Origin of the sequence: Streptomyces sp. TRM68416, assembly GCF_014596915.1 — a bacterium.
Classification (GTDB): Bacteria; Actinomycetota; Actinomycetes; order Streptomycetales; family Streptomycetaceae; genus Streptomyces.
The window spans coordinates 1-226,196 of record NZ_JACVWU010000012.1 but is presented as its reverse complement, the minus strand read 5'-3'; the positions used below and the strand labels follow the sequence as shown (position 1 = coordinate 226,196).

Sequence of the window (226,196 nt, the reverse complement as noted above, 5' to 3'; positions counted from 1 at the left end):
TCGCCGGGCGCGCACATCGCGCGGGACGTGCTGCTGGCCGCCCTCCCCGACACCATCGCGAACAGGGCGAACGCCCCGCGCAGTTCGGCGATCGTGCTGGACGTCCACGGCCCGGTCGAGTTCCTGCGCACGATCCGCATAGACATCCAGGGCCGCGGCACCGTGGAGACGGCCCCCGCCCTCGGCCCCGCCGCCACCCTCACCCTCGACTGGGAGACCTTCGTCCGCCTGGCCTGCGGCCGGGTGACCCCGGATGCGGTGGCGGACCGGGTGAAGACGGAGGGAGACCCGGCGCTGACGTCGGCGATCCTGCGGAACTTCACGGTGACGCCGTAGCGCGACCGCGGTCCCGGCCTCGGCCCCGGTAATTCGGTGTCCGGGCAACCTCGTTCGCACCTAGCGTGCCTGCCGTGACCGATGCGAAGAACGAAGGGCCGCCCCGCCTGACCCGTCTGACCTTTCACGGACCGCTCTCCGAGGCACGGGCCGACAACCTGGTCCGGCGGCTCGCGGGGACCGGCCCGGGGACCGTCCTCGACCTCGGCTGCGGCTGGGGCGAGCTGATGCTGCGGGTCCTGGCCGCCGTACCCGGGGCGAAGGGCATCGGTGTCGACGTCAACGCCGAGGACCTGGACCGGGGCCGTCGGGCGGCCGAGGCGCGCGGGCTCGCGGGGCGGGCGGAGTTCCGGGAGGAGTCGGCGCGCGGCACCGCGCACGGCCCCGCCGACCTGGTCCTCTGCCTCGGCTCCAGCCACGCCCTGTCCCCGGCCGCCCCGCCCCACCACACCTCCGAGGCGCTGTGCACCCTGCGTGGCCTGGTCACCGACGGCGGCCGTGTCCTGTTCGGCGAGGGCATCTGGCAGCGGCCTCCGACCCCGGCCGAGCTGTCCGGCATGTGGCCCGGCGCCGCCGCCGAGGAACTGCACGACCTCGCGGGCCTCGTCGATCTCGCCGTAGCGGCCGGTTTCCGGCCCGAGTGGACGGAGACGGCGAGCCTCGACGAGTGGGAGGCGTTCGAGTCGGCGTACCAAGCGGACGCGGAGGTGTGGCTGGCCGGCAACGGCGACCATCCGCTCGCCGCCGAGACCCGCGAGCGCCTCGACGGGCACCGCGCCCGGTGGATGGCCTACCGCGGCGTGCTGGGCTTCGCCTACCTCACGCTCGTGCCCGTCCGCTGACCAGGAGGGCTCACGCCGGGACGTGCACCGTCTCCACCCGGCTCGCCACCAGCCGCTCCCGCTCCCGGCGGGCCGCGCGTCCGCGCAGGCGCAGGATCTGGCTGACACCCAGGGCCTGGAGCACGAACACGGCCGAGAAGGCGATCGAGTAGTTGTCGCCGGTGGCGTCCAGCAGCACACCGATGGCGAAGAGCGTCGTCATGGAGGCGACGAAGCCGCCCATGTTCGTGATGCCGGAGGCGGTGCCCTGGCGCTCGGGCGGGTTGGCCGGGCGGGCGAAGTCGAAGCCCAGCATCGACGCCGGCCCGCACGCGCCGAGCACCGCGCACAGCACGATCAGCAGCCACATGGGCGCGCGGTCGGCGGGATAGGCGAGCGTCGAGGCCCACAGCAGCGCGGTCGCTCCGACCGTGCCCAGCGCCAGCGGCAGGCGCGCGCCGTGGTGCCGGGCGACGATCTGGCCGTAGACCAGGCCGATCACCATGTTGGACAGGACGACGAGGGTGAGCAGTTCGCCGGCCGTGGCGCGGGACAGGCCCTGGGCCTCGACCAGGAAGGGCAGGCCCCACAGCAGCAGGAACACCATGGCCGGGAACTGGGTGGTGAAGTGCACCCACAGGCCGAGCCGGGTGCCCGGTTCCCGCCAGGAGGCGGCGATCTGGCGGCGTACGTAGGCCACGCCCTGGTGCGGGACGGGCTCCGGCGCGTGGCCCTCGGGGTGGTCCTTGAGGAACAGCACGAGCAGGACGAAGACGAGCGCGCCGGCCAGTGCGCTGCCCGCGAAGGCCGCCGTCCAGCCGACGCCGTGCAGCAGCCTGGCCAGGACGAGCGTGGAGACCAGGTTGCCCGCCATGCCGGCGAGACCGGCGAGCTGGGCGATCAGCGGCCCGCGCCGGGCCGGGAACCAGCGGGAGCCCAGCCGCAGCACGCTGATGAACGTCATCGCGTCGCCGCAGCCGAGCAGCGCCCGGGAGGCGAGGGCCATGCCGTACGTGGGGGAGAAGGCGAAGCCGAGCTGGCCGGCGGTGAGCAGCACGACCCCGAGGCCGAGCACCTTCTTGGTGCCGAGCCGGTCGACCAGCAGGCCCACGGGTATCTGCATGCCCGCGTAGACGAGGAGTTGGAGGATGGAGAAGGTGGACAGCGCGGAGGCGTTGACGTGGAAGCGGTCGGCGGCGTCGAGACCGGCCACGCCGAGCGAGGTACGGAAGATGACGGCGACGAAGTAGACCGAGACGCCGATGCCCCAGACGGCGAGCGCGCGCCGCCCGCCCGGAGGGTCTCCCGGCAGCGCGGTCACCGGACCTCACCCCGCGCCAGGTGCGAGAACCACCCGATGTGCCGGTGGACAAGGCCTACGGCGGCCTCCGCGTCCCCCGAGCGCAGCGCGTCGAGGATCTCCTCGTGCTCGTGGACGTTCTTGGCGACGCGGTCGGGGTGGGCGTGCATGATGGCGACGCCCATCCGCAACTGCCGGTCGCGGAGCTGGTCGTAGAGCCGGGAGAGGATCTCGTTGCCGCCATTGCGGACGATCTCGGCGTGGAAGCAGCGGTCGGTGACGGCGGCCGCGGCGAGGTCGCCCCGGGCCGCCTCCTCCTTCTGCCGCGCGAGCAGCCGCTCCAGGCGTTCGACGAGGGCGGGCGGGGCGGGTACGGCCTTGCGGGCGGCGTGCTCCTCGACCAGCAGCCGGGTCTCCACGACGTCGGCGATCTCCTGCGCGGACACCGGCAGGACCAGGGCGCCCTTCTTCGGGTAGAGCTTGATCAGCCCCTCCGCCTCAAGCCGCAGCAGCGCCTCGCGCACCGGGGTGCGGGAGACCCCGACGGCCTCGGCCAGCTCGCCCTCGGTGAGCAGGGTGCCGCCCTCGTAGCGGCGGTCCAGGACGCCCTGTTTGACGTGGCCGTAGACGCGCTCGGCGGCGGGGGGCTGCTTGACGGGGGCGGTGGAGGGGGCGGAGGCGGAGGTGGGCGGGGCAGACGGCATGCGCACATCTTAGATACAACAGGGACGCATGCCGGAGCGCCGTCCAGGATGCGGACCCGGAGGCCGGCCCAGGAAGCCGACCCGGAGGGCCGCCCTCTTTTTCCACCCCAGCGATCACACAACCTTTTGTGCTAATCACGTGTCACACATGTGCGGCCTAGCTGTTCCACCTTCAATTCGGCCGCACATCAGGGGTTTTCGACATAAATCGGGGTATTTCAGTGATTACCGCCACCAAGGGCTTCCGTGTCCGCAGAGCCGCGGCCGTCGCCGTCACGGCAGGCGCGATGCTCTCCACCGGAGTTCTCACCGCGGCACCGGCGCAGGCTCTCACCAAGCCCACCGTCACCGCCAAGGGCGCTTACCTGATGAACGGCGCCACCGGCAAGACGCTCTACTACAAGTCCCCCAACACCAAGCGCCTCACCGCCTCCACCACGAAGATCATGACCGCCAAGGTCGTGCTCACGCAGTCGAACCTGAACCTGGACGCCAAGGTCACGATCAAGAAGGCGTACAGCGACTACATCGTGTCCAGGGGGGCCTCCTCGGCCCGGCTGATCGTCGGCGACAAGGTCACGGTCCGCCAGCTGCTGCACGGGCTGATGCTGCCCTCCGGCTGTGACGCCGCGATGGCGCTGGCCGACAAGTTCGGCACCGGCACCACGGTCAACGCGCGCGTGAAGAACTTCATCGCCAAGATGAACAAGAAGGCCGCGCAGCTCGGCATGACGAACACGCGCTTCGACTCGTTCGACGGCATAAGCAATGGCTCCAACTACTCCACGCCGAAGGACCTGACGCTGCTCGCCCGCAGCACGATGAAGAGCTCCACGTTCCGGGCGATCGTGAAGAAGAAGACGTACACGGCCAAGACGATCACGTCGTCCGGCTCCACGCGCACGATGGCGCCCTGGAAGAACACGAACACCCTGCTCGGCTGGAACGGCACGCTCGGCATCAAGACCGGCTCCGGTTCCAGTTCCAAGTACTGCCTCGTCTTCGCCGCCACCCTCAACGGCGAGTCGGTGATGGGCACCGTCCTCACCTCCTCCTCGGCGGCGAACCGCACGGCGGACGTGAAGAAGCTCATCAACTACGGCTACGCGAAGATCACCTGACGCGAGGGCGCACAGGAGGGGGCCCGTGCACCGGTACGGGCCCCCTCCTCGTTGACGCACCGGGACGACAACGACCGCGCCGTGGACGAATTCCCCCTGGACGTACAACCGTTGGCGCTCTTTCCGCGTCTTCTGTGAGCACCCCCTTCGTCATGGCCCAGGGCGGCCACCCTCTCCATCGGGAGCGTTCATAGTGATAACCGGCATCAAGGGCGTACGTGTCCGCAGAGCCGCAGCAGTCGTCGTCACCACCGGCGCGCTGCTGGCGGGCGGCGCCCTGACCGCCCCCGCCCACGCGGCGGCCGCCCCCACGGTCGGTGCCAAGGGTGCGTTCATGCTCGACGGCACGACGGGCGCCAAGCTCTTCGCCAAGTCGGCCGACACCAAGCGGCCGATGGCCAGCACGACGAAGATCATGACGGCGCGGGTCGTGCTGTCCATCCCGGACGTGAACCTGGACGCCAAGGTCACCATCAAGCAGGCCTACCGTGACTACGTCACCAAGGTGGGCGCGAGCACCGCGGACCTGAAGACCGGCGACAAGGTCTCCGTCCGCCAGCTGCTGCACGCGATGATGCTGCCCTCCGGCTGCGACGCCGCGATGGCCCTGGCCGACAAGTTCGGCACCGGCACCACGGTCGCGGCCCGCACCAAGAACTTCGTCGCCAAAATGAACAAGAAGGCCGCGGCGCTCGGCCTGACGAACACGCACTTCGACTCGTTCGACGGCAACTCGACGCAGAACACGAACTACACGACCCCGCGCGACCTCGCCAAGCTCACCCAGAGCGCGATGAAGTACTCGGTGTTCCGCGGTGTCGTGAAGAAGCCCAAGACCGTGCAGTCCGCGCCGACCAGCACCGGCGGCACCCGCACCTACACCTGGTACAACACCAACCAGCTCCTGGGCTCCTACACCGGCGCCACCGGCGTGAAGACGGGCACCAACACCCCCTCCGGCCCCTGCCTGGTCTTCTCCGCCACCCGCGACGGCAAGACCGTCATCGGCGTCCTCCTCAACGACCCGAACCGCTTCACGGACGCCGCAAAGCTGATGGACTACGCCTTCGGCACGACCACGGCCACCACCATGCGCCTCCGCACCCTCCCGGCAGGCGCCCAGCAGGACTGAACCACGGCACGAGCATGAAGGGGCCCACCGCGGGTTTTCGCGGTGGGCCCCTGGTCGTGGGATGTGAGAGGGGAAACCGACGGCCACCCGCTCGGCCTCATGGCCGTCAAGGGCTCACCCAAGTCCATGAATCGCACGTGAATTCGGCGACAGGGTCTGCCCTACACGCGTCCGGCGTCCGGCGTGGGAGAAATGGCGATCTCTTCCCTCGCAATCGTGAACATCCTTATGTGACTTGGCATATTCGATTTCCTCCGCTCTATCTTCCGCAGCGGAGGTGGTTCACGTGATCGAACCCAGCAAGCACGAGCCCAACCCGACCACACAGCACGAGGCGATCGACATCGGCGACTTCGTGTACGCGGCGACGGGGGCCCGCGTCCGGCGGCTGACCATGCCGGACGGGGCGCACTGGTTTCCGGCGGTGGATGTGTGCAAGCAGTTGGGGCACACCAACTCTCGGCAAGCTCTCGCCGACCATGTCCCGGATGAGCACCGAGACATTCTTGAGACCGTAACTGGAGCTTACGGTCTCGACATTCCCGCAGGTAGAGAGTGGCGTCGAGACCTGAACGTCATCTCTCTCCAAGGTCTGATCCTCCTCGTCAACGCCTGTACGAAGCCCTCCTGTCTGCCCTTCAAGCAGTGGGCCGCCGAGGTGATCGAGGCCGTCCAGCAGTACGGCTCGTACCGGCTCGCGGAAGCCGAGGTGCAGCCCTCCGCGCCTGGCGGCCCCGTCGCCTACGCCATGCCGGAGCAGATCGCCGATGCCATTGTCCGGCTCGAAGAGCGCAATCTCCGGGCGGACGAGCAGTTCGCCGAGGCGCAGCACAAGTCGCTCGCCCTGCAACAGGACATCGCAGAAGCACAGCGGGAAATGGTGGAGATGCAGCGCGCCACCCTTGCCGTCCAGCAGACCATCGCCCGGGCCATGGAGCGCATCGCGGACCGGCTCGATGCCCTGGCCCTCGACCGCCCGGCGCCCGCCGCCGACTTCCCGGCGCAGCCCACCACGGAGTCCGTCCTGGCCGACTGGCGGCGGAGGTTGGCCGTGACGGAGGACGTCTGGACGGTGGCCGTGGTCATCGCGCCGGTTCTCGTCGAGAAGGGTGAACTCCGGCAGTCGCTCGAAGCGATCGCGGCGCGTACGGGGCTGACCGTGCAGCGGGTGAACGAGTGCCTGCGGCTGCTGCGCAAGCATGCCTGCATCCGCTCGCAGGGGGCGGCGGCGGACGGAGCGCCGGTGTACGTGCTCAACCAGGCCTGACGCCGCACGAATAGCTGAAGGGGCGGCCGCAAGCTTCAGTTGCGGCCGTCCCTTCAGATTTCAACCTATACCGTCACGCCCACGTAATCAGCCGCTTCGGCTGTTCCAGGATCGCCGCGACGTCCGCCAGTACCTTCGAGCCCAACTCCCCGTCCACCAGACGGTGGTCGAAGGAGAGGGCCAGGGTGGTCACCTGGCGGGGCTTGACCTTGCCCTTGTGGACCCACGGCTGGAGCTTGATCGCGCCGACCGCGAGGATCGCGGACTCGCCCGGGTTGAGGATGGGCGTGCCGGTGTCGACGCCGAAGACACCGACGTTGGTGATGGTGATGGTGCCGCCCTGCATGGCCGCCGGGGACGTCTTGCCGTCCCGCGCCGTCGACACCAGCTCGCCGAGGGCCTCCGCCAGTTGGGGCAGGGTCTTGTCGTGCGCGTCCTTGATGTTCGGCACGATCAGGCCGCGCGGGGTGGCCGCGGCGATGCCCAGGTTGACGTAGCGCTTGAGGACGATCTCCTGGTTCGCCTCGTCCCAGGAGGCGTTGACCTCCGGGTTGCGCTTGATCGCCACCAGCAGGGCCTTGGCGATCAGCAGCAGCGGGTTGACCCGCAGGCCCTGCATCGCCTTGTCCTGCTTGAGCTCCTCGACCAGCTTCATCGTGCGGGTGACGTCGACCGTCACGAACTCCGTGACGTGCGGCGCGGTGAACGCCGAGCCCACCATCGCCGCGGCGGTCGCCTTGCGGACGCCCTTGACCGGGATGCGGGTCTCACGGGAGGTGTCGTACGTCGCCACCGGCGCCGGGGCCGGGGCCTGGGCCGGCGCGGGCGCTTCTACGACCGGCTCGGGTGCCGGAGTCGCCGTCACCGCCGCGTGTACGTCCTCGCGCGTGATGATGCCGTCCGGGCCGGACGGAACCACCGTCGTCAGGTCCACGCCGAGGTCCTTGGCCAGCTTGCGCACCGGCGGCTTGGCCAGCGGGCGCTCCTTGACGGGGGCGGGGGTGGGGGTGGGGGTGGGGGTGGGCGCGGGGCTGTGGCCGTTCAGCTCGGTCTGGACGGCCTGGATCGCGGCCGACGCCTCCTGCACCGGGACCGTGGGGCCCTTGCGCGGGCGGCGCTTGGTGGAGGACGCGGCGACGCCGTAGCCGACGAGGACCGGCTGACGGCCCTGGGGCTTGTCCTCGTCCTCCTCGGCGGCGGCCGGTGCGGGTGCCGGGGCCGGCGTCTCTGCGGGGGCGGCGCCGCCGCTCACGTCGACCGCGATGATGGCCGTACCCACGTCGACCGTGGTGCCCTCGGGGAAGTGCAGCTCGCGCACCACGCCGTCGTACGGGATGGGCAGTTCGACGGCCGCCTTGGCCGTCTCCACCTCGCACACCACCTGTCCGTCGGTGACCGTGTCACCGACCTGGACGTACCACTTGAGGATCTCCGCCTCGGTGAGCCCCTCGCCCACGTCGGGCATCTTGAACTCGCGTACGGACGCTTCCGTCATCGTCGTCACGACCCTCTCCTCAGTACGCCAGCGAGCGGTCGACGGCGTCGAGTACCCGGTCCAGGCCCGGCAGGTACTCCTCCTCCAGACGCGCCGGCGGATACGGGGCGTGGTAGCCGCCGACCCTCAGCACCGGGGCCTCCAGGTGGTAGAAGCAGCGCTCCGTGATCCGGGCGGCGATCTCCGCGCCCGAGCCGAAGAACACCGGCGCCTCGTGGACCACGACCAGGCGGCGGGTCTTCTCGACCGAGGCCTGGATGGCGTCGAAGTCCATCGGGGAGACCGAGCGCAGGTCCAGGACCTCCAGGGACCTGCCCTCCTCGGCGGCCGCCGCGGCGACCTCCAGGCAGGTCTTCACCATCGGGCCGTACGCGGCCAGGGTCAGGTCGGTGCCCTCGCGGACGACCTGGGCCTTGTGCAGCGGGCCGGGGATCGCCTCGGTGTTGACCTCGGCCTTGTCCCAGTAGCGCCGCTTGGGCTCGAAGAAGATCACCGGGTCGTCGCTCTGGATGGCCTGCTGCATCATCCAGTAGGCGTCCGAGGCGTTCGCGGGCGTGACCACCTTCAGGCCCGCCACGTGCGCGAACAGCGACTCGGGGGACTCCGAGTGGTGCTCGACGGCGCCGATGCCGCCGCCGTAGGGAATGCGCACGACGACCGGGAGCTTCACCTTGCCCAGCGAGCGGGCGTGCATCTTCGCGAGCTGCGTGACGATCTGGTCGTACGCCGGGAAGACGAAACCGTCGAACTGGATCTCCACCACCGGGCGGTAGCCGCGCAGGGCGAGCCCGATGGCGGTGCCGACGATGCCGGACTCGGCGAGCGGGGTGTCGATGACCCGCTCCTCGCCGAAGTCCTTCTGCAGGCCGTCCGTCACCCGGAACACGCCGCCGAGCTTGCCGACGTCCTCGCCCATGACGAGGACCTTGGGGTCCGCCTCCAGCGCGCGGCGCAGCGACTCGTTGATCGCCTTGGCCAGAGCCATCTTTTCCGCTGCCATGATCAGGCCCCCATTCCGTCCGCGAACGACGCCTGGTAGGCGGCGAACTGGGCTCGCTCCTCGTCGACGAGCGCGTGCCCGTCCGCGTACACGTTCTCGAAGATGGCGAAGTGGTCCGGGTCCGGCATGGCGCGGACCGCGTCGCGCACTCGTTTGCCCAACGCCTCGCTCTCGTCCTCGAGTTCCGCGAAAAATCCCTCGTCCGCGTGGTTTGAGCTCTCCAGGAAGCGGCGAAGGCGCAGGATCGGGTCCTTGGCCTCCCAGGCCTGGCGCTCGTCGTCGTGGCGGTAGCGGGTGGGGTCGTCGGAGGTGGTGTGGGCGCCCATGCGGTACGTCCACGCCTCGATCAGCGCCGGTCCCTCACCGCGCCGGGCGCGCTCCAGCGCCCACCGGGTGACCGCGAGGGAGGCCAGTACGTCGTTGCCGTCGACGCGGACGCCGGGGAAGCCGAAGCCCTGGGCGCGCTGGTAGAGCGGCACGCGGGTCTGCTTCTCGTTGGACTCGGAGATCGCCCACTGGTTGTTCTGGCAGAAGAACACCACCGGCGCGTTGTAGACGGCCGCGAAGTTGAAGGCCTCGCTGACATCGCCCTGGCTGGAGGCGCCGTCGCCGAAGTAGGCGACCACCGCGCTGTCCGCGCCGTCCTTGGCGACGCCCATCGCGTACCCGGTGGCGTGCAGCGCCTGGGAGCCGATGACGATCGTGTAGAGGTGGAAGTTGTTGCCGTTCGGGTCCCAGCCGCCGTTGTTCACGCCGCGGAACATGCCGAGCAGGTTCGTCGGGTCCACGCCACGGCACCAGGCGACGCCGTGCTCGCGGTAGGTCGGGAAGACGTAGTCGTCCTCGCGGGTGGCGCGGCCGGAGCCGATCTGGGCGGCCTCCTGGCCGAGCAGCGAGGCCCACAGGCCCAGCTCTCCCTGGCGCTGCAGGGAGGTGGCCTCGGCGTCGAAGCGCCGGGTGAGCACCATGTCGCGATACAGGCCGCGGAGCTCTTCGGGGGTGATGCCGGCGACGTACTTGTCGTACTGGGCGTTCTTGACGCGCTTGCCTTCCGGCGTCAGCAGTTGAACCAGTTCGGGCTTGCTGGCGGTGCTCGGGGACTTCTTGGTCCCGGCGCTGCGTCGCGGCTTGCGCGCGGCAGTGCTCTCCACGGTCACGTGTGCTCCTCCGTCGGTCCGGTCCCCGGGGTTGCCGGGACAACCAGTGCGGCTCCACCTGGTCCGACACCCGTGCACGGGGTGGGTGTCACTCGGCCGGAACAGGCGTGACAGGTGCCCCGGCGAGCGCCCTGCAATCCTCACGTTACCCAGTGCTCCACATTTCTGTGAAACCCCATTTGACCTGCGATTTTGCTTGGATTTCCAAGTAAATCGCGCAGTACTCGAAGGGTGCTGGTCACAGCCTTGCAGGAGGCCGGAGCAACGGCACGTTATCCCGCGCACCCGGCTCACCGGAAGACTTTGTGTGTTTGACTTACCCCGTGCGCGAAGAAGGAAAAATCCGGGTATTTCTCCTCGACGACCATGAAGTGGTCCGGCGCGGCGTCCACGAGCTGCTCTCGGGCGAGGACGACATCGAGGTGGTCGGCGAGGCCGGTACGGCGGACCACGCGCTGGCCCGGATTCCGGCCGTCCGGCCCGACGTGGCGGTGCTCGACGTCCGCCTCCCGGACGGCAGCGGCGTCGAGGTGTGCCGGGAGATCCGCTCGCGGGACGAGTCGGTGAAGTGCCTGATGCTGACGTCGTTCGCCGACGACGAGGCCCTCTTCGAGGCGATCATGGCTGGCGCCTCCGGATACGTCCTCAAGGCCATCCGGGGCCATGAGCTGCTGGACGCCGTACGGGACGTGGCGGCCGGGAAGTCCCTGCTGGACCCGGTGGCGACCGCGCGCGTGCTGGAGCGGCTGCGGGACGGGGGCACCGCGCGGGCCGACGACAGGCTCGCGCACCTCACCGAGCAGGAGCGCCGGATCCTGGACCTGATCGGCGAGGGGCTCACCAACCGGCAGATCGGCGAGGAACTCCATCTGGCCGAAAAGACAATCAAGAACTACGTGTCGAATCTGCTGGCCAAGCTCGGCATGCAGCGACGTTCGCAGGCGGCGGCGTATGTCGCGCGCATGCAGGCGGAGAAACGGTAGGCGCTCCGCTGGGAGTACCGCGATGCGCGACGGGGTGCGGTCGTCCGCGGCACCGTCGTGGCCGGCCGCGCCCCCATCGCGGCGGAGCCGCATATCGACGCAGCTCCGCGGCCCGGCAGACGGAGCCGCACACCGACACAGCCCCCGGCCCAGCAGGCGGAGCCGCACACGCCGACACAGCCCCGCGCCCCTTCAGGGTGCTGCCGACCCGGCAGAGCCCTTCGGCGCTCAGGACTTACGACCCTGTTCCGTGTGTCGTCGCCCACGCACAGTGGGTGCATGCCCACTGCCGAACAGCGCGCGGTCGACCTGCTGAGCCGCACCGACTACGGCCGGATCGCCACCAGCATGCGCGCCCTGCCCTTCCTCGCCTTCGCGCGGCACATCGTGAGCGAGGGCCGCGTCCTGCTGCGCATGCCGGGGAGCTGTGGCTACCACCGGGCGTGCGCCGGCGGTGTCGTGGCCTACGGCTCCGACAACCTGGGCTCGGCCCGGCCGGGCGAGTCCCTGTGGTCGGTCCAGGTCGTGGGCGAGTGCGCAGCGCACGAGCCGACCGCCGCCGAGCTGGAGCGCTTCGGCCCGGCACCCCTCCTGGTGGACGGCGAGCCCTTCGAGCCCGTCTATTTGAGCCTCCGGCCGCGGTTCGGAACCGTCCACTCGACCGACACCGGCCCGGATGGCCTGGAACGCCACTTCGCGAGCACCCCGTGACCGAAAGCGACCGCCAACGACGTTCTGTGACAACGCCCAGCTCACCGGCTCATCCCGTGCCCTAGCATCTGGCGCGTGCCGCGCCCTTGTGTACCACCCCCTGTGCCTCACGCGCCCCCGCTGGGCGCCCTCCTGAGCCGGTACGCCGCCGGCCACGCCGTCACCTGCGAACCCGTCGACCAGGGGCTGCTCAACCGCGGCTACCGGCTGCGCACCACCCGCGGCCGCTACTTCCTCAAGCAGCACTTCGACCCCGAGACCGCCGACCCGGCCGCCATCGCCCGCCAGCACCGGGCCACCCGGCGCCTGGCCGACCTGGGCGTCCCGGTGGCGCCGCCGCTGTCCGGCCGCGACGGCCGCACGGTCGCCGTCGTCGGCGGCCACGCCTACGCCCTGCACCCGTGGATCGACGGCAGGCACCGGCACGGCGGCCAGCTCACCCCGGAGCAGTGCACCAGGCTGGGCGCCCTGCTGGGGGCCGTGCACGCCGGTCTGGAGCGTGTGATGCCGCCGGACGGGCGGGCGCCCGCCGCGAGCGCCGACCCCGCCGACACCTTCGCCCTCATCACGGACCTGCTCGCGCGCGTGGGCCGGCACCGCCCCGCCGACCCCTTCGACGCGCTGGCCCGCCACCGCCTCCTGGAACGCCGCACCCTGCTGGAACGGCACGCCGGCCGGCGCCCGCCGCACGGCGGCCCGGTCGGCTGGGTGCACGGCGACTTCCACCCGTTCAACCTGCTCTACCGGGGCGACGCGCCCGCCGCGATCGTCGACTGGGACCGGCTCGGCGTCCAGCCGCGCGCGGAGGAGGCCGTACGCGCCGCGGCGATCTTCTTCGTACGCCCCGTCGGCACCCTCGACCTGCCGAAGGTGCGGGCCTACGCGCGCGCGTACCGGCGCACCGCGGGCGCCAGCCCGTCCGAGCTCGCGGCGGCCGTGCACCGCGTGTGGTGGGAGCGCCTGAACGACTTCTGGATGCTGCGCTGGCACTACGAGCGCGGCGACACGCGCGCGGACTCCCAGTTCCCGGCGGCTTCGGCGCTGGTGGTGTGGTGGACGGGGGCGTACGAGGAGGTGTGCGAGGCGTTCGCGGGCTGACGATACGAAAACAGCCCCCACGCGTGCGCGTGGAGGCTGTCGGTTCGGCCGGCGTCAGTCGTCGCCTTCCTCGCCGCCCGCGCCCTCGACGGTGCCACCGGTCGGATCGCCCGTCGGCTCGGTCGGCTCGGTCACCGTCTGGCTCGGATCGCCCGTCGGCTCGGTCGGCTCGGTCTCCGTCTCGGTCGGCTCGGTCGTCGGCTCGTCCGTGAACGACGGCGAGGGCGTGTACGACGGCGTGTACGACGGCGTCCAGCCCCCGCCCGCGCCCGGCCCGGTGTCGCCGGTGGAGGAGCCGGTCTCCTCCTCGGTCGCCTCGTCGCTCGGCGTCGCGTCGGCCGACTTGTCGTCCTTGGTCTCCGAGGCGGTCGGCGACTGCGTGGTCCCGGGGCCGGGCTTGTTGCCGTTGCCGCCGTTCAGCGCCAGCGCGACGCCCGCCGCGATGGCGATCACCGCGAGGACGGCGAGGATCCACAGCTTGCCGCGCCCGCTGCCCCTGTTCCCGTTCCCCTCGAAGCCGCCGTCGTCCCCGCCGCCGTAGCGGCCGGGCAGGATCGGCTGCGGGATCTGCGTGGTGCCGGAGGCGTCCGCGCCGGGGTGGCCCATCACGGCCGTCTGCGCGAAGCCCGCCGAGGGCGTGTTCCGGCTGTCGTGCACGTCGACCGGGCCGGTGTTCCAGGTGCCGGTGTGGCCGCCCTGGTCGTAGAGCATCTGGAGGCCGTACTGGACCAGGCCGCGCATCTCCTCGGCGGTCTGGAAGCGGTCGTCCGGCTCCTTGGCCAGGGAGCGCATGACGAGGCCGTCGAGCTCCGGCGGGCAGGCGTCGGAGGCCTCCGACGGGGGCGTCGGAATGTCCTGGACGTGCTGGTAGACCACCGACAGCGGGGTCTCGCCGGTGAACGGGGGCCTGAGTGCGAGGAGTTCGTAGAGGAGGCAGCCGGTCGCGTAGAGGTCGGAGCGGTGGTCGACGGCCTTGCCGAGCGCCTGCTCGGGCGAGAGGTACTGCGGGGTGCCCATGACCATGCCGGTCTGCGTCATCGTTGTCGACGCGCCGTGCAGGGCGCGGGCGATGCCGAAGTCCATCACCTTGACGGCGCCGTTGTGCGTGATGATGACGTTGGCCGGCTTGATGTCCCGGTGCACGATGCCGTGCTGGTGCGAGTAGGCCAGCGCCTCCAGCACACCGGAAACGATGATCAGCGCCTGCTCGGGCCCCGGCGCCTCGGCGTTGAGGAGCAGATCGCGGATGGTCCGCCCCTCGACGATCTCCATCACGATGTACGGCACGCTCTGGCCGCCCACGACGTCCTCGCCGGAGTCGTACACGGCGACGATCGAGTGGTGGTTGAGGCCGGCCACCGACTGGGCCTCGCGGGTGAAACGGGCCTTGGAGACCGGGTCCTCGGCGAGGTCGGCGCGCAGCAGCTTGACGGCGACGGTACGCCCCAGACGGACGTCCTCGGCGGCGAACACCTCGGCCATGCCGCCCCGGCCGAGTCTGCGGGTCAGCCGATATCGGCCGTCGCCGACCAGCCCGCCGTTACCCCACAGCTCCGGCGCATCTGACATACCGCCGCCAGTCGCCTCGGGGTCGGACGGGCCCTGAGCGCGCTGCTGCTGTGCCATCGGTCCTCGCCGTCGTTTCTGCCCGCGGTGCGCGCGGTGTTGTTACGGTCTCCGTCGGCCACGCTACAGCCTCCGCGCAAGCCGCCGGTCCGGGACGGGACCCGGGGCCGGTCCGGTACGGGAGCGGCCATGAAACCCGCAAGCCGGGCCGTGGTGCAAATTCTGTGTACCGGCCGTACGACCCCTGTAACGCTTGCGCGACTCTTCTTTCGCGTACGGTCACGGAACGGGCACCGAGCTTGACGTGTCAGTGCCCTGGGGCAGACTTGGCCGGGAATAGCACTTTCGATCAACGAGAACTGATCGACGACTACATCGCCGGCGCCAACGGGCTATGGGGGACACGGAGACATGAGCCAGGACGGCGCCAAGGGGCGGTACGCGGGACGGGCACTGGCCAACAACCGCTATCAGCTGCGCGATTTGCTCGGCGAGGGCGGCATGGCCTCGGTGCACCTGGCGTACGACGCCGTGCTCGACCGCCAGGTCGCGATCAAGACCCTGCACACCGAACTCGGCCGCGAGCAGGCCTTCCGCGAGCGTTTCCGCCGCGAGGCCCAGGCCGTGGCCAAGCTCACGCACACCAACATCGTCTCGGTCTTCGACACCGGCGAGGAAGACCTCGACGGCATGACGATGCCGTACATCGTCATGGAGTACGTCGAGGGCCGCCCGCTCGGCTCGGTGCTCGACGAGGACATCCGGCAGTACGGCGCGATGCCCGCCGACAAGGCGCTGAAGATCACCGCGGACGTGCTCGCGGCCCTGGAGATCAGCCACGAGATGGGCCTGGTCCACCGGGACATCAAGCCGGGCAACGTGATGATGACCAAGCGTGGCGTGGTCAAGGTCATGGACTTCGGCATCGCGCGCGCCATGCAGTCCGGCGTGACCTCGATGACACAGACCGGCATGGTCGTCGGCACCCCGCAGTACCTCTCGCCCGAGCAGGCGCTCGGCCGGGGCGTGGACGCCCGCTCCGACCTGTACTCGGTCGGCATCATGCTGTTCCAACTGGTCACCGGGCGACTGCCGTTCGACGCCGACTCGCCGCTGGCCATCGCGTACGCGCATGTCCAGGAGGAGCCGGTGGCTCCGTCCTCCGTCAACCGCTCGCTGCCGCCGGCGGTGGACGCGCTCGTCGCGCGGGCGCTGAAGAAGAACCCGAACGAGCGCTTCCCGAGCGCCGAGTCCATGCGCGACGAGTGCCTGCGGGTGGCCTCGTCCTTCCAGGCCGCGGCGCCGAGCATCGTGCCGGGCGCGCAGACCTCCAGCGGCGCGGGCGTGGGTTCCGCGGTCTTCCCGCCGGTCGGGCAGCAGACGCCGCCGCCCTCGGGGCAGGTCCAGACGCCGTACCAGCCGAACGCGTACGGCACGCCGACGCCCGCCCCCACCCCCGCGCCCTCGTACGGCTATCCGCAGCAGCAGCCGGGGTACGCGACGCCGGCGCCGACCCCGTACTCGGCGACGCCGCCGCCGTACAACGGCACGCCCCAGCAGACCGTGTCGGTGGCCGCGGGGGGTGGCGGTGGCGGTGGTGGTCGCAAGACCAGCAGACTGGTGATCATCGGCTCGGCCGTCGTCTCGGTCCTCGCGGTCGGCGGACTGGTCGCGGCGCTGACGCTGAGCGGCGGCGACGGCTCCAAGAAGGAGGAGGGCGCCTCCACCACCAGCCCGACCCCGACCAAGGCGGAGGGCTACCGCGGGCCGGACCCGAACCGCACCATCGACCCGGAGGTGTGCAGCGAACCGCAGGAGTCGTACAACGACCCCGACAAGGTGCGCATGCCCAACTTCCTCTACAAGAACATCGACTCGGTACGGAAGTGTCTCCAGGCCGCCGGCTGGGAGATCGAGACCACCGAGACCGACGAGAACACCTGGGGCGAGGGCACGGTCATCAAGCAGTACCCCCAGGCGGGCACGGACATCGACCCGGAGGACCCGGGCAAGCTGTCGTTCGCCGTCTCCACCGGTAACCCGGCCTAGGGCTGATCCCGCGGCCGGGTCGCTGCGGCGACTACGGCACTACAGGTAGGGGCCGCCGGTACGGCCGCCCGCGTGGTTGGGGTCCTCTCCGTCGTGGCCGACGCCCGGCGGGAGGGCGCGGCGCATCTGCTCCAACTGGGCCCGGGCGGCCATCTGCTGGGCGAAGAGGGTGGTCTGGATGCCGTGGAAGAGGCCCTCCAGCCAGCCCACCAACTGGGCCTGGGCGATCCGCAGTTCCGCGTCGCTCGGGGTGGCCTCGTCCGTGAACGGCAGGGAGAGCCGCTCCAGTTCCTCCACGAGCTCCGGGGCCAGGCCGTCCTCCAGCTCCTTCACCGAGCTGGCGTGGATCTCCTTGAGCCGGACCCGGCTGGCCTCGTCGAGAGGGGCCACGCGGACCTCCTCCAGCAACTGCTTGATCATGCTGCCGATCCGCATGACCTTCGCCGGCTGTTCGACCATGTCCGTCACGGGAACCTCGCGGGAGTCCTCGTCTCCTCCGCCGCCGATGGCCATCCCGTCCTGGCCCACGACCAGGATCTGCGGATTCTCCGGCGACCGTTCGTTCCTCGGCATCTCCATGCCGCCATTCTCTCGCACCCGTACATCTCATCAGCGTGGTGCCCCCTGCGGGGGGTGATCCACCGTTTACGGGGCCGACTTTCCGCCGTGCTCCCGGAATGCCGGATCCCGCCGCTGGTGTGAGGCTGGTCCCGTGACTCCTCGGCAGACAGTGCTGCGGTCAGTGGGGGCGGCGGCCCTGCTGACCGTCCTCACCGCGCCACCGGCCCTCGGGGCGGAGAAGGCACCGAAGCCATCGGTGTCGGCCCCCGTGCCCTCCCGGGCCGGCAGCGCGGCCGGTGAGGGCCGGGAGCGGCCGGGCCGCCACGAGGTGCTGGTGGAGGAGGAGCCGGAGGCAATGGCGGAGGAGGAGCACCTGACCATCGCCGAGCCGCCCTCGCACGACCCGCCGCCGCGCCCCGCCTCCGCCCACCCCGAACCCGCCCTCGAACTCCTCCCCCTCGGCCTCGGCCTCCTCCTCACCGGCCTGGGCCTCGCCCTCACCTTCCTGGGCCTACGCCTCCGCCGCACCCCCTGAAGCAGACGGCACCACCCCACTCCCCCTGGGCCCGCAGGCACGCGCGCCACCGCTGAACCCGCGGGCATGCATGCCACCGCCCCACCTGCGGGCACGCGCGCCACTGCTGAGACCGCGGGCGCGCGCCACCGCTGAACCTGCAGACACCCGCGCCACCGCCCGACCTGCGGGCACGCGCGCCACGGTCCGGCCTGCGGGCACGCGCGCCACCGTCCGGCCTGCGGGCATGCGTGCCGCCTGGGGCGATGGGGGTCCCCCCGCGCGAGCGAAGCCGAGCGTGGGGGAGGGTGGGCGCAGGCGGCACCCCGTTGGCGCCGGGCCGCGCGCCCCACCCCCGGCCAGCACAACCGGCGGCACCCCGCAAAAGACGCCGGTCAGGGAGCGACCAGCAGCACCTTCCCCACGTGGCCGCTCTCCTCCACCACCCGGTGCGCGGCAGCAGCCTCCGGCATCGGCAGCTCACGGTCGACGACCGGCCGCACATGCCCGGCCTCCGCCAACGGCCACACATGCTCCCGCACGGCCGCCACGATCGAGGTCTTCTCGTTCAGCGGCCGCGCCCGCAGCGACGTCGCACTGACCGCCGCCCGCTTGCTCAGCAGCGCACCGATGTTCAGCTCCCCCTTGACCCCGCCCTGCATACCGATGATCGCGAGCCGCCCGTTGACGGCAAGGGTCCGGACGTTGCGGTCCAGGTACTTCGCCCCCATGTTGTCGAGGATGACGTCGGCCCCCGCCCCACCCGTGGCCTCCTTCACCTCCTCGACGAAGTCCTGCTCCCGGTAGTTGACCAGGATGTCCGCGCCCAGCTCGGCGCACCGCGCCAGCTTCTCCTCCGTGCCCGCGGTCACCGCGACCCTCGCCCCGACCGCCTTGGCCAGCTGGATCGCCATGGTGCCGATGCCGCTGGAGCCGCCGTGCACGAGCAGCGTCTCACCCGGACGGAGGTGCGCGACCATGAAGACGTTGGACCAGACCGTGCAGACCACCTCGGGCAGCGCCGCGGCCCGGACCAGGTCGACACCCTTCGGCACCGGCAGCAGCTGACCGGCCGGTACGACCACCTTCTCGGCGTAACCGCCCCCGGCGAGCAGCGCGCACACCTCGTCGCCGACGCTCCACCCGGAGACCCCCGGGCCGAGCGCGACGATCCGCCCGGAGCACTCCAGGCCCGGGTAGGGCGAGGCGCCGGGCGGTGGGTCGTAGAAGCCCTGCCGCTGGAGGATGTCGGCCCGGTTCACGGCGCTCGCCGCCACCTCGACCAGGACTTCGCCCTCGCCGGGCACCGGATCCGGGACCTCGGCCCACACCAGCGCCTCGGGCCCACCGGGTTCGGGAATCGTGATCGCATGCATGAAGGGGACGCTACTCCCCAGCCGCCCCCGCCCCGCTGCCCCGCCCCGTCCGGATCCTCCGTCGCTGGTCCTACCCACCCTCGGTCCATGGTCGGAACCCGCGGAAAAACCCTGTGCGCCACCGATGAGTTTGCGCGACTGTGAGGGTCTCCCCTTGCGTAGCCCCACTTACGCGGACGGAACTCCGGAAGGACCCCGCACCATGAGCACGCAGACGACGTCCGGGCTCGCGATCGAGACCGCAGGCCTGGTGAAGACGTTCGGTGAGACCCGGGCCGTCGACGGCGTGGACCTGGCGGTCCCGGCCGGCACGGTCTACGGCGTCCTCGGCCCGAACGGCGCCGGGAAGACCACGACCGTGAAGATGCTCGCCACCCTCCTCAAGCCCGACGGCGGAACGGCCCACGTCTTCGGCCACGACGTCGTGCGCGAGGCCGACGACGTACGCAGCCGGGTCAGCCTGACCGGCCAGTACGCCTCCGTGGACGAGGACCTCACCGGCACCGAGAACCTGGTCCTGCTGGCCCGGCTCCTGGGCCACGGCAAACAGGCCGCGCGCCGGCGCAGCGAGCAACTGCTGGAGGCCTTCGGGCTGACCGAGGCGGCCGGAAAGCAGATCAAGCACTACTCGGGCGGCATGCGGCGCCGTATCGACATCGCCGCGTCCATCCTCAACACCCCCGACCTGCTCTTCCTGGACGAGCCGACGACCGGGCTCGACCCGCGCAGCCGCAACCAGGTGTGGGACATCGTGCGCGCGGTGGTCGCCCAGGGCACGACCGTGCTGCTGACCACGCAGTACCTGGACGAGGCCGACCAGCTGGCGTCCCGGATCGCGGTCATCGACCACGGCAGGGTGATCGCCGAGGGCACGAAGGGCGAGCTGAAGGCGTCCGTCGGCGCCGGCTCCGTACATCTGCGGCTGCGGGACGCCGGGCAGCGGCCGGAGGCGGAGCGCGTGCTGCGGCTGGCGCTCGACTCGGACGTTCAGCTGGAGCCCGATCCGGTGGCGCTCACGGCGCGGCTGGGCACGGCGACGAGCGACTCCGCGGCGGAGCAGGCCGCCCGGGCGCTCGCCGAGCTGGCCCGTACGGGCATCACGGTCGACAACTTCTCGCTGGGACAGCCCAGCCTGGACGAGGTGTTCCTCGCCCTCACCGGACACGACACCGGACAAGACACCGGACACGGCTCCGGCCACGACGACAAGGACGAGGTGGCGGCATGAGCACCGCGACGACCCCGGAGACCAAGGAACTCGCCCCCGTCAGCGCCGAGTCGCTCGCCGCGCTGCTCGTCTCCGGCGAGCGTCCGCCGCGGCCGAGCGCCTGGTCGGCGTCGCTGACGTTCGGCTGGCGGGCGATGCTGAAGATCAAGCACGTTCCGGAGCAGCTCTTCGACGTCACCGCGTTCCCGATCATGATGGTGCTGATGTACACGTACCTGTTCGGGGGCGCCCTGGCCGGGTCCCCCGAGGAGTACATCCAGTTCCTGTTGCCGGGCATCCTGGTGATGTCGGTCGTGATGATCACCATGTACACCGGCGTCTCGGTCAACACGGACATCGAGAAGGGCGTCTTCGACCGTTTCCGCTCGCTGCCGATCTGGCGGCCGTCGACGATGGTCGGCTATCTGCTTGGCGACGCCCTGCGCTACACGATCGCGTCCGTGGTGATGCTCACCGTCGGCATGATCCTCGGCTACCGGCCGGACGGGGTCGTCGGCGTACTCGCCGGGATCGCGCTGCTGGTGGTGTTCTCGTTCGCGTTCTCGTGGATCTGGACGATGTTCGGGCTGCTGCTGCGCACCGAGAAGTCGGTGATGGGCGTCAGCATGATGGTGATCTTCCCGCTGACCTTCCTGTCCAACGTCTTCGTCGAGCCCAGCACCATGCCGGGCTGGCTCCAGGCGTTCGTCAACAACAGCCCGATCAGCCACCTGGCGTCCGCCGTGCGCGAGCTGATGGCGGGCGACTGGCCGGCCGACGAAATCGCCTGGTCGCTGGGGTGGGCGGGCCTGTTCGTGCTGGTCTTCGGGCCGATCACGATGCGGCTGTACAACCGCAAGTAGCTCCCGGGACCGAGGGCCTACGGGGGTGGCCCTCAGTCCTGCGGAAGCGGGCGGGCGTCGGGCGCGACCTGCGAGCTCGGCGTCACCCGCACGATGGTGATGAGCCGGTCCGTCGGTTCGAGCGTGCCGACGGCCGGATCGTCGTAACCGAGCACCCGGTGGCCGCGCAGGACACTCAGCACCAGGTCGGAGATCTCCCGCGGCCCCTTGCCCACCTCGGCCTTTATGACCGGCCGTTCGACGATGTCGAGGCCGCTGCCCTGCTGGATCAGGTCCTCCATCACCATGCCGGCCGCGGGGCTGAGCACGGAGAGGCCGAGCAGCCGTCCGGCCGCGCTGGCGCTGGTGATGACCGCGTCGGCGCCGGACTGCTTCAGCAGCGGCGCGTTCTCCTCCTCGCGGACCGCGGCCACGATCTTCGCGCCCCGGTTGAGCTGCCGGGCCGTCAGCGTCACCAGGACGGCCGTGTCGTCGCGCTGGGTGGCGATGATGACCTTCCGCGCCTTGTGCACCTCGGCCCGCTTGAGCACCTCGCTGCGGGTCGCGTCGCCCACGATCCCGGCGTACCCGTCGGCCGTCGCGGCGTCGATCACCTTGGCGCTGGGGTCGACCACGACGACCTGCTCCTTCTTCAGGCCCGAGGCGCAGACGGTCTGGATCGCCGACCGCCCCTTCGTACCGAAGCCGACAACGACGGTGTGGTCACGCAAGGTGGACCTCCAGCGGTTCAGACGCCATTCCTCCCGGGTGCGTTCGGTGAGGACCTCCAGCGTGGTGCCGACCAGGATGATCAGGAACAGCACGCGCATGGGCGTCACGACGAGGATGTTGGTGAGCCGGGCCGCGTCACTGACCGGGCTGACGTCGCCGTATCCCGTGGTGGAGAGGGAGACGGTCGCGTAGTAGAAAGCATCGAGGAAGTCGACGGTTCCGTCGGAGCTGTCGGTGTAGCCGTCACGGTCGGCGTAGACGATGAGCGCGGTCGACACGAGCAGCAGCAAGGCCATGAGCACCCGTCGGGCGACCTGGCGGAACGGGTGCGCCACCACCTTCTGCGGCAGCTTCACCCGGTGGGTGACGAGGTGTTCGTCCGGCTGCCGGGCGATCACGTCTTGGCCCGGAAGTTTCACGTGAAACACACTCCGATCCCCGAGGACGCCCAGGGCAGATCGAGCAGCTCGACCTCCTGCCCCTCCCGCGCCCCGCCGGGCGGTACGACGGCCAGGGCGTCGGCCGCCGCGATACCCCGCAGCATCGCCGGGCCGTTGTAGTGCAGCGGCACGGCTCCGTCACCGCGCAAGACGACGGGCACGAGCCGGGTGTCGTACGGGTGTCCGTGCGCCGCGTCCCGCAAGGGCAGCGCGTACGGCTCGGGGGCGGGGTGGGCCGCGAGGGTGCGCAGCAGGGGCTCGGCGAGCGTGAGCAGGCCGGACACGGCCGCGAGGGGGTTGCCCGGCAGGCCGACCAGGTGCTGGTTCTCCTTGGTGCGGGCCAGCAGCATGGGGTGCCCGGGGCGCACCTTGACGCCGTTGACCAGGAGTTCGGCGTCGAGGCGGCGCAGGGTGGGGTGGACATGGTCGACCGGTCCCGAGGCGGTGCCGCCGGTGGTGACGATCAGGTCGGCCTCGGAGAACGCGACGGCCTTGTACAGCGCCTCGGCGTCGTCGCCGAGCCGGCGCACGGTGGTCACCTCGGCGCCGAGGGCCCGCAGCCAGGGCGGCAGCATCGGCCCGAGCGCGTCGCGGATCAGCCCGTCGTGCGGCCGCCCCTCGGTGAGCAGCTCGTCGCCCAGGACCAGCACTTCGGCACGGGGGCGCGGTACGGCGGTCAGGGTGTCGTACCCCGCGGCCGCGGCGAGGCCGAGCACGGCCGGGGTCACCAGGGTGCCCACGGGCAGCAGTTGGTCGCCGGAACGGCACTCCTGGCCGCGCGGGCGGATGTCCTGGCCGTGCTGGAGGTCCCGGGTGGCGTGCAGGCGGCCCTTGTCGTCGCTGCGGCCGTGTTCGCTGCGCAGGACGGCGGTGGTGTCCGGGGGGATCCGGGCACCGGTGGCGATCCTGACCGCCTCGCCGTCGGTGAGCGGCTCGGGCTCGGCGTGCCCGGCCAGGACGCCGGCCTCCCGCACGTCCCAGGGGCCCGGTCCGGCGACCGCCCAGCCGTCCATCGCGGAGGTGTTGAAGGAGGGCAGGTCGGTGAGGGCGGTGAGGGGGGCGGCCAGGGTGAGGCCGAGGGCGTGGTCGAGGGTGACGGAGACGAGGTCGCGGCGGGCGCCGCGCGGCCGGCCGGCGCGGGCCGCGAGCGCGCGGGCCTCGGGCCAGGGCGTGGCCCGGTGGTGCGGGTCGCTGCCGGGGCTCCGGGTGGCCTGCGGGGCGGGGGCGGGCGGGGGCACCTGGCGGCCGGTGTCCTCGTTCACGAGGGCGAGCACCTCCTCGACGTCGAGTTCCTCGGCGTCCTGGCCGTCCCGGACGCCGCGGGCGGTCATCCGGCGTCCGGGGTGGCGTTGGGCTCGGCGTCACCGCTCACGGCGTCACCGCTCACGGCGTCACCGCTCGCGGCGTCACCGCTGCCGCCGTCCCCGCTCGTGCCGGGCGCGGCCTCCTGCGCCCAGCGCTCGGCGAGGGCGGCGGCCTTGCGGGCGGCCTCGGCGACGGCCTCGGGGCCGCCTGCGGCCTGTGCCGCCGCGTAGCCGACGAGGAAGGTGGTCAGTGGCGCCGCGGGCCGCGCCACGCCGTGGGCGGCGTCGCGGGCCAGGTCCAGCAGGACCTTGACGTCGACGTCGAGGTCGATGCCCAGCTCGTCCTTGACTGCGGAAATCCATTCGTCCAACACGTGCCCATGCTCCCTGATGCGTGCCCTGGCGGTGGCGATGTCGTCCCAGGTGTCGCAGTCGAAGGACGCGACGGGGTCGGGGACGCGGATGAGGTCGAGCGCGGCAGTCAGCCGGCGCAGCGGCAGGCCGGTCAGGCCGCCGCCCCGGTCATCGGTGAGCGCACCCAGTGAACGGCGCAGCGCGGACGCGCGGTAGGCGGCGACGAGCGGCTGGTCGCGGCCGTCGGTGTCGGTGAGCACCGCGCCGTCCGCCGGCGTGTCCCGCAGCGCGGCCAGCAGTCGCCGTACGGTGCCCGCGTCGAGGAACGGCAGGTCGGCGGAGAGCACCACGACGTGACCGGCGGTGGTGGGGCGCAGTCCTGCGGCGAGGGCGGCGAGCGGTCCGCCGCCGGGCGGGTCCTCGCGCTCCCAGGTCACCGGGCGGGCGGTGGGCCGGGGGTCGGCGACGACGACGGTGGCGCGGGCGTCGGCGCAGGCGGCGAGCACCCGGTCGAGCAGCGCGCGCCCGCCGACGCGCAGACCGGGCTTGTCCGCCCCGCCGAGCCGCCGTGCGGCACCCCCGGCGAGCACGACGGCGTCGTACGTCTCGGTACCGGGGCTGCCCTCGGGCTCGTACGCGGTCACCCCCCGAGTATGCGTGCCCCCGCGATCACAGGGAACGCGGGGGGCGGCACCGGCATCACGGGGAACGCGGGGCAGTCCCCGGGATCACAGCGTGCGCAGCAGGACCGCCGGCTGTTCCACGCAGTCGGCGACATAGCGCAGGAAGCCGCCCGCCGTGCCACCGTCGCAGACGCGGTGGTCGAAGGTGAGGGAGAGCTGCACGACCTGACGCACCGCCAGCTCGCCTTCGTACACCCACGGTTTGGGGATGATGCGGCCGACGCCGAGCATGGCGGCCTCGGGGTGGTTGATGATCGGGGTGGAGCCGTCGACGCCGAACACGCCGTAGTTGTTCAACGTGAAGGTGCCGCCGGTGAGTTCCCCGGGGGTCAGGGAGCCGGTGCGGGCCGACTCGGTCAGCCGGGCGAACTCCGCGGTCAGCGACTCCGCGTCGCGCGCGTGGGCGTCCCGCACGACGGGGACGACCAGGCCCCGGTCGGTCTGTGCGGCGAAGCCGAGGTGGACGTGGTCGAACCGGACGACCTCCCTGGCCTCCTGGTCGACGGTGGAGTTCAGCTCGGGGAACCGGGCGAGGGCGGCGGTGCAGATCCGGGCCAGCAGCGCGAGGAGGGAGATCTTCGGGCCGCCGGAGGCGTTCATCGCGGTGCGGGCGCGCATCAGCTCGGTGGCGTCGGCGTCCACCCAGCAGGTCGCGTCCGGGATCTCGCGCCGGCTGCGGGAGAGCTTGTCGGCGACGGCACCGCGGACGCCCTTGAGGGGGACGCGGATCTCGCCGGTGCCGGCCGGGGCGGGCGCGGGCGCGGCCGGTGCGCGGGACGGGGCCGCCGGGCGGGCCTGGGCGGCGGCGGCCCGCAGGGCGTACTCCACGTCGGCGCGCAGGATCAGTCCGTCGGGGCCGGAGCCGGTCAGCTCGCGCAGGTCGAGGCCGTTCTCCCGGGCGAGGCGGCGGACCAGCGGGGAGATGACCGGGACGGGCCCTTCGGGCGCCTCGGGAGCGGTCACGGCCGTGCCGTTGGCGGACGGCTGGGCCGGGTTGGCGGACGGCTGCACCGGGCTGGCGGACGGCGGGATCGGATTGACCGGCGGCTGGGCCGGGCTGGCGGACGGCGGGATCGGATTGACCGGCGGCTGCACCGGGCTGGCCGACGGCTGCGCCGGACGCACCCGCCTGCGCCGCGCCGGTGCCTCGGAGGTGCCGTACCCCACCAGGACGTTGCCCGAGCCCTCCGGCCCCCCGTCGGCGGGCGGCGCGCCGACGGCGACCGTGATCAGCGGCGCGCCCACGGGCAGTTCGGTGCCCTCCTCGCCGAAGCGCGCGGTGACCACGCCCGCGTAGGGGCAGGGCACGTCGACCATGGCCTTGGCCGTCTCGACCTCGACGACCGGCTGGTCGACGGCGACGAGGTCCCCGACCTCGACGAGCCAACGAACGATCTCCGCTCCGGTGAGCCCCTCCCCGAGGTCGGGGAGCCTGAACTCAAGGCTGTGCATGTCAGAAGCGTGTGCCATCAGCTCTCGGCCTCCCACTGCAGACGCCCCACGGCGTCCAGGATCCGGTCCACGCCGGGCAGGTGGTGACGCTCCAGCATCGGCGGCGGGTAGGGGATGTCGAAGCCGGCCACCCGGAGCACCGGCGCCTCCAGGTAATGGAAGCAGCGCTCCGTGACGCGGGCCGCGATCTCCCCTCCCGGGCCGCCGAACCCGCCCGACTCGTGCACGACGACCGCTCGCCCGGTCCGCCGTACGGAGGCGCAGACCGTCTCGTCGTCGAACGGCACCAGGGAGCGCAGATCGACGACTTCGAGGTCCCACCCCTCCTCCCGCGCCGCCTCGGCGGCTTCGAGACAGACGGGCACGGACGGACCGTACGTGATGAGCGTGGCGCTCCGGCCCGAGCGCCGCACCACCGCGCGGCCAATCGGTTCAACGCTCTGCGGGTCCTCCGGGTTCCAGGAGTCCTTCGACCAGTACAGGCGCTTGGGCTCCAGGAAGACGACCGGGTCGTCGGAGGCGATGGCGGCGCGCAGCAGCCCGTAGGCGTCGGCGACCGTGGCGGGCGTGACGACATGGAGCCCCGGGGTCGCCATGTAGTACGCCTCGGAGGAGTCGCTGTGGTGCTCGACGCCGCCGATGCCGCCGCCGTAGGGGACGCGGATGGTGATCGGCAGGGGCATGGCGCCGCGGGTGCGGTTGCGCATCCGCGCGACATGGCTGATCAGCTGCTCGAAGGCCGGGTAGGCGAACGCGTCGAACTGCATCTCCACGACCGGGCGCAGTCCGTACATCGCCATGCCGACGGCCGTGCCGAGGATGCCGGCCTCGGCGAGCGGGGTGTCCGTGCAGCGGTCCTCGCCGAACTCCTTGGCGAGTCCGTCGGTGACGCGGAAGACGCCGCCGAGGGTGCCGACGTCCTCGCCCAGCACGTGGACGGCGGGGTCCTCGGCCATGGAGTCGCGCAGCGCGCGCGTGAGGGCCTGCGCCATGGTGGCGGGCTTCACCGCGACCGTGGTCATCGCTGGTCCCCCTCGGCGTCCAGCTCGGCCCGCAACTGGGCCTGCTGCTCCCGCAGTTGCGGGGTGGGCTCGGCATACACGTAGGCGAACAGGTCCATGGGGTCGAGCACCGGGTCGGCGTTCATGCGCTCGCGCAGATCGGCGGCCATGGCCTCGGCGGCGTCCCGCGCGGCCTGCTTGCCGGCCTCGTCGAGGAGGCCGCGTTCGGTCAGTTCGTGCTCCAGGAGGGCGATCGGGTCGTGGCCGCGCCAGGTCTCGACCTCGGCGTCGCCGCGGTAGCGGGTCGCGTCGTCGGCGTTGGTGTGGGCGTCGATCCGGTAGGTGATCGCCTCGACGAGGGTGGGACCGCCGCCCGCGCGCGCGTGGCGCACGGCCTCGGTGAGGACCTCGTGCACGGCGACCGCGTCGTTGCCGTCGACCAGGCGGCCGGGCATGCCGTAGCCGACGGCCTTGTGGGCCAGCGACGGGGCCGCGGTCTGCTTGGCGAGCGGGACGGAGATCGCGAAGCCGTTGTTCTGGACCAGGAAGACGACCGGGGCCTGCCAGACGGCGGCGAAGTTCAGTGCCTCGTGGAAGTCGCCCTCGCTGGTGCCGCCGTCGCCGACCATGGCGAGCGCGACCACGTCGTCGCCCTTGAGGCGGGCGGCGTGGGCGAGGCCCACGGCGTGCGGCAGCTGGGTGGCGAGCGGGGTGCACAGGGGGGCCACGCGGTGCTCGCGCGGGTCGTAGCCGGTGTGCCAGTCGCCGCGCAGGAGCGTGAGCGCCTGGACCGGGTCCAGGCCGCGGGCCACGGCCGCGAGGGTGTCGCGGTAGCTCGGGAAGAGCCAGTCGCGGTCCTCCAGAGCGAGCGCGGCGGCGATCTCGCAGGCCTCCTGGCCGGTGGTGGACGGGTAGACGGCGAGCCGGCCCTGCTTGGTGAGGGCGGTGGCCTGGGCGTTGTACCGACGGCCGCGCACCAGTTCGGCGTAGAGGCGGCGCAGCAGACCGGGGTCGGCCTCGGCCGCCGCCTCTGTGCCGAGGACGCGGTAGGGCTCCGCGTCGGGCAGCAGCGGCGCGGGGTCGGTACGGGGCTGCCAGGCGGGCGGCGGCGATGGCCGGTACGCGCCTCGCTGCTCCATGACCGTCATGACGGCACCTCCTCGTGGGAGCGGCTACGGGAGGCGCAGCGGCTGTGACGCGCCTCACCTACCGATTGTTCGGTCGTCGGCACATTTTGGCTACAGGCACCGCCAGGCTGTGGACAAACGGTTCTCCACAGCCTGGAATGAATGCAGTACGTCCACGAGGGGGAGGCGGGGGGACATGGCACCTGAACAAATGGCCGACGGTCCCGAGGGCGGCGGCACCCCGCCCCCGCCCCGGCCGCTCGACGCCATCGATCAGGACATCCTGCAGATGCTCCAGGCGGACGGCCGCGCCTCGATACGGTCGGTCGCCGAACGGGTCCATGTCTCGCGCGCGAACGCCTACGCCCGGATCAACCGCCTCATCGAGGACGGCGTCATCCGCGGTTTCGGCGCCCGCGTCGACCACGAGCGCGCGGGGCACGGCACATCGGCGTACATCACCCTGAAGATCGTCCAGAACACCTGGCGCACGGTCCGCGAGCAGCTCAGACAGCTGCCCGGCGCCTCGCACATCGCCCTGGTGGGCGGCGACTTCGACGTCCTGCTCCTGGTGCACACCCCCGACAACCGGGCCCTGCGCGAACTGGTCCTCACCCGCCTCCAGGCCATCCCCGAGGTACTCAGCACCCGCACCCTGCTGGTCTTCGAGGAGGAGGACCTGGAACCGCAGGGCTGACCTGTACGGACCGACCTGGAACCACAGGGATGACCTAGGCGGCCCGGCGCAGCCCCCCGAACACCAGCTGCGCGACCGCGTCGGCCACCTCGCGCTCGCCCATGCCGCGCCCGTCCGGCCGGTACCACTCCACGATGGAGTTGATCATGCCGAAGACGAGCCGGGTGGCGAGGCGGACCTCCACGTCCCCGCGCACGTCCCCGTCGGCGGCCGCCGCCTTCAGCAGCTCGGCGACCTCGTGGTCGAAGTCGCGGCGCCGCTCCAGGGCCCACCGCTCGGTGCCGGTGTTGCCGCGCACCCGCAGCAGCAGCGTCACGTAGGGCAGTTCGGCGATGAGGACCTCGACCATGCGCCGTACGACGTACTCCAGGCGGTCGGAGGCGCGTCCCACGCGCGCGTGCTCCTCGTCGAGGATCCCGAAGAGGCCGTCCAGCGCCCGGCTCACGGCCCGGCGCAGCAGCTCCTCCTTGCCCGTGACGTGGTGGTAGATCGAGGACTTGGAGATGCCGGCCGCGCGGGAGAGGTGCTCCATGGAGGTGCCGTCGTAGCCGCGCTCGTTGAAGACCTGGACGGCGACCGACAGCAGTGTCTCGGGGGTGTACGTGTCGCGCTTGGCGGTGGTCATGAGCCGCTGCCCTCCCGCTTGTCGGTGGCGTGCGCGTGCCGGTAGAGCGCGAGGGACGGCGCGTAGCGCCCGGAGGGGTCGCGCAGGTGCAGGTCGTCCAGGAGGGCGTACGCCCAGTCGCGGCCGAGCCTGCGGCTCCACTCGAAGGGCCCGAGCGGGTAGTTGACCCCGAGCCGCATCGCGACGTCGACGTCCTCCTCGGTGGCCACGCCCTTGGCCACGGCGTCGTGCGCCAGGTCGACGATCCGGGCGACCGTCCGGGCGACGATCATGCCGGGCACGTCCCCGATGACGCTGACGTCCTTGCCGAGCGCCTGGAACAGGCCGATCGCCTCGGCGAGGGTCTGCGGTGAGGTGTCCTGGGAGGCCGACAGGGCGATCCGGCCGGCCCGGCGGTAGTCGAGCGCGAGGTCGAAGTAGACGACGTCCCGGAACTCCACCGAGGTCTGCCCGTCGGCGAGCGCCAGGTGGCCGCCGCTGGGCAGGACGAGCCGGCTGCCGTGGTCCTCGTCCTCCTCGCGCACCCCGATGCCCGCCTCGCGGATCAGGGCGAGCAGTTCGGCGGCCGGTCCCAGGTCGCCCTCGGCGACGACGTACGCGGGCGGCCGCTCGCGCTCCGCGGTGTGCGGCTCGGGACGCTCGGCGCCGTCCGCGTAGTCGTACCAGCCGTGTCCGCTCTTGCGGCCGAGGCGGCCCGACTCGACCAGGCGGCGCTGGGCGAGGGACGGCGTGAAGCGGACGTCCTGGAAGAAGGACTGCCAGACCGAGTGTGTGACGGACTCGTTGACGTCCTGCCCGATGAGGTCGGTCAGTTCGAACGCGCCCATCCGGAAGCCGCCCGACTCGCGCAGTACGGCGTCGATGGTGGCGGGGTCGGCTCCTTGCGCCTCGTGGACGGCGAAGGCCTCGGCGTAGAAGGGCCGCGCGATGCGGTTGACGATGAAGCCGGGGGTGTCGGCGCAGGCGACCGGGGTCTTGCCCCACGCGCGGGCGGTCTCGTACGCGCGCGTGGCCGACGTGACGTCGGTGGCGAACCCGGAGACGACCTCGACCAGCGGCAGCAGCGGGGCGGGGTTGAAGAAGTGCAGGCCGACGAACCGGCCCGCGTTGCGCAGGGCGCCGCCGATCGCCGTGACGGAGAGGGAGGAGGTGTTGGTGGCGAGCAGGCAGTGCTCGCCGACGACGTCCTCCAGCTGCCGGAACAGCTCCTGCTTGACGTCCAGGCGCTCCAGGACGGCCTCGACGACGAGGGCGCAGTCCGCGAGCTCGGTGAGCTGCTCGGCGGCCACCAGCCGGGCGCGGGCCGCGTCCCGCTCGGCGCCGGTCAGGCGGTCCTTCTCGACGAGCCGGTCGAGACGGGCGCCGATCGCGACGGCCGCTTCCCGGGCCCGCCCGGGCACGGCGTCGTACAGCCGTACGGGGTGACCGGCGACCAGCGCGACCTGGGCGATGCCCTGGCCCATGGTGCCGGTGCCGACGACGGCCACGGGGCTGCTGAGGTCGAGTGCTGTCATGTGCGCGATCCTCCCGCACGGGGTTGTCCACAGAAGCGGCGGACCCCCTTGTCCCGACCGATCGTTCGGTTACTCTAACTCCGACTGCCCGTTCCTGCCCATGTTTCTGCCAGGTCATGAACTCGACGCAGAGTTCGGAAGACGAGGAGTTGGTCCCGCATGGCCGCCGACCTGACCACCCACGAGCTGATCGCCAAGCACCGGCCCACCCTCGACCAGGCGCTCGAAGCCATCCGCACCCGCGCGTACTGGTCCCCGCACCCCGAGCACCCCAAGGCCTACGGCGAGAACGGCAGCCTGGACATGGCCGCGGGCAAGGCCGCCTTCGACGCCGTCCTCGGCACCCGCCTCGACCTCGGCCAGCCCGGCACCGACGGCTGGGTGGGCGGCGAGGTCTCCCCGTACGGCATCGAGCTGGGCGTGGAGTACCCGCACGCGGACGTCGACGTGCTGCTGCCCGCCATGAAGGCCGGACAGCGGGCCTGGCGGGACGCGGGCGCGGAGGTCCGCGCGGTGGTCTGCCTGGAGATCCTCAAGCGGATCAGCGACCGGACGCACGAGTTCGCGCACGCGGTCATGCACACCTCCGGCCAGGCCTTCATGATGGCGTTCCAGGCGGGCGGCCCGCACGCACAGGACCGCGGCCTGGAGGCGGTGGCGTACGCGTACGTGGAGCAGGTCCGCACCCCCGACACCGCGGAGTGGACCAAGCCGCAGGGCAAGCGCGACCCGCTGGCGCTGACCAAGGCGTTCACGCCGGTACCGCGCGGCATCGCGCTGATGATCGGCTGCAACACCTTCCCGACCTGGAACGGCTACCCGGGCCTGTTCGCCTCCCTGGCCACCGGCAACGCGGTCCTGGTCAAGCCGCACCCGCGCGCGGTGCTGCCGCTCGCGCTGACCGTGCGGGTCGCGCGCGAGGTGCTGACGGAGGCGGGCTTCGACGCCAACCTCGTCGCCCTGGCCGCCGAGCGCCCCGGCGAGGGCATCGCCAAGACGCTCGCCGTGCGCCCCGAGATCCGGATCATCGACTACACCGGCTCGACCGCCTTCGGCGACTGGCTGGAGGCCAACGCCCGCCAGGCGCAGGTCTACACGGAGAAGGCCGGCGTCAACACGGTGCTCGTCGACTCCACCGACGACTACAAGGGGATGCTGTCCAACCTGGCGTTCTCGCTGTCCCTGTACAGCGGCCAGATGTGCACCACCCCGCAGAACCTGCTGATCCCCCGGGACGGCATCCGCACCGAGGACGGCCCGCGCACCTTCGACGAGGTCGTCGCGGACCTCGCCCGCGCGGTGGACGGCCTGCTCGGCGACGACGCGCGCGCGAACGCCCTGCTCGGCGCGATCGTCAACCCCGACGTCAAGGCCCGTCTGGAGGCCGCGACGGGCCTCGGCGAGGTCGCCCTCGCCTCCCGGGAGATCACCAACCCCGACTTCCCGGACGCGGTCGTCCGCACGCCGGTCATGGTCAAGCTGGACGGCGCCAAGCCGGACGACGAGGCCGCCTACATGAGCGAGTGCTTCGGCCCCGTCTCCTTCGCCGTCGCCGTCGACTCGGCGTCCGACGCCGTCGAGCTGCTGCGGCTGACGATCCGCGAGAAGGGCGCGATGACGGTCGGCGCGTACACCACCGACCCCGAGGTGGAGCAGGCGGTGCGGGAGGTCTGCCTGGAGGAGGCGGCACAGCTGTCGCTGAACCTGACGGGCGGCGTGTACGTCAACCAGACGGCCGCGTTCTCCGACTTCCACGGGTCGGGGGGCAACCCGGCGGCCAACGCGGCGCTGTGCGACGGGGCGTTCGTCGCGAATCGTTTCCGCGTTGTTGAGGTGCGGCGGGAGGCCTGAGAGCTCGGGGGTACGGGACCACTGGCGGCTGCGGTTCCGTTGTGGCTTGTCGCGCAGTTCCCCGCGCCCCTAGGGGGCGCCATGCCCACCGTAGCTCCAGTGGTAGAGCGTCATCCCCACGCTCGTCGCCAGGTTGTAGCTCGACACCTGCGGGCGCATCGGCAGCCGCAGCAGATGGTCGGCACGCGCGCGTACCTCCGCCGTGAGCCCGCTGCGCTCCGAGCCGAACGCGAGGACGGCGTCGTCCGGGAGCTTGATGCCCCGGATGTCGTCGCCCTCGGGGTCGAGCGCGAACAGCGGCCCCGCGGGCAGTTCCTCCACCGCCAGCCGCTCCACGGCCGTCGCGAAGTGCAGGCCCGCCCCGCCGCGTACGACCGTGGGGTGCCAGGGGTCGAGCGTGCCGGTGGTGACGACACCGGTCGCGCCGAAACCGGCCGCCAGGCGGATCACCGCGCCCGCGTTGCCGAGGTTGCGGGGCTGGTCGAGGACCACGACGGGCGCGGGGCGCGGCACCAGGGCCAGCCGCTCCAGGTTGGCCGCCCTTGACGGCCGTACCGCAAGGGCCGCCACCGCCGTGGGGTGCGGTCGCGGCACCAGGGACGCGTACGTCTGCGAGGGCACCTGCGTCAGCAGGGCGTCCAGCGTGTCCCGTACGTCCGGGGCCAGCTCGTCGGCGAGGGCGAGCGCGGCACCGCGGTCCACCGCGACCGCCACCGGCACCTCGGCCCCGAAACGCACCGCGTGCTTGAGGGCGTGGAAGCCGTCGAGGAGTACGGCGGTGTCGGCGAGGCGGTGCCAGGCGCGCACGGGGTCGTTCATGACGGGAAGCCTACGTGCGTGGGCTCGGGGTTCTCCGGGCCGCGCGGCTCGGGAAGGTCCGCGGGACCGGCCCGGCGGGGGAGCGGTACGCGTGCCGCCAGGCCGCCCAGCCGGCGCAGGAACGAGGTCGGCAGGAACACGGCGTCGGCCGCGATCATCGCCAGCGAGAAGAACGGCAGCCCGAGGACCACGGCGATCACGGCGTGCTCGAACATCATCACCGCCAGCAGGACGTTCTTCACCCGCCGGTTGAACAGCGCGAACGGGAAGGCGACCTGCACCAGGACCGTCCCGTACGTCACCAGCATCACCATCGTGCCGCTGGCCGAGAGCGCGTCGGCCAGCGCGGGCCAGGGCGAGAAGTAGTCCAGGTGCAGCGGGTAGTAGACGGCCGTGCCGTCCTGCCAGCGCGAACCCTGGATCTTGTACCAGCCCGCGGTCGCGTAGATCAGACAGGCCTCGGCCATGATCACCAGCAGGGCGCCGTTGTGCACGATGTTCGCGACGACGTCGAGCAGGATGCGCGGCTGGCCGGTGCGCGCCCAGCGTCCGACGGCCCACCACACGCCCTGGGCGAGCCATACCGTCCACAGGATCACGGGCACCGTGGGATCGCCGTCGAGCCGGCCCGCGGCGGTGACCGCGACCAGCACCAGACCGAAGACGCCCCACAGCGGCGGCCCCACCCGGTCCGTCACCCGCTCCCCACGCGCGCGTGCCGCCCGTTCCCGGCCGGCCCTGCGCGCGTCCAGCGACCACACCTGGCCGCAGCGCGTGAAGACCAGGTAGATGCACATCAGGTGCAGGACGTTGTCGCCGCCGTCGCCCATGAAGACGGAGCGGTTCTGCAGCGAGAGCACGCCGACCATGAACAGCACGGACGTCGTGCGGGTCCGCCAGCCCAGCAGCAGCAGGACGCAGAAGACGAGGGCAAGCGCGTAGACCGCCTCGAACCACAGCCGGCCGTCGGACCACATCAGCGCCGTGAAGGCGCCGTTCGTGTCGATCAGCTGCTCGGCGAGCCCGAAGCTCCAGGGGCCGTCGGGCCCGTACAGCTCATGCCGGTGGGGCAGCTCACGCAGCAGGAAGAGCAGCCAGGTGGTGGCGAAGCCGATACGGATCACGGCCGTCTGGTACGGGCCGAGCGCGGACTCGGTGACCCGGGCGATGCCGGTCGAGAGCCCGAGGGCGAGCCGGTTCACCGCTGTTCTCCCCCGGCCTCGGCCGCCGGCACCGGCCACCAGGGCAGCACCCGGTAGACCGGCTGGTCGGACACCTTCTCGCCGCTCCACTCGGGCGGGGCCACATTGAGAGTGCGCGAACGGACCTGGACGCGGTCCAGCACGCCGCCCGGCCCCGCGGCCTCCTCGCGCTGCAGCCGCAGCACCACGATCCGGCGCAGATAGTCCTGGGACAGGGAGCCGCGCAGGCCCACCGGCCGGTTGTCGCTGTCGTGCGTGGCGACGAGGAAGTCCCAGGCCCGGCGCAGCTCGTTCTGCTGGGTGTGGCTGGGCAGCAGGTTGCCGTCGATGTCCCGGCCGTCCTGCGCGGACAGGTCGTACCAGCCGGTGGTACGCAGGTCACCGTCCGCCTCGCGGACGTCGGCGCGGACCTGGACGGCGATGTTCTGCTGGAGCGGGTTCGGCGCGAAGAGCTTCCAGTTCTGCTCGAACTCGGGGTAGATCCAGTCGTCGATCGCCTTGCCGTGCTGCTTGGTCACCGTGTTCGGGGGCGCGACATGCAGGAAGACCATGCCTATGTGGACACAGACGGCGATCGCGACGACGGCCAGGGCGAAGGCGGCGCCGATCTGGTAGCGCAGGGAGAGAGCGGCCACACCGGTGCGGGGGGCGAGGGCAGGCTCGGGGCCCGGGCCGTGCCCGGCGGCCACACGCGGGCGGGGCGCGAGGGAAGGCTCGGGGCCGGGGCCGTGCCCGGCGGCCACACGCGGGCGGGGCGCGGGGGAAGGCTCGGGGTCGGGGCCGTGCTCGGCGGCCCTGCCAGGGCGGGGCGCGGGGGCAGACTCGGGGCCATGCCCGGCAGCCGCACCCGGGCGGAGCACAGGGGCGGACTCGGGGCCGGAGCCGTGCCCGGCAGCCGCACCCGGGCGGGGCGCGAGGGCGGGCTCGGGGTCCGGGCCGTGTCGGGCCCCGCCCTCTGCGTCGTACGCGTCCATGTCGCTTCGATCCTCGGCTTCCGGTCCGTGCTGCCTCGGCGTTCGCACCGGAACGGTACTCAGGCCCACCGCCGGGCACAGCCCCCTTCGGCCCGGTCGGCGGGTGCCACCTTACGGCCCTCGGTTCACGACCGGGTCACGTCGGCCGACGGCGGCCCGGCGACGGACCGGCGACCGCGACCGACGACCGACCGGCGACCGCGACCGACGACCCACCGGCGACCGACCGGGAGGGCCACTGTCCGAGCCGTTCCCTTCTTCTAGAACCTGTTCTATCTTGACGCACCGTCAGATCTCCGCGCGCGTGAGAGGGCAGGCACCGTGGACTTCACCTTCACCGAGGAGCAGCAGGCGGCGGCCGAGGCGGCCCGGGGCGTGTTCGCCGGCGTCGCACCCGACGCGGTCCCGAGCCCCGCGCTGACCCCGGGCGCCGTCGCCGACGACTTCGACCGCGCACTGTGGGCCCGGCTGGCCGACGCGGACCTGCTGAGCCTGCTGCTCGCCGAGGAGCGCGGCGGCGCCGGCCTGGACGCCGTGGCCCTGTGCCTGGTGCTGCGCGAGGCGGGCCGGGTGCTGGCGCGGGTGCCGCTCCTGGAGCACAGCGCCGCGCTGGCCGCCCTCCAGTCCTACGGCGGCCCCGAGCAGGCGTCCGCCGTGCTCGCGCGGGCCGGCCGCGGCGAACTCGTGCTGACCGTCGCCGCACACGGCCGCACCGGCCACGACCCCGCCGAGCGCGCGGTGACCGCTCGGCGCGACGGCGACGACTGGCTCCTGGACGGGGTCCAGACCGCGGTGCCGTGGGCCTACGACGCCGATCTCGTCGTCGTACCGGCCGCCGCGGACGGGGACCGGCCCCTCCTCGCGCTGGTGCCGCGCGGGCACGAGGGCGTCGTCCTCGCCGAGCAGTACTCCACCAGCGGGGAGCGGCTCGGGGAGCTGCGGCTCGACTCGGCGCGGATCGCGGCGCGGGACGTCGTCGACGCCGAGGGCGCCTGGGACATGCTGCGCGGGCTGCTCACCGTCGGGACGTGCGCGCTGGCGCTGGGTCTTGGCGAACGGGTGCTGCGGATGACCGCCGAGTACACCGGCAAGCGGGAGCAGTTCGGCTTCCCGCTGGCCACCTTCCAGGCGGTCGCCGTCCAGGCCGCCGACCGCTACATCGACCTGCGCGCCATGGAGGCCACCCTCTGGCAGGCAGCCTGGCGGCTCGCCTCGGGCGCGCCCGGCGCCCTGCCCGTCGCCGGCGATCTGGCCGTGGCCAAGATCTGGGCCGCGGACGGCGTACGACGGGTCGTGCAGACGGCACAGCACCTGCACGGCGGCTTCGGCGCCGACGTCGACTACCCCCTGCACCGGTACCACGCCTGGGCCAAGCACCTGGAACTGTCCCTCGGCCCGGCAGCGGCACACGAGGAGGCCCTGGGCGACCTACTGGCCACGCACCGCCTGGGCTGAGGCGCTGCCGCTCCTAGAGAACGAAGCCCGGCTGCCCCGCGTCCGTCACGACCGGCCGGCCCGCGGCCGCCCACACCTGCATGCCGCCGTCGACGTTCACCGCGTCGATGCCCTGCTGTACGAGGTACATCGCGACCTGCGCCGAGCGGCCGCCGGAGCGGCAGATCACGTTGACCCGGCCGTCCTGCGGGGCGGCCTCGGTCAGCTCGCCGTACCGGGCGGCGAACTCGCTGATGGGGATGTGCAGGGCCCCTTCGGCATGGCCGGCCTGCCACTCGTCGTCCTCGCGGACGTCCAGCAGGAAGTCACCGTCCTTGAGGTCCGAGACCTCGACCGTGGGCACGCCAGTTCCGAAATGCATGGGCCCGACGCTACCCGAGCAGCTCCGCCAGTTCCGCCTCGCGTTCGGAGACCTGGGCCAGCAACTGCTCGGCGATCTCCTCCAGGAGGCGGTCGGGATCGTCCGGGGCCAGCCGCAGCATCGAGCCGATCGCGCTCTCCTCCAGGTCCTGCGCGACCAGCGCGAGCAGCTCCTTGCGCTGGGCGAGCCACTCCAGGCGGGCGTACAGCTCCTCGCTGGGACTCGGTCCCCGCTCCTCCGGCGCGGGCCCCGCGGCCCACTCCTCGGCCAGCTCCCGCAGCTGGGCCTCGTCGCCCCGGGCGTAGGCGGCGTTGACCCGGGTGATGAACTCCTCGCGCCGCGCCCGCTCCTTGTCCTCCTGGGCGAGGTCGGGATGGGCCTTGCGGGCCAGCTCGCGGTAGAGCTTGCGGGCCTCCTCGCTGGGGCGCACCCGCTGCGGGGGCCGTACCGGCTGGTCCGTGAGCATCGCCGAGGCCTCCGGGAACAGGCCGTCGCCGTCCATCCAGCCGTGGAACAGCTCCTCGACACCCGGCATCGGCATGACCCGCGCGCGGGCCTCCTCCGCCTTGCGGACGTCCTCCGGGTCGCCGGTGCGGGCGGCCCTGGCCTCGGCGATCTGCGCGTCCAGCTCGTCGAGGCGGGCGTACATCGGGCCGAGTTTCTGGTGGTGCAACCGGGAGAAGTTCTCGACTTCGACGCGGAAGGACTCCACGGCGATCTCGTACTCGATCAAGGCCTGCTCCGCCGCGCGCACGGCCCGCTCCAGCCGCTCTTCTGGCCGCGCGGCATCCGACGGGGAGTGCTCTGCTTCCGGAGTCGTCACCCGACCAGCGTAAGCGGTGCCCGTGCCACGACAGGTCGCTGCTGCTCCGCGGCACCGCCGTGGTTGATCGCGCAGTTCCCCGCGCCCCTCCGGGGGCGCTGCTCACACCCCTGTTTCCGCTGCGATCCTGCCCTCCCGCACCGCCTTCACCAGCGCCCCGTGATCCTCCTCCGTACGGTCCGCGTACGTGACGGCGAAGCTCGCCATCGCCTCGTCCAGCTCCTCGTTCTTCCCGCAGTAGCCGGCGATCAGCCGTGGGTCGGCGCTGTGGGAGTGGGCGCGGGCCAGGAGGGCGCCGGTCATGCGGCCGTAGTCGTCTATCTGGACGGCGGCGAGGGCGGTCGGGTCGACGCTGCCCTTGCGGTTGCGGAACTGCCGTACCTGGAAGGGGCGCCCGTCGACCGTCGTCCAGCCCAGCAGGATGTCGCTGACGACCTGCATGCGCTTCTGCCCCAGCACCACCCGCCGGCCCTCGTGCTCCACGACCGGCGGCTCGAACCCGGCGGTCGCCAGATGCGGCACCAGCGCGGAGGGGCGGGCCTCCTTCACCTGCAGGACGAGCGGCTCGCCCCGGTGGTCCAGCAGCAGCACGACGTACGAGCGGGTGCCGACGCTGCCCGTGCCGACCACGCGGAAGGCGACGTCGTGCACCGAGTGCCGGGCGAGCAGCGGGAGCCGGTCCTCGGCCAGGGTGGTGACGTAGTCCTCCAGGGAGGCGGCGACCGCCGCGGCCTCCGCGTCCGGGACGCGCCGCAGCACCGGCGGGGCGTCGACGAAGCGGCGACCGCCGTCCGGGGTTGGCTCCGTCGACTTCGCCGCGAAGCGCCCGCTGGTGTTGGACCGCGCCTTCTCGGAGACCCGCTCCAGGGTGCCGAGCAGGTCGTGGGCGTCGGCGTGGGAGACGAGTTCCTCGTCGGCGATGGCGTTCCAGGCGTCCAGCACCGGCAGCTTGGCCAGCAGTCGCATCGTGCGCCGGTAGGACCCCGCCGCGTCGTGCGCCGCCTGGCGGCAGGTGTCCTCGTCGGCGCCCGCCTCCCGGCCGGCCAGCACCAGGGAGGCCACCAGCCGCTTGAGGTCCCACTCCCAGGGTCCGGGGACCGTCTCGTCGAAGTCGTTCAGGTCGATGACCAGCCCGCCGCGGGCGTCGCCGTACAGACCGAAGTTCGCGACGTGGGCGTCGCCGCAGAGCTGGGCGGGGATGCGGGTCATGGGGGTGCGGGCGAGATCGTGGGCCATCAGCCCCGCCGCTCCGCGCAGGAAGGCGAACGGCGTCGCCGCCATCCGGCCGACCCGTATCGGCGTGAGCCCGGGAATCCGGCCGCGGTTGGACTCCTCGACCGCGGCGAGCGCGTCGGGACGGGCGGGGTCCAGATCAAGGAGGTCGTGCGACCGCCGCGGAACCCGCTCCCGCAGCGCCTTGCCCTCCTCCTTCGGCGTCCCCCGCACAGGCCACCCGGCAAACCCCCGCACCTGCGGCAGCCGCCGTGCCCCCTCCGCCTCCACACCACTACCGATCACACCGACCGCCTCCCCCGAACCCGCACGAACATCAACTCGTGCCGACGGTACCGCCGGTGACCGAAAGGCATCAGCCCCTGTGGACAACTCCGCGCCTGTGCAGAACCCGAGCACCCAGTGAGAGAGACCTCACATCCCCGCGCCCGCGACGACCGCCCGCGACGACAAAGCGAAACGGCCGACATCTGAACGATGCCGACCGTCTCGGTGGTGCGCGAGGGGGGAGTTGAACCCCCACGCCCTTGCGGGCACTGGAACCTGAATCCAGCGCGTCTGCCTATTCCGCCACCCGCGCATTGGGTGTGTCCTCGGGCCCCTCGCCGTGCGGTTCGGCGCCTTCCGACACGCAGAACATTAGCACGCTGGAGGGGGTGGATTCACATCCCTTCCCCGCGGGCGGCCGCCCACCTGCACCGCAGCCCACCGGCGCACCACCCGTCGGCCGCTCCCGTGCCCGCCGTCACGTGTCCGTCGCGTATCAAGGCGTATCTGTTCGTATCTGTTCACGTATCAACCTCGTACCGGTCCGGCCCGTCTGCCCAGGAGCCGGACCGGGTCCACAGTCAGGTGCGGGACACTGGTCTCCGGCCGCCTCTACGATCCTTGGCAGGACGACGTCCGAGAAGAGTTCGAAGGGGAGCCCGACAGGGAACTTCGTCAGGCGTCGACACCTGTCGACCGGGCTGACAGGGGGAACCAGCCGATTCACGGGCGCGTGGATACGATCAGTAAGCAGTACCAGGCAAGGCAGCACCCGCAAGGCGGGAAGCAGGACGGAAGCAGCTACGGAGGAGGTGCCCCATGGGAGTCCTGAAGAAGTTCGAGCAGCGTCTCGAAGGTCTGGTCAACGGCACCTTCGCCAAGGTGTTCAAGTCCGAGGTGCAGCCGGTGGAGATCGCGGGAGCGCTCCAGCGCGAGTGCGACAACAACGCGACCATCTGGAACCGCGACCGCACGGTCGTCCCCAATGACTTCATCGTGGAGCTCAGCGCGCCCGACTTCGAGCGCCTGAGCCCCTACTCCGGGCAGCTCGGCGACGAGCTCGCCGGCATGGTCCGCGACTACGCCAAGCAGCAGCGCTACACCTTCATGGGCCCCATCAAGGTCCACCTGGAGAAGGCCGACGACCTCGACACCGGCCTGTACCGGGTGCGCAGCCGCACACTGGCCGGCTCCACCAGCCAGCAGGGCGGCCCGCAGGCCCCCGCCGCCCCGGCCCCCGGCCGTCCCGGCGGCTACGGCTACCCGCCCGCCGCCGCTCCCCCCGCACCCGCGGGAGCCCCGCCCATGCCGGCCGCGCCGCCCCCGGGCGGCGCCCGCCCCGGCGGTTACGGCTACCCGCAGCCCGCGGGCGGCCAGCGGCCCCCGGCCCCCGTGGCCGGCGGCCGGACCCGCTACTGGATCGAGATCAACGGCACCCGCCATCAGATCTCCCGCGCGACGCTGGTGCTGGGCCGCAGCACCGAGGCCGACGTGCGGATCGACGACCCCGGCGTCTCCCGCCGGCACTGCGAGATCCGGACCGGAACGCCCTCGACGATCCAGGATCTCGGGTCCACCAACGGCATCGTGGTGGACGGGCAGCACACCACCCGCGCTACGCTCCGCGACGGCTCGCGGATCGTCGTGGGCAGCACCACCGTTATCTATAGGCAAGCCGAAGGGTGAAGCGGGGGCAATGTCAGAGCTGACCCTCACGGTCATGCGGCTGGGTTTCCTGGCCGTCCTGTGGCTGTTCGTGATCGTGGCCGTGCAGGTCATCCGCAGCGACCTGTTCGGTACGCGCGTCACCCAGCGCGGGTCGCGACGTGACTCCGGCCGGCCGCAGCAGGCGGCCCGCCAGGCGGCGCCGCCGCAGCAGCGCCAGCAGGCCGGCGGCGGGGGCCGCCAGCGCCGTAACGCCCCCACCAAGCTCGTGGTCTCCGAGGGAACCCTCACCGGCACCACGGTCGCGCTCCAGGGCCAGACCGTCACCCTGGGGCGGGCGCACGACAGCACCATCGTGCTGGACGACGACTACGCCTCCAGCCGCCATGCCAGGATCTACCCGGACCGCGACGGTCAGTGGATCGTCGAGGACCTGGGCTCCACGAACGGCACGTACCTCGACCGAACGCGGCTGACGACCCCGACGCCGATTCCGCTGGGCGCGCCGATCCGCATCGGCAAGACCGTCATCGAGCTGCGGAAGTAGTGCTACATCATGAATAGGCGCGAGCGGAGCGAGCACGCGGCGTGGGCCCCCACGACGGGCCCCGGCGCGCTCCCGACCGGAGGGTGGGCACCGTGCGGATGTACCCGGAGCCGACGGGCGAGGTGCGCATGAGTCTGTCACTGCGCTTCGCCGCCGGATCGCACAAAGGCATGATCCGGGAGGGCAACGAGGACTCGGGATACGCCGGCCCCCGCCTGCTCGCCATCGCCGACGGCATGGGCGGCGCGGCCGCGGGCGAGGTCGCCTCCTCCGAGGCGATCTCCACGATCGTCGCCCTCGACGACGACGTTCCCGGCTCCGACATCCTCACCTCGCTCGGCACCGCCGTGCAGCGTGCCAACGACCAGCTGCGCTCGATGGTCGAGGAGGACCCCCAGCTGGAGGGCATGGGCACCACGCTCACCGCCCTGCTGTGGACCGGCCAGCGCCTGGGCCTGGTGCACGTCGGCGACTCGCGCGCGTATCTGCTGCGCGACGGCGTCCTGACGCAGATCACCCAGGACCACACCTGGGTGCAGCGCCTGGTGGACGAGGGCCGCATCACCGAGGAGGAGGCCACCACCCATCCGCAGCGCTCCCTGCTGATGCGCGCGCTGGGCAGTGGCGACCATGTCGAGCCCGACCTCTCCATCCGTGAGGTCCGTGCCGGCGACCGTTACCTGATCTGCTCCGACGGCCTCTCCGGCGTCGTGTCCCACCAGACCCTGGAGGACACCCTCGCCAGCTACCAGGGCCCCCAGGAGACCGTGCAGGACCTCATCCAGCTCGCGCTGCGCGGCGGCGGACCCGACAACATCACGGTGATCGTCGCGGACGTCCTCGACCTGGACACCGGCGACACCCTCGCCGGGCAGCTCTCCGACACCCCGGTCGTGGTCGGCGCGGTCGCCGAGAACCAGCACCAGCTGCACGACAACGGCATCATGCAGACCCCGGCCGGCCGCGCCTCCGGGCTCGGCCGCCAGGTGCCCGGACAGGGCGGCGGGGGCGGCGAGTTCGGCCCGCCCGGCTCCGGCGACGTCACCGGCTTCATCTCCACCGACGGCTTCGGCGGCTACGGCGACGACGACTTCGTCAAGCCCGGCAAGGGCCGCAAGTGGCTGAAGAGATCCCTGTACTCCGCACTCGCGCTCGCCGTGATCGGCGGCGGTCTGTACGGCGGCTGGCGCTGGACGCAGACGCAGTACTACGTCGGCGTCAACGGCGAGAACGTCGCCCTGTACCGCGGCATCAGCCAGGACCTGGCCTGGGTCTCGCTCTCGAAGGTGGAGAAGAACCACCCCGAGATCGAACTCAAGTACCTCCCGCCCTACCAGCAGGAGGCCGTCAGGGCGACGATCACCGAGGGCGGCCTGAAGAACGCCGAGGCGAAGATCGAGGAACTGGCCGTGCAGGCCAGCGCGTGCAAGAAGCAGGCCGACCGGCAGGCGGCCGAGAGCGAGCAGAACTCCAGGACCGGCGAGGGCGAGGCCGGAGGCACCACGGGAACCACCCGTACCTCCTTCACGTCCAAGGCGTCACCGACACCGACCCCGTCGGGTTCGCCGTCGACCTCCCCGTCCCCGTCCACCACCGCACCCACTCCCACTCCCGGACCCACCCTCTCGGAGGAAGAGCAGAAGGTCGTCTCGAAGTGCGGTACGCAGTAGGCAAGCCGTGAGAGGCCCTGTCACACGATGAGCAGTACTCCCAACACGTCGACGCACCACACGTCCACGATCGGCGCCATCGGCGCGCCGAGCCGGCGCAACACCGAGCTCGCGCTGCTGGCGTTCGCCGTCGTCATCCCGGTGTTCGCCTACGCCAACGTCGGTCTGGCGCTCAACGACGAGGTGCCCACCGGCCTGCTCGGCTACGGCCTGGGCCTCGCCCTGCTGGCCGGCGTCGGCCATCTCGTCGTACGGAAGTTCGCGCCGTACGCGGACCCGCTGATGCTGCCGCTGGCAACCCTGCTGAACGGGCTCGGTCTGGTCGTCATCTGGCGCCTCGACCAGTCCGAGAAGCTCCAGGCGAGCCGCACCTACGTGGAGGCGGCGCCGCGCCAGCTGCTGTACTCGGCGATGGGCGTGGCCCTGCTGGTGGGCGTGCTGCTGCTCCTCAAGGACCACCGCGTCCTGCAGCGCTACACCTACATCTCGATGGCCGCGGCCCTGCTGCTGCTCGTGATGCCGCTGATTCCCGGCCTCAGCGCCCCCACCTACGGCGCCAAGATCTGGATCAAGATTCCCGGCCTCGGCACGCTCCAGCCCGGTGAGTTCGCGAAGATCGCCCTCGCGGTCTTCTTCGCGGGCTATCTCATGGTGAAGAGAGACGCCCTGGCCCTGGCCAGCCGCCGCTTCATGGGCCTGTACCTGCCGCGCGGCCGCGACCTCGGTCCGATCCTCGTGATCTGGGTGATGTCGATCCTCATCCTGGTCTTCGAGACCGACCTCGGAACGTCCCTGCTGTTCTTCGGGATGTTCGTCATCATGCTGTACGTCGCCACCGAGCGGACCAGCTGGATCGTCTTCGGTCTGCTGATGTCCGCGGTCGGCGCCGTCGGCGTGGCGAGCTTCGAGCCGCACATCCAGACGCGTGTGCAGGCCTGGCTCGACCCGATGCGCGAGTACACGCTCAGCCGGGAGGGCGTCCAGGACGGCATCGTCCACTCCGAGCAGGCCATGCAGGCCCTGTGGGCCTTCGGCTCCGGCGGCACCCTCGGCACCGGCCTCGGGCAGGGCAACTCCGACCTCATCGGCTTCGCCGCCAACTCCGACTTCATCCTGGCCACCTTCGGCGAGGAGCTGGGCCTGGCGGGCGTCATGGCGATCCTGCTGCTCTACGGGCTGATCATCGAGCGCGGCATCCGCACCTCGCTCGCGGCCCGCGACCCGTTCGGCAAGCTGCTGGCCGTCGGCCTGTCCGGTGCCTTCGCCCTCCAGGTGTTCGTCGTGGCCGGCGGTGTCATGGGCCTCATCCCGCTGACCGGTATGACGCTGCCGTTCGTCGCCTACGGCGGTTCGTCCGTCATCGCCAACTGGGCCCTGATCGGCATCCTGCTGCGCATCAGCGACACCGCTCGCCGCCCGGCGCCCGCGCCCGCACCCAACCCCGACGCCGAGATGACCCAGGTGGTCCGACCGTCATGAACAAGCCTCTGCGCCGAATCGCCGTCTTCTGCGGACTCCTGATCCTCGCCCTGCTCCTCCGCAACAACTACCTGCAGTACGTCAAGGCCGACGACCTGGCGGACGACACCGAGAACCGCCGCGTCAACATCGCGCGCTACTCCACGCCGCGCGGCGACATCATCGTCGACGGCAAGGCCATCACCGGATCCGTCGAGAGCGAGTCCGGCGACTACAAGTACAAGCGCACCTGGACCAACGGCCCCATGTGGGCCCCGGTCACCGGCTACTCCTCGCAGGCCTTCGGCGCCAACCAGCTGGAGAAGCTGGAGGACGGCATCCTCACCGGCACCGACGACCGGCTCTTCTTCCGCAACACGCTCGACATGCTCACGGGCAAGGAGAAGGAGGGCGGCAGCGTCGTCACCACCCTCAACGGCGCCGCCCAGAAGGCCGCGTTCGAGGGTCTCGGCGACAAGAAGGGCGCCGTCGCCGCGATCGAGCCGTCCACCGGCAAGATCCTGGCGCTCGTCTCCACCCCGTCCTACGACCCGTCGAAGTTCGCCGGGAACTCCAACAAGGACGCGGAGGCCTGGAACGCCGTACAGAAGAAGAACAACCCCGACGACCCGATGCTGAACCGGGCGCTGCGCGAGGTCTACCCGCCGGGCTCCACCTTCAAGGTGGTCACCGCGGCCGCGGCCCTGGAGAACGGCGAGGTCTCCGGCATCGACGAGGCCACCAAGACGCCGGACCCGTACCCGCTGCCCCTGACCGACGGTTCGAAGCCGCTCACCAACCAGCACGGCGAGTGCAAGAACGCCACCCTGAAGTACGCGCTCATGGTGTCCTGCAACACCGTCTTCGCGAAGCTGGCCGACAACATCGGCAACGAGAAGATGATCGAGCAGGCGGAGAAGTTCGGGTTCAACAACCCCGAGCTGGACACCCCGGTCCGCGCCGCGGAGAGCATCTACCCCGAGGACAATCGCCCGCAGAACGCCATGGACGGCATCGGCCAGGCCTCCAACCGGGCCACTCCGCTCCAGATGGCCATGGTCACCGCCGCCATCGCCAACGACGGCAAGCTGATGAAGCCGTACATGGTCGACCAGCTCACCTCGAACCTCGACCCGATCGCGACGACCGACCCGGAGGAGCTGTCGCAGGCGGTCTCCGGGGAGACCGCGCAGAAGCTCCAGAAGATGATGGAGGCCGTGGTCAACGAGCCGCAGGGCACCGGCTCCAGCGCGCGGATCGACGGCGCCACGGTCGGCGGCAAGACCGGTACCGCCCAGCACGGTCTCAACAACAGCGAGAAGCCGTACGCCTGGTTCATCTCCTACGCCAAGCTGTCCGACGGCAGTGCCCCGGTGGCCGTGGCGGTGGTGGTCGAGGACGGCGCCGCCAACCGTGACGACATCAGCGGTGGCGGTCTCGCCGGACCGATCGCAAGGGACGTGATGAAGGCAGTCATCGACAGCAAGAAGTGACCCCGATCACGTCGCCCTCACATCGGTGCACGTTGCGATACCGGTCCTGTATCGGCTGACGGGCTTGGCCAGGTCACACAAAGCGATCCGGGTACGGTAGGCCCGGACGGCAGCCTCCGAACCGTACGAGCGTGCGGGTCGGGACCGACGGAGAGGGCTGGTAGGTAGCTTATGGAAGAGCCGCGTCGCCTCGGCGGCCGGTACGAGCTGGGCCAGGTGCTCGGTCGTGGTGGCATGGCGGAGGTCTACCTCGCGCATGACACCCGCCTCGGCCGCACCGTGGCGGTGAAGACGCTGCGCGCCGACCTCGCGCGCGACCCGTCCTTCCAGGCCCGGTTCCGCCGGGAGGCCCAGTCGGCCGCCTCGCTCAACCATCCCGCGATCGTGGCGGTCTACGACACGGGCGAGGACTACATCGACAACGTGTCGATCCCGTACATCGTCATGGAGTACGTCGACGGCTCCACCCTCCGTGAACTGCTGCACTCCGGCCGCAAGCTGCTGCCGGAGCGCGCCATGGAGATGACGATCGGCATCCTCCAGGCCCTGGAGTACTCGCACCGCAACCAGATCGTCCACCGCGACATCAAGCCGGCCAACGTCATGCTGACGCGCAACGGCCAGGTCAAGGTCATGGACTTCGGTATCGCCCGCGCGATGGGCGACTCCGGCATGACGATGACGCAGACGTCGGCGGTCATCGGCACGGCGCAGTACCTGTCGCCGGAGCAGGCCAAGGGCGAGCAGGTGGACGCGCGGTCCGACCTGTACTCGACCGGCTGTCTGCTGTACGAGCTGCTGACGGTCCGTCCGCCGTTCGTCGGCGACTCCCCGGTCGCGGTCGCCTACCAGCACGTCCGCGAGGAGGCGCAGCCCCCGTCGGTCTTCGACCCCGAGATCACGCCCGAGATGGACGCCATCGTCCTGAAGGCGCTGGTCAAGGACCCGAACTACCGCTACCAGTCGGCCGACGAGATGCGCCTGGACATCGAGGCCTGCCTCGACGGCCAGCCGGTCGCGGCCACCGCGGCGATGGGCTCGGTCGGCTACGGCGGCTACCCCGACGACCAGGCGACGACGGCCCTGCGCTCCACGGACGGCGGCGCCACGTCGATGCTGCCGCCCATGAACCCGGACGACGGCGGCTTCGGCTACGACGACCGCCCCGACCGCCGCCGCCAGAAGAAGTCGAGCACCTCGACGATCCTGCTGGCCGTCGCCGCGGTCCTGGTGCTCGTCGGCGCGATCCTGATCGGCAAGTGGATCTTCAGCGGGAACGGGGTCGCCAACGACACCACGCAGGCGCCCGCCCTGGTGGGCCTCACGCTGGCCGACGCCAAACAGCTGGCGGAGAACGCGGAACTCAAGCTGGAGTCCACGGAGAAACCCTGCGAGGACCAGCCCAAGGGCAAGATCTGCTCGCAGACCCCGACCGCCGGCACCGACGTCAAGAAGGAGTCCACCATCGAGGTGGTGGTCTCGACCGGGGCGCCGAAGGTGGCGGTGCCGAGTGTGCTCGGCGACGACTTCGAGGACGCCAAGGCCGAGCTCGAGGGCGACAAGTACCAGTTCGTCGTCAAGAAGGTGGAGAAGGTGTCGACGGAGCGGGAGGGCACCGTCACGGCACAGGACCCCGAGCTCGGCGAGGAGGTCGAGAAGGGCTCCACCATCACCCTCACCGTCGCCAAGGCCCAGGAACAGGTCACGATGCCCGATGTGGTGGGCCAGACCTGCGACGCGGCCAAGGCCCAGATCGGCGACGACCTGACCGCCCAGTGCACCGAGGTGGACAACCAGGACCCGAACCTGTCCGGCAAGGTCGTCTCGACCACGCCGTCGGCCGGCCAGCAGGTCGACAAGGGCTCCACGGTGACCCTGAACATCGGCAAGCAGGTCGAGAAGGAGAAGGTGCAGGTCCCGGACGTCCGGAACAGGACGGTGGGAGAGGCCAAGCAGATCCTGGCTCAGGCCGGCTTCACCAACATCGTCTTCAACGGCGACGGCAGCGACAACGCCTTCGTACGGGACCAGGACCCGAAGGGCGGCAAGCAGGTCGACGACCCCGCCAGTACGCAGATCACCCTGACCACGCTGAGCTTCGGCAACGGCAACGGTGGTGGTGGCGGCGATGACGGCGGCGGCCTCTTCGGCGGCGTGAACGGCTGATCCGGCCGACACGGAACGGCGACGGCCCCGGCTTCCTCCGCAGGGAGGCGCCGGGGCCGTCGGTTCTTCTCCGCCGAGCTCGTCGAGGGACCTCGGTCAGCCGCGCAGTTCCTTCGGCGGCGTCCGCTGCTCGTCCACCTTCTCCACCCGCTCCAGCTCGCCCCACACGATGTAGCGGTACCGGGAGGTGTACTTCGGGGTGCAGGTCGTGAGGGTGATGTAGCGGCCCGCCTTCGTCTTCCCCGACTCCTCGGGGATCGCGCCGAGGACCTTGACGTTGTACTTCGACGTCTCGGGGAGGGTGGCGTAGACCTTGTAGACGTACCACTTGTCCTTCGTCTCGAAGACGATCGGGTCGCCCTTGTCCAGTTTGTCGATGTTGTGGAACTTCGCGCCGTGGCCGTCGCGGTGGGCGGCGAGGGAGAAGTTGCCCTTCTTGCCGGAGGTGGGCAGGGTCGCCTTGACCGGCCCGGTGTAGTAGCCGGCGACGGCGTCGTTGAGGACCTTCGGCGAGGTGCCCTTCTCGACCAGGATCTCGTCCTCGGTCATCGCGGGGACGTGCAGGAAGCCGATGCCGTTCTTGGAGTCGTAGGCGACCGGGCCGCCCTTCTCCTCCTGGGCCCAGCTGTCGCGGACCTTGTCGCCCTGCTGGTCGGCCTTGCGGTCGGCGATGACGTTCGTCCACCACAGGGAGTACACGACGAACAGGCCCAGGACCAGGCCGGTCGTGATGAGGAGTTCACCGAAGACGCTGATCGCCGCCGCGATCCGGCCGGTGCCCCGGCGGCGCGGGGAGGCGGGGGTGCCCGTCAGCTCTTGCTGCTCGGTGGTGGCTGCCACTGTTCATCTGCCCTTACTGGACGAGCGCATCCGGCTTGCCCTTGTTGCGCGGCCGTTCCTCGACCATCTTGCCCCACACGATCATCCGGTACTTGCTGGTGAACTCCGGCGTGCACGTGGTGAGGGTGATGTACCGGCCCGGCTCGGTGAAGCCGGAGTCCTTGGGAACGGGGTCCAGCACGCTCACGTTGCTCGGTGGCGTCACCGGCAGGATCGACGCCATCTTGTAGACGTAGTAGTCGTCCTGGGTCTCCACGACGATCGGATCGCCCGGCTGGAGCTTGTTGATGTACCGGAACGGCTCGCCGTGCGTGTTCCGGTGGCCGGCGAGACCGAAGTTGCCGGTCTTGTCCTGCGGCATGGCCGTCTTCAGGGCGCCCTCGGCGTAGTGGCCGACCATGCCCCGGTCGAGCACCTTCTTGTTGCTGATGCCCTCGGCGATGGGCACGACGACGTCGAGCTTGGGGATGTGCAGGATGGCGAAGCCCTGGCCCGGCTGGAAGGTCCCCGGGCTGCGCTCGCCGCTCTCCCACTCCTGCTGGAGGTTGTTCTTCTCCTTGTTCGCCTGCGCGTGCGCGCGGACGTTGGTCCACCACAGCTGGTAGCTCACGAACAGCAGCATCAGCACGCCAGTGGTGATGAACACCTCGCCGATCGCCCGGCTGACGAGCACGCCCAGGCTCGGTTTGCGGGCCCGGGCCCGGCGCCGGGCCTCCACCCGGGACAGCGGTCTGCCGTCCGGCTGCTGCGCTTCCTCGGGCTCGGGTGCGCCGCCATGACGCCCGCCGCGCCGCCTGGCGGCCTTTCTGCGGGCCGCACGGCCGCCGGGGGCGGCGTGGGGTCCCGGGGGCGCCGACGGGGCCGTAGCGGCGGATATGGACTCAGTGGGTATGCGGAGTGCCACCGTCTCGTCGTCGGCGGGCGGTATCCAGGGTTCACCGGCGGGCGCGTCGCCGTCGTAGGCCGCGCTGTCGTACCACTCCCCGAGCGCGCCGGAGTGCTCGTACGGCCGCTCTCCGTACGAGGCACCGGACTCGCGCTCGGGGCGCAGCTGGGTCACGCCGTTGCCCTGCCCACCACCGGGGCGAGCCCCGCCGACCTCGCCACGGCACCCTGGTCGCCGCACTCCACCAGCCAGTTCGCCAGCATCCGGTGGCCGTGCTCGGTCAGCACCGACTCCGGATGGAACTGCACGCCCTCGACCGGGAGTTCCCGGTGGCGCAGGCCCATGACGATGCCGTCGTGGGTGCGGGCGGTGACCTCCAGCTCGGCCGGTACGGTCTCCGGCTCGGCGGCCAGCGAGTGGTAGCGGGTCGCCGTGAAGGGGGAGGGCAGGCCCGCGAAGACACCACGGCCCGTGTGCTCGACGAGCGAGGTCTTGCCGTGCAGCAGCTCCGGCGCCCGGTCCACGACACCGCCGTACGCCACCTGCATCGACTGCATCCCCAGGCAGACGCCGAAGACGGGGACGCCGGTGGCGGCGCAGTGGCGGACCATCTCGATGCAGACCCCGGCTTCTTCGGGCTTGCCCGGGCCCGGGGAGAGCAGGACGCCGTCGAAGCCGTCCTGGGCGTGCGCCGTCGACACCTCGTCGTTGCGCAGCACCTCGCACTCGGCGCCCAGCTGGTACAGGTACTGGACCAGGTTGAAGACGAAGCTGTCGTAGTTGTCGACGACCAGAATGCGCGCGCTCACTCGCTGTCCACCGTCACATCACCGAAGGGAAGAAGGGGTTCGGCCCACGGAAACACGTACTGGAAGAGGAGGTAGACGACGGCCACGACCAGCATGAGTGAGAGCAGGGCCTTCACCCACGCGTTTCCCGGCAGATGCCGCCAGATCCAGCCGTACATGCCGTCCCTTCCGTAGCGCCACGGCACCAGACTCACGCCGTACCGCACCAGACTAACGGCGCAGGGCCGCAGGTTTCCCGGCCTCGACCGGCTGTGTGGCATCCAAGTGCGCCCACACGATGAGCCGGTGGCTGTGGCCCCACTCCGGATCGCAGGTGGTGAGGGTCAGGTAGCGGCCCTCGCGGGTGTATCCCGACTTGCGAGGGACGGGATCGACGACTCCGACATCGCTGGGCACGGTCTTGTAGGGGCCCTTGTCGATCCGGTACGTGAACCAGGTCGTGCCGTCCGTCAGCACCACCGCGTCCCCGGCCCGCAGCCTGGGGAAGTCCTTGAACGGGTCGCCGTAGGTGCGCCGGTGCCCCGCGACGGAGAAGTTGCCCTTCTGGCCGAGCTGCGCGGTCCTCGCGTAGTGCCCCAGCCCCTTCTTGAGCGTGCCGGTCGCGGTGCCTTCGAGCACCGGCTTGTTCCACGTGAAACCAAGCCGCGGGATGTACATGATCGCGAACGGTTCGCCGCTCCTGTACGCCGCCGGCTTCGGCGGGCCGGTGGAGGAGGCGCCGCTCGGGGTGGGCCGTACGCTCTCCCGCGCCCACTGCTCCTCGAGCCGGTCGATCTGGTCGTCCATGACGTTCTCGGCCTTCACGCCGGTCCAGAACAACACGTAGACGACGAAGAGGACGATCACGGCGCCGACGGTGATGCACAGCTCGCTGACGGTCCTGACGACTACACGCACCGGCCGCTCCTGGGGCTCACTCCACGGGCTGGGCGTACTGCAGATCCACTGTGCCCGAGTAGCCGGGCAGAGTCACCGTCCCGTCCTCGGTGACTTTCCAGCCGAGGCCGTAGACATTCACGTAGACCATGTAGTTCTGGATCGCCGGGCTCGCCGAGAGCGCCTGCTGGAGCTTGTCCGGGTCGCCGACGGCCGTGATCGTGTACGGCGGGGAGTAGACGCGGCCCTGCAGGATCAGGGTGTTGCCCACGCAGCGCACGGCGCTGGTGGAGATCAGCCGCTGGTCCATCACCTTGATGCCCTTCGCCCCGCCCTCCCACAGCGCGTTCACCACGGCCTGGAGGTCCTGCTGGTGGATCACCAGGTAGTCGGGCTGCGGCTCGGGATAGCCGGGCAGCTTGGCGGTGGCATCGGGCGGAGCGTCGTTCAGCGTGACCGTGATGGCGTCGCCGGTCAGCTTCTGGGTCCCCGCCTTCTTCTCCAACGCCGCGAGCTTCTCGTCCTCGGCCTTGGTACTGCCGTCCCCGCGCGCGGCCAGCGACTCGACGTCGTCGCGCAGGGCGGCGTTGGACTCCTCCCGCTGGCCGTTCTCCAGGCTGCGCTCGTGGATGAGGTCCGACAGCTTCAGCAAGGAGTCGTCCGTGCGGATATTGGTGCCCTTGGCCGTATTGAAACTGGTGAAGAAGATGAGCCCCGCGAGGGCGAAGACGCCCACGGTGAGCACGCGCACGGGCCGAAAGCGGCGCCCGCGGACAGGACTGGATCCCGACGGGGGAGAGTCGGCAGAATTGCTCAACGTACCCTTATCTCCTTCAACGCCACGGAAGCACTACGCTAACGGACGCCCGGGGGAGCACTCAGTGTCCCCTTGTACGCTGCCCCGAGCCAGCCACAGTTCCCTGCGCGGCCACGCAGCGCATCGACAGGAGAGACCCTCGTGCCGAAGTCACGTATCCGCAAGAAGGCCGACTACACGCCGCCGCCGGCGAAGCAGGCGACCGCCATCAAGCTGACCAACCGCAGCTGGGTCGCCCCCGTCATGCTGGCCATGTTCGTCCTCGGACTGGCCTGGATCGTCGTGTTCTACGTGACGGACGGCTCGCTGCCCATTGACGCGCTGGGCAACTGGAACATCGTGGTGGGCTTCGGCTTCATCGCCGCCGGATTCGGTGTCTCCACGCAGTGGAAGTGACGGCCACGGGCCGGTGGACTTAGCTCTCCCCAGGGCTATCCACTGAGTTATCCACAGCGGTTTTCCACATGGGGAAAAGAAAGACGATCTGTGGATAACTCATCGGCGGTTGACGCTGGTGTGACGGAACGACCGGCAATCGAAAACATGTTCGTCCCCTGTCTGACCTGCGGAAACTCAGGTCGGTGACAGGGGGCACAGCTGTTCCCGCACGGTGTGCACAAGATCCGCCACCCGCTGTGGACAACTGCCTGCTCAGGTGAGCTGCGTGGTCCTCACCAGGATGAGGACGACGAGCACCGCCAGCACCAGCGCACAGGTGCCGTACTGGACCAGCGTCCGCCGCTCCCGCGGGGCGTGGACCATTCCGTAGCCGATCACGACGCCGGCCACCAGGCCGCCGATGTGCGCCTGCCAGGAGATGCCGCTCCAGCTGAAGGTGAAGATCAGGTTGATCACCAGCAGGGCGATGATCGGGCGCATGTCGTAGTTGAGGCGGCGCATCAGGACGGCGGTGGCGCCGAAGAGGCCGAAGATGGCGCCGGAGGCACCGAGGGTGGCCGTCGTGGGGGACGCCAGCAGATAGGCGAGGGTGCTGCCCGCCAGGCCGGAGACGAAGTAGAGCGCGAGGTACCGGGCGCGGCCGAGGGCCGCCTCCAGGGGGCCGCCGAGCCACCAGAGGCTGAGCATGTTGAAGGCGATGTGCCAGATCTCCTGGTGCGTGAACATCGAGGTCACCAGGCGGTACCACTCGCCGCTCGCGACGCCCTGGACGGGCGTGAAGGGGGCGGGCGGCCAGGCGCCGAGCAGGACCAGGTCGTTCAGCAGGGACGACTCGGCCCGCACGGCGACGAACACCATGACGTTGATCCCGATCAGGATCTTGGTGACGAGGTGGGGGTCGGCCGTGACGGTGCCGCCGGCCAGGGTGCGCGGGGTGGAGGCGCCGGGCGCGTGTCCGGTGCCGGAGCCGGACCGGACGCAGTCGGGGCACTGGAACCCGACGGAGGCGCTGACCATGCACTCGGGGCAGATCGAGCGCTCGCAGCGGGTGCAGCGGATACCGGTCTCGCGGTCCGGGTGGCGGTAGCAGCCGGGCAGGCCCTGCGCCTGGTGCGAGCTGTCTGGCGCCTGGTCCATGAGATCCCCTAAGTCGTCGTCCTGCATGCACTCGCCCCGCTCATCCTTACGGACGGGCGGGGCGATTGGTTCCCCTCGGGCACCGCCCCGGGGCGGCCGGCGGCCGCGGTGTCAGTGCTCGCGGGTCTCGACGACGACCGACTCGATGACGACGTCGCTGTCCGGGCGGTTGGTGTGCGGGTTGGTCTGGCACGCCGCGATGGCGTCCACCACCTTCTGACCGGCCGGACTGACGACCTCGCCGAAGATCGTGTGCTTGCGGTTCAGGTGCACGGCCGGGGCGACGGTGATGAAGAACTGCGAGCCGTTGGTGCCCGGGCCGGCGTTGGCCATGGCCAGCAGGTACGGCCTGTCGAAGCGCAGGTCCGGGTGGAACTCGTCCTCGAACTCGTAGCCGGGGCCGCCGATGCCGGTGCCCAGCGGGTCGCCCCCCTGGATCATGAAGCCGGCGATGACCCGGTGGAAGACCGTGCCGTCATAGAGCGGCTTGACGGACTTCTCGCCGGTCACGGGGCTGGTCCACTCACGCCGACCCTCGGCGAGCTCGACGAAGTTCCGGACGGTTTTGGGGGCGTGGTTCGGCAGAAGCCGGAGTTCGATGTCGCCGTGGTTGGTCTTCAGGGTGGCGTAGAGCTGCTCGGCCACGGTCTGCCTTCCGTTGTCTTCGGTCTTCTGTCACCTGGTGACGCCACGATCCTTGCAGAAATCCGGTCGAGTGACTCCGGGCCGGGCGCGCGCGGCGACGATCCGTGGCATTGTCGACGGCAAGGTCTCGTTGTCCCGTATTCATCTGTGTGTGACCCGGATGCCCGCCCTCACATGCTCCTGCGTTCATTCGAAGGCATGATCCGTAAAAGGGTGGAAAGTCGAAATACCGTACGCCACCGAGGAGGAGGATCCCGTGACCCGCATCGACAGCGTGCGCGCCGCGACCGGCTCGGCGAAGGACAGCGTGCTGCACGCCGCGGAAGTGGTGGCGCCCTACGCCGACACCGCCAAGGACAGGGCCGCGCACTACGCGCACGAAGCACGCGTACGACTCGCGCCGAAGGTATCGGTCGCCGCCGAGCAGGCCCGCGCGCAGTACGGCGCCCATGTCGCGCCGCGTCTGGAGCAGGCCCGCACGCATGTGCCGCCGAAGATCGACCATGCCGCCCACGAGGCTGCCGTCCGTACCCGCCTAGCTGCCCGGCAGGCGGCCGACTATTCGAAGCCGCGGCTGGAACATGCCGTAGCCGCGGCGGGGCCAGTCAAGGACGAGGCCGCCGCGCGCAGTGCCGCCGCGCTGGCCGCGCTGCGCGGGCAGGTCTCGCCCAAGGAGATCCACAAGCTGATCCGCAGGCACGAGCGGCGTGCACGCGCCGGTCGGCTCGCGAAGGGGCTCGCGGTGCTGGGCATCCTGGCGGGCGGGGCCTTCGCCGCCTGGAAGTGGTGGGACAAGCAGGCCAACCCGGACTGGTTGGTCGAGCCGCCCGCCGCGACGGAGGTACCCGAGACGAGCCGCCTGGCCTCGGTGGACGGCAGCGGTCAGTCCGTTCTCGACCCGGAGGTCCAGGCGAAGGAGGCCGAGGAGGAGGCAGCCGACCGCGACGAGCACCGGTGACGAGCACCGGTGAGGTGCGCCGCCCGTTGGTGTTTCACGTGAAACACCAACGGGCGGCGGAAATCAGGTGAACGAAGACGGCCTGGGGTGTGCCGATCGTTCGCCCCGCATCCGCGGCTGACTCGTTCGTCGGTCAATTACCCTCAGCCTCATGGGGCTTGGGGGGCACGGGGTGGGGCTCAAGGCGCATTCGGTGCGGCCCGGGGGGCTCGGAGGGCTCGGGGCGGAGCAGGGGAGCAGCGAGCGCCTGCTGACCCGGACCGTGGAGCGTTACGGGGTGTGGCTCAGATCCGCCGTGGTCTGCCTGTGCGGTGCGCTGGGCCTCGTTCTGGCGGAGGGTTCGGAAGTCCCCCTGGCGACGGCCCTGTTGGTGCCCGCTCTCCTCGCCTGCGGGGTACGCCTCTACTCGCTGCGCCGCCCCCTCCCGCCCGCGCTGCTGTGGCCGTTGGACGCGGCCGTGGTGCTGCTGACGGGGCTGTCCCAGCCGGTGCTCGGCGGTGAGGACGCGAACGTGCTGGTGGAGGCGGTCGTGGGCATCAGCCTCATCGCCTTCCAGTTCGAGTGGGCGACGCGCCCCGTGGCCGGGGCCGCCCTGACCGTGTGGGGGGTCGCCGCCTGCGCGCTGGGCGACCTCCTCGCCTCGCCCGGACACGGCATCGACGTGATCCCCCTGGTGCGCATGCTGATCCAGGTGGGCCTGTCGAGGGCCGGCTACCTCATCGTCCGGGCGCGGGCCAGGGCTGCCGACCGGTCGGCGGCGAACAGGGCGGCCCTGCGCCGGGAGGCCGAAATCGCCGCCGTACGCCGGGCGACCGAGCGCGAGTACCTGGCCACCCTGCACGACACGGCGAGCGCCACGCTGCTGATGGTCTCCCAGGGCGACGGCCGGGACTGGTCGTGGCTGCCGCCGCGGGCCCGGAAGGATCTGGAGGCGCTCTCCGCGATGCCCGGGTTCGAGACGGGGAGCGTCGACCTCGCGGCGCTGCTCCGCTGCGTACCCGAGGGCGAGGGGCAGGCCAGGGTGCAGCTCAAGACGTTCGTCGACGGCCCGCTCACGATCCCGTCCGGGCCCGGGCTCGCGATCTTCAACGGGGTCCGGGAGGCCGTCACCAATGTGGCTCGCCATGCCGGGGTGCGGGAAGCGGAGCTCAGGGCATGGACGGAGGGGGACGCCACCGTCGTGGAACTGTCCGACGTGGGGCGGGGCTTCGACCCGGAGTCCGTCCCCGCGCGGCGGCGGGGCATCTCCGGGTCCGTCATCGGCAGGATGCACGCGGTCGGCGGCACCGCCTCCGTCACCTCCCGCCCGGGCACCGGGACCCGCGTGCAGTGGCGCTGGCAGGACCGGGCCCAGGCGTCACGGCCAGGGGACGAGGCGCAGACGGCCGACGCACCGCGCCCGCCCCGCGTCCAGGCGCAGCACCTGGCCGTCGTCCGCCTGATCCGCGGACAGCTCCTGCACGGGGCGCAGCAGGTCGCGCTGCTGATCTGCCTGGTGTGGCAGTTCACCATCTCGCTGCGCCGGCTCGTCGTCCACCAGGACGTCTACCACCACGCCTGGGCACAGACAGCCGCCTTCGTCTGTCTCGCCGCCGTCGCGGCGGCCGGGGGCGCCTATCTGCTGCGGGGCAGGAAGATCCCGCCGAGGGTGCGCGCGGGGAGCCTGGCCGCGGTGCTCACCGCCTCGGCGGTGTGCGCGTTCACGCTCCCGCCGCAGCAGTCGACGGGGCCGGCGGACTGGGCGTTCGGAGTGGTCGGCTGGCATGCGCTGTTCCTGCTGGCGGACCTGCGGGTCCGGGTGTACGCGGTGTTCCTCGGGGCGCACATCGCGCTCAACGCGACCGCCGTGGTCCTGTCGGGGATGCCGACCGCCGCCGAGGCGGCCGTCCTGGGGATCTCCACGATCGGCAGCTGCGGCCTCCAGTTCTCCGTCGGCGTACTGATGACGCACCTGCAGCACGGCACGGCACCGGCGGCGGGGTCGGCGGCGGCGCGGGAGGAGGAACTGCGGACCCGGGAGCGTCTCCACGAGCACCTGCAGAGCGATCACAAGGAGCGGTACCGCGCGCTGACGGCGACGACCGTGCCGCTGCTCGTGGGCCTCGGCCACGGTGCGCTGAGCCCGCACGACGAGGAGGTCAGGCGGCGCTGCGGGGTGGAGGCCGCCCGGATGCGCCGCCTGTTCGCCGAGGGCGACGCTGTCGCCGACCCGCTGCTGAACGAGTTGCGGGCCTGTGTCGAGGTGGCCGAGCACCAGGGGGTGAAGGTGAGCCTGGCCGTACGCGGCCGGCCGGGCGAGGCGCCGGTGGCGGTACGCAGGCAGCTGATCGACCCGGTGGCGGTGACGCTGGGCCGTACCCGCTCGACGGCGCGCGTGACCGTCGTATGGACCCCCCGCAGCGTCCGTGTGAGCGTCGTCGGCGTGGACTGCGCCGACAGCCGCACCCCGGGAGAGACCGACCACCCGCCCCCGGGAGAGACCGACCACCCGCACGACCGCGCCACCGGCTCGTATGTGTCCGTGGTGAGAACAGTTCGCGGCGAAAGCGTGTGGGCGGAGGCCAGTTGGAGCAGATCGGCAGCCCCGGGAGTTGACGTGTCATGAACAGCGAAGCACCGGTCAGCGTGGTCGTCATCGACGATCATCCCGCCATCCTCGCGGGCGTGGAAATGTGGTACGGCGCATCACCGCGGCCCATCACCGTGATCGCGTCCGGCTGCTCCGCACGGGAGGCCTGGACCGCGCCGGGCAGCACCGCCGACGTGGTCGTCCTGGACCTGCAACTCGGCGAGGCCGGCACCGCCTTCGGCGATCTGCGACGCCTTGTCGACGCCGGGCGACAGGTGGTCGTCTACACGATGCGGGACGACGAGAAGACCGCGCTCACCTGCCTGGACCTGGGAGCGGCGACCTTCCTGACCAAGAGCGAGGGCCAGGAGCACCTGGTCGAGGCGACGCTGGCCGCGGCCGACGAACGCCCCTACATGCCGCCGGCCCTCGCCGGCGCGCTCGGCACCAACGCCCGCGCCGACCGCCCCCAGCTCTCCGCGCGCGAGGAGAACGTCCTCATCGAGTGGTTCCAGTGCGAGTCCAAGGAACTCGTCGCCCAGCGCCTCGGCATCTCCGTCCGCACGGTCAACTCCTACCTGGACCGTGTACGCATCAAGTACGCCAACCTCGGCCGCCCCGCCCGCACCAAGGCCAGCCTGGTCGCCCGCGCCATCCAGGACGGCCTGGTGGACGTGGACGACCTCTGAGCCGGCCGCTGAAGCTGACTCCATCGTGCCGAACACGTAGGAAATCAAAGACACCCCTCCGGCCTCGTTTCCGCAGGTCAGAGGGGTGTACATGGGTGGAGCGCAGGGGGGGTCGAACCCGAGAGGGCGACGCTTCTCACCTGCGGTTCTCCGGAGAGCCGGGACAAAGACCCTGTTTCCACCCCGCCCATAAGGAAGTTTGCAGCAACCGTCCGGTGCCGCCTGCGGACCGGCACGATCAACGGGTACCGGTCTCCGGTTCGGGCCGGGGCAGCTCGTCCAGGTCGAGAGTGAAGGTCCGCCCGTCGGCCAGCTCGATGGGGAGCTTGCCCGCGCCGTACTTGTGTGTGCGCGCGGTGATGTAGCCGGTCCCGGTGGGCTCGGTGTGGACGACGACCTCCCCGGCGTACGGGTCCACGACCAGGTAGACCGGGATGCCGTAGCGGCCGTACTTGGCGGTGCAGTCGTCGTAGTCCTTGCGCGCAGAGGAGACCGACACCACCTCCGCGATCAGCAGGACGTCCTCGAAGCTGTAGCGCTTGCCCTGCTTCTGCGCGTCCTCGCGCAGAATCGCCAGGTCGGGGGCGGAGTTCTCGTCGGCCGGGAAGTCCAGGTACACGTCGGACGTCACCTTCGCGCGACGCCCCAGAGCGAGCGTGTCGATCTGCATCGAGCGGATCGTGCTGGAGTGCTCCTCGCTCTGCGGGGTCATGATCACCTTCCCGTCGACACCGAAGAAGACTGTGTATCCCTCGGGGAACTCGGTGTGCATGATCGCGTCAACGCTCATCAGCGGATCCTTCCCGTCGCCTCCCAGAATACGATCGACACACAGGTGGGCGACCGCGTCGGGCCCACGGCCGCTGCCCTCCCGGCCATGCGCTACCTGTGCCGCATCGCACCCGGTGTTCCACGGCCGCCGGACTCGCGAACCGCCACTGGTGGACTGGATCTCGCGGCGCCGAGGGATACAACCGCGCAGGTGTACCAACCGCCCACCCACATTGATCCAGTGTCGCCGTGTGTCCCCAGTCCCTGAGCACGGCACACCCACCGGTCACCGCTCGACCTCGGAAGACTGCTTGCGCCACAGCCGACGCCCGATGCCGTGGACTCCGCTCAGCAGCGCCAGCGACAGCAGTACGGTCACCAGGCGTGAGGCGAACGGCACGCCGGGCACCGTCAACAGGTGTGCCGACATCAGGAACACCGCCGTCAGCAGCACCCGAGTTGGGGCGCGGCGGTCGACCACCGTGCGGTACCGCAGGCTCTCCGCCCGGGCCGGGTTCTTCCGTGCCGTACCGGGGAAGAGCCGCAACCGGAGCCATTCCAGCCAGCCGCGCCACCCGGCCGTCCCGGTGGCGATCCTCGCCAGCTGCAGACAGGACAGTGCCGTCTTCTTCCGGTCGCGGTCCCCCAGGGACCGGAAGCGGACGGTGGCGCGGGCGTATGCGGTGACTCTCTCGTGTGGGCGGTCGACGCGTTCAAGCGCGTGCCCCAGCCAGAGCAGCGCCTCACCCTCGTCCGAGGCCGCCTCCTTGTCCCCGGCTGCGGTGAGTTCGCCGAGCCCGGCCACGGCCTGCGTGAGGATGTCCACCGCTTCCGCGTAGCGCCCCTCCTTGACCAGCGCCCTGCCGAGGAACAGCAGGAGGGAGGCCGCACCCTCGCCCCGCGCGCGGTACAGCTCCACAGCCCGCTGCAGGGGTTCGACGGCCTCGGCCCAACGCCGCTCCTCAAACAGCTTCAGTCCGAGCAGAGCGAGCGTGGAGGCGAGCCGGGGCTCGCCGACCTCCTCGTACACGGCGGCGGCCAGCCTCCGCGCTTCGAGACACCGTTCCACATCCCCCAGTTCGTCCAGTGCATCGGCCAGCGTGTTGAGCGCGTCGCCCTCGCGGAGCCGGTCTCCGCATGCGCGGAACAGTTCCAGCGCCTCCTGCGCGGATTCCATGGCCTCGTCCGGCCGTCCGGTGGTGTGGAGCAGGTGGCTGATGAAGAAGAGCGCCTCCGCTTCACGCCGTACGTCGGCGGCGTCGCGTGCGACGTCTCGCGCGGCACGCTGCGCTTCGAACGCCTCGTCGATACGGTCGAGGTCCGCCAGGATCACGCCCATGGCGTGCAGGGCGCGGCTCTCCTGCTGGGCATCGCCGGCCACGCGGGCGACTTCCCGGGCCTGTTCGACGATGTCCAGGGCCGCGGTGCTCCGTTGCTGCTCGCGCAGCAACGTGGCCAAGCCGTGCAGGGCATTGGCCTCCCCGCGGCCGTGTCCGATCTCCCGGAAGAGGGCGATGGACTCGGCGTACGCGGTTTCGGCCCTCACGTGGAGGCCCGATTCGGCCAGCGCGTTGGCAAGGTTGCTGAGAGTGACGGCCTGGCCCTCGCGGTCTCCGGCGGCGCGCTGCGCGGCGAGGGCCGCGTCGTGGGAGGCGATCGCGTCGTCGAAGCGTCCCATGGCCCGAAGTGTCGAGCCGTAACGGCGCAGCAGGTGGGGGTCGTCGTCCGTGGCGCCGGAACGCCGGTACGCAGCCCGGGCAGCGGCGTGCGCCTCCATGGCTTCGTCGTGCCGGTGCAGGTCCTGCAACGCGCCGGCGGCCGCGCTGAGGGCATGGGCCTCGCCGCCGGGGTCCTCCAGCTCTCGGCAGAGCTCCGCCACGCGGAACAGCACGCCCGCTGCCTCCTCGGGCCGGTTAGCGGCGTGCAAGGCGTTGCCGAAAACGTCCAGGGCGTTGGCCAGCAGATCCGGGTCGCCGTCCTTCTCCGCGGTGTCGACGGCCGCCGTCGCGACCCGGAGCCAGCTCTCCGAGTCATGCCGCAGGTCGAGGTAGCTGGACAATGCCACGGCTATGCCGACGCACAGCAGGGGCTCCTCGCTGTACTCGGCCAGCCAGACCGTGGTGACGAGGTTGTCACGCTCCTCGTCGAGCCAGGCCAGGGCCGCCTGGGGGCTGTCGAAGCGCGGGGTGGCCCCGGGCGTGGCGGTGGGCGCCCAGGAAGCAGTCGCCAGCGTCGCCAAAAAAGGGGAGACGCCCTGCGAGGTCAGGCGGGAATGGGCCTCCGACGCGGTCCACAGGTAGTGCCGGGTCAGCCGCGGCAGCGACTGCCGGTCGTTGTGTGACGCGCGCTCCGCCACGCGGCGTTCGTCCGCGTATTGGGCGATCAGGTCGTGCATGCTCCACCGGTCGCCGTCCGAGCCGGTGTTGCGGAGCAGGTTGGCCCGCGCCAGCGCGCGCAGCAGCCGCCTTGTCTCCTCCTCGGTGGCGTCCAGGGCGCGGGCCGCCGCCTCGGTGGAAATGCTGTCGTAGACGGAAAGCCACAGCAGCCGGACCGCCCGGGCCTGGTCGGCGGGCAGCATGGCGTACGAGAGGTCGATGGCGCCTCGTACGCCCCAGGATTCGCGTTCCAGACCGTCCAACGGGCGGACGGCCTCCCTCAGTTCACCGGCGAAGGAGGCGAGGGTGCGCTCCGGGGTGTCGGCCAGCAGGGCGGCGACGATCTGCAGGGCCAGGGGCAGATGCCCGCAGAGCTCGGCGATCCGGGCGGCCTCCTCGGGCTCATCCTCCACGCGCCCGTATTCCGGTCCCCTCTTGCGGGCCAGCTCCTCCCGGAGGAGGTCCAGCGATGCCTCGGAGGTCAGGGGCTCCAGGTCGTTCAGGGCAACGTTGCTCAGGTCCGAGAGGGTATGGCGGGAGGTGACGAGGACCGGGACGCGCGGGTCCCCGGGCAGAAGCGGCAGGACCTCGTCGGCGGATGCGGCGTTGTCGACGACGACGAGGACGCGACGGTTCCGGTCGGCGTACGCGGTCAGCGCCGACCGGTAGATGCGGGCAAGGTCCTGCACGTCGTCGGGGAGATGGTCGGCGGACACCCCGAGCGAGGCGAGGAAGGAGCGCAGCACCCGGTGGGTCGTCAGGAAGCCGTCGGCTTCCGACGAGCGGTAGCCCTGCAGGTCGACGAAGAGCACCCCGCCCGGGAACCAGCCCTCCTCGCGGCAGGCCCGGTCCGCGGCCTGCAGGACGAGTTCGGTCTTGCCGACGCCGGGCAGCCCGGAGACGGCAACCACCACGGCGTCGCCCCGCTCCGGTCGCGGGGCCAGGGCGGCCATGAGCCGTTCCAGCGCGTCGGCGCGCCCGGCGAAGGTCCCGGAGCGGGGCGGCAGGCCGTTCATCGCCGGGGTGATGGCACGCGGCAGGTGCAGGGTGATGTTCTCGCCGAGGATCACCGGGGCGAGATAGGTGCCGCCGCTGATCTCGTAGTGGGCGCCGGCACTTCGCCCGACGGCGGCATCGATGCCGTCGGGCCGCTGCGTCATCGTACGGGCCCTGCCGGTGCCGGTCCGGGGTCCGTACCGTCGTCACCTTCCCCTTCCTGCGGGGAGTGCGTGCGGTCTCGCGCGCCTTCGGAAGAGGACGACGCCGGGCCGATGTTGAAGGTCGTGCCGTGGATGGTCTCGGCGATCTGGACCGGTGAATTGAACGTTCCGCCGCTGATCTCGAAGTGGTTGCGCGCGCCGGGGCGTTCCTGCTGCGACTCGGCGACGAGCTCCCGGAGTTCCGCGGCAACGACCTCCCGCTCGTCGTCCGGCAGCGAGCTGAGCAGCATTTCGAAGCGTTCCTGCCAGGCACGTCCATGGCCTGCTCGCAACGCGCCGATCTCCTCCGCGTCCGCATCGGCCAGTTCGGCAGCCGTACGGTCCAGCCGGGACAAGGTGCGCCGCTCCGCTTCAACGCCGCCGCGTCCGACAAGCCGCGCCAGCCTGCCCCGGAGCTGCGTCCACGCATCCGTACCGGCCGCCTGCACCACCGCGGTGCCTCCCGCAGCCGCCAGTGCCACCAAGGCTTCCGACATGCTCTCCCCCTTCTGCCCGGGTACTCGCCTCTGCTGATCCGCCCCAGGAACGCTGGATCACAGAACCCCGGGAAGTTCGATGCTTCCCCCAGGCGGTCTCCTATCACACCAGGTGCCAGCAGTTCAGTGTCGGCGTTGCCCGTACGATCGGCCCGGAGCGCGGCGCCTGGTGGGCGGCAGGCCGCCAAGACCGCCCAGGCGGTGACATACACGTGGCGGAACAGTCCGACGACTGTCGTCTGGGCATGAAAAACGCCCTCCGAAACCGCGTTTCCACAGGCCAGAGGGCGTTTATATGTGGAGCCTAGGGGAGTCGAACCCCTGACATCTGCCATGCAAAGACAGCGCTCTACCAACTGAGCTAAGGCCCCGGGAAGGGAACGTCCGACCGGAAGAACCACACGTCCGGCGGGCGTCGCGAACCAGAGTACCGGGTCACCCCGGGTATCTCGCAAAAAGATTGGGGGTCCCGATGGCCGACCACTCTCCGTAAGATGCTCCGCGTGGTTCGCTACAGCGAACCGCGGTTCTGGGGAAGCGATGGGGAGACGCAATGGACGCCGCACAGCAGGAAGCCACCGCAAGAGCGCGGGAACTGCAGCGGAACTGGTATGGGGAGCCGCTGGGGGCGCTCTTCCGTAAGCTCATAGACGATCTTGGTCTCAATCAGGCTCGTCTCGCGGGGGTACTGGGACTGTCCGCACCGATGCTGTCGCAGCTGATGAGCGGTCAGCGGGCGAAGATCGGCAACCCGGCCGTGGTGCAGCGCGTACAGCTGCTGCAGGACCTGGCGGGGCAGGTCGCCGACGGCAGTGTGAGCGCGGCCGAGGCCACCGAGCGCATGGAGGAGATCAAGAAGTCGCAGGGGGGCTCGGTGCTCAGCAACACCACGCAGTCGACGAGCAGTTCGGGGGCGCCCACCGTCAAGCGCGTGGTCCGTGAGATCCAGTCGCTGCTGCGCTCGGTCGCCGCCGCCGGGGACATCATCGAGGCCGCCGACACTCTCGCCCCCAGCCACCCGGAGCTGGCAGAGTTCCTCCGGGTGTACGGCGCCGGCCGCACGTCGGACGCCGTCGCGCACTACCAGTCCCACCAGAGCTGACCCCCGCGTCCGGCCGCCCACGGGGGTTCGGCAGCCGGACGCACCGCCGAGAACGGCGCGAGGGGGAGTCGTAGCGCTCGTCGAGGGGGAGGCAAGGAGGAAAGCGGAGGGGGAGGAGCGACGCACAGCCATGGGTGAGGTCTTCGCCGGGCGGTACGAACTGGTCGACCCGATCGGACGCGGAGGAGTGGGCGCCGTCTGGCGCGCCTTCGATCACCGCCGCCGCCGTTATGTGGCCGCCAAGGTGCTCCAGCAGAGCGACGCGCACTCCCTGCTGCGCTTCGTGCGCGAACAGGCCCTGCGTATCGATCACCCCCATGTGCTCGCCCCCGCCAGCTGGGCCGCCGACGACGACAAGGTCCTGTTCACGATGGACCTGGTCGCCGGTGGCTCACTGGTCCACCTGGTAGGGGACTACGGCCCCCTGCCGCCCCCCTTCGTCTGCACCCTGCTCGACCAGCTCCTCGCGGGACTGGCCGCCGTGCACGCCGAGGGCGTGGTGCATCGCGACATCAAGCCCGCCAACGTGCTGCTGGAAGCCACCGGAACGGGCCGGCCGCGGCTACGGCTGTCCGACTTCGGCATCGCGATGCGGCTGGGCGAACCGCGGCTGACCGAGACCAACCTCGTGGTGGGCACGCCCGGGTATCTCGCGCCCGAGCAACTGCTGGGCGCGGAACCGGACTTCCCCGCCGACCTGTTCGCGGTGGGCCTGGTCGCGCTGTATCTGCTGGAGGGCGCCAAGCCCGACGCCAAGGCGCTCGTGCAGTACTTCGCGGCGCACGGGACGCCGAGCGCGCCCAAGGGGATCCCCGAGCCGCTGTGGCAGGTCGTGGCGACCCTGCTCCAGCCGGATCCGCAGGCGCGGTTCCGCACGGCCACGGGGGCGCGCAAGGCGCTCGCCTCCGCCGCCGAACTGCTGCCGGAGCCCGGCCCCGACGACGAGCTGATCGAGATCTTCGACCAACTCGGCCCGCTCCCCCAGGGGTTCGCCCCCGAAGGCCCGCTCAAGCGGGCGCCGGGTGTGGAGAGCAGCACCGGCGCGGTGCTCTCGCAGACCGGCCAGACAGGGCACTCCGGGCAGACCGGCACCGGCTCCACCTCGGCGGACCGTCGGGCCACCGCCGTACCGCCCGATCCCCGGCAGGGCATGACCGGGGCACGGCCGGCGACCGACGCCACCCCGTCCCGGCAGCCGTCCCCCATGTCGGACACCGGCAGCTTCCCTCTGCCGCCGCCGGTACGGCCGCAACCACCGCAACCACCACCGCAGCCGCCCCAGCCGGAGCCACAGACCCCCTACCAGCCCACGCATGTCCTGTCCTCCCCCCGGCCGTACGCCCCGCAGTACCCCGCGCACCGCCCCGCCGATGCCTCTACTGCTTCATACACCGCTCAGGACCCGCAGGTTCCACCCTCGGCTCAGCCGATTTCCGAGCCCCTGTCCCAGCACCCGCCAGGCCTGCACCAAGGCCCTCACCCAGGCCCCCGTGCCGCCCGCCGCCGCGCCGCACGCCGCCGCCCCGGGCCGCCCGCGAAGGTGGCGATACCGCTGCTGCTGCTCGCGCTGATCTGCTACGCCGCGGGTTTCTGGGCGCTGGCCCAGATCTGAGCCCGCGCCCTGCGGCGCCCCACCACCGTCCACACCCCGAGCACGACCAGCACCACCGTGCCGCCGCCGATCCCGCTCACCGCGAGCACCGTCATGGCGGTGTCGTCCTCCGGGCCACCGCCGCCCCCGCCGCCGTCCCCACCACCCGGCAGCAGACCCCCCGGCGCCCCCACGACCGGCGCGAAGACCCCCTGCGGCACGAACTGCCCGGCGTACCCCGGCCCGGTCCGGTCCGACCCGCTCAGCCGCACGCGCAGCGTCACCGTGTACGGCCCGTCCCCGAACCGTTCGGCCACGTGGGCGGCGAGATGCACCACGAGGTAGTAGGAGCCGGCGAACCGCATGCCCTTCACCCGGTCGGTGGCGCCGTACCGGTTCTCGTAGCGGACCGGCGGCAGTGGTTCGAGCGTGGCGGTGATCGGCTTGCCTCTGTAGTTGAGGCTGTCCTCGTCGAGTGACGCGCGCACGGGGCTGTGGAGCGACAGCTCCAGCGCGCCGACGGCGATCCGGGAGTCCCCGGCACCACCGGCCAGCTCGGCGGTGGCGTGCACGTGCTGACCCCAGCCGACCGGCACCTTGTAGTAGAGGGTCTGTCCGGGGGTGAGGTCGGAGCGCCAGGCGCCCTGTCCGACCGGGACCGCCGAGGCGAATCCCGCGCCGCCGGACCGGCGTTCGGGCTTGTCCGTGACGGGCCGGGGGGCGTCGGAGTTCCAGGGCTCGGGGGCGGTCGTGGCGCCGGTCCGCTTCAGGGGTGGCTCCAGGAACGTGGAGAGCTCCAGGTCCCAGGTGACGTCGCCGGGAGCCGTCGTACCGACGCGCTCGACGACGACGGAGTACGTGCCCGCTTTCGCGCAGCGCGGGCGGTCGGCGGAGATCTCCCGCATGCCCACGGCCGTGATCGCGTGCGAGCTGAGACTGCCGCCGGCGAAGGTCTCCGTCTTGAAGGAGCAGGAGCCGCCGTCGGCGTCCCGCACCGAGATGCGGAGCCCGTTGGAGGAGGAGACCTCGGCGTCCGCAGGAGGGATGGCGGTGGCGGAGACGTAGGCGTTCGACGTGGCGTCGAGGTCGAGGCGGTAGTAGGTGTCGCCGGTGACGGGCAGCGAGCTCTTGTACGTCCGACCGGCCTCCAGGCGCGCGGCGTCCGCGGCACCCGTCGCGGCCGCGACGGAACGGGCGTCCGGAGCGAAGGCGTACGGGCTCGGGGCGTCCTCCGCGACCGCGGGCCGGCCGGGCAGGGCGACCGCCGTGCCGCACACCAGCGCCGTCACCACGGCCGCGCGCAGCGCGCCGAACCGGCACGCCGCCCCCCACCACGCCGTACGCCGCCCCATCACGCGCCACCCCTCGTCGTCGCCGGACCCTGGGACCGTGCCCCCATCCTGCCCACGCCGGCCGCACTGCGCCCGCACAATGCGTACGAGCGTCCGAAACGGCCGGTTCCGCATCGCCCCTGTCGCCCTGTCGCCCCGGCCCCCGGCCCCCGGCCCCCGGCAACACAAAACCCCGACCGCAACCACGGCCGGGGTCTGTTCAGATCAGGCTTGTCGATACTTCGCTACTCACGAACCCGTGGGCACGGAGTCAGTCGCCTCCGTCCACAGATCCTGCTCGGCGCGATCCGCCTGGATCTGGCGGTACACGAGGAGCCCGCCGATGGCGGCCAGTGCGACCAGGAGAAGCTTCTTCACCGCGCGACCTCGTCTTTCGTTGACGTAGGGGACCTCTGGCGCCCGACTATACACACCGACCGATATCGATCGGTGACCTGCGTCGACGCTCAACTCCCGCCCGGAACACCGCAGTAGCACCGGACGCCCGCACTCCGATCGGAGGGTGATCACACCTCTACGGAACGTCACCTTTCGCCCCTCTTCCTCCCCTCTCCCGCGGTTTTCCGGCCTCTTGCACCCATCCGAGTGGTGTTCATCTGAAGATCGACGCGCCACGGGCGTCGGTCCGCCACTTCGCGGCCGCCATACACATCATGAGGAAAGTACGCAAATCGCCCAACCCGAAAGTGAGGGGCCATGGCCCGGAACAAGGTCATGAAGCTGTGGACCGTCGTCGTCACCGCCTTCCTGGCGCTCTGCACCACGCTCGGACTCGTCACGACGGCCACCGCCGCGGCCGTACCGCAGACCGAGACCACCCGCAACAGCGACAGCACCGCCACCGCACCCGTGGTGGCACCGGCGACGGCCTACTGGGCCCTGGCCCATGCCAGGTCACTGCCGCCCACGATGAAGCAGCGCATCGGTGCCGAGGCCCACGGCAAGTCCCCCAGCTGCCGCCACCGCGCCGTCGAGGACACCGAAGCGGAGTCGGCCGTAGCAGCGGAGGCTCAGGCGGGCGTGGCCACGGAGGCCCAGACGCCCGTAGCAGCGGAGGCCCAGGCGGGCGTGGCCGCGGAGGCCCGGGAGTGCGGCTCCGCCGAGTCCGCGGCCGGCCACCGCTGAGCGCCCTCCGTGCCTCTTCCTCCCCGCCCGTCACGGCGAACGTCATGTACGGCACAGCCCCGGACCGGGTCCGATCACTCGAAGGAGTGGCCGATCCTGTCGTACCGCGGCCGTAGCCTGGACACATGCCTCGCACGCCCGCGGTCCGTGACAACCGGCGCCACCAGTGGGAGAAGAACCGGGCACGCCGGCCGGAGGCCGAACGCTGCCGTACCGGAGCCACCGAGCGCGACACCGGCCTGGACTCCCAGGACCTGGTCTTCCACGCCGAGTACGACGTGGTCGCAGCGTCCGAGGAACTGGCCGCCGCATTCGGCGTTCCGCAGGGGACCTCGCTGCTCAGGCGTCGCTACCGGACGCGCCGCGCGACCGAGAGCGCCCCGTTCAGTCTCGTCAGCTCCTATCTGCCGCGCGAGCTGCTCGCGCCGAACCCCGACCTCCTGGACGCCGGACACGAGCCCTGGCCCGGAGGCACACAGCACCAGTTGAGCACCGTGGGCATCGAGGTGGACCGCGTCGAGGAACGCGTGACCGCCCGTCCGCCCACGCCCCAGGAGGCACGCGAACTCCAACTGCCGGCCGGGGCGCCGGTGATCCTGCTGCACAAGACGTCGTACGACATCCACGACCGGGTCGTGGACGTCTCCCACATCACACTGCCCGGCGACCGCACGGAACTGCTGTTCACCACGCACCTGGAAAGGTGGTGAGCGCGCGGTGAACCGGCGCATCATCATCGTCACCGCCGTCCACGGCCCCTCGGCCCCCTTCCTGCCCGAGGCCCACGAGTCGCTGTGCGCGCAGGAGCTGCCCGCGGGCTGGGAGTGGCACTGGGTCGTCCAGGAGGACGGCACGAGCGACGACGTCGCGCCGTACGTCCCCGACGACGCCCGCGTCACCTTCCGCCAGGGCCGCCCCGGCGGGCCCGGCGTGGCGCGCACCATCGCGCTCGCGCACGCCGACGGGGAGTACGTGAAGGTGCTGGACGCCGACGACCTGCTCACGCCGGGCGCACTCGCCCGCGACCTGGCCGCCCTCGAAGGCGACCGAGACCTCGGCTGGGCCACCTCCCGCGTCCTCGACCTGCTGCCGGACGGCTCCACGGCCGGTTTCCCGGGCGACCCCGGCGAGGGCCCCGTCGAGCGCGGCACCCTCCTCGACTTCTGGACGGCACACGACTTCCGCGCCCCGGTCCACCCGGCCTCGCTCTTCGTCCGCCGCGATCTCCTGCTCGCCCTGGGCGGCTGGATGGCGCTGCCCGCGTCCGAGGACACCGGGCTGCTGCTCGCGCTGAACGCCGTGAGCCGCGGCTGGTTCTCGGCCGAGGTGGGACTGCTGTACCGCAAGTGGGAAGGGCAGGCCACGGGCCAGGCCGCGCACGTCGATCCCGCCGAGCGGGCGTCGCGGATGGCCGTGGTGGAGGCCAGGGCGCGGGCGCTGGCCTCCCTCAGCCGGCGTTGTGGATGACGATGGCCTGCGAGGGGCACTTCTCGGCGGCTTCCCGCACCTCCGGGTCGTCGCCGGTGTCCTCACGGCCCGCTATGACGGCACCGAATCCGTCCTCCACGGTGAAGACGGACGGGACGCGGTAGGCGCATTCGCCGGATCCGTAACACAGCTCGGAGTCAACGGAGACCTTCATATCCACTCCAGGGGCAAGCGGGCGCTGTCAGGAGGTGACTGCCCCCGCCGCCCCCGCCCGAATCGGCGCAGAAGGCGACTTCCTCGCGGCACCCGCCGCGAATCGGCGCAGGAGGCGACTTCCCCACCGCACCGGCCGCGAATCGGCGCAGGAGGCGACTCCCCACCGCACCCGCCCGCATCAGCGGTCGAAGGACAGCTCCAGCATCCGGATGGCATTGCCCCGCAGCAGCTTGTACGTCACGTCGTCGGGCAGCCCCGCCACATGCTCCGCCGCGACCTCCTTGGTGTGCGGCCAGGTCGAGTCGACGTGCGGATAGTCCGTCTCGAAGGTCGCGTTGTCCACCCCCACGGTGTCGATCGCCTCGATGCCGTGCCGGTCCCGGAAGAAGCAGCAGAAGATCTGCCGGTAGTAGTACGTCGAGGGCGGCTCCGGAATCAGGTCCTTCACCCCGCCCCAGGCCCGGTGCTCCTCCCAGACGTCGTCGGCGCGTTCCAGGGCGTACGGGATCCAGCCCATCTGCCCCTCGCTGTAGGCGAGCTTCAGCCGCGGGAACTTCACCAGGACCCCGGAGAAGAGGAAGTCCATCATCGAGGCCATCGCGTTGTTGAAGCTCAGCGAGGCCTGGACGGCGGGCGGGGCGTCCGGGGAGGCCGCCGGCATCTGCGAGGAGGACCCGATGTGCATGTTCACCACGGTCCCGGTCTCCTCGCAGGCCGCGAAGAAGGGGTCCCAGTAGCCGCAGTGGATCGACGGCAGCCCCAGGTACGTCGGGATCTCGCTGAACGTCACCGCCCGCACCCCGCGCGCGGCGTTGCGGCGGATCTCCGCGACGGCCAGGTCGACGTCCCACAGGGGGATGAGGCACAGCGGGATCAGCCGCCCTCCGCTGTCCCCGCACCACTCCTCGACCATCCAGTCGTTGTAGGCGCGCACACAGGCGAGCCCGACCTCCTTGTCCTTGGCCTCGGCGAAGGTCTGGCCGCAGAAGCGCGGGAAGGTCGGGAAGCAGAGCGAGGCCTCGACATGGTTCAGGTCCATGTCCGCCAGGCGGGCCTTCGGATCCCAGCAGCCTCGCCGCATCTGCTCGCGCGTGATCCCGTCGAGGGTCATCTCGTCCCGCGAGAAGCCGACGGCCGCGATGATGCGCTTGTACGGGAAGAGTTCGCCCTCGTACTCCCACCAGTCGGTGAGCTGGCCGTCGGGGTCGGTGGTGAACCGGTACTTTCCGCCGACGTAGGCGAGCTCCCCGATCCCGGCGGTCAGCGGTTTGGGGCCTTTGTCCCGGTACTTGGCCGGAAGCCACGTCTCGAAGAGGTGCGCGGGCTCGATCACGTGATCGTCCACGCTGATGACCTTGGGCAGTTCCCTGGTGCCGCTCACGTTGTCGACCACACCGGCTACCTCCGCCTCGCGCGACACAGCATCTGACGGTTCGTCAGAAACGAAGGTACGGCGCCGCTCGACAGGCGGCAAGAAGCGGGGGCGTCCATGAGCGCATGCCGCGTCGTTCGGCACCGGTCCCTCCCCTCGCGGGGACCGGTGCCGAACGACGCGCTCGGGGTCGTCACGGATCTCAGGAGTCCACGGCTCTCGGAAGGCCGCCGGCTCTCACGAGGCCGCGACGGGATCGTCGTCTCGCGACTGCGGCGGAAGCTGCTGCCTCAAGGACACCGGCAAGACACTCGGCGTCTTGAGTTGTCTCCTGCAAGGCATGGGCTGAAGGCCTGTCCGGACGACGCGCGGTGGGTCGGCTACGCGGTGTGATCCTGCCAGTTGGGACCCTCGCAGAGGAGGTTCCGGTGTCCGGTTCACGGCTTCTTCCCAGGTCAGCCGTATAAAGTGAGTTTTCCGGTCCGGACGTCCAGCTGCGGGGGAGGTAAGGGGTGGAGGCCTTGAGTTCCGACTCGGGAGCACGCACAGCCTTCGCCGAACGCCTCGCGCTGCTGTACAAGGAGGCCGGAAACCCTCCCCTCAAACGCGTGTCCGAGGCGGTCGCCCACCTGCAGCGCGTGGACGAGCGCGGGCGGCCCGTACGCGTCTCCGCACAGCGCATCAGCGACTGGCGACGCGCGAAGAACGTACCCGCCCAGTTCGCCGCCCTCGCCGCCGTGCTCCACGTCCTCATCCCGCAGGCCCGGCGCGCCCGCCCCACAGCGGTCTCCCCCGGCCTCTACGACATGGCCCAGTGGCAGCTGCTCTGGGAACGCGCGGTGGCCGGCCCCGCCACTGCCGACGAGAGCCCGTCTGCCGAGGAGGGACCGCCCGCCGCCGTCCCGGCCGGAGTCTGCCCCTACCGGGGTCTGGCCTCCTACCGCCAGCAGGACGCCCGCTGGTTCTTCGGCCGCGAGCGCAGCACCGCCGCCCTCGTCGGTCATCTCCGGGCGGCCGAGAGGACCGGCGGCCTGCTCATGCTGGTGGGCGCCTCGGGCGCGGGCAAGTCCTCGCTGCTCAACGCCGGGCTGGTGACCGCCGTACGCAACGGCGCCCTGGACGACGACGAGGAACGGTCGCGGGAGGTGTTGCAGCTCGTCCCGGGGTCGGATCCGCTGGCGGAGCTGTACCGGCGCATCCCCGGACTTCCTGCTCTTCCCGGGCTTCCCGGGCTTCCCGGGCTTCCCGGGCTTCCCGGTGCGGATGTTTCACGTGAAACATCGACCGGGGCCCGTGTTTCACGTGAAACATCCGCCACCACCGTGGAACACGAGCCCGGCACCCCCGGCTTCACGGCCGCCGTGCGCAAGGCCATCACGGAGTGGGCGGCCTCCCGTGCCCGGCCGGTCATCATCGTCGACCAGTTCGAGGAGGCGTTCACCCTCTGCACCGACGAGACGGAGCGGCACACCTTCATCCAGCTCCTGCACGCCGCGGCCTCGCCCACCGCCGACGGCGACCCCGCCGCCGCACTCGTCGTCCTCGGCATACGCGCCGACTTCTACGAGCAGTGCCTCGGCTATCCCGAACTGGCCGACGCGCTCCAGCACCGGCACATGGTGCTCGGGCCGCTGACCAGCGCCGAGCTGCGCGAGGCGGTGACCGGCCCGGCCAAGGCCGTCGGCCTGGAACTCGAACCGGGACTGGCCGAGCTGATCGTCCGGGAGGTCAGCGCCGACGGCCCACGCGGCGCGCACGACGCCGGCGTCCTGCCCCTGCTCTCCCACGCACTGCTCGCCACCTGGCAGCGCCGCAAGGCGGGCCGGCTGACCCTGGCCGGATACCGCGCGGCCGGCGGCATCCAGGGCGCGGTGGCGGCGACCGCCGAGCGCGCCTGGTCCAGCCTGGACCCCGCGGCCCGCACCGCCGCACGGTTGCTGCTGCTCCGGCTGGTCCGACTGGGCGAGGACACCCAGGCCACCCGCAGACGCGGGACCCGGCGCCAACTGGCCGCGGAGTCGACCGACCCCGGCAAGACGGAGGAGTCGCTGGAGGCGCTGGTGCGCGCCCGGCTGGTGACGCTAGACGCGGACACCGTGGAGATCACCCACGAGGCGCTGCTGCACGCCTGGCCGCGGCTGCGGGACTGGATCGACGAGGACCGGGGCGGCAATCTGCTCCGCCAGCGGCTGGAGGAGGACGGCAGGGCCTGGGAGGACTCCCGCCGCGACTCTTCCCTCCTCTACCGGGGCTCCCGGCTGGAGCAGGCCCACAACTGGGCGAGGTCCGCCGGGGACACCTTCCTGACCCGCAGCGCGGTGGAGTTCCTCGCCGCCTCGGTCCGGCTGCGCAGACGCTCCTTGTGGATCAGCCGCGGGGCGGTGTCGGCCCTGGTCGTCCTCGCGATCCTGGCCGTCGGTTCGGCCGTCGTCGCCTGGCAGCAGCGCAACGACGCCGTGTTCGAGCAGGTGGTCGCCGAGGCCGACCGCGTCCAGTACACGGACCCCTCGCTCTCGGCCCAGCTCGACCTGGTGGCCCACCGGCTGCGCCCGGACGACGCGGGCACGAACAACCGCCTGATCTCCATCGTGAACGCGCCCCTGGCCACCCCCCTGGTGGGCCACACCGGCGCCGTCTACCTCACCTCGTTCAGCCCCGACGGCAAGCTCCTGGCGACCGCCAGCTACGACCGCACGGTCCGGCTGTGGAATGTGGCCGACCGCACCCGTCCCGAATCCCTGGGCAAGCCGCTCACCGGCCATACGAGCTGGGTGAGCAGCGCCGTCTTCAGCCCGGACGGCCGCACCCTGGCCAGTGCGGCGGACGACGGCACGATCCGGTTGTGGGACGTGACGGACCCCGGCCGCCCCAAGCCGCTCGGTACGCCCCTGACGGGCCACAAGGGCACGATCTACCTGCTGGCGTTCAGCCCCGACGGCCGTACCCTCGCCTCCGCCGGCGAGGACCGCACCGTCCGCCTGTGGGACATGTCCGGCCCGGGCCGGCCCCGCACGCTCAGCATCCTGAAGGGCGCCACCGCCGCGGTGCGCACGGTGGCGTTCGCCCCGGACGGGCGCACGCTCGCAGCGAGCGGCGACGACGACGCGATCAGACTGTGGGACGTGGCCGACCCCCGCCGCCCGAAGTCCTACGACACACGGCTGACCGGCCACTCGGCCCTGGTGCACTCCGTCGCGTTCAGCCCGGACGGCCGCACCCTGGCCAGCGGCAGCGCGGACGACACCATCCGCCTGTGGGACGTGGCCGACCCCCGGCATGCCGCACCGCTCGGCTCGCCCCTGACCGGCCACACCGGCCCGGTCTGGTCGGTGGCCTTCAGTCCCGACGGCTCCACGCTCGCCGCCGCCAGCGCGGACAGCACCGCCAGCCTGTGGCACGTCAGCGACCCGGCCGGTCCCTCCCGGATCGGCGAGCCCCTCGCGGGAAGCAGCGGCGAGATGTACGCGCTGGGATTCAGTCCCGACGGCCGCACCCTGGCCACCGGGAGCGGAGACAGCAAGGTCCGCCTGTGGTCGGTGCCGACCTCGGACATGGTCGGCCGCAGCGGGGCGTTCCGCCACGACGGCCGCGTCCTCGCCACGGCAGCGCGCGACGGCAGCGTCCGGCTGTGGGACGTCCGGAACCCCGACCGGCCGCGGGCGCTGAACAAGCCGTTCATGCCCGGCGACGGCGGCCAGCGCTCCCTGCTGTTCTCGCCCGACGGCCGCACCCTGGCGGTGCTGACCGGCAGCCGTACGGTGTACCTGTGGAACGTCGGCGACCCGGCCGAGCCGGTCTCCCACGGACCGCCCCTCACCCTGCGGACCCGCTTCATGGGCCCCGACGCGCTCGCCTTCAGCCCGGACGGCCGCCTCCTGGCCACCGCCTACGACGACCGCACCCTCCAGCTGTGGAACATCGCCGACCGGTCCCGCCCCGTCCCGGCCGGCGCCCCGCTCACCGGCCACAAGGGCTACGTCAACGCCCTCGTCTTCAGCCCGGACGGCCGCACCCTCGTCAGCGGCAGCGCGGACGGCACGATCCGGCTGTGGAAGGTCACCGGCTCCGGGCACGCCACCGCGCTCGGCGCCCCGCTCACCGGCCACAGGGGACCGGTGAACGTCCTCGCCCTGAGCCCCGACGGCCGCACCCTCGCCAGCGGCAGCGACGACGACACGGTCCGGCTGTGGGACGTCACCGACCCCACGGCGGCCGCCGACCTGGGCTCCCCCCTCACCGGCCACACCGAGGCCGTCGTCTCCCTGACGTTCGCTCAGGACGGCCGCACCCTGGCCAGCGGCGGCAACGACAACACCGTCCGCCTGTGGAACGTCGCCACGCCCTCCGAGGCCCGTCCCATCGGCCAGTCGATGAGCCCCAACGCCCGGACGGGCAACTTCCTGGCGTTCAGCCCCGGAACCCGGATGCTCGGGGTCTCCAGCGGCACCGACACGGTCCGCCTGTGGAACCTCGACGTCGACCACGCCGTCCGCCACATCTGCGCCACCACGCGCAACGTCCTGACCAAGGAGAAGTGGCAGGAGTACCTCTCCCGCCTCGACTACGACCCTCCCTGCACCAGCTGAGCGTCCCCTGACAGAAGAGTGATCCCGCTCACAACCCCCACCCGCGCTCGAACAGCCGCCTCCCACGGCCCAGCCGGCCTTGTTACTGTTGGCCACAGCCCGATCGCTGGTGCATCCCCCGTCGCCAGCGGTCGGGCCTTCTCGCATCCCCGCTCCCCGCCCGGTCGAAGCGGGCCATGAACGCCAAAGACCCCCGGCCCTACTGGACCGGGGGTCTTCGTGCTGGTGGGGCTAACAGGATTTGAACCTGTGGCCTCATCCTTATCAGGTCGATCACATGAGGTCGGTGAGGTGAGTCAACCGGCCGCGCTCCTCGGCTGATCGTCCATTGAGGTCCGGCGCTGGCCGCCGCTGTTCGGGACTGTTGGTGTCAGACGCTGGTGTCAGGTTGCGGATGCCCACTTGACAGGCACAACCATGACGCTTGCCGTCGTCAGGCCGATCGATGCCGAGCTGCGGCGCCGCTCATGTTCATACGCCACGTCAACATCTGCTTACTGACCCCGTAGCAGAGCATCGCTTCGCCGCCCTTCATGCGCCTGCGGGCAATAAGCCAGGCAGCCTCGTTGGTGATCATGAGGTTCCCGGCAAGCCAGTCAGCTTCCGCCTCTACGTCGCCATCCCAGTGACGACAACCCCTCGGGTCAAAGGCGGGCCCGGGCGTGTGTTGCAGAAGAGCGTGCGAAAGCTCATGGTGCACAGAACTGTTCTGCCGTGGAACCTCGTGCGCATCGTTCACCCAGATGTGCCTACGCGGCCCACAGTGCACGGTGAGGGCGCTCACCGACTCTTTCTCGGCCCCCAGCAGAACCGCAACGCGAGCATCGGCAGCCACGGCAGCACTGAACGTACTGATCGGAATTGATAGATGTTCCGCTAGCACGGCGGGCGGCAAAGCAGCAGCGGCGTGCAGCCCCAGCTCCTTCCGTACCAGTACCGCCAAGCGGTTGGCTTCCGCTTTGAAGCCGTGCCGCAACGCCATAGGGCTCCCCCTACTCCGGGTCGCTCGTTGCCAACTGCTTGTAGGCCACAGCGATTAGAGCTTCCAGTGCATCAGCCGCCTCGGGGGTCAAGTTACGGTCCCCTCGTAGGTGAGTGGCCACCTTTGCCAGAGTGTCCGCCTCACGCGGCTCATCGTGCCTGCGAACAAAGTCGTCCGCGCTCAGATTGGCCCATGAGACTAGGGCTGCGAGTCCGTCAACGTCAGGACGACGCCCCTGAGCCAGGCGCGTCAACGTTGAGGCACTGACGCCGGCCTGCTTTGCGACGTCCTTCCAAAGAAGTCCACGCTCCTGCCGCGTTCGATCTAGAGCCGCATGGAACGCGGCTGCATCGAAGCGACCTGCTGCATTCCGCTCGCTCACGATCTCCTCCCTTCGAGGCCAGTGTTGCACGACGGGAACCAGTTGCGAAAGTCGAATCGCACGCTCTACCCTGAACTCGGTTGCAAGATCGCAATTAATGCCGAACTTGCAATCTCCAGTGTGATCACTTCGATCACCCAACAGGAAAGAGGTACCAGCTATGGCCAAGAACACCGGCAAGGGCTTCCGGCACGGCAGCGTCAAGGGGCGGAGCCAGACGCTGAACCCGCTCACCCGCCTCTGGACCAAGCGGGGCACGGACGGGCGCTTCATGGACGGCAAGACCGGCGGGACTCCATTCAAAGGCGTCCGCCGCGAGCGTTGATCGACATCCTGCGGTCCTGGCCCAACCGAGAACAGTGACCGCACGTAAGGGAGAGAAATGATCTACATCACCGCGATCCACCTAAGCGGCGGCACCAAGCACGAGCACATCGAAAGCGTCCGCTGGGAGGACCCGTCCACAAACAAGACAGGCGAAAGCACCAAGCAAGTGATCGTCCGCTGGCTGGAGGAAAACAAGGAGAACGAGGCTCGTGTCCGCAGCGGCGCGAGCTACGTCCGGGTCGGCGTGGTCAAAGCCTCCCCGCCGTACATCAGGACTTACGCGAACGGCATCTGGACCGACAACCTGCTCGCGCTTCCCCGCTACTGAGGACTCGGTGCAGGTGGCGCGCTTCCCAGCTCCACCTGCACCTCCCACTACCTCGCTCCCATCCCGTCCGCCGTCGACCCACACACCGTGGAGCGGGCGTGGTTCCTGGCGTCCAGGTGGAGCGCGCCACTGTACGAACGACCTGGACGCCAGGGGCCGCGTCTGCTCGGCTCTGCCTGGGTCGATGGTGGTCGGGATGGGAGCTCCCCGCGCACGCCACTACGGGCCCGCAGTCGGGAACGGCGCCCCCTCCATCCCGGTGCCGGCCGATCCCCCGCCGGAGGCATCGTCTTGACCGTGGGCCGCGCTATGTGGTGATCGACTCATGGCTTCCGGCCCTATCCACATGTGGGCGCGCGTCGGCGGCGGCAGCGCCGAGCGGGCCGAAGGCAGGAGCGCGGGCGCAGCCAGAGCCGGGAAGCGCGCCCGGCGGAGCGGAGCGCAGCCGGGGCTTGATGAGGTAGAGAAACCTGTAACAGGTCCCGGGGCCCGGTCAAAGATCATTTCCCGGATAGCGGTGTCAGTTCGTGGCCTTCATGCACTCGGATGTGCGGCGCCTCGTCGTACGAAGCGTCCGTGATGCGCACCGCGTAGACCTCGCTCATCGCCGCTTCTCCTTCATGTCGGCTGAGCCATGCAACAGCGACACTAGGCAGAGTTCTGGCCAGTTACCGACCTTGGCCGCGCCGCTCCTCCGTGATGACCTGGTGAGATCGGGCTCTCTGGGGGAGGTGCAGCATGACCGCTGCGGCAAACGATCTGGCCCTGAACCGGCCCGGTGACGCAGTACGGCGGAAGATCATCGAACTTCAACCAAGCGTCCTCATGAGGCTGATCGGTCGCTGGTTACCCGGCACCGAGATTCACAGTTGGTGCAACGGTCTCGTCGGCGAGCGTGTAACCGGACGGCGGCTCAACCGACTCCAGGGACGTGGCTGGCGCATACTCCACGCTGTCCAGTGGGACAGCGGCTCGGACATCGATCATCTGGCCATAGGCCGCGCCGGCGTCTTCGCGATCAACTCGAAGCGCCACAAGGGGAAGTCCGTCTGGTACGGAGACCATGCCATCACCATCAACGGGACGTCGACCCGTCACATAGTGATCAGCCAGCAAGAGGCACGGCGGGTGTCCCAGACTCTGACTCGGCGCTGCGGGTTCGACGTCCCCGTCCGCCCGGTGATCTCAGTCGTGCACGCGGCCAAGTTGAAGGTGAAGAACGCCGCGCCGCCAGTCCTGGTGCTGCCTGCCGAAGAGGTCGACCGGACCTTGTCCGGCCTGTCCCCGCTGCTCACGCGGAAACAGGTAGATCAGATCTATGCCGTGGCTCGTGATCCGCGCACCTGGGCTGGCGCCTGATCCGCGCTAGGCGTCAAAGTCGTACTCCAGGATGTACGAGGCGGCATCGAGCGTCATTTCGTTGATCTCGACAGGGCGCCCCTCGTCCGCGAAAGCGGTCCGGCAGATCAGAATGACCGGCGTCCCTGCGGAGATGCTCAACTGCGCCGCCTCGTGCTTCGTGGGCATCCGCGAACGGATCTCCTCGCGGAAGTGCACTGGCTTGTAGCCGAGTTCGGCGAGGCGGGCGTACGTTCCACCGGGGCCCGTGTCCTCCTGAGTGATCGCCGACCCTTCGACGATCGACGCCGGGAGGTAGCTCGTCGCGAGAAGAACGGGCTTGCCGTCCAGGACGAACCGCCGGCGCCTAACGCACACGTCGTCATCGTCGGCGAGGTCCAACACCAGCGCGACGCGTTCCGGCGCGGCTTCCTCCGACACTGTCACCTGGTCCACAACGAGCGTGCGGTTCTCGATGTCGGCAGACCAGATCGACCGGCCGCTACCCCACTGCTCTTGTGCCAACCGTTGGATTCCGCGCCGCCGGAGCGGCCGGTAGTCCCGGACGAACACGCCGGCGCCCTTGCGGGACTCCGCGATCCCTTCGTCCTTGAGCACTCCCAGAGCCTGGCGAGCCGTCATGCGGGCTACGCCGTGCTCGGACATGAGGTCGTTCTCCCCAGGAAGCCGATCACCGGGACCGTACTCGCCCGACTGGATCGCCTCTCGTAGAGAGTCCGCGATCCGTTGGTACTTCGGCCGACGGTCGTCGTCGGTGGTGGCCATTCGGGAGCCCTCCTCTCTTCTCTAGACAGCCTAGGCCATGGGTATGGCACCCGCTCTGTGCGTGTGGTCCCAATCCGGCTTCGGAAACGTCTCTAGACATCTCTCTTGACGTCTCTAGACATGTGCGCTTTCCTTGAGATGTCTAGAGAGGTCGCGCAGGGCGATCTCCGAGAACGAGGGATGTGCTCATGCCGTCTTTCAAGATCGACCTTTCGACCGCTGTGGTGTTCGTGGCGACTGCCCCGGAGCCGAAGATGGCCAACAAGAAGACCGGTGAGCGGGCCATGGACCGGGACAACCCGAACGTGGGTCTGTCGACGGTGGGCCTGCTGGTCTCGGACGAGGGGGAGGGCAACCTCTACCAGGTCACCGTTCCCGAGACCGGCCTTCCCGAGGGGCTCGCGCCGGGCATGCCGGTGCGGGTGGTCGGGCTCAAGGCGCGGGACTGGGAGAACGAGTTCAACGGCCAGAAGCGGCACGGCATCTCGTTCCGCGCGGTCGCCATCGCGACGGCGGCCTGATCATGACCGACATCGCTACCTGGGTCGAGCTGGGCGGCGTTGCGGCCGGGGCCGGCGGGATCGGCTACGCCAAGTACCGTGCCCCGCGCGTGTACTGGTCCGTGGTCGGCCTGCCGGTCACCTGGGGCCGGTTCACCTGGACCTACCGGAACACGATGGAGGTGTGCGGGCTGACGGTGCAGCCGTCCGGCTTCGGCGCCTTCGTCCGCCGGAACCTGGCCCGCAGCGAGGTGCGTCCAGTGCCGCCGAAGGTCCGCCGGGTCCGCCCGACCTCGACCGGCCTGCGGGTCACCCTGAGGCTTCCCGCCGGCCTGGAACCGGCTGACCTCGCCGCGTCGACCGAGCGTCTTCGGCACGCCTTCGGGGTGCATTCGGTGATGGTGGCGGAGACCAAGCCGGGATACGTCGAGGTGCGGATGACCGGCTACGACGTGCTCAACCGGGTGAAGATGCCGCGCAAGGCCATACCCCACGACCTGATCGTGCCGGTGGCGCTGCGGGAGGACGGCACGGTCTTCGAGCGGGACTACCGCAAGATCCCGCACGCCCTCACTCTGGGCGCCAACCAGTCCGGCAAGTCGATGTATCAGCGCAACCTGATCAAGGGGCTCGCGCGGCTGCCGGTGGGCCTGATCGGGATCGACTGCAAGCGCGGTGTCGAGCAGTCCCGCTACGCGCCGCGCCTGTCGGCCCTGGCCACCGACCGCGAGTCGGCCGGCCGCCTGGTCGACGCGCTGGTTGCGGAGATGGAAGACCGCTTCGACCTGCTCGCCCTGCACGGCGTCTCGGACCTGTGGGAGCTGCCCGATCAGCTTCGGCCGGTGCCGCTGGTCGTGCTGATCGACGAGGTGGCGGAACTGTTCCTGGTGATGTCCCGCAAGGACGAACCGGCCCGCGACCACATGGTCATGCAACTGGTCCGGCTCGGCCAGATGGCCCGCGCGGTCGGCATCTATCTGGAGGCGTGCGGGCAGCGCTTCGGCTCCGACCTCGGCAAGGGCGCAACCGCCCTGCGGGCTCAGCTCACCGGCCGCGTCTGCCACCGCGTCAACGACAAGCAGACGGCGGAGATGGGCCTCGGTGACATCGCCCCCGACGCGGTGGTCTCCGTGACCGGCATCCGTGCCGACCGGCCCGGTGTCGCGGTGGCCGGTGACGCCTCCGGCTACTGGTCCCGCATCCGCACCCCCGAGGTCACCCCCGATCAGGCGGCGGCCACCTGCCGCGAATTCGCCTACCTCACCCCGGAGTTGCCGTTCCTGGCACCCTTCCGGCCGGTCGGCCAGATCGCCGCCGTACCGCCGATGCCCGCCGCACCGCCGCGCGTGCCGCAGCCCGCCGGCGAGTAACACCCCCGCTCCACAGTCGGCGCGACCGCCTCGCGCCAGGTCCCTACCCGAGCCATGCCGAAAACCGAACGGGAGATCGCCCATGGCCCGCAAGACCGCAAAGCCCCGGACCAAGCCCTGCCCGACCTGCAAGGGCACCGGCGAGGTCTCCCGCACCGTGCTCGTCGGCCGCAAGCGCCGGGCGGTCGGCAAGCAGACCGGTATCTGCCTGACCTGCCTCGGCGCCTGCGAGATCCCCGCCGACAACTGAACTTCTCGAAGGGAGGTGAAGACCCGTGCCCCGCTCGTTCCGCCTCGACGCCGTACTCGTTCAGGCCGTGATCGCCGGCGCCCTGTCCTTCGCCCACCTGCACGACCTCGCCGAAGCGGCCGGACAGACCGGCTGGAAGGCGTGGGCCTACCCCGTCTCGGTCGACCTGCTCTTGGTCGCTGTGTGGCGGCGGCTGCGCACCGAACGGTCCGGGCTGGCCTGGTTCTGGTTCCTGATCGCCCTGGTCGCCTCCCTCGGCGCCAACATCGCCACCGCCGGACTCCTCGACCTCGACCACGTGCCCGACTGGCTGCGCATCCTGGTCGCCGGCTGGCCCGCGCTCGCCTTCCTCGGCGGCACCCTGCTCGCCCACCAACCTGACACCCCCGCACCCGCGTCCGCTCCGGAACCGGCACCCCGGCCCGCGCCGGTCGTCGACCTCGACCACCCCGAGCCCTCCGCCCCGGCACCGGAGATCACCAAGCCCGAACCGGCTCCGGCACTGCCCCAAGCGCCCGCTCCGACCGTGCCGCCCGCCCTGGTGGATCACGCCCGGAAGGTCGCCACGGAGCACCGCACCCGCACCGGATCTGACATCGACACCGCCACGCTGCGCGCTCGCCTCGGCATCCCGGAAGACCTCGCCGGCGCGATCGTCGCCCAACTCGCCTGACTGACAAGGAGGTTCATCCCATGCGCCCCAACCGCTTCTACGACGTGATCCGCATAGGCCCCGTGCGGGTCGGCACGTTCAACAACGGACGTGGCCAGACCAAGCACACCGCCGCTTGTACCGCCCCCGACTGCGGGTTCTCCACCGAACACCGCGACCGCTCGGCCGCCGAACTCGCCGCCCGTACCCACCGCTGCACCGCCTGAGCCAGAAAGGGACAGACCCGTGCAGTTACCCGAGGACCAGCTTCGCGCCGGTCACATCCCCGCCGAGACCTACCGGCGCCTCCCGCCCGGCACCGACGTGCACAAGGTCGTGATCGTGCAGGAAGCCCCACGCTCCTACACCGGCCCGATCGTCCTGACGCTGGTCATCGCTTCGGCCTCCGTGGTCGTGCTGCTGGTCATCGCGTTCGTGGCTCAGGTCGTCGCCGCCTCGGCCGTGGCAGTTCTCTCCGCGTCCGGCGGGCTCGGCTACACGATCAACCGCAGCTCGAAGAAGAAGCGGGAGTTATCCCGCGCGGGCACCCGCCGGCGCTCCCGCTCGCCGCGCAAGCCTCCGGTCCGCTCACGGCCCGTCCGGTCCAAGAGCCACCGCTACCGCAAGTAGCGCCCTCCGGGGCGGCCTCAACCGCCAAGTATCCGCCGCCCCGGACGGCTCCACCACTTCCCGATCTTTCGATCCGAAAGGGCTCCGTCCATCATGCCTTCCCGCGCCTTGAACCGTCCGGTCTGCCACAACTGCGCCGGCTTCCCCGTCGTATCGATCGCCATCAGCGACCGCCACCGCGACGGCTCCCGCACCCTGCTCCGCGTCGTCTGCCACGTCTGCCAGGGCACCGGCCACACCCACCGCGCCGCCCCCGTTCAGGCCGGGAGGTGACAGCGTGAAGAGCCTGACGACCTCGGCCCACATCGAGCCGGACACCCGCTTCCGCGTCACCGCCTTCCCGGACCGCGCCAACTCCTTCGTCAGCCTCCGCATCGAGGGTGAGTCCGTTGCGGTCACGCTGATGGCCGCCCTCGGCACTGCCGAGACCCTGCGCAACCTCGCCACCGCCGCGTTCGACGCCGCCGACGCCCTGGACGCCCTGACCAGCGATGTGCAGGAGGCCAAGTGATGACCAACGCCGGTCGGGTCCTGGATCTGTTCTCCTGCTCCGGCGGGGCCGGCTTCGGCTACCACCTCGCCGGCTTCGCGGTGGACGGTTGCGACATCGCCGACCGCCCCCGCTACCCCTTCGCCTACCACCGGGGCGACGCCCTCGACTACCTCGCCCACCTGATCGACACCGGTGAGATCGAGCGCTACACGCTCGTGCACGCCTCCCCGCCCTGCCAGGCCGGCTGCGCGCTGACGGTGGGCACCAACGCCTCTCAGGGCTGGGGCGGCGCGCACACCGACCTCGTCGCCCCCACCCGTGAACTCCTCGACGCATCCGGTCTGCCGTACGTGATCGAGCAGCCCAACGGCCGCGCGGAGATCCGCAAAGACCTCACCCTGTGCGGGGAGATGTTCGGCCTGGGTGTGCTGCGTCATCGCAACTTCGAACTCGGCCGCTTCGGCCTCATGCAGCCCGCCCACGCCCGGCATCGCGGCTACGTGCGCGGCTGGCGCCACGGCGTCTACCGCGAGGGCCCCTACGTGGCCGCATACGGCGACGGGGGCGGCAAGGCCACCGTGCCCGAGATGCAAGCTGCCATGGGCATCACCTGGACCGACGTGCCCGAGGAACTGACCGAAGCGATTCCGCCCGCCTACACGAAATGGATCGCCACCGCCTTCCTGACCACTCGTCAGGAGGTGTTCGCGTGACCGACACCGCCACCCTGGCGGGCCTGGATACGGCCACCCTCGCCGACGTGCTGAGGGTGGCCGGGTCCGGCGACTTCGACCGCTGGCAAGAACAGATCAAGCGCACGGGCGGTTGCTCCGACCCGATCCGCCTCATGGGCGGCACGAAGACGATCGACCCGGCCACGAAGACCGTGCTGCACGCGTACACGACCGAGCACGAGCCGGGTGGCATGCTCCGCATCGCGTGCGGCAACCGTCGCGCCTCGCGCTGCCCGGCCTGCGCCTGGACCTACGCCGGCGACACCTACCACCTCATCCGCGCCGGCCTCGTCGGCGACCCCGCCAAGGGCACCCCGCACACGATCCGGGACCATCCCCGGGTCTTCGCGACCCTCACCGCGCCCTCGTTCGGCCCGGTCCACAACCGGCCCGGTCAACGGCCTTGCCGCTGCGGTGTCCGCCACCCCGAGGATGATGCGGCCCTCGGCACCCCGCTCGACCCCGAGGCGTACGACTACGCGGGCGCGGTGCTGTGGAACAACCACGCCTCGGAGCTGTGGCGCTACTTCACGATCTACCTGCGCCGCGAGATCGCCAAGCGGGCCGGACTCACACAGAAAGACGCTCGCGAACAGTCGAGGGTCTCCTTCGGCAAGGTCGCGGAGTACCAGAAGCGCGGCGCGGTGCACTTCCATGCCGTGATCCGCTTCGACGGTCCCGACGGCCCGGACGATCCGCCGCCGGCCTGGGCCACCCTCGATCTCCTCACCGACGCGATGCATGCCGCCGCTGCCCGCGTCGCGGTCGACGTGCCCCCGGCCCGGTATCAGCCGGACCCGAAGCAGCCCGCGATCACGCAGCCGGCCCGCACGCTGCGCTGGGGCACTCAGCTCGACGTGCAGCCGATCGGCGCCTTCGGCCACGGCGAAGAGATCACCGAACAGGCGGTCGCCTCCTACGTCGCCAAGTACGCCACCAAGGCGGCCGAGACGACCGGCACCGTCGACCGTCGGATCGGCAACAAAGAGGCCCTGGTCCTGCTCGACGTGCCCGACCACCCCGCCCGGCTCATCGTCGCGTGCCTCGACCTGCACGCCCTCTACCCGGACCGAAAGCTGCGGGACTGGGCTCACATGCTCGGCTTCCGGGGCCACTTCTCCACCAAGTCCCGCCGCTACTCCACCACCCTCGGCGCCCTCCGCCAGACCCGCGCCGACTACCGCGCCGCCCAACAGCGCGCCGCCCTCGGCCTGCCCGACCCCGACGACGAAGAGGCAACCACGCTCACCCTCGCCCACTGGACCTACGCCGGCCACGGCCACACCCCCGGCGAATCCTGGCTCGCCGCCAACATCCGGCGCGACATCCAACACAACCGCGAAACCGCCCGCGAGGAACTACCCGCTCTGCTCGACCTGGAAGGAGTCTCCGCATGACCACCGCTGCCCCCGAGTTGCTGACCGTGCCGGAGGTCATGGCGAGTCTCAAGGTCGGCCGGACCAAGGTCTACGACCTGATCCGCACTCACCGCCTGGTCTCGATCAAAGTCGACGGCTGTCGTCGCATCCCGGCTGACTCGGTCGGGGACTTCATCCGAGGCCAGATCGAGAGGGGTGCCTGATGACCAAGAGGCGTCCCAACGGTGGGGGCACGATCTCAAAGCGAGCGGACGGCCGATACATGGGCCGTGCGTACGTCACCGACACGGACGGCAACCGCGTCCGGAAGACCGTCTACGGCGCCACGTGGGACGAAGCCAACGAGAAGCTCGGCAAGCTCCAGGACCAAGAGCGCAACGGCATCCCGGTCCCGTCCCGCTCCTGGACGCTCGGCGAGTGGCTCGTGTACTGGCTTGAGCAGATCGTCGAGCCGGAGCGCGAACACAACACGTACGTCAAGTACGAGTCCAAGGTGAGGCTGTACCTGCTGCCGCACCTCGGCAAGAAATCGCTGGTCAAGCTCACCCCCGCCCAGATCCGTACGTTCATGGCCGCCCTGAGGCGCGAAGAGGTCGGCGCGTCCGTCCGCTTCGAGGTGCTCCGCGTCCTCCGCAACGCGCTCAACCGGGCCATCCGAGAGGAGATCCTGACGCGCAACGTCGCTCTCCTGGTCGACATGCCCAAGGTCAGCAAGGACAAGGGGAAAGCATGGAACGCCCGTGAGGCGATCACATTCCTTCGCGCGGCCCGCACTCACCGCCTCTATGCGGCCTGCGTGCTCGTTCTGGTGCTCGGGCTGCGTCGCAGTGAGCTTCTGGGCCTCCGCTGGCAAGATGTCGACTTCGAAGCGCGACAGTTCACGCCGGTCAAGCAGGTGCAGCGAGTCAAGGGCGTCGGCCTGGTCCTCAAGGATCTCAAGACCGAGTCGTCACAGGCGGTGCTCCCCCTGCCGGAGTTCTGCGCTCGCGCCCTGGAAGAGCGCCGGGAACTTCAAGAGCTGGAACAGAAGATCGCCGGTGAGCACTGGTCGCAGGAACTCGACCATGACCTGATCTTCTCCTCGGAACACGGCGGCATGATCGACCCGGTGGGCTTCTCCCGCACCTTCAATCGCCTCGTCAAGCGGGCCGGCGTCCGCCGCATCACGGTACGGCTCGCCCGGCACACCTGCGGGACCCTGCTCGCCTTCCTGAAGGTGCACCCCAAGGTCGCTCAGGCGATCCTCCGACACAGCCAGATCAGCATGACCATGGACGTCTACACCCACGTGGTCGGCGACAGCGAGCGAGAGGCTGTCGGCATGCTCGCGGAGCTGCTGGAAGATCCGCTCATCGGCTGACCGTGGCCGTTGGTGTCAATCGCTGGTGTCAAAAGACCCCCGGATCAATGATCCGGGGGTCTTTTCGCTGGTGGGGCTAACAGGATTTGAACCTGTGGCCTCATCCTTATCAGGGATGCGCTCTAACCAACTGAGCTATAGCCCCGCCGCGCTCTGCGGTGTGTGTCCCGCGCGCTGACTCCTGAAGATTAGCGCACGACGCGGGCAGTCCCAAAATCGGTTGTCGCGCTGCCGTCCGCGGAGGCGGGAGGCCCGCTCACTCGTCCTCGGCCAGCGTCAGCTCGACACCGCCCACGAAGCCGGCGGAGAGGTTGTAGATGAACGCGCCGAGGGTCGCGAGGGCCGTCATGAGGACGACGTCGATGACCGCGATGATCGAGGTGAACATCAGGACGTTCGGGAGGGACAGGAAGGACTGGAGGTCGAAGCCGTTGGACTCGTTGGAGCCGGTGGCCTCCGAGATCTGGCCGCCGACCGTCGAGAAGACGCCCATCGCGTCCATGACCATCCACAGCACGGCGGCGGCGACGATGGTGCAGATGCCCAGCGCGATGGAGAGCAGGAAGCTGACCTTCATCACCGACCACGGGTCGGCCTTGGCCACCCGCAGCCGCGCCTTGCGGGTGCGGGGCATCGTGCGCGCCCCGGTGCGGGGCCGGCGTACCGCGCCCGCCGGAGCGCCCGCCTGGTAGGCCTGCGGCGGGTGGTAGGGCCCGGAGGGCTGCTGCTGCTGACGTTCGCCGGGCAGCGCGGAGGCCGACGGCCCGCCGGGCGCCTGCTGGGCGCCCGGAGCGGCCGAGCCCGCTCCAGCCGCGTACTGCTGGGTCTGCGGACCTCGGGTGTCCGTCACAGTTCCCCCCTGGGATCCATGAGTGTCGGGCGAGGGCGAGTCGGTCGCCTGCGTGGCGGAGCCACGGCCGCCGCCGTCCGTTTCCGTACCCGTAGAGGTACCGGCCGATCCGGCGCCCGTGGCTCCGCTCACGTGACTCACTCCTCGTGCTACTCGGCCGAGGGCGCCTCACCCTCGTCCGTGCCGGTGGTCGCGACGCCCTCGGCGGTCTCGTCGACGGCTACGTCGCCGTCGACCTCCTCCGCCTCGCGCCCCGCCTCGGCGTTACGTGCGATGCCGACCACGGCATCGCGCTTGCCCAGGTTGATCAGTTGGACGCCCATGGTGTCACGGCCCGTCTCCCTGACCTCGTTGACTCGCGTACGAATCACACCGCCGCCGAGCGTGATGGCGAGGATCTCGTCGGTCTCCTCGACCACCAGCGCACCGACGAGCGATCCGCGGTCCTCAACGATCTTGGCGGCCTTGATACCGAGGCCGCCGCGTCCCTGAACGCGGTACTCGTCGACAGGGGTCCGCTTCGCGTACCCACCGTCCGTAGCAGTGAACACGAACGTACCGGGTCGAACAACATTCATCGAGAGCAGCTCGTCGCCCTCGCGGAAACTCATGCCCTTCACACCCGACGTGGCACGGCCCATCGGCCGCAGCGCGTCGTCCGTGGCCGTGAACCTGATCGACTGTGCCTTCCGGCTGATCAGCAGCAGATCGTCCTCGGGCGAGACGAGCTCGGCCCCGATCAGTTCGTCGTCGGAACCGTCCTCGCGCTCACGGAGGTTGATGGCGATGACACCACCGGATCGCGGGGAGTCGTAGTCCTTCAGGGACGTCTTCTTCACCAGGCCGGCCTTGGTGGCGAGGACCAGGTACGGCGCGACCTCGTAGTTGCGGATCGCGAGGATCTCGGCGATGGCCTCGTCCGGCTGGAAGGCCAGCAGGTTGGCGACGTGCTGGCCGCGCGCCTCACGTCCGGCGTCGGGCAGCTCGTACGCCTTCGCGCGGTACACCCGGCCCTTGTTGGTGAAGAACAGCAGCCAGTGGTGCGTGGTCGACACGAAGAAGTGGTCGACGATGTCGTCTTCCTTGAGCTTCGTGCCGCGGACGCCCTTGCCGCCGCGCTTCTGGGCGCGGTAGTCGTCGGTCTTGGTCCGCTTGACGTAGCCGCCGCGCGTGACGGTGACCACGATGTCCTCTTCGGCGATGAGGTCCTCGATGGACATGTCGCCGTCGTAGGGCACCAGCATGGTCTTGCGGTCGTCGCCGTACTTCTCGACGATCGCGGCGAGTTCCGCGCTGACGATGCCGCGCTGGCGGACCGGCGAGGCCAGGATCTCGTTGTACTCGGTGATCTTCGCCTGGAGTTCGTCGTGCTCCTGGATGATCTTCTGGCGCTCCAGGGCGGCCAGCCGGCGCAGCTGCATCTCCAGGATGGCGTTGGCCTGGATCTCGTCGATCTCCAGGAGCTCCATCAGGCCCGTGCGCGCGATGTCGACGGTCTCACTGCGCCGGATGAGCGCGATGACCTCGTCGATGGCGTCCAGGGCCTTGAGCAGGCCGCGCAGGATGTGCGCCCGCTCCTCGGCCTTGCGCAGGCGGAACTTCGTACGACGGACGATGACCTCGATCTGGTGCGTCACCCAGTGGCGGATGAACGCGTCCAGCGAGAGCGTGCGCGGCACACCGTCGACGAGGGCCAGCATGTTGGCGCCGAAGTTCGTCTGCAGGTCGGTGTGCTTGTAGAGGTTGTTCAGGACGACCTTGGCGACCGCGTCGCGCTTGAGCACGATGACCAGGCGCTGGCCGGTGCGGCTCGACGTCTCGTCGCGGACGTCCGCGATGCCGCCGATCTTGCCGTCCTTCACCAGGTCGGCGATCTTCTGCGCGAGGTTGTCCGGGTTGACCTGGTAGGGGAGTTCGGTGACCACCAGGCACTGGCGGTTCTGGATCTCCTCGACCTCGACGACCGCGCGCATGGTGATCGAGCCGCGGCCCGTGCGGTAGGCCTCCTCGATGCCCTTGCGGCCGACCACGAGGGCGCCGGTCGGGAAGTCGGGGCCCTTGATGCGCTCGATGAGCGCGTCGAGCAGCTCCTCGTGCGAGGCCTCGGGGTTCTCCAGGTACCACTGGGCGCCGGCCGCGACCTCGCGCAGGTTGTGCGGCGGGATGTTGGTCGCCATGCCGACCGCGATCCCGGCCGAGCCGTTGATCAGCAGGTTCGGGAAGCGGGCCGGCAGGACGGTCGGCTCCTGGGAGCGGCCGTCGTAGTTGTCCGTGAAGTCGACGGTCTCCTCGTCGATGTCACGGACCATCTCCATCGACAGCGGCGCCATCTTGCACTCGGTGTAGCGCATGGCGGCCGCGGGGTCGTTGCCCGGAGAGCCGAAGTTGCCGTTGGAGTCGACGAGCGGCATGCGCATCGACCAGGGCTGGGCGAGGCGGACCAGCGCGTCGTAGATGGAGCTGTCGCCGTGCGGGTGGTAGTTGCCCATGACGTCGCCGACCACGCGCGCGCACTTGTAGAAGCCGCGCTCGGGGCGGTAGCCGCCGTCGTACATGGCGTACAGGACGCGGCGGTGGACGGGCTTGAGGCCGTCCCGGACGTCCGGCAGCGCACGCGAGACGATGACGGACATCGCGTAGTCGAGGTACGAGCGCTGCATCTCCGTCTCGAGCCCGACGGGCTCGACACGCTGGGCGATGACGCCGTCCGCTTCGGGCGTCACTGGAGTGTTCTCGTCGGCCATTGCTGGTGAAGATCCTTCCTGGTGCGGTCAGCTGAGACCGACTCAGATGTCGAGGAAACGGACGTCCTTGGCGTTGCGCTGGATGAACGCGCGGCGGGCCTCGACGTCCTCGCCCATGAGAACCGAGAACAGGTCGTCGGCCTGGGCGGCGTCGTCGAGGGTGACCTGGCCGAGGACCCGGTGCTCCTGGTCCATCGTCGTCACGCGCAGTTCCTCGGCGTTCATCTCGCCGAGACCCTTGAAGCGCTGGATGGAGTCCTCGCGCACCCGCTTGCCGCGCTGGCGGCCCATCTCCAGCAGGGCGTCCCGCTCGCGGTCCGAGTAGGCGTACTCGGTGTCGTCCCGGCCCCACTTGATCTTGTAGAGCGGCGGACGCGACAGGAACACGTGCCCGGCCTCGACCAGCGGCCGCATGAAGCGGAACAGGAAGGTCAGCAGCAGGGTGTTGATGTGCTGGCCGTCGACGTCGGCGTCCGCCATCAGGATGATCTTGTGATAGCGGAGCTTCTCGATGTCGAAGTCCTCGTGCACGCCCGTGCCGAAGGCGGAGATCAGCGCCTGGATCTCCTGGTTCTGCAGGATCTTGTCGATCCGCGCCTTCTCGACGTTGAGGATCTTGCCTCGGATCGGGAGGATCGCCTGGTACTGCGGGTTGCGGCCGGACTTGGCCGAGCCGCCGGCGGAGTCACCCTCGACGATGAAGATCTCGCACTTGGTCGGGTCGTTCGACTGGCAGTCGGAGAGCTTGCCCGGCAGCGACGCCGACTCCAGCAGACCCTTGCGCCGGGTCAGGTCACGGGCCTTGCGGGCCGCCACGCGCGCGGTGGCCGCCTGGATGCCCTTGCGGACGATGTCCGCGGCCTCGACCGGGTTGCGGTCCAACCAGTCGTTGAGGTGCTCGTAGACGGCCTTCTGCACGAAGGTCTTCGCCTCCGTGTTGCCCAGCTTGGTCTTCGTCTGGCCCTCGAACTGCGGCTCGCTCAGCTTCACCGAGATGATCGCCGTCAGACCCTCGCGGATGTCGTCGCCCGTGAGGTTGTCGTCCTTCTCGCGCAGCAGCTTCTTGTCGCGCGCGTACTTGTTGATCAGCGAGGTCAGCGCCGCACGGAAGCCCTCCTCGTGCGTACCGCCCTCGTGGGTGTGGATGATGTTCGCGAAGGAGTACACGCCCTCGCTGTAGCCGCTGTTCCACTGCATGGCGACTTCGAGGGAGAGGGCCTTGTCCTTGTCCTCGGCCTCAAGGTCGATCACCGTGGGGTGCACCAGCTCTCCCTTGCGGGAGTTCAGGTACTTCACGAAGTCGACGATGCCGCCCTCGTAGTGGTACGTGACGTGCTTGACCTCGGCCTTCTCGTCGGCGCCCGCCTCGTCCGCGCCGGAGGTGGCCTTCGCCGACTCGCGTTCGTCAGTGAGTTTGATCGTCAAACCCTTGTTGAGGAACGCCATCTCCTGGAAGCGCCGCGAGAGCGTCTCGAAGGAGTACTCCGTGGTCTCGAAGATGTCGCCGTCGGCCCAGAAGGTGACCGACGTCCCGGTCTCGTCCGTGGCCTCGTGCTGAGCGAGGGCCGCCGTCGGGACACCCATCTTGTAGTCCTGCGTCCAGCGGTGGCCGTCGGTCTTCACCTCGACGGCGACCTTCGACGACAGCGCGTTCACGACGGACACACCCACGCCGTGCAGACCACCGGAGACGGCGTAACCGCCACCGCCGAACTTGCCGCCCGCGTGCAGCACGGTCAGCACGACCTCGACGGCGGGCTTGCCCTCGGACGGGACGATGCCCACCGGGATGCCACGGCCGTTGTCGACGACCCGCACACCGCCGTCGGCGAGGATCGTCACGTCGATCGTGTCCGCGTGCCCGGCCAGCGCCTCGTCGACGGAGTTGTCGACCACCTCGTACACGAGGTGGTGCAGGCCGCGCTCACCGGTGGAGCCGATGTACATACCGGGTCGCTTGCGGACCGCGTCCAGGCCCTCAAGGACCGTGATGGCGCTGGCGTCGTACGACGCTGCGACCGAGGCCTCAGCGCCTTGGGCCGGGGCCTCGGTGGACGGGATGTTCTCGTTGGGGTTGCCGGAATCGGCCACGAAGCGCCCTTTCTGGCACAGCACGAGCCGGGCTCGTCGGCGGGTTGCCGGAGCGGCTGCGGCATGTTGCGTTGGTAAGCCTTGATCAGCGTTGCTCAGCTTGTCCCGGACGGTCCCCACGTTTGGGGCGGGATTAGCCTCCAGTCTACCGGTAGCGCCGACAGTGATGGGGGTTTGCCGGTACCTGAGTCCTCATGTGCCGCCCTGAATCGGCCGCTCCCGACTCCCCATATACGGAACGGGGCTCCAAGAGGCTCACAGCGGCACTCAGCGCTTCGGGGCGTCAACCCTTTGCTACTTGGGAGTCAGCTCACTGTCCGGCACCGCGCACACCTGTACGACCGGGCACCGCCCGGACACCTTGGACAAAGCCCTGCGTGATGTACGTCACCCGTACGTGTCGCCGGGACCGGTGCTCCCGGGCGCCCGCAGCGGGCCGTAGCGGCGGGCCGGGCCGCCGGGGTTCAGCACCTTGATCAGCCGCACGGTGCCGTGCCCCAGGTCCTCGTTGAGCCGGGCGACCAGCGTGGGCGCGAGATGGCGCAGCTGGGTCGCCCAGGCCGTGGAGTCGCACTGCACGACCAGCACCCGCTCGTCCTCGTCGTACCGCTGCGGCACACAGTGCTTGGCCAGGTCCTCGCCGACGATCTGCGGCCAGCGGCCCATGACCCCGCCCACCGCGGCGGGCGTCTCCCAGCCGCGCTCGGTGATCAGCCGGTTGATGGCGGCGCCGAGCGCCATGGGATCGCGGCCGTCGGAACGCGCGCCGGAGCGCAGACCGCCACCGCGCCGCGCCTGCTTCTTCTGCGCCTGCGCGTCCCCCCGCGCGCGTGCCTGTTCCTTGGCCGCCCGCAGCGCCACGCGCGCGAGGTCGACGCCGGTCGGCTCGGTCGGCTTCTCGGGCCGGTCGTCCGTCATACGCGCTCCACCGTCCCCTCGGACACCGCGTACCGCGCACCCGTCAGCACGTGCGGTACGTCGTCGTCGACCGCGGCCGTCACCAGCACCTGCTCACCGGGCGCCACCAGCTCCGCCAGCCGCTCACGACGCCGCGTGTCCAGCTCCGCGAAGACGTCGTCGAGCACCAGCACCGGCTCGTTGCCCTCGGCCCGCAGCAGGTCGTACGAGGCCAGCCGCAACGCCAGCGCGTACGACCAGGACTCGCCGTGGGAGGCGTACCCCTTGGCCGGCAACTGACCGAGTCTGAGACTCACATCGTCCCGATGAGGCCCTACGAGCGTCACGCCCCGCTCGATCTCCTGCTTGCGGGCGTCGGCGAGCGCGGCCATCAGCTGCGCGTACAGATCCTCGCGCGTGTGGGCCTCGCCGGGCGCGGACGGCTTGTAGTCCAGGGCGAGCGGGCCGCCGCCGGGGGCCAGCTGCTCGTACGCCTTGTCGGCGAGCGGCTGGAGCGCGGCGATCAGGTCCATGCGCTGGGCGAGCAGCTCGGCCCCCACGCGCGCGAGGTGCTGGTCCCACACGTCGAGCGTGGACAGGTCCATCGAGCGGCCGCCGTGCCTGCGGGCCAGCGCGGCCGTCTTCAGCAGGGTGTTGCGCTGCTTGAGGACCCGGTCGTAGTCGGAACGGACGCCGGCCATGCGCGGGGAGCGGGCGGTGATCAGCTCGTCCAGGAACCGACGGCGCTCACCCGGGTCGCCCTTCACCAGGGCGAGGTCCTCCGGCGCGAACAGCACCGTCCGCAGGATGCCCAGCACGTCCCGCGGTCTGACCTGCGAGGACCTGTTGATACGGGCGCGGTTGGCCTTGCCGGGGTTCAGCTCAAGCTCGACCAGCTGCTGCCGCTCGCCCTGCCTGACCTGTGCCCGGATCACCGCGCGGTCGGCGCCCATGCGCACCAGGGGCGCGTCGGAGGAGACGCGGTGGCTGCCGAGGGTGGCGAGGTAGCCGACGGCCTCGACGAGGTTCGTCTTGCCCTGGCCGTTCGGGCCGACGAACGCGGTGACGCCCGGGTCGAGCGGGACCTCGACCCGGGCGTACGAGCGGAAGTCGGCCAGCGACAGATGCGTGACGTGCATGGTCGTTCGCCGACCTCCCCCGGCGTTGTGGACCGCTGGGCGGTCCTGTGGATTACTTCTTCTCGACCGCGTGGCCGCCGAACTGGTTGCGCAGCGCCGCGATCATCTTCATCTGCGGGGAGTCCTCCTGACGGGACGCGAACCGCGCGAACAGGGACGCGGTGATCGCCGGCAGCGGCACCGCGTTGTCGATGGCGGCCTCCACGGTCCAGCGGCCCTCGCCGGAGTCCTGTGCGTAGCCGCGCAGCTTGTCCAGGTGCTCGTCCTCGTCGAGGGCGTTGACCGCCAGGTCCAGCAGCCAGGAGCGGATGACCGTGCCCTCCTGCCAGGAGCGGAAGACCTCGCGCACGTCGGTGACGGAGTCGACCTTCTCCAGCAGCTCCCAGCCCTCGGCGTAGGCCTGCATCATCGCGTACTCGATGCCGTTGTGGACCATCTTCGCGAAGTGGCCCGCGCCGACCTTGCCCGCGTGCACGGAGCCGAAGTCGCCCTCGGGCTTGAGGGCGTCGAAGATCGGCTGCACCTTGGCGACGTTCTCGGCGTCGCCGCCGTACATCAGCGCGTAGCCGTTCTCCAGGCCCCACACGCCGCCGGAGACACCGCAGTCGACGAAGCCGATGCCCTTGGCGGCGAGCTGCTCGGCGTGCTTCTCGTCGTCGGTCCAGCGGGAGTTCCCGCCGTCCACGACGACGTCACCCGGCTGAAGGAGCTCGGCGAGCTCGTCGACGGTCGACTGGGTCGGCGCACCGGCCGGAACCATCACCCACACCACGCGCGGGCCCTTGAGCTTGCCCACAAGCTCTTCCAGGCTGTGGACATCGGCGAGGTCCGGGTTGCGGTCGTATCCGATGACGGTGTGGCCTGCGCGGCGAATCCGCTCGCGCATGTTGCCGCCCATCTTGCCGAGGCCGACGAGACCGAGCTCCATCAGTTGTTCCTTTGGGTTGCTGTGGCGTGACTGGCACCTTCGTACCTACGTCCGAGCCTAAACCCGGACTCTCACGCACACCTGTGGGCATACGCGCTCAAACGTCTGCCCCGACCTGCGGCGTTGCCGTCAGGCGCCGCTCACCCGCTCAGCCGCACCGGCATACTGCGATCTTGTGGGGGATAACCCCCACGCCCCCAGCAGTCGTCCAGCCGAGCGGGCGCACAGGCTCAGCCGCTCAGCCGCACCGGCATGATCAGGTACTTGTAGGCGTCGTCCGCCTCGGCGTCCAGCGCGGGCTTGCCGCTGAGCAGCGCGGGCTTGGTGGACGTCGTGAACGACAGTTGCGCCACCGGCGAGTCGATCGCGCTGAGGCCGTCCAGCAGGAACGTCGGGTTGAAGGCGATCGAGATGTCGTCGCCCTCCAGCTGGGCGTCGACCCTTTCCACAGCCTGTGCGTCGTCGCTGGAGCCGGCCTCCAGGATCAGCACGCCCTGCTCGAAGCTGAGCCGCACCGGGGTGTTGCGCTCGGCGACCAGGGCCACACGCTTGACGGCCTCCACGAAGGGGGCGGTCTCGATCACGGCGACGGAGTTGAACTCCGTCGGGAACAGCGTGCGGTACTTCGGCAGGTCGCCCTCCAGCAGGCGGGTCGTCGTACGCCGCCCGGCGCCCTCGAAACCGATGAGCCCCTCGCCCGCGCCCGAGCCGGACAGCGCAAGGGTCACGCTGTCGCCGCTGGTGAGGGCCTTGGCGGTGTCCAGGAGCGTCTTGGCGGGCACCAGGGCGACCGCGGACGCCTCGGGGTTCTCCGGCTTCCACAGGAACTCACGGACCGCGAACCGGTAGCGGTCGGTGGAGGCCAGGGTGACCTTGTCGCCCTCGATCTCGATGCGCACACCGGTGAGCACGGGCAGCGTGTCGTCACGTCCTGCGGCGATGGCGACCTGGGCGGCCGCGGAGGCGAAGACCTCGCCGGGGACGGTGCCGGTGGCGGTCGGCATCTGCGGCAGCGCCGGGTACTCCTCCACAGGCAGGGTGTGGAGTGTGAATCGCGAGGAGCCGCAGACCACGGTCGCCCGTACACCGTCTGTGGAGATCTCCACCGGGCGGTTGGGGAGGGCGCGGGAGATGTCGGCGAGCAGACGGCCGGAGACGAGGACCGTGCCCTCCTCCTCGACCTCGGCGTCCACGGACACCCGCGCGGAGACCTCGTAGTCGAAGCTGGACAGGCTCAGCTGGCCGTCCTCGGCCTTCAGCAGGAGGCCGGCGAGGACAGGCGCCGGCGGACGGGCCGGGAGGCTGCGCGCCGCCCAGGCCACGGCCTCCGCGAGTACGTCGCGTTCCACCCGGATCTTCACTGTTGCCGCCTCCTGCTGTTGCCGGCGCTTCTCGCCCTGCCTGGCTTCGTCGTCTGTCTCGGTGCCGCCGTTCCCAGTGTCATCGGTTCCTGTGACGGGAAGGACACCGGGGAACAGTCTGACGCACGGCACTGACAGTAGGTGCCTCTCGGGGTCAAGTCGTGACGAGGGGCGGTCGGCGGCCGGACAGCGAGTTGTGCACAGGACCCCCTTCGAAACGGATTCCCAGCTCTCTCTAGTTGGGAGTAGTAGTAGGGGCTGTGGATACCGTGGATAACCGCGTTTTCCCAGCTCAGGGCGGGATTTTTATCCACTGGCCCTGTGGGTGGAGGCGGTGGACAACCGGGCCCGTCTGTGGAGAACAGAAAGTTCTGCACACTCCGTGCACAGCCCGAGGGGAGTTCTCCCCAACGCCGTCCCCAGTTTTACCCAGCTTTCCCACAGGCCAACCCGGCACCTTTGTGTGACGGCTTTCACTCGGGCCGGTGATCAGGTGCGCCGTGTTGCCGAACAGTGGACAGAGATGTGGAGAAGCTGGGGATCGCTGGGGACAACCGTCCTCAACCTGTGGGTTGCCGGTGGACAACTCCGTGCACAGCCTGTGGATCCCCGCTCTGTCCACAGTCTGTGGAGATCCTTCGTCCACGAATCCACAGGCGTCTGAACTGGCCTGATGGTCTTTCAACAGCGTCGCCTGTGGACACGGTCTGGACAACTTCGCAGTCCCCAGGATGTGGACGGAAGAAAGTCCCCGAATCTGTGGAGAGTGGCCGTAACCCGGCGACCATTCGAACACCGGGTGACCCGAGCCGAGCCCCGGCATGACGAAGGGCGCCCCCCGGATCTCCTCCGGAGGGCGCCCTCGACGACGTGACGCGGCGGCTGTCAGCCGTTCTTGATGCGGTTCGTCAGCTCCGTCACCTGGTTGTAGATGGAGCGTCGTTCGGCCATCAGATTGCGGATCTTGCGGTCCGCGTGCATGACGGTGGTGTGGTCGCGGCCGCCGAACAGCGCGCCGATCTTCGGCAGCGACAGGTCCGTCAGCTCACGGCACAGGTACATGGCGATCTGACGGGCCGTGACGAGCGCCCGCCCGCGCGAGGTGCCGCACAGGTCCTCGACCGTGAGGCCGAAGTAGTCGGCGGTCGCGCCCATGATGGCCGTGGAGGTGATCTCGGGCGCCGAGTCCTCGCCGCCGGGGATCAGGTCCTTCAGGACGATCTCGGTGAGCCCCAGGTCCACCGGCTGCCGGTTGAGCGAGGCGAACGCCGTCACCCGGATCAGCGCGCCCTCCAGCTCGCGGATGTTGCGCGAGATCCGGGAGGCGATGAACTCCAGTACCTCCGGCGGGGCGTTGAGCTGCTCCTGGACCGCCTTCTTGCGCAGGATCGCGATGCGCGTCTCCAGCTCGGGCGGCTGCACGTCGGTGATCAGGCCCCACTCGAAACGGTTCCGCAGCCGGTCCTCCAGCGTCACCAGCTGTTTGGGCGGCCGGTCGGAGGACAGCACGATCTGCTTGTTCGCGTTGTGGAGCGTGTTGAAGGTGTGGAAGAACTCCTCCTGCGTCGACTCCTTGTCCGCGAGGAACTGGATGTCGTCGACGAGCAGGATGTCCATCTCCCGGTACCGCTTGCGGAAGCTGTCGCCCTTGCCGTCGCGGATGGAGTTGATGAACTCGTTGGTGAACTCCTCGGAGCTCACGTACCGCACCCGCGTGCCCGGGTAGAGGCTGCGCGCGTAGTGCCCGATCGCGTGCAGCAGGTGCGTCTTGCCGAGCCCCGACTCCCCATAGATGAACAGGGGGTTGTACGCCTTCGCGGGCGCCTCGGCGACGGCCACCGCAGCCGCGTGCGCGAAGCGGTTGGAGGCGCCGATGACGAAGGTGTCGAAGAGGTACTTCGGGTTCAGGCGCGCGGTCGGCTCGCCGGGGCCGGTCGCCGGCGCGGGCTGCGCGGCCAGCGGGCCGGGGGCACCGCTGGCGGCGGGCAGCGCGGAGCCGACCGGGCCGCCGCGGTGCACGTGCCCGGCGCCGGGACCCGGCTCGGGCAGTTCCCGGCGGCCGTCGCGCTGGTCGTAGTCCGGGCGGGGCTTGTCGTAGTCGGCGCGGCCCTGGTCGTAGTCGCCGCGCGGCTGGTCGTAGTCGGGGCGCCGGTCGTCGTAGGACGGGCGCTCCATCGACTGCGGACGGTAGTCCTGCGACGGCTGGCCGTAGGAGTCCTGGCCGTACGACTCCTGCGACGGCGAGGCATAGGGGTCGCGCTCGGGGAAGCCGAGGCGCTGCTGCTGCCAGCTGTACTCGTCCTGCGCGGGGCGGGGCCAGGCGCCGGGCTCGGGGCGCTGGTACTCCGAGGGGTAGGCGGGGCGGGCCGTCGGGAGCGGGTCGCCGCCCTCGGGGCGGTGCGGGTACGCGTCGCCGTCGGCGCCGCGGTGGCGGCCGTAGCCCCCCTCGTACTGGCCGGAGGAGGGAAGCTCGGGTTCCTCGTAGCGCGGCTGGGGGCGGGTGGGGGCCGGCGGGGCCGGGGGCTCGCCCGCGGAGTCGTCGACGGTGATCGCGATCCGGATCGGGCGGCCGCACTCGCGGCTCAGCGTGTCGCTGACGACCGGCGCGAGACGGCCCTCCAGTACGCCCTTCGCGAATTCGTTCGGTACGGCGAGCAGGGCGGTGTCCGCCACGAGGGCGAGCGGCTGGCAGCGCCGGATCCAGTGCTCGTCCTTCGCCTCGACACCCTGTCCGCGGCCCTCGCCGAGGAGCTGCTCCAGTACGCGTGGCCACACTGCGGCAAGATCGGCAGGTACGTCAGCCACAGGGCACGCTCTCTCACGGGTCCCACGAACGTGTGGTTGCGGGACGGATCGGGATTCACATCGGGTGGGACGGGCGAATCGGAGTTCAGCCACGGTAGTCAGGGCGACGGGTGCGGTTCAAGTTGTTGTCCCCAGGCTGTGGATAGTGTCTCCCGGTGGCCGCTGGTTTGACCGGATGGCGTAGCCCCGCGTACCGTAACCAGGTCGAGTTGTCGATGGCTGCTGCCGCCTGCCTCCGATGGGCACAGATCGCTTTGGGTGATCGGGAAGCGGTGCACTCGGGCGTAACGCGAGCTACTCGTGGGCGCACGGTGACAGCCAGGACGGCACCCGCCACACCGATTTGATTTCTGGAGCCCCCGAGTGAGCAAGCGCACCTTCCAGCCGAACAACCGTCGTCGCGCGAAGACCCACGGCTTCCGGCTGCGTATGCGCACCCGTGCCGGCCGCGCGATTCTCGCGTCCCGCCGTAGCAAGGGTCGCGCCCGTCTGTCCGCCTGATCCCGGTCAGGTCATGACGTCGTGCTGCCCACCGAGAACCGGCTGAGGCGGCGCGAGGACTTCGCGACCGCGGTACGACGAGGACGCCGGGCCGGACGCCCGACTCTCGTCGTCCACCTTCGTAGCGGTGCCACGGACCCGCACGCGCCTGGGGAGAGCGCTCCCCCGACGCGTGCGGGTTTCGTCGTCAGCAAGGCCGTCGGCGGCGCGGTCGTGCGCAACAAGGTGAAGCGCAGGCTTCGCCATCTGATGCGTGACCGGGTCGTTCTGTTTCCCCCCGGTAGCCTGGTAGTCGTACGAGCGCTGCCCGGTGCGGGTGACGCCGACCATGCACAGCTGGCCCGAGACCTGGATGCCGCTCTGCAGCGGCTGCTGGGAGGGGGCGCGCGATGAAGTACCCGCTGCTGGCTCTGATCAAGATCTACCAGTGGACGATCAGTCCCCTGCTGGGGCCGGTCTGCAAGTACTACCCGTCGTGCTCCCACTACGGCTACACGGCCATCGACCGGCACGGTGCCATCAAGGGCACGGGCCTCACGGCCTGGCGCATTCTGCGGTGCAACCCGTGGTCGCTGGGCGGTGTCGACCATGTCCCGCCGCGCAAGCGCCCGCGGTGGCACGAGATGCTGCGCAACGCGTGGCGCGCACGCAAGGGCGGGCCCTCCGCCGCCGAAACGGCCACCGAAGAGAATGTGCCATCGAGCGATGTTTCTTCGAGCCCGGCCGCAGAGACCCCGTCCCATGCCCAAGGAGCATGATTAGTGGACACGATTGCCAGCCTCTTCAGCTTCATCACGACACCTGTGTCCTGGATCATCGTCCAGTTCCACAAGGTGTACGGCGCCATCTTCGGCCCTGACACCGGGTGGGCCTGGGGCCTGTCGATCGTGTCCCTGGTGATCCTGATCCGTATCTGCCTGATCCCGCTCTTCGTGAAGCAGATCAAGGCGACCCGGGCCATGCAGACACTGCAGCCCGAGATGAAGAAGATCCAGGAGCGCTACAAGAACGACAAGCAGCGCCAGTCCGAAGAGATGATGAAGCTGTACAAGGAGACGGGGACCAACCCGCTCTCCTCGTGCCTGCCCATCCTGGCGCAGTCGCCGTTCTTCTTCGCCCTGTACCACGTGCTCAACAGCATCGCGAACAACGACACCATCGGCGCGATCAACCAGAGCCTGCTCGACAGTGCGCAGAAGGCGCACATCTTCGGCGCTCCGCTGGCCGCGAAGTTCACCGACAGCTCGGAGCACGTCGCAGGGCTCGACGCGTCGCTGACCAGCGTCCGCGTCGTCACCGCGATCATGATCATCCTGATGTCGGCGTCGCAGTTCTTCACGCAGCGCCAGCTGATGACGAAGAACGTCGACACCACGGTGAAGACGCCGTTCATGCAGCAGCAGAAGATGCTGATGTACGTCTTCCCGATCATGTTCGCCGTCTTCGGCATCAACTTCCCGGTCGGTGTCCTCGTCTACTGGCTGACCACCAACGTGTGGACCATGGGCCAGCAGATGTACGTCATCCACAACAACCCGACTCCGGGTTCCAAGGCCCAGGCCGCGTACCTGGAGCGCCTCACCAAGCACGTCACGAACCACGGCAAGGTCCGTGGCCGGGGCCAGCGCGCCATCGTCAAGGCGATCGTCGCCAAGGGCCGCGACCGCAACGAGTACGAGCGCAAGTTCATCAATGGTCTGAGCAAGGCCGGTCTCGCGGCCCAGGCCGACGGCACCGTGGCGAAGAGCGAGACGGCGGTCGTGGTGGAGAGCGAGGACGGTACGCCGACCACGGCGCCCAAGCGCCAGCAGCCCAAGCGACAGTCCAAGTCCCAGCGCCAGTCCGGTGCTCCGAAGGCAGCCGGCGAGCCCACCTCGCTGAAGAAGTCCGACGACGAGCCCGAGGACGCCAAGCCCGCCGCCAAGAAGGCCGCTCAGAAGCCCGGCGGTGGAACCCGCAGCAAGGCCCAGTCCGGACAGCGCAAGGGTCCGCAGCGGCCCAAGTCCCCGTCCAAGAAGTAAGAAGGAGTCCATCCCGTGACGGAAGGCACCACCTCCGCCGCTGCCGAGGGTGCAGACACCCTGACCCGCCTGGAGCAGGAGGGCGAGATTGCGGCGGACTACCTTGAGGGTCTGCTCGACATCGCCGACCTCGACGGCGACATCGACATGGACGTCGAGGCCGACCGCGCCGCTGTCTCGATCATCAGCGACGCCGGCAGCCGCGACCTGCAGAAGCTGGTCGGCCGCGACGGTGAGGTGCTGGAGGCACTCCAGGAGCTCACGCGCCTGGCCGTGCACCGGGAGACCGGCGACCGCAGTCGGCTGATGCTCGACATCGCCGGCTACCGGGCCAAGAAGCGCGCCGAGCTCTCCGAACTGGGCGCCAAGGCCGCGGCCGACGTCAAGAACACCGGCGAGCCGGTGAAGCTGAAGCCGATGACGCCGTTCGAGCGCAAGGTCGTGCACGACGCGGTCAAGGCCGCCGGCCTGCGCAGTGAGTCCGAGGGCGAGGAGCCGCAGCGCTTCGTCGTCGTGCTCCCTGCCTGACCGGTCCGTACGTTCCTCCGGCCCCGTCTGCCCGGCAGGCGGGGCCGGACTTTGTCAGCCTGATAGTTCTGGTGGTTCTGGTGTCGGCGCTCGGTTGCGTCGGCGCGGTACGGAAGGACGGTCCCCCGTGACGGAGGCAGCGGAGCTCCCCCCTGCGCCCGAGCAGGCGCGTGAGGTGTTCGGTGATCGCTTCGCGGACGCGGTCCGCTACGCGGAGCTGCTCGCTGAGGCGGGTGTGCAGCGCGGTCTGATCGGTCCGCGTGAGGTGCCCCGGCTGTGGGAGCGGCATCTGCTGAACTGCGCTGTGCTCTCGGAGGTCGTGCCCGAGGGGGTGACGGTGTGCGATGTCGGCTCGGGCGCCGGCCTGCCCGGCATCCCGCTGGCGCTGGTCCGGGAAGACCTGAAGATCACGCTGCTGGAACCGCTGCTGCGGCGGACGAACTTCCTGACCGAGGTCGTCGAGCTGCTGGGCCTGGACCATGTGACGGTCGTCCGTGGCCGCGCCGAGGAGGTCATGGGCAAGCTGCCGCCGGTCCACGTCGTGACAGCGCGGGCCGTGGCCCCGCTGGACCGGCTGGCCACCTGGGGCATCCCCCTGCTGCGCCCCTACGGCGAGATGCTCGCGCTGAAGGGTGACACCGCGGAGGAGGAGCTGAAGAGCGCCGCCACGGCCTTGAGCAAGCTCGGTGCCGTGGGGACCTCCATCCTGCACGTCGGTGAGGGAGTGGTGGACCCCCTGTCCACGGTCGTCCGCGTCGAGGTCGGAGAGAGCCCCGGCGGTGTGAGGTTCGCCGCGAAGCGTGCGAAGGCGGCTCGGACGGGGCGGGCACGCAGGCGACGCTGACGTGTCGTCGGCTGGGTGGAACTGATCTGTCCTATGAGGACGAGACGTACTCCACACAAGCTGCCAAACCTACGCATCTCGGAGTGTCGCGCGGTGATGGCAGGTACCAATCGGCATCGTGTTTCACGTGAAACGTCGCTCACTGCTGCACGGCATCATCAGCCGTGGCCGCGCCGCGGCCGAACCGCGCGACCGTAAGCCTCTCGGTTCACTCGGAGGGGCAAAGGAGTTGTCCACAGAGGTGGATTTCTCCACAGAACCCCAGGGCTCACTGGTTCACCACCCCGAAGACATGGGAGGCTCTGTTCATTGCGAGCCTGAAGTCGAGGAGAGTGAATCCTTGCGGTCCGACGCCAACATCGCGGGACCGATGACCGATCCGGTCCCCGGTCCCCGTACCGAGTCGATGGGGGAGGATGTTTCACGTGAAACACCGCCCCCGATGGACGACACTCCCATCGGTCGTGCTGCCCAACTGGCAGTGGAGGCTCTTGGCCGTGCCGGTGAGGGCCTGCCTCGGCCCGAGCAGACCCGCTTCATCGTGGTGGCGAACCAGAAGGGCGGCGTCGGCAAGACGACGACCACGGTCAATCTGGCCGCCTCGCTGGCTCTGCACGGCGCCCGCGTCCTGGTGATCGACCTCGACCCCCAGGGCAATGCGTCCACTGCCCTGGGAATCGACCACCACGCCGAGGTCCCCTCGATCTACGACGTGCTGGTCGAGAGCAAGCCGCTCGCGGAAGTCGTCCAGCCCGTCCCCGATGTAGAGGGACTCTTCTGTGCCCCTGCCACGATCGATCTCGCCGGTGCGGAGATCGAGCTGGTGTCCCTGGTGGCGCGAGAGAGCCGGCTTCAGCGGGCGATCCAGGCCTACGAGCAGCCGCTGGACTACATCCTGATCGACTGCCCTCCCTCCCTCGGTCTGCTGACGGTCAACGCGCTGGTGGCCGGGCAGGAGGTCCTGATCCCGATCCAGTGCGAGTACTACGCGCTGGAGGGCCTGGGGCAGCTGCTGCGCAATGTCGACCTGGTGCGGGGGCACCTCAACCCCACGCTGCATGTGTCGACGATCCTGCTCACCATGTACGACGGCCGGACGCGTCTTGCGTCCCAGGTCGCGGACGAGGTGCGCAACCACTTCGGCGAGGAGGTGCTGCGGACGAGCATTCCCCGCTCGGTCCGTATCTCCGAGGCGCCGAGCTACGGACAGACGGTGCTGACCTACGATCCGGGATCGAGCGGTGCCCTGTCCTACCTTGAGGCGGCACGAGAAATCGCGCTGAGGGGTGTCGGTGTCCGTTACGACGCGACGCACGCCCACATCGGCGCCCAGAGCGACCCGAGCATGGTGGAGGGCATTCAGTGAGCGAGCGACGGAGGGGTTTGGGCCGTGGTCTCGGCGCACTGATCCCCGGCCCTGCGGACAAGACGGTGGCTCCGACCGGAGTGGGAGGCGGGCCCGCCTCCGCCTCGCCGACGGCTGTGCCCGTGCTGACCGGCGACCGCGGAGTGGCCGCGGCGAAGGTCACCACGCTGCCGCCTGTTTCACATGAAACCGAGGAGCCGTCGGTGAATGGCGCAGCGGAGGCGCCCGCGTCTTCCATGGGCGCCTACTTCGCCGAGATCCCCCTCGACTCCATCAAGCCGAACCCTCGCCAGCCGCGTGAGGTCTTCGACGAGGACGCGCTGCAGGAGCTCATCACCTCCATCAAGGAGGTCGGCCTCCTCCAGCCGGTCGTCGTGCGCCAGCTCGGTCCCGCCCACTACGAGCTCATCATGGGTGAGCGTCGCTGGCGGGCGTGCCGAGAGGCGGGCCTGGAGGCAATCCCGGCGATCGTGCGGGCCACGGACGACGAGAAGCTTCTCCTGGACGCCCTCCTGGAGAACCTGCACCGCGCCCAGCTGAACCCGCTGGAAGAGGCGGCCGCCTACGACCAGCTGCTGAAGGACTTCAACTGCACGCACGACCAGCTTGCGGACCGCATCGGCCGGTCCCGCCCGCAGGTCTCCAACACGCTGCGCCTGCTGAAGCTCTCGCCCGCGGTGCAGCGCCGGGTGGCCGCCGGGGTGCTCTCCGCCGGACACGCCCGGGCGCTGCTCTCCGTCGACGACTCCGAGGAACAGGACCGCCTGGCTCACCGGATCGTGGCCGAGGGGCTCTCGGTGCGTGCCGTCGAGGAGATCGTGACCTTGATGGGCTCGCGGCCGCAGACGGCTCAGCGCGCCAAGGGCCCGCGGGCCGGTACCCGGGTTTCCCCGGCGCTGAGCGATCTCGCGACCCGGCTCTCGGACCGGTTCGAGACCCGGGTGAAGGTCGATCTGGGGCAGAAGAAGGGCAAGATCACCGTGGAGTTCGCCTCCATGGAGGACTTGGAGCGAATCCTCGGTTCCCTCGCTCCCGGCGAGGGACCGGTCCTTCAGAAGAGCCTTCTGGAGGGCGACACGGAGGACTCGGAGGACTGAGTCCCGGTCGGCCGGCCTCGCGCACGGCGGACGTCCAGGGCGGGCTGTGTCCGGTGTGTACCGGAAAACAGCCCGCCCTTTGCTTTCTGGCGGTATCACGGGAATCGCATCGTGGATACGATGCGTTCGGGTATGACGCATCCACCTGACGGCACCTCTTGGGGGAGGCGAGGGCCATGCGAACGGTGAGCCGTACCGGACTGGTGAGCGCAGGCCTGGGCTTGGGCGCGGTCGGCGGGTTCGTCGGCAGCCTGCTCAGGGAACGGAGCGCCCTGACAGCCGCCCGCGACGCAGCGGGCGAGGGAAGCGAGGAACAGCCTTCATGGGGCGTCGGCTCGTACCGCTCACGCTGGACAACCTTCCGGACCTCCCCGAGCGTTGCCGGTCGTGCGTCTTCTGGGAGCTGGACCCCGTCAGCGGGCAGGCCGCGGTAAAGGCCGGCACTCCGGCGTTGGAGAAGGAGGCCTGGATCTCCGCGGTCCTGCTGGACTGGGGATCCTGCGGCCGCGTGGTGTACGTCGACGAGGTCCCGGTCGGCTTCGTGCTCTACGCACCCCCCGCCTACGTTCCTCGCTCCACGGCGTTCCCCACGAGCCCGGTCTCGTCCGATGCCGTGCAGTTGATGACCGCGTTCATCCTGCCGGAGTATCAAGGCCAGGGGCTCGGGCGCGTCATGGTCCAGACGGTCGCCAAGGATCTGCTGCGGCGGGGCTTCAAGGCGATCGAGGCCTTCGGCGACGCCCGCTGGAAAGAGCCCGCCTGCGTCCTGCCCGCCGATCACCTGCTGGCGGTGGGCTTCAAGACGGTCCGTCCTCACCCCACGTATCCGCGGTTGAGACTGGAGCTGCGCACGACGCTCTCCTGGAAGGAAGACGTGGAGTTGGCTCTGGACCGGCTGCTGGGCGCCGTGCAGAAGGAGCCGGCGCTCCGGCCCCTGTGACACCGAAAGGGCCGACCCTTCAAGGGCCGGCCCTTTCGTGTTTCACGTGAAACGTCGCTCCGTTTCACGGGAGGCGTCACTCGGCGATGAAGTCCTCGAGGTCGCGGACGATCGCGGCCTTCGGCTTGGCGCCGACGATGGTCTTGGCGACCTCGCCGTTCTGGTAGACGTTCAGCGTCGGGATGGACATGACGCCGTACTTGGCGGCCGTACCCGGGTTCTCGTCGATGTTCAGCTTGACGATCTCGATCTTGTCGCCGTACTCGGCGGCAATGGCCTCAAGGGACGGCGCGATCTGACGGCACGGTCCGCACCAGGCGGCCCAGAAGTCCACCAGGACGGGCTTGTCGTTCTTGAGGACGTCCTGCTCGAAGGAGTCGTCGGTCACGTTCTTCAGGGTGCCGGCCACGGCGGGCTCCTTAACTGGTTGATGCGTGGGGCGGGTGAGGGTCAGACAGCGGTCTTCTCGGGCTCGGCGTTCTCTTCGTCCGCGAGGGCGGCGAGGAAGCGCTCGGCGTCGAGAGCAGAGGAGCAGCCGGTGCCGGCTGCGGTGATCGCCTGGCGGTAGGTGTGGTCGACCACGTCGCCGGCGGCGAAGACACCGGTCACATTGGTGCGGGTGGACGGCGCTTCCACCTTCAGGTAGCCCTCCTCGTCCAGCTCCAGCTGGCCCTTGAAGAGCTCGGTGCGCGGGTCGTGGCCGATCGCGATGAACAGGCCGGTCACCGGGAGGTCGGAGAGTTCGCCGGTCTTGACGTTGCGCAGCTTCAGACCCGAGAGCTTCTGATCGCCCTGGACCTCGGCGACCTCGCTGTCCCAGATGAACTTGATCTTCGGGTCCGCGAAGGCGCGCTCCTGCATCGCCTTGGAAGCGCGCAGCGTGTCCCGGCGGTGGACGATCGTCACCGACTTGGCGAAGCGCGAGAGGAAGGTGGCCTCCTCCATCGCGGTGTCGCCGCCGCCGATCACGGCGATGTCCTGGTCCTTGAAGAAGAAGCCGTCGCAGGTGGCGCACCAGGAGACACCGCGGCCGGAGAGCGCGTCCTCGTTGGGCAGGCCCAGCTTGCGGTGCTGGGAGCCGGTGGCGACGATGACGGCCTTCGCCCGGTGCACCGTGCCCGCGGTGTCGGTGACGGTCTTGATCTCGCCGGTCAGGTCGACGGAGACGATGTCGTCCGGAACGAGCTCGGCACCGAAGCGCTCGGCCTGGCCGCGCATGTTGTCCATGAGCTCGGGGCCCATGATGCCGTCCTGGAAGCCGGGGAAGTTCTCCACCTCGGTGGTGTTCATCAGCGCGCCACCTGCGGTGACAGCGCCTTCGAACACCAGCGGCTTCAGCGACGCGCGCGCGGTGTAGAGCGCCGCCGTGTAGCCGGCGGGCCCGGAGCCGATGATGATCACGTTACGGACGTCGCTCACGGCTTGATTCCTCGTCTCTGGACTACTGCGTCGTCGGACCGGTGGGAGCTCCCTTCAGAACTCTCACCCCACCCAACGGATCCTACGGGGCGTGCATTCCCACTGTGTCCGGGCACACGAAGGGCGAGACACCGTACGGGATACCACGCAGGGCACGGACGAAGCGTGCGTACAGGGAGAGGCGTCAGGAGCGGCTGTAGGTGGGCGTCAGGAGCGGGTGTAGGTGCGCTTCAGCAGCACCTCGGCCTTGTCCACGGACGGGTCGGCCACGCAGGTCGCCTGCACGAGGTAGGCGGTGACCTTGCTGCTGTCGGCAGGGTCGGGCAGCACGACGAGCAGTGCCTCTGTCCCCTTGTAGGTGCCTTCCTCGGTCGCGAGGGCGGCGTCGTTGCGACCGATGCCCTCCTGGACGCAGACAGGCACGGCGGGCTTCTTGTAGACGCGAGGACCGCCGCTGCTGGGATCGGACTGCACCCCGAGGCTGCTGTTCGGGGTACGGGAGCCACCGAGCTTTTCCCGCTGCTGGGCGAGCAGATCGGTGACCTGCTTCTCCAGCGTTCCCGTGGCGAAGGTGTCCACGGCAGCCGCGGTCTCCCGGCCGTCAGCCCCAGGGCTGCTGTTCCCGCCCTCATTGAGAGAGGACAGCAGCAGAGAGCCGAACCCCAGGGCGGCGACGGTGAAGACGGTGCCCAGGACGGCGATCCGGCGACGTCCACGCCGGGTGCGGTCCTTGCGCCCCGGTCCCGTGGACGAGGGGCGGGCGTGTCCTGCGGGACGGTCCGCCGGTAGGGATGTTTCACGTGAAACACGGGTGCTGTCATCCGCGTCCGACTGCGCCCGGGGTGCACCGACGAGGGTGGGGGCATCCGCGTCAGCCGGTGCGGTGGCGTTCAGCAAGGCCTCGGCCGCGAGAGCGGCGTCAATGCGGCCCACGACATCGTCGGGCATCCGGGCAGGGCCGGGCAGTGTCCCGAGCATGCCGCGGATCTCCTCCAGCGAGGCGTGGACATCGGCGCACAGCTCGCACTCGTCCAGATGGCGACGCACCTCTGTGGTCCGGGGCGGGGAGAGCAGGCCCTCGGTGAGGTCGGAGATCTCGGTGACGTCCGGGTGCCCGGCCGCGTCCGTCGTGGATGTCACGCTCGCCCACCTCCGCCCTTCACAGCAGCTGAATCACTCGGCCCGGTACCGCGTGGGCCTTCGGCATGCGACCCCGCTGCGGGTGGGACGGATGTCCCCTGCGTCCGGTTCCGCCCCTCGCCGGTTTCTCTGCCCTCACCGGGGTATTCCGGCCGCAGATGAGCGAGCAGGGGCAGGAGTCTTGCTCTGCCCCGCGCACAACGGCTCTTCACCGTGCCGGTCGGCACGTCGAGCACACGAGCCGCCTCGGCGACGGGGTAGCCCTGCATGTCCACCAGCACGAGGGCGGCCCGCTGATCGGGGGGCAGCGTCCCGAGCGCCTCCAGCAACTGCCGGTGCAGATCATTGCGCTCGGCGGGAGCGGAGGCCTCCTCGTGCGGCTCCAGCAACTGCTCCAGGCGCTCGGTGTCGTCCACGGGAGACGTCTTGCGGGAGGCCGCCTTACGAGCCCGGTCGAGACAGGCGTTCACCGTGATCCGGTGCAGCCAGGTCGTGACGGCCGACTGGCCCCGGAACGTGTGGGCGGCCCGGTAGGCGGAGACGAGAGCGTCCTGAACCGCGTCAGCGGCCTCCTCACGGTCACCGAGCGTCCGCAGGGCCACGGCCCAGAGCCGGTCCCGGTGCCGCCGGACGATCTCACCGAAGGCGTCGGGGTCGCCTTCCACATGCCGAGCCAGGAGGTCCTGATCGCTTACGTCGCCGTATGCACTGCCTTCTGCCATCGGACCCCCTCCCCAGGTCGTCTCGGTGAACTCTCAGCCCTTGAACTGCACGTCGGTGACGGACTGCTTGTAGCCGGAGTCGCTGTATGCGTCTCCGGGCGCGTAGGGCAGAGCGGTGAGCCACACGAGCACGTACTGGCTCTTCACCGGCTTGGTGATCTTTACGGTGGCAGAGTCCCCGCTCGTCGTAGCCGTGCCGATCTTCCGCATGGAGTCCAGCGACGAGGGTGACAGGGAGTCGGCTGCGTACAGTTCGACCGTCGTGTGATCGCCGCTGTAGTAGAGCCCTATGGTCCCGGTGGAAACCTGCTGCGCTGAGCCGAGGTCGTACATGATGCCCACGCCCGGCTTGTACGGCGCGAGTACGGGACCTTCCCGGTAGCTGCTCGTCCGCCAGTACGTCGAGCTGTCACCGTCGTAGGTCTTTCCGACGTCGGCGGGGTGCTGGGCGTTGCCCTTGGCCACGTACTCCTGCGCGCCCTGGATGGAGATCGGCTTCGGCGCCGGCGGCTTCTTGTCCTTGCTCTTCTCGTCCGTCGTCTGCGTCTGGTTCGTCTCGTCGGACTTGTTGCCCTGGTCCAGGAGGGCGTCCGCGAGCTGCCAGCTGCCGAGGCCGAGTGCGGCGATGAGGAGGGCCGAGACGGCCCACTTCAGGGCCTTGCCCGTGCGGCTCTGGAGCGGGGGCGGCGGGGTCGGGACCGGCTGGGTGGCGCCGGGGTGCGGGGCCTGACGGCCGTACGTGCCCTGCTGGTACGTGGTGCGCTGGTAATCCGGCGGGGCGGTGAACGTCGGCTCCGGCGGGCGGATGCGCGGCATCTCGCCGATCGCCTTCACCAGCTCCTCCGGCGTCGTGCACGCCGACTCGTGCCGTGAGGCGGTCGCGCCGTCGTTGGCGAGGGCGCGCATGGACAGCTCGGAGAGCCCGCGGTGGACACCGGCCCGCACCTGGTCGGGAGCGATCAGGCCGACGTCCTTGGGCAGCCCCGACAGGCCGTAGGCGTCGTTCTCGTACGGCCAGCGCTGGGTCAGCGACGCGTACAGCAGTGCGCCGATCGCCTCCGTGTCGGTGCGCTGCGGGGTGTCGGAGCTGATGCCCCGCAGCGCGGCGTTCACCGCGAGCCCGCGGATGCGCCACTGACCGGTCGAGGTGCGCAGCACGGCGTTGGGGTTGAGCCGCAGATGGGCGAGACCCTCACGATGCGCCGCGGCCATGGCGGCGGCGATCTGGCTCACCATCTGGTAGGCGTCGTACGGCTCCAGCGGCCCGGAGGACAGGAGCGTGGTCATCTCGGTGGCGTCGGGCAGCCACTCGTGGACGACGTAGACCAGGTCGTTCTCCTCGACGGCGTCCAGCACCTGGACGAAGCGAGGATCGCCGAGCAGCGCGGAGGAGCGGGCCGCGGCCAGTACGGAACGGGCCCGTGAGTGGTCCGCGGGCAGGATGTGAACGCCGACGGCACGACGGAGCTTCTCGTCCACGGCACGCCAGCTGCTGAAACCGTCCAGACGGGTGACGCACTCCTCCAGGCGGTAGCGCCTGGCGAGCTTGTGCCCGCTGTGCAGTTCGGGCGGTGAGGCCTTCTCGGGACCCTCGGTCCCGCCACTCCCCTGTGCCTCGTCGGTGTCCGTGTCGCGCTCCCGATTCTTGACCACCCCGTCGGCCGTGGACTGGTCCGCCTGCGCGGTCAGCGACTCGTCGTCGCTGTTGTCTGCCACGTCGACGGCAGCCGTGCTCCGTTCCGCCACCGTCGCTCCTGCCTCCCCATCCGTTGCGCGCTCTGAGACGCCGAAACCAATTGTGCCCACAGTCCGCCGCTATGCACGACACACGGTGGCGAACGATGGTTGTGCGCGTACCCGCGCCTCAGCGCCCCAGACGCCCCCGGACCATTCCGACCAGCGAGTTCACTTCTTCGATCCGCATCCGGCGGGCGGCGACGAAGAAGACGGCGAACAGGACGCCGCCACCGACCAGAAGGGCGGCGAGGGAGCCGATGACGCCCTGGCCGAGGGTGCTGCCGATGCCGTAGCAGGCGGCGCCGCTGAGCAGTGCCGCGGGCACGGAGGCGATGCAGAGCCGGGCGTAGGTGCGCAGCACGCGCCTGCCGTCCAGGTCTCCGCCCAGCTTCCTGCGCAGCCGGCGCCAGGCGATGCCGACGCCGATCACGTAGGCGAGGCCGTATGAGGCGGCCATGCCGACCACGGCCCAGCGGGGCGGGAGCACCAGGAAGCAGACAACGGCGGCGGCTGCGTTGACCGCGGCCACGATCACCGTGTTGTAGAAGGGGGTTCGGGTGTCTTCGTAGGCGTAGAAGGCCCGCAGGACGACGTACTGCACGGAGTACGGGATCAGGCCGAGGCCGAAGGCCATCAGCATGTAGCCCATGTTCGTTGCGGCGCTGGTGCCCGAGGAACCGAACATCAGCGTGCACATCGGGATGCCGAGGGCGACGAACCCGAAGGCGATGGGCACGATCGCGACCGCGGTCGTGCGCAGGCCCTGCGAGATGTCGTCGCGCACCGCGCCGCCGTCGTCCTCCGCGGCGGAGCGGGAGATGCGCGGCAGCAGGGCGGCCATGAGGGACACGGTGATGATGGCCTGGGGCAGGCCCCAGATCAGCTGGGCGTTGGCGTAGGCGCTGTAGCCGGTGCCGGCGATGTTGGTGTCGGCGACGGCGGCGGTGGCCAGCTGGATGACGACGAGCGCGCCCGCCTGGTTGGCGAGGACGAACAGGATGGTCCACTTCGCGAGCGCCGCCGCCTTGCCCAGGCCGTGGCCCTTCCAGTCGAAGCGCGGGCGCAGCCGGAACCCGGTCTCGCGCAGGTAGGGAATCATCGCGAGGGCCTGCACGACGAGGCCGAGCAGGATGCCCACGCCGAGCAGCCGCTGCCCCTCCGGCGGGATGTTCGTGACGCTCATTCCGGAGCGCTCGGAGGTGCCGTACACCCAGAGGAACAGCGCGAGCGTCACGATGATGACGACGTTGTTGAGGACCGGAGTCCACATCATCGCGCCGAACTTGCCGCGGGCGTTGAGGATCTGACCCATCACCACATGGACGCCCATGAAGAAGATGGAGGGCAGGAAGTAGCGGGTGAAGGTGATGGCGACGTCGTTGGCAGCGGGGTCGCTGGCCACGGGGTTCGACAGCGCGCGCACCAGAAGGGGGGCCGCGAACATGACGATCGCGGTGAGCGCGGCGAGCGCCACCATCACGAGCGTCAGCAGACGGTTCGCGAACGCCTCGCCACCGTCCTCGTCCTCCTTCATGGCGCGCACGAGCTGCGGCACGAAGACGGAGTTCAGGCCGCCGCCGACGGTGAGGATGTAGATCATGGTGGGCAGCTGGTAGGCCACCTGGAAGGCGTCTCCCAGGAAGGCGGTGCCCAGCGCCGCGACGATCAGCGCCGACCGGATGAACCCGGTGAGCCGGGACACCATCGTTCCCGCCGCCATCACCGCGCTCGACTTCAGCAGCCCGGCGGCCTTGCCGCCCTTCTTCGCGGGTGCCACCGGGGCCGGTGCCGCGGGGGCGGGGGCGGGTGCCGGCGCGGTGCCGAGGTTCATGGTCGCGTCGGCCGGGGGCGGGGTGGACGCCTGGGCCTGCTGGTGCCGGCCGGGCTCGGCTGCCGGGCCCGGTACCGACGGGGACTCGTACGGCGGGCGTCCGCCGCCCTGCTCCTGGTCCCGGAACAGGTGCGCGAAGGCGTCCGGCTCGTGGCGTTCGTCGGCGGAGTGGGTGACCAGGTCGTCGACGCCGACGTACTGGGTCGTGCGCGGATCGTCGCCGTAGGGGAGGTACTGGGTCGCACCGTCCGGCTCGGGCGCGGGCGTCTGGGCCCACACGCGTGGGTCGGGGGCGTACGGCGACTGCGGGGGCTGGGCGTACAGGGGCTGCTGCGGATGGTGCGAGCCGGGGGGCGGCGGGGGGTGCGCGGCGCGGTCGTAGAGCGCCTCGGCGACCGGGTCCTGGGCGGTGAGATCCTGCGACCGGTACGGGTCCTGGTCGTAGGCGTCCTGGAGGTACATGTCCGCCGGCGGCTGCGGCGGTACCTGGCCGTGCTCGGGCGGCGGGCCCTCGGGATGACCCGAGCTGCCCGCGGCCTGGCCGCGGTCACCGTCGTACGGCGCGTTCATGGTTACCCCACCTCATCGTCCCGGGCCCACCGGCCACGACATCCTCAACGGTCCACTCTCTCACCCGTCCCGGACGGGTCCGGGCTTTCCGCTGGGGTGTCAGGTGCCGGGTCACTCGGCTGCTCCGGGTCGTCTGCCCGGGGTCCGGTGCCGGACTCCTCAGTAGGACGGTCATCGGGCCCCGCGGGGTTCTCCGGACCGTCCGCGATCCCGTCCGCGGCGTCCGGACCGCTGTCCTCGGCCTCGCGGGCTGCGGCGCGCTTGCGCTGCGTGTACATACGGAAGCCGGCGAGGACGAGAAGGAGGAAGCCGCCGCCGATGACCAGCATCACGGTCGCCGTGAACTCGGTGACCTTCACGTCGAACTTGACCGGCTCGCCGTACTTCTGGCCGTCCTCCGTGTACAGCTGCGCGATCACCTCGGCCTGGCCGTTGGCCTCGGCGGAGGTGGTGAACTTCACCGTCTGGCTGTGACCGCCGGAGACGGTGACGGGCTGCTCCTCGTAGGTGTAGCCGCCGATCTTCAGGCGCCGCGGGCTCGTCGAGGTGAGGCGCAGCACCAGCTTGTCGACGCCCTGCACCAGGTTGTTCTGCACCGTCACGGGGATCGTGGCGCTGCGTCCGGAGAGCTTGGTCGCGGACTTCTCGATCAGCGTGACCTGGTCGGCCAGCGAGTCCAGGTACCGCTCCACGCCGTCGCGGTACTCGGTCGCCTCGGCGCCGCGACCGCGCCATGAAGTGGACATCTCGCGGTTCATGGCGCGCCCGAAGGGGGTCACGACCCGGGACTTGTCGGAGAGGATGACCTGGAACCTGTCGAGCTTGTCCTGGGTGGCCGCGATCTGCTGGAAGGCCGGCTGCCGGAGTTCCTGCTTGCGCAGGGCGGCGGGGTACGCGGATGCCGCCCGGACCTTCGTGGTGGCGCCCGGGTCGGGCTTGCCGGTGGCGGTGGACGTGAGGTCCTGGAACTGGGACCAACCGCCCTCCTGGAGGGCTTTCACCGCCTCGGCCAGCGCCCGCGCCTGGGGTGCCGACAGCATGCGCTGCGGAGCCACGACGATGCTGCGCTGCTTGTCCGTCTGAAGGTTGAGCGCGAGGCTCTGGGCCAGGAATCCCTGCACCGCGAGCGTCGAGGCGGACGCCTTCGTCATGTCGCCCCGGAACGCCGTGGACAGCCGGGCGTCCGCGACCACCGCCGTCGTGCCGCCGCCGATGGGGCGGGCCGCGGAGGGCGTGTAGGTCAGGCCGTCCGTCTCCTCCAGGCTGTCGCTGCGTGCGATCAGCTTGTCCGCCCCTGCCGATGTGGCGACCTTGACGATCGACGGGTCCACCGCGCCGTCCACGGGCCAGGCGAAGTCGGTGCTCGGCGTCACGTGGAGGATCGACTCGACGGTGTCGTCGGCGACGTCGGTGGCTTCCTTGAGGTGGGTGAGCGAACCTGTGACGTTCGTGCCGTTGTGGGCCAGGGAGGCGAGGTCGGGGTCCGCGAAGGGCAGGGCGACGACCTCGTTGTCCGCGACCGCGTCCTGGAGCTCGGCGAGCCACTTCCGGGCGAGCTCCTGGTCGGCACGGGTGCCGGCCGTGGTGGTGCCGTTCTCGTTCTGGACGCGGTAGCCGCCCGCCATGGCGGCGGCGGAGGCCAGCAGGTCCGGGTCGATCACCCAGGTGACGTCGAGGTCCTTGCCCAGCGTCAGCAGTTGTTGCAGGCGGCCGCCCGGCGCGAGTTCCGCGGCGAGGTCGTTGTCACGGAAGACGCGCGTCTGAGACTCGTTCGCCCCCGTCTGCGCGGTCATGTGGGTGGTGGAGACGAGCGGCCACAGGACCGTCGTCTTCGTCCTGGTGTCGGCCTCGTCGGTCTGCCACGGCAGGAACGTCCGCTGGATGCCCAGCGGCTGGTTCCACTGCTGTGCGGCCGTCTTGCCGAAGAGGGAGACGGCGAACTGGTAGACCCCGTCGCCGCCCAGGTCCAGGTCGTCGACCGGTACGGAGATGCTGAACCGTTCGGAGACGCCCGGGCTGAGCTTGGCGAACTTCTCGACGTACTTCCCGCCGACCGCTCTGCCGTCCGCGCCCTCCTGGTAGCCGGTGCGCTTGGCGGCGTCCTCGATGCCGGAGCGGGTGGTCAGCTCCGGGCCCACGCGCAGGTCCACCTGGGCGTCGGTGACGGCCTGCTTGCTGTTGTTCGTCACCGTGCCGGACACGGTCAGCGTGTCACCGTCCGTGGGGACGGCGGGGGTGAGGCTGTCGACGGACACGGCCACCGTGCTGGAGCCCGAGGCGGCCGGGGCGGAGGTCCGGCCGACGGCCTGGACGGAAGTGGCGGGCAGTTGGACGAGGCCGGCCAGTAGGGGCGCTCCGGCGAGCAGCGCCCCGGTGCGCCGCAGCCACCGGCGGGCAGGTGAGGGATGCATCCCCTGGAAGTCTGCCGCCTCGGCCACGCGCTCGCCCGTCCCTCGTCGTGTCAGTGGTCGTCGGAATGTGCGTCCACGCATGGTAACGATGCGCGCTGAGGGTAAGTGCCGCGGACTGCTCCACAAGATCGGCTCACGCTGCCGGGCTGTCCTGTATGTGCCCGTATAAAGGGGAGTGCTTTTGTGCACGTTTAATGGAGGCGCTCCGGGTTGCCGCGGCCACGTACCCTCTTTTGTTGTGCCGAACGCCAACGAAGACAACCTCAGCGTCCTGAACCAGGTGCAGCACCGCGCGGTGAGTGAACTGCTGCGGGTCGCGCCAGTCGCCGACGACCTCGCCCGCCGCTTCCGGGAGGCCGGGTTCTCACTCGCCCTGGTCGGCGGATCGGTCCGGGACGCGCTGCTCGGCAGGCTCGGCAACGACCTGGACTTCACGACGGACGCCCGCCCCGAGGACGTCCTGAAGATCGTGCGCCCGTGGGCGGACGCCGTGTGGGAGGTCGGGATCGCCTTCGGCACGGTCGGGGCGCAGAAGGACGGCTACCAGATCGAGGTGACCACCTATCGGTCGGAGGCGTACGACCGGACCTCGCGCAAGCCGGAGGTGTCGTACGGCGACTCCATCGAGGAGGATCTCGTTCGCCGTGACTTCACGGTGAACGCGATGGCGGTCGCGCTGCCGGAGAAGGAGTTCATCGACCCGCACGGCGGCCTCGACGACCTCGCCGCGAAGGTGCTGCGCACCCCTGGCACGCCGGAGGAGTCCTTCTCCGACGATCCTCTGCGGATGATGCGGGCGGCACGCTTCGCCGCGCAGCTCGACTTCGAGGTGGCCCCCGAGGTCGTGACGGCCATGACGGAGATGGCCGGGCGCCTTGAGATCGTCTCCGCCGAGCGGGTGCGGGACGAGCTGAACAAGCTGATCCTGTCCGCGCACCCGCGCAAGGGCCTGGAGCTGCTGACCGAGACCGGGCTCGCCGCGCACGTGCTTCCGGAGCTGCCGGCCCTGCGCCTGGAGAGCGACGAGCACCACCGCCACAAGGACGTCTACGAGCACACGCTGATCGTCCTGGAGCAGGCGATGGCCCTGGAGGACGACGGCCCCGACCTCACCCTCCGCCTCGCCGCGCTGCTCCACGACATCGGCAAGCCCCGCACGCGTCGTTTCGAGAAGGACGGCCGGGTCTCGTTCCACCACCACGAAGTGGTCGGCGCGAAGATGACCAAGAAGCGGATGACGGCCCTGAAGTACTCCAACGAGCTGGTGAAGGACGTCTCCCGCCTGGTCGAGCTCCACCTGCGCTTCCACGGCTACGGCACGGGCGAGTGGACGGACTCGGCGGTCCGCCGCTACGTCCGAGACGCGGGCCCCCTCCTCGACCGCCTCCACAAGCTGACCCGCTCGGACTGCACGACCCGCAACAAGCGCAAGGCATCCGCCCTCTCGCGCGCCTACGACGGCCTGGAGGAGCGGATCGCCCAGCTCCAGGAGCAGGAGGAACTCGACGCGATCCGTCCGGACCTCGACGGCAACCAGATCATGGAGATCCTCGGCATCGGCCCCGGACCGGCCATCGGCCGCGCCTACAAGCACATGCTGGAGCTGCGGCTGGAGAACGGTCCGATGGAGCGCGATGCGGCCGTGACGGCACTCAAGGAGTGGTGGGCCGAGCAGCAGGGCTGAGGATGTGAAACGGGGTCATGTTTCACGTGAAACATGACCCCGGAACGCACCGAGGGGCGGTGTTTCACGTGAAACACCGCCCCTCTCGGCGTCCTGCCTACTTCTTGTAGTCCTTCAGGCAGAGCAGGAAGTCGCCGCCGTCGCCGGACTGGGTGTAGACGTACTGGAATTCCTTCGTCTTGGCTTCGCACTTCGTCTCGGCGGTCAGGCCGCTGAACGTGCCCTCGATCTTCGCGAGCACCTCGTACTGGGCGTCCGAGGAACTGCAGTCCACGACCTCAAGGTCCGGGTTGTTGTCGTCGCTGCTGCCGCGGTGCATGCAGTCGCCCACAGCGGCGGTGTTGGCGTCGTTCCGGCTGGCTATGTAGCCGCCGACGGCCACACCGATGACGGCCAGGACGATGACGATGTTCTTGATGGTCTTGAAGCTGAGCTTGCGGCGGGGAGCCTCCGGCGGTTCCGGGGCGTACGGAGCCGCGCCCTGCTGCGGGAAGCCCGGCTGCTGCGGCGCCTGACCCTGGGGCTGGCCGTACGGGTTCTGACCCTGGGCGAACGGGTTCTGGCCCTGGGGCGGCGGAGTGGTCACTTGGGGGTCCCCCCTAGAACATGGGTGAGTGGCGCGAATGAGTCGCGCATAAGACCCACGTAAGTTATCGGGCCGCACTGACAAGTCAGTAGTCAGGAGGGGCTCTGTGTCACTGATGTGACACTTACTGGCGTTCAAAACGGGCCATAGCAGTAGCAACTGCTGCGTAGATAACGGCGACCGTGACCACCAGATGCACCGAGCGGCCGTCGGGCGGCAGCATCAGGGCGGAGACACCGGCGGCGCCGACGAAGGCGGCGTTGAAGAGGACGTCGTAGAGGGAGAAGATCCGGCCACGGAAGCCGTCGTCGACCGAGGACTGCACGATGGTGTCCGTGGCGATCTTCGCGCCCTGGGTGGTCAGGCCCAGGACGAACGAGGCGGCCAGCATGGGGACGGTGGCGAACGGCAGCCCCAGGGCCGGTTCCAGGAGCGCGGCGACCGCGGCGCACACGACGATCCAGCGGCCCGGTCCGAGCCGTCCCGCCGCCCAGGGCGTCAGGACGGCCGCCGCGAAGAAGCCGGCTCCGGAGATGCCCAGCGCGAGCCCCAGCAGGGCGAGCCCCTCGTCCGTGGTCGAGGAGAACTCGTAGCGGCACAGCATCAGCAGCATGACCAGCAGGGCGCCGTAGCAGAAGCGCATCAGGGTCATCGTGCCGAGCGCCCAGGCCGCCTCCCGGCGGGGCGGCGCGGCGAGATGGCGGACACCGGCCATGAGGTCGCGGGCGGTGCCGGAGAGGGCCGCTGTCAGGCGGGGTTGGACCAGCTCGCGGTCGGGGCCCAGCAGTTCCCGGGACATGCGCAGTGACGCCAGCGCCGCGCACAGGTACAGGGCGGCGCCCAGCACCACCACGGCCGCGTCGGAGTCGGCGACCAGCAGGCGTACGACGAAGGCGAGGCCGCCGCCGGCGGTCGCGGCGAGCGTTCCGGCCGTGGGGGACAGGGAGTTGGCCATCACCAGGCGTTCTTCGTCGACCACGCGGGGCAGGGCGGCGGACAGGCCGGCGAGGACGAAGCGGTTGACTGCGGTGACGCACAGGGCGGAGACGTAGAACAGCCACTCCGGGACCTGGCTGACCATCAGGACGGCGGTCGCCGTGGCCATCAGGGCGCGCAGTAAGTTGCCGTAGAGGAAGACCTGGCGGCGGCGCCAGCGGTCCAGGAGGACGCCGGCGAAGGGGCCGACGAGCGAGTACGGCAGGAGCAGGACGGCCATGGCCGAGGCGATGGCGGCGGCCGAGGTCTGTTTCTCCGGGGAGAAGACGACGTAGGTGGCGAGCCCGACCTGGTAGACGCCGTCGGCCCCCTGGGAGAGCAGCCGCAGGGTGAGCAGGCGCCGGAAGTCCTGGAAGCGGAGCAGAACGCGCAGGTCGCGGGCGACGGACATGGGGCACAGCCTCACATACGGGAAGGTCCCCGGGCCGTACGACCCGGGGACCCTTCTCGGCCCTGGCAGGAGCAGACTTGCGAGCCTTAGCGCTCGACCTCGCCCTTGATGAACTTCTCGACGTTCTCGCGGGCCTCGTCGTCGAAGTACTGGACCGGCGGGGACTTCATGAAGTAGCTGGAGGCCGACAGGATCGGGCCGCCGATGCCGCGGTCCTTGGCGATCTTCGCGGCGCGCAGGGCGTCGATGATCACACCGGCCGAGTTCGGGGAGTCCCAGACCTCGAGCTTGTACTCCAGGTTCAGCGGGACGTCGCCGAAGGCACGGCCTTCGAGGCGGACGTAGGCCCACTTGCGGTCGTCGAGCCAGGCGACGTAGTCGGACGGGCCGATGTGGACGTTCTTCTCGCCGAGGTCCCGGTCGGGGATCTGGGAGGTGACGGCCTGCGTCTTGGAGATCTTCTTGGACTCCAGGCGGTCGCGCTCCAGCATGTTCTTGAAGTCCATGTTGCCGCCGACGTTCAGCTGCATCGTGCGGTCCAGGATGACGCCCCGGTCCTCGAACAGCTTCGCCATGACGCGGTGCGTGATGGTCGCGCCGACCTGCGACTTGATGTCGTCACCGACGATCGGGACGCCCGCCTCGGTGAACTTGTCCGCCCACTCCTTGGTGCCGGCGATGAAGACCGGGAGGGCGTTGACGAAGGCGACCTTGGCGTCGATGGCGCACTGGGCGTAGAACTTCGCCGCGTCCTCGGAGCCGACGGGCAGGTAGCAGACGAGAACGTCGACCTGCTTGTCCTTGAGGACCTGGACGACGTCGACCGGGGCCTCGGAGGACTCCTCGATCGTCTCCCGGTAGTACTTGCCGAGGCCGTCGAGGGTGTGGCCGCGCTGGACGGTCACGCCCGTGCTCGGCACGTCGCAGATCTTGATGGTGTTGTTCTCGGAGGCGCCGATGGCGTCCGCGAGGTCGAGGCCGACCTTCTTCGCGTCGACGTCGAACGCGGCGACGAACTCCACGTCCTTGACGTGGTACTCACCGAACTGCACGTGCATCAGGCCGGGGACCCTGGACGCCGGGTCGGCGTCCTTGTAGTACTCGACTCCCTGCACCAGCGACGCGGCGCAGTTGCCCACGCCGACGATGGCTACGCGAACCGAACCCATTCCGGTTGCTCCCTGTGTGTACGAGTGAGGCCCTGACTGGGCGCTCACGTGGCGGTGTCGCCGGGCGTATCCGTCCCGGGGGTGTCCCCGGGACGGGGCAGGCCGCCCGTCGATCCATTGGTGTTGTCCTGCTGAGCGGACCCCCCGGAGCCGGAACCCTTCAGGTCCCGTCCGGCCCGCTCGCTCTCGATGAGCTCGTTCAGCCAGCGCACTTCGCGCTCCACGGACTCCATTCCGTGGCGCTGGAGCTCAAGCGTGTAGTCGTCGAGGCGCTCCCGGGTGCGGGCCAGGGAGGCGCGCATCTTCTCCAGGCGCTCCTCCAGCCGGCTGCGACGGCCCTCCAGTACGCGCATGCGTACGTCGCGCGAGGTCTGCCCGAAGAAGGCGAAACGAGCGGCGAAGTGTTCGTCCTCGTACGCGTCGGGGCCGGTCTGCGACAGGAGGTCCTCGAAGTGCTCCTTACCTTCTGCCGTCAACCGGTAGACGATCTTGGCGCGACGCCCGGAGAGTGATGCGGCCAGGGCGTCCTCGGGGGCGCTCCCCGGCTCTTCGATCAACCAGCCGTTGGCGACCAGCGTCTTGAGGCAGGGATAGAGCGTGCCGTAGCTGAACGCACGGAACACGCCCAGTGACGTATTGAGTCGTTTGCGCAGCTCATAGCCGTGCATCGGGGATTCGCGGAGCAGGCCGAGGACGGCGAACTCAAGGATCCCGGAGCGCCGGCTCATCGTCGCCTCCTCTCTGCCGCGACCCGTGTGACCGGGTGCCCTGACGGTTCTTATGTCGCGCTGATGTATCGACTCGATACATCACGACGATAGAACGGTCCGAGAGATGCGACAAGGGGGGGAATGGTGAACGGGATCACATCAATGATTCATGGGAAGCGAGTTGCCTGATTTGGGGTGAACTTCGGGGCTAGGCGGGTTTTGACGGTGCGTAGTCTGTGCGCCATGCACACCACCGGGAACCGAGTGATGCCTGGGGGCGTCGTCGTCCCCGGTGCAGTACGGGTGAATGCGGAACCAGCCGCGTCCGTACTTCGGGGGGACCGGAAACCAGCCGCCGTTTCCAGGCGCGTCACACGGGTGCGCCTGCCCGAGGAGTAGTCGTTCGATGAGCGAGCACCGTCGCAAACCGCCGCAGCCGCAGGGAGGCGGACGTGCCGCGGCCCGACGCGGCCAGTCCGGCTCGTCCTCCGGCCGCCGAGCGGCACCGCGAGGCGCCACCGGATCTCCTTCCGACTATGGGACGGCTTCCCATGCGTCGGAGTCCTACGGTCCGGGAGGCGAGGAGCGTCAGTACGGCGGCCGCGCCGAAGCCCGGCGTGCGGCCCAGAGAAGCGGAGGCGGCCGCCGCAGGGCTGCGGAGCCGGGCCGACGGGGCGGCGGTGGCCCGAACGGCCCGGGGCGGGGACGCGGCCGTACGGCGCCTCCCGCCAAGAAGCGGTTCATCGACTACCCGCGCGCGGGCAAGTACGGCTGGCGCCGCTGGACGCCGTCCTGGAAGCTCGTCTCCGGCCTGAGCCTGGCCTTCCTCGGCTGCCTGGTGATCATCGCAGGCCTGGGGTACGCGATGGTCTCCATCCCCAGCCAGAACGCCGCGGCGAAGTCGCAGAACAACGTCTACTACTGGGCCGACGGCACGCAGATGGTCGCCACGGGCAGTGGCGAGAACCGGCAGAACGTCGACCTGGCCGAGATCCCCAAGGCCATGCGCTACGCCGTGATCTCGGCCGAGAACAAGAGCTTCTACGACGACTCGGGCGTCGACCCCATGGGTATCGCCCGCGCGCTGGCCAACATGGCCCGGGGCGGTGACGTGCAGGGTGGTTCGACGATCACCCAGCAGTTCGTCAAGAACACCTACCTGAGCCAGGACCAGACGGTCTCGCGCAAGTTCAAGGAGATGTTCATCTCCATCAAGGTGGGCACGAAGCTCAGCAAGGACGAGATTCTTGAGGGCTACCTGAACACGTCGTACTACGGCCGTGGCGCGTACGGCATCCAGGCCGCCGCCCAGACCTACTACGGCAAGGACGCCAAGGACCTCACGGACAGCGAGTGCGCCTTCCTCGCCGCTCTGCTGAAAGGCCCGACCTACTACGACCCCGCGGGCAACCAGGACCTCGACTCCCGCGCGACTCCCAAGCAGAACCGCCAGAACTCGGAGAAGCGCTGGAGCTGGATCCTCGGTGAGATGCACAAGGACAAGTACCTCACGGACGCCGCGTACCAGAAGGCCATCAAGAAGTACCCCGAGCCCGACGGCCGCAAGGCGGCCAAGGGCATGACCGGCCAGATCAGCTACCTGGTCGACACGGCCAAGAAGTACGTCCTGGCCCACTCGGACATCCCCCAGACGCAGTTCGACCAGGGCGGCTACCAGATCTACACGACCTTCGAGAAGAAGAAGGTCGAAGCGCTGGCCAAGGCCGTCAAGAAGATCGAGGACGAGCGTCTCGACCCGAAGAAGAGGGAACTGGACCGGCACGTCCAGTTCGGCGCCGCGTCCGTCAAGCCCAACGACGGCGCGATCGTCGCCCTCTACGGCGGTGCCGGGTACGAGAACGGTCACTTCACCAACAATGCGGACACCGCCGGTGTGCCGGTCGGTTCGACGTGGAAGCCGTTCGTGCTCGCCGCGGCCATGCAGTACGGCACGTACAGGAGCGACGGTGAGGGCGTCTCGCCGATGAGCAAGTACAACGGCGACGACAACCTCAAGGTCAAGCAGAACGACGGCACCTATGTGCTGAAGAAGGACAACACACCCTTCTACCAGAAGAACGAGAGCGAGTACCCCTGGGGCTACATCACCCTGCGCAAGGCGATGGAGCAGTCGGTCAACACACCGTTCGTGCAGCTCGGTATGGACGTAGGGATGGACAAGGTCGCCGACGTGGCCCAGAGCGCCGGCATCCTGAAGGGCTCCCTCGCGTACCGCAACGCGTCCTTCGCCCTCGGCACGTCGACCCCCAGCGCGATCCGCATGGCCGATGCCTACGCGACGTTCGCGGCCTCCGGCAAGCAGGCCGACCCGTACTCGGTGACCGAGGTCAAGCACGGCGGACAGCCGGAGCCCGGCTTCTCCAAGCCGAAGATCAAGCAGGCGATGCCCGAGAACGTGGCCCACAACGTCACGGACGTCCTGGAGAACGTCATCCAGAACGGTACGGGCACGAACGCGAAGGCCCTGGGCCGCACGGCGGCCGGCAAGACCGGTACCACCGACGAGAACAAGTCCGCGTGGTTCGTCGGCTACACGCAGCAGCTGTCGACCTCGGTCGCGATGTTCCGTGAGAACCCCAAGAGCCACGCCCTGCTCTCCATGAACGGCACGGCCGGTGTGGACTCCATCCACGGTGGTGACATCCCCACCGAGGTGTGGACCGAGTACATGAAGGCCGCGCTGAAGGGCGAGGACGACCCCGGGTTCCCGGAGGCCGAGGAGATCGGCGAGGTGCAGGACGGCGAGGGGGCTCCGTCTCCGACTCCGACCGTCACCGCCGAGGAGCCCAGCCCGACCCCGAGCGAGACGAAGGAGGACAAGCCCGACAAGGACCAGCCGGAGCCGACTCCTTCGCCCACGGCCAGCGAGACCTGCCAGTTCGGCTGGTGCGACGGTGGCACGTCCAACGGTGGCACCGACACGGGCGGTACGGACGGCGGCGTGACGTCCTCGCCGACACCCACGGAGTCGAGCGACACCAGTAACGGCAATGGCAATGGCAACGGCAGCGGAGGCCTCTTCGGAGGCTCGAACGGGTAGCGCCGACCGTTAGGCGCCATATCGCCCGTCGAGGGTGTTTCACGTGAAACATGGGCCGCCGCACCGACCAGGTGCGGCGGCCCACGGCGTTTTCGCAGACGCGTACGGCAGGATGTGGCCCATGCCCAGTGCAGAGACGACGCAATCGAGCGTGCACGAGCCGGACCCGGTGCGGCCGACCGAGGACGACGAGGTGGCCCGCAGCGGCAGCGAGCTGATCGGCGGTCCCATCGGGCGGCGTGCCCTGCTCGGGACGTCGTGGTGGACCCCCGTACGGGTCGTTGTCCTCGTGGCGATCGGCATGTTCGCCCTCGGACTGGTCCAGAAGGCGCCCTGCTACAACGGTGCCTGGTTCTACGGCGCCAGCTCGCAGTACACACACGCCTGCTACTCCGACATCCCGCACCTCTACCAGGGACGCGGCTTCGCCGACGGCCTCGTGCCGTACTTCGACAGGCTCTCCGGCGACATGGAGTACCTCGAATACCCGGTGCTGACCGGCGTGTTCATGGAGGTGGCCTCCTGGCTCACGCCGGGCAGCGGCAGCATCCAGGACCAGGAACAGTGGTACTGGATGGTCAACGCCGGAATGCTGATGGTCTGCGCGGCCGTCATCGCCGTCTGCGTGAGCCGTACGCAGGCCAGGCGCCCCTGGGACGGCCTGCTGGTCGCCCTGGCGCCCGCCTTCGCGCTGACCGCCACCATCAACTGGGACCTGCTGGCGGTCGCGCTGACGGCCGCGGCGATGCTGATGTGGTCGCGGGGCCGCTCCCTGTCCTTCGGCGTCCTGCTGGGGCTTGCCACGGCCGCCAAGCTCTACCCCGTCCTCCTCCTCGGCGCGCTGTTCGTACTGTGCTGGCGGGCGGGCAAATGGCGGGACTTCGGGAAGGCGGTGGGCGGCACGGCCTTCGCCTGGCTGGTCGTGAACCTTCCGGTGATGCTGCTGGCCTTCGACGGCTGGTCGAAGTTCTACACGTTCAGCCAGGAGCGGGGCGTCGACTTCGGCTCCTTCTGGCTGATCATGGCCCAGAACTCCAGCGACCCCCTCAGCACCGAGACCGTGAACAACCTCGCCGTCGTGCTGATGCTGCTGTGCTGCGCCGGTGTGGCGGCGCTGACGCTGACCGCCCCGCGCCGTCCGCGCTTCGCCCAGCTCGCCTTCCTGATCGTGGCGGCGTTCATCCTCACCAACAAGGTCTACTCGCCGCAGTACGTCCTGTGGCTGGTCCCGCTGGCCGTCCTCGCCCGCCCGAAGTGGCGGGACTTCCTGATCTGGCAGACGTGCGAAGTGGCGTACTTCCTGGGGATCTGGATGTACCTCGCGTACACGACCAGCGGGGACGCCCACAAGGGGCTGCCGACCGACGGCTACCACTGGGCCATCGCACTGCATCTGCTGGGGACGCTCTACCTGTGTGCCGTGGTCGTCCGCGACATCCTCATGCCGGAGCGGGACGTGGTGCGCCGGGCCGGCGACGACGACCCCTCGGGCGGGGTGCTCGACGGCGCCCAGGATGTCTTCGCCCTGGGCGCAGCGGCCCGTCCGTCCCGGCACGCGGCCCACTACGACGGGCCCCAGGTGGAGTGGGGCGCACCGGGGCCGGAAGACCGTTCGCTCTGAGCGAACACGGCTTCAGGGGCTTGGTGAACAGAAAGGCCGTGTACGGGACAGCCCGTGCACGGCCTTTGTGCTGCGCTTGAGTCCGCTGCTCAGCGGTCGACGATGCGGTCGAACTGGGTGGTGGTGTGCCGCAGATGGGCCACCAGCTCGTCGCCGACCTTGGGCTCGGGCGCGTCCGAGGGCACGAACAGGATGGAGACCTGCATGTGCGGCGGCTCGGCGAACCAGCGCTGCTTGCCGCCCCAGACGAACGGGGAGAGGTTGCGGTTGACCGTGGCGAGGCCGGCGCGGGCGACGCCCTTGGCGCGCGGCATGACGCCGTGCAGCGCCTTGGGAGCCTCCAGGCCGACCCCGTGCGAGGTACCGCCCGCAACGACGACCAGGAAGCCGTCCGAGGCCGCCTTCTGCTGCCGGTAGCCGAAGCGGTCGCCCTTGGCGACACGGGTGACGTCCAGGACCGCGCCCCGGTACTCGGTGGCGTCGTGGTCGCCCAGCCACAGCCGGGTGCCGATGCGGGCGCGGAAGCGCGTCTGCGGGAACTGCTGCTGGAGACGGGCGAGTTCCTCGGCCTTGAGGTGGCTGACGAACATCGTGTGCAGGGGCAGCCGGGCCGCGCGCAGACGGTCCATCCAGCCGATGACCTCCTCGACGGCGTCCGAGCCGTCGGTGCGGTCCAGCGGCAGGTGGATGGCGAAGCCTTCGAGGCGGACGTTCTCTATGGCGGCGTGCAACTGCGGCAGGTCCTGCTCGCTCACACCGTGCCGCTTCATCGAGGACATCACCTCGATCACCACCCGGGCCCCCACGAGGCCGTACACGCCGTCGATCGACGACACCGAGCGGATGACCCGGTCGGGCAGCGGCACGGGCTCCTCGCCGCGCCGGTACGGCGTCAGGACCAGCAGGTCACCGCCGAACCAGTCCTTGATGCGCGCGGCCTCGTACGTCGTGCCGACGGCAAGGATGTCCGAGCCCAGCCGGGTGGCCTCCTCCGCGAGGCGCTCGTGCCCGAAGCCGTAGCCGTTGCCCTTGCAGACCGGGACGAGGCCCGGGAACTGCTCCTGCACGTGCTTGTGGTGCGCCCGCCAGCGCGCGGTGTCGACGTAGAGCGTGAGCGCCATGGCCGGACCTGGAACCTTTCTCGTGGCTGCGGTGTATCAGAGGTGTGGAAGCGAACGAGGTTGTCGAAGCTGTCGAAACCATCGAAGCAAAAAGCCGTGGCTCAGCGGCGCGACATGTAGATGTCGAGCGCCTTGTGGAGGAGCTTGTTCAGCGGGAAGTCCCACTCGCCGAGGTACTCGGCGGCCTGACCGCCCGTGCCCACCTTGAACTGGATCAGACCGAAGAGGTGGTCGGTCTCGTCCAGCGAGTCGGAGATGCCGCGCAGGTCGTAGACGGTCGCGCCGAGCGCGTAGGCGTCGCGCAGCATCCGCCACTGCATCGCGTTCGAGGGCCGGACCTCACGGCCGATGTTGTCGGAGGCACCGTAGGAGTACCAGACGTGCCCGCCGACGACCAGCATCGTCGCCGCGGCCAGGTTCACGCCGTTGTGACGGGCGAAGTACAGCCGCATGCGGTTGGGGTCCTCGGTGTTGAGGGCCGTCCACATGCGCTGGAAGTACGACAGCGGGCGGGGCCGGAAGTGGTCGCGCACCGCCGTGATCTCGTACAGCCGCTGCCATTCCTCGAGGTCGTGGTAGCCGCCCTGGACGACCTCGACACCGGCCTTCTCGGCCTTCTTGATGTTGCGGCGCCACAACTGGTTGAAGTTCTTGTGGACCTCTTCCAGCGAGCGGTTCGCCAGCGGCACCTGGAAGACGTAGCGGGGCTGTACGTCACCGAAGCCGGCCCCGCCGTCCTCGCCCTGCTGCCAGCCCATACGGCGCAGCTTGTCGGCGACCTCGAAGGCGCGCGGCTCGATGAAGTCGGCCTCGATGTCACGCAGCCGCTTCACATCGGGGTTCTGGATCCCCTGCTTGATGGAGTTGGCCTCCCAGCGCCGGATGATCACCGGCGGGCCCATCTTCACCGAGAAGGCGCCCTGGTGCTTCAGGTGCGCGAGCATCGGTTCCAGCCAGTCCGTGAGATTCGGCGCGAACCAGTTGATGACCGGGCCCTCGGGCAGATAGGCCAGGTAGCGCTTGATCTTGGGCAGCTGACGGTAGAGGACCAGGCCCGCGCCGACCATGTCGCCGGTCCGGTCGTCGAACCAGCCGAGGCTCTCGGAGCGCCACTCGGCCTTGACGTCGGCCCAGGCCGGGACCTGCATGTGGCTAGCCGCCGGCAGGCTCTGGATGTACGCCAGATGCTGCTCGCGGCTGATCGTCCTCAGGGTCAGGCTCATTCGGGGCGCTCCTCGGGCTGGTGTGTCCCCATGGGTACAGGGGCTCCGGCTCTCGCGCCGAAGCCTACTGCGCCTTGCGAGCGCCCTGACTGGGCGTACGGAAGCTGCGCCCCGGCCCGGTGGGCGACCGGGGCGCTTCAGCGGTGCTGTGGGAGTTGTCCGGGGGTCCGAGGACGGCGTCTACGGCGTCAGCCGATGACCCCGCCGAAGAGACCGCCGTGCGCCATGCCCAGGAAGAACCCGATGGCGGCCGCACCGAGGCCCACGATCAGGCCGAAGCGCTCGCGGGTCGTCTCCGAGATCCACTGGCCGTAGGCGCCGGTGCCGATGCCCAGCAGGCCCGTCCAGGAGCTGAGCAGGTGCAGGTCGTGGAACATCGCGGTGACGAAAGACGTGAGGCCCAGCACCAGGGTCACCGCGAGCAGCGTGTCCTGGAGCGGGTGGGGCTTTCCGTCCGTGGCGAAAAGACCCCCGACGGTGTTGGGTCGCAATGCCTGTGCCATGGGGCACCTCCTGCGAAAGTCGGCGCATCGTAGCGCCATACACACCCGATGTGTACAGATTGTCGGTCCTGGCCGCCGGATTTCAACCGGAAGCCGGTGTGCGGGTAGGCTGTACCGTCTGCACCGGTGTCTGCCCACGTCACGGCCGGGACTCCCGAGAGGGACCCCGATTGTCAGTGGCGGCCGATACCGTTGCGTACGCATCACAACCCTCCTGCCACGGAACGACCGTGGCCGCTGAGTCCAAAGGAGGTGGGTTCCACATGCGTCACTACGAGGTGATGGTCATCCTCGACCCCGATCTGGAGGAGCGCGCTGTCGCCCCCCTGATCGAGAACTTCCTCTCCGTCGTCCGTGAGGGCAACGGCAAGGTCGAGAAGGTCGACACCTGGGGCCGTCGTCGTCTCTCGTACGAGATCAAGAAGAAGCCCGAGGGCATCTACTCGGTCATCGACCTGCAGGCCGAGCCTGCGGTCGTCAAGGAGCTCGACCGCCAGATGAACCTGAACGAGTCGGTCCTCCGGACCAAGGTCCTCCGCCCCGAGACCCACTGAGCTCTCCCGCTCAGCCGATCTCGGGATTCGAGTAGCAGCACAAGCAGCCAGCAGCAAACCCGCCGAGAGGTTCCCCCATGGCAGGCGAGACCGTCATCACGGTCGTCGGCAATCTTGTCGACGACCCCGAGCTGCGCTTCACCCCTTCCGGTGCGGCGGTCGCGAAGTTCCGTGTCGCGTCCACCCCGCGCACCTTCGACCGTCAGACCAACGAGTGGAAGGACGGCGAGAGCCTGTTCCTGACCTGCTCGGTCTGGCGTCAGGCAGCGGAGAACGTCGCCGAGTCGCTCCAGCGAGGCATGCGCGTCATCGTGCAGGGCCGGCTGAAGCAGCGGTCCTACGAGGACCGTGAGGGCGTCAAGCGCACGGTCTACGAGCTGGACGTCGAGGAAGTCGGCGCCAGCTTGCGCAACGCCACGGCCAAGGTCACCAAGACCGCCGGCCGCGGTGGCCAGGGCGGTGGCTTCGGTGGCGGTGGCGGCCAGGGTGGCGGCGGCTGGGGTGGAAACCCCGGCGGCGGTCAGCAGGGCGGCGGTGCTCCCGCCGACGACCCGTGGGCGACCGGCGCTCCTGCCGGTGGCCAGCAGGGCGGCGGTGGCGGCGGCTGGGGTGGAAACTCCGGCGGCGGCGGTGGCGGCGGCTACTCGGACGAGCCCCCCTTCTAGGCCTCCGGGCCGAGGGTGGGTCGTACCCACACTTCTTGATCACACAGGAGAATCACCATGGCGAAGCCGCCTGTGCGCAAGCCGAAGAAGAAGGTCTGCGCTTTCTGCAAGGACAAGGTCACGTACGTGGACTACAAGGACACGAACATGCTGCGGAAGTTCATTTCCGACCGCGGCAAGATCCGTGCCCGCCGCGTGACCGGCAACTGCACGCAGCACCAGCGTGACGTCGCCACGGCCGTCAAGAACAGCCGTGAGATGGCGCTGCTGCCCTACACCTCCACCGCGCGATAAGGGAAGGGTGACCGACTAATGAAGATCATCCTCACCCACGAGGTCTCCGGCCTCGGTGCCGCGGGCGACGTCGTCGACGTCAAGGACGGTTACGCTCGCAACTACCTGATCCCGCGGAAGTTCGCTATCCGCTGGACCAAGGGTGGCGAGAAGGACGTCGAGCAGATCCGTCGCGCTCGCAAGATCCACGAGATCCAGACCATCGAGCAGGCCAACCAGGTCAAGGGCCAGCTCGAGGCGGTCAAGGTGCGTCTGGCCGTTCGCTCCGGCGACGCCGGTCGTCTCTTCGGTTCCGTCACCCCGGCCGACATCGCTTCCGCGATCAAGGCTTCCGGTGGCCCCGAGGTCGACAAGCGCCGCATTGAGCTCGGTGCGCCGATCAAGACCTTGGGCGCTCACGAGACGTCCGTGCGTCTGCACCCCGAGGTTGCCGCCAAGGTCAGCATCGAGGTTGTCGCGGCCTGATCGCCGCGTTCGGCTTGAACAGCTGAGAGAAGGGGCCGTACCCATGGGTACGGCCCCTTCTCCGTGTCTGTCGCGGTCTGTCCTCGCTGAGAGGCGAGGGACATGTTTCACGTGAAACGTCGGTTTCACGTGAAACAGTCAGCGCGTCGCACCGGTGACGATCCAGCGGCCCGAGCGGGCGCGCCACCACAGTGTCAGCATTCGCACCGTCATCATCAGCGTCATTGCTCCCCACAGGGCGGTGAGCCCGCCGCCGAGTACGGGGACGAGCAGGGCGACCGGAGTGAACACCGCCAGGGTGAGCACCATGGCCCAGGCCAGATACCGCCCGTCCCCCGCTCCCATCAGGACTCCGTCCAGGACGAAGACCACACCGCAGATCGGCTGGGAGAGCGCCACCATCAGCAGAGCGGGGAGCGCGGTGTCCTTGACGGCCGTGTCGCTGGTGAACAGGGGCAGGAAGAGGGGGCGGGTGATCACCACGAGTAGGGCGAGGACGATGCCGGCCGCGATGCCCCACTCCACCATGCGGCGGCAGGCGGCACGGGCGCCTTCGGCGTCGTCCGCGCCGAGATATCGGCCGATGATGGCCTGCCCTGCGATGGCGATGGCGTCGAGGGCGAAGGCGAGCAGGCTCCACAGGGACAGGATGATCTGGTGCGCCGCGATGTCGGCGTCACCGAGGCGGGCCGCGACCGCCGTGGCGATCATCAGGATCGCCCGCAGAGAGAGCGTACGTACGAGCAGGGGCAGGCCGGCGTGTGCGGAGGCCTTGATGCCGGCCGCATCGGGACGCAGCGAGGCCTGGTGTCTGCGGGCTCCGCGGACCACGACCACGAGGTAGGCCGTGGCCATGCCGCACTGGGCGATGACGGTGCCCCAGGCGGAGCCCGCGATGCCGAGATCGGCGCCGTAGACGAGGCCGAGATTGAGGGCGGCGTTGGCGACGAAGCCCGCGACGGCGACGTACAACGGGGTCCTGGTGTCCTGAAGTCCGCGGAGAACGCCCGTGGCGGCGAGGACGACGAGCATGGCGGGGATGCCGAGTGCCGAGATCCGTAGGTAGGTCGTGGCGTAGGGGGCCGCGGTGTCGGAGGCGCCGAAGAGTTCCACGAGGGACGGCGCTGTGGGCAGGACGACCGCGATGACGGCCGCGCCGAGAAGGAGGGCCAGCCAGATGCTGTCCATGCCCTGGCGGATGGCGGCCTGGAGATCGCCGGCGCCGACCCGCCGGGCGACGGCCGCGGTGGTGGCGTAGGCGAGGAAGACGAAGACGCTGACGGCGGTCATGAGGAGGGCCGAGGCGACCCCGAGGCCGGCGAGTTGCGCGGTGCCGAGGTGGCCGACGATCGCGCTGTCGGCCATGACGAAGAGGGGCTCGGCGACGAGTGCGCCGAAGGCCGGGACGGCCAGCGCGACGATCTCTCTGTCGTGCTGTCGGCGGGTGGCCTTCGAGGTCGCGCGAGCCTGTGTCATGAGCACCAATCTAATCGTCCACAGGTAAGAGATGCAATTGCTGACTGACCCTTACCTAGCGTCTCGCCGCATGGAGTGTCGAGCGCCGTTCGATGTGATCTTGGTCCGACTGGGGAAGTTTTTCTTCTGCACAGCCGGTGGATGGGAAACGCGCAGGTCAGTGGCGTCCGCTTGGGAAAGGCGAGGGCTTGTTCACAGGCCTGTCCACCGTGTCGTGCACAGGTTTTGCGGAGTTCTCCACAGCATCCGGGCCGTCGTCCACATGCCCTGTGGATAACCAGATTGGCTGACGGTGCCGACAGGCCTACCGTGGTCCGGCGCCCGCTCCGTCCGTCGGTCGAGAAACCATCACAAAACCGACGCGCCCGAACTGGAGTTGGGCCTCTTATTTGTCAGTGGCGTGCCGTAGAAATGATGGGCACGCGAGGTCCGCTCGGCGGACGGGAGGAGGCTGCTCGGTGAGCATTTCCGAGCCCTTGGACGACCCGTGGGCCGACAGCGGGCCCAGTGATCGTCTGCCTGCCTCCCGCCGTCGCGGTAACGGCGGCCGTGGCCGTGACGAGCAGCACGACCGTGGCCGGGAGAACGGCGAGTGGGACGGCGGCGGTTCGACCTTCGAGCGGGTGCCGCCGCAGGATCTCGACGCCGAGCAGTCCGTCCTCGGCGGCATGCTCCTGTCCAAGGACGCCATCGCCGACGTCGTCGAGGTCCTCAAGGGCCACGACTTCTACAAGCCCGCGCACGAAACGATCTTCCAGGCGATCCTCGACGTCTACGCCAAGGGCGAGCCGGCCGACCCCATCACGATCGCCGCGGAGCTCACCAAGCGCGGCGAGATCAACAAGGTCGGCGGCGCATCGTATCTGCACACCCTCGTCCAGACGGTGCCGACGGCGGCCAACGCCGAGTACTACGCGGAGATCGTCCACGAGCGTGCCGTGCTGCGCCGCCTGGTGGAGGCCGGCACCCGCATCACGCAGATGGGGTACGCGGCCGACGACGACGTCGACGAGATCGTCAACCGGGCCCAGGCCGAGATCTACGCCGTCACCGAGCAGCGCACCAGCGAGGACTACCTGCCGCTCGGCGACATCATGGAAGGGGCCCTCGACGAGATCGAGGCGATCGGCTCCCGCAGCGGCGAGATGACCGGTGTGCCCACCGGATTCACCGACCTCGACTCGCTCACCAACGGGCTGCACCCGGGGCAGATGATCGTCATCGCGGCCCGCCCCGCCATGGGCAAGTCCACCCTCGCGCTGGACTTCGCGCGTGCCGCGTCGATCAAGCACAACCTGGCCAGCGTCATCTTCTCCCTCGAAATGGGCCGCAACGAGATCGCGATGCGCCTGCTGTCCGCCGAGGCGCGTGTGGCTCTGCACCACATGCGGTCCGGCACCATGACCGACGAAGACTGGACCCGTCTGGCGCGCCGGATGCCCGAGGTCTCCGCCGCGCCGCTCTACATCGACGACTCCCCGAACCTGTCGATGATGGAGATCCGCGCCAAGTGCCGTCGGCTGAAGCAGCGCAACGACATCAAGCTCGTGATCATCGACTACCTCCAGCTGATGCAGTCCGGTGGCTCGAAGCGCTCCGAGAGCCGTCAGCAGGAGGTCTCGGACATGTCCCGTAACCTCAAGCTCCTGGCCAAGGAGCTGGAGGTCCCGGTGATCGCGCTCTCGCAGCTCAACCGTGGTCCCGAGCAGCGCACGGACAAGAAGCCGATGGTGTCCGACCTGCGTGAGTCCGGTTCCATCGAGCAGGACGCCGACATGGTCATCCTGCTGCACCGCGAGGACGCCTACGAGAAGGAGTCCCCGCGGGCCGGCGAAGCCGACATCATCGTGGGCAAGCACCGTAACGGCCCGACCGCGACAATCACGGTGGCCTTCCAGGGCCACTACTCGCGGTTCGTGGACATGGCGCAGACCTGATCGTGTGGCCGTAGGAGGCGGCAGCGGGAGGCTGGTCAGCGGCTTGTCTCGTATCTGGTCAGGAGTACGCCGCCGGGGAACGTCCGTGTCTCCACCAGGTTGAGGTTCACCCAGGTGTCCAGCACGGTGAAGAACGGAGTGCCGCCGCCCACCAGGACGGGGGCCGTGGCCAGCATGTACTCGTCGATCAGCCCGGCCCTCATGGCAGCCCCGGCGAGCGTCGCGCCGACGATGTGCATCGGGCCGCCGTCCTCGGCCTTGAGCCGGGTGATCTCGGCGACCGCGTCGCTGGTGACCAGGCGGGTGTTCCAGTCGACCTTGTCGATCGTCGAGGAGAACACCACCTTCGACATGTCCCGCCAGCGGCGCGCGTACTCGATGTCCGCCGAGGTGGCGCCCGGCTGCTGGTCGGCGGTCGGCCAGTGGGAGCTCATCGTCTGCCACAGCTTGCGCCCGTACAGCGCCAGGTCGGTCGCCTGCAACTGGTCGGACCAGAACTGGAACAGTTCGTCGCTCGGAATGCTCCAGTCGAGGTTGTCGCCGGGCGCGGCGATGTAGCCGTCCAGGGACAGATTCATGCCGTAGATCAGTTTCCGCATGGTGCAGCCTTCCCTGCGTGGGTGTCCGGGAGATGGACCGGCGCGGCGCGGGAAACTCATCGGTGCGCGATCCGGGCTCGTCGGCCGTCCTCGTGCCCGGCGCCGGCGTGGTGTATTCGGCCGGCACGGGCAAACCGCCTGATCAGGCCAGGCGAGAGCGACATGTCATGAGCGTCGGAGCTCCAGGCGGTGTGCCGGGCCCTATGCGTTCGACTCCTGCCTGCCCCGCGGGGTGGACTGGGGGCATGACGACACCTCAGAAAGAACTGCTGGCCGGCACGCAGCGGGCGCTGCTGCACCGCATCGCCGTGGCCCAGGCCGAGGGGCGGGCGCCCTCGCTCGTGGCGGCGGTCGTGCGGGACGGACGCGCCGTGTGGCACGGGGGCCGTACGTGTGTGGACGGGCATGCACCGGACGAGAACGTGCAGTACCGGATTGGCTCGATCACCAAGACCTTCACGGCCGTGTTGGTGCTGAGGCTGCGCGAGGAGGGGCTGCTCGACCTCGGCGATCCGTTGGAGAAGCATCTGCCGGGAACGGGCGCGGGGGAGGCGACCGTGGCCGAACTGCTCGCTCATACGGCAGGGTTGGCGGCCGAGTCGCCCGGGCCGTGGTGGGAGCGCACGCCGGGTTCCCTGCGGCCCGAACTCTCCGATGTGCTGGGCGAGCAGCCTCTCCTGCACCCCGTCGGCCGCCGCCATCACTACTCGAACCCCGGCTACACACTGCTGGGCGCGCTGGTGGAGAAGCTCCGCGGGGAGCCGTGGGAGGACGTGCTGCGACGGGAAGTGCTCGAACCTCTCGGGCTGAAGCGTACGAGCGGGCGCCCACGGGCGCCGCATGCGGGCGGCTGGGCGGTGCATCCCTGGGCCGATGCGATGCTGCCCGAACCGGCGGAAGACCTCGGACGGATGGCTCCCGCCGGTCAACTGTGGTCCACGACCGGTGATCTGTCGCGCTTCGCTGCTTTCCTGATCAAGGGTGACGACCGTGTGCTGAGCGCGGAGACCGTGCGGGAGATGCGGACGCCCGCGGCTCCCGCCGAGTCGGCGGACGTCGTGGACGGCGTCACGTACGGTCTGGGACTTCAGATTCAGCACCGGCACGGACGGCTGCTCGCGGGGCATTCGGGATCGCTGCCGGGCTTCCTGGCGAGCCTGTTCTTCAGCGTGGCGGACGACGTCGCCGCCGACCTCGTGCGCATCGTCGCCGACGCCGAGCCGCGGATCCCCGAGCCCTGGCGGCCGATGGCCGAAGTCGACCGTTCCGTGCTGGAGTTGGCGGGCCAGTGGTACTGGGGAACCCATGCCTTCGGCCTGCGGCTGACGGCCGACGGGCTGCTCTCGCTGGAGCCGCTGTCCGGCAACGGTCGGCGCTCACGCTTCCGGGCCAACGGCGACGGCACCTGGACGGGGCTGGAGGGCTACTACGCCGGAGAGCTCCTGAGAGCCGTACGGCGCCCCGACGGAGGGGTCAGCCACCTCGACCTCGGGTCGTTCGTGTTCGCGCGTCAGCCGTACGACGAGGAGGCTCCTGTCCCCGGCGGTGTGGACCCGGAGGGGTGGCGAGGGATCGGTTAGTGGTCGTGGCGGCCGGTGGGCGCCCTGTTTCACGTGAAACAGGGCGCCCACCGGCCGGGGTGCCTCGCCCGGTCAGAGCGCGAGCTTGAAGCCCACGTGGGAGGCCGTGAAGCCGAGCCGCTCATAGAAGCGGTGGGCGTCGGTACGGGTGTTGTCCGAGGTCAGCTGGACCAACTGGCAGTCCTGGCGACGGGATTCGTCGATCGCCCACTCGATGAGCTGCGTGCCGAGGCCGCTGCCGCGCTCGTCGGCGTGGATGCGCACGGCTTCGATGATCGATCTGACGGCTCCGCGACGGGACAGCCCGGGAACGATCGTGAGCTGGAGCGTGCCGACGACGCGGCCTTCGCGTACGGCGACGACCAGGTGCTGGTTCGGGTCGCTGCTGAGCCGTTGGAGCGCGGAACGGTACGGGGTCAGGTCGTCCGGCGACTCGCGCTGGGCACCCAGCGGATCGTCGGCGAGCATCGCGACGATCGCGGGAAGGTCGTCGGCGACTGCGGCTCGTATTTCAAGATCTCCCATAGCCGCACTCTAAGCGGGCGCCTTCAGTGACTCGACCGCCCGGACGAGGGGGGCGAGTTCGGGGTTGTTCGCGGCTTCGTCGAGGGCCTGGCGCAGGGCGGTCTCGTTGGTGGGGCGGGCTTCTTCGAGGAGGGTGAGGCCTGCTTCGGTGACGTTGGTGTAGATGCCGCGGCGGTCGGTGGGGCAGAGGTAGCGGGCGAGCAGGCCGCGGTCTTCGAGGCGGGTGACCAGGCGGGTGGTGGCGCTCTGGCTGAGGACGACGGCGTCGGCGACCTGTTTCATCTGCAGGTGGCCGCCGTCGCCGTCGTGCTGGCGGCTGAGGACGTCCAGCAGGGAGTACTCGCGCACGCTGAGGCCGTGTCCGGTCTGGAGGGCGCGTTCGATGTGGGCCTCGATCCGTCCGTGCAGCAGGGAGAGCGCGCACCAGCCCTGGGCGAGGGCGGTGAGCGCGGGGTCAGTGGCGGTCATGGGTGTCTTCCTTCGTCCCGGAGCGGCTGAGGGTCAGGGTAGGGCAGCATCGAAATAGCCATCGTTTGCAAATATAGCGCGTACGCAAGTATTGTCAGTCGGCGTAAAGCGCTTCTGCAATCTTCTGGGAAGGGTTCGTCCCCATGCCGCTCGCGCTCTTGGCCCTTGCGATCGGGGCCTTCGGAATCGGAACGACCGAGTTCGTGATCATGGGCTTGCTGCCCGAGGTCGCGGGCGATTTCGGGGTCTCCATCCCCACCGCCGGCCTGCTGGTGACCGGCTACGCGCTCGGCGTGGTGGTCGGCGCCCCTCTGATGACCGTGCTCGGCACCAAGGTCTCCCGCAAGCGGATGCTGATGCTGCTGATGGTCCTCTTCATCGCCGGCAACCTGCTGTCCGCTCTCGCTCCGGCCTTCGCCGTCATGATGGTCGGCCGTGTGGTCGCCTCGCTCGCCCACGGTGCCTTCTTCGGCATCGGATCGGTCGTCGCGGCCGACCTGGTGGCCCCGGACAAGAAGGCCGGCGCCATCGCGATGATGTTCACCGGACTCACCGTCGCCAACGTCGTCGGTGTGCCACTGGGCACGTTCGTCGGCCAGTCGGTCGGATGGCGGGTCACCTTCGGCATCGTCGCCGCACTCGGTGTGGTCGGCCTCCTGGGCATCGCCAGGCTCGTCCCCGACCTGCCCAAGGCCGAAGGCGTGCGCCTGCGTCATGAACTGGCCGCCTTCAAGAACACACAGGTCCTGCTCGCGATGGCGATGACCGTCCTCGGCTTCGGCGGTGTCTTCGCGGCCATCACCTACATCGCACCGATGATGACCCACGTCGCCGGGTTCTCCGACAGCTCGGTCACCTGGCTGCTCGTTCTCTTCGGCCTCGGTATGGTCGGCGGAAACCTCGTCGGCGGCCGGTACGCGGACCGGGCCCTGATGCCCCTGCTCTACGTCTCCCTGGGCGCCCTCGCCGTCGTCCTCGCCCTGTTCACGCTCACCGCACATCACAAGGTCCTCGCGGCCGTCACCATCGCCCTGATCGGCGCCCTCGGCTTCGCCACCGTCCCGCCGCTGCAGAAGCGCGTGCTCGACCAGGCCCACGGCGCCCCGACCCTTGCCTCGGCCGTCAACATCGGCGCCTTCAACCTCGGCAATGCGCTCGCGGCCTGGCTCGGCGGACTCGTCATCGCCGCCGACATGGGATACACCTCCCCGAACTGGGTCGGCGCCGCGCTCGCCGCGGCCGCGCTGCTCCTGGCCCTGCTCTCCGCGGCCCTGGAGCGCCGGGACCGTGTGCCCAGCACTGTCGTCACGGGCGCTTCGCCCGCTGAGCGCGAGGTGGCCGTCCACCACTGACCGACGACAGCACGACCGCGTGAACGCCGGTTCCCGACAGACCTCGGGAACCGGCGTCGACGTATCGGAGCGTCCTCAGCCCGCCGCGACCGTGAGCGGTGCGAACCGCCGCTGCCAGTCCCCGGGAAGCTCGGCGATGCCGTAGGTCATCACCGTGTTGAAGGCTACGGAGGAAAGGCCCTGCTCCTTGGCCCAGGCCAGCAGCTCCTCGTGCCGCACGTCGATGTCGGTGCGCAGCGGTCGGTCGGTGACGGCGGCGAGTGAGGTGATCAGGGCCTTCGCGGTCTCCGTGTCGCGGGCGATCAGCGGGCCCACGACGTGGGTGTCCATGTTGGGCCAGGCCGCCGCGTAGCCGATGATCCGGCCGTTCTCCTCGGCCACACGCAGGTGGTCGGCGAAAGCCGGCAGCCGGGTGATCAGGGGCGTGCGGTCGGAGCCGAACACCTCCTCGTCCAGCCGCAGGATCGCGCTGAGGTCCTCGGCGTTCGCCGCCCGTGTGGCGACCGTCGGCTCCGGCCCCCTCGCTACGAAGTGGCCGCGCAGCATCTCCGCCCGGCCGGTGGCCTTGAAGCCGAGTTCCTCATAGAGCGGCTGACCGTACGGGGTCGCGTGCAGGGTCAGCGGTGTGGTGCCCATGGCCGAGACGACGTGGTGCATCAGCCGGCGCCCGATGCCCTGCCGGGCGTGCCGTTCGGCGACCAGCACCATGCCGATCGCTCCCAGATCCGGGCTGCCGTGAGGACCGTACTCGGTGACCACGCAGGCACTGACGAGACCCCCGTCGGGGTCGTCGATGCCGTAGCCCTTCCCGGCGGTGAGGAGGAAGCCCCACTTGTGCTCCTCGCGGGGCCAGCCCCGGTTCTCGGAGAGGTCGGCGCAGGCGGAGAGATCGCGCAGCGTCAGACGGCGGATGGGCAGAGCGGCGGGAGAAGGAGTCGGCACGCAGGTCAGGCTGTCTGAAGGGGGGCCTTGCCGTCCACCCGTTTCGGGGGAGACGTACGAGCTTTTGGCCACGTTGTGGTCCACGGGAGGTGAGCCGGCCGAGGCAGGCTGTTTCACGTGAAACATGGACGAACAGCGTGCGGCTGACTGTCCTGACAGGGGGTAGTCTCCGCGCTGCCGCTAGCCTCCGGATCATGACACGGCTGCATCTCTTCGACCTTGATGGCACGTTGCTGCACGGTACCTCCGCTCCTGTGGAGATCTCGCGGCAACTCGGACTTGAGGCGGAGACGGTGGCGCTCGACCGGGCGATCTCGGCAGGTCTGATCGGGCCGCCGGAGTACGCGGCGCAGGTGCACGCGCTGTGGGCGGATCTCACCGAGGCGCATGTGGTGGCTGCTTTCGAGGGGGCTCCCTGGCTGGCCCGTATCCGTGATGTCTGGGCGGAGATCGGACAGCGGGGCGAGTACTGCGCCGTGGTGTCCCTCTCGCCCTCCTTCTTCGTGGAGCGGCTCACGGAATGGGGCGCGCACGCGGCCCACGGATCCGTTTTCCCCGCGGTGCCGTTCACCGAGCCGGTCGACCCGGCCGGTGTGCTCAGCGCCGCCGCCAAGGTGCACATCGCCGACCGTCTGTGCGCGGAGTTCGGAGTCACGCGCGCCGACTGCATCGCTTATGGCGACTCCATGTCGGACAAGGACCTGTTCGGTGCCGTCCCGATCTCCGTCGCGGTCAATGCGGACAGCCATCTGTCCGGCCTTGCCACGCACTCCTACATGGGCAGAGACCTGTGGGATGCCTATGCATTGGTGCAGCGAGGCTGACGCTCAGCCCAGGTCGGGGGCGTGCATGGCACGGACGCCCTCGATGTTGCCGTCCAGATAGTGGCGCAGCGACAACGGGACGAGGTGGACGGAGGCGATCCCCACACGGGTGAACGGCACCCGGACGATCTCGTACTCGCCGACCGGCTCCTCGACCTCCGGGCCGTGCCGCAGGGACGTGTCCATGGATCCCAGTCGGCAGACGAAGAAGTGCTGGACCTTCACGCCGGTCGCGCCGCCGTCCTCGCCGATGTGCTCGACGGTGTCGACGAAGCAGGGCACCACATCGGTGATCTTGGCGCCGAGTTCCTCGTACACCTCGCGGTGCAGGGCATCGACGACGGTCGTGTCCTCCGGCTCGACTCCGCCGCCGGGGGTGAGCCAGTAGGGATCCATGCCGGGCTTGGTGCGCTTGATCAGAATCAGGTCGTCACCGTCCAGCAGAACGGCGCGGGCGGTGCGCTTGACCACGGGTCGGACGGTCATGGGAGAAATGTGGCCCGGCTGGTTCCACGTGAAACATAGCCGGACGTCATGGGGTGCCATCGGCGGGTGATACCTCGCCCGAGCCCCGTCGGTTGTGCGCTCACCCCCAGTCGGTGGCCGCCCGCAGCAGCCAGTCATGGGCCCGCGCGATGTGGGGCATCGCCAGGGTGCCGGTGCGGACCACCAGGAAGTACGTTCGCAGCGGCGGTACGGCGGGCTCGTGCAGGGCGACGACCTCGCCCCGCTCCAGGGCCTGCGCACACAGATAGCGGGGCAGGACCGCGATACCCGCGCCCGTGACGGCACAGGCGAGGACCGCTCGCAGGTCGGGAACGACGACGGTGCCCGGCCCGGACGGACGGGAGTCGAAGACGGAGGCCCAGTACCGGGAGACGAAGGGCAGCGACTCGTGCACCTCGATCACCGGTAGGTTCTCCAGCTCGGACGCCGACTTGATGCGCGGGATGCCGGAGCCGATCCACTCCGCCCAGCGCGGGGCGGCGACCAGGACGTGCTCTTCGTCGCAGAGCGGAGTCGCGGTGAGCAGAGCGCCACGAGGACGGGCCGTACTGATGGCCAGATCATGGTGTCCGGCGGCCAGCCCTTCCAGGGTCTCCTCGGCATGGCCGAAGGAGGCGCGCAGCGCGAAGCCCTGGCCGTCTTCGCCGGTCAGCTCCGTCAGCGCGGGAAGAGCCCGCTCCGCGGTGAACTCAGGAGGCCCGGCAAGATGCAGCGTCCGTAAGGAGGACTCGTCGTCGAGGCCCGTCTCGGCGATCTCCACCAGGGCGTCGAGATGAGGCGCGGCCTTGTGGGCGAGCTCGTCGCCGATGGTCGTCGGGGTCACTCCGCGGGCCTGCCGCAGGAACAGCGGGCGGCCCAGTTGCCGTTCCAGGGTGCGAATCTGCGAGGTCACGGCAGGCTGGGACAGACCGAGCAGCGCGGCGGCGCGGGTGAAGGAGCCGGCCCGGTGGACGGTCACGAAGGTGCGCAACAAGGCCAGATCCATGTCACGCCCTCCCCTTCCCTGCCTTCCCCGCAGCCCCCCGGCCGCGCCCAACTATAAATATGTCGATAGGTCTCTGTCGCTACTGTGATTGGACACTGACACAGAGTCAACTAGCCTTGTTCGCGCGGTTCTTCGCGCGCGGAACCGAGGACGGTCCGAGCCACGAGGGGGGAGGCTCGGACCGTCCGTTGTACGTAGCCGTGTACCGGCCGACGCGTATGTCCGGCGGTCAGCGCGCCGACTCCTGCAGCGCACGCAGCACATCGGCCACCAGGTCCTCGGGATCCTCCGCGCCTACCGAGAGCCGAATGAAACCCTCCGGCACCGCATCCCCGCCCCAGCGCCCGCGCCGCTCCGCCGTGGAGCGCACCCCGCCGAAGCTGGTCGCGTCGTCGACGAGCCGCAGGGCGTCGAGAAAACGCTCGGCACGCGCGCGCGTGGGCAGCGTGAAGGAAACCACGCACCCGTAGCGCCGCATCTGCGCCGAGGCGACCTTGTGCGAAGGGTCGCTCAGCAGTCCCGGATAGCGCACCCCGAGCTCCTCGGGCCAGGCGTGCAGTGCCTCGGCGACGGCCAGCGCGGTGGCGCTCTGCCGGTCCACCCGCAGCTGGAGCGTGGCGAGGGAGCGATGAGCCAGCCAGGCCTCCATGGGGCCGGGAATCGCTCCGACGATCTTCCGCCAGCGGCGTACGGCCGCCATCGCCTCGGGGTCGCCTCCGGTGACGTATCCCAGCAGGATGTCGCCGTGCCCGGTGAGCTGCTTGGTGCCGCTCGCCACGGAGAAGTCGGCGCCGAGCTCCAGCGGACGCTGTCCGAGCGGCGTGGCGAGTGTGTTGTCGACGGCTACAAGGGCGCCGCGCGCGTGTGCAGCCTCGGCCAGCCGCCTGATGTCGCACACGTCGAGGCCCGGATTGGAAGGGGTCTCGATCCACAGCAGCTTCGCGCCGTCGAGGACGTCGAGCTGGGCGTCGCCGCCGGTCGGCGCGGTGCGCACCTCGATGCCGTACGCCTCCAGTTGGTCGCGCACCAGGGGCAGCGCCTGGTAGCCGTCGCTGGGCAGGACGACGGCGTCTCCGCTTCGCAGTTGCGAGAAGAGCACGGAGGAGATGGCGGCCATGCCCGAGGCGAACACGAGCGTTTCGACGCCGTCCTCGCCGGGCGCCTCCAACTCGCCGACGGCCCGCTCCAGGTGGGTCCAGGTCGGGTTCTCGTCCCGGCCGTAGGTGTACGGGCCGGTGGGGTCGCCCGGCAGGTGGAAGTGGGCCGCGAACACCGGCCCGGGCAGGGTCGGCTCGTGCTTGACGGGCTCGGGCAGACCCGCCCGTACCGCGCGCGTGCCGTCGCCCTTCGACGCGTCCGTTGCACTCATGCCGCCTGCCCTTCCACGGCCTCGCGCACCGCGGCGAGCAGGCCGGTGCCGGCCGCCTCCACCATGTCGAGGCAGGTCTCGAAGCCGTCCATGCCCCCGTAGTACGGGTCCGGTACGTCGAGGTCGTCGCCCGCGGTGGGGTCGTACGAGCGCAGCAGCCGGATCTTGGCAGCGTCCCGTTCGGTGGGCGCGAGGCGGCGCAGCGCCTTGAGGTGGCTCTCGTCGAGCGCGATGACCAGGTCGAGGCCGGCGAACCAGGACGCCCGGAACCGGCGGGCGGTGTGGTCGCTGTCGTAGCCGTGTTCCTCAAGGACGGACACGGTGCGCGGGTCGGCGCCGTCGCCCTCGTGCCAGCCGCCGGTGCCGGCGCTGTCGACCTCGACCAGGCCGTCTAGCCCGGCCTCCGTCACGCGCGCGCGGAAGACGGACTCGGCCATCGGGGAGCGGCAGATGTTGCCGGTGCACACGAAGCACACGCGGTACGTCATCGGCGCTCAGTCCCCGTCGGGCAGGGCGACGTTGAGCGCCCAGGAGACGATCGAGATGATCAGGCCGCCGAGGACGGCCGTCCAGAAGCCCTCGACGTGGAAGCTCAGGTCGAGCTTGTCGGCCAGCCAGGAGGTCAGCAGCAGCATCAGCGCGTTGACGACCAGGGTGAACAGGCCGAGCGTCAGGATGAGCAGCGGCAGGCTCAGGAGCTTCACAACCGGCTTGACCAGGAAGTTGACCAGGCCGAAGAGCAGCGCGACCAGGAGCAGGGTGCCGATCTTCTTGCCCGTGCCGTCACCGGTCAGGGTGATCTTGTCGAGCAGCCACACCGCGACTGCCAGGGCACCCGCGTTGGCGATCGTCTTGACTACGAAATTCTTCATGTGTCTGATCGTGGCAGACGAGATCGGCTACGACACAGGCGCAGAGGCGGACGAGAGAGATGAAGGCATTCCGGCTGGACGAACTGGAGGCGGAGCGCGCCGCCAACGAGGGCGCCTACCTGCAGTTCCTGCGTGAGCGGAACATGTCGGTCGGTCTGTACGCGCTCAACGCCGGCGAGCATGATCCACAGAAGCCGCACAACCAGGACGAGGTCTACTTCGTCGTGAGCGGCCGTGCCCACATCACCGTCGGCATGGAGACCACGCAGGTGGCGCGTGGCAGCGTGGTGTACGTACCGGCCGGGGTCGCCCACAAGTTCCACCACATCAGCGAGGATCTGCGGGTGATGGTGGTGTTCTCTCCGGCCGAGAGCTGATCCGCCACCCCGGGGTTCCCTAGGGGATCGATCAGGGGAGGACAAGGGGTGCGAGGCCCCCGTCGGCGCACCCGCGGCTCTAGCATCGAGTGCAGGACGTGAGAGATGGGCCCGCCGACAGGAGCGGGGCCCGTCCGACCGGGCCCGGCACTGAGCCGGGCGGAGAGATGAGGACGAGGGCGATGCGTGAGATCTTCGCGGGAATGCCGTGGTGGGTGAAGTGGGTTGCGGTGCCTGTCATCGCCCTGGTGGTGTTCGGCGGGCTGATAGCCAGCGTCGTCGGTTTCGTCATCGGGCTGCTGTTCAAGCTGCTGGTCTTCGTGGCACTGGTCGGCGGACTCATCTACGTCGTACGGAAGTTCATGTCGAGTTCCTCCTCGCGCAGCGACTGGTGAGGGGCGCGCGGGCAACCGGCGAGCGGTAACGGGAATCGCCGGTTCCCTCGGGCGAGGGAAGTTTTCCGGACAGGTCGTCTGCAAGCGGTGGCGGACGATTAGAGTCCGGAAACCGACGCGGGGACGACCCCGCGAGTGGCGTACACCCTCCCCCGTGTTCCCCGCACGGGCTGCCCCCTCGCGCTTTGGGAGTGACCCTTGGCCACGGTTGACACCGCACCCTCCGAGATCCGCATCCGCCCCCCGGTACAGCCCGCGCCTCCCCAGCGGACGCGACCGGCCACGCCGCCGCCCGCACCGCCCGCACCGGCACGGACGCCGACCGCGCACCCCGGGCAGGTGCAGCCCATCGGCTCCGCGAAGCCGGAATCCCCTTCGAGTACGGCGTCCCCTTCGAGCGCGGCGCGGCCATCGAACTCCGGGACATCTCCGAGCCCGGTACGGCCGCCTCACCCCGGCTCCCCTCCGAATGCCGGCCCCCCACCGGGCCTCGGCCCCCTCGCGAGCTCCGGCCCCCCACCGAGCCCGGTACAACCCGTCAGATCCGGCCAGCCGTCGGCCTCCTCGACGCTCATCGGATCCGTCCAGCGCGCGATGCGTCTGCTGGAGTCCGTCGCCGCGCACGAGCACGGCGCCCCGGCGAAGCAACTGGCCCGGGAGACCGGCCTGGCGCTCCCCACCGCCTATCACCTGCTGCGCACCCTGGTGCACGAGGGCTATCTGCGGCGCGACAAGGGCCTGTTCTTCCTCGGTGAGGCGGCCGAGCGGCTGAGCAGCAGCGGAGCACAGCAGAAACGTCGCAGCACGGTCGTCGACGCCCTCGCCCACTGGCGCGACGCCATCGGCGTCCCCGTCTACTACGCGATGTACAGCGACGGCGAGATCGAGGTCATGTGCGTCTCCGACACCCCGGGCAATCCGGCCGTGGAGGAGTGGGCCGACTTCCGGGAGACCGGGCACGCGCACGCGATCGGACAGTGTCTGCTGTCCCAACTGGACGAGGGCGCGCGCCGTGACCACCTGGACCGCTACCCCGTGCAGCCCATCACCCCGTACACGGCGCGGGACAGCCACGCCCTCCTGCGCCGTCTGACGCGGATGCGGCGGATGGAACCGGTGATCGAGCGTCAGGAGTACGCGTTGGGAACGGTGTGCGCGGCCATCCCGATCACGGTCGGCACCACCGCCGCCACCATGGCCATCTCCCTCCCCGTCCACCAGGAGGACCGGCTGCTGGGGGCGGTACGGCAACTGCAGAGCGAGGTCGGGCGGATGCTGGGGTCACTCGCGATCTCTATCAGCATCTGAAAACTCACTCCTTGTGATCTGTTGTGTACGTTCAGCAAGATTTCATCAGGGTCGGGACGATCATTCCTGGCTGTTCTACGGCAGATGACGGGGTTGGCGATGCGTGAGTCCGTACAGGCAGAGGTCATGATGAGCTTTCTCGTGTCCGAGGAGCTCTCCTTCCGCATTCCGGTGGAGCTGCGCTACGAGGCCACTGATCCCTATGCCGTGCGGCTGACCTTCCATCTGCCCGGAGACGCCCCGGTGACCTGGGCATTCGGGCGCGAGCTGCTGATCGACGGGGTGGGCCGGCCGTGCGGGGAGGGCGACGTCCACGTCGCGCCGGCCGACCCCGAGTCGCCGGGTGACGTCCTGATCCGTCTTCAGGTCGGCGGTGACCAGGCGGTGTTCCGCTCCTCCTCGGCACCCTTGGTGGCCTTCCTGGACCGCACGGACCGGCTGGTGCCGTTGGGCCAGGAGGGTGCGCTGTCCGACTTCGACGCCAGCCTCGACGAGGCGCTGGACCGGATCCTGGCCGAGGAACAGAGCGCGGGCTGAAGCGTTACGGGAGCGCCGGGGTGGTGGCGTAACGCTTCGCCGTCGTGTCGCGGGAGGGGTGCAGGAACGCTTCTTCCGGGGGTTGCGGGTGCGCGGGCGGGCAACCTGGGCGTGCCGGTTCGCGGGGGTGCCGGTTCGCAGGCGTGCCGACTGACCCCGGCCTGCGGGGACCGGGACGCTCCCGCGGATCACCGCTTGCGTCGCCGTCCCCGTCCGCCGCGGGCCGGAGCCGAGGCCGTGCCGGGCGCCGTCGGCGCGGTCTCCCGTGCCGGACGGTCGGCCGAGACCATCAGCGCGGCCAGGGCCGTGGTGACCGGAACCGATGCGACCAGGCCGATCGAACCCACCAGCGTGCGCACGATTTCCTCCGCCACCAACTCACTGTTGGCAACCGTCCCCACGCTGCTCTGCGCGATCGAGAAGAGCAGCAGCAGCGGTAGCGCGGCGCCCGCGTAGGCGAGGACGAGCGTGTTGACGACGGACGCGATGTGGTCGCGGCCGATACGGATGCCGGCCCGGTACAGCCCGCGCCAGCCCATCGTCGGGTTGGCCTCGTGCAGCTCCCAGACCGCCGAGGTCTGCGTGACCGTCACATCGTCGAGGACGCCGAGCGAACCGATGATGATGCCGGCCAGCAGCAGACCGCTCATGTCGATGTCCGGATACAGGCCGTGGATCAGGCCGGTGTTGTCGTCGGTGTTGCCCGTCAGAGCGGCCCAGCCGATGAACGCCGAGCCCAGGATGCCGATCAGCAGCAGCGAGATCAGCGTGCCCAGCACCGCCACGGACGTACGGGCCGAGAGCCCGTGGCACATGTAGAGGGCGATCAGCATGATGGCGCTCGCTCCGACCACCGCCACGACCAGCGGGTTCGAGCCCTGGAGGATCGCGGGGAGGATGAAGAGCGTCAGTACCAGGAAGCTGACGGCCAGGGCGACCAGTGCCATGACCCCGCGCAGTCGGCCCACCAGCACGACGGCGAGCGCGAAGATGCCGGCGAGCAGCGCCATCGGGACGCGGCGGTTGACGTCGGTGACGGCGTACTGCAGGTCCTTGGGCGCGGAGGGCTCGTAGGCGACCACGACCTTCTGGCCCTCGTTCAACTGCCGTGACTGGTCGGGCTGCACGATCTCGGTGAACGTACGGCCCTTGTCCTGGCCCGTGTCGACGCGGATCGTCGCCTTCTTGCAGGTGCCGTCCGCCTGCTGCTGGGCGGAGGAGCCCTCGGCGGTTGAGGTGTCGCCGGTCGGCGGGACACCCGAGGCGTTCACCGCCGAGCAGCTCACCTCCTCGACCTTGGTGACCGTCGCCTGCTGGGTCTGCCGGTCGAAGCCGACCCCGGTGCGCTCGTGCGGCGGCGCCCCACCGGGCCACAGCACCGCCAGTCCTACGACCACTGCCGCGGCGAACGGGATCAGGATCGCCGCGATGACCTTGCGCAGGTGCTTGGAGACCGGTGCCGCCGGACCGTGGGCGTGACTGTGGGAGTGACCACCGTGTCCGTGGCCGTGGCCGTGGCCGTGTCCGTCACCGCCACCGGGGGAACCGGGACCGTGATCGCGCCCGCCACTGCCGGGCCCACCACTGCCGGGCCCACCACTGCCGGGACCGCCACTGCCAGGCCCGCCCCCGCCGGGACCGCCTCCACCGGGGCCGCCCCTGCCCGAGCCGCCCCCGCCGGGACCGCCTCCACCCGGGCCGCCCCTGCTCGACCCGCCCCCGCCGGGCCCACCACTGGGAGCGCCTCCGCCGGGACCGCCGTTGCCATGGGCACTCCCCCCAGACCCACCACCGCCGGGCCCGTACCCGTCCCCGCCGCCGAAGCCACGGCCGGCGGGGCCGCCTCCGGAGCCGGGGCCGGGGCCGCGGGGCGGCTCGGGCGGTGGGAACGGGGGTTCATGCGTCGTGGTCACCGACCGATCATCGCAAGAACGGCAGGGGCCCCCTGTTCACCGCGCCCGAATTGACGCTAGCGTGGAGCCACCTTTGTACACGCGGGAGCTCGGAGCACCGGGCTGAGAGGGCGCTGACCTCCGTCCCAGCGATGTTTCACATGAAACGTCACCGAAGAAGAGTGATGTTTCACACGGAGCATCGGCAGACGGATACCGCTGCGTCGACCGCCGAACCTGTTACCGGGTAATGCCGGCGTAGGGAGTAGGTCTCATGACCATCAAGGACGCACGCACGCCTGCCTCCGTCCAGGGCGACACCAAGAGCACTGCCCAGGACGACAAGCCCCAGGAGGCCGGGAAGTCCATCGGCTGGCACAAGGCGTACGTCGAGGGCTCGCGCCCCGACCTGCGGGTGCCGGTTCGTCAGGTGCACCTCACCAACGGGCAGTCGGTCACCCTGTACGACACATCGGGCCCGTACACGGATCCGCTCGCCGACACCGACGTCCGCCGGGGCCTGGCCCCGCTGCGGGAGAACTGGATCATCGGCCGCGGCGACACCGAGGAGTACGCGGGCCGCCCCGTCCGTCCCGAAGACGACGGGATCAAGCACACCTCGCCGCGCGGCGGCAACCTGCGCAACCTCGACGCGGTCTTTCCGGGACGGCCCCGCCTGCCGCGCCGCAGCCGCGACGGCAGTGCGGTCACGCAGCTCGCCTACGCCCGCCGCGGCGAGATCACGCCCGAGATGGAGTACGTCGCTATCCGGGAGAACGTTTCTCCAGAGGTGGTCCGCGAGGAGATCGCCGAGGGCCGGGCGGTGCTCCCCGCCAACGTCAACCACCCGGAGATCGAGCCGATGATCATCGGCAAGCGGTTCCTGGTGAAGGTCAACGCCAACATCGGCAACTCGGCGGTGACCTCTTCCATCGAGGAGGAGGTCGAGAAGATGACCTGGGCGACCCGCTGGGGCGCCGACACGGTCATGGACCTGTCCACCGGCCGCAACATCCACACCACCCGCGAGTGGGTGCTGCGCAACTCCCCCGTCCCCATCGGCACGGTCCCGCTCTACCAGGCCCTCGAAAAGGTCGACGGCAGGGCCGAGGAGCTGACCTGGGAGATCTACAAGGACACCGTCATCGAGCAGGCCGAGCAGGGCGTGGACTACATGACGGTTCACGCGGGCGTCCGCCTGCCGTACGTCCCGCTGACCGCCAACCGCAAGACCGGCATCGTCTCCCGCGGCGGCTCGATCATGGCCGCGTGGTGCCTCGCGCACCACAAGGAGTCGTTCCTCTACGAGAACTTCGAGGAGCTCTGCGAGATCCTCGCCGCCTACGACGTCACGTACTCCCTCGGCGACGGCCTGCGGCCCGGCTCGATCGCGGACGCCAATGACGAGGCACAGTTCGCGGAGTTGAGGACGCTCGGGGAACTCAACCGGATCGCGAAGCGTTTCAATGTTCAGACCATGATCGAGGGCCCGGGACATGTCCCGATGCACAAGATCAAGGAGAACATCGACCTTCAGCAGGAGATCTGTGATGAAGCTCCGTTCTATACGCTCGGCCCGCTGACGACGGACGTCGCGCCGGCGTACGACCACATCACCTCCGGCATCGGTGCCGCGATGATCGCCTGGTGGGGCACGGCCATGCTCTGCTACGTCACGCCCAAGGAACACCTGGGCCTGCCCAACCGTGACGACGTCAAGACCGGCGTCATCACCTACAAGATCGCCGCCCACGCAGCCGACCTCGCCAAGGGGCACCCCGGTGCACAGGAGTGGGACGACGCGCTGTCCGACGCCCGTTTCGAGTTCCGCTGGGAGGACCAGTTCAACCTGGCCCTCGACCCGGACACAGCACGGGAGTTCCACGACGAGACCCTGCCGGCCGAGCCGGCGAAGACCGCCCACTTCTGCTCGATGTGCGGACCGAAGTTCTGCTCGATGAAGATCAGCCAGAGCATCAACGAACGGTTCGGCGGTACAGCGGCCGAGGGCGCGTCCCAGGAGGAGATCGCCGAAGGGATGCTCCAGAAGTCGAAGGAGTTCGCGGCCAGCGGGAACAGGGTGTACCTGCCGCTCGCGGACTGAGTGAAGCTGCTCGCCGTCGGACTCGTGATCCACCGTGGGGCACGGGTCCGACGGTCCGACTACTGGCCAAGCCTTGAGCCGAGAGAGACAGCCGCTGGATACGGATCTACGCTCGAATGGGGAGGTCACCCCAGGAGATCCGATGAAGAACCGAGTGATCGCTGTAGCGATTCTGACCATGGTCGGCCTCGCCTTGGCCGTATCCGGTGCCGCCCTGTCCCTCCCGGCAGTGTCGGCTCAGGCGGCACCACCCTCGCCTACGGCGACGTACGACCCGCTGACCGCCCGAGAGTGGGCGCTGATCGCCAAAGACCCTGACGATCACATTGGCGAGCACTACGTCGTGTACGGAGTCGTCACACAGTTCGACGCAGCGACAGGCCCCGACGCCTTCCGCGCCGATGTCGACGGGGTTCGACACGCCGAGGCCTACGAGTATCCGACCAACACCGTTCTGACCGGGGACGAAGCAGCTCTCGACCAGATAGTCATGGGGGACGCCTTCAGAGCGAAGGTCGAGGTCACTGGAACCCTTACGTACGAAACGCAGATCGGAGGGTCCACGACTGTCCCGCAGTTGCAGGTGGACGCCATAAAGGTGATAGACCCTGCGGGGTCCTGACCCCTTCGACGCGGGGCAGCGCCCGACGCCCTCACCTCTAGAGCGCCCAGATGATCAGAAGCGGTCCGTAGACGGCCGCCAGAGCCCAGAGGAGGCGTCTCCATTCGAACGTCACGATGATCCGAGCCGGGCCGTCGTCACTGTCGCCGGGTGACTGTGACGCCGTGCGGTGCGCCTCCGCAAGCAGCCGGAGGGCTCTGCGGTGGGTCCGGTATCCGGTGAACGTGCCCAGCAGTGAACTGCCGAAAGCGACCGAGCCGAGGGTCCGCCCGTCGCGCAGGGAGATGACCAGGCCGTCGTCGGCCGTCACCCGCGCGACATCGCTCCAACTAACGGTCGAGGTCAGGAGGAGGTTGGTGACGGACACGCGGTCGGTGGTCCAGCGGATCGCGGAATCCCACCCAAGTGCCCAGAGGAAGACAGCCATACCACCGAGCAGGAATGCCGCCGGCGGTTCTTCCTGCAGCGGCCCCATCAGAAGGGAGGCGAAGAAGTAGCCGGCGACCGCTCCGGTCACAGGCAGCCATGTGTACGCGGGCCGTCTGATCACCTTCATCCGCATCGCGGATCACCCCCCTCACCACGATCGATCCTCCACACCGGACGGAGACGGGGTCAAGATCGTGTGCGCCCGCATGGCGGCTCGGCCTTTCGGGGGCACCAGCTCGCTCGGCACACTGATCCCATGACAGCACTGAGCAAGGGCGCCAATCTTCCTGTCGACTCCCCGGTGGTTCGTGTGGAGCTCTCCTGGTCCGACGGGCCGGGGGTGCCGGACGTGGATGCCTCGGCGCTGCTGCTCACGGCGGCCGGCCGTGTGCGTGACGACGGTGACTTCGTCTTCTACAACCAGCCGCACCACGCGTCGCAGGCCGTCACCCACCTGGGCAAACAGCGTGCCGCGGGCACCACGACCGACACCGTCGCGGTGGAGTTCGGTTCGCTGGAGCCGGCTGTCGAGCGGATCGTGCTGTGCGCGTCGGCCGACGGAGGCACGTTCGGGCAGGTACCCGGACTGATGTTGAAGCTGGTCGACGAGCGGACCCGGGCCGAGCTCGCGCGGTTCGTGATGGAGGCCGGGACGGAGACCGCCTTCATCGGTGGCGAACTGTATCTGCGACAGGGGAGGTGGAAGTTCCGGGCGGTCGGACAGGGATACGCCTCCGGACTCGCGGGCCTGGCCACCGACTTCGGCATCTCGGTCGACGAGGAGGACGACCGGACGGCATCGGCCGCTGTACCGACGGCACCGGCCGCCGTACCGCCGGTGCAGGCCCCCGTACCGCCCGCACCGCCCGTAGCCACGGCGCCGCCCACCCCGCCGACACCATCCGTACCACCCACGCCCGCCACCCCCGTGACACCGTCCGCCCCCACCCCACCGCCGCCCTCCCCCCGCCTCACCAAGGGTGAGGAGCGCCTCCCGGTGGACATGCGCAAGCGGCTGGACCTGCGCAAGCAGCAGGTGGCGGTCAGCCTGACCAAGCACGGGGCGGCCGGTGTCACCGCTCGCGTCATCCTGGTCCTGGACGCCTCGGGGTCCATGTCCTTCCTCTACTCCGGTGGTGTCGTCGCCGATGTGGTGGAGCGGATGGCCGCCGTGGCAGCGCAGTTGGACGACGACGGCGAGATGCAGGCCTGGACGTTCGCCTCGAACCCGGCCCGGCTGCCCGACCTCCGCCTCGGGGAGCTGCCCGAGTGGCTGCGGCTGCACGTCCGGTGCGGCGAGATGAGCCTCTTCGGCGCGAAGAAGAGGAAGAGGGGGCTGGAGGACAGCCAGGTCGACATGCGGGCCGTAGGCATTCAGAACGAGGAACAGAAGGTGATTGCCGAAGTAAGGAACTACGTCCGGGCGAACCCGGTACAGGTGCCGACCCTGGTCCTGTTCTTCTCCGACGGCGGCGTCTACCGCAACGCCCAGATCGAGAAGGAGCTCAGGGAGGCGGTGGAGGAGCCGATCTTCTGGCAGTTCGTGGGGCTGGGCAAGTCCAACTACGGCGTGCTGGAGCGGTTCGACACCCTGCCCGGCCGCCGCGTCGACAACGTCGGGTTCTTCGCGGTGGACGACATCAGCACCGTTCCCGACCCGGAGCTGTACGACCGGCTCCTGTCGGAGTTCCCCAGCTGGACCGTCGCCGCGGGCCGTGCCGGCATTCTCTGACCGTCCGGAAGTTCGGCTTGCGCTCCCCGGCGCGGGGGCGCAAGCCGAGGGTCACTCCGGCTGGTGTTCCGGGCCTCCGAAGTCCGGGCTGGTGTAGTCCGGGCTGCTGAAGCTCGGGCGCGGGCCCGCCGCGGAGCCGTCGTCGGGGCTGCTGAACCCGGGACGGTCGTACCCGAGGTGCGGGATACGGCTGGTCGGCGCCGTGGGTGCCGTACCGCGCAGGGCGGTCGCGGTGCCGGGGTCGGCCAGTGCGTCCCGCAGGAACGGCAGGATGCCGCGCTCCAGCAGGGCTTCGCGCCAGGCATCCCTGGCCCGGGCCACCTCGCCGCCCAGCTCGCCGTAGGGGCCGGTGTCGAGTGCCGGCCGGTTGCGCAGGGCGGTGAGCAGGAGTCCGACGGCGGCGACGAGGATCGCGGCCGCCGTCACGGCACCGAAGACCCATCCGGTGGTGAGCATGGTCTGGGCGAACGCCGGCTCGGGTTCCAGCATTTTCAGGATGTAACCCACGAGCAGGAAGATCGCCGCGGCGATTCCGGCGAGGAGGGGGGTGAGGACGGCCGTGACGGCGACGATGCCCGCGCCGGCGGTCTCGGCGGTGGCCTCTCCCACGGTGGCGGCGAGCCCCATCGTGCCCGCGCCCGACTCCGGGGAGCCGGGTTCGCGCACGGACGACGGGGTGGACGGCGCCGGGTGGCGCAGTTCCTCGCGGACCTTCACGTAGTGCTGGTACTCGGTCGCCGCGGCCGCCGTGATGAGTGTGGTGGCGTTGAGCGCCATGGTGCGCAGCTGTTCGGCATTGAGCCGCTCACCTACAGCGGCCAGTTCCGGTCGGTGTGGTGCGGAGCGCAGCGCCTCGTCGAGGATCCGCTCGTATTCCTGGCGGTCCTCACTGTGCAGGTGCTGCGGAACGCTGTTCATGTGCATCCCCCGATGCTCCGTAGGGCTTGGGGCTCGCACGCTGACGAGCCGTCGGGCAGAAACGGAGGGGAGCCTGCTACGGATAAGCCGATGGTAGAGCGGTGACGGCACACGGTGACAGGGGGTTTCCAGAAATTGGCCCCTGGCCTGCGCCGTCCTGCTTCACTCCACCACAGGGGGACGCCTGCCCGGTGAACGTTCAGATATCCAGGGGAAGTTGCCGGACCAGCAGTTTTCCGGCCATGGTCACTCCGCCGTCCATCGCGATGGCGAGTCCGTCGGCGTAGACGTGCGGTCCCTCGACGACAGGCCCGCCGTCGTCCTCGCCGTCCTCGGAGCCGACCTCGCCCAGCAGATAGGGGATCGGGCTGTGCCCGTGAACGATGCGGGTGCCGCCGTACGTATCGAGCAGGGAGCGCACATGGTCGGCGCCGCCCTCGTCGCGGAAGGAGAAGCGCTTGGTGAACTTGCGGAACAGGTCCCACACCTCGTCCGCGTCGTTGCGGGTGAGCGTCTCGCGGACGGTGTCGTTGACTTCTTCGATGGAGCGGCCGTAGTCGAGATAGGCGGTGGTGTCGGAGTGGACGAGCAGATGCCCGTCGACCTCCTCCATGGCGTCGAGACGGGCCATCCACTGCAGGTGGTGGTCCTGGAGGCGGTCCATGTCGGACTTCTGGCCGCCGTTGAGCAGCCAGGCGGCCTGGAAGGTGGCGGTGCCCGCGCCGGAGTTGACGGGGGTGTCGCCGAACCGCTTGGCGCCGATGAGCAGCAGCTCGTGATTGCCCATGAGGGCCTTGCAGTAGCCGCCGGCCGCGGCGGCCTCGGCGGACAGCCGCATCACGAGTTCGATCACGCCGACGCCGTCGGGGCCGCGGTCGGTGAAGTCGCCGAGGAACCACAGCCGGGCGGTGCCCGCGCACCACTGGCCCGCGGCGTCGATGAGGCCCTGCTCGCGGAGCGCGGCCACCAGCTCGTCGAGATAGCCGTGGACGTCCCCGACGACGTACAGCGGCCCCGCGCCGCCCGTGGCCTGCGGAACGGCCACGGGGTCGACGCTCACCTGAACCGTGTCATCGCGGTTGATGACGGGGAGGTCGCGCTGGGTCGGGGTGTACCCCTCCGGGTAGGTCTCGTCCACGGGAGGGGCGGCCTCGCCGGGGTGCGTGCCGGGGGCGTACGGACCGGTCTCGTGGACGTACGCGGGCACCCGGAAGTCGCGCAACGTCGCCGTCCGCTCCACCTCGGGTCCCTGACCGGCCCCCTGAGTCATCAGACCCCTCCACCATCGCGCCGCAGCTGCACCGCTTCGGACTGCCTGGTCGCAGCGGCCCGCGGTGTCGTGGGCCCATCATAGGAATGCCGATCGCGCCATGTGATGACCCAGGGGTGGTGAATCAGAGCAGGGCTCCAGTTCACCGCGGCTTTCGCCCCGGTTGGACCGGGCTTCTACCGCCTGCTGTCCGGCCTCGTCCTACTGCTCCTCGGGCGACCGCGGCGGGCTGACCGTCGTGCGGGGCGGACGTCGCTGGGACGAGGTACGCACGAACAGCTCCGTCGGTATCACCTGCTCGACCGGTTGGTCCGATTCGACGCCCTCGATGGCGTCGATGAGGAGCTGCACCACGGCCGTGCCGATGCGCCGCGGCTTCAGGGACAGCGTGGTGATGGGCGGCTCGGTGCTGGCGTACACGGTGGACTCGCTGCAGCAGACCAGAAGCAGGTCCTCCGGTACGCGCAGTCCGTAGCGGCGGGCGGCGGCGAGCAGGTCGGTGCCGTTGGGGTCGAACAGTCCGTAGACGGCGTCGGGGCGGTCGGGGCGGGCCAGCAGCCGGTCGGCGGCGACGGCGCCGGCACACGGGTCGTGCGCCGGGTAGGCCTCGTACACCGGGTCCTGGCCGACGCGTTCGCACCAGCGCAGATAGGCCGTGGTCGACAGATGGGTGTACGTGTCGGTCGTCGTCCCGGTCAGCAGGCCGATGCGGCGGGCGCCGGCGTCGGCGAGGTGGTCGAGGATGCCGAGTACGGCGGCCTCGTGGTCGTTGTCGACCCAGGCCGTGACCGGCAGGGATCCGACCGGGCGGCCGTCGGAGACCACCGGAAGGCCCTGTCGGACCAGTTCGCTGACGACCGGGTCCTGGTCGGAGGGGTCGATGACGACGGTGCCGTCGAGGGCGACGTTCGACCAGACGTCGTGGCGGGAGGTGGCGGGCAGAATGACGAGTGCGTAGCCGCGGGCGAGCGCGGCCGAGGTGGCGGCGCGGGCCATTTCGGCGAAGTACGCGAACTCGGTGAAGGTGAAAGGTTCATCCCCGTACGTCGTCACGGTCAGGCCGATGAGGCCCGATTTGCCGGTACGGAGGGTTCGGGCCGCTGCTGATGGGCGGTAGCCCAGTCGGTCGGCGACTTCACGGACGTGGCGTCGGGTGGCGTCGGGGAGCCGGCCCTTGCCGTTGAGGGCGTCGGAGACGGTCGTGATGGAGACTCCGGCGGCGGCGGCAACGTCTCTGATGCCTGCCCGGCCCGGCCTGTTGCCCCGGCGGGCGGTCTCCGCGCGGCTCACCTGGTGCTTCCCTGCTGCTGTCATGGCGAGCCGATAGTAGGGCTCATGCGGTGGGGTAGTGCGGACGCATATGCAGCTGTTGACAGGCACGTTTCTGCAAGGTCATAAAGCGTCAGGATCCTTTGATTGAAAGGGAGTTGAGCGCTCCAATGGCAGTACGTGACTTGTCGACGCGTGCCCGCCTGCCAAGTTCCCGATGTTTCGAAGAGGTCTCAACTCACCTTCACGAGGGATGCGCGCCACGGCGCGAGCCACCGGCGCATAGATATATGTGTGACGCGCCCCCCAATTCGTACGGCTTCGCGTGCTGATGCACCTGATGCCCGTGTGACGGATGAGGTCTGCTCATGTGACGTACCCGGACCGTCCGCACCTGTACGCAGGCGGGCCGAATCCTCATAAGGTGAGAAGCATTGGAAGCCGGTGGTGTCGATGGACCGCCGGTGGTCGCGAGGAGGACTGCGGTGAGCGAGACGAGCCCCAAGCTGCGCGCCGAGCTGGAGGGGATCCCCACCTACAAGCCGGGCAAGCCCGCCGCGGCCGGTGGGCCGGTGGCCTACAAGCTGTCCTCCAACGAGAACCCCTATCCGCCGCTGCCGGGCGTGATGGAGAGCGTGACCACGGCGGCCTCCTCCTTCAACCGCTACCCGGACATGGCGTGCACCGGCCTGATGAACGAGCTGTCCGAGCGCTTCGGGGTGCCGCTCTCCCACCTGGCCACCGGCACCGGCTCCGTCGGCGTGGCTCAGCAGCTGCTCCAGGCCACCGCCGGACCGGGCGACGAGGTCGTCTACGCCTGGCGGTCCTTCGAGGCGTACCCGATCATCACGCAGATCAGCGGCGCGACGTCGGTGCGGGTGCCGCTGACGCCGGGCGATGTGCACGACCTGGACGCGATGGCCGACGCCGTCACCGACCGGACCCGGCTGATCTTCGTCTGCAACCCCAACAACCCGACGGGCACGGTGGTGAGGCGGGCCGAGCTGGAGCGCTTCCTCGACCGGGTGCCCGGCGATGTGCTGGTGGTGCTGGACGAGGCCTACCGCGAGTTCATCCGCGATGCCGAGGTGCCGGACGGTGTGGAGATCTACCGCGACCGGCCGAACGTCTGCGTGCTGCGGACCTTCTCCAAGGCGTACGGGCTGGCCGGTCTGCGGGTCGGCTTCGCGATCGCGCACGAGCCGGTCGCGGCGGCGCTGCGCAAGACGGCGGTGCCCTTCGGCGTGAGCCAGCTCGCGCAGGACGCGGCCGTCGCCTCGTTGCGCGCCGAGGACGAACTGCTCGGCCGGGTCGGCTCGCTGGTCTGCGAGCGCAATCGCGTGGTCGACGCGCTGCGCGCGCAGGGCTGGACGGTGCCCGAGACCCAGGCCAACTTCGTGTGGCTGCGGCTAGGGGAGCGCACGGTCGCCTTCGCGGCGGCGTGCGAGCAGGCCGGCGTGGTGGTCCGGCCGTTCCCGGGGGAGGGTGTGCGGGTGACGATCGGGGAGTCCGAGGCGAACGACATCTTCCTGAAGGTGTCGGAGGCGTTCCGCAAGGAGCTCTGAGGCCCGCTAAGGGGCTTTAAACGGCTACGAGTTCCACGCGCACGGGGTCACCGTCCCGGGCCGTGGCGAGCAGCCGTGGGTCGCCGTCGAGGCGGCCCAGAACATTGCACGGGCTCGCGAGGCGGCACTCTTCCCCGTCTCGCGAGATCGGCGTGGGCCCGTAGGGGAGCGCCAGCGCGTCGCCGTCGGTCCAGAAGGCGACCGTGCCCGGCTCGACGACCTGCCGCGCGTCCGTTTCACGTGAAACCGAGACGTTCGTGTCGAAGTAGACCTCCTCGCCCCAGGTGCGGACGGTGGAGACAAGGGGCAGTGCCTTGGCGAGGGCCTGACTGGTCGGGGTGTCGTCGAGGGTCGCGGTGAGGTGGCCGGCGGGCCATGAGATGAGTATCTGCATGGCAGGCAATTCAACAAGATGTTGAAGTCTGCGCCAAGAAGAGTGCCCGAACGGCCTAAGTGAGACCCCCCTTCGAGCTTCGATAATCAGTGCGTCATAATTGCTTGTGAATGTGAACGCGTTCACAAGCGTGTCCGGGTTGATCCCCTGATGAGCGGGACATAAGGGGCAAACTGCCGCTGTACCACGGCGACGTAAGGAGACTGACGACGTGGACCTGGCTTTGGCGCCGGAGACACTGGCGCGATGGCAGTTCGGCATCACCACCGTCTACCACTTCCTCTTCGTCCCCCTGACGATCTCGCTCGCCGCGCTGACGGCCGGCTTGCAGACGGCCTGGGTGCGCACGGAGAAGGAGAAGTACCTCAGAGCGACCAAGTTCTGGGGCAAGCTCTTTCTGATCAATATCGCGATGGGCGTGGTCACCGGCATCGTGCAGGAGTTCCAGTTCGGCATGAACTGGTCCGACTACTCGCGGTTCGTCGGTGACATCTTCGGAGCGCCTCTGGCCTTCGAGGCGCTGATCGCCTTCTTCTTCGAATCCACCTTCATCGGCCTGTGGATCTTCGGCTGGGACAAGCTGCCGAAGAAGATCCACCTGGCCTGTATCTGGATGGTGTCGATCGGCACGATCCTGTCGGCGTACTTCATCCTCGCGGCCAACTCGTGGATGCAGCACCCGGTCGGCTACAGGATCAACGAGGCGAAGGGGCGGGCCGAGCTCACCGACTTCTGGCTGGTTCTGACGCAGAACACCGCACTGGCCCAGGCCTTCCACACCCTGTCCGCCGCCTTCCTCACCGGTGGCGCGTTCATGGTCGGCATCTCGGCCTTCCACCTGCTGCGCAAGAAGCACATCCGCGAGATGAAGACCTCGCTGCGGCTCGGTCTGGTCACCCTCGTCATCGGCGGCATGTTCACCGCGGTCAGCGGTGACGTCCTCGGCAAGATCATGTACGAGCAGCAGCCGATGAAGATGGCCGCGGCCGAGGCGCTGTGGGACGGCGAATCCCCCGCCCCCTTCTCGATCTTCGCCTACGGCGATGTCGACAAGGGCCACAACAAGGTCGCCATAGAGATTCCGGGACTGCTGTCCTTCCTGGCCAAGGACGACTTCAGTTCGTACGTGCCCGGCATCAACGACGTCCAGAAGGCATCGGAGGAGCAGTTCGGACCCGGCGACTACCGGCCCAACATCCCCGTCGCCTACTGGGGCTTCCGCTGGATGATCGGCTTCGGCATGGCCTCCCTCGCCGTCGGCGTGGTCGGACTCTGGCTGACCCGCAAGAAGTTCATGCTCCCGCAGGCCCTGCGGGTCGGTGAGGACGAGGTGCCGAACCTGGTCCTGTTCCGGAAGAAGGCACTCGGCCCGAAGCTCACCAGGTGGTACTGGCTCATCGCGATCTGGACCCTGGGCTTCCCGCTGATCGCCAACTCCTGGGGCTGGATCTTCACCGAGATGGGCCGCCAGCCGTGGGTCGTCTACGGCGTGCTCCAGACCCGTGACGCCGTCTCGCCCGGTGTCTCGCAGGGCGAGGTGCTCGCCTCGATGATCATCTTCACGGCGCTCTACGCCGTCCTCGCGGTGATCGAGGTCAAGCTGCTCGCCAAGTACGTCAAGGCCGGCCCGCCCGAGCTCACCGAGGCCGACCTCAACCCGCCCACGAAGATCGGCGGCGACTCCCGTGACGCCGACAAGCCGATGGCCTTCTCGTACTAGGCCGAGGGAGCTGCACAGTCATGGAACTGCACGACGTCTGGTTCGTCCTGATCGCCGTCCTGTGGATCGGCTACTTCTTCCTGGAGGGCTTCGACTTCGGGGTCGGCATCCTCACCCGGCTGCTGGCCCGCAACCGGCCCGAGAAGCGGGTGCTGATCAACACCATCGGCCCGGTCTGGGACGGCAACGAGGTGTGGCTGCTGACGGCGGGCGGCGCGACCTTCGCCGCCTTCCCCGAGTGGTACGCCACGCTCTTCTCCGGCTTCTACCTGCCCCTGCTGCTCATCCTGGTCTGTCTGATCGTCCGGGGCGTCGCCTTCGAGTACCGGGCGAAGCGGCCCGAGGAGAACTGGCAGCGCAACTGGGAGACCGCGATCTTCTGGTCCTCGCTCATTCCCGCGTTCCTGTGGGGTGTGGCCTTCGGCAACATCGTGCGGGGCGTGAAGATCGACCGGAACATGGAGTACGTCGGCAACTTCTGGGACCTGCTCAATCCGTACGCGCTCCTCGGCGGCCTGGTGACGCTGACGCTGTTCACCTTCCACGGTGCGGTGTTCGTCGCCCTCAAGACCGTCGGGGACATCCGGGAGCGGGCGCGGAAGCTGGCGCTTCAGGTGGGTCTCGGCACGGCGGTGCTCGCGCTGGTCTTCCTGCTGTGGACGCAGGTCGACGGCGGTGACGGAAAGAGCCTGGTAGCCCTGGTCGTGGCCGTGGCGGCACTGGTGGCGGCACTGGCGGCGAACCAGGCCGGGCGTGAGGGATGGGCGTTCGCCCTGTCCGGCGTCACCATCGTGGCCGCCGTGGCGATGCTCTTCCTGACGCTCTTCCCGAACGTCATGCCGTCCTCGCTCAATGACGAGTGGAGCCTGACGGTCACCAACGCCTCGTCGAGCGCGTACACCTTGAAGATCATGACCTGGTGTGCCGCTATCGCCACGCCGATCGTCCTGCTCTACCAGAGTTGGACCTACTGGGTCTTCCGCAAGCGGATCGGTACCCAGCACATCGCAGAACCCGCGCACTGAGTCCGGATGGGGTCGTGTTTCACGTGAAACATGACCCCATAGACCCCTTTGAGAAGAGGGTGTGTTTCACGTGAAACCGATCGACCCGCGTCTGCTCCGGTACGCCCGTGCCACCCGCCTGTTCATGGTGGCGGTCGTCGGCCTGGGTGTCGTCGGAGCGGCGCTGGTCATCGCTCAGGCGATGCTCATCGCCGAGGTGGTGGTCGGCGCCTTCCAGCACGGGCTGTCGGTCGGTGAACTGCGCACTCCCCTGCTGTTGTTGGCGGCCGTCGCCTGCGGGCGCGCGCTGGTCTCCTGGCTCACCGAGCTCGCCGCCCACCGGGCGAGCGCCGCGGTGAAGTCGGAGCTGCGCGGGCGCCTGCTGGAGCGCGCGGTCGCGCTCGGCCCCGGGTGGCTCGGCGGACAGCGGACCGGCTCGCTGGTCGCCCTCGCGACCCGTGGAGTCGACGCGCTCGACGACTACTTCTCCCGCTATCTGCCGCAGTTGGGGCTCGCGGTGGTCGTGCCGGTGGCGGTGCTGGCCCGGATCGTCACCGAGGACTGGGTCTCGGCGGCCATCATCGTCGGCACGCTCCCCCTCATTCCGGTCTTCATGATGCTGATCGGCTGGGCCACGCAGTCCCGGATGGACCGTCAGTGGCGGCTGCTGTCCCGGCTGTCCGGCCACTTCCTGGATGTCGTCGCCGGGCTGCCCACGCTGAAGGTGTTCGGACGGGCCAAGGCCCAGGCCGAGTCGATCCGGCGGATCACCGACGACTACCGGCGGGCGACGATGCGCACCCTGCGGATCGCCTTCCTGTCCTCCTTCGCACTGGAACTGCTGGCGACGATCTCGGTCGCGCTGGTCGCCGTGACCATCGGCATGCGTCTCGTCCACGGCGAGATGGACCTGTACATCGGCCTCGTCATCCTGGTGCTCGCGCCCGAGGCCTATCTGCCGCTGCGCCAGGTGGGCGCGCAGTACCACGCGGCGGCGGAGGGGCTCGCGGCGGCGGAGGAGATCTTCGAGGTGCTGGAGACGCCGGTGCCGGTCTCGGGAACCGCGCCGGTGCCCTCCGGTTCCGTCGCCTTCGAAGGCGTGACGGTCCGCTATCCGGGCCGGTCCGGGGATGCCGTGTCGGAGGTGTCCTTCGCCGTCGAGGCCGGGGAGACGGTCGCGCTCGTGGGGCCGAGCGGTGCGGGCAAGTCCACGCTGCTCAACGTGCTGCTGGGCTTTGTGCGGCCCACCGAGGGCAAGGTACGCGTCGGCGGCACCGATCTGGCGGAGCTGGACCTGGAGCAGTGGCGGTCGCGGATCGCATGGGTGCCGCAGCGGCCCCAGCTGTTCGCCGGGACGATCGCCGAGAACGTACGGCTGGCGCGTCCCGACGCGGATGACGCCGCCGTGCTGCGGGCGCTGGAGGAGGCCGGGGCGCGGGAGTTCGTGGCCGGGCTGCCCCAGGGGGCCGACACCGTGCTCGGCGAGGACGGCGCCGGACTCTCCGCCGGGCAGCGGCAACGGCTCGCACTGGCCCGGGCGTTCCTCGCGGACCGTCCGGTGCTGCTGCTCGACGAGCCCACGGCCGCGCTGGACGGGGAGACCGAGGCGGAGGTCGTGGCGGCGGTCGGCCGCCTCGCGGTGGGACGGACGGTCCTGCTGGTGGTGCACCGGCCCGCACTGCTGGGGATCGCGGACCGGGTGGTGCGGCTGGCGGAGCCCGCGGCACCCGACCTGGTGACCACCGTCGCCGCCAAGGCGTCTGCCGCGCATGCGATCGAGGGCGCCGGACGTCCCGTCGCCGAGGACGCCGAACTCCCCGTCGCCGAGGACGCCGGTCGCCTCGTCGCCGAGGACGCCGGACGCCCCGTCGTTGACGGCGCCGAACTCCCCGCCGTCGAGGCGGAGACAGCGCCCCCGGCAGCCGCAGGCGGCGTACTCGCCCGTGTCCGCGCCCTGTCCGGCGCCCGCCGCGGCAGGCTCGCCCTCGCCCTGCTGCTCGGAAGCCTCGCCCTCGGCAGTGCCGTCGGCCTGATGGCCACCTCGGGGTGGCTCATCTCGCGGGCCTCGCAGCAGCCGCCCGTGCTGTACCTGATGGTGGCCGTGACGGCGACGCGCGCCTTCGGCATCGGGCGGGCCGTCTTCCGGTACGGCGAGCGGCTGGTGTCGCACGACGCCGTGCTGCGGATGCTCGCCGACACCCGGGTCGCCGTGTACCGCCGACTGGAGCGGCTGGCCCCCGCCGGACTGCGCACGACCCGCCGGGGGGACCTGCTGTCGCGGCTTGTCTCCGACGTGGACGCCCTCCAGGACTACTGGCTGCGCTGGCTGCTGCCCGCCGGTGCCGCCGCCGTGGTGTCCGCCGCCTCCGTCGGCTTCACCGCCTGGCTGCTGCCGGAGGCCGGCGCCGTGCTCGCCGTCGGTCTGCTGGCGGCCGGCGTCGGCGTCCCGCTGCTCACCGGTGCCGTGGCCCGGCGTGCCGAGCGCCGGCTGGCCCCCGCCCGCGGGGTGCTGGCGACGCGCGTGACCGACCTGCTCACCGGAACCGCGGAGCTGACGGTCGCCGGCGCCCTGCCCGCCCGTACCGCCGAGGCACGGCGGGCCGACGGGACGCTCACCCGGATCGCCTCGCGGGCCGCCGGTGCCACCGCGCTCGGGGACGGGCTCACCGCACTGGTCTCCGGACTGACCGTCGCCCTCGCCGCCCTCGTGGGCGCCCAGGGCGTCGCCGACGGGCGGCTGAGCGGGGTGGCGATGGCCGTCGTGGTGCTCACCCCGCTGGCCGCCTTCGAGGCGGTCCTCGGGCTGCCGCTCGCCGTGCAGTACCGGCAGCGGGTGCGCAGGAGCGCCGAGCGCGTGTACGAGGTGCTGGACGCGCCCGAGCCGGTGCGGGAGCCGGAGCGGCCCCGGCAGGCGCCCGTGTCGCCGTTCCCCGTCGCGCTCAAGGGGCTGACCGCACGGCACGCGGGGCAGGACCGGGACGCGCTCGCCGGTGTGGACCTGACCCTGGAGGAGGGCCGCCGGATCGCCGTGGTCGGACCGTCCGGGTCGGGCAAGACGACGCTGGCCCAGACGCTGCTGCGGTTCCTGGACGCCGACACGGGCTCGTACACGCTGGGCGGCGTGGACGCGGCCGCCGTGGACGGCGACGACGTACGGCGGCTGGTCGGCCTGTGCGCCCAGGACGCGCACCTCTTCGACAGCTCGGTGCGGGAGAACCTGCTCCTCGCCAAGAAGGACGCCACCGAGGACGAACTGCGCGACGCGTTGCGCCGCGCCCGGCTGCTGGACTGGGCCGAGGGCCTGCCCGACGGTCTGGACACGCTGGTCGGCGAGCACGGGGCACGGCTCTCCGGCGGCCAGCGGCAGCGGCTGGCGCTGGCCCGTGCGCTGCTCGCCGACTTCCCCGTGCTGGTGCTCGACGAACCGGCCGAGCACCTCGACCTGCCCACGGCCGACGCGCTCACCGCCGATCTGCTGGCGGCCACCGAGGGCCGTACGACGCTGCTCATCACCCATCGGCTGGCCGGTCTTGAGGCCGTGGACGAGGTGGTCGTGCTGGACGAGGGACGGGTGGTGCAGCGGGGCGGATACGCGGAGCTGGCGGCGGTCGAGGGGCTGTTGCGGGCGATGGTGGAGCGGGAGGAGGAGGTGGATCTGCTCGTCGCGGCGGGCTGAGTGCTCCGCTCAGGTGCCCGGTGCCCGGTGCCCGGTGCCCGGTGCCCGGTGGCCGGTGCGTGTCGGTCGGCGTCCTCGACCCGGCCGTCCTGCCTCGACTTTCCGTGGCAAATGGGACTAATTAGGCTCAGCTCATGCCTGACGTACCGTCCTCCGGCCCTTCGCTCCCTCCTCCCGGCCTGCCGGACGAGTCGGGCGGGTCGGCCGAGCCGGTGGCGCGGCTGTCGCGGTTGCTGGCGGCGATGCGGTCCGTCGGCAGCGGTCTTGAGCTGCACTCCACGCTCGACCGGATCTGCGAGACCGCGGCCTCGCTGACGGACGCCCGGTACGCGGCCATCGGCGTCCTGGACGAGGACGGCGACGGTCTGGCCGACTTCGTCTTCCACGGGGTCGACGCGGCGACCGCCCGCCGGATCGGGCGGCTCCCCGACGGCCACAAGGGGCTGTTGGGCGCGCTCATCCTTCCCCGGACTCACGCGCGTTCGACCGGGGAAACCCCCACCCCACAGCCGCTCAGACTCGCGAACCTGACGGAGGATCCGCGCTCGTGCGGCTTCCCGGAGCACCATCCGCGGATGCGCACGTTCCTCGGCGTACCCATCCGCGTCCAGGGGGAGGTCTTCGGAAACCTGTACCTGACCGAGAAGCGCGACGGGGAGCGGTTCGACGACGACGACCTCAACACGGTCCGGGTGCTCGCCACCGAGGCCGGGATCGCCATCGGCAACGCCCGCCTGTACGAGGCCGCCCAGCAGCGTGAGCGCTGGATCGACGGGTCCGTGGCGGTGACCACCGCGCTGCTGTCGGGCGGGGATGCCGACGACGCCCTTCAGGTGGTCGCCGAGCAGGCGCGCAGACTGTCGGGCTCGGCCGTCGGCCTCGTACTGCTTCCCGCGGACGAGGGCGGTCTTGAGATCGCCGCCGTGGCCGCCGACCGGCCGACCGGCACGCTCGGGACGGTCGTCCCGCCCGACAGCGAGATCGTGGCCGAACTCCTCGCCGGACAGGCGGTCTTCCTGGACGACGCGGGCGCCGACCCGCGGATCACGAGCGAACTCGCCCGCGGCTACGGGCCGATCATGATGCTGCCGCTGCAGAGCGACGGCCGGGTCCTGGGCAGCCTGGTGACGCCCCGCGTGCGGGGGGAGCGTCCGTTCACGGAGACCGAGCGCACCCTCGCCCTCCAGTTCGCCTCGCAGGCCGCGCTCGCGCTGATGATGGCCGAGGCGCAACGCGACCGGGAACGGCTCGCGGTCTACGAGGACCGCGACCGCATCGCCCGGGACCTGCACGATCTCGTCATCCAACGGCTGTTCGCGACCGGGATGATGCTGGAGAGCGCACAGCGCCGGTCGGTCGTGCCCGAGGTGCAGGAGGGCGTCGGCAAAGCGGTCGACGAACTCGACGTCACCATCCAGGAGATCCGCACCGCGATCTTCGCCCTGCAGCAGGGGCCCGCCGAGGTCCCGTCCGGGCTGCGCACCCGAGTGCTGCGCGAGATCAACACGGCCGCGGTGCCGCTCGGGTTCAAGCCCTCCTACCGCTTCCTCGGCCCCGTGGACACCCTGGTCGGCGAGCTCACCGGCAAGAACCTCATCGCCGCCCTGCGCGAGGCCCTGTCCAACGCCTTCCGGCACGCGGAGGCTACGCGGATCGACGTCGTCGTCGACGCCACCGCGACCCTTCCCGACGGCCGCCCCGGCGTCCGGCTGACCGTCGCCGACGACGGCATCGGCATCCCCGACGGCGGCCGACGCAGCGGTCTGAAGAACCTCGAACGCCGTGCCGAGTCGCTAGGCGGCGAGAGTTGGCACGGCCCCGGCATCGGCGACGGCGGCGGCGGTACGACGGTGGTGTGGCAGGCGCCGCACTGAGGCACCCACCGCGCTGAGACACGCACCGTTCTGAGGCACCCACCGCACTGAGACACGCACCGCACTGAGGCACCCACCGCTCACCCGCCTCTCGTCCGTCCGGAGCAACCGTTCCCCCGGCCGTACGACGTGAACAGGACGTGCCGTCCCGGCGCGCGACAGGATCGCTGACATGCGCTCATCCCGCCGTCACCCGCTGCTCGTTCCGGCGCTGCTGTGCGCGTTCGCCGTGCTCGCGGCCCGCCCGACCGACGCCGCGGACACCGGAGCCGACTCCGGAGCCGACTCCGGGCTCAGTGCGCAGGTGGCGCGGCTGTACGAGGACGCGGCCGTGGCGACGCAGCAGTACGAGGCGGGGCTGCGGGAGGCGGCGGAGCAGCGGACCCGCGCGCGGCGGCTGGAGACGCTCCTCGACCGCGAGCGGGGGGAGATCGCCGCCCTGCACGAGGACCTCGGCCGGATCGCGCGCGCCCAGTACCGCGATGGCGGCGGAATGCCGATCACCGCGCAGATCATCCTCGCGCAGAGCCCGGACGAGCTGATGCGGGGTCAGCACGTCTTCTCCCGGACGAACCTGGCGGTCGACAACGCCGTCGAGAAGAGTCGGCGGGCCGAGGCGCGGCTCGCCGCGGACGAGGAGAAGGCCGCGTCGGCGTGGCGGGAACTGGACCGGCGCAACACCGAACTCGCCGTGTTGAAGAAGGGCATCGAGGACAAGCTCGAAGAGGCCCGCGAGCAGTTGCAGGACCGGGCCGACGCCTCCGTGGCCGCGGGCGCGTGCCGTGGTGCCGTACGGCTGGACCAGCCGCGGACGCGCTTCACGCAACCCTGGGTCGCGCCGCTGGAGACGTACGAGCTGTCCGCGGGATACGGCAGCGGCGGGGCGCGGTGGGCGAACCGGCACACCGGACAGGACTTCGCGGTGCCGATCGGCACGCCGGTGCGGGCGGTCGGCGCGGGACGCGTAGCGCGGGTGTCCTGCGGGGGCCCCTTCGGCATCGAAGTCGTGGTGGAGCACGCGGGCGGCTACTACACGCAGTACGCCCACCTCGCCGCCGTCGCCGTCGACCAGGGGGAACGGGTGAGCCCCGGGCAGTGGCTCGGCCAGTCGGGCACCAGCGGCAACTCCACCGGCCCGCACCTGCACTTCGAGGTGCGGGTCACCCCGGAGACGGGGTCGGCGGTGGACCCGGGCCCCTGGCTGACGTCCCGGGGCGTACCCCTTGGTTAGGGCCTGACCCCCGGGCGGAACCTCAGCGCCGCTCCGCCAGCAGCCGCTCGATCACGACCGCCACGCCGTCGTCGTTGTTGGCGACCGTGTGCCCCGAGGCGGCGGCGAGTACGTCGGGGTGGGCGTTGCCCATGGCGTACGACCGGCCGGCCCAGGTCAGCATCTCGACGTCGTTCGGCATGTCCCCGAAGGCGACGACCTCCTCGTGCGAGATGCCGCGCTCGGCGCAGCACAGGGCGAGGGTGCTGGCCTTGGAGACGCCGGGTCCGCTGATCTCCAGCAGGGCGCTGGGGCTGGAACGGGTGACGTTGGCGCGGTCGCCCAGGGCGAGGCGGGCCAGGGTGAGGAAGGCGTCCGGGTCGAGGTCGGGGTGGTAGGCGAGGATCTTCAGCACCGGCTCACCGGCACCGGGCGCGTCCGGCGCCAGGAGGTGCTCGGCCGGGGCGAGCGCGTCGGGTATCTCCATGTGCAGCTTCGGGTAGTCCGGCTCCTGGTAGAAGCCGTACGTCTGCTCGACCGCGTAGAGCGTGCCCGGCGCCGCTTCCCGCAGCAGCCGTACGGCGTCCAGCGCGTTCTCCCGGGCCAGCTCGCGCACCTTCACGAACCGGTGGGTGCCGGGACCGCCGTGCAGGTCGACCACGGCGGCGCCGTTGCCGCAGATCGCCAGGCCGTGGCCGTGGACGTGCTCGCTGACGACATCCATCCAGCGGGCCGGCCGGCCGGTCACGAAGAAGACCTCGATCCCCGCCTCCTCGGCGGCGGCGAGGGCCGCGACGGTGCGCGGTGACACCGACTTGTCGTCCCGCAGCAAGGTGCCGTCGAGGTCGGTGGCGATCAGCCGCGGCGGGAGGGCGGCGGCCGGGGTCTCGGGCTGTCGAGTAGCTGACGTCACCCCACCATCCTCCCGCATATGCCCGCACGGCCGTGCGGGAGTCCGCACATGTGAGTAGCGCATTGCGGCCTGCGCGAGGCACTCGAGGGGAACGGCCGGGACGAGCCGGGCCGGGAGGAAGTGCGGATACGGCCGCTGTGCGCCACTCAGGCGCCGCAGAGCGGAAGGACAACGGCGACCGCCACACCGTCGGCGACCTGGTCAATCGAGGCCTCGGGCAGCGTGCCCCGGTCGGGGAGGGCGCCGCAGCGCCCCGGCCGCGCCCGGACTCAGTCGGTGATCTCGATCGCGAAGGCGTCCCGCACCCCGCCCCGGCCGGCGTCGGTGGGGGCCGGCGGTGCCCTGCTGGTCAGGGCGCCGCGAAGGCCAGGACCGTGTTGTGTCCGCCGAAGCCCAGGGAGTGGCTGAGGGCCAGACGCACGGGTTGGGAGCGGCCGGCCGCGGTCACGACGTCGATGCCGGTGGTGGTGTCGTCGGGTGCGGTGAAGTTGGCGGTGGGCGGCACGGTGCCGTGGGCGACGGTCAGTACCGTGAGGGCGGCCTCGACGGCACCCGCGGCCCCCATGGTGTGTCCCAGGGTTCCCTTGGCGGACGTGACCGATGGCGGTCGGCGGTGGTAGAGCTCGCGGATCGTGGTGGCTTCCACGGCGTCGTTGAGCGCGGTGCCGGTGCCGTGGGCGTTGATGTGGTCGACGTCGTCGGGACCGGCGCCCGTCCCGGCCAGGGCGGCCGTGGTCGCGGCGCGCAGCCCTGCCCCTTCGGGGTGCGGTGCCGTGGGGTGGTGAGCGTCGCTGGTACTGCCGTGGCCGGCGAGAAGGGCCAGCGGGCGGATCGCGCGGGCGGTGGCGTGCCGCCCGCGTTCCAGGACGAGCATCCCGCACCCCTCGCCGAGGACGAAGCCGTCGCGGTCCTTGTCGAAGGGGCGTGAGGCGCCGGCGGGATCGTGGTTCCGCTGGGACAGGGCACCCATCTTGGCGAAGGCGGCGGCGCACAGCGGGGTGACCATGGCGTCGGTGCCGCCCGCGAGGGCGATGTCGCAGGCCCCGGACCGCAGGAGCAGACAGGCGGTGATGAGGGCGGTGGCCCCCGAGGCGCAGGCGGTGGAGGTCTGCAGCGAAGGGCCGGTGACGCCGAGTTCGAGGGCGAGATGGCCGGCGGTCATGTTGGGGAGGAACGCGGGCAGCGTCATGGGCGAGACGACGCCGGGGCCGGTGGTGAGCAGTTTGCGGTGCTGGGTTTCGAGGGTGCCGATGCCGCCCGCGGCGGTGCCCACGACCACGGCCACGCGTGCGGGATCCCATGCGCCGGGGTGCAGACGGGCCGTGTCGAGGGCTTCCCGGGCGGCGGTGAGCAGGAAGCGGGTGCCGGGGTCGAAGCGCCAGAGCCGTCCCGGTCCGGGTGCCAGGGGCGGTACCCGGCAGGACATGGTCACCGGGCCGCCGCCGAGGGTGGGGTCGGACTGTGCGGTGGGGCTGCCCGCGCACACGGCTTTCCAGGTGGGTTCGGTTCCGACACCGGCGGGTGTCACCAGGCCGATGCCGGTGACGGCGATCGTGTCACTCACTGCACGGCCTCGCGCCCGGACGCGGATGCCGGTTCGTCCAGAAGCGCGGTCACCGACCGGGCCACCTCGGCGACGGTGAGATCGGCACGGGCGGCGGAGTCGTCGAGCGGGATACTCCACTCCTCCTGGAGCGTGACGTACAACTCCACCACGGCGAGGGAGTCCAGTTCCAGGTCGTCGAGGGTGGCTTCGGGGCCGATGCGTTCGGGGGCGACCTCGAACTTGTCGGTGAGGAGGGTCACGAGGCGGTCGTAGACGCGGTCCACGGGTGGCTCCTTGAGAGGTCGGGCGTGCACAGGGGGGTGGTGTCCAGGCCGGCGGGCGGTGCTTCGGACCGGGGGACGGCGGCGGGCCAGTTCAGCGCGACGGAGGCCCAGGTCAGTCCACCGCCGAAGGCGGTCAGCAGGGACCGCGCGCCGGGTGCGACGGTCTGGTGGACGGCGGGGTCGGCCAGGACCAGGGGGATGGAGGCGGCGGCCGTGTTGCCGAGTTCGGCGATGTTGCCGAACCGGTGGGCGGGCGCGATGCCCAGGCGGTCGGCCACCGAGTCCAGGATGCGCTGGTTGGCCTGGTGGCCGACGAAGGCCCGGACGGTGTCCGGCGCCCAGTCGGCCCGGCGCAGGACGTCGCCCGCGGACTGGGTCATCCGGCGGACCGCGTGGGCGTAGACCGCGCGGCCCCGCATGTGGAAGTAGCGGGCGGCCGGTTCGGGTGGCGGCAGATGGTGCGGATGGCGGGATCCGCCGTAGGGGACGGTGATGAGGTCGCTGCCGCCGCCGTCGGCTCCGAGGTCGACGGCGGTGACGGCTCCTGGTTCGTCCGGGGTGCCCTGCCGCACCAGGACGGCTCCGGCGCCGTCGCCGAAGATCGGCGCGGTCTCCCGGTCCGCGGGATCGACGATGGTGGTGTAGGTGTCGGCGGCGATCACCAGGACCGCCGAGCAGGTGGCGCTGCGCACGAGGGCCGCCGCCGTGGCGAGCGCGTACAGGAAACCGGAGCAGACGGCGGAGATGTCGAACGCGGGGATGGTCCCCAGCCCCAGCCGGTGGGCGACCGCGGGCGCGGTGGCGGGGCAGGGGTGGTCGGGTGTGCTGGTGGCCAGCAGGAGCATCTCGGCACGGGTGTCTCCGGCGGAGGCGAGCGCCGCCCGGCCCGCGCCGACGGCCAGGTCGCCGGTGCTGGTGCCGGGGTCGGCGTGACGGCGCAGTGCGATGCCCGTGCGGTCGCGGATCCAGGTGTCGTCCGTGCGCAGGGCCCCGCGCGCGACGACCGTGTCGTTGTCGACCACGCGCGGCGGGAGACAGGCTCCGATTCCGGTGATGACAGCGGCGGTGGGAGCCGGGTGCGCGGAGGTCCTCTCGTGGGTGTTCATGCGGCGGCGAACGGCGAGGGGGGCTTGGGGTGGCCGGCCAGGCCGCCGTCGGGTACGGCCAGGCCGCCGTCGACGACGAGCGCGTGCCCGGTCACGAACGACGAGGCCGGGGAGGCGAGGAAGAGCGTGGCGCCGACCACTTCGTCCACGGTGGCCCACCGGCCGAGCGGGACATGACTGGTGAGCCAGTCCGAGAGCGGGCCGGCCGCGCTGGCGAAGGCGGTCATGTCCGTGCGGGTCCAGCCGGGGCACAGGGCGTTGACGCGGATGCCCTGACGCGCCCAGCCGACCGCGAGGCTGCGGGCGAGGGAGAGCTGGGCCGCCTTGGTGGCGGCGTACGCCTCCATCATGGGGGTGCCGACGAGTCCGGCGACGGAGGACATCAGGACCAGGCTGGCGCGGCCGGAGCCGGCCAGGTGGGGGTGGGCGGCCCGGCACAGGGCGGCGGTGGCGTTGAGGTTGACGGTGACGACGGTGTCCCAGTCCTGCTGGCGGGCGTGCTGGAGCGGTGTCAGCAGAGGGCTGCCGTCCTCGGCCGTCGGGAGGGTGCCCGCGTTGTGGACGACGACGTCCAGCCCGCCCAGCGCGGCGGCCGCCGCCTCGGCGAGGTCGGCCGCGACGCCCGGCTCGGCGAGGTCCCCTTCGAGGGCCACGGCCTTGCGGCCCCGGTCCTCCACGGCCCGTACGGTGTCGTCGAGGGCGGGCAGCGTCCGGGCGGTCACCGCCAGATCGCAGCCGGCGTCGGCCAGGGCCTCGGCGACGGCTTTGCCGATGCCCCGGGAGGCGCCGGTCACCAGCGCGCGTGCGCCGTCCAGGCGGAACAGGTCCATGGCGTTCATCGAGGGACTCCTTCGGGTTCGGGCCGCCGCGCGGTGCGGGTTCCGGTGGCGGATGCGGGTACGGCGGTCGTCTGCGGGGTGAGGGCGGGTGCGCCGCTCCAGGTGAGGAGCGCGCTGCCCCAGGTCATGCCGGCGCCGAAGACAGCCAGGAGGACGCGGTCGCCGGGCCGCAGCCGCCGACGGGCCGCGGCGTGGGCGAGGGCGTACGGCGTGCTGGCGGCACCGATGTTGCCGACCTCGTCGCCGACGACGACCAGACGGTCGGCCGGGATGCCGAGGTCGGCGCCGATACGTCGCAGCAGTACGGGATTGGGCTGGTGGGCGACGAAGCAGTCGACGTCCTGGATGCCCAGCCCGCCGCGGTCGAGGGCGTCGGTGATGAGTCGGGGGAAGACGTCGGTGATGAACCGGCTGATGGTGCGGCCGTCCATGCGGATGCAGTGACCGTGGCCGGCGAGTGTGGCCGCGCTGGCCGGGAGGCGGCTGCCGCCCGCCGGGATCAGGACGCGGTCGGCGAGGGCGCCGTCGGAGCCGAGGCTGAACCGCGTGAACCCCTGGGAGTCGGGCACCGGCCCGAGGACGGCGGCGGCGGCTCCGTCGGCGAACAGGACGGCGGTGCCCCGGTCGGCCGGGTCGAGGAACTTCGAGTACGCCTCGACGCCCACCACCGCCGCGTACCGGATCTCCTCGGTGCCCCGCAGCCAGTCGTGCGCCACCTTGGCCGCGAACAGCCAGCCCGAGCAGGCGGCGCTGACGTCGAGGGCGACCGCGCGGGAGGCGCCCACCAGGGTCTGGATCCGGCAGGCGGTCGACGGGCCGAGTTCGTCCGGGGTCGAGGTGCCGCAGACCAGCAGGCCGATGTCGGCGACGTCGATGCCGGCCGCCTCGGCCGCCGACCGGACCGCGTGCGCCGCCAGATCGGAGGCCGCCTCGTCCGGGCCGGCCACATGGCGTTTGAGGACCCCGGTGCGCTCACCGATCCACTCCGCCGTCACGCCGGCGGCCTCGGCGACCTCGGCGTTGGTGCGCACCGTGGGCGGCAGATGGGTGCCCATGCCGAGCACTCCTATACGGCGTTCGCCCGTCATTCCGTACCTCCTCGGGTCCAGGTGAGCGTGGCCCGCAGCGCGGTGTCGTGGTCGGCGGCGGCCAGAGGGGCGGTCGCGATGTCCGCGGGATGGGCGAACGCCTCGACCAGCAACGGCAGGTGGGGCGCGACCGCGTCGCACAGTTCGTCGGCGACCTCGGGCAGCCGGCGGACATCCGCCGGGTGGAGCGTTCCGTGGGCGAGCAGTGAGCCGGACCAGCGGCGGGCGGCCATGACACCGTGCAGGGCGGCCAACGGCCGCAGCGCCTGTGCCAGGTCGTGATCGCGTATCCCGTCCAGGGTCCGGATCACGTCGTCGGCCATGAGCGCGTTCGCGTAGACCTCGCCGAGCAGGCCGACGTCCTCCAGCAGCGGGTTCCAGGCGTCGAACGGGGCGCTCGGGTCCGTGGCGCGCAGTTGCTCCGACAGGTGCCGGGTCAGACGTTCCCGATGCCGACGGACGATCGCGGGCCACCAGTGCGGGGACGCGGCCGGTGGCGGAGACGGCGTGTCCCCCGGTGCCGGTCCGCCTTCTTCGGTGAGGGAGCGGCCGATGTCGTAGAAGATGAGCTGGCTGTCCCCGCCGGCCGCGTCGAAGGCGTGGTGGAAGCCGTGGTAGGCCGTCAGGCGGTTCACGTCCAGGTACCCGGAGAAGCCGCAGCGGCGCCGGCAGTCGGCCGTGACCTCGGCGGCCAGCCGGACCGCCGCGGCCTTGTACGCGGCCAGCGGGCGGCTGACGGCGGCCCACGGGGTGAACCCCATCTCCCCCGCACGGCCGCCGGCGGGGGCCGCGGGGACCGACAGGGACTCCGTCCACACGGTGCGTGCCCCGCCGGCGGCGCACGTCAGGGCGAACGCGTCGGCCAGCGCCCCCAGTACGGCGCGCTGCTGCGTCCGGTACGCGAGCAACGGGACGCCGGGAGCCAGTCGCCCCTGAGTGCGGCGCTGCCGGGCGTAGTTGACGGCCTGTACGGCCGCCTGGCGTGTGGTCGCTGCCGCGACCGCGGGCATGATCGCCCACAGCCCCTGCCCCACGCGCAGGGTGCGTTGCAGGCGTCGCTCGCCCGATCCGGCCGGGTCGTGGAACGTGCCGTCGCCCGCGATGCCCGCACCGTCGGCGAGCCAGCCGGCGTACGGCACCCGTACCCGGTGGAAGCGGACCAGGACGTAGTCGAGGGGAAGCGCTCCCAGCCCGAGCGGAGAGGAGACCTCGACGCCGGGCAGCAGTCCGTCGTCACCGGTCAGGTCGACCACGAACGCGAAGACCCCGCGGTCCGTGCCGTCCGTGAACACGCGCGCGAGCACCACGGCCGTCTGCGGCACGTCCAGGGTTCCGGCGCTGCCGAACTTGGCGGCCTGTGGGTCCGGTGTGTGCAGGACGAACTCGCCGGTGGCCGGGTCGTGGTCCGCGCGCGTCCGCGTCGCGAGGTGGCTGTTGGCCTGGCCGGCCTCGGTGATCAGGTAGACACCCTTGGCCCGGCCCTTGCGCAGTGCCTCCATGCGCGGTCCCAGGTGTTCGCCCCGTCCGTCGGCGAGTTGGACGACGGACCCCAGACAGAGCAGGTGGTGGACCAGGGCGGCCAGGCACAGGGACGGGTCGGCGACGGCGGCCCAGGCATGGACGGCGGCCAGTCGCGCCGGGTCGTCGAGGAGCCGGTCCGCCGCAGGCAGCGTCTCGCCCAGCAGCCGCAGGCGGTGCAGCAGTTGTCCGCCGCCGTCGCCGGCCTTCGCGGCATGAGGGCCGTGGTCGTCGGCGAGCGCCTTGTGCAGTGCGGAGAGGAAGGAGGGGTCACAGGTCCCGTGGAGGAGCCGGTGCATCTCGTCACGGGTGGCCACGGGCAGGGACGCGAGGAGCATCGCTGGTTCTCCAGGTCGGGGAGCGGGGGTCACCAGGGGAAGTCGGGTTCCGCGAGAGGCGCGTGGACGGGCGGGGCGCTGTCCGTGGACAGCACCCTGCGGGCGCTGGTGGCCAGGGCGTGGCCCGTGCCCGCTTCGAAGAGGACGTCCGGACGGTGCCGGGCCGCCTGGTACAGGACGGTGGGTACGTGGGCGGACCGCACCAGGCAGTCGGCCAGGCGCCGTGCCAGGTCGTCGTCCGGGCGGTAGCGGCGCCCGGCCACGGCGGAGTACACGGGGAAGCGGGCCGTGGACCAGGTGCGGGCACGCAGCGACGCGGCGAACACCTCGGACTGGGAGGCGAGCGAGGGGTGGTGGGAGGAGAACGGCAGGCGCAGCCGTGCGGCGGCCACGTCCGCGTCCGCGGCCGTCTTCTCCACCCGGACCAGGTCCGGCACCGGGCCCGCGACCACCACCGACCGGTCGTCGTTGACCACCGCCACCACCGCGTCCACCGCCCCGGCCCGTTCCAGCAGACGACGGACGGACTCCTCCGAGCAGGACAGCAGGGTCAGCCCGCCGGGGCAGGAGGCGAGGACGAGTGCGAGGTCATGGGCCGCGCGTGCGCCGTCGTGGACGGTGAGGACTCCGGCGGCGGTGAGCGCGGCGATCTCGCCGAAGCTCACCCCGACGACGGCCGACGGCGCTCCCCGGGCGGCGCACAACGCCTGGTGCACCGCCACCGAGGCGCCGAACAGCGCGAGTTGGGGAACACCCGTGGCCGCCTGGGCCAGATCCCGTCCACTGGGCGGACTCGGCCCCAGCAGCCACGGACCGAGCGGCGGCAGGCCCCGCTCGACCGCGATGTCGTCGACCTCCCGGAAGACCTGACGGACGGCGGACAGCACGCCGTCGTCGGCGCGGGCACCGCGTACCAGCGAGCTGACGGAGAAGTCCCCCTGTCCTGGGAACAGGTGGACGGAACGCCGCCGGTCGGACGGACGAGTCGGTCTATGCGTGGGGCTGGTGTGCATCTCACCCTCCCGATCGGACAGGTCAGCTGTGCACAAGGGGCGTACGGCTGCATGGTGTGCTCGACCGGTGCGCACTGTGCACGGCCGCCAACGAAGCCACACCCTGAGCCTGCCGGACCGAAAGCGCTTCCAGCGCCTATGCGGGAGGCAAACCTGTTGAACACGTGCGGGTGTTGAACGTCCGCACTGACGGACGGCCGAGCGGGACAGGAAGAGGAGCGTGCGATCGCCCCGTACACCGAACCAGGCCCTGCGTCTCCTTCTGGCCGAGGCCGGGTGGACCGGCGCCCACCTGGCACGCCAGGTCAACTCGCTGGGCGCCGCCCAGGGAACCCCGCGCCACTACGACCGCACCACGGTCGCCCACTGGCTGGCCGGCAGCCGCCCACGGCCACCCGTCCCCGACCTCGTCGCGGAAGCCCTCTCCCGGCGTCTCGGCAGACCCGTCCGAGCGGAGGACACTGGGCTGCTCGGCCCCGGACGACGCGACCGCGGCGTCGAGACACCGCCGGGCGAAGGGAGTGCCGTGGAACACCTCGACCGGATACTGCGCGACACCGACCGGCGCAGCGTCGCCCTCGCCGGCGCCTACTCACTCGCGGCGCTGGCCGTATCGCACGGGCCTTTGTCCGGTACGAGGCCGCACACCTCCGCAGCCGACCCGCCGACCCGCGTCGGCACGGCCCACGTGACCTCCGCCGGCGAACTGCTCGCCCTCTTCTCCCGGTCCGACGCCTCCTTCGGCGCCGGACCGGTACGCGAACCGCTGCGCCAGTACCTCTCGACCACGCTGCTCCCCTGGCTCAGGTGCGACATGAAACCCGCCGTCCGACGCGAGCTGTTCTCGGTGGCCGCTCAGCTCACCTACCTGTGCGCGTTCACCCACTTCGACATGAACCGCCATGCCGCCGCGCAACGCCTCTACCTCACCAGCGTCGAACTGGCCCGTGAGGCGGGCGACCCGGTCGGCCACGCGCTCGGCCTGCGCGGGCTGAGTGTGCAGGCCCACGCCCTGGGGCACTTCGCCGAAGCCCGGCACCTGGCCGAGGCCGCCGTACGCATCGGCGCACGTCACGTTCCACCACACCAGCAGGCTTTCTTGCTGGGGCAGTTGGCCGTCACCGAGGCGGGGGTCGGTGACGCCCGGTCCACTCGCCTGCTGGCCGCGGCCGAACGCTGCCTGGAAAGGTGGTCGAGCGGCGTCTCACCCGTCGGTGTCTTCCATCACGGCTCCCTGGCCCTTCAGCACGCTGCCGTGGCCAGGAGCATGAAGGACAACCGCGCGGCGGCCCGGGCGCTCGATCTGTCCCTGCGATGCCGTCCGGCCGACGAACGTCGCTCCCGCGCCCTCGGCCTCGCCGAACTGGCAGAGGTCCAGCTGGCGGCCGGCCACCTCGACCAGGCATGCCTGACCTGGCACGAGTTCCTCGATGCGCACCCCCACATACACAGTGCCCGTGCCGACGACCGGCTGCGGGCCCTGACCTGCGGGCTTCGGCCCAACGCCGCACACCCCGCCGCCGCGGCACTCCTCGCGCGAACACGCGCGATGCGCCTCGGCGCCCGTCGTGACAGCGGCAGGGCGCGCCGTCCCGGACACGTTCCCCGAGAGACCCGCGCAGGGCGCGGCTCCCCTCCGCCCGGGACTGCCCCGGCAGAGTGAAATAGGGAACTCCAGGTAGAAAGAGGGCGATTCGGGCCGGTTGGATGGTGGTGCGCCCCTCTCCGCGCCCCCTGTCTCTCCGCCTGCTCCTGCGACCCCGCTCAGGAAGATGAACCGAAGCGTCCGCTCCGAAGTACTCCACTCCACCACCCTCCACGTCGCTCCGGGCACGCTCGCAGTGGCCAGATCCTTCACGCACCCCACACGCGGCCTGGTCGACTGTCCGGCCCACCACCTTCTCACCGCGCGCGCCCGGCAAGCGGGCCTCGTCGCCGACAGCCCCTCCTTACCGGACACGGACCTGCGGGACACCCTCCCGGAGGCGCCGACCACGGTCTTCGCCGTGTCCTACGAGAAACCTGACGGCGGAAACCACGGCCTCGCCCTCGCGGTGAACAGCCATGACCCCGCCACCATCGCCTTCGCACGCCGAGAGATCGAGTCCTGGCAAGGTGTGCTGCGCACACGCCGGGTGCTGTATGTGATCGCGCCGACGACCGGAGGCGCTGTCGACGGCACTCGGGCGCCGGGTTCCCCGGTGCCGTCCCAGACGTCCGACAGTCCCCACGGCTCATGGCAGCCGTGCGGTTGTCCCACCGTCGTCCCGTGCCCTGCGCCCGGAAACGCACGGCGCGCCTTGCGCCGGTTCCTGGACCGGGGGGACGAGGTGGTCGTCGTAGGAGGACCGGTCGCCGGCGCCGGGACGTGGCCGGTGCAGGCCCTCGGAGAAAGCGCGGTCCTGGTACGGACGCCGCAGGAGGCGGAGTGCCTCACCGTCACCGACCCCGACCGCCTCGCATTCGTCGTCGCTCCCGGTGCCGCCGCGTCCCAGGTGGCCGAGATCCTGCGGGTACTACGCCGACGCTGTCCCCGTCTGCGGGGCCAGCATCCACAGGAATGGTGCTACACCATGGACGACCTCCACACGGTTGTCGCCTCGTCACTGGCGCAGTCCGACGCGCTGCTGATCACCGGCCGGGCATCCGCCCCCGCGGTGAGGGCCGCGATCGCGCAGGCCGTGTCGGCCGGTGTACGAGTCCGTGACGTGACCGAGCTGGCGAATCTACGCCCCGGCGACATCGACGGTGCGACGATCACCTTGCTGGACGCGACGTCCGACGGACGGGGCCGGCGGGAAGTCGGCCAGGCACTGCACGGCTTGGGACCGGCAAGCCACGTCCACCGCGAAGTGCGCTCCTCCTTTCATCCGCCGCACGACGCCGACCGCCGGACCCCGCGGGATGAACCACTCGCGACCGCAGCCCGCCACGACCGTCGATGAACGTGCTCGGTCCTGTTCCCGCATCGGACGACGCGCGCCGGCCAGCGTGCCGGGAGGGGAGCAAGTTCACCTCGGTCAAGGCCTTTTCGCCGGTCGCATCCTGAGCAGGGAAGCTCTCCCCCTCCGTCTCGCCGTCCCCGACCACTGCCGGTGACAGGTGGGACGATCCACCAAGTCGACCGAAGGACAGCGTCGGCGGATTCGCCCGTGCGGTCGGCTCGGTGGCGTGCCGCCCTCCCTCGGCGTCGTGCCGACGGCATCAGCTCCGCAATCCATCGTCCTGCTCACGTCCGGCCGAGGGCTCCGGGACCTGCTGGTAGTGCCTCCGGACGCGACCGAGGAGGCCGCGGAACCGCTCATGGCGGCCGCGGCGGACGGTCAGCCGTGACAGATCCGGCGCCTCGAACCGGTGGACCAGGCGGGTCGTGGCGACGGCCAGGATCAGCAGGCCGCTGACGACCAGGGCGGTAACCATGGCGGTCACACCCCCACGGCACGCCGCTTGTCCCGGCCGTGGGGCAGAAGCACACCACCGCCCCCGCCAATCCCGGCCGCCGGGGCCGCGGGGTGGGCCCGTTCGGCCGTCATGAGCGCGGTCGCGGTCATCGGTGGGCCGGTGTCCGCGCTCGCGGCGGCCATCAGCCGGGCGGCCGAGGCGGCGCCCGTCTCCGGCGGGATCACCAGGAGATTCCAGCGGCCTGCGGTGCCGGACAGCAGCACGATCGCGTGCGGGTCCAGCTCGGAGGTGAACCAACCGACCTTCACCACATGGCCGTTGACGATGATCCTGGGTGGGAGGATCGGACAGTTGCGGGGGGTGCCCGCGATACGGGTGATCCTCCCCCACAGCGGATCCAGCACGTCCGCCAGAGCGGCGAGTTCGCCGGGCAGGTCACGCGACCGAGGCCACCAGGCGCCGTCCAGCTCGGCGGATCCCGCGGAAAGGCTCTCGGATTTCAGCGCGAGGCGCGCGGTCGGGGCCCTGAACGGGACGGTCCGCAGCGGGGGATGAGGGGAGGTGGTCGCGGACATCGCGCAAACCCGTCTCCGGACCCCTGTACGAGCACAGTCGCCCGGTGTCGTCGCTCACCGGGAACGGCACCGGCATCGGGGCCGGTGCGCGAAGTGCTCCCGATGACTTCACGCTACTCCCCGAAGGGGCCGGGCGGACCGTTCCCCGACTCCGGCTCACGTGTGACGGTGTCGTCCTCCGCGGACCGGCTGGTCTCCAGCCAGGACCGTACGGGTTCTGCCGCGCGGGTGGTGCCACGGGTGAGGTCGAGGCGGGTTCCGCCGTCGGCGCCCGCGGGATCGCCGCGCTGCTCGGCGGCGGCGAAGCAGTGGCGGAGGGACTCCGCGACCCGGCGGGCGACCTCGGGCGAGGCGGCGACGACACGGACCTCGGCGTGTCCGTCCGGGGGTGTCTTCCTGCGCTGCATGGCGACCTCGTCGCTCCCCTCGGACACGGATCAGTGGACCGGATCCTTCACTCCATTCCGGGGTGACCCGCGGGCCCCGCGTGTGGCCGGCGGGCGTTCCTGCTGCTGCGCTGCGCGGAGTACCGTGAAACGAGGTAGTCACTCCGTACCTCGTAGGCAGGCGAGTGCCATGCCCGACTCAGACTCCGCGCGCGTGAGCAGGCTGCTGCCGGACGCCGTGCACCGGGCCGTGCGGCCCGGGACGGCCGTCGTCCGGCTGGAGACGACACACGACCGGCGGGGAGTGCTCGACGGTGCGTGGTGGCCGCGTTCCCGCGACATCGCCGCCGAGCTTCCCGGCCTGATCACCGCACTCACCGAGCACCTCGGGCCCATCACGCGCGTCGGCCTGGACGCCGACGCCTGGGAAGGGCTGCCGACACGGATGACCGTCGACGGCCGTGTCGTGCACATCGACTCCTCCGCGGTCGGCGACGACACCGTCCTCGTCACCCGGGGCGAGCAGGACCTCTTCTCCCTCCTCGTGATCCCGCCGCACGCGGCACCCGACGCCGCGCGCGCCGCCATGGCCGAGGCCGTCCGCGCCGGCAGCGGGTCACAGGCCGCACAGATCCTCATCGACACCGGCACGGAGCGGGCACGTCCGCAAGGGTGACGCCGGTCAGCCGGAGCGCTCCTCGGGCCGGACCGGTGCGGGTGCCGGGATGGCGGTGGTGTCGAAGGCGCCCGAGATGATCTGTGCGGCGAGGTCCGACAGGCGCAGGTGGCGGGCGCGGGCGTAGGACCGGAACGCGGCGAAGGCGTCGTCGACGGAGGCGTCCCAGCGTTCCGCCAGGACGCCCTTGACCTGCTCGATGAGGACGCGGCTGGTCAGCGCGGTCTCCAGCTGGCTGTTCTCGACGTGCGACTGCTCCAGCGTGCGCTGCTGGAGGATCGCGATCGTGGCCACGTCGGCGAGGGCCTGGGCGAGCGCGATGTCGTCGTCGCCGAGACGGTGCGGGGTGGTCTGGAAGAGGTTGAGCGCGCCGACGGTCCGGCTGCGCAGGCGCAGCGGGATGGCGTGGGTGGTGGTGTACCCCGTCTCGCGGGCCCGTGCGGCAAAGCGCGACCAGTCGGCGGTGGCCTCGGCCCGCGCCAGGTCGATGTTGGTCCGGGCGGCGCCGGTGCGGTAGCACTCCACGCACGGGCCCTGGTCGTGCTGGAGCGCGAACAGCTCCAGCAGGCGGGTGTGCTCGTCGGACGCGGCGATGATCTGCAGCTCTCCGTGCGCGTCGACGAGCAGGATCCCGGCCGCCGACACATCCAGCAGCTCCACGCAGCGCGCTGACAACCGCTGCAGCAGGTCGATGACGTCGAAGTCCTCGACGAGGGAGTCAGCGACCTCCACGAAGATCTCGGCCAGACGTCGTTCGCGGGCCATGCCGATCATCCCTTTCCACCGTCGGGCGAATACGGCCCGCTCATATCGTCGTCGAGGTCGTTGTCGAAGCGCAGTCTGCGGGCGACCACGTCCGCCGCGACTTCGCCGAGGGGGCGCTCGCCGGCGTAGGCGTGGGCGCGCAGGCGCAGCAGCGCCTCCTCCATGGACACACCCAGCTGGACACTGATCATTCCCGTGGCCTGGTGCACGGCCGGGCGGTGCAGTCCCGACGGCCACTGCGGGAGCACACCGAGTCCGGGAACATCCCCGTTCGGGCCGTCACCAGGACGCTTGTTCAGAAGGGCCCCGGTCAGCGCGGCCGTCAGGGCGGTGGCGTCCGCGTACTGCTGCTCGCCCAGCCGCCGGTCGCCGTCGCACAGCACGGTCAGCACGCCGACCCGGATGGCCCCGATCCCCAGCGGGAAGCAGCACACACCGTGGACGCCCAGCTCCCGCGCGGCAGGCAGCAACGTCGGCCAGCGCTCGGGGCGCACCCGGTCCAGATCCGGCTCCAGGACGGGTGATCCGGTGCGGATCGCATCCGGCCCCGGCCCCTCGCCCAGCGTGAACTGGAGTTCCTCGAACCGCGCGCTCAGCTCGGGATGGCACCACAGCAGTTCGGCCGTCCGGCCGCCGTTCAGCAGCAGCGACAGCGCGACACCGTCGGCGCGCAGCGCCCGCGCGCAGGCCCGCGCCGGGTCCTCGCTGCCGCCCTCGCGCAGTGACCGCAGAAGGCCGGCCATGCCGTCGCTGATCACCGTTCCCCGTTCCGCGGCGGCCGGGGCGCTTCGGGGCGAGGCGCCGCCCGGCGTGCGCCATACATTACGGGTCCCTGTCCGCAGCCGCACGATCTGCGAGTACGCCCTGCCAGGCGTCCTGGGCACTGGCGTAACGCGGGAACCGCTCCTTCAGACCGGCGGCCCGCAACAGCAGCGCCGGTCCCGGCCGGGCATGGACCACGCGCACCCATCCGCCCCGCCCGCGGCAGTCCTGCCACGCCGCGCACAGGGGTGCCACGACGCTTCCGTCCATGAACGTCACACCGCTCAGATCGACGATCAGGAACACTCGGCCGGTGCCCCGGCGGGCGCCCTGCAGATCACGCGCGAGGGCCGGCGCGGTCGTCACGTCCAGCTCACCGCCGGCCCGGACCACGCGGCACTCGTCGAACACGTCGGGATGCGGGCCCATATCGCCCCATCTCCCCAGCTACAAGAGGGCTATCGCCTTGCGCAGGGCCTCTGTTGCGCGGAACGGCACTTCACGGAGAGGGCCGGGGTCCGGGGCGTCCGTAGGGCCAACCTACTGCTGAAGGCGGGGGAGGCGGACCTGTTCTCCGGTTATTGACGGGATTGTCGAACGTCCCCCCGTAGTTGGCGATTGCCTCAGAGGCGACGGGTTCCGGCAGGAACGCACGGGGTTGTTCCTCCGTCGCCCGTTCGGTCCGTTCGACCTGACCGGGGAGTACGATGGGATGACCGAGGATATTTCGCGCACCGGCTTCCATGCCCGTGTCGTTTTCGGCGATCGAATATGCCGGGCCGGTCGCAGCCGGCCCGGGGCAGGGTCCGCGTCATGACTGCGACCATCTCCTCCTCGCCGACATCCGAAACCGAGGACCGGTTCTACCGGCCTTCTTCGTACTCTTCGCCCCTGCTCCGACTGTCGCTGGCTCCCGCCGGTCCCGCACCGGCTCTGCTGGACGGCGCCTGGTGGCCCCGCTGCCGCGATCTCGGGGCGGAACTCCCCTCCCTGACCGCCGTACTGGACCCGCTGTGGGGGCGGATCACCCGGATCACCGTGAACCCCACCCACTGGCCGACTGTCCCGCGCAAGGTGCCCGTCGCCGGGCACGTGGTGAAGGTGGGCTGGTTCCTGGCCGAGCAGGATCCGCACGAACTGCTGCTGCTTTCCTACCGGATGGGCCGCTGGAACCTCCTGGTGGTGCCGCCGCAGACGCCTCCCGACTCGGCCGCCTGGCTGATGGCCGCCGCCAGCGCCCCGCAGGGCACGTCGTCCGCGAGCCGACTGATGGAGGAGGCCGCGAGTCTGCGAACGGTGTACGAGGCAGACTGTGCCGTGGAAGCGGTCTGGGACTCCGAAGGCGGACACGAGGCCCCCGATCCGGCCGCACGCCCACGGATCCCGACGGTGGTCGCCGGGCTGTCGCACCACTCGACGGGGTGGTGAGGACGATGGAGACATTCGTGACCGTGACCGCGATCGTGGTGATGATCGCCTTCGGAGCGCTTCTCATCCACCTGCTCAACTCGCAGCACGGCGACGGCATTTCCGCTTTCCACTACGGCCGCTCCGGGCTGCCCGTCCCTGGACCGGCCTCGCCGGTTCAGCGCAGGGCCCGTGGCAGGGCGGGGGCGAGCGGCACCGGCAGGCGCCGTGATCACCGTGTGCGCGGGCGCGGGCTGCTTCGCCCCCGGCGCCGCACTCGTAAGGGAGCGGGGTGAGCGCACTGCTCCGTCAAGCTCTTCCGGCCCGTCACTGAACCGATCCGACAGGCCGGAAGCGACAGCGCAGTCCACAGCCCATGACCCCGGCCGCAACACCGCGCAGGACAGCCGGGGTCTTCCCGCGTCCCGGCCGCCCTGGCCCGGAAACAACACCTCTCCAGGACAGGATGCCCGCCGGGCGCGGAGCCGCGGAACGCCGCACGGACTCGGCCCGGCCCCGCCGCACGGAATTCTCCGACTGATACGACCGATACGACTGATGCGACCGATAAGGCCGATACGACCAGTACAACCGATACGGCCGATACTTCGAACCGAGGAGCCATGCCCCTTCCCCAGCTGAACGTCTACCGGCACGACCGTGCCACCCGTGCCCCGATCACCCTCGCCGGAGAGATCGGCCTCGCCACCGCCCCGCTCCTGCGGGGCGCACTGGCCGCATGCCTGCGCGACGGCATCCGCACCATCGACGTCGATCTCACCGCGGTCACCTTCTGCGGCACCGACGGATTCAGCGCCTTCCTCACGGCATCCCGGCACTCGGCCGGTGCCGGAACGAGCCTCCGGCTGCACCATCCGACGCCGATCACGGCCCGCATCATCAAGGCCACCGACTCGGGCGCCCTGCTCCACGAGCTCCACACCGGTCGACCACCCGGATCACCCCGGGTCCCCGCCTCCGCGGGCGGTGCGCCGTGAACGCCCCGCTCTCCCCGAAGTCGGCACGAGGCGAGGGAGGCGTCCGGACTCCCGCCCACGCGCCGCGCCTGCGCCAGCTGAACCGCTGGCAGGCCGAGACCGTGCGGGAGGACCTGGCCGACCTGTACGTGGAGTCCACTCAGGCACGACCGGGTCAGGAGTACCGGGGCCGAGAGGCGTTTCTGCGACGGCTCACCGGAGACATCCGGCGACTCGGATTCTCGCTGCTGGTCGCGGAGGACATGACCCTCGCCGGGTGTGCCTACGGCTTCCCCGTTCCGCGCCAGGGAGCATGGTGGAGCGGGTTCGACGGAACCCTTCCGCAAAGCGTCGAACAGCTCACCGCGTCCGGACATGTCCTCGCCATCACCGAGATCGTCGTACACCCCCACACCGACGACCGGAGCCTCGCCCGCCGGCTGCAGGAACGGCTGCTCGCCGACCACCACGCCTCGCTCGGGGCGACCCTCGTCGCCCCGACCGACGCTCCCGCCTACGACGCCTTCCTGTCCTGGGGATGGCAGGACATCGGGTCGATCAGCCGGCCACCGGATCCCACGGCCCTCCGGCCGACGGACCCCGTGTCGCTGCGGGCCCTGGTCCTCCCCACCGGCCCGGACACGGCCTCCCGCCGGGACGGCCTCGCCCACGAGAACCGCACCCAACGGCCCGACTGACGAGCACCGTACGCCCCGCCCAGGAGAGCTGCGTGTCGCTCACGCGGTCTCGCCCATCACCGGTCGAGCCGCGAGGACGCAGGCCGGGTAGCGCTCAGCGCAGCTGTGCCGGTGCCTCCATGGCGATCTGCTCGAAGACCTTCTCGTCCGCGGCGAAGTCGGAGTCGGGGATCGGCCAGTGCACCACGATCTCGGTGAAGCCCAACTCCCGGTGGCGCCCGGCGAAGTCCACGAACGCGTCGAGCGACTGAAGCGGGCGGCCGCGGTCCGGGGTGAAACCGGTGAGCAGGATCTTGTCCATCGTGGTCACGTCCCGGCCGATCGCCGCGCAGGCGTCGGACAGCTTCTCGACCTGTCCGCGAACGGCCTGAATCGACTGTTCGGACGTGCCGTTCTCGTACAGCTTGGGGTCGCCGGTCGTCACCCAGGCCTGGCCGTGGCGCGCGGCGAGCCGCAGTCCGCGCGGGCCCGTGGCGGCCACCGCGAACGGCAGCCGGGGGCGCTGCACACAGCCGGGGATGTTGCGGGCCTCGTGGGCGGAGTAGAAGTCGCCCTCGTACGAGACCGAGTCCTCGCTCAGCAGCCGGTCGAGCAGTTGCACGAACTCCGCGAACCGGTCGGCCCGCTCGCGCGGGCTCCACGGCTCCTGGCCCAGCGCAGTGGCGTCGAAGCCGGTGCCGCCCGCGCCGACGCCGAGCGTGACCCGGCCGCCGGAGACGTCGTCGAGCGTGATCAGCTCCTTGGCGAGGGTCACCGGGTGCCGGAAGTTGGGCGACGTGACGAGCGAACCCAAGCGCATCTGCTCCGTGACGCCCGCCGCAGCCGTCAGCGTCGGGATCGCACCGAACCACGGGCCGTCACGGAACGAACGCCAGGAGAGGTGGTCGTAGGTGTATGCGGTGTGAAACCCGAGCTCCTCCGCGCGCCGCCATGCGGCACGGCCCCCCTCATGCCAGCGGCGGTACGGAAGGATCACGGTGCTCAGGCGCGTACTCATGGCTCACAAGCCTACGGCGCCCCTCCATACAGCCGGGAGCTCGGCATGGGGCCCACCCCCAGGGAACGGCGGACCACCACTCTGAGCTCCGGCCCAGTCACTTTCGAGGCCGGGCCTGCGGTGGCCGGGGGAGCGCTTGCGCACCCCGGTGTGGGGGTGTCGGCCGACGATCGTCGCACCCGTCACCGCACGCGGCCGCTCAGCCACGGGCTGAGGTTGATCATCGGCATGAACTCCTTGTGCGTACGGTCCCCCGGCATCGGCACGACCAGGAAGTAGCCCGGCGGGAAGCGGCGTGCCTTCACGTGGGCGAGGCCGTCGTAGACGGAGCGGAGGAAGGCGGGCACGTCGTCGCGCGGGACGTCGGGGCACTCGACGCCCTCGACGGTGATCAGCGCGTCGCCCTCCGGGAAGAGGCGGACGCTCACGCGGGGCAGGCCGCCGAGCTCGACGTACGCCTCGTGGGGCAGTGAGCCGTCGGGGTCGGTGGTGACGCCGATGCCCGCGGCGCTGCGGCGGGAGGTCCGGTCGGCGCCGATGTCATGGCTCACCTCGATCTCGCGCGCGTATTCGGCGGCGAGCGCACGCAGAACGGTGACGGCGGCCTCGGTACTGGGCAGCTGGCTCGAACAATGGTCCATACCACCGATCATGCCGGAAGACGGCTCAGCGCGGTCCGGGAGGGCGCGCGCACCGCGCCGAAGTCGGCTCAGCGCGGCCCGGGCTGGCGCGCGCACCGCGCCGAAGCCGGCTCAGCGCGCCCCAGGGAAACGCACGTACCGCGCCGGGACCGCCCGCGTCAGCCACACCCCGTTCGCGCTGACGTGGAAGACGTGGCCGTCGCGGTGCATGGCGGCGGCGTCGACCGACAGGACGACGGGGCGGCCGCGCCGGGCGCCCACGCGGGTCGCGGTCTCGCGGTCGGGAGACAGGTGCACGTCGTGCCGGTTCATCGGCTTCAGGCCCTCGGCACGGATCGCGTCCAGGTTGCTCGCCACGGTGCCGTGGTAGAGGTACGGCGGTGGCGTCGCCGGGGGCAGCCCCAGGTCGACGTCGATGCTGTGGCCCTGGCTGGCACGGATCCTCGTGCCCTCGACGGCGAAGCGGCGTTTGTCGTTCGTGGCCACGACGTGGTCCAGTTCCTCGCGGGTGAACCGGAAGCCGTGCGCGGCCGCCGCGGCGATCAGGGTGTCGATCTCGACCCAGCCTCCCTCGTCGAGCGTGAGGCCGATCCGCTCCGGCTGGTGCCGCAGGTGTTTCGAGAGGTACTTCGACACCCGCACGGTCCGTCTGTCGTCCGGAGTCCTTTCCTTGGTTCTTTCCTTCATCCTCCCAGCGTGCGAGAGAGACGCGAATCACGCGAACGATTTTGCTCCGGATGTTTGATCCACAACCAAGTGTGGTTATCCACAGGGGAATTGGCGATTCTGTGGACAACTGACCTTCGATTCAAGGCCTTTGTGCAAGATCGTTGACCCGCCGGTGGGTTGGGACACGGCGACCCAACCCATCGACCCACCAATCCCGTTCACTTCACACCCGTGGCTCCACCCGAGCGATCCGCCTCAACACCCTTGGCGCGAAACGGGAAAGCACAAGTGCCCCCCGTGCCTCCGGAGTTACCGGAACCACCGCCTGGTTACGCGCGACGGCCCGCAGGATCGCGTCCGCCACCTTCTCCGGCGGATAGTTGCGCAGACCGTACAGGCGGGCCGTCCTCTTCTGGCGGCGCTTCTCCTCCTCGGCGTCAACTCCCGCGAAGCGGGCCGTGGATGTGATGTTGGTGTTGACGAAGCCGGGGCAGACGGCGGTAACCCCGATGCCCTGCGAGGCCAGTTCCGCGCGCAGGCACTCGCTCAGCATCAGGACCGCCGCCTTGGAGGTGCTGTACGCGGGAAGGGCCTTGGAGGGCTGATAGGCCGCCGCGGAAGCGGTGTTGACGATGTGGCCGCCCTGGCCCCGGTCGGCCATCTGTCGGCCGAAGAGACGGCAACCGTGGATCACACCCCACAGGTTGACGTCCAGCACCTTGCGCCAGTCGTCGGACGTGGTGTCCAGGAACGCGCCCGACAGACCGATCCCGGCGTTGTTCACCAGGACGTCCACCACGCCGTACTCGCTCGCGACCTTCTCCGCCAGCTTCTCCATCGCCTGCTCGTCGGAGACGTCCACCGGCTCCGACCAGGCGCCGGGGGCGCCGAGCAGGCGGGACATCTCCGCCGTACGGGCGGCCGCCTCCGCGTCCCGGTCCACGGCCACCACGCGGGCGCCCGCCTCGGCGAACGCGTACGCCGTGGCCCGTCCGATGCCGCTGCCCGCGCCGGTGACCAGGACCAGCTGCCCGCCGAAGCGGTCGGCGTACTTGCCGCTCGCCCGCGCGGGCTCCGGCCGGCCGCCCTCCACCGACGTCACGAACTCCGAGATCCAGGAGGCCAGTTGGTCGGGCCGGGTCCGCGGGACCCAGTGCTTGGCCGGGAGCGTGCGGCGCGTCAACCGCGGAGCCCACAGCTCCAGTTCGTCGTAGAGCTTCTCCGACAGGAACGCGTCCCCGAGAGGCGTGATGAGCTGCACGGGCGCGTGTGCGTAGGCGTCCGCACGCGGACGGCGCAGCCGTGACCGTACGTTGTCCCGGTACAGCCATGCCCCGTGTGCCGCGTCCGAGGAGAGGGACGGGGTCGGGTAGTCGTCGACCGGTGCCTTCTCCATCCGCTCCAGGTACCGGGGCCAGAGCCTGCCGAGCGGTCCGCGCCAGGCCAGTTCGGGCAGCACGGGCGTGTGCAGCAGGTACACGTACCAGGACTTGGCGCCCTGGCCGAGGAGTTGGCCGACCCGGCGCGGGGTGGGCCGCTTCATCCGCCGCTGTATCCAGTGGCCGAAGTGGTCGAGGGACGGTCCGGACATCGAGGTGAAGGACGCGATCCGGCCCTCCGCGCGCTTGACCGTCACGAACTCCCAGGACTGCACCGAGCCCCAGTCGTGCCCCACCAGGTGCACCGGCCGGTCCGGGCTGACCGCGTCGGCCACGGCCAGGAAGTCGTCCGTCAGCTTCTCCAGGGTGAAGCCCCCGCGCAGGGGCCGCGGCGCGGTGGAACGGCCGTGGCCGCGCACGTCGTACAGCACGACGTGGAAGTCGTCGGCCAGCCGCAGGGCCACCTCCGACCACACCTCCTTGCTGTCCGGATAGCCGTGCACCAGCAGCACCGTCGGCCGCGCGGGGTCCCCCAGCTCCGCCACGCACAGCTCGACCCCGCCGGTCCGCACCCAGCGCTCGCGCGCGCCCTTCAGCACCGTCACTTCTCCTCCGCCCAGCGCCGCACGTGCGGCAGATCGTCGTCCAGCCAGAAGGCGCTCTCCCCGGGGTCCCGGGAGTCGGTGACCACGAGGATCTCCTCGAACTTCGCGCCCGTACCCCGGAATCCGAGGTGCGGTTCGACCGCCCACAGTCCCGGCCGCGGCGGGTGGTCGGAGAAGCGGTACGGCGACCACAGCGGCGACCAGCCCTCGCGGTGACCGTGCAGCGCGTCGGAGGCGAGCCCCTTCAGGGACTGCGTGCCGAACCCGAACAGCCGTGGCGAGAAACGCCGTTGCGGCACCCGGTCCACCTTGTGCGCGATCACGCCGAAGGGATACGCGCGGTGCCGGTTGGCGTACCCCTGGCGGACCATGAGGCGGTCCACGTCCTCGTAGATCTCCCGCAGCGGGCGCCGCTCGCGCACCTCGCGCAGGATCAGCTCGCGGTGGTCCCGTAGGTCGTCCATCAGCTTGTCCTGCACCGGATTGACGCCGAGGGAGCCCGAGTACCCCACGTCCGCGGCGAAACCGTCCAGCACCGGCGCCATGTCCAGGATGAACGGCATCCCGGGCTCCAGGCGCCGGCCGGTGGGGAAGAACTGCAGCGGGACGCGGAAGTTCACGAACGCCGTGCGGTCACCGAACCAGGCGAAGGGCAGGTGGAACCAGTCGCGCACCCCGCGCTCCCGCAGCCACTCCCGCTGCATCCGCGCGGCCTCACGCTCCGTGACGCCCGGCTCCAGCCGCGCCGCCACCGCCTCCGCGCACTCGTAGGCGAGACGCTGCACTCTTCGGAAACCCCGCAGCTCCGCCGTGCGTTCCCTGGTCACTGCCGTAGCCATGGCACCCCGTCCCACCGGTTGCGGTACGCGCTCGTAACTTGACACCGGCGAATCTCGCAGCTTGTTAGAGTCCGCGTCAATAGGCGTGCGGCGAGCCTGTGGACAAACTCCCCGATGGGGAAAACGGCCCCGCGGCGTTCGACCTCTCAGGGTGACCCCTTAAGGACCCGTACGACTCCAGGTGGAGCCCAAGACGGCTCTGCGGTCTGACGACCGGCGTGTTCCGTGTCACTACCGTCGAAGACGTGACTGTGATCGCGACCGAAAGCCTGAGCAAGCGGTTCCCCCGGGTGACCGCGCTTGACCGGCTCTCCGTGGACGTCGGGCCCGGTGTGACCGGACTCGTCGGAGCCAATGGAGCCGGCAAGTCCACACTGATCAAGATCCTGCTGGGTCTGTCCCCCGCCACCGAGGGCCGCGCCGAAGTGCTCGGCCTCGACGTCGCCACCAAGGGCGCCGCCATCCGCGAGCGCGTCGGCTACATGCCCGAGCACGACTGCCTGCCGCCGGACGTCTCGGCCACCGAGTTCGTCGTCCACATGGCGCGCATGTCGGGCCTGCCGCCCACCGCCGCGCGCGAGCGCACCGCGGACACCCTGCGCCACGTCGGCCTGTACGAGGAGCGCTACCGCCCCATCGGCGGCTACTCCACCGGCATGAAGCAGCGCGTGAAGCTGGCCCAGGCCCTCGTCCACGACCCGGACCTGGTCTTCCTGGACGAGCCGACCAACGGCCTCGACCCGGTCGGCCGCGACGAGATGCTCGGCCTGATCCGCCGGATCCACACCGACTTCGGCATCTCGGTCCTGGTCACCTCGCACCTGCTGGGCGAGCTGGAGCGGACCTGCGACCACGTCGTCGTCATCGACGGCGGCAAGCTGCTGCGCTCCAGCTCCACCACCGACTTCACCCAGATGACCACGACCCTCGCCATCGAGGTCACCGACACCGACGCGCACCCCGACGGCACGCGCGCGGTGCGCGAGGCCCTCCACGCGCGCGGGGCGGAGGTCCTGGACGACGGCAGCGGCCTGCCCGGCGCCGGCCACGTCCTGCTGCTGACCGCGCGGGGCGAGGAGACCTACGACCTGGTCCGGGACGTGATCGCGGACCTCGGCCTCGGACTGGTGCGCATGGAGCAGCGCAGGCACCACATCGCCGAGGTCTTCACGAACGAGGGCGAGCAGCAGAAGGAGGCGGCCGGTCATGGCTCTTGAGCACCCCGGGGCGGCCACCCAGACCCGCATCCACGACATCGGCTACCGCAACTACGACGGCCCCCGCCTCGGCCGTACGTACGCCACCCGCTCGCTCTACTCGCAGTCCCTGCGCGGCGCCTACGGCCTCGGCCGCTCGGTGAAGTCCAAGGTGCTGCCGATGCTGCTGTTCGTGGTGATGTGCGTGCCCGCGGCCATCATGGTCGCCGTCGCGGTCGCCACGAAGGCGAACGACCTGCCCGTCGACTACACGCGCTACGCCATCATCATGCAGGCGGTCATCAGCCTCTACGTCGCCTCCCAGGCACCCCAGTCCGTCTCCCGCGACCTGCGCTTCAAGACCGTTCCGCTGTACTTCTCGCGGCCGATCGAGACGGCCGACTACGTGCGCGCGAAGTTCGCGGCCCTGGCCTCCGCGCTGTTCGCCCTCACCGCCGCACCGCTGCTCGTCCTCTACGTGGGCGCGCTGCTGGCCGAACTCGACTTCGCCGACCAGACCAAGGGATTCGCACAGGGGCTCGTCTCCGTGGCACTGCTCTCACTGCTCTTCGCCGGCATCGGCCTGGTCATCGCCGCGGTCACCCCGCGCCGCGGCTTCGGCATCGCCGCCGTGATCGCCGTACTGACCATCTCCTACGGCGCGGTCTCCACGCTCCAGGCCATCGCGGACGCCCAGGGCAGCACCGACGCCATCGCCTGGATCGGCCTGTTCTCGCCGGTCACGCTGATCGACGGCCTCCAGACGGCCTTCCTGGGCGCCTCCTCCGCCTTCCCGGGCGGAATCGGCCCCTCCCAGGGGGAGGGCGTGGTGTACGTCCTGCTCACCCTGGGCCTGATCGCCGCCGCCTACGGCCTGCTGCTGCGCCGCTACAAGAAGGTGGGCCTGTGACCACGCCCGCCCCGTCGCCCGCCACCACCCTTCCAAGGAATGGGCCGCGCCCATGAGCACTCTCTCCATCGACCACGTCTCCCGCTGGTTCGGCAACGTGGTCGCCGTCAACGACATCACCATGACCATCGGTCCCGGTGTCACCGGCCTCCTCGGTCCCAACGGCGCCGGAAAGTCCACCCTCATCAACATGATGGGCGGCTTCCTGGCCCCCTCCACCGGCACGGTCACCCTCGACGGACAGCCGGTCTGGCGCAACGAGTCCGTCTACCGGCACATCGGCATCGTCCCCGAGCGCGAGGCGATGTACGACTTCCTCACAGGCCGCGAATTCGTCGTCGCCAACGCCGAGTTGCACGGCCTGGGCGCCAAGGCGGCCCAGCAGGCCCTGGCCACGGTCGAGATGGAGTACGCACAGGACCGCAAGATCCAGACGTACTCCAAGGGCATGCGCCAGCGCGTGAAGATGGCCAGCGCCCTCGTCCACGACCCCTCGCTGCTCCTGCTCGACGAGCCCTTCAACGGCATGGACCCGCGCCAGCGCATGCAGTTGATGGACCTGCTGCGGCGCATGGGCGACGAGGGCCGCACGGTGCTGTTCTCCTCGCACATCCTCGAAGAGGTCGAGCAACTCGCCCGCCACATCGAGGTCGTCGTCGCCGGCCGGCACGCGGCCAGCGGTGACTTCCGCAGGATCCGCCGCCTGATGACGGACCGTCCGCACCGCTACCTGGTGCGCTCCAGCGACGACCGCGCCCTCGCGGCCGCGCTGATCGCCGACCCGTCCACGTCCGGCATCGAAGTGGACCTCGCCGAGGGCGCGTTGCGCATCCAGGCCGTCGACTTCGGCCGTTTCACGGCCCTGCTGCCGAGGGTCGCCCGCGACCACGGCATCCGGCTGCTCACGGTCTCGCCGTCCGACGAGTCCCTCGAGTCCGTCTTCTCGTACCTGGTCGCGGCGTAGGAGGCCCTGATGTACGACCCCACAGTCGCCCGGCTCACCTACCGGGCCCTGCTCGGCCGCCGCCGGGCCCTCATCCTGGGCGCCCTGCCCCTGCTGCTGATCGCGATCTCCGTGGTCGTGCGCGGTCTCGCGGGCGCCGACGACCAGACGGCCGCCGACCTGCTGGGCGGCCTCGCGCTCGCCACCATGGTGCCGATCATCGGCGTCATCGCGGGCACCGGCGCGATCGGCCCGGAGATCGACGACGGCTCGGTGGTGTACCTGCTGTCCAAGCCGATCAAGCGGCCGACGATCATCTTCACCAAGCTGATCGTCGCCGTCGCGGTCACCATGGTGTTCTCGGCGGTGCCGACCCTGATCGCCGGGTTCATCCTCAACGGCAACGGCCAGCAGATCGCCGTCGCCTACACGGTGGCCGCGCTGGTGGCCTCCATCGCCTACGCGGCCCTCTTCCTGCTGCTCGGCACGGTCTCGCGGCACGCGGTGGTCTTCGGTCTCGTCTACGCCCTCGTCTGGGAGGCCCTGTTCGGCTCCCTGGTGGCCGGCGCGCGCACCCTGAGCGTCCAGCAGTGGTCGCTGGCCGTGGCCCACGAGGTCACCGGCGGGGACCTCGTCACCTCGGACGTGGGCCTGGCCACCGCGACGGTCCTGCTCGTCGTGGTGACCGTCCTCGCCACCTGGTACGCGGGCCAGAAGCTGCGGTCGCTGACCCTGGCGGGCGAGGAGTGACCTTGACGGGGGCTTCACCTCTGTCCCGGCACACTGGGCAAACGGCAAGGTTCACCGGAAAGGAGGCCGGGATGGCAGACGACTGGAACGACGACCTCGTCCTGGACGAGGAGTTCATACGCTCCGCCGAGACCTCCGAGCCGTCCGCGCGGGCCCGTATGCTCGCCGCCCGCTGGCGCGAGGAGCCGCCCGAGCCCCAGCCCTGGCGCTCCGACGAACCGCCGGCGGGCTGGTTCTTCAGCAAGGGGCGCCGGCGCAGGTGGCGCCGGCGCTGAGCCGCGTCCCGTCGTACGGCTGTTTTATTCGGTGGCGCCCAACTCGGCGGACAGGGACGATGGTTGTGTCCAGGCCGCCGGGGATCGGCGCCACCGACCGGGAGAGGAGCCGGGCGATGTCCATGCACGACAGTACGTCCAGCTCCCGACAGGGCAGTCCGCGGCGGACTCCGGTGTAGTTACCCCACCGTCGAGCCCGCCCGCAGGAGTACTGCCCGGGGCGGCCGCTTCGAGCACGCGGCGCGCTGCGCCCGCGTGGGCCGCCTTCCCTTTCGCCCCCCGCTGAGGGGGCGCCCCCGCTGGGGCGGACGGGTGGATCGCACAGCTCGGTGCCACGAGGCGCCGCCGCGAGCCCACCCGTGCCGCCCCAGCAGGCTGGAGACAGCGCCCCGAAGGGGCGCGGGGCTGTGTCGATATGCGGCTCCGCCGCGATGAGGGTCCCCCCGCGCGAGCGAAGCCGAGCGTGGGGCAGCGTGGGGGAGCGACCAGCCACAACGGCGCCGCAGACGAACACACCCCAACGCGGCGCGCCCAGCGGAGCGCTAGGCGAGCAGCCGTTCGAGTACGGCCGCGATCCCGTCCTCCTCGTTCGAGGACGTCACCTCGTCCGCCACGGCCTTCAGCTCGGCGTGGGCGTTGGCCATGGCCACGCCGTACGAGGCCCAGCCGAACATCGGCACGTCGTTCGGCATGTCGCCGAAGGCGATCGTGTCGACGGCCTTGAGGCCGAGCCGCCGGGCCGCCAGCGAAAGACCCGTCGCCTTGGACAGCCCCAGCGGCAGCAGCTCGACGATGCCCTCGCCCGCCATGGCCACGGTGACGAAGCCGCCCGCGGCCTGCCGCGAGGCCTCCGCCAGCTCGTCGTCCGACAGCTCCGGATGCTGTATGTAGATCTTGTTCAGCGGCGCGCTCCACAGATCGGCCGCGTCCGTGAAGGGGGTCGCCGGGAGTTCGCCGGTGAGCGCGTACCCCGGGCCCACCAGCACGTCGCCGTCCAGCCCGTCCCGGCTGGCCGCCAGGTACAGCGGGCCGACCTCCGCCTCGATCTTCGCCAGCGCCACCCCGGCCAGCTGCCGGTCCAGGGTCACCGCCGTCAGCAGGCGGTGCTCGCCGGCGTCGTAGACCTGGGCGCCCTGGCCGCACACCGCGAGGCCCCGGTAGCCGAGGTCGTCGAGGATGTGCCGGGTCCAGGGGACCGCGCGGCCGGTGACGACGATGTGCGCGGCGCCCGCCTCGGTGGCCGCGGCGAGCGCGTCACGGGTGCGCCGCGAGACCGACTCGTCGGAACGCAGCAGCGTCCCGTCGAGGTCGGTCGCGATCAGGCGGTAGGGCAGTGGAGCGGCGGTGGTCACTTGGCCACCGGCTCCAGCACCTCACGGCCGCCCAGGTAGGGGCGGAGCACCTCGGGCACGCGCACCGAGCCGTCGGCCAGCTGGTGGTTCTCCAGGATGGCCACGATCGTGCGCGGTACGGCGCACAGGGTGCCGTTGAGCGTGGCCAGCGGCTGCACCTTCTTGCCGTCGCGCATCCGGACGGACAGGCGCCGGGCCTGGAAGCCGTCGCAGTTCGAGGCCGAGGTCAGCTCGCGGTACTTGCCCTGGGTCGGGATCCAGGCCTCGCAGTCGAACTTGCGGGAGGCGGAGGCACCGAGGTCGCCCGTGGCCACGTCGATGACCTGGAAGGGCAGCTCAAGGCCGGTCAGCCACTGCTTCTCCCACTCCAGCAGGCGCTTGTGCTCGTTCTCCGCGTCCTCGGGGGCGACGTAGGAGAACATCTCGACCTTGTCGAACTGGTGCACGCGGAAGATGCCGCGGGTGTCCTTGCCGTAGGTGCCGGCCTCGCGGCGGAAGCACGGGGAGAAGCCGGCGTAGCGCAGCGGCAGCTTGTCCGCGTCGATGATCTCGTCCATGTGGTACGCGGCGAGCGGGACCTCGGAGGTGCCGACCAGGTAGTAGTCGTCCTTCTCCAGGTGGTACACGTTCTCCGCGGCCTGGCCGAGGAAGCCGGTGCCCTCCATGGCGCGCGGGCGGACCAGCGCGGGGGTGAGCATCGGGGTGAAGCCGGCCTCGGTGGCCTGGGCGATCGCCGCGTTGACGAGGGCCAGCTCCAGCAGGGCGCCGACGCCGGTGAGGTAGTAGAAGCGCGAGCCGGAGACCTTGGCGCCGCGCTCGACGTCGATGGCGCCCAGCGCCTCGCCGAGCTCCAGGTGGTCCTTGGGCTCGAAGCCCTCGGCGCCGAAGTCGCGGATGGTGCCGTGCGTCTCCAGGACGACGAAGTCCTCCTCGCCGCCGACCGGGACGTCGGGGTGGACGAGGTTGCCGAGCCGGAGGAGGAGCTGCTTGGTCTCCTCGTCGGCCTCGTTCTGCGCGGCCTCGGCGGCCTTGACGTCCGCCTTGAGCTGCTCCGCCTTCTGGAGGAGCTCGGCCCGCTCCTCCGGGGTGGCCTTGGGGATCAGCTTGCCGAGCGCCTTCTGCTCGGAGCGCAGCTCGTCGAAGCGGACGCCGGACGACCTGCGCCGTTCGTCGGCGGAGAGGAGGGAGTCGACGAGCGCGACGTCCTCTCCACGGGCGCGCTGGGAAGCGCGCACACGGTCGGGGTCCTCACGGAGCAGGCGAAGGTCAATCACGCGCCCAAGGCTACCGGGGCGGAGTGACAGCCCACGACTTACTATTCCGCGCTGCGGTTTACGTACCGTTATGGGGGAATTGCGGGCAGTGTCAAGGGAAAGTGTCCCGCTCCCCGGGACGGGGCAGCCGCCGGGTGTCGGGTTGACCGGATTCCCTTGCGGAGAACGGGATTTGAGGCACCGCTGTCCACAGGGATCCACAGCCCCGGAGAGTTATCCACAGGCTGTGCGGAAGATCTGTGGAAGCCGGAATTGATCATTCCGATAGCCTCTCGCGGGGCGTGGAATTCCCGATCCAAACCGTCTTCACGCCCACTTTCGAGTGGAAATGGGTCGCTCCAAAGGATTGATCAAAGGAAACAAGTGGACGAAGGGTGACCTGTGGCCCTGTGGAGGAAGTTGGGTCCTGTAGGGCGATTTGTCGACTAGATAGCGCTTCGTTGTCGACTTGTCCCCAGGTCGAGAACCGTCCCTGTGGATAACTTCTGTGGATAACTAAAATCAGCAGGTAGGAATGGCCGGAGCCGGGCCCCGGGTCCTGGACCAGGGCCCTAGAAGCGCCCGTCCTGGCACCGCGCCACCCAGTCCGACGCCGCGACGAACTCCGCGTCCGACGTCCCCTGCAACGGCGGACGCACGTCCGCCGGGTCCACCTCCGCACGCGGGTACGAACCGAGGAAGCGCACCTCGCGACAGATCCGCTTCAGCCCCATCAGCGCGTCCGCCACCCGCCGGTCCGTGATGTGTCCCTCGGCGTCGATGCAGAAGCAGTAGTTGCCGATGCCGGCGCCCGTGGGCCGGGACTGGAGCAGCATCAGGTTGATGCCGCGGGTGGCGAACTCGCCCAGCAGATCGCGCAGGCCGCCGGGGTGGTCGTCGCGCTGCCACAGCACGACGGAGGTCTTGTCGGCACCCGTCGGGGCCGCCGGGCGGGCCGGGCGGCCCACCAGCACGAACCGGGTCTGGGCGTTCTCCGCGTCGTGGATCCCGCTCTCCAGCACCTCCAGGCCGTACCGGGCGGCCGCGAACTCACCGGCGAAGGCCGCGTCGAAACGGCCCTCCTGGACCAGCCGGGCGGCGTCCGCGTTGGAGGCGGCCGACTCCCAGTCGGCGTCCGGCAGGTTGTTCCGCAGCCAGTTGCGCACCTGCGGCTGGGCCGCCGGATGGGCGGAGACCGTCTTGATGTCCGACAACTTCGTGCCCGGGCGGACCAGCAGCGCGAAGGTGATCGACAGCAGCACCTCGCGGTAGATCATCAGCGGCGCGCCCGCCACCAGCTCGTCGAGCGTGGTGGTGATCCCGCCCTCGACGGAGTTCTCGATCGGCACGAACGCGGCCTCGGCCTCACCGGCCCGCACGGCGTCCAGCGCCGACTGCACGGACACGTACGGGATCAGCTCCCGGGTGGCCGCCTCCGGAAGGGTGCGCAGGGCGACTTCGGTGAAGGTTCCCTCGGGGCCGAGATACGCGTAGCTCGCTGGCATGACCTCACCCTAATGGGCCCAAGGGAACCCGGCCCACGCGTCTCACGACCGGGTGAACCCGCGTGACCTCACCCCTCCAGCAGCCGCTGCCCCACGTACTCGCCCTTCGCCGCCCCGCCCGGCACCGCGAAGAGGCCGCTCGACTCGTGGCGGATGAACTTCGACAGGGCGTCGCCCCGGTCGAGCTTGCGCTGGACGGTCACGAAGCCGCGCAGCGGGTCCGCCTGCCAGCAGACGAAGAGCAGGCCCGCGTCCGGCACGCCCTTGGCGTCGATGCCGTCGTGGTACGAGAACGGCCGGCGCAGCATCGCCGCGCCGCCGTTCTGGTCGGGACGGCTGATCCGCGCGTGGGCGTTGATCGGGACCACCAGAGCGCCCTGGGCGTCGGTCTTCTCCAGGTCCATCTCGGTGGTCTCGGTGCCCCCGGACAGCGGGGCCCCGTCGGACTTGCGGCGCCCGATGACCGCCTCCTGCTCCTTGACCGAGAGCTGCTCCCAGTCGTCGAGGAGCATGCGGATCCGGCGTACGACGGCGTAGGAGCCGTTCGCCATCCAGGACGGCTCGCCGGAGGCGGGCACGAAGATCCGCTCGTCGAAGTCGGGCTCGGCGGGCTTCGGATTGCGGGTGCCGTCCATCTGGCCCATCAGATTGCGGGCCGTCATGGGGTGGGCGGTGGCGCCCGGGGAGCGGTTGAAGCCGTTCATCTGCCAGCGCACCCCGGCGGCCCGCCCCGCGTCCTTCTGGATCGCGCGCAGGGCGTGGAAGGCGACGAGGGCGTCGTCGGCGCCGATCTGCACCCACAGGTCGCCGTTGCTGCGCGCCTTGTCGAGCCGGTCGGAGGAGAAGTCGGGCAGCGGGTCCAGCGCGACCGGCCGCTGCTTCTCCAGGCCGGTGCGGGCGAAGAAGCTGTGCCCGAAGCCGAAGGTGATCGTCAGCGAGGACGGGCCGGCGTCGCGGGCGATGTCCGTGTCGTCGCTCCCCGCCGCCTCGCCCGCCATCAGCCGCTCGGCCGTCGCCGACCACCGGCGCAGCAGCGCGGCGGCCTCCTTGCGACCCGCCCCCGCCGCCAGGTCGAAGGCGACGAGATGGCCGCGGGCCTGCAGCCCCTGGAGGATGCCGGGCTGATGTTTCCCGTGAAACATCGCCCGCCCGGCGCCCAGCGAACTGAGCGGCGTGGCCTCGGCGGGGGCGGCGGCGTATCCGACGCCGGCACCGGCCGCGCCGAGGGCGAGCCCGGTCGCGCCGGCGGTGCCGAGGAGCGTGCGCCGCGAGACGCCCGCGGGGGCCGCCGGAGCGGGAAGGGCGCTCTCGGGGGTGCGGGCCTGCGGGATGGACTGGTCAGCCATGGTGGGGTTCAGCCGATCTGCGCGTTCTTGGAGACGGTGGCCTGGTCGACGTCGGAGGTCCGTACGGTCGCGGCGATCTTCCAGTCGCCCGCCATCGGGATCTGCACTCCGTTCGCCGACCAGTGTCCGGTGGTGATGTGGTCCGGGATCACGGGCAGCGGCCCGATGTCCTCGGACTCCAGGGTGAAGGCGAGCTTCACCTCGGGGACGTCGAAGGCGCGGCCGTTGGGCCGCTGGACGTAGACGTGGAGTTCGTTGCCGCCCACGCGCGCGGGGTCGAGTTCGATCCGCACGACGCCCTTGCCGTCCTCGCCGCCCGTGTCGAAGGCCATGTCCAGGGCCAGCGCCCCGCCGGGGGACACGGCCGCGGCGGAGCCGGCCGCCCGGGCGGCCTCCTGCTCCGTGCGCCCCGGCTCGGTCGAGGTCAGCGCGGTGGTGACGGCGAGCAGCACGACCGCGACACCGGCCTCGGCCAGCACCGAGCGGCGCAGTCCGAGGCGGTGCGGATCGGCGTCCCGCAGCCGCTTCTGCCGTGCCGTGTCCATCGCCGCCCGCTGCCGGGCGAGCTGGGCGGCCCGCGCGGGGTCGCCGGAGGAGGCGGCCGCGACCGTCTCCTCCGCCTTGGCCTTCTGCTTCGGAGGCGCGGCCGACGCAGACGCCTTCTGCTTCGGAGGCGCGGCCGACGCAGACGCCTTCTGCTTCGGTGATGCGGCCGACGCCGTCTCCGTCAGCTGTGCCGTCCACCGCCGCGAGATCCACGCGACGCCCACGAGCAGCACCACGAGCCCGATCTTGATGAGCAGCAGCTGCCCGTAGCGGGTGTCGGTCAGCGCCGACCAGGAGCCGAGCTGACGCCAGGACTGGTAGATGCCGGTCGCGACGAGCGCGAGCACGCTGCCGAAGGCGAGCCGCGAGAAGCGGTGCACGGCGGCGGAGTCCACCGGGGTCTCGGCCGACCGGTACAACGCGGTGAGCAGGGCGGTGAGCCCGCCGAGCCAGGCGGCCACGGCGAGCAGGTGGACGACGTCGACCGGCATCGCGATCCCGGCCTGCAGCCCGGTGGAGGCGTGCTCGGACATCGCCCAGCTGGCCGCGAGCCCGGCCGCCACGACCGTACCGCCGACCGCGAGCCCGAAGGCGAGGTCCCGCTTCTCCTCGTCCTCACGCTTGTCGTACGCGCCGAAGAGCACCGCGATGAACAGCGCCGCCGCGGCGAGCAGCAGCAGCCGGGAGACCAGGGCCGCGCCCGTCTTCGTCTGGAGCACGTCCCCGAGCAGGTTCAGGTCGAAGATGTCGCCGACCTTGCCGGAACCGGTGTAGGAGCCGCGCATGAGGAGCAGCGCGAGGGTGGCCGCGGTGAGCGCGAGCCAGCCGGAGACGACGAGCCGCTGCACGGCCCGCACCCCCGCCCCGCGCTGCCAGCAGGCGAGGACGAAGGCGGCGCCGCCGACCATGACGACGAAGCCCGCGTAACTGACGTAGCGGCCGAACCCGTAGAGCACGCCGACGGCCCCGCCGCCCGCGGTCTGGTCGGAGAGCGAGACGGAGGTCGCCGAGGGGGCGCCGACGGAGAAGGTGTAGGCGCCGGCGACGGGGTGGCTGTCGGCGGAGACGACCTGGTAGGAGACGGTGTAGGTGCCGTCCTTCAGCCCGGTGCGCAGCTTCACCACGTACGTGGTGCCGCCGACGCTGCCCGGGGCGCCGGTGTCGACGCGCTCGCCGTCCGGGTCGAGGACGCGCAGCGCGCCCTCGGAGATCGCGACCTCCTCGGAGAAGGTCAGCGAGACCCGGTCGGGCGCCTCGTCGACCACCGCCCCCTGCTGGGGGTCACTGCCGGACAGCACGGCGTGCGCGGAGACCGGCCCGGCACCGGCGAGGAGCAGCCCGGCGGCGGTCAGGAGCAGCAGCACCAGCATCCGCGCGCGGGAGGCGATGGTCGGGGTCAAGGGGGTCCCTCCCTCAGTGTCCGGACGCGGGCGTGTACGTCGGCGACTTCACCGGCATCTCGACCGTGACGGGGTCGGCGTCGGCGAAGTGCAGCACCACGGACACCGTGTCGCCCTCCTTGGGCCGGTGCTTCAGCTTCTCGAACATCAGGTGGTTGCCGCCGCTCTTGAGCACGAGCTCGCCGTCGGCGGGGATGTCCGCCTTCTCCATCTCCCGCATCGCGGAGTCGACGGTCTCGTGCAGGGTGACGTCAGCGGCGATGTCGCTGGTGACCGACGTCAGTTCGGCGTCCGTGCCGCTGTCGTTGGCGATGGTCAGGAAGCCCGCCGCCATGGAGTCGGAGACCGGCTGCGGCATGTAGGCGCCGGAGACGGAGATGCCGCCCCCCGCGGAACCCCCCTCGGCGCCCTCGCCGTCGGAGCCCGAGCAGCCGGTCAGGACCAGGGCCCCGGTCAGCAGGGCGGCGGACACGGTCGTACGCCTCACGGGTTCTCCCCCTTGACCAGCTTGGGCAGGTCCGCGGTGTAGTCGTCGACGGTGGCGTCCTCGCCGTAGAGCACGTAACCGCCGTCGGTCTTCGGGGAGAACGCGATGACCTGGGTGCCGTGCGCGGAGACGACCTTGCCCTTCTCCTTCTTCGGCGGGTCGATGCTGATGCCGAGGGTGCGGGCGCCGGCCTGGATGGTGTCGAAGTCGCCGGTCAGGCCGATGACCTGGGGGTCGATGCCCTTGAGCCACTTGCCGAGGGCGGCCGGGGTGTCCCGCTCGGGGTCGGTGGTGACGAACACGACGCGCAGCGCGTCCTGCTCGGCCTTGGGCAGCTGCTTCTTGGCGATGGCGATGTTGTTCATCGTCAGCGGGCAGACGTCGGGGCAGTTGGTGTAGCCGAAGTAGACCAGCGTGGGCTTGCCCGCGGTCTCCTTGCGGAGGTCGTAGCTCTTGCCCCGGGTGTCGGTGAGGACCAGGTCCGGCTTCTCGAACGGCTTGTCGAGGACGGTCGCGGCCTTCTCGGAGCCGGCCTCCTCGGAGACCACGGTGACGGGCGAGGAGCCGTCGTCGCTGCCGCAGGCGGTCAGGGTCAGGGTGGCGGCGGCGAGCAGGGCGGCGGCCGCGAACTTCTTGGTGCGCATAGAGGTATGTCCCAGAGGTGAGGGCTCCGGCGCGCGCCGAGGCGTACGGCCCCGGCGCGCGCGGAGGTACGGACTCAGGCGTTCGTACGCCGACGGCCGGCGAGGACGCCGTACGCCACGCCCACGGCGCCCACGACGATGCCCACGACGCCCAGGACGCGGGCGGTGGTGTCGCTGCTGTCGGCGTCGGCGGTGGTGGTCGTGGCGGCCGGGGTGGCGTCGTCGGCGGGCTTCTCGCTCGCCTCCGAGCCGTGCCCGTGGCCGTCTCCCGAGGCCGCGGACAGGGTCAGCACCGGAGCGGGGTTCTCCGGCTCCTCCTGGCCCTCCTGCTGGACCTCGATCCAGCGGGCGACCTCGTCGTCGGAGTAGGTCTGGACGGCCTTGAAGACCAGTTCGTCGGTGTCCTCGGGCAGCTGCCCCATGGAGACCGGGAACTTCTGGAAGAAGCCGGGCTCGATGCCCTTGCCGGTCGCGGTCCAGGTGATCTTGCTGATCGCCTCGTTGATCTTCTGGCCGTGCAGTTCGAGCGGCTTGTCCAGCTTGGCCTTGGTGATCTTCGCGGTCCAGCCGGGGACCGGCTCCGGCCGCGCGGAGGCCAGCGGGTGGTCGGTCGGGAAGGTGACCTCCAGCTTGACCGTCGAGGCCGTGTCGCTCTCGTTCGGGACGCGGAAGTCGACGACCGCGTAACCGCCCTTGGCGGCCTCGCCCTCGGGCTGCACGGTCACGTGCGCGAAGGCGGGGACGGACAGGGCGAGTACGGCCGTACCGGCGAGGGCACCGGCGGCGGCGATACGGGAAGAGGCCTTCATTCGGGAGCACTCCACAGTGAGTGAGTTCGGATGTATCGGATGTGTCCGAGAGGGAAGAGGGAGGCGCGTGGCGCGAGGTGCACACGCGCGTGCCGCACGACGGCGGCCCTCGACCCGGATCTCCGAAGGGATCTCCCAGCCGTGGTCGCGTCGCGTCAGGCGGCGAGTACGAGGGGGGCGGCGGCGGGCGGACCGCGCCGGATCACCGTGTGCTGGAGCGCGACCGTGCGCGGACGCGCGGGCGCGAGCAGCGGCGTGCGCGCCGGGCGCGGACCCGTCTCGGGCGCCCCCGGCAGCCCCGCACGCAGGGCGCGCACCAGCGCGAGCGCCCCGCGCAGGGACCGTACGAGCGCCCCCTCGGCGACGGAGTGCGCCGACAGTTCCACGAGCCGCCGTACGGCCAGGTCCCCGCGGCGCAGCAGCCAGCCCGCGGCGACGGCCGCGAGGAGGTGGGCGAGGAGCATCGGCAGGGACGGCAGCAGGGAGGCGGAGCCGGTGACGGTGTCCGCGGGGGTGTGCGACGTGTGGCCGTCCGGGGCGAGCCGCGCCTCGATGAGGATCTTCTGGGCCTGGGCCGGGCTGATCGCCGCCGCGGTGGTCCCGCAGACGATCCGGGCGGCCCGCGCGACGAGTGTGGCGTCGGCGGCGGACGCGGCCGAGGTGGCGGCCACCCCGTGCTGGCCCAGGCCGAACAGCGTGTGCAGCGCGGTCTGCCCGACCGCGAGCAGCGCCGCGATACCGGCCAGGGACCGCTCGCGCCCGGTGAACGGCACGGCGACCACGACGACCCCGAGGAAACCCGCGCCGAGTGTCCACAGCGGAACGGTGGCGCAGGAGCCGAGCGCGTGCCCGGCCCCGGCCAGCACGACGCAGACCGCGGCGAACACCGCGGCCCGCAGAAGCCGCGCGCCGTTTCGGGCGCGCGTCGTGCGTGGGTGGGGGGCAGTCATGGCGGGCTCATCATCGCACTGGCCCGGCGGCCGCCCCACGGCAGGTCCGCAAGATTCCCTACGGTCGGAAGATCACCCAGGTCCCACAGGTCCCCCTCTGGCACCACCTGCCCCCACATACACCGTTCCCGGAGCCGGACGCATCGCCCATATGGGCGGCATCACGTCAACGATGTGCTTACGCCCCCGCACGGGCGGCAATAGGTAACGGTATGTCGAGCCGCGGCCGGGAGGCTGGAGCATGAGCATCTGGTGGTCACTCCATCTGAGGCGCGAGGCTGCCAGCGTTCCCCTCGCCCGGCGGCTCCTGCTCGGCACCATGGAGAGCGCGGGCGTGGACCCGGACATCTCCTACGACCTCTCCATCGCCCTCAGCGAGGCGTGCGCGAACGCCGTGGAGCACGGCGGGGACCGGGAGCTCGACGGCGTCTCGCAGGCCTACCGCGTCACCGCCTATCTGGACGGCGAGACCTGCCGCATCGAGGTCACCGACTCCGGCCCCGGCTTCGGCGGCGCGGGCCGCGACACCCGCCCGGTGTCCACGGAGGCCGAGAACGGCCGGGGGCTCTACCTCATCCAGGAACTCGCGGACCACGTCCACATCGGCAACAAGCCGGGGCGCGGCGGCGCGGTGGTGAGCTTCGACAAGATCCTGAAGTGGCGCAAGGGCGCCTCGCCTCTGATGGCGGTGTAGCCGCCGGTTGTGGCGGGTCCGGCCGCGGACTCTCAGTGCGCGCACAGGCTTCGCCAACGTCCTTGACGGGTGGCGTTCCTACGTTCGTGTCCATGACGGGAAACCACAAGGACACCTCGATGACCCGGCGCCGCGCCCTCGCGGTGACCGGCGGAACGGTGGCGGCGGGCGGCCTGGCCTTCGCGGGCTACCGGGCGGCGTTCGCGGACGGGACCACGGCGGCGGAGTCCACGGCGACGGCGGAGTCCACGGCGGAGGCCACCACGACCAGCTCCGGCAGCACCTGCATGACGCTGATGACGAGCGTCACCGAGGGCCCGTACTACCTCGACGGCGCCCTGGTCCGGAAGAACATCACCGAGGGCAAGAGCGGCGTCCCGCTGACCCTGCGCCTGACCGTCGTCGACGCCACCGACGGCTGCACCCCGGTTCCCGGGGCGGCCGTGGAGATCTGGCACTGCGACGCGTGGGGCTACTACTCCGGCTACACGACGGCCAACCCCGGCGGCTCGGCCCCGGCGGAGAGCGAGGACGGCTCAACCGCCGACGACAACACGTACCTGCGCGGCTACCAGATCGCCAACGCCAAGGGGGTCGTCAGGTTCGAGACGATCTTCCCCGGCTGGTACACCCCGCGCACCTGCCACATCCACGTGAAGGTGCACACCGGCGGTGAGAAGGAGGACGGCACCTACGAGGGCGGCAAGGTCAACTACACCGGCCAGTTCTTCTTCGACGACGAGATCGCCCAGGAGATCTTCACGCTGGAGCCCTACGCCCAGCACTCCGGCAGCTACACCACCCTCGACAACGACATGGTCTACGACGGTGGCGGCGCCGCCAGCGGCCTGCTGACCCTGAAGCCGGTCAGGAAGGCCGACCCGGCCCGGGGCTACAAGGGCTTCCTGACCCTCGGCATCGACCCCGACGCGGAGAACACGGGCGCGGGCGGCGGAGGCGAGGGCGGCGGTGGTGGCGAGGGCGGCGGTGGTGGCGAGGGCGGCGGTGGTGGTGAGGGCGGTGCCCCGCCGAGCGACGCGCCGCCGGCCTCGTGACGCACGGCCGCGCGGACGAGGCGCTGGCGCAGGCCGCCGTCTCGGCACTGACGGCGCAGTTGGCGCTCGCACCCAAGCCGGGGCTGCCGGACCCCCGGGACCTGACAGCCCGGGACCACGGCAGCCTGCGCTGGTCGGCGAAGGCGCTCGCGCCGGGGCTCACGGCGATGGCGGCCGCCGCCCGCCGGACCGGTGAGCCCACGCCCACCCTGCGGGCGGAGCTGGGCGCGATCGGCAGGGGCACCGAGCACTCGGCGGGCCTCGCGGGCGGTGGCCACCGCGGTGCCCTGTGGGTGCTCGGCCTGCTGGTCGCCGCGGCCGCGCTCACGCCGGGCCGCGGCGCGCGGGACGTCACCGCCACCGCCAAGCGCATCGCCGCGCATGCCGACCGGCGGGCGCCGCGCAGACCCTCCCGGGGTTCCTCGGTTTCCGCGAAGTACGGCGCCGCCGGGGCGCGGGGGGGAGGCGCGGGCCGGATTCCCCCACGTACGGCGGGCCCTGGACGCCCTCACCGCGGCCCGCTCCCGCGGCGCCACGGAATCCCAGGCCCGCCTGGACGCCCTCCTCACGGTGATCTCCACCCTCCAGGACACGGAACTGCTGTACACGGCGGGGCCCGTGGGCCTCCGCCACGTCCAGGCAGGCGCACGAGCGGTCCTTCAAGCGGGCGGTACGGCGACAAGGGCCGGCGCGACCGCCCTGACCGAACTGGACACCGACCTCCACGCACGCGCGTGGAGCCCCCGGGGCAGCGCGGGACTCCTTGCGGGGGCGTTGTTCCTGGACGCCGCGCCGGTAGTCGCGAGGGCTGAGCGGCCCGCGTAGCCGCGGGCAGTCGTGCCGCTGGGGCGGCACCCCGCTGGCGCGGGTGAGCGCACCCATCCCACGGTCACCAACCCCACGGTCGCCCACCCACAGTCACCCACCCCACAGTCACCCACCCCACGGTCACCCTCACCTCGCGCACGCCACCCCGTTCGCCCCGCGCCCGCTCGCTCGCCGCGCCGCGGCCCGCGTGGCCGGACCCATCGCGTACGACGCCGCCACCGTCGCCGCCCCCAGGACCAGCCACCCGACCGGCCCCCACCCCACCAGCAGCGTCGTCAGCACGAGGGGACCGGCGGTTCGGGCCACCGTGACGCCGGTTCCGAAGAACCCCTGGTACTCACCGACCCGTTCGGCCGGAGCGAGATCGAAGGACACCTGCCAGGACCCCGCGGACTGCCCCATCTCGGCGACGACGAGAAGCACCGACCCCACCACCAGCACACCCACCGCGACCCCCGCGGATCCCTGCGCCGAGAGGGCGAACACCGCGCACGCGCCCAGCATCACCCACCCCGACCTCCGCACCGCACGCACGGCCGTGGCCAGCCCGCGAACCCCCCGCGCCATCCGCACCTGGAAGGCCATCACCGCCCCGGTGTTGAGCACGAACAGCGCGGAGACCACCCAGGTGGGCGCCGCAGTCCGCTCGGCGATCCACAGCGGCAGACCCAGGCTCAGCAGCGGCATCCGCAGCAACAGCACCGTGTTGAGCGCGGCGACGACGACGTACGGACGGTCCCGCAGCACACCGAGCCCGGCCGCAGCCCCCTTCACCGGCCCCTTCACCACCCCGGACGGCGTCACCGCGGGCAGCCGCAGCAACACCCCCGCGCACAGCAGGAAGCTCACCGCGTCCAGCGCGAACACCCCGAGATACGCCGCCTTCGTCCCGGCGTGCAGCGCGAGCCCGCCCAGCCCCGCCCCCACCGCAAGACCGGCGTTGAGCGTCGACTGCAGATGGGCCAGCAGCCCGGTCCGCTCGCCCGCCGGCACCAGCCCCGCCAGCAGCGCCTGCCGGGCCGCCGCGAGCCCGGACTGCGCGGTGGCGTACACGACCGCCGCCGCCACGAACGGCCAGAAGCCGCGCACCACGAGGAAGGACGCGACCGCAAGCCCGGTGGCCAGCGCCAGCAGCACCGCCGTACCGCGCGGCCCCCGCCGGTCCGCGAGCCGCCCCAGCGGCACGCCCGCCAGCGAACCGACGCCCCACGCGAGGGTCAGCCCGAGCCCCACGCGCGCGGGGTCGAGACCGACGACGTGGGTGAAGTACAGCGCCGAGGTGACGTAGAAGGCGCCGTCACCGACGGAGTTGGCCAACTGGGCCAGGGCCAGAACGCGTTGCGGGCCCGCGGGAGGGACGAGCGAGTTCGTCATGGCTACGACCGTAGAAGCGAACTGGACTCCCAAACAGAACCACTGGCGGCCGAAATCCCTGGCCCAATTCCTCAGCCGTCGAGGACCTTCACCAGTACCTCCAACGCCTCCGGATAGAGCCGTTCCCGAGGCGTCCCGTACCCCACGACCAGCCCCTGCGGCCGCGCGCCGACCTCCCGTTCGTGCCAGTGGTCGCCCAGCCGCCCCACCGCGAGCCCCGCGGCCTCCGCCCGCGCCAGCACCGCCGGTTCGTCGTCGACCTCCACCAGCGCGTGCAGCCCGGCCGCGATCCCGCGTACCGCCCGGCGCGCCCCCAGCCGGTCCACGAGCCGGTCCCTGCGCCGCCGGTAGCGCAGCCGGCTCGCGCGCACATGACGGTCGTAGGCATGGCTGTCGATCAGCTCGGCGAGCGCCAACTGGCCGAGCGTCTCGGTGTGGTGGTCGCTGTGCAGCTTGGCGTCGGCGACCGCGTCGACCAGGTGCGGCGGCAGCACCATCCAGCCGAGCCGCAGCGCGGGCCCGAGCGTCTTGGAGGCGGTCCCCAGGTACGCCACCTGCCCGGGCGCCATCCCCTGCAGCGCTCCGACGGGCTGCCGGTCGTAGCGGAACTCCCCGTCGTAGTCGTCCTCGACGATCAGCCCCTCACGCGCGCGTGCCCAGTCGGTGAGCGCCCGCCGCCGCTCCGGGCGGAGCGTGACCCCCGTCGGGTACTGGTGGGCGGGCGTGACGACCACGGCGGCCGGATCCCCGAGCTCCCCGACGCAGGCGCCGTGCTCGTCGACCCGTACCGGCACCACCCTCCCGCCGTTGCGCCGCACCACCTCCCGGTGGAAGGGCAGCCCGGGGTCCTCCATGGCCACCTCGGCGCCCTCCAGGACGCGGGTGAGGAGCGCGAGCCCCTGCACATACCCGGAGGTGACCACGATCCGCTCCGGCGGCGCGATCACCCCGCGCGCCCGCCCCAGATACCCCGACAGCGCCGTCCGCAGCTCGATCCGGCCCCGGGGGTCGCCGTAGTCGTACGCCAATGAAGGCGCCGCGGCGACGGCCCGGCGCAGCGCCCGCAGCCAGGCCGCGGCCGGAAACGCCCCGACGTCCGGACTGCCCGGCCGCAGGTCGAACAGCGGCTCACGCGCGCGTGCGGCGGCCTCCGGCGGCTCCGCGGCGGAGGGAGGCAGCGCCGCCACCCGAGTCCCCGACCCCTGCCGCGCGGTCAGATATCCCTCGGCGACGAGCTGGTCGTAGGCGGCCTTCACGGTGTTCCGCGACACCCCCAGCTCCTCCGCGAGCCGCCGCGTGGCGGGCAACCGCTCCCCGGGTGCCAGCCGCCCGTCCCGAACGGCATCCCGCAGCGCACGCTCAAGCCCGGCCCGCCGCCCGTCAGCGGCGATCAGCTCGACATGCAGGTCCACACCAACCCCCTAAAAGGGGCGCGGGGCTGTATCGCCACGCGGCTCCGCCGCGTGGGCGCGAGCAACCCCCGACACCCGCAGACCGCAACGATGGCCGGACACCCCACCGGTGCCCGGCCATCATCCAGAAAGGATCAGCCCTTCAGAGAGGCCATCCAGGCCTCGACCTCGTCCGACCGCCGCGGAAGCCCCGCCGACAGATTCCGGTTCCCGTCCGCCGTCACCAGGATGTCGTCCTCGATCCGCACACCGATTCCCCGGTACTCCTCCGGCACGGTCAGATCATCGGCCTGGAAGTACAGCCCCGGCTCGACGGTGAGGCACATCCCCGGCTCCAGCGTGCCGTCGACGTACGACTCCACGCGCGCGGCAGCGCAGTCGTGCACGTCCATGCCGAGCATGTGCCCGGTCCCGTGCAGCGTCCACCGCCGCTGGAGGCCCAGCTCCAGCACCCGTTCCACGGGCCCCTCGACCAGCCCCCACTCCACGAGCTTCTCGGTGAGCACCCGCTGGGCCGCGTCATGGAAGTCCCGGTACTTCGCGCCCGGCTTCACGGCCGCGATCCCGGCCTCCTGGGCCTCGTACACGGCGTCGTAGATCTTCTTCTGGATCTCGGTGTACCGGCCGCTGATCGGCAGCGTGCGCGTGACGTCGGCGGTGTAGTACGTGTGCGTCTCGACGCCCGCGTCCAGCAGGAGCAGGTCACCGGAGCGCACGGGCCCGTCGTTGCGCACCCAGTGCAGCGTGCACGCGTGCGGGCCGGCGGCGCAGATCGAGCCGTAGCCGACGTCGTTGCCCTCCACGCGCGCGCGGAGGAAGAACGTGCCCTCGATGTACCGCTCGGAGGTGGCCTCGGCCTTGTCGAGGACCTTCACCACGTCCTCGAAACCGCGGACCGTGGAGTCGACGGCCTTCTGCAGCTCGCCGATCTCGAAGTCGTCCTTGACCAGCCGGGCCTCGGAGAGGAAGACCCGCAGCTCCTCGTCCCGCTCGGCGGTGACCTTGTCGGTCAGCGCCGCCTCGATGCCGGCGTCGTAGCCGCGCACGACCCGCACCGGCCCGGTGGCCTCGCGCAGCTTGTCGGCGAGCTCGCGCACGTCGGAGGCGGGGATGCCGTAGAGCTTGCCGGCCTCGGTGAGGGAGTGGCGGCGGCCGACCCACAGCTCGCCCTGGCCGGAGAGCCAGAACTCGCCGTTCTCCCGGTCGGAACGCGGCAGCAGGTAGATCGTCGCCGCGTGCCCGTCGCCCTGGGGCTCCAGCACGAGCACGCCGTCCTCGGTCTGGTTGCCCGTGAGGTAGGCGTACTCCACGGAGGCCCGGAAGGGGTACTCGGTGTCGTTCGAGCGGGTCTTCAGGTTGCCCGCGGGGATCACCAGCCGCTCGCCCGGGAAACGCGCGGAGAGCGCCGCACGGCGGGCCGCGGTCTCGGCGACCTGGGCGATCGGCTCCAGGTCGTGCAGCTCCGTGTCGGCCCAGCCGGACTTCATGTTCTCGGCCAGCTCGTCGGAGACGCCCGGGTAGAGGCCGTTCTTGCGCTGCTTGATCGGCTCGTCAGACTCTTCCGGGGTCTCCGGGGTGAGCTCCTCCGACACGGTCATCCTCCTTGATACGGCACTGGACCCTCTCCATCGTACGTTCGTGGTGAAGGGGGCCCAGGGCCGGAGGACCCGTTACCGGGAGCTACTCGAAGCGTGCGGCGAGCAGGACGACGTCCTCCTCGGAGTCGGCCGCGTCCAGCCCGTCCGGGAGCACCGCCCGCAGGACGTGGTCGGCGATGGCCCCGGGGTCGTCGCGGATCGCCCTGGGGACGGAGGCCGCCGCGGTGTGCAGCCGGGCGAAGGCGCGGTCGGTGGCGTCGCCGGTGCGGTGCAGCAGCCCGTCCGTGTACAGCAGAACCGTCTCTCCCGCCTCCGCCCGGAACTCCACGCTCGGCGCCTCCCAGCAGGCGAGCATGCCGAGCGGGGCGGAGACGGAGGTCTCCACGAACTCCGTGCGCCGCTCGCCGATCAGCAGCGGCGGGCAGTGTCCGGCCCCGGCGAGCGTGATCTTGCGCAGGGCGGGCTCGCAGTAGGCGAACAGGGCGGTCGCCGAGCGCGCGGGCTCGGTCAGCCGCAGCAGCAGCTCCAGGTCGGACAGGACCGCCACCGGGTCCTCGCCCTCCATCACCGCGTACGCGCGCAGGGACGCCCGCAGCCGTCCCATCGCGGCGACGGCGCTCGGCCCGGAGCCGGTCACCGCGCCCACCGCGAGACCCAGGGCCGCGTCCGGCAGCGGCAGCGCGTCGTACCAGTCACCGCCCCCGCGCGGGCCGGTGCGGTGCCGGGCGGCGAGCTGGACGCCGGCCATGCGCGGGAGCCGGGACGGCAGCAGCTCCTCGGAGATGGTCCTCATGCACGCGCGCGTGCGCTCGACTTCGAGCAGCCGGGCCAGGTGCTCGGTGGCGTAGCGCGTGTACAGGCCGGCGAGGTGCCGCTGGCGCTCGGCCGGTTCGGCGGGCTCGTCGTACAGCCAGACGGCGGCGCCGAGCCGCCCCGCCGACTCCGTCGACAGGGGGAGCGCGTAGCTCGCGGCATAGCCGAGGCGGGCGGCCACTTCGCGGTGGCGCGGGTCGATGCCCTCTCCGGCGAACAGGTCGGGCTCGGTGATCCCGCCCTCCCCGTCCGCCCCGCCCGGCAGTCCGGCGGCCGTGTCGAGGAGCTTCCCGTACGGCAGGGAGCCGCGCGGCACGGTTTCGATGTGGCCGAGGTCGGCGCGGGCGAGGCCGAGACCGACGGTGGTGTCCGGGCCCCGTCCGTCGGCGGGTTCCAGGACGACGAGTCCGCGCCGGGCGCCCACGAGGGCGGCTCCGGCGCGCAGCAGTTCCTGGAGTGCGTCGGACAGTGCGTCCGTGCGTGCCAGACGTTCGGTGAGTTCATGGAGGGTCGTGAGATCGGAGACCCAGCCGGCGAGACGGTCCTGGAGCAGCAGGCCCGGGGCGTTCGGCGCGTGGGACGGGTTCGGTGCGGAGACCGATGGGGTACCCGAGGCGGCGGGCGCGGGCGCGACAGTGTGTGCGGGCGAGGGAACCGTTGAATCGATTCCGGCCACTTTCGAAGGGTGAGGGGCGTTCATGGCGTCCGGCTTTCCGACCGGTGCGTATTGCTCAAAAGCATCGCAAACCCCCATGTCATTCTGCGCCGCTAGCAGTGTCTCCACATGTACACGCACTCGTGAGGGGATGTCCAGCATTGTCCTGCCGGGATTCCTGGTGTCCGTGGGTAACCAGTGCACATCTCGCAGACCCCTTGCGGAAAGGCAAAATTGGCTTAAAACTGCCTCGGGGAAGGCCCTGTTGCGGTCGACTGGGTTTGCTCCACAGAGCGTCACAGCGGTCGTGATGGGTACGTACTCGGAGAAGGCCAGGGGTGGTTGACAGCCACCCGGAACCTGGCGGCGGACCCGGGCGTCTTAGCCACCGACGATCGTGCCCCATCCTCCCGTGGCGGAGGCGAAGAGAAATACGCGGGACGGCAAAACGCCAGACTTCGCCACCCCACGCCACGCCCGTGCTTCAGATAGACACAGCAAGGGCGAGGCCGCCACGGACGCAAGCCCATGCTCGGCCCATAGGGGTTCCCCTTGCCCACGGCAGGGGTGTGATGCGCCAACAGGTACGCACAGTGAAGTGATCGACACATGGTGTGATGTGGTCCACGGTGTTGCCAGCGGTGCAACGGAAAGGAACGAGCGCTCATGCGCGAGATCCTCGGAAGGCGACGCAGGCTCCTGTCCCAGCGCAGCGACGGGAGGCCTGAGTTGATCAGCGCGGCCCTGACCTTCGCGGCGGAATGGCAGTGGCCCGTACTCCCGGGTGTGGCGGCGGACCCGCAGGGTCGGGGACGCTGCGGCTGCCCGGACCCCGAGTGCACGGTGCCCGGTGCCCACCCCTTCGACCCCGGCCTCCTCGCGGCCACCACCGACGAACGCATGGTGCGTTGGTGGTGGGCCAACCGGCCCACCGCCCCGATCATTCTCGCCACCGGCGGCAAGGCGCCCTGCGCGGTCAGCCTCCCCGCCCTGCCGGCCGCCCAGGCGCTCGCCGCGCTCGACCGCATGGGCATGCGGCTCGGCCCGGTCGTCGCCTCGCCCACCCGCTGGGCGCTGCTCGTCAAGCCGTACTCCATGGAGCAGTTGGGCGAACTGCTGTACGCCAAGGACTTCGTCCCGGGTTCCCTGCGCTTCCACGGCGAGGGCGGCTACCTCGCCCTGCCTCCGTCGGGGACCGGCCCCGGCGAGATCCGCTGGGAACGCGCACCGCTGCCCGGCTCGGCCTCCCCGTGGGTTCCGGACGTGGAGGCCGTGGTGGACGCCGTGGTCGAGGCCCTCACTCGTACGGGTGTGAGCGCGCCCGAGTTGTAGGGGTGTCGGGCGCGCGCCGGGCGGGGCGTGCGCCTTACCTCGTTATCTTCCGTTCCATGAACGTTCGTCTGCTCGCCCTGGGTGCCGTCGCGGTGTGCGCGGTGGCGCTGCCGCTGGCCGTGGCGTCCGCGGGGCCGACGGGCGAAGAGCGCCGTACGACCGCCCCCGCGGCCGTACGGCCGTCCGCTTCCGAGGACGCCAAGGGGCCCTCCGCCGAGTCCGTCACCCCGACGCTCGGCCTGGGCCTCGGGACCGCCGCGCGGTGCGGTCCCGAACTCACCTCCCCCGACGGCATCGAGGCGCAGACCTGTGTGCTGACGCAGGGCGAGGACACCTGGGCGCGCACCTACTACCGCAACACCGGCGGCGAGGCGCTGGACTCCGTACTGAGCCTCATGGGGCCGGGCGGACGCACGGTGCAGACGCGCTGTGCGGTGGGCGCCGAGGACGAGCCGGGCACCTGCGAGACGCCCCGCGAACGCACCCGGGGGAGCCTGGACGGCTACACGGCGGTCGCGGAGTTCGCGGCGCGCGCCGGGCAGGGGCCGCTGCTGTTGCGTTCCGGAAGCAACTCCGCCGAGCCTGCGGGCAGTTGACGCCCGGCGGCGTTCCGTACAGAACGGCGGGCATGAAAAAGACCCGGTTGCTGGCGACGGGGGATGCACCAGCAACCGGGCTACTGGAACGGTAACAAGAGATCGGCGGTTCGCAAATTCGATCTGGGCTTTCCGGTCACCGATTCCCGGGTTTCCACGGGGAGTTGTGACAGGAGTCACCAGTTCCACGGTCCTTTCGTCGGCTGACCGGTCGGTCAGCCGACGAAGGCGCCTCCCGCGGGTCAGCTGAGGGTGACCTGGCGGTTGGTCAGGCCGCCGCGCGCGCGGCGCTCGTCCGCGGTGAGCGGGGCGTCGGCCGCCAGGGCCGCGGCGAGCCGCTCGGCGAACTCGGCCGCCGGCTTCTCCACGTCCTCCGCGCCGACCCCGCTCGGCAGGTCCCAGACGGGGACGGTGAGGCCGTGAGCGCGGAAGGAGCCCACCAGACGGGTGCCCTCACCGAGGCCGGAGCGGCCCGCCGCGTGCAGTCGCGCCAGGGCGTCCAGAAGCTGCTCCTCGGGGTGGGGCATGACCCAGCGCAGGTGGTTCTTGTCCGGCGTCTCGCACCAGTACGCGGCGTCCACGCCGGTCAGACGTACGGTCGGGATGGCGGCCGCGTTGGCCCGCTCCAGGGAGGCGGTCACCTCCGGGGTGGCGTTCTCCGCGTCCGGAACCCAGAACTCGAAGCCCGCGTGCACAACTGGCTCGAACGTGCCTTCGGGGTCGAGCAGGTCCTGGAGGCGCGGCCCCTCGGCCGGGGCGCGGCGGCCCTGGACCGGCGTGCCGGGCGCGGCCTCCAGCGCGCGCCGGAGGGTGTCGGCGAGGTCGCGGCTGATGTCGCCCGAGGCGGTGTCGTTCTGCAGGCCCAGCAGGACCGAGCCGTCCTCGCGGCGCAGCGCGGGCCAGGCCATCGGCAGCACGGTCGCCAGCGTGACGGACGGGACGCCCTCGGGCAGGCCCTCCTTGAGCGTCAGCGCGACCGTGGCGGCGGGCACCAGCTCGCGCAGGGCCACCCAGTCGCACTCGCCGGGCAGCCCCTCGAACGGACGCTGCACCAGCTCGGTCACCGCCTCGGCGGCGGCCTTGCCGTGACAGGCCTTGTAGCGCCGGCCGCTCCCGCAGGGGCAGGGCTCGCGCGCCCCGACGACCGGAACCTCTCCGTCCGTCAGCTGCGGGCGCTTGGCCTTCGTCTGGGGTCGCTTCTTGGCCATGGTGGGTGTCTCCCGGAAACGGCTCGTCTCGTACGCCGGGAGCCTAGCCGTTCCGGCCATGGCCGAGGCGACCCTGTGGACAACGCGGGACGGGTCCTGCCCGGCCGACGGGTCAGTCCAGGTCGTCGAAGGCGTCCGCGAAGCCGGGGACGGCTGCGACCGACGGCGCCGCGACACGCGTAGCGAAGTCGTGGCGGCGGTGACCGGCGTCGGGGGCGTGGACGTCGTCGTGCACGACTACCCACACCGTGACCTCGCCGCGCGCGTCGTCCCGTACGCCCCAGTCGTCGGACAGGGCGCTGATGATGTTGAGCCCGCGGCCGCCGTGCGCGGTGACCGAGGGCGTGGCCGGAGCCGGGCGGGTGGGCCCGCCGCCGTCCGTGACCTCCACCGTGAGCCGCCCGCATCCGTCCACCCGCCACGCCGCCCGTACGGCACCGTCCCCGGCCAGGGCGTCGCCCAGGGGTCGGCCGTGTTTGCAGGCGTTGCTCAAGAGTTCGGAAAGGATGAGTACGGCATCGTCGATGACCGATTCCGCCACGCCGCCCATGCGCAACTGATCACGCATACGGTGTCTTGCCTGCCCCACGCCCGCAGGGCCATGGGGTACGGCCATGCTCGACGACGTGGGCACCTCCTGTGCCACCACCAACGCCACCCCCGAGACCTCCTTTGCCCCACGCCACGGTGTGGATGCCCCATTGGCCTGTACCGGAAACCGGCCAATCCATGTACGGCGACGCATTCACCACGATCGAATACGGAACGAACGCGCCGGAGCACTCCCTGTAGCCGGAAGATCGTCACAGGGTCGCCGTCCGGCTGCCGTATGGCTGGATTTCGATGGTGTGGCCGAGAGTGGAGGATGGGGCCGGTGGGGCCGTCGGGTCAAGAGGTCGTACTGAGCTGGTTGCGCACCGCGCGCGGGCGGTTGGTGATGATGGCGTCGACCCCGAGCTCCACACAGAGATCGACATCTCCGGGCTCGTTCACCGTCCACACGTGAATCTGGTGACCGGCCCGCTTCAAACGCTCCACATAGGCAGGGTGATTGCGCACGATCCGGATCGAGGGCCCCGCGATCCGGACGCCCGCGGGCAGCCGCCCGTCGCGCAGCCGTGGCGTGACGAACTGCATCAGGTAGACCGTCGGCAGCGTGGGCGAGGCGGCACGCACCCGGTGCAGCGAACGGGCCGAGAAGCTCATCACCCGCACGGTGGACTGCTCGGCGGAGGCCGGTGCGTCCAGGCCGAACCGCTTCAGCAGGACCAGCAGCCGCTCCTCGACCTGGCCCGCCCAGCGGGTGGGGTGCTTGGTCTCGATGGCCAGCTCCACCGGGCGCCCGGCGTCGGCCACGAGCTCCAGCAGCCGCTCCAGGGTGAGGACGGAGGTGTGCTCGGGGTCCTCGGGGCGGATCTCCCAGTCCGGCTCCTCGTCCCGGTTCCGCCAGGAGTCGCGGGCCTTCCAGGAGCCGAAGTCGAGCGCGGCGAGGTCGGCGAGCTCCAGGGCGGAGACGGCTCCGCGGCCGTTGGAGGTGCGGTTGACGCGGCGGTCGTGGACGCAGACGAGATGGCCGTCCGCGGTGAGGCGCACATCGCATTCGAGGGCGTCGGCGCCGTCCTCGATCGCCTTTCTGTACGCGGCCAGGGTGTGCTCGGGAGCCACTTCGGAGGCTCCGCGGTGGGCGACGACTTGGGGCCGGTGCTGCCGTACGTGGGTCACCGCGTCATGGTGCCACCGAGGCGGGGTAGTCGTGTCGGCGGAGGTGCAGGGATTGCGTCCCTTTTGCCTCGGATGACCTGTATAAGGAAAGGCCTCGGACCCACAGCCACCGCTTATGGTGCTCTGACGGCCCGTGGGAAAAGCTGACGGCATACAAAAAGACATGCACAGCTGAAGCGCACCGGACCGTCGACATCGGGAACGGGCGCGACCGAGTGCGACCGACAAAGACAGCCGTGGATCGAGGAGAGAAGCTGTGAGCACCGAGAACGAGGGCGCCGCGGTACCCCCGGCCCCGTCCGCACCTCCCGTGCCGGTGGATGCTCCCGCTGCTCCGGAGCCCCAGCAGCCCCCGGCGCCCGATGCGAGCGCACCCGCCACCCCGCCCCCGCCGGTGCCCCGGGACGCCCCCGCCGCCCCGGCGCCCGGCCAGGAACCGACGCACACCGCGCCCCAGCCGCCGCCTCCCCACCCGTACGCCTCCTCGGGAGCCCCGCACGCCCCCCAGGGCCCGGCCCCCGAGGGCCGGTCGGCCCCCGACGCGTCCTGGCCGCCGCCGGCCCCCGCCACCCCCACCTACGCCGACGGCGGCGCGGGCGCCGGCTGGGGCGCCGGATCCGGCTCGGGCTCAGGATCCGGCTCGGGCTCAGGCTCCGGCTCGGGCACCGTCTGGGGTGCCGCCTACCAGCCCGCACCGGCGCCCAAGTCCGGCCGCGGGCGCGGCGGGCTGCTCGCCGGGGTGCTGATCGCCGCGCTGCTCGCGGGCGGCCTGGGCGGCGGCCTCGGCTACACCCTGGCCAAGGACGACGCCACCTCCTCCACCACCGTCTCCGCCTCCGACACCGGCGGCGACGTCAAGCGCGAGGCGGGCACCGTCGCCGGCGTGGCCGCCAAGGCGCTGCCCAGCACCGTCACCATCGAGGCGGAGTCGAGCAGCGGCGAGGGCGGCACCGGCACCGGCTTCGTCTTCGACACCCAGGGGCACATCGTCACCAACAACCACGTGGTGGCCGAGGCGGTCGACGGCGGCAAGCTGTCGGCCACCTTCCCCGACGGCAAGAAGTACGAGGCCGAGATCGTCGGCAACGCACAGGGCTACGACGTCGCCGTCATCAAGCTCAAGAACGCCCCGAGCGACCTCAAGCCGCTGCCCCTCGGCAACTCCGACGACGTGGCGGTCGGCGACTCCACGATCGCGATCGGCGCCCCCTTCGGGCTGTCCAACACGGTCACTACCGGCATCATCAGCGCCAAGAACCGCCCGGTGGCCTCCAGCGACGGCCGCCGCTCCAACGCCTCGTACATGAGCGCCCTGCAGACGGACGCCTCCATCAACCCGGGCAACTCCGGAGGCCCCCTCCTCGATGCCAAGGGCAATGTCATCGGCATCAACTCCGCGATCCAGTCCACCGGCAACGGCCTGGGCGGCGCCGGCCAGGCCGGCTCCATCGGCCTCGGCTTCGCCATCCCGATCAACCAGGCCAAGTACGTCGCCCAGCAGCTGATCAAGACCGGCAAGCCCGTCTACGCCAAGATCGGCGCCTCGGTCTCCCTGGAGGACAGCGCCGACGGTGCCAAGATCACCGAGCAGGGCGCGAGCGGCACCGACGCCGTCGAGCCCGGCGGCCCCGCCGACAAGGCCGGCCTCAAGCCCGGCGACGTCATCACCAAGCTCGACGACCGGGTGATCGACTCCGGCCCCACCCTGATCGGCGAGATCTGGACCCACCAGCCCGGCGACAAGGTCGAGATCACCTACGAACGCGACGGCCGCTCCCAGACCGTGGAACTGACCCTGGGCTCCCGCGTCGGCGACAACTGACACCCACGCGCGCGCGACCACCCGTTAGTCTTGTCCCCGCGCCGCCGACCAGTCGGCGACGCGGGGTGGGTTGCCCGAGCGGCCTAAGGGAACGGTCTTGAAAACCGTCGTGGCAGCGATGTCACCGTGGGTTCAAATCCCACACCCACCGCAACTCCATGGATGTACAGGTCAGAAGGGGTGTCCCGGTTCCGGGGCACCCCTTCTGCGTGCGCTGGGGGCGCCCCTGGCAGGGCATGTCCGTCGGCTCGACTATTATGAATATGAGAATAGTCGGTGATTCGGAACGCCAGGGGGACGCTCAGTGGCCGTGAACACGTCGTGGACGCGAGCGGTGCTGCCCCTCTGCCTGCTCGGGGTGCTGGACGCGGAGGAGAGGAGCTACGGCTACGCACTCCTGGGCCGTCTCGGTGAGGCGGGCTTGGAGGGCGTGAAGCCCGCGACCCTCTATCCCGCCCTCGCGCGACTGGAGGAAGAGGGGGCGGTGGAGATCGAGTGGGGTGCAGGCGAGGGCGGTCCGGGGCGCAAGTACTACCGCATCACCGATGAGGGACGGGAACGGCTGCGGCGCGACCGCGCGGCCTGGCACACCCTCCACAGCACCGTCGCCTCGCTGCTCGGAGACCGCACAGGGGGAGAGTCATGACCACCACGCAGAAGCTCGACTGGCCGCGCGATGAGGACGAGCAGTGGGCGGCAGTCGTCGAACTGCGCCTCGCGCTCGACCAGCAGGCACCCGCCGACCTCGCGCAACGGATCCTGGCGGAGGCCCATGACGCCGTGACCGACACGGGCCGTACGGCATCCGATCTCTTCGGCGCTCCCGAGGCCTATGCGAGGGCCGCGGCCGAGGAACGGGTCGGTGAGGAGTACCGCGCGCGGATCGACGCCCGCGGCATGACGCCGGGCGAGCGTTTCACCGCGTCCCTTGCGACGCTCGGGGTCGTGGGGTTCGTGGTCGCCGTCACGCAGTGGCTGCGTGACGGGCTCTGGCAGCAGGCCAGTTGGTCGTCGGTCGCCGGATTCTCGGCGATCGTTCTCGCGGCCGTTCTGATGGCCGTCACGCTTTCGGCACACGCCGCCGGGCGGATCGTCGGCGCGCGGGGTTTCGCCGTCGGAGCGGTCCTCGCGATGGGCGCCGGAATCGCCGCTGCCGGAGCCCTGCCCGACGAACGGCTCTTCGAGTTCCCCGCCCCCGCACTGGCTGTGGCGGGTGGCGCCCTGATCGTCGCCGCCGTGGTGCTGCCCGACGCCGCCGTGGACCGCTGGTTCACGCCCGGGCTTGAGGGCAGTGACGAGCGCTGGCTGTCCCATGTGGAGGGCCTGCTGCGCGGGCGCCACGCCATGCCCGCCGCCGAAGCCCGCGCTCATGTGCAGGAGGCACGCCAGCATCTGGCTTCGTCCGGCGAGAGCGCCGAGCAGGCCTTCGGCCGCGCCGAGGTGTACGCCCTGCGCCTGGCCGAGGGGCCGCGCAGGGAGCAGCGGCTGGCCCGACGCAAGCTGTACGGCGTCACCGCCATGGCCCTTCTTCTCGCGGTGATCTTCGTCGACGAGCTGCGTGAACGGGAGCCGACGTCCATGTGGTTCTGGTTCTACGTGGGAGCGCTCGGCTACTGGATCTGGTACGCGGCCCGCCTGTGGCGGCGGGAGTCCTCGGCCGGCGGCGACAGGCCCTAGG

210 protein-coding genes, 4 tRNA genes, 1 pseudogene and 1 riboswitch (1 of these 216 running past the window's edge) are annotated in these 226,196 nt (G+C 70.6%); of the genes and pseudogenes, 99 read left to right on the top strand and 116 right to left on the bottom strand.

Annotated elements, in window-relative coordinates:
• Both ICC28_RS20925 and ICC28_RS20920 read left to right on the top strand, forming a co-directional pair.
• Positions 1–336, top strand: the 3' end of a protein-coding gene (locus ICC28_RS20925; RefSeq protein WP_188290163.1) for a maleylpyruvate isomerase family mycothiol-dependent enzyme. It extends 489 nt beyond the left edge of the window; only the last 336 of its 825 coding nucleotides appear in the window; its start codon lies beyond the left edge, outside the window; the stop codon is at positions 334–336.
• Positions 337–410: 74 nt separating this feature from the next.
• A complete protein-coding gene (locus ICC28_RS20920) occupies positions 411–1,178 on the top strand; it encodes a class I SAM-dependent methyltransferase (protein WP_317454054.1) in 768 nt (255 codons plus the stop codon).
• Between the two features lie 10 nt (positions 1,179–1,188).
• Here the strand turns inward: ICC28_RS20920 and ICC28_RS20915 are convergent, their stop codons facing one another.
• Together ICC28_RS20915 and ICC28_RS20910 are read right to left on the bottom strand one after the other, a co-directional pair.
• Positions 1,189–2,469 (bottom strand): MFS transporter, encoded by a 1,281-nt coding sequence (locus ICC28_RS20915; RefSeq protein ID WP_188290204.1) that lies wholly within the window; start codon positions 2,467–2,469, stop codon positions 1,189–1,191.
• 5 nt (positions 2,470–2,474) lie between these two features.
• A complete protein-coding gene (locus ICC28_RS20910; protein WP_188290161.1) occupies positions 2,475–3,161 on the bottom strand; it encodes a GntR family transcriptional regulator in 687 nt (228 codons plus the stop codon).
• Positions 3,162–3,382: 221 nt separating this feature from the next.
• Here ICC28_RS20910 and ICC28_RS20905 point away from each other — a divergent pair, with 221 nt between their 5' ends.
• The 3 genes from ICC28_RS20905 (at position 3,383) to ICC28_RS20895 (ending at position 6,681) form a co-directional block, all read left to right on the top strand.
• A complete protein-coding gene (locus ICC28_RS20905) occupies positions 3,383–4,282 on the top strand; it encodes a D-alanyl-D-alanine carboxypeptidase family protein (protein WP_282701124.1) in 900 nt (299 codons plus the stop codon).
• A 193-nt stretch (positions 4,283–4,475) separates the two neighbouring features.
• Positions 4,476–5,414: a D-alanyl-D-alanine carboxypeptidase family protein gene (locus tag ICC28_RS20900; RefSeq protein WP_188290160.1), complete on the top strand. Its 939-nt coding sequence runs from the start codon at positions 4,476–4,478 to the stop codon at positions 5,412–5,414.
• Positions 5,415–5,700: 286 nt separating this feature from the next.
• Positions 5,701–6,681, top strand: coding sequence for a Bro-N domain-containing protein (locus ICC28_RS20895; RefSeq protein WP_188290159.1), 981 nt, complete (start codon positions 5,701–5,703; stop codon positions 6,679–6,681).
• A 73-nt stretch (positions 6,682–6,754) separates the two neighbouring features.
• Here ICC28_RS20895 and ICC28_RS20890 read toward each other — a convergent pair whose 3' ends face one another.
• The 3 genes from ICC28_RS20890 to pdhA (ICC28_RS20880) are packed head-to-tail and all read right to left on the bottom strand — an operon-like array spanning position 6,755 to position 10,333.
• The gene (locus ICC28_RS20890) at positions 6,755–8,185 is read right to left on the bottom strand and encodes a dihydrolipoamide acetyltransferase family protein (RefSeq protein WP_188290158.1); all 1,431 of its coding nucleotides are present in this window, start codon (positions 8,183–8,185) and stop codon (positions 6,755–6,757) included.
• A gap of 10 nt (positions 8,186–8,195) precedes the next feature.
• On the bottom strand, positions 8,196–9,176 hold the full coding sequence (locus tag ICC28_RS20885; protein ID WP_188290157.1) for an alpha-ketoacid dehydrogenase subunit beta: 981 nt from the start codon (positions 9,174–9,176) through the stop codon (positions 8,196–8,198).
• A gap of 2 nt (positions 9,177–9,178) precedes the next feature.
• Positions 9,179–10,333 (bottom strand): pyruvate dehydrogenase (acetyl-transferring) E1 component subunit alpha, encoded by a 1,155-nt coding sequence (gene pdhA, locus ICC28_RS20880; RefSeq protein ID WP_188290156.1) that lies wholly within the window; start codon positions 10,331–10,333, stop codon positions 9,179–9,181.
• 323 nt (positions 10,334–10,656) lie between these two features.
• On the opposite strand from pdhA (ICC28_RS20880), the gene ICC28_RS20875 reads away from it, so the two are divergent.
• The 3 genes from ICC28_RS20875 to ICC28_RS20865 all read left to right on the top strand — a co-directional run bounded on the left by ICC28_RS20875 (position 10,657) and on the right by ICC28_RS20865 (position 13,125).
• The gene (locus tag ICC28_RS20875; protein WP_188290155.1) at positions 10,657–11,316 is read left to right on the top strand and encodes a response regulator; all 660 of its coding nucleotides are present in this window, start codon (positions 10,657–10,659) and stop codon (positions 11,314–11,316) included.
• Positions 11,317–11,595: 279 nt separating this feature from the next.
• Positions 11,596–12,027, top strand: coding sequence for a pyridoxamine 5'-phosphate oxidase family protein (locus ICC28_RS20870; protein ID WP_188290154.1), 432 nt, complete (start codon positions 11,596–11,598; stop codon positions 12,025–12,027).
• A gap of 102 nt (positions 12,028–12,129) precedes the next feature.
• Positions 12,130–13,125, top strand: coding sequence for a phosphotransferase (locus ICC28_RS20865; RefSeq protein WP_188290153.1), 996 nt, complete (start codon positions 12,130–12,132; stop codon positions 13,123–13,125).
• A 54-nt stretch (positions 13,126–13,179) separates the two neighbouring features.
• Here the strand turns inward: ICC28_RS20865 and ICC28_RS20860 are convergent, their stop codons facing one another.
• The gene (locus ICC28_RS20860) at positions 13,180–14,751 is read right to left on the bottom strand and encodes a protein kinase domain-containing protein (protein WP_188290152.1); all 1,572 of its coding nucleotides are present in this window, start codon (positions 14,749–14,751) and stop codon (positions 13,180–13,182) included.
• Between the two features lie 351 nt (positions 14,752–15,102).
• Here ICC28_RS20860 and ICC28_RS20855 point away from each other — a divergent pair, with 351 nt between their 5' ends.
• Positions 15,103–16,740, top strand: coding sequence for a protein kinase domain-containing protein (locus tag ICC28_RS20855; protein WP_188290151.1), 1,638 nt, complete (start codon positions 15,103–15,105; stop codon positions 16,738–16,740).
• Between the two features lie 39 nt (positions 16,741–16,779).
• Here ICC28_RS20855 and ICC28_RS20850 read toward each other — a convergent pair whose 3' ends face one another.
• Positions 16,780–17,319 (bottom strand): bacterial proteasome activator family protein, encoded by a 540-nt coding sequence (locus ICC28_RS20850; RefSeq protein WP_188290150.1) that lies wholly within the window; start codon positions 17,317–17,319, stop codon positions 16,780–16,782.
• Between the two features lie 133 nt (positions 17,320–17,452).
• Here ICC28_RS20850 and ICC28_RS20845 point away from each other — a divergent pair, with 133 nt between their 5' ends.
• Positions 17,453–17,836, top strand: coding sequence for a hypothetical protein (locus tag ICC28_RS20845; protein ID WP_188290149.1), 384 nt, complete (start codon positions 17,453–17,455; stop codon positions 17,834–17,836).
• Between the two features lie 374 nt (positions 17,837–18,210).
• On the opposite strand, the gene ICC28_RS20840 is transcribed toward ICC28_RS20845, so the two are convergent.
• Positions 18,211–19,191, bottom strand: a complete 981-nt coding sequence (locus ICC28_RS20840; RefSeq protein WP_188290148.1) for an NAD(P)H-quinone oxidoreductase — start codon at positions 19,189–19,191, stop codon at positions 18,211–18,213.
• A 202-nt stretch (positions 19,192–19,393) separates the two neighbouring features.
• On the opposite strand from ICC28_RS20840, the gene ICC28_RS20835 reads away from it, so the two are divergent.
• On the top strand, positions 19,394–20,419 hold the full coding sequence (locus ICC28_RS20835) for an ATP-binding cassette domain-containing protein (RefSeq protein WP_188290147.1): 1,026 nt from the start codon (positions 19,394–19,396) through the stop codon (positions 20,417–20,419).
• Positions 20,416–21,261 (top strand): ABC transporter permease, encoded by an 846-nt coding sequence (locus ICC28_RS20830; protein WP_188290146.1) that lies wholly within the window; start codon positions 20,416–20,418, stop codon positions 21,259–21,261. Before ICC28_RS20835 ends, ICC28_RS20830 begins: the two co-directional genes overlap by 4 nt.
• 32 nt (positions 21,262–21,293) lie before the next feature.
• Here ICC28_RS20830 and ICC28_RS20825 read toward each other — a convergent pair whose 3' ends face one another.
• From ICC28_RS20825 to pdhA (ICC28_RS20800), 6 genes are all read right to left on the bottom strand, one after another.
• Positions 21,294–22,391 (bottom strand): potassium channel family protein, encoded by a 1,098-nt coding sequence (locus ICC28_RS20825; RefSeq protein ID WP_188290145.1) that lies wholly within the window; start codon positions 22,389–22,391, stop codon positions 21,294–21,296.
• Positions 22,388–23,743 (bottom strand): molybdopterin molybdotransferase MoeA, encoded by a 1,356-nt coding sequence (locus ICC28_RS20820; RefSeq protein ID WP_188290144.1) that lies wholly within the window; start codon positions 23,741–23,743, stop codon positions 22,388–22,390. Before ICC28_RS20820 ends, ICC28_RS20825 begins: the two co-directional genes overlap by 4 nt.
• A complete protein-coding gene (locus ICC28_RS20815) occupies positions 23,740–24,714 on the bottom strand; it encodes an NTP transferase domain-containing protein (protein ID WP_188290143.1) in 975 nt (324 codons plus the stop codon). The genes ICC28_RS20820 and ICC28_RS20815 overlap by 4 nt, the downstream gene beginning before the upstream one ends.
• 84 nt (positions 24,715–24,798) lie before the next feature.
• Positions 24,799–26,223 carry a dihydrolipoamide acetyltransferase family protein gene (locus ICC28_RS20810; RefSeq protein WP_188290142.1) on the bottom strand — a complete coding sequence of 475 codons (1,425 nt, stop codon included), beginning with the start codon at positions 26,221–26,223 and terminating at the stop codon, positions 24,799–24,801.
• Positions 26,223–27,227 (bottom strand): alpha-ketoacid dehydrogenase subunit beta, encoded by a 1,005-nt coding sequence (locus tag ICC28_RS20805; protein ID WP_188290141.1) that lies wholly within the window; start codon positions 27,225–27,227, stop codon positions 26,223–26,225. Before ICC28_RS20805 ends, ICC28_RS20810 begins: the two co-directional genes overlap by 1 nt.
• Positions 27,224–28,354 (bottom strand): pyruvate dehydrogenase (acetyl-transferring) E1 component subunit alpha, encoded by a 1,131-nt coding sequence (pdhA, locus tag ICC28_RS20800; protein ID WP_188290140.1) that lies wholly within the window; start codon positions 28,352–28,354, stop codon positions 27,224–27,226. Before pdhA (ICC28_RS20800) ends, ICC28_RS20805 begins: the two co-directional genes overlap by 4 nt.
• Before the next feature lie 175 nt (positions 28,355–28,529).
• Between pdhA (ICC28_RS20800) and ICC28_RS20795 the strand changes: the two genes are divergently transcribed.
• A complete protein-coding gene (locus ICC28_RS20795; RefSeq protein ID WP_411158615.1) occupies positions 28,530–29,030 on the top strand; it encodes an Lrp/AsnC family transcriptional regulator in 501 nt (166 codons plus the stop codon).
• Between the two features lie 34 nt (positions 29,031–29,064).
• On the opposite strand, the gene ICC28_RS20790 is transcribed toward ICC28_RS20795, so the two are convergent.
• Positions 29,065–29,655 (bottom strand): TetR/AcrR family transcriptional regulator, encoded by a 591-nt coding sequence (locus ICC28_RS20790; protein WP_188290139.1) that lies wholly within the window; start codon positions 29,653–29,655, stop codon positions 29,065–29,067.
• Entirely contained in the window at positions 29,652–31,169 is a 1,518-nt protein-coding gene (locus tag ICC28_RS20785; RefSeq protein WP_188290138.1) for a 3-hydroxyacyl-CoA dehydrogenase, read from the bottom strand. The genes ICC28_RS20790 and ICC28_RS20785 overlap by 4 nt, the downstream gene beginning before the upstream one ends.
• Positions 31,170–31,328: 159 nt before the next feature.
• Here ICC28_RS20785 and paaN point away from each other — a divergent pair, with 159 nt between their 5' ends.
• Positions 31,329–33,020, top strand: coding sequence for a phenylacetic acid degradation protein PaaN (paaN, locus tag ICC28_RS20780; protein ID WP_188290137.1), 1,692 nt, complete (start codon positions 31,329–31,331; stop codon positions 33,018–33,020).
• A gap of 69 nt (positions 33,021–33,089) precedes the next feature.
• Here paaN and ICC28_RS20775 read toward each other — a convergent pair whose 3' ends face one another.
• The 3 genes from ICC28_RS20775 to ICC28_RS20765 are packed head-to-tail and all read right to left on the bottom strand — an operon-like array spanning position 33,090 to position 36,015.
• Positions 33,090–33,839 (bottom strand): TrmH family RNA methyltransferase, encoded by a 750-nt coding sequence (locus ICC28_RS20775; protein WP_188290136.1) that lies wholly within the window; start codon positions 33,837–33,839, stop codon positions 33,090–33,092.
• Complete coding sequence (locus ICC28_RS20770) at positions 33,836–35,041, bottom strand: HTTM domain-containing protein (RefSeq protein ID WP_188290135.1); 1,206 nt, start codon at positions 35,039–35,041, stop codon at positions 33,836–33,838. Before ICC28_RS20770 ends, ICC28_RS20775 begins: the two co-directional genes overlap by 4 nt.
• The gene (locus ICC28_RS20765; protein ID WP_188290134.1) at positions 35,038–36,015 is read right to left on the bottom strand and encodes a DUF5819 family protein; all 978 of its coding nucleotides are present in this window, start codon (positions 36,013–36,015) and stop codon (positions 35,038–35,040) included. The genes ICC28_RS20770 and ICC28_RS20765 overlap by 4 nt, the downstream gene beginning before the upstream one ends.
• 321 nt (positions 36,016–36,336) lie before the next feature.
• Between ICC28_RS20765 and ICC28_RS20760 the strand changes: the two genes are divergently transcribed.
• Positions 36,337–37,470, top strand: a complete 1,134-nt coding sequence (locus tag ICC28_RS20760; protein ID WP_188290133.1) for an acyl-CoA dehydrogenase family protein — start codon at positions 36,337–36,339, stop codon at positions 37,468–37,470.
• Positions 37,471–37,483: 13 nt separating this feature from the next.
• On the opposite strand, the gene ICC28_RS20755 is transcribed toward ICC28_RS20760, so the two are convergent.
• The 4 genes from ICC28_RS20755 to ICC28_RS20740 all read right to left on the bottom strand — a co-directional run bounded on the left by ICC28_RS20755 (position 37,484) and on the right by ICC28_RS20740 (position 40,467).
• Entirely contained in the window at positions 37,484–37,813 is a 330-nt protein-coding gene (locus ICC28_RS20755; protein ID WP_188290201.1) for a rhodanese-like domain-containing protein, read from the bottom strand.
• Between the two features lie 28 nt (positions 37,814–37,841).
• Positions 37,842–38,654 (bottom strand): J domain-containing protein, encoded by an 813-nt coding sequence (locus ICC28_RS20750; RefSeq protein WP_188290132.1) that lies wholly within the window; start codon positions 38,652–38,654, stop codon positions 37,842–37,844.
• Positions 38,655–38,756: 102 nt separating this feature from the next.
• Complete coding sequence (locus ICC28_RS20745) at positions 38,757–40,172, bottom strand: DUF2252 domain-containing protein (RefSeq protein WP_317454053.1); 1,416 nt, start codon at positions 40,170–40,172, stop codon at positions 38,757–38,759.
• A 208-nt stretch (positions 40,173–40,380) separates the two neighbouring features.
• Positions 40,381–40,467, bottom strand: a tRNA-Leu gene (locus ICC28_RS20740).
• 506 nt (positions 40,468–40,973) lie between these two features.
• Here ICC28_RS20740 and ICC28_RS20735 point away from each other — a divergent pair.
• From ICC28_RS20735 to pknB, 6 genes are all read left to right on the top strand, one after another.
• Positions 40,974–41,840, top strand: a complete 867-nt coding sequence (locus ICC28_RS20735) for an FhaA domain-containing protein (protein ID WP_188290130.1) — start codon at positions 40,974–40,976, stop codon at positions 41,838–41,840.
• Between the two features lie 10 nt (positions 41,841–41,850).
• A complete protein-coding gene (locus ICC28_RS20730; RefSeq protein WP_188290129.1) occupies positions 41,851–42,366 on the top strand; it encodes an FHA domain-containing protein in 516 nt (171 codons plus the stop codon).
• Between the two features lie 128 nt (positions 42,367–42,494).
• The gene (locus ICC28_RS20725) at positions 42,495–44,036 is read left to right on the top strand and encodes a Stp1/IreP family PP2C-type Ser/Thr phosphatase (protein WP_223189159.1); all 1,542 of its coding nucleotides are present in this window, start codon (positions 42,495–42,497) and stop codon (positions 44,034–44,036) included.
• Positions 44,037–44,063: 27 nt separating this feature from the next.
• Positions 44,064–45,515 carry an FtsW/RodA/SpoVE family cell cycle protein gene (locus ICC28_RS20720; RefSeq protein WP_188290128.1) on the top strand — a complete coding sequence of 484 codons (1,452 nt, stop codon included), beginning with the start codon at positions 44,064–44,066 and terminating at the stop codon, positions 45,513–45,515.
• On the top strand, positions 45,512–46,987 hold the full coding sequence (locus tag ICC28_RS20715) for a peptidoglycan D,D-transpeptidase FtsI family protein (protein WP_188290127.1): 1,476 nt from the start codon (positions 45,512–45,514) through the stop codon (positions 46,985–46,987). Before ICC28_RS20720 ends, ICC28_RS20715 begins: the two co-directional genes overlap by 4 nt.
• Before the next feature lie 171 nt (positions 46,988–47,158).
• Complete coding sequence (gene pknB / locus ICC28_RS20710; RefSeq protein ID WP_188290126.1) at positions 47,159–49,153, top strand: Stk1 family PASTA domain-containing Ser/Thr kinase; 1,995 nt, start codon at positions 47,159–47,161, stop codon at positions 49,151–49,153.
• Positions 49,154–49,249: 96 nt separating this feature from the next.
• Here the strand turns inward: pknB and ICC28_RS20705 are convergent, their stop codons facing one another.
• The 6 genes from ICC28_RS20705 to ICC28_RS20680 are packed head-to-tail and all read right to left on the bottom strand — an operon-like array spanning position 49,250 to position 53,381.
• On the bottom strand, positions 49,250–49,993 hold the full coding sequence (locus ICC28_RS20705; RefSeq protein WP_188290125.1) for a class E sortase: 744 nt from the start codon (positions 49,991–49,993) through the stop codon (positions 49,250–49,252).
• Positions 49,994–50,006: 13 nt separating this feature from the next.
• The gene (locus ICC28_RS20700) at positions 50,007–51,053 is read right to left on the bottom strand and encodes a class E sortase (RefSeq protein WP_188290124.1); all 1,047 of its coding nucleotides are present in this window, start codon (positions 51,051–51,053) and stop codon (positions 50,007–50,009) included.
• Positions 51,050–51,688 (bottom strand): aminodeoxychorismate/anthranilate synthase component II, encoded by a 639-nt coding sequence (locus tag ICC28_RS20695; RefSeq protein ID WP_188290123.1) that lies wholly within the window; start codon positions 51,686–51,688, stop codon positions 51,050–51,052. The genes ICC28_RS20700 and ICC28_RS20695 overlap by 4 nt, the downstream gene beginning before the upstream one ends.
• Entirely contained in the window at positions 51,685–51,882 is a 198-nt protein-coding gene (locus ICC28_RS20690; protein ID WP_188290211.1) for a hypothetical protein, read from the bottom strand. The genes ICC28_RS20695 and ICC28_RS20690 overlap by 4 nt, the downstream gene beginning before the upstream one ends.
• Positions 51,883–51,898: 16 nt before the next feature.
• Positions 51,899–52,585: a class E sortase gene (locus ICC28_RS20685; RefSeq protein WP_188290122.1), complete on the bottom strand. Its 687-nt coding sequence runs from the start codon at positions 52,583–52,585 to the stop codon at positions 51,899–51,901.
• Between the two features lie 16 nt (positions 52,586–52,601).
• Positions 52,602–53,381 (bottom strand): DUF881 domain-containing protein, encoded by a 780-nt coding sequence (locus tag ICC28_RS20680; protein ID WP_188290121.1) that lies wholly within the window; start codon positions 53,379–53,381, stop codon positions 52,602–52,604.
• A gap of 141 nt (positions 53,382–53,522) precedes the next feature.
• Here ICC28_RS20680 and crgA point away from each other — a divergent pair, with 141 nt between their 5' ends.
• Entirely contained in the window at positions 53,523–53,777 is a 255-nt protein-coding gene (gene crgA / locus ICC28_RS20675; RefSeq protein ID WP_188290120.1) for a cell division protein CrgA, read from the top strand.
• A 255-nt stretch (positions 53,778–54,032) separates the two neighbouring features.
• Here the strand turns inward: crgA and ICC28_RS20670 are convergent, their stop codons facing one another.
• Positions 54,033–54,917, bottom strand: a complete 885-nt coding sequence (locus ICC28_RS20670; RefSeq protein WP_188290119.1) for a rhomboid family intramembrane serine protease — start codon at positions 54,915–54,917, stop codon at positions 54,033–54,035.
• Positions 54,918–55,028: 111 nt separating this feature from the next.
• The gene (locus ICC28_RS20665; RefSeq protein ID WP_188290118.1) at positions 55,029–55,562 is read right to left on the bottom strand and encodes a peptidylprolyl isomerase; all 534 of its coding nucleotides are present in this window, start codon (positions 55,560–55,562) and stop codon (positions 55,029–55,031) included.
• Between the two features lie 256 nt (positions 55,563–55,818).
• Here ICC28_RS20665 and ICC28_RS20660 point away from each other — a divergent pair, with 256 nt between their 5' ends.
• The 3 genes from ICC28_RS20660 (at position 55,819) to ICC28_RS20650 (ending at position 59,778) form a co-directional block, all read left to right on the top strand.
• Entirely contained in the window at positions 55,819–56,520 is a 702-nt protein-coding gene (locus tag ICC28_RS20660; protein WP_188290117.1) for a DUF5324 family protein, read from the top strand.
• A 151-nt stretch (positions 56,521–56,671) separates the two neighbouring features.
• Positions 56,672–59,125 carry an ATP-binding protein gene (locus ICC28_RS20655; RefSeq protein WP_223189158.1) on the top strand — a complete coding sequence of 818 codons (2,454 nt, stop codon included), beginning with the start codon at positions 56,672–56,674 and terminating at the stop codon, positions 59,123–59,125.
• A complete protein-coding gene (locus ICC28_RS20650) occupies positions 59,122–59,778 on the top strand; it encodes a response regulator transcription factor (protein WP_188290116.1) in 657 nt (218 codons plus the stop codon). Before ICC28_RS20655 ends, ICC28_RS20650 begins: the two co-directional genes overlap by 4 nt.
• A 238-nt stretch (positions 59,779–60,016) precedes the next feature.
• Here the strand turns inward: ICC28_RS20650 and ICC28_RS20645 are convergent, their stop codons facing one another.
• From ICC28_RS20645 to ICC28_RS20630, 4 genes are all read right to left on the bottom strand, one after another.
• Positions 60,017–60,568 (bottom strand): Uma2 family endonuclease, encoded by a 552-nt coding sequence (locus ICC28_RS20645; protein ID WP_188290115.1) that lies wholly within the window; start codon positions 60,566–60,568, stop codon positions 60,017–60,019.
• Between the two features lie 267 nt (positions 60,569–60,835).
• Positions 60,836–64,084: a tetratricopeptide repeat protein gene (locus ICC28_RS20640; protein WP_188290114.1), complete on the bottom strand. Its 3,249-nt coding sequence runs from the start codon at positions 64,082–64,084 to the stop codon at positions 60,836–60,838.
• Positions 64,081–64,575, bottom strand: a complete 495-nt coding sequence (locus tag ICC28_RS20635) for a hypothetical protein (protein WP_188290113.1) — start codon at positions 64,573–64,575, stop codon at positions 64,081–64,083. The genes ICC28_RS20640 and ICC28_RS20635 overlap by 4 nt, the downstream gene beginning before the upstream one ends.
• A gap of 343 nt (positions 64,576–64,918) precedes the next feature.
• A tRNA-Ala gene (locus tag ICC28_RS20630) sits at positions 64,919–64,991 on the bottom strand.
• 182 nt (positions 64,992–65,173) lie between these two features.
• Between ICC28_RS20630 and ICC28_RS20625 the strand changes: the two genes are divergently transcribed.
• A complete protein-coding gene (locus ICC28_RS20625; protein ID WP_188290112.1) occupies positions 65,174–65,722 on the top strand; it encodes a helix-turn-helix domain-containing protein in 549 nt (182 codons plus the stop codon).
• A gap of 130 nt (positions 65,723–65,852) precedes the next feature.
• Entirely contained in the window at positions 65,853–67,334 is a 1,482-nt protein-coding gene (locus tag ICC28_RS20620; RefSeq protein ID WP_188290111.1) for a serine/threonine-protein kinase, read from the top strand.
• Here ICC28_RS20620 and ICC28_RS20615 read toward each other — a convergent pair.
• A complete protein-coding gene (locus ICC28_RS20615) occupies positions 67,298–68,665 on the bottom strand; it encodes a hypothetical protein (protein WP_188290110.1) in 1,368 nt (455 codons plus the stop codon). The genes ICC28_RS20620 and ICC28_RS20615 overlap by 37 nt on opposite strands.
• Before the next feature lie 228 nt (positions 68,666–68,893).
• On the bottom strand, positions 68,894–69,022 hold the full coding sequence (locus tag ICC28_RS40655; protein WP_003999697.1) for a DLW-39 family protein: 129 nt from the start codon (positions 69,020–69,022) through the stop codon (positions 68,894–68,896).
• A gap of 339 nt (positions 69,023–69,361) precedes the next feature.
• Between ICC28_RS40655 and ICC28_RS20605 the strand changes: the two genes are divergently transcribed.
• The 3 genes from ICC28_RS20605 (at position 69,362) to ICC28_RS20595 (ending at position 71,257) form a co-directional block, all read left to right on the top strand.
• Positions 69,362–69,790 carry a DUF6344 domain-containing protein gene (locus ICC28_RS20605; RefSeq protein WP_188290108.1) on the top strand — a complete coding sequence of 143 codons (429 nt, stop codon included), beginning with the start codon at positions 69,362–69,364 and terminating at the stop codon, positions 69,788–69,790.
• 125 nt (positions 69,791–69,915) lie between these two features.
• A complete protein-coding gene (locus ICC28_RS20600) occupies positions 69,916–70,500 on the top strand; it encodes a UTRA domain-containing protein (RefSeq protein ID WP_188290107.1) in 585 nt (194 codons plus the stop codon).
• A 7-nt stretch (positions 70,501–70,507) separates the two neighbouring features.
• Complete coding sequence (locus ICC28_RS20595) at positions 70,508–71,257, top strand: glycosyltransferase family 2 protein (protein ID WP_188290106.1); 750 nt, start codon at positions 70,508–70,510, stop codon at positions 71,255–71,257.
• On the opposite strand, the gene ICC28_RS20590 is transcribed toward ICC28_RS20595, so the two are convergent.
• Together ICC28_RS20590 and ICC28_RS20585 are read right to left on the bottom strand one after the other, a co-directional pair.
• A complete protein-coding gene (locus ICC28_RS20590) occupies positions 71,238–71,432 on the bottom strand; it encodes a ferredoxin (protein WP_188290105.1) in 195 nt (64 codons plus the stop codon). The two genes, ICC28_RS20595 and ICC28_RS20590, sit on opposite strands and share 20 nt — an antisense overlap.
• A gap of 180 nt (positions 71,433–71,612) precedes the next feature.
• Positions 71,613–72,827, bottom strand: coding sequence for an amidohydrolase family protein (locus ICC28_RS20585; protein ID WP_188290104.1), 1,215 nt, complete (start codon positions 72,825–72,827; stop codon positions 71,613–71,615).
• 491 nt (positions 72,828–73,318) lie between these two features.
• Between ICC28_RS20585 and ICC28_RS20580 the strand changes: the two genes are divergently transcribed.
• On the top strand, positions 73,319–77,392 hold the full coding sequence (locus ICC28_RS20580; RefSeq protein WP_188290103.1) for a WD40 repeat domain-containing protein: 4,074 nt from the start codon (positions 73,319–73,321) through the stop codon (positions 77,390–77,392).
• Between the two features lie 433 nt (positions 77,393–77,825).
• Here ICC28_RS20580 and ICC28_RS20575 read toward each other — a convergent pair whose 3' ends face one another.
• Both ICC28_RS20575 and ICC28_RS20570 read right to left on the bottom strand, forming a co-directional pair.
• Positions 77,826–78,374: an ImmA/IrrE family metallo-endopeptidase gene (locus ICC28_RS20575; RefSeq protein ID WP_188290102.1), complete on the bottom strand. Its 549-nt coding sequence runs from the start codon at positions 78,372–78,374 to the stop codon at positions 77,826–77,828.
• 10 nt (positions 78,375–78,384) lie between these two features.
• A complete protein-coding gene (locus tag ICC28_RS20570; RefSeq protein ID WP_317454052.1) occupies positions 78,385–78,756 on the bottom strand; it encodes a helix-turn-helix domain-containing protein in 372 nt (123 codons plus the stop codon).
• Between the two features lie 160 nt (positions 78,757–78,916).
• Here ICC28_RS20570 and ICC28_RS40650 point away from each other — a divergent pair, with 160 nt between their 5' ends.
• The 3 genes from ICC28_RS40650 (at position 78,917) to ICC28_RS20560 (ending at position 80,770) form a co-directional block, all read left to right on the top strand.
• The gene (locus ICC28_RS40650; protein WP_223189155.1) at positions 78,917–79,081 is read left to right on the top strand and encodes a hypothetical protein; all 165 of its coding nucleotides are present in this window, start codon (positions 78,917–78,919) and stop codon (positions 79,079–79,081) included.
• 57 nt (positions 79,082–79,138) lie between these two features.
• A complete protein-coding gene (locus ICC28_RS20565; RefSeq protein ID WP_188290100.1) occupies positions 79,139–79,411 on the top strand; it encodes a DUF3892 domain-containing protein in 273 nt (90 codons plus the stop codon).
• A 738-nt stretch (positions 79,412–80,149) separates the two neighbouring features.
• Positions 80,150–80,770 carry a nuclease-related domain-containing protein gene (locus ICC28_RS20560; protein ID WP_188290099.1) on the top strand — a complete coding sequence of 207 codons (621 nt, stop codon included), beginning with the start codon at positions 80,150–80,152 and terminating at the stop codon, positions 80,768–80,770.
• A gap of 6 nt (positions 80,771–80,776) precedes the next feature.
• Here ICC28_RS20560 and ICC28_RS20555 read toward each other — a convergent pair whose 3' ends face one another.
• Complete coding sequence (locus ICC28_RS20555) at positions 80,777–81,535, bottom strand: GntR family transcriptional regulator (RefSeq protein ID WP_188290098.1); 759 nt, start codon at positions 81,533–81,535, stop codon at positions 80,777–80,779.
• 188 nt (positions 81,536–81,723) lie between these two features.
• On the opposite strand from ICC28_RS20555, the gene ICC28_RS20550 reads away from it, so the two are divergent.
• From ICC28_RS20550 to ICC28_RS20495, 12 genes are all read left to right on the top strand, one after another.
• Positions 81,724–82,056: a hypothetical protein gene (locus ICC28_RS20550; protein ID WP_188290097.1), complete on the top strand. Its 333-nt coding sequence runs from the start codon at positions 81,724–81,726 to the stop codon at positions 82,054–82,056.
• 2 nt (positions 82,057–82,058) lie between these two features.
• Positions 82,059–83,405, top strand: coding sequence for an FtsK/SpoIIIE domain-containing protein (locus ICC28_RS20545; RefSeq protein WP_188290096.1), 1,347 nt, complete (start codon positions 82,059–82,061; stop codon positions 83,403–83,405).
• 82 nt (positions 83,406–83,487) lie between these two features.
• The gene (locus ICC28_RS20540; RefSeq protein ID WP_188290095.1) at positions 83,488–83,655 is read left to right on the top strand and encodes a hypothetical protein; all 168 of its coding nucleotides are present in this window, start codon (positions 83,488–83,490) and stop codon (positions 83,653–83,655) included.
• A gap of 25 nt (positions 83,656–83,680) precedes the next feature.
• Positions 83,681–84,328, top strand: coding sequence for a DUF2637 domain-containing protein (locus tag ICC28_RS20535; protein ID WP_188290094.1), 648 nt, complete (start codon positions 83,681–83,683; stop codon positions 84,326–84,328).
• A gap of 20 nt (positions 84,329–84,348) precedes the next feature.
• On the top strand, positions 84,349–84,534 hold the full coding sequence (locus ICC28_RS20530) for a mobile element transfer protein (protein ID WP_079307584.1): 186 nt from the start codon (positions 84,349–84,351) through the stop codon (positions 84,532–84,534).
• A 19-nt stretch (positions 84,535–84,553) separates the two neighbouring features.
• On the top strand, positions 84,554–84,937 hold the full coding sequence (locus ICC28_RS20525; RefSeq protein ID WP_223189154.1) for a hypothetical protein: 384 nt from the start codon (positions 84,554–84,556) through the stop codon (positions 84,935–84,937).
• A 93-nt stretch (positions 84,938–85,030) separates the two neighbouring features.
• Entirely contained in the window at positions 85,031–85,210 is a 180-nt protein-coding gene (locus ICC28_RS20520; RefSeq protein WP_188290093.1) for a hypothetical protein, read from the top strand.
• 4 nt (positions 85,211–85,214) lie between these two features.
• The gene (locus ICC28_RS20515; RefSeq protein ID WP_188290092.1) at positions 85,215–85,448 is read left to right on the top strand and encodes a hypothetical protein; all 234 of its coding nucleotides are present in this window, start codon (positions 85,215–85,217) and stop codon (positions 85,446–85,448) included.
• On the top strand, positions 85,448–86,143 hold the full coding sequence (locus tag ICC28_RS20510; RefSeq protein WP_188290091.1) for a DNA cytosine methyltransferase: 696 nt from the start codon (positions 85,448–85,450) through the stop codon (positions 86,141–86,143). Before ICC28_RS20515 ends, ICC28_RS20510 begins: the two co-directional genes overlap by 1 nt.
• A complete protein-coding gene (gene repSA / locus ICC28_RS20505; protein WP_188290090.1) occupies positions 86,140–87,561 on the top strand; it encodes a replication initiator protein RepSA in 1,422 nt (473 codons plus the stop codon). Before ICC28_RS20510 ends, repSA begins: the two co-directional genes overlap by 4 nt.
• Entirely contained in the window at positions 87,558–87,746 is a 189-nt protein-coding gene (locus tag ICC28_RS20500) for a helix-turn-helix domain-containing protein (protein WP_067000369.1), read from the top strand. The genes repSA and ICC28_RS20500 overlap by 4 nt, the downstream gene beginning before the upstream one ends.
• A gap of 59 nt (positions 87,747–87,805) precedes the next feature.
• A complete protein-coding gene (locus tag ICC28_RS20495) occupies positions 87,806–88,903 on the top strand; it encodes a tyrosine-type recombinase/integrase (RefSeq protein WP_223189153.1) in 1,098 nt (365 codons plus the stop codon).
• A gap of 68 nt (positions 88,904–88,971) precedes the next feature.
• Here the strand turns inward: ICC28_RS20495 and ICC28_RS20490 are convergent.
• The 9 genes from ICC28_RS20490 to dnaA form a co-directional block, all read right to left on the bottom strand.
• Positions 88,972–89,048: transfer RNA gene (locus ICC28_RS20490), tRNA-Ile, on the bottom strand.
• Between the two features lie 111 nt (positions 89,049–89,159).
• Positions 89,160–89,885: a DUF3566 domain-containing protein gene (locus ICC28_RS20485; RefSeq protein WP_188290088.1), complete on the bottom strand. Its 726-nt coding sequence runs from the start codon at positions 89,883–89,885 to the stop codon at positions 89,160–89,162.
• A 17-nt stretch (positions 89,886–89,902) separates the two neighbouring features.
• Complete coding sequence (gene gyrA, locus ICC28_RS20480; protein WP_188290087.1) at positions 89,903–92,497, bottom strand: DNA gyrase subunit A; 2,595 nt, start codon at positions 92,495–92,497, stop codon at positions 89,903–89,905.
• Between the two features lie 42 nt (positions 92,498–92,539).
• Positions 92,540–94,612, bottom strand: coding sequence for a DNA topoisomerase (ATP-hydrolyzing) subunit B (gyrB, locus tag ICC28_RS20475; protein WP_188290086.1), 2,073 nt, complete (start codon positions 94,610–94,612; stop codon positions 92,540–92,542).
• Between the two features lie 363 nt (positions 94,613–94,975).
• A complete protein-coding gene (locus ICC28_RS20470) occupies positions 94,976–95,506 on the bottom strand; it encodes a DUF721 domain-containing protein (RefSeq protein ID WP_188290085.1) in 531 nt (176 codons plus the stop codon).
• Positions 95,503–96,624, bottom strand: a complete 1,122-nt coding sequence (recF, locus tag ICC28_RS20465) for a DNA replication/repair protein RecF (RefSeq protein WP_188290084.1) — start codon at positions 96,622–96,624, stop codon at positions 95,503–95,505. Before recF ends, ICC28_RS20470 begins: the two co-directional genes overlap by 4 nt.
• 52 nt (positions 96,625–96,676) lie before the next feature.
• Entirely contained in the window at positions 96,677–97,552 is an 876-nt protein-coding gene (gnd, locus tag ICC28_RS20460; protein ID WP_188290083.1) for a phosphogluconate dehydrogenase (NAD(+)-dependent, decarboxylating), read from the bottom strand.
• Between the two features lie 230 nt (positions 97,553–97,782).
• On the bottom strand, positions 97,783–98,913 hold the full coding sequence (dnaN, locus tag ICC28_RS20455) for a DNA polymerase III subunit beta (RefSeq protein ID WP_188290082.1): 1,131 nt from the start codon (positions 98,911–98,913) through the stop codon (positions 97,783–97,785).
• A gap of 885 nt (positions 98,914–99,798) precedes the next feature.
• A complete protein-coding gene (gene dnaA, locus ICC28_RS20450) occupies positions 99,799–101,718 on the bottom strand; it encodes a chromosomal replication initiator protein DnaA (RefSeq protein ID WP_188290081.1) in 1,920 nt (639 codons plus the stop codon).
• A gap of 363 nt (positions 101,719–102,081) precedes the next feature.
• Here dnaA and rpmH point away from each other — a divergent pair, with 363 nt between their 5' ends.
• The 9 genes from rpmH (at position 102,082) to ICC28_RS20405 (ending at position 109,015) form a co-directional block, all read left to right on the top strand.
• Positions 102,082–102,219, top strand: a complete 138-nt coding sequence (rpmH, locus tag ICC28_RS20445; RefSeq protein ID WP_003956500.1) for a 50S ribosomal protein L34 — start codon at positions 102,082–102,084, stop codon at positions 102,217–102,219.
• 21 nt (positions 102,220–102,240) lie between these two features.
• Entirely contained in the window at positions 102,241–102,612 is a 372-nt protein-coding gene (rnpA, locus tag ICC28_RS20440) for a ribonuclease P protein component (protein ID WP_188290080.1), read from the top strand.
• Positions 102,609–102,977, top strand: a complete 369-nt coding sequence (yidD, locus tag ICC28_RS20435; RefSeq protein WP_188290079.1) for a membrane protein insertion efficiency factor YidD — start codon at positions 102,609–102,611, stop codon at positions 102,975–102,977. The genes rnpA and yidD overlap by 4 nt, the downstream gene beginning before the upstream one ends.
• 3 nt (positions 102,978–102,980) lie before the next feature.
• Entirely contained in the window at positions 102,981–104,240 is a 1,260-nt protein-coding gene (yidC, locus tag ICC28_RS20430) for a membrane protein insertase YidC (RefSeq protein ID WP_188290078.1), read from the top strand.
• Between the two features lie 15 nt (positions 104,241–104,255).
• The gene (locus ICC28_RS20425; RefSeq protein WP_188290077.1) at positions 104,256–104,768 is read left to right on the top strand and encodes a protein jag; all 513 of its coding nucleotides are present in this window, start codon (positions 104,256–104,258) and stop codon (positions 104,766–104,768) included.
• 127 nt (positions 104,769–104,895) lie between these two features.
• Positions 104,896–105,612 (top strand): 16S rRNA (guanine(527)-N(7))-methyltransferase RsmG, encoded by a 717-nt coding sequence (gene rsmG, locus ICC28_RS20420; protein WP_188290076.1) that lies wholly within the window; start codon positions 104,896–104,898, stop codon positions 105,610–105,612.
• A gap of 292 nt (positions 105,613–105,904) precedes the next feature.
• Positions 105,905–106,978 carry a ParA family protein gene (locus tag ICC28_RS20415; protein WP_188290198.1) on the top strand — a complete coding sequence of 358 codons (1,074 nt, stop codon included), beginning with the start codon at positions 105,905–105,907 and terminating at the stop codon, positions 106,976–106,978.
• Positions 106,975–108,075, top strand: a complete 1,101-nt coding sequence (locus ICC28_RS20410) for a ParB/RepB/Spo0J family partition protein (protein WP_188290075.1) — start codon at positions 106,975–106,977, stop codon at positions 108,073–108,075. Before ICC28_RS20415 ends, ICC28_RS20410 begins: the two co-directional genes overlap by 4 nt.
• A gap of 322 nt (positions 108,076–108,397) precedes the next feature.
• Positions 108,398–109,015, top strand: a complete 618-nt coding sequence (locus ICC28_RS20405; protein ID WP_188290074.1) for a GNAT family N-acetyltransferase — start codon at positions 108,398–108,400, stop codon at positions 109,013–109,015.
• 76 nt (positions 109,016–109,091) lie between these two features.
• Here the strand turns inward: ICC28_RS20405 and trxA are convergent, their stop codons facing one another.
• From trxA to ICC28_RS20370, 7 genes are all read right to left on the bottom strand, one after another.
• Positions 109,092–109,424 (bottom strand): thioredoxin, encoded by a 333-nt coding sequence (gene trxA / locus ICC28_RS20400; RefSeq protein ID WP_133928024.1) that lies wholly within the window; start codon positions 109,422–109,424, stop codon positions 109,092–109,094.
• A 41-nt stretch (positions 109,425–109,465) separates the two neighbouring features.
• Entirely contained in the window at positions 109,466–110,434 is a 969-nt protein-coding gene (gene trxB, locus ICC28_RS20395; protein WP_188290073.1) for a thioredoxin-disulfide reductase, read from the bottom strand.
• Between the two features lie 207 nt (positions 110,435–110,641).
• On the bottom strand, positions 110,642–111,574 hold the full coding sequence (locus ICC28_RS20390) for an anti-sigma factor family protein (RefSeq protein ID WP_188290072.1): 933 nt from the start codon (positions 111,572–111,574) through the stop codon (positions 110,642–110,644).
• On the bottom strand, positions 111,571–112,296 hold the full coding sequence (gene sigM / locus ICC28_RS20385) for an RNA polymerase sigma factor SigM (protein ID WP_188290071.1): 726 nt from the start codon (positions 112,294–112,296) through the stop codon (positions 111,571–111,573). Before sigM ends, ICC28_RS20390 begins: the two co-directional genes overlap by 4 nt.
• A gap of 33 nt (positions 112,297–112,329) precedes the next feature.
• Positions 112,330–114,042, bottom strand: a complete 1,713-nt coding sequence (locus tag ICC28_RS20380; protein WP_188290070.1) for a protein kinase family protein — start codon at positions 114,040–114,042, stop codon at positions 112,330–112,332.
• 118 nt (positions 114,043–114,160) lie between these two features.
• Entirely contained in the window at positions 114,161–116,434 is a 2,274-nt protein-coding gene (gene murJ / locus ICC28_RS20375) for a murein biosynthesis integral membrane protein MurJ (protein ID WP_188290069.1), read from the bottom strand.
• Positions 116,435–116,478: 44 nt separating this feature from the next.
• The gene (locus ICC28_RS20370; protein WP_188290068.1) at positions 116,479–118,872 is read right to left on the bottom strand and encodes a DUF6049 family protein; all 2,394 of its coding nucleotides are present in this window, start codon (positions 118,870–118,872) and stop codon (positions 116,479–116,481) included.
• Positions 118,873–119,083: 211 nt separating this feature from the next.
• On the opposite strand from ICC28_RS20370, the gene ICC28_RS20365 reads away from it, so the two are divergent.
• Positions 119,084–120,529 carry a CCA tRNA nucleotidyltransferase gene (locus ICC28_RS20365; RefSeq protein ID WP_188290067.1) on the top strand — a complete coding sequence of 482 codons (1,446 nt, stop codon included), beginning with the start codon at positions 119,084–119,086 and terminating at the stop codon, positions 120,527–120,529.
• Positions 120,530–120,626: 97 nt separating this feature from the next.
• Here ICC28_RS20365 and ICC28_RS20360 read toward each other — a convergent pair whose 3' ends face one another.
• From ICC28_RS20360 to ICC28_RS20345, 4 genes are all read right to left on the bottom strand, one after another.
• Positions 120,627–121,115: a hypothetical protein gene (locus ICC28_RS20360; protein WP_188290066.1), complete on the bottom strand. Its 489-nt coding sequence runs from the start codon at positions 121,113–121,115 to the stop codon at positions 120,627–120,629.
• Positions 121,116–121,239: 124 nt separating this feature from the next.
• Positions 121,240–122,502, bottom strand: coding sequence for an MFS transporter (locus ICC28_RS20355; RefSeq protein ID WP_188290065.1), 1,263 nt, complete (start codon positions 122,500–122,502; stop codon positions 121,240–121,242).
• A gap of 86 nt (positions 122,503–122,588) precedes the next feature.
• A complete protein-coding gene (locus tag ICC28_RS20350) occupies positions 122,589–123,671 on the bottom strand; it encodes an inositol-3-phosphate synthase (protein ID WP_188290064.1) in 1,083 nt (360 codons plus the stop codon).
• 44 nt (positions 123,672–123,715) lie between these two features.
• Positions 123,716–124,399, bottom strand: coding sequence for a PadR family transcriptional regulator (locus tag ICC28_RS20345; RefSeq protein WP_188290063.1), 684 nt, complete (start codon positions 124,397–124,399; stop codon positions 123,716–123,718).
• 388 nt (positions 124,400–124,787) lie between these two features.
• Between ICC28_RS20345 and ICC28_RS20340 the strand changes: the two genes are divergently transcribed.
• Positions 124,788–127,442, top strand: a complete 2,655-nt coding sequence (locus ICC28_RS20340) for a transglycosylase domain-containing protein (protein ID WP_188290062.1) — start codon at positions 124,788–124,790, stop codon at positions 127,440–127,442.
• Between the two features lie 121 nt (positions 127,443–127,563).
• Positions 127,564–129,063 carry a glycosyltransferase family 87 protein gene (locus ICC28_RS20335; RefSeq protein ID WP_188290061.1) on the top strand — a complete coding sequence of 500 codons (1,500 nt, stop codon included), beginning with the start codon at positions 127,564–127,566 and terminating at the stop codon, positions 129,061–129,063.
• A gap of 89 nt (positions 129,064–129,152) precedes the next feature.
• On the opposite strand, the gene ICC28_RS20330 is transcribed toward ICC28_RS20335, so the two are convergent.
• From ICC28_RS20330 to ICC28_RS20320, 3 genes are all read right to left on the bottom strand, one after another.
• Positions 129,153–130,184: an alanine racemase gene (locus ICC28_RS20330; protein WP_188290060.1), complete on the bottom strand. Its 1,032-nt coding sequence runs from the start codon at positions 130,182–130,184 to the stop codon at positions 129,153–129,155.
• A 101-nt stretch (positions 130,185–130,285) separates the two neighbouring features.
• Positions 130,286–131,407, bottom strand: a complete 1,122-nt coding sequence (femX, locus tag ICC28_RS20325; RefSeq protein WP_188290059.1) for a peptidoglycan bridge formation glycyltransferase FemX — start codon at positions 131,405–131,407, stop codon at positions 130,286–130,288.
• Between the two features lie 188 nt (positions 131,408–131,595).
• On the bottom strand, positions 131,596–131,910 hold the full coding sequence (locus ICC28_RS20320; RefSeq protein WP_188290058.1) for a hypothetical protein: 315 nt from the start codon (positions 131,908–131,910) through the stop codon (positions 131,596–131,598).
• Between the two features lie 263 nt (positions 131,911–132,173).
• Here ICC28_RS20320 and rpsF point away from each other — a divergent pair, with 263 nt between their 5' ends.
• The 4 genes from rpsF to rplI all read left to right on the top strand — a co-directional run bounded on the left by rpsF (position 132,174) and on the right by rplI (position 133,888).
• Positions 132,174–132,464: a 30S ribosomal protein S6 gene (gene rpsF, locus ICC28_RS20315; RefSeq protein WP_005482942.1), complete on the top strand. Its 291-nt coding sequence runs from the start codon at positions 132,174–132,176 to the stop codon at positions 132,462–132,464.
• 77 nt (positions 132,465–132,541) lie between these two features.
• Positions 132,542–133,129 carry a single-stranded DNA-binding protein gene (locus ICC28_RS20310; RefSeq protein WP_188290057.1) on the top strand — a complete coding sequence of 196 codons (588 nt, stop codon included), beginning with the start codon at positions 132,542–132,544 and terminating at the stop codon, positions 133,127–133,129.
• Positions 133,130–133,186: 57 nt separating this feature from the next.
• Positions 133,187–133,423: a 30S ribosomal protein S18 gene (rpsR, locus tag ICC28_RS20305; RefSeq protein ID WP_003949403.1), complete on the top strand. Its 237-nt coding sequence runs from the start codon at positions 133,187–133,189 to the stop codon at positions 133,421–133,423.
• Between the two features lie 18 nt (positions 133,424–133,441).
• Positions 133,442–133,888 (top strand): 50S ribosomal protein L9, encoded by a 447-nt coding sequence (gene rplI, locus ICC28_RS20300; protein WP_188290056.1) that lies wholly within the window; start codon positions 133,442–133,444, stop codon positions 133,886–133,888.
• Positions 133,889–134,026: 138 nt separating this feature from the next.
• On the opposite strand, the gene ICC28_RS20295 is transcribed toward rplI, so the two are convergent.
• The gene (locus ICC28_RS20295) at positions 134,027–135,373 is read right to left on the bottom strand and encodes an MATE family efflux transporter (protein WP_411158614.1); all 1,347 of its coding nucleotides are present in this window, start codon (positions 135,371–135,373) and stop codon (positions 134,027–134,029) included.
• A gap of 449 nt (positions 135,374–135,822) precedes the next feature.
• Between ICC28_RS20295 and dnaB the strand changes: the two genes are divergently transcribed.
• A complete protein-coding gene (dnaB, locus tag ICC28_RS20290) occupies positions 135,823–137,301 on the top strand; it encodes a replicative DNA helicase (protein ID WP_188290054.1) in 1,479 nt (492 codons plus the stop codon).
• A 35-nt stretch (positions 137,302–137,336) separates the two neighbouring features.
• Here dnaB and ICC28_RS20285 read toward each other — a convergent pair whose 3' ends face one another.
• Complete coding sequence (locus tag ICC28_RS20285) at positions 137,337–137,900, bottom strand: dihydrofolate reductase family protein (RefSeq protein ID WP_188290053.1); 564 nt, start codon at positions 137,898–137,900, stop codon at positions 137,337–137,339.
• 245 nt (positions 137,901–138,145) lie between these two features.
• On the opposite strand from ICC28_RS20285, the gene ICC28_RS20280 reads away from it, so the two are divergent.
• On the top strand, positions 138,146–139,480 hold the full coding sequence (locus ICC28_RS20280; protein ID WP_188290052.1) for a serine hydrolase domain-containing protein: 1,335 nt from the start codon (positions 138,146–138,148) through the stop codon (positions 139,478–139,480).
• 72 nt (positions 139,481–139,552) lie between these two features.
• Here the strand turns inward: ICC28_RS20280 and ICC28_RS20275 are convergent, their stop codons facing one another.
• Entirely contained in the window at positions 139,553–140,005 is a 453-nt protein-coding gene (locus ICC28_RS20275; protein WP_188290051.1) for a GNAT family N-acetyltransferase, read from the bottom strand.
• Between the two features lie 9 nt (positions 140,006–140,014).
• On the bottom strand, positions 140,015–140,473 hold the full coding sequence (locus ICC28_RS20270; RefSeq protein WP_188290050.1) for a MarR family winged helix-turn-helix transcriptional regulator: 459 nt from the start codon (positions 140,471–140,473) through the stop codon (positions 140,015–140,017).
• Positions 140,474–140,616: 143 nt separating this feature from the next.
• Here ICC28_RS20270 and ICC28_RS20265 point away from each other — a divergent pair, with 143 nt between their 5' ends.
• Entirely contained in the window at positions 140,617–141,825 is a 1,209-nt protein-coding gene (locus tag ICC28_RS20265) for an MFS transporter (RefSeq protein ID WP_188290049.1), read from the top strand.
• A gap of 75 nt (positions 141,826–141,900) precedes the next feature.
• On the opposite strand, the gene ICC28_RS20260 is transcribed toward ICC28_RS20265, so the two are convergent.
• Positions 141,901–142,767: a GNAT family N-acetyltransferase gene (locus tag ICC28_RS20260; RefSeq protein WP_188290048.1), complete on the bottom strand. Its 867-nt coding sequence runs from the start codon at positions 142,765–142,767 to the stop codon at positions 141,901–141,903.
• 194 nt (positions 142,768–142,961) lie between these two features.
• On the opposite strand from ICC28_RS20260, the gene ICC28_RS20255 reads away from it, so the two are divergent.
• Positions 142,962–143,591, top strand: a complete 630-nt coding sequence (locus ICC28_RS20255; RefSeq protein ID WP_188290047.1) for an HAD family hydrolase — start codon at positions 142,962–142,964, stop codon at positions 143,589–143,591.
• 3 nt (positions 143,592–143,594) lie between these two features.
• Here the strand turns inward: ICC28_RS20255 and ICC28_RS20250 are convergent, their stop codons facing one another.
• The 5 genes from ICC28_RS20250 to ICC28_RS20230 form a co-directional block, all read right to left on the bottom strand.
• On the bottom strand, positions 143,595–144,077 hold the full coding sequence (locus ICC28_RS20250) for an NUDIX domain-containing protein (protein ID WP_188290046.1): 483 nt from the start codon (positions 144,075–144,077) through the stop codon (positions 143,595–143,597).
• A 100-nt stretch (positions 144,078–144,177) separates the two neighbouring features.
• On the bottom strand, positions 144,178–145,083 hold the full coding sequence (locus ICC28_RS20245; protein WP_188290045.1) for a LysR family transcriptional regulator: 906 nt from the start codon (positions 145,081–145,083) through the stop codon (positions 144,178–144,180).
• A gap of 229 nt (positions 145,084–145,312) precedes the next feature.
• Positions 145,313–146,452, bottom strand: a complete 1,140-nt coding sequence (locus ICC28_RS20240; RefSeq protein WP_188290044.1) for a cystathionine gamma-lyase — start codon at positions 146,450–146,452, stop codon at positions 145,313–145,315.
• Positions 146,449–146,940 carry a low molecular weight protein-tyrosine-phosphatase gene (locus tag ICC28_RS20235; RefSeq protein ID WP_188290043.1) on the bottom strand — a complete coding sequence of 164 codons (492 nt, stop codon included), beginning with the start codon at positions 146,938–146,940 and terminating at the stop codon, positions 146,449–146,451. Before ICC28_RS20235 ends, ICC28_RS20240 begins: the two co-directional genes overlap by 4 nt.
• A gap of 6 nt (positions 146,941–146,946) precedes the next feature.
• Positions 146,947–147,324, bottom strand: a complete 378-nt coding sequence (locus ICC28_RS20230; RefSeq protein WP_188290042.1) for a phage holin family protein — start codon at positions 147,322–147,324, stop codon at positions 146,947–146,949.
• Between the two features lie 59 nt (positions 147,325–147,383).
• On the opposite strand from ICC28_RS20230, the gene ICC28_RS20225 reads away from it, so the two are divergent.
• The 4 genes from ICC28_RS20225 (at position 147,384) to ICC28_RS20210 (ending at position 149,941) form a co-directional block, all read left to right on the top strand.
• Complete coding sequence (locus ICC28_RS20225) at positions 147,384–147,701, top strand: cupin domain-containing protein (protein ID WP_188290041.1); 318 nt, start codon at positions 147,384–147,386, stop codon at positions 147,699–147,701.
• A 182-nt stretch (positions 147,702–147,883) separates the two neighbouring features.
• On the top strand, positions 147,884–148,096 hold the full coding sequence (locus tag ICC28_RS20220; RefSeq protein ID WP_151477293.1) for a DUF5326 family protein: 213 nt from the start codon (positions 147,884–147,886) through the stop codon (positions 148,094–148,096).
• A gap of 594 nt (positions 148,097–148,690) precedes the next feature.
• Positions 148,691–149,404 carry an IclR family transcriptional regulator C-terminal domain-containing protein gene (locus ICC28_RS20215; protein WP_188290040.1) on the top strand — a complete coding sequence of 238 codons (714 nt, stop codon included), beginning with the start codon at positions 148,691–148,693 and terminating at the stop codon, positions 149,402–149,404.
• Between the two features lie 99 nt (positions 149,405–149,503).
• Positions 149,504–149,941 carry an SsgA family sporulation/cell division regulator gene (locus tag ICC28_RS20210; RefSeq protein ID WP_188290039.1) on the top strand — a complete coding sequence of 146 codons (438 nt, stop codon included), beginning with the start codon at positions 149,504–149,506 and terminating at the stop codon, positions 149,939–149,941.
• A gap of 188 nt (positions 149,942–150,129) precedes the next feature.
• Here the strand turns inward: ICC28_RS20210 and ICC28_RS20205 are convergent, their stop codons facing one another.
• Positions 150,130–151,854 (bottom strand): YibE/F family protein, encoded by a 1,725-nt coding sequence (locus ICC28_RS20205; RefSeq protein ID WP_188290038.1) that lies wholly within the window; start codon positions 151,852–151,854, stop codon positions 150,130–150,132.
• A 71-nt stretch (positions 151,855–151,925) separates the two neighbouring features.
• Positions 151,926–152,115, top strand: a riboswitch (TPP riboswitch).
• Here ICC28_RS20205 and thiC point away from each other — a divergent pair.
• The gene (gene thiC, locus ICC28_RS20200; protein WP_223189148.1) at positions 152,108–153,937 is read left to right on the top strand and encodes a phosphomethylpyrimidine synthase ThiC; all 1,830 of its coding nucleotides are present in this window, start codon (positions 152,108–152,110) and stop codon (positions 153,935–153,937) included. Its footprint overlaps the riboswitch before it by 8 nt.
• A gap of 142 nt (positions 153,938–154,079) precedes the next feature.
• The gene (locus ICC28_RS20195) at positions 154,080–154,559 is read left to right on the top strand and encodes a hypothetical protein (RefSeq protein ID WP_188290037.1); all 480 of its coding nucleotides are present in this window, start codon (positions 154,080–154,082) and stop codon (positions 154,557–154,559) included.
• Positions 154,560–154,596: 37 nt separating this feature from the next.
• Here the strand turns inward: ICC28_RS20195 and ICC28_RS20190 are convergent, their stop codons facing one another.
• A complete protein-coding gene (locus ICC28_RS20190; protein WP_188290036.1) occupies positions 154,597–155,076 on the bottom strand; it encodes a hypothetical protein in 480 nt (159 codons plus the stop codon).
• 168 nt (positions 155,077–155,244) lie between these two features.
• Between ICC28_RS20190 and ICC28_RS20185 the strand changes: the two genes are divergently transcribed.
• A complete protein-coding gene (locus tag ICC28_RS20185; protein WP_188290035.1) occupies positions 155,245–156,720 on the top strand; it encodes a VWA domain-containing protein in 1,476 nt (491 codons plus the stop codon).
• 51 nt (positions 156,721–156,771) lie between these two features.
• Here the strand turns inward: ICC28_RS20185 and ICC28_RS20180 are convergent, their stop codons facing one another.
• The 3 genes from ICC28_RS20180 to ICC28_RS20170 form a co-directional block, all read right to left on the bottom strand.
• Positions 156,772–157,644 carry a hypothetical protein gene (locus tag ICC28_RS20180; protein ID WP_188290034.1) on the bottom strand — a complete coding sequence of 291 codons (873 nt, stop codon included), beginning with the start codon at positions 157,642–157,644 and terminating at the stop codon, positions 156,772–156,774.
• Between the two features lie 193 nt (positions 157,645–157,837).
• A complete protein-coding gene (locus ICC28_RS20175; RefSeq protein ID WP_188290033.1) occupies positions 157,838–158,908 on the bottom strand; it encodes a metallophosphoesterase family protein in 1,071 nt (356 codons plus the stop codon).
• Positions 158,909–159,109: 201 nt separating this feature from the next.
• Positions 159,110–160,222, bottom strand: a complete 1,113-nt coding sequence (locus ICC28_RS20170) for a LacI family DNA-binding transcriptional regulator (protein WP_188290032.1) — start codon at positions 160,220–160,222, stop codon at positions 159,110–159,112.
• 440 nt (positions 160,223–160,662) lie between these two features.
• Between ICC28_RS20170 and hisC the strand changes: the two genes are divergently transcribed.
• The gene (gene hisC, locus ICC28_RS20165; RefSeq protein ID WP_188290031.1) at positions 160,663–161,742 is read left to right on the top strand and encodes a histidinol-phosphate transaminase; all 1,080 of its coding nucleotides are present in this window, start codon (positions 160,663–160,665) and stop codon (positions 161,740–161,742) included.
• A 16-nt stretch (positions 161,743–161,758) separates the two neighbouring features.
• On the opposite strand, the gene ICC28_RS20160 is transcribed toward hisC, so the two are convergent.
• Positions 161,759–162,136: a cyclophilin-like fold protein gene (locus tag ICC28_RS20160; protein ID WP_188290030.1), complete on the bottom strand. Its 378-nt coding sequence runs from the start codon at positions 162,134–162,136 to the stop codon at positions 161,759–161,761.
• A 211-nt stretch (positions 162,137–162,347) separates the two neighbouring features.
• Between ICC28_RS20160 and ICC28_RS20155 the strand changes: the two genes are divergently transcribed.
• The 5 genes from ICC28_RS20155 (at position 162,348) to ICC28_RS20135 (ending at position 171,641) form a co-directional block, all read left to right on the top strand.
• Positions 162,348–163,856 (top strand): cytochrome ubiquinol oxidase subunit I, encoded by a 1,509-nt coding sequence (locus ICC28_RS20155; protein WP_188290029.1) that lies wholly within the window; start codon positions 162,348–162,350, stop codon positions 163,854–163,856.
• 20 nt (positions 163,857–163,876) lie between these two features.
• Positions 163,877–164,881 carry a cytochrome d ubiquinol oxidase subunit II gene (cydB, locus tag ICC28_RS20150; protein ID WP_188290028.1) on the top strand — a complete coding sequence of 335 codons (1,005 nt, stop codon included), beginning with the start codon at positions 163,877–163,879 and terminating at the stop codon, positions 164,879–164,881.
• A 70-nt stretch (positions 164,882–164,951) separates the two neighbouring features.
• Positions 164,952–168,536 carry a thiol reductant ABC exporter subunit CydD gene (gene cydD, locus ICC28_RS20145; protein ID WP_188290027.1) on the top strand — a complete coding sequence of 1,195 codons (3,585 nt, stop codon included), beginning with the start codon at positions 164,952–164,954 and terminating at the stop codon, positions 168,534–168,536.
• Positions 168,537–168,670: 134 nt separating this feature from the next.
• Entirely contained in the window at positions 168,671–170,410 is a 1,740-nt protein-coding gene (locus tag ICC28_RS20140; protein ID WP_188290026.1) for a GAF domain-containing protein, read from the top strand.
• A gap of 172 nt (positions 170,411–170,582) precedes the next feature.
• The gene (locus ICC28_RS20135) at positions 170,583–171,641 is read left to right on the top strand and encodes a M23 family metallopeptidase (RefSeq protein ID WP_188290025.1); all 1,059 of its coding nucleotides are present in this window, start codon (positions 170,583–170,585) and stop codon (positions 171,639–171,641) included.
• 22 nt (positions 171,642–171,663) lie between these two features.
• Here ICC28_RS20135 and ICC28_RS20130 read toward each other — a convergent pair whose 3' ends face one another.
• The 8 genes from ICC28_RS20130 to ICC28_RS20095 form a co-directional block, all read right to left on the bottom strand.
• Entirely contained in the window at positions 171,664–172,533 is an 870-nt protein-coding gene (locus ICC28_RS20130; protein ID WP_282702835.1) for a Cof-type HAD-IIB family hydrolase, read from the bottom strand.
• Between the two features lie 349 nt (positions 172,534–172,882).
• Entirely contained in the window at positions 172,883–174,097 is a 1,215-nt protein-coding gene (locus tag ICC28_RS20125) for a beta-ketoacyl-[acyl-carrier-protein] synthase family protein (protein ID WP_188290023.1), read from the bottom strand.
• Positions 174,094–174,363, bottom strand: a complete 270-nt coding sequence (locus ICC28_RS20120; RefSeq protein WP_188290022.1) for an acyl carrier protein — start codon at positions 174,361–174,363, stop codon at positions 174,094–174,096. Before ICC28_RS20120 ends, ICC28_RS20125 begins: the two co-directional genes overlap by 4 nt.
• Positions 174,336–175,469, bottom strand: coding sequence for a beta-ketoacyl-ACP synthase 3 (locus tag ICC28_RS20115; RefSeq protein WP_188290021.1), 1,134 nt, complete (start codon positions 175,467–175,469; stop codon positions 174,336–174,338). Before ICC28_RS20115 ends, ICC28_RS20120 begins: the two co-directional genes overlap by 28 nt.
• A complete protein-coding gene (locus ICC28_RS20110; protein ID WP_188290020.1) occupies positions 175,466–176,308 on the bottom strand; it encodes an SDR family NAD(P)-dependent oxidoreductase in 843 nt (280 codons plus the stop codon). The genes ICC28_RS20115 and ICC28_RS20110 overlap by 4 nt, the downstream gene beginning before the upstream one ends.
• A complete protein-coding gene (locus ICC28_RS20105) occupies positions 176,305–177,396 on the bottom strand; it encodes a 3-oxoacyl-ACP synthase III family protein (RefSeq protein ID WP_188290019.1) in 1,092 nt (363 codons plus the stop codon). The genes ICC28_RS20110 and ICC28_RS20105 overlap by 4 nt, the downstream gene beginning before the upstream one ends.
• Entirely contained in the window at positions 177,393–179,252 is a 1,860-nt protein-coding gene (locus ICC28_RS20100; protein ID WP_188290018.1) for an acyl-CoA dehydrogenase, read from the bottom strand. Before ICC28_RS20100 ends, ICC28_RS20105 begins: the two co-directional genes overlap by 4 nt.
• A 29-nt stretch (positions 179,253–179,281) precedes the next feature.
• Positions 179,282–180,265 (bottom strand): acyltransferase domain-containing protein, encoded by a 984-nt coding sequence (locus ICC28_RS20095; RefSeq protein WP_188290017.1) that lies wholly within the window; start codon positions 180,263–180,265, stop codon positions 179,282–179,284.
• 220 nt (positions 180,266–180,485) lie between these two features.
• Between ICC28_RS20095 and ICC28_RS20090 the strand changes: the two genes are divergently transcribed.
• Both ICC28_RS20090 and ICC28_RS20085 read left to right on the top strand, forming a co-directional pair.
• Positions 180,486–181,928 carry a hypothetical protein gene (locus tag ICC28_RS20090; RefSeq protein WP_317454050.1) on the top strand — a complete coding sequence of 481 codons (1,443 nt, stop codon included), beginning with the start codon at positions 180,486–180,488 and terminating at the stop codon, positions 181,926–181,928.
• A 109-nt stretch (positions 181,929–182,037) separates the two neighbouring features.
• Positions 182,038–183,210, top strand: coding sequence for a 4-hydroxy-3-methylbut-2-enyl diphosphate reductase (locus ICC28_RS20085; RefSeq protein WP_188290016.1), 1,173 nt, complete (start codon positions 182,038–182,040; stop codon positions 183,208–183,210).
• A gap of 259 nt (positions 183,211–183,469) precedes the next feature.
• On the opposite strand, the gene ICC28_RS41540 is transcribed toward ICC28_RS20085, so the two are convergent.
• The 3 genes from ICC28_RS41540 to ICC28_RS20070 form a co-directional block, all read right to left on the bottom strand.
• Positions 183,470–183,694, bottom strand: a complete 225-nt coding sequence (locus ICC28_RS41540; RefSeq protein ID WP_188290015.1) for a hypothetical protein — start codon at positions 183,692–183,694, stop codon at positions 183,470–183,472.
• Positions 183,691–184,242 (bottom strand): DUF5994 family protein, encoded by a 552-nt coding sequence (locus ICC28_RS20075; RefSeq protein WP_188290014.1) that lies wholly within the window; start codon positions 184,240–184,242, stop codon positions 183,691–183,693. Before ICC28_RS20075 ends, ICC28_RS41540 begins: the two co-directional genes overlap by 4 nt.
• A gap of 113 nt (positions 184,243–184,355) precedes the next feature.
• Positions 184,356–184,676 (bottom strand): hypothetical protein, encoded by a 321-nt coding sequence (locus tag ICC28_RS20070; protein WP_411158613.1) that lies wholly within the window; start codon positions 184,674–184,676, stop codon positions 184,356–184,358.
• Between the two features lie 142 nt (positions 184,677–184,818).
• Between ICC28_RS20070 and ICC28_RS20065 the strand changes: the two genes are divergently transcribed.
• Complete coding sequence (locus ICC28_RS20065; protein ID WP_188290013.1) at positions 184,819–185,304, top strand: DUF5994 family protein; 486 nt, start codon at positions 184,819–184,821, stop codon at positions 185,302–185,304.
• A gap of 6 nt (positions 185,305–185,310) precedes the next feature.
• Here ICC28_RS20065 and ICC28_RS20060 read toward each other — a convergent pair whose 3' ends face one another.
• The 3 genes from ICC28_RS20060 to ICC28_RS20050 form a co-directional block, all read right to left on the bottom strand.
• A complete protein-coding gene (locus ICC28_RS20060; RefSeq protein WP_188290012.1) occupies positions 185,311–186,078 on the bottom strand; it encodes a GAF and ANTAR domain-containing protein in 768 nt (255 codons plus the stop codon).
• Positions 186,075–186,812: an ANTAR domain-containing protein gene (locus ICC28_RS20055; protein WP_223189147.1), complete on the bottom strand. Its 738-nt coding sequence runs from the start codon at positions 186,810–186,812 to the stop codon at positions 186,075–186,077. The genes ICC28_RS20060 and ICC28_RS20055 overlap by 4 nt, the downstream gene beginning before the upstream one ends.
• Positions 186,813–186,891: 79 nt before the next feature.
• A complete protein-coding gene (locus ICC28_RS20050) occupies positions 186,892–187,260 on the bottom strand; it encodes an STAS domain-containing protein (protein ID WP_188290010.1) in 369 nt (122 codons plus the stop codon).
• 384 nt (positions 187,261–187,644) lie between these two features.
• Between ICC28_RS20050 and ICC28_RS20045 the strand changes: the two genes are divergently transcribed.
• The 3 genes from ICC28_RS20045 to ICC28_RS20035 all read left to right on the top strand — a co-directional run bounded on the left by ICC28_RS20045 (position 187,645) and on the right by ICC28_RS20035 (position 189,913).
• Positions 187,645–188,259, top strand: a complete 615-nt coding sequence (locus ICC28_RS20045; protein WP_188290009.1) for a DUF5994 family protein — start codon at positions 187,645–187,647, stop codon at positions 188,257–188,259.
• Positions 188,260–188,861: 602 nt separating this feature from the next.
• Positions 188,862–189,236, top strand: a complete 375-nt coding sequence (locus ICC28_RS20040) for an STAS domain-containing protein (protein ID WP_188290008.1) — start codon at positions 188,862–188,864, stop codon at positions 189,234–189,236.
• The gene (locus ICC28_RS20035; protein WP_317454048.1) at positions 189,233–189,913 is read left to right on the top strand and encodes a hypothetical protein; all 681 of its coding nucleotides are present in this window, start codon (positions 189,233–189,235) and stop codon (positions 189,911–189,913) included. The genes ICC28_RS20040 and ICC28_RS20035 overlap by 4 nt, the downstream gene beginning before the upstream one ends.
• Positions 189,914–190,007: 94 nt before the next feature.
• Here the strand turns inward: ICC28_RS20035 and ICC28_RS20030 are convergent, their stop codons facing one another.
• From ICC28_RS20030 to ICC28_RS20010, 5 genes are all read right to left on the bottom strand, one after another.
• On the bottom strand, positions 190,008–190,910 hold the full coding sequence (locus ICC28_RS20030; protein ID WP_188290007.1) for an LLM class flavin-dependent oxidoreductase: 903 nt from the start codon (positions 190,908–190,910) through the stop codon (positions 190,008–190,010).
• Positions 190,911–191,092: 182 nt separating this feature from the next.
• Positions 191,093–191,563, bottom strand: a complete 471-nt coding sequence (locus tag ICC28_RS20025) for a hypothetical protein (protein ID WP_411158612.1) — start codon at positions 191,561–191,563, stop codon at positions 191,093–191,095.
• A gap of 99 nt (positions 191,564–191,662) precedes the next feature.
• Entirely contained in the window at positions 191,663–192,238 is a 576-nt protein-coding gene (locus ICC28_RS20020; RefSeq protein WP_188290005.1) for an RNA 2'-phosphotransferase, read from the bottom strand.
• A gap of 205 nt (positions 192,239–192,443) precedes the next feature.
• Positions 192,444–194,204 (bottom strand): SDR family oxidoreductase, encoded by a 1,761-nt coding sequence (locus ICC28_RS20015; protein ID WP_188290004.1) that lies wholly within the window; start codon positions 194,202–194,204, stop codon positions 192,444–192,446.
• Entirely contained in the window at positions 194,201–195,043 is an 843-nt protein-coding gene (locus tag ICC28_RS20010) for a M24 family metallopeptidase (protein ID WP_188290003.1), read from the bottom strand. Before ICC28_RS20010 ends, ICC28_RS20015 begins: the two co-directional genes overlap by 4 nt.
• A gap of 251 nt (positions 195,044–195,294) precedes the next feature.
• On the opposite strand from ICC28_RS20010, the gene ICC28_RS20005 reads away from it, so the two are divergent.
• From ICC28_RS20005 to ICC28_RS19985, 5 genes are all read left to right on the top strand, one after another.
• Positions 195,295–196,260: an ABC transporter ATP-binding protein gene (locus ICC28_RS20005; RefSeq protein WP_188290194.1), complete on the top strand. Its 966-nt coding sequence runs from the start codon at positions 195,295–195,297 to the stop codon at positions 196,258–196,260.
• Positions 196,250–197,149: an ABC transporter permease gene (locus ICC28_RS20000; RefSeq protein ID WP_188290002.1), complete on the top strand. Its 900-nt coding sequence runs from the start codon at positions 196,250–196,252 to the stop codon at positions 197,147–197,149. The genes ICC28_RS20005 and ICC28_RS20000 overlap by 11 nt, the downstream gene beginning before the upstream one ends.
• Positions 197,150–197,201: 52 nt before the next feature.
• The gene (locus tag ICC28_RS19995) at positions 197,202–198,113 is read left to right on the top strand and encodes an ABC transporter ATP-binding protein (RefSeq protein ID WP_188290001.1); all 912 of its coding nucleotides are present in this window, start codon (positions 197,202–197,204) and stop codon (positions 198,111–198,113) included.
• Positions 198,114–198,122: 9 nt separating this feature from the next.
• On the top strand, positions 198,123–198,842 hold the full coding sequence (locus ICC28_RS19990) for an ABC transporter permease subunit (RefSeq protein ID WP_188290000.1): 720 nt from the start codon (positions 198,123–198,125) through the stop codon (positions 198,840–198,842).
• Positions 198,843–198,913: 71 nt separating this feature from the next.
• The gene (locus ICC28_RS19985) at positions 198,914–199,117 is read left to right on the top strand and encodes a hypothetical protein (protein WP_188289999.1); all 204 of its coding nucleotides are present in this window, start codon (positions 198,914–198,916) and stop codon (positions 199,115–199,117) included.
• Positions 199,118–199,659: 542 nt separating this feature from the next.
• On the opposite strand, the gene ICC28_RS19980 is transcribed toward ICC28_RS19985, so the two are convergent.
• The 9 genes from ICC28_RS19980 to ICC28_RS19940 form a co-directional block, all read right to left on the bottom strand.
• Positions 199,660–200,469, bottom strand: coding sequence for an HAD family hydrolase (locus ICC28_RS19980; protein ID WP_188289998.1), 810 nt, complete (start codon positions 200,467–200,469; stop codon positions 199,660–199,662).
• Positions 200,466–201,743, bottom strand: a complete 1,278-nt coding sequence (serS, locus tag ICC28_RS19975) for a serine--tRNA ligase (RefSeq protein WP_188289997.1) — start codon at positions 201,741–201,743, stop codon at positions 200,466–200,468. Before serS ends, ICC28_RS19980 begins: the two co-directional genes overlap by 4 nt.
• A gap of 551 nt (positions 201,744–202,294) precedes the next feature.
• Positions 202,295–203,227, bottom strand: coding sequence for a prephenate dehydratase (gene pheA, locus ICC28_RS19970; RefSeq protein WP_188289996.1), 933 nt, complete (start codon positions 203,225–203,227; stop codon positions 202,295–202,297).
• A gap of 68 nt (positions 203,228–203,295) precedes the next feature.
• Complete coding sequence (gene efeB / locus ICC28_RS19965; RefSeq protein WP_188289995.1) at positions 203,296–204,573, bottom strand: iron uptake transporter deferrochelatase/peroxidase subunit; 1,278 nt, start codon at positions 204,571–204,573, stop codon at positions 203,296–203,298.
• Between the two features lie 8 nt (positions 204,574–204,581).
• Positions 204,582–206,519: a copper resistance CopC/CopD family protein gene (locus ICC28_RS19960; protein ID WP_188289994.1), complete on the bottom strand. Its 1,938-nt coding sequence runs from the start codon at positions 206,517–206,519 to the stop codon at positions 204,582–204,584.
• A gap of 13 nt (positions 206,520–206,532) precedes the next feature.
• The gene (locus ICC28_RS19955) at positions 206,533–207,006 is read right to left on the bottom strand and encodes a copper chaperone PCu(A)C (protein ID WP_188289993.1); all 474 of its coding nucleotides are present in this window, start codon (positions 207,004–207,006) and stop codon (positions 206,533–206,535) included.
• On the bottom strand, positions 207,003–207,650 hold the full coding sequence (locus ICC28_RS19950) for an SCO family protein (protein ID WP_188289992.1): 648 nt from the start codon (positions 207,648–207,650) through the stop codon (positions 207,003–207,005). Before ICC28_RS19950 ends, ICC28_RS19955 begins: the two co-directional genes overlap by 4 nt.
• A 74-nt stretch (positions 207,651–207,724) precedes the next feature.
• The gene (locus ICC28_RS19945; RefSeq protein WP_188289991.1) at positions 207,725–208,459 is read right to left on the bottom strand and encodes a YcnI family protein; all 735 of its coding nucleotides are present in this window, start codon (positions 208,457–208,459) and stop codon (positions 207,725–207,727) included.
• A gap of 155 nt (positions 208,460–208,614) precedes the next feature.
• Entirely contained in the window at positions 208,615–209,409 is a 795-nt protein-coding gene (locus tag ICC28_RS19940; RefSeq protein WP_188289990.1) for a hypothetical protein, read from the bottom strand.
• A gap of 241 nt (positions 209,410–209,650) precedes the next feature.
• On the opposite strand from ICC28_RS19940, the gene ICC28_RS19935 reads away from it, so the two are divergent.
• The 3 genes and pseudogenes from ICC28_RS19935 to ICC28_RS19925 all read left to right on the top strand — a co-directional run bounded on the left by ICC28_RS19935 (position 209,651) and on the right by ICC28_RS19925 (position 211,983).
• Positions 209,651–210,103 (top strand): ATP-binding protein, encoded by a 453-nt coding sequence (locus ICC28_RS19935; protein WP_188289989.1) that lies wholly within the window; start codon positions 209,651–209,653, stop codon positions 210,101–210,103.
• Between the two features lie 92 nt (positions 210,104–210,195).
• Positions 210,196–211,158, top strand: a complete 963-nt coding sequence (locus ICC28_RS19930; protein ID WP_188289988.1) for an intradiol ring-cleavage dioxygenase — start codon at positions 210,196–210,198, stop codon at positions 211,156–211,158.
• A pseudogene (locus ICC28_RS19925) lies at positions 211,155–211,983 on the top strand (triphosphoribosyl-dephospho-CoA synthase). Before ICC28_RS19930 ends, ICC28_RS19925 begins: the two are co-directional and overlap by 4 nt.
• Before the next feature lie 129 nt (positions 211,984–212,112).
• On the opposite strand, the gene ICC28_RS19920 reads toward ICC28_RS19925, so the two are convergent.
• The 4 genes from ICC28_RS19920 to ICC28_RS19905 all read right to left on the bottom strand — a co-directional run bounded on the left by ICC28_RS19920 (position 212,113) and on the right by ICC28_RS19905 (position 218,000).
• Positions 212,113–213,360: an MFS transporter gene (locus ICC28_RS19920; RefSeq protein WP_188289987.1), complete on the bottom strand. Its 1,248-nt coding sequence runs from the start codon at positions 213,358–213,360 to the stop codon at positions 212,113–212,115.
• A gap of 71 nt (positions 213,361–213,431) precedes the next feature.
• Positions 213,432–214,772, bottom strand: a complete 1,341-nt coding sequence (locus tag ICC28_RS19915) for a PLP-dependent aminotransferase family protein (RefSeq protein WP_188289986.1) — start codon at positions 214,770–214,772, stop codon at positions 213,432–213,434.
• 134 nt (positions 214,773–214,906) lie between these two features.
• A complete protein-coding gene (locus ICC28_RS19910) occupies positions 214,907–216,364 on the bottom strand; it encodes an aminopeptidase P family protein (protein WP_188289985.1) in 1,458 nt (485 codons plus the stop codon).
• Between the two features lie 88 nt (positions 216,365–216,452).
• Positions 216,453–218,000, bottom strand: coding sequence for a PP2C family protein-serine/threonine phosphatase (locus ICC28_RS19905; protein WP_188289984.1), 1,548 nt, complete (start codon positions 217,998–218,000; stop codon positions 216,453–216,455).
• Positions 218,001–218,504: 504 nt separating this feature from the next.
• Here ICC28_RS19905 and ICC28_RS19900 point away from each other — a divergent pair.
• Positions 218,505–219,170, top strand: coding sequence for a bifunctional DNA primase/polymerase (locus ICC28_RS19900; RefSeq protein ID WP_188289983.1), 666 nt, complete (start codon positions 218,505–218,507; stop codon positions 219,168–219,170).
• 56 nt (positions 219,171–219,226) lie between these two features.
• Complete coding sequence (locus ICC28_RS19895) at positions 219,227–219,766, top strand: hypothetical protein (protein WP_188289982.1); 540 nt, start codon at positions 219,227–219,229, stop codon at positions 219,764–219,766.
• Between the two features lie 242 nt (positions 219,767–220,008).
• On the opposite strand, the gene ICC28_RS19890 is transcribed toward ICC28_RS19895, so the two are convergent.
• From ICC28_RS19890 to ICC28_RS19880, 3 genes are all read right to left on the bottom strand, one after another.
• Positions 220,009–220,974, bottom strand: coding sequence for a DUF5926 family protein (locus tag ICC28_RS19890; protein ID WP_188289981.1), 966 nt, complete (start codon positions 220,972–220,974; stop codon positions 220,009–220,011).
• 112 nt (positions 220,975–221,086) lie between these two features.
• Positions 221,087–221,719 carry an ATP-binding protein gene (locus tag ICC28_RS19885; RefSeq protein ID WP_188289980.1) on the bottom strand — a complete coding sequence of 211 codons (633 nt, stop codon included), beginning with the start codon at positions 221,717–221,719 and terminating at the stop codon, positions 221,087–221,089.
• A gap of 143 nt (positions 221,720–221,862) precedes the next feature.
• A complete protein-coding gene (locus ICC28_RS19880) occupies positions 221,863–222,696 on the bottom strand; it encodes a glycerophosphodiester phosphodiesterase (protein ID WP_188289979.1) in 834 nt (277 codons plus the stop codon).
• A 256-nt stretch (positions 222,697–222,952) separates the two neighbouring features.
• Here ICC28_RS19880 and ICC28_RS19875 point away from each other — a divergent pair, with 256 nt between their 5' ends.
• From ICC28_RS19875 to ICC28_RS19860, 4 genes are all read left to right on the top strand, one after another.
• A complete protein-coding gene (locus ICC28_RS19875; RefSeq protein ID WP_188289978.1) occupies positions 222,953–224,518 on the top strand; it encodes a S1C family serine protease in 1,566 nt (521 codons plus the stop codon).
• A 64-nt stretch (positions 224,519–224,582) separates the two neighbouring features.
• A tRNA-Ser gene (locus ICC28_RS19870) sits at positions 224,583–224,669 on the top strand.
• 159 nt (positions 224,670–224,828) lie between these two features.
• Positions 224,829–225,164, top strand: coding sequence for a PadR family transcriptional regulator (locus ICC28_RS19865; RefSeq protein ID WP_317454047.1), 336 nt, complete (start codon positions 224,829–224,831; stop codon positions 225,162–225,164).
• Positions 225,161–226,195, top strand: coding sequence for a hypothetical protein (locus ICC28_RS19860; protein WP_188289976.1), 1,035 nt, complete (start codon positions 225,161–225,163; stop codon positions 226,193–226,195). The genes ICC28_RS19865 and ICC28_RS19860 overlap by 4 nt, the downstream gene beginning before the upstream one ends.
• Position 226,196: the final 1 nt, after the last annotated feature.

Excerpts from the sequence above, each read along its gene's own strand:
- ICC28_RS20910 (WP_188290161.1), bottom strand. The coding sequence starts at position 3,161 with ATGCCGTCTGCCCCGCCCACCTCCGCCTCCGCCCCCTCCACCGCCCCC.
- ICC28_RS20885 (WP_188290157.1), bottom strand. The coding sequence starts at position 9,176 with ATGGCAGCGGAAAAGATGGCTCTGGCCAAGGCGATCAACGAGTCGCTG.
- ICC28_RS20870 (WP_188290154.1), top strand. The coding sequence starts at position 11,596 with ATGCCCACTGCCGAACAGCGCGCGGTCGACCTGCTGAGCCGCACCGAC.
- ICC28_RS20860 (WP_188290152.1), bottom strand. The coding sequence starts at position 14,751 with ATGGCACAGCAGCAGCGCGCTCAGGGCCCGTCCGACCCCGAGGCGACT.
- ICC28_RS20855 (WP_188290151.1), top strand. The coding sequence starts at position 15,103 with ATGAGCCAGGACGGCGCCAAGGGGCGGTACGCGGGACGGGCACTGGCC.
- ICC28_RS20850 (WP_188290150.1), bottom strand. The coding sequence starts at position 17,319 with ATGGAGATGCCGAGGAACGAACGGTCGCCGGAGAATCCGCAGATCCTG.
- ICC28_RS20840 (WP_188290148.1), bottom strand. The coding sequence starts at position 19,191 with ATGCATGCGATCACGATTCCCGAACCCGGTGGGCCCGAGGCGCTGGTG.
- ICC28_RS20835 (WP_188290147.1), top strand. The coding sequence starts at position 19,394 with ATGAGCACGCAGACGACGTCCGGGCTCGCGATCGAGACCGCAGGCCTG.
- ICC28_RS20830 (WP_188290146.1), top strand. The coding sequence starts at position 20,416 with ATGAGCACCGCGACGACCCCGGAGACCAAGGAACTCGCCCCCGTCAGC.
- ICC28_RS20820 (WP_188290144.1), bottom strand. The coding sequence starts at position 23,743 with ATGACCGCCCGCGGCGTCCGGGACGGCCAGGACGCCGAGGAACTCGAC.
- ICC28_RS20810 (WP_188290142.1), bottom strand. The coding sequence starts at position 26,223 with ATGGCACACGCTTCTGACATGCACAGCCTTGAGTTCAGGCTCCCCGAC.
- ICC28_RS20805 (WP_188290141.1), bottom strand. The coding sequence starts at position 27,227 with ATGACCACGGTCGCGGTGAAGCCCGCCACCATGGCGCAGGCCCTCACG.
- pdhA (WP_188290140.1), bottom strand. The coding sequence starts at position 28,354 with ATGACGGTCATGGAGCAGCGAGGCGCGTACCGGCCATCGCCGCCGCCC.
- ICC28_RS20795 (WP_411158615.1), top strand. The coding sequence starts at position 28,530 with ATGGCACCTGAACAAATGGCCGACGGTCCCGAGGGCGGCGGCACCCCG.
- ICC28_RS20790 (WP_188290139.1), bottom strand. The coding sequence starts at position 29,655 with ATGACCACCGCCAAGCGCGACACGTACACCCCCGAGACACTGCTGTCG.
- ICC28_RS20785 (WP_188290138.1), bottom strand. The coding sequence starts at position 31,169 with ATGACAGCACTCGACCTCAGCAGCCCCGTGGCCGTCGTCGGCACCGGC.
- paaN (WP_188290137.1), top strand. The coding sequence starts at position 31,329 with ATGGCCGCCGACCTGACCACCCACGAGCTGATCGCCAAGCACCGGCCC.
- ICC28_RS20775 (WP_188290136.1), bottom strand. The coding sequence starts at position 33,839 with ATGAACGACCCCGTGCGCGCCTGGCACCGCCTCGCCGACACCGCCGTA.
- ICC28_RS20765 (WP_188290134.1), bottom strand. The coding sequence starts at position 36,015 with ATGGACGCGTACGACGCAGAGGGCGGGGCCCGACACGGCCCGGACCCC.
- ICC28_RS20735 (WP_188290130.1), top strand. The coding sequence starts at position 40,974 with ATGGGAGTCCTGAAGAAGTTCGAGCAGCGTCTCGAAGGTCTGGTCAAC.
- ICC28_RS20730 (WP_188290129.1), top strand. The coding sequence starts at position 41,851 with ATGTCAGAGCTGACCCTCACGGTCATGCGGCTGGGTTTCCTGGCCGTC.
- ICC28_RS20725 (WP_223189159.1), top strand. The coding sequence starts at position 42,495 with ATGAGTCTGTCACTGCGCTTCGCCGCCGGATCGCACAAAGGCATGATC.
- ICC28_RS20720 (WP_188290128.1), top strand. The coding sequence starts at position 44,064 with ATGAGCAGTACTCCCAACACGTCGACGCACCACACGTCCACGATCGGC.
- ICC28_RS20715 (WP_188290127.1), top strand. The coding sequence starts at position 45,512 with ATGAACAAGCCTCTGCGCCGAATCGCCGTCTTCTGCGGACTCCTGATC.
- pknB (WP_188290126.1), top strand. The coding sequence starts at position 47,159 with ATGGAAGAGCCGCGTCGCCTCGGCGGCCGGTACGAGCTGGGCCAGGTG.
- ICC28_RS20670 (WP_188290119.1), bottom strand. The coding sequence starts at position 54,917 with ATGGACCAGGCGCCAGACAGCTCGCACCAGGCGCAGGGCCTGCCCGGC.
- ICC28_RS20655 (WP_223189158.1), top strand. The coding sequence starts at position 56,672 with ATGGGGCTTGGGGGGCACGGGGTGGGGCTCAAGGCGCATTCGGTGCGG.
- ICC28_RS20650 (WP_188290116.1), top strand. The coding sequence starts at position 59,122 with ATGAACAGCGAAGCACCGGTCAGCGTGGTCGTCATCGACGATCATCCC.
- ICC28_RS20645 (WP_188290115.1), bottom strand. The coding sequence starts at position 60,568 with ATGAGCGTTGACGCGATCATGCACACCGAGTTCCCCGAGGGATACACA.
- ICC28_RS20640 (WP_188290114.1), bottom strand. The coding sequence starts at position 64,084 with ATGACGCAGCGGCCCGACGGCATCGATGCCGCCGTCGGGCGAAGTGCC.
- ICC28_RS20625 (WP_188290112.1), top strand. The coding sequence starts at position 65,174 with ATGGACGCCGCACAGCAGGAAGCCACCGCAAGAGCGCGGGAACTGCAG.
- ICC28_RS20620 (WP_188290111.1), top strand. The coding sequence starts at position 65,853 with ATGGGTGAGGTCTTCGCCGGGCGGTACGAACTGGTCGACCCGATCGGA.
- ICC28_RS20615 (WP_188290110.1), bottom strand. The coding sequence starts at position 68,665 with ATGGGGCGGCGTACGGCGTGGTGGGGGGCGGCGTGCCGGTTCGGCGCG.
- ICC28_RS20605 (WP_188290108.1), top strand. The coding sequence starts at position 69,362 with ATGGCCCGGAACAAGGTCATGAAGCTGTGGACCGTCGTCGTCACCGCC.
- ICC28_RS20600 (WP_188290107.1), top strand. The coding sequence starts at position 69,916 with ATGCCTCGCACGCCCGCGGTCCGTGACAACCGGCGCCACCAGTGGGAG.
- ICC28_RS20590 (WP_188290105.1), bottom strand. The coding sequence starts at position 71,432 with ATGAAGGTCTCCGTTGACTCCGAGCTGTGTTACGGATCCGGCGAATGC.
- ICC28_RS20575 (WP_188290102.1), bottom strand. The coding sequence starts at position 78,374 with ATGGCGTTGCGGCACGGCTTCAAAGCGGAAGCCAACCGCTTGGCGGTA.
- ICC28_RS40650 (WP_223189155.1), top strand. The coding sequence starts at position 78,917 with ATGGCCAAGAACACCGGCAAGGGCTTCCGGCACGGCAGCGTCAAGGGG.
- ICC28_RS20565 (WP_188290100.1), top strand. The coding sequence starts at position 79,139 with ATGATCTACATCACCGCGATCCACCTAAGCGGCGGCACCAAGCACGAG.
- ICC28_RS20560 (WP_188290099.1), top strand. The coding sequence starts at position 80,150 with ATGACCGCTGCGGCAAACGATCTGGCCCTGAACCGGCCCGGTGACGCA.
- ICC28_RS20555 (WP_188290098.1), bottom strand. The coding sequence starts at position 81,535 with ATGGCCACCACCGACGACGACCGTCGGCCGAAGTACCAACGGATCGCG.
- ICC28_RS20550 (WP_188290097.1), top strand. The coding sequence starts at position 81,724 with ATGCCGTCTTTCAAGATCGACCTTTCGACCGCTGTGGTGTTCGTGGCG.
- ICC28_RS20545 (WP_188290096.1), top strand. The coding sequence starts at position 82,059 with ATGACCGACATCGCTACCTGGGTCGAGCTGGGCGGCGTTGCGGCCGGG.
- ICC28_RS20540 (WP_188290095.1), top strand. The coding sequence starts at position 83,488 with ATGGCCCGCAAGACCGCAAAGCCCCGGACCAAGCCCTGCCCGACCTGC.
- ICC28_RS20530 (WP_079307584.1), top strand. The coding sequence starts at position 84,349 with ATGCGCCCCAACCGCTTCTACGACGTGATCCGCATAGGCCCCGTGCGG.
- ICC28_RS20520 (WP_188290093.1), top strand. The coding sequence starts at position 85,031 with ATGCCTTCCCGCGCCTTGAACCGTCCGGTCTGCCACAACTGCGCCGGC.
- ICC28_RS20510 (WP_188290091.1), top strand. The coding sequence starts at position 85,448 with ATGACCAACGCCGGTCGGGTCCTGGATCTGTTCTCCTGCTCCGGCGGG.
- ICC28_RS20500 (WP_067000369.1), top strand. The coding sequence starts at position 87,558 with ATGACCACCGCTGCCCCCGAGTTGCTGACCGTGCCGGAGGTCATGGCG.
- ICC28_RS20495 (WP_223189153.1), top strand. The coding sequence starts at position 87,806 with ATGGGCCGTGCGTACGTCACCGACACGGACGGCAACCGCGTCCGGAAG.
- gyrA (WP_188290087.1), bottom strand. The coding sequence starts at position 92,497 with ATGGCCGACGAGAACACTCCAGTGACGCCCGAAGCGGACGGCGTCATC.
- ICC28_RS20470 (WP_188290085.1), bottom strand. The coding sequence starts at position 95,506 with ATGACGGACGACCGGCCCGAGAAGCCGACCGAGCCGACCGGCGTCGAC.
- recF (WP_188290084.1), bottom strand. The coding sequence starts at position 96,624 with ATGCACGTCACGCATCTGTCGCTGGCCGACTTCCGCTCGTACGCCCGG.
- gnd (WP_188290083.1), bottom strand. The coding sequence starts at position 97,552 with ATGGAGCTCGGTCTCGTCGGCCTCGGCAAGATGGGCGGCAACATGCGC.
- yidD (WP_188290079.1), top strand. The coding sequence starts at position 102,609 with ATGAAGTACCCGCTGCTGGCTCTGATCAAGATCTACCAGTGGACGATC.
- ICC28_RS20415 (WP_188290198.1), top strand. The coding sequence starts at position 105,905 with ATGGGAGGCTCTGTTCATTGCGAGCCTGAAGTCGAGGAGAGTGAATCC.
- ICC28_RS20405 (WP_188290074.1), top strand. The coding sequence starts at position 108,398 with ATGGGGCGTCGGCTCGTACCGCTCACGCTGGACAACCTTCCGGACCTC.
- sigM (WP_188290071.1), bottom strand. The coding sequence starts at position 112,296 with ATGGCAGAAGGCAGTGCATACGGCGACGTAAGCGATCAGGACCTCCTG.
- murJ (WP_188290069.1), bottom strand. The coding sequence starts at position 116,434 with ATGAACGCGCCGTACGACGGTGACCGCGGCCAGGCCGCGGGCAGCTCG.
- ICC28_RS20355 (WP_188290065.1), bottom strand. The coding sequence starts at position 122,502 with ATGTCCGTCGCCCGCGACCTGCGCGTTCTGCTCCGCTTCCAGGACTTC.
- ICC28_RS20350 (WP_188290064.1), bottom strand. The coding sequence starts at position 123,671 with ATGGGTTCGGTTCGCGTAGCCATCGTCGGCGTGGGCAACTGCGCCGCG.
- ICC28_RS20345 (WP_188290063.1), bottom strand. The coding sequence starts at position 124,399 with ATGAGCCGGCGCTCCGGGATCCTTGAGTTCGCCGTCCTCGGCCTGCTC.
- ICC28_RS20340 (WP_188290062.1), top strand. The coding sequence starts at position 124,788 with ATGAGCGAGCACCGTCGCAAACCGCCGCAGCCGCAGGGAGGCGGACGT.
- ICC28_RS20335 (WP_188290061.1), top strand. The coding sequence starts at position 127,564 with ATGCCCAGTGCAGAGACGACGCAATCGAGCGTGCACGAGCCGGACCCG.
- ICC28_RS20330 (WP_188290060.1), bottom strand. The coding sequence starts at position 130,184 with ATGGCGCTCACGCTCTACGTCGACACCGCGCGCTGGCGGGCGCACCAC.
- femX (WP_188290059.1), bottom strand. The coding sequence starts at position 131,407 with ATGAGCCTGACCCTGAGGACGATCAGCCGCGAGCAGCATCTGGCGTAC.
- ICC28_RS20320 (WP_188290058.1), bottom strand. The coding sequence starts at position 131,910 with ATGGCACAGGCATTGCGACCCAACACCGTCGGGGGTCTTTTCGCCACG.
- rpsF (WP_005482942.1), top strand. The coding sequence starts at position 132,174 with ATGCGTCACTACGAGGTGATGGTCATCCTCGACCCCGATCTGGAGGAG.
- ICC28_RS20310 (WP_188290057.1), top strand. The coding sequence starts at position 132,542 with ATGGCAGGCGAGACCGTCATCACGGTCGTCGGCAATCTTGTCGACGAC.
- rpsR (WP_003949403.1), top strand. The coding sequence starts at position 133,187 with ATGGCGAAGCCGCCTGTGCGCAAGCCGAAGAAGAAGGTCTGCGCTTTC.
- rplI (WP_188290056.1), top strand. The coding sequence starts at position 133,442 with ATGAAGATCATCCTCACCCACGAGGTCTCCGGCCTCGGTGCCGCGGGC.
- ICC28_RS20285 (WP_188290053.1), bottom strand. The coding sequence starts at position 137,900 with ATGCGGAAACTGATCTACGGCATGAATCTGTCCCTGGACGGCTACATC.
- ICC28_RS20280 (WP_188290052.1), top strand. The coding sequence starts at position 138,146 with ATGACGACACCTCAGAAAGAACTGCTGGCCGGCACGCAGCGGGCGCTG.
- ICC28_RS20275 (WP_188290051.1), bottom strand. The coding sequence starts at position 140,005 with ATGGGAGATCTTGAAATACGAGCCGCAGTCGCCGACGACCTTCCCGCG.
- ICC28_RS20270 (WP_188290050.1), bottom strand. The coding sequence starts at position 140,473 with ATGACCGCCACTGACCCCGCGCTCACCGCCCTCGCCCAGGGCTGGTGC.
- ICC28_RS20265 (WP_188290049.1), top strand. The coding sequence starts at position 140,617 with ATGCCGCTCGCGCTCTTGGCCCTTGCGATCGGGGCCTTCGGAATCGGA.
- ICC28_RS20255 (WP_188290047.1), top strand. The coding sequence starts at position 142,962 with ATGACACGGCTGCATCTCTTCGACCTTGATGGCACGTTGCTGCACGGT.
- ICC28_RS20250 (WP_188290046.1), bottom strand. The coding sequence starts at position 144,077 with ATGACCGTCCGACCCGTGGTCAAGCGCACCGCCCGCGCCGTTCTGCTG.
- ICC28_RS20245 (WP_188290045.1), bottom strand. The coding sequence starts at position 145,083 with ATGGATCTGGCCTTGTTGCGCACCTTCGTGACCGTCCACCGGGCCGGC.
- ICC28_RS20240 (WP_188290044.1), bottom strand. The coding sequence starts at position 146,452 with ATGAGTGCAACGGACGCGTCGAAGGGCGACGGCACGCGCGCGGTACGG.
- ICC28_RS20235 (WP_188290043.1), bottom strand. The coding sequence starts at position 146,940 with ATGACGTACCGCGTGTGCTTCGTGTGCACCGGCAACATCTGCCGCTCC.
- ICC28_RS20230 (WP_188290042.1), bottom strand. The coding sequence starts at position 147,324 with ATGAAGAATTTCGTAGTCAAGACGATCGCCAACGCGGGTGCCCTGGCA.
- ICC28_RS20225 (WP_188290041.1), top strand. The coding sequence starts at position 147,384 with ATGAAGGCATTCCGGCTGGACGAACTGGAGGCGGAGCGCGCCGCCAAC.
- ICC28_RS20220 (WP_151477293.1), top strand. The coding sequence starts at position 147,884 with ATGCGTGAGATCTTCGCGGGAATGCCGTGGTGGGTGAAGTGGGTTGCG.
- ICC28_RS20215 (WP_188290040.1), top strand. The coding sequence starts at position 148,691 with ATGCGTCTGCTGGAGTCCGTCGCCGCGCACGAGCACGGCGCCCCGGCG.
- ICC28_RS20210 (WP_188290039.1), top strand. The coding sequence starts at position 149,504 with ATGCGTGAGTCCGTACAGGCAGAGGTCATGATGAGCTTTCTCGTGTCC.
- thiC (WP_223189148.1), top strand. The coding sequence starts at position 152,108 with ATGACCATCAAGGACGCACGCACGCCTGCCTCCGTCCAGGGCGACACC.
- ICC28_RS20195 (WP_188290037.1), top strand. The coding sequence starts at position 154,080 with ATGAAGAACCGAGTGATCGCTGTAGCGATTCTGACCATGGTCGGCCTC.
- ICC28_RS20185 (WP_188290035.1), top strand. The coding sequence starts at position 155,245 with ATGACAGCACTGAGCAAGGGCGCCAATCTTCCTGTCGACTCCCCGGTG.
- ICC28_RS20180 (WP_188290034.1), bottom strand. The coding sequence starts at position 157,644 with ATGCACATGAACAGCGTTCCGCAGCACCTGCACAGTGAGGACCGCCAG.
- ICC28_RS20175 (WP_188290033.1), bottom strand. The coding sequence starts at position 158,908 with ATGACTCAGGGGGCCGGTCAGGGACCCGAGGTGGAGCGGACGGCGACG.
- ICC28_RS20170 (WP_188290032.1), bottom strand. The coding sequence starts at position 160,222 with ATGACAGCAGCAGGGAAGCACCAGGTGAGCCGCGCGGAGACCGCCCGC.
- ICC28_RS20160 (WP_188290030.1), bottom strand. The coding sequence starts at position 162,136 with ATGCAGATACTCATCTCATGGCCCGCCGGCCACCTCACCGCGACCCTC.
- cydB (WP_188290028.1), top strand. The coding sequence starts at position 163,877 with ATGGAACTGCACGACGTCTGGTTCGTCCTGATCGCCGTCCTGTGGATC.
- ICC28_RS20140 (WP_188290026.1), top strand. The coding sequence starts at position 168,671 with ATGCCTGACGTACCGTCCTCCGGCCCTTCGCTCCCTCCTCCCGGCCTG.
- ICC28_RS20135 (WP_188290025.1), top strand. The coding sequence starts at position 170,583 with ATGCGCTCATCCCGCCGTCACCCGCTGCTCGTTCCGGCGCTGCTGTGC.
- ICC28_RS20115 (WP_188290021.1), bottom strand. The coding sequence starts at position 175,469 with ATGAACACCCACGAGAGGACCTCCGCGCACCCGGCTCCCACCGCCGCT.
- ICC28_RS20110 (WP_188290020.1), bottom strand. The coding sequence starts at position 176,308 with ATGAACGCCATGGACCTGTTCCGCCTGGACGGCGCACGCGCGCTGGTG.
- ICC28_RS20105 (WP_188290019.1), bottom strand. The coding sequence starts at position 177,396 with ATGACGGGCGAACGCCGTATAGGAGTGCTCGGCATGGGCACCCATCTG.
- ICC28_RS20100 (WP_188290018.1), bottom strand. The coding sequence starts at position 179,252 with ATGCTCCTCGCGTCCCTGCCCGTGGCCACCCGTGACGAGATGCACCGG.
- ICC28_RS20095 (WP_188290017.1), bottom strand. The coding sequence starts at position 180,265 with ATGCACACCAGCCCCACGCATAGACCGACTCGTCCGTCCGACCGGCGG.
- ICC28_RS20085 (WP_188290016.1), top strand. The coding sequence starts at position 182,038 with ATGAACCGAAGCGTCCGCTCCGAAGTACTCCACTCCACCACCCTCCAC.
- ICC28_RS20075 (WP_188290014.1), bottom strand. The coding sequence starts at position 184,242 with ATGTCCGCGACCACCTCCCCTCATCCCCCGCTGCGGACCGTCCCGTTC.
- ICC28_RS20065 (WP_188290013.1), top strand. The coding sequence starts at position 184,819 with ATGCCCGACTCAGACTCCGCGCGCGTGAGCAGGCTGCTGCCGGACGCC.
- ICC28_RS20060 (WP_188290012.1), bottom strand. The coding sequence starts at position 186,078 with ATGATCGGCATGGCCCGCGAACGACGTCTGGCCGAGATCTTCGTGGAG.
- ICC28_RS20055 (WP_223189147.1), bottom strand. The coding sequence starts at position 186,812 with ATGGCCGGCCTTCTGCGGTCACTGCGCGAGGGCGGCAGCGAGGACCCG.
- ICC28_RS20050 (WP_188290010.1), bottom strand. The coding sequence starts at position 187,260 with ATGGGCCCGCATCCCGACGTGTTCGACGAGTGCCGCGTGGTCCGGGCC.
- ICC28_RS20045 (WP_188290009.1), top strand. The coding sequence starts at position 187,645 with ATGACTGCGACCATCTCCTCCTCGCCGACATCCGAAACCGAGGACCGG.
- ICC28_RS20040 (WP_188290008.1), top strand. The coding sequence starts at position 188,862 with ATGCCCCTTCCCCAGCTGAACGTCTACCGGCACGACCGTGCCACCCGT.
- ICC28_RS20030 (WP_188290007.1), bottom strand. The coding sequence starts at position 190,910 with ATGAGTACGCGCCTGAGCACCGTGATCCTTCCGTACCGCCGCTGGCAT.
- ICC28_RS20025 (WP_411158612.1), bottom strand. The coding sequence starts at position 191,563 with ATGATCGGTGGTATGGACCATTGTTCGAGCCAGCTGCCCAGTACCGAG.
- ICC28_RS20020 (WP_188290005.1), bottom strand. The coding sequence starts at position 192,238 with ATGAAGGAAAGAACCAAGGAAAGGACTCCGGACGACAGACGGACCGTG.
- ICC28_RS20010 (WP_188290003.1), bottom strand. The coding sequence starts at position 195,043 with ATGGCTACGGCAGTGACCAGGGAACGCACGGCGGAGCTGCGGGGTTTC.
- ICC28_RS20000 (WP_188290002.1), top strand. The coding sequence starts at position 196,250 with ATGGCTCTTGAGCACCCCGGGGCGGCCACCCAGACCCGCATCCACGAC.
- ICC28_RS19995 (WP_188290001.1), top strand. The coding sequence starts at position 197,202 with ATGAGCACTCTCTCCATCGACCACGTCTCCCGCTGGTTCGGCAACGTG.
- ICC28_RS19990 (WP_188290000.1), top strand. The coding sequence starts at position 198,123 with ATGTACGACCCCACAGTCGCCCGGCTCACCTACCGGGCCCTGCTCGGC.
- ICC28_RS19985 (WP_188289999.1), top strand. The coding sequence starts at position 198,914 with ATGGCAGACGACTGGAACGACGACCTCGTCCTGGACGAGGAGTTCATA.
- pheA (WP_188289996.1), bottom strand. The coding sequence starts at position 203,227 with ATGCCAGCGAGCTACGCGTATCTCGGCCCCGAGGGAACCTTCACCGAA.
- efeB (WP_188289995.1), bottom strand. The coding sequence starts at position 204,573 with ATGGCTGACCAGTCCATCCCGCAGGCCCGCACCCCCGAGAGCGCCCTT.
- ICC28_RS19950 (WP_188289992.1), bottom strand. The coding sequence starts at position 207,650 with ATGCGCACCAAGAAGTTCGCGGCCGCCGCCCTGCTCGCCGCCGCCACC.
- ICC28_RS19945 (WP_188289991.1), bottom strand. The coding sequence starts at position 208,459 with ATGAAGGCCTCTTCCCGTATCGCCGCCGCCGGTGCCCTCGCCGGTACG.
- ICC28_RS19940 (WP_188289990.1), bottom strand. The coding sequence starts at position 209,409 with ATGACTGCCCCCCACCCACGCACGACGCGCGCCCGAAACGGCGCGCGG.
- ICC28_RS19935 (WP_188289989.1), top strand. The coding sequence starts at position 209,651 with ATGAGCATCTGGTGGTCACTCCATCTGAGGCGCGAGGCTGCCAGCGTT.
- ICC28_RS19930 (WP_188289988.1), top strand. The coding sequence starts at position 210,196 with ATGACGGGAAACCACAAGGACACCTCGATGACCCGGCGCCGCGCCCTC.
- ICC28_RS19920 (WP_188289987.1), bottom strand. The coding sequence starts at position 213,360 with ATGACGAACTCGCTCGTCCCTCCCGCGGGCCCGCAACGCGTTCTGGCC.
- ICC28_RS19905 (WP_188289984.1), bottom strand. The coding sequence starts at position 218,000 with ATGCTGGACATCCCCTCACGAGTGCGTGTACATGTGGAGACACTGCTA.
- ICC28_RS19900 (WP_188289983.1), top strand. The coding sequence starts at position 218,505 with ATGCGCGAGATCCTCGGAAGGCGACGCAGGCTCCTGTCCCAGCGCAGC.
- ICC28_RS19895 (WP_188289982.1), top strand. The coding sequence starts at position 219,227 with ATGAACGTTCGTCTGCTCGCCCTGGGTGCCGTCGCGGTGTGCGCGGTG.
- ICC28_RS19890 (WP_188289981.1), bottom strand. The coding sequence starts at position 220,974 with ATGGCCAAGAAGCGACCCCAGACGAAGGCCAAGCGCCCGCAGCTGACG.
- ICC28_RS19885 (WP_188289980.1), bottom strand. The coding sequence starts at position 221,719 with ATGCGTCGCCGTACATGGATTGGCCGGTTTCCGGTACAGGCCAATGGG.
- ICC28_RS19860 (WP_188289976.1), top strand. The coding sequence starts at position 225,161 with ATGACCACCACGCAGAAGCTCGACTGGCCGCGCGATGAGGACGAGCAG.